The following is a 226,728-nucleotide window of genomic DNA, read 5'->3' on the forward strand; positions in this document are numbered from 1 at the left end:
TGGGCCACCGCCACGACCACCGCCTCGGCGGCTGTCAGCACCGGAGGACGGCCCCGCCGGCGAGGTCGTTCCCGCGAAGGCATCACGTGATCGTCAAGATACACATAGAGTGCGATCAGAAGGGCGTCTAGGTCAGTCTTCACACACCGACCATGGACGCCCTTCGTCATGCCCGCAGCCGATCACCGAATTTCACATCAGCGATCTAGGAGGTCAGCCGCGGACGCAGTGCGAGCAGCGCGCCGAGGGTGGCGTACCCGACGATCAGGTGGAAGCCGCCGATCCAGTTCGAGATCGACTCGCCGAACACGATGTACGCCGGCACCGTCACCACGGCCCAGCTCTCGGCGACGAGCGGCCACCACCGCAGCGCCCCGCGCCAGCGCCCGGCGAAGGCGATCTTGATGCCGATGGCCATCATGCCCAGCATGGACACCGGCCAGAACACGTCGAGCACCTGCATCACCGGCCCGTCCTGGAGGTCGTCGGGCAGGACGCCGTGCAGCAGGGACCAGACACTGGCCACCCCGAGCAGCACCAGCTCGACCTTGAGCATCATCCTGGCGAAGCCGGACGTGCCCGTCGCGCGGGTCGGGATCTGCACGGCGAGCAGGGCGAAGAGGCCGAGCTGGAAGAGCAGGCCGGTCAGGTCGCCGACCCGCTCGCCGAACCCCTGGGCCTGCGTGCCGTAGACGAAGATGCTGGCGGTCCAGGCGAGCGTGCCGGCGCTCAGCGCGAGACCGAGCCTGCGGACGGCGGCCGGGGCCAGGGCGGCGTCTGCGGTCGGGGGCGGGCCGGCGGGCACGTCGGTGCGGGCCCTGGCCGGGGTGGTGGTGATCTTGCCGTCCACGGGAGGTCCTCTCTCCTTGCGGGGATGTCGTGCCTCCAGGTTTCCGGCGGGCCGCCCCGGGCCGGCAGAGCCACCGGTCCCGCCTCCGACGGGACCCCTGTCCCGGGACACCAGGACACGGCGTCGGGTGTAATACGTCCCGTGACACAAACCGGACCTTCCGCCCCTCTGGCGGCAGCGACGTCCCCCGCCGCCGCGGCGCGCGGGTGGTGGGCCGTCGGGGTCGCCGTGGCCGGGGCCGGGATCGCGGTCGCCACGGTGGCGCTGGACGTGGCCGCCTCGGACGTGCGGTTGCCCCCCGCGTCCGAGCTGGAGGCCGGGTGGCCGGCCGCGCTGACCGGGCTGGCGCAGCTCGTCCCCGGCGCGCTGCTGCTGCGCCGGCTGCCGCGGCATCCGGTGGCCTGGGTCCTGGCGGTGTTCGGGCTGCTGTGGCTGCTGGACGGGCTGACGGGGAGCTGGGCGACGTACGCCGCCTACGTCTCGCCCGGCCTGCCGGGGGCCGCGGCGGCGTACTGGTCCTACTCGCGGTTCGGGGCATCGCTGCTGCTCGGGCTGCCGCTGCTGATCCTGCTGTTCCCGGACGGCCGGCTGCCGCCGGGGCGGGTGTGGCGCGCGTTGTCGGTGACGAGCCTCGTGCTGACCGGGCTGCTCACGGCCCTGCTGGTGACCGCGCCGACAGCGGTGATGGAGCGCTACCACGACCGGGCGATGCCGCCGGAGATCGCGCGGCTCGGCCTCGACTTCCTGTCCGTGGACCTGCCGTACGGGTTCTGGGAGCCGGCGCTTGCGCTGGCGTACGCGTCCGTCCTGGTGAGCCTGGTGGTGCCTTTCGCGTCGATGGTGCGCAGGTACGTGGTCGCCGACGCCGAGCGGCGGGCCCAGATCCGCTGGTTGATGTGGGCCGCGCTGGTCGACATGATCGTGCTCCTGCTGCCGCTGTCGTTGTCCCCGCAGATCCCGGCGGCGCTGCTGACGCTGGCCATCGCGTTCACCGCCGCGGCCGTGGTGGTGGCGGTGACCAAGTACCGCCTGTACGACATCGACCGGTTGCTGTCGGCCACCGTGGCCTACGGCCTGCTGGCCGCGCTCGTGGTGGTCATGGACGTGGTGGTGTTCACGCTCGTGGGCAGCGTCCTCGGGGAACGGGACTCGGCCCTGGCCGCCATCGCGATCGTCGCCGTCCTGTACGCCCCGCTGCGCACCTGGCTCTGGCGGGCGGTGCACAGGCTGGTGCGCGGCTCCAGGGACGACCCGTACGCCGCGGTCTCGACGCTGGCCGAGCGGCTGGAGCTGGCCACGGACCCGGACGAGCAGCTGCTGGCGGTGGCCACGACGCTGGCGGAGGCGTTCCGGCTGGCCTACGTGCGGGTGGAGATCGAGCGGCCGGGCGGCGAACGTTCCGTGGTGGAGCACGGGTCGCCGCGCGGGCCGTCGGTGTCGTTGCCCGTGGCCTACCGGGGCGAGACCGTGGGGCGGCTGGTGTTGTGCCGTACCGATCTGACCGAGCGGGACCAGCGGCTGCTCGGCGACCTCGTCCGCCAGGCCGCCGCCGCGGCGCGGGCCGTCGAGCTGAGCACCGACCTGCAGCGCATCCGCGCCCGGCTGGTGCTGGCCCGCGAGGAGGAGCGCCGCAGGCTCCGGCGCGACCTGCACGACGGGCTCGGCCCGAGCCTGGGCGCGGTGGCGCTGCGCATCGAGGCGGCCCGCAACCTGGCCGCCGGCGCGCCCGAGCAGGCCGACCGCATCCTGGAGCAGACGGCCGCCGAGGTCGGCGGGGTGCTGGCGGACGTGCGCAGGCTGGTCCACGACCTGCGCCCGCCCGCGCTCGACGAGCTGGGCCTGCTGCGCGCGATCGAGCAGCAGGCCGGCCGGTTCCGCACGGCCGCCCTGGACGTCCGCGTCACCGGCGACGGCCCGCCGGAAGCGCCGGGAACGCTAGGGACGCCGGGGACGCCGGGGACGCCGGGGACGCTGGGGGCGCTGCCCGCGGCGGTGGAGGTGGCGGCCTACCGTATCGTGTCCGAAGCGCTGGCCAACGTGGCCAGGCACGCGGGCGCGGCACGCTGCGACATCACGCTCACCGCGCGGGAGGGGGCGCTTGAGGTGTCGGTACGCGACGACGGCTCGGGCATCGGCCCCGACGTGGCGGCGGGCGTGGGCATGCTCTCGCTGCGCGAGCGCGCGGCCGAGCTGGGCGGCGACTGCCGGGTGAGCTGCCCGCCCGGCGGCGGCACCCTGGTCCTGGCCCGCCTGCCGCTGCGGGTGGAGGCCGCCGATGTCTAGCCGGGAGCCGATGTCCAGCCGGGAGCCGACACGGGTGGAGGCGGCCGATGTCTGACCAGGAGCCGATCAGGGTCCTGCTGGCCGACGACCACCCGGTCTACCGCGACGGGCTCGCGCTGCTGCTGGGCTCGATCCCGGGCATCGAGGTGGCCGGCACCGCCGCCGACGGCCCCGAGGCGGTCGAGCGCGCCGCCGACCTCCAGCCGGACGTCGTGGTGATGGACGTCCGCATGCCGGGGCTCGACGGCATCGAGGCCACCAGGCGGATCGTGGCCGACAGCCCGCACGTCGCGGTCGTCGTGCTGACCATGTCGGAGGAGGACGCCACGCTGTTCGCCGCGATGCGCGCGGGGGCCCGCGGCTACCTGCTCAAGGGCGCGGGCCAGGGCGAGATCGTCCGGGCGATCACCGCGGTCGCGCACGGCGAGGCGATCTTCGGCCCGGCGGTGGCGCTGCGCGTCGCCGAGTTCTTCCAGGGGGCCGCCGCAGCCTCCGGCGACCCGGTCTTCCCGCAGCTCACGCCGCGCGAGCGGGAGATCCTGTCGCTGGTGGCGGCCGGCCGCTCGAACGCGCAGATCGCCTCGGCCCTGTTCCTGTCGCCGAAGACCGTGCGCAACAACGTCTCCAACATCTTCGCCAAGCTCCACGTCGCCGACCGGGCCGAGGCCATCGTCCGCGCCCGCGACGCGGGGCTCGGGAAGTGAGCCGTTCGGAGCTCCCGTACGTCATAGAGGTATGAAGATCTGGCGAATCGTGCTTCTGCCGGCGCTCGCGCTGGCCGTCACGGCCTCCGCGCTGCCCGCCGAGGCGGTGACCACGCAGCGGAAGGTGCTGGTCGACCTGCGCGAAGAGGGCGGCTTCGCGGGGCTGCTGAACCGCGTGACGGTCTACACCGACGGCTGCGTGCGGCTCAGCCGCCGTACCGGGCCCGTGGTGGCCAAGTGCCTCACGGCCAAGGAGGAGCGCCAACTGCGCGGCTACCTCAGGAAACTGAAGATCGGCCGCTCCGAACGCCCGCCGCAGGGCGCGGACTTCCTCAGCTACACGCTGGCGTACAAGGGCCACCGCGTCACCCGCTACACGCTGCCTCCTACTTGGAAGCCGGTCGTGGCGCACCTGGACAAGGTCCTCGTCAAGTACTGGGCTCCGGACTGACCGTAAACCTCTCCATCAAGCGATTGACCAACGGCCCGGGACGGAACTACGGTCGGTCGTATGAGACCTGCCGACAGCGGACAGCCGGCTGTGATCCTCAAGGCGGCCACCCAGCTCTTCGCCGCGCTCGGCTACGACGGCACCTCCACGCGCCAGATCGCCGACGCGGCGGGGATGAACATCGCCACCGTCAACTACCACGTGGGCGGCAAGCGGGAGCTGTACCTGGCGGTCATGGAACGTGCGCACCGGGCGGAGAAGGCGGCGCTGGACAAGGCGCTCGCCCGTCTGCCCGGTGACGACCCGGTCGCCGCCATCCACCGCCTGGTGGACGACTACCTCGACTTCTGCGCGGACAACCCCGAGATCCCCGCGCTGTGGATGCACCGCTGGCTCTCCGACGCGAGCGACATCACCGAGCTGGAACGCCAGTACGTCCAGCCCCTGGTCTCCGCCGTCACCGGCGCGCTGCGCCCGGCGGTCGAGGCCGGCGTGATCGACGGCACGGTCGACCTGGAGTACACCATGTGGACGGTCATCTGGTCGATCCACGGCTTCGCCAAGGGCGGCGTGCTCGACGCCGAGGGCCACCGCAGGGGCGCGGGCGACCGGGCCGCGCTGCGCCGCTTCCGCGCCCACCTCCACCTCACCCTCCACCGCACCCTCGCCCTCCCCGGCGACCCGCGATGACCGCGGCGGACATCGGCCGGCTCGGTCGCGGGCGGCTGCTCGGCTACGGCGTCGGCTCGGTCGGCACCGGCGTGTTCTCCGCCGTGCCCGGCCTGCTGCTGCTCTACTACCTGACCGACATGCTGGGCGTGCCCGCCGCCGTCGCGGGGGCCGTCCTGGTCGCGCCGAAGATCTGGGACGTGCTGCTCAACCCGCTCGTCGGCGCGGCCAGCGACCGCGAGGCCGTGCGCACCGGCCGCCGGACGCGGCTGCTGGCGCTGGGCGCGGCCACGCTGCCGGTGACGTTCGCGCTGATGTTCGCCGTGCCCGGCGGCGTCACGGGCGGCATCTCCGGGGCCGCCTGGTCCGGGGTGGCGTTCCTGCTGGCCGCGACCGCCTTCGCGAGTTTCCAGGTGCCGTACGTGGCGCTGCCGGCCGAGATGTCGGCGAGCCCGGCCGAGCGGACCAGGGTCATGTCGTGGCGGGTGGTCTGCCTGACCGTCGGCATCCTGGTGGCGGGCGGCCTGGCCCCCGCCGTGGTGGACCTGGCGGGCGGCGGCCGGCCGGGGTACGCGGTCATGGGCGTCGCGATCGGCCTGGTCATGGCCGCCGCCCTGGTGGCCGCCACGCTGGGCACGCGGTGGGTGTCGTCGCGTCCGGGGCCCCGGCAGCTCGGCCCCGCGGCGGCCTTTCGCCTGGCCCGGGGCAACCGGCCGTTCTTCGCGCTGCTGGCGGCGTTCGTCACGCAGGCGCTCGGGGTGGCGGTGATGCTGGCGGGCGCCCCGTACGTGGCCTCGTACCGGCTGGGCGACTACGGGCTGACCTCGGTGATGTTCGTCTGCCTGGTGGGCCCGAGCATGCTCGCCGTGCCGGCCTGGGCCCGCCTGGCCCGCGTGTACGGGACCGTGCGCTGCTACCTGGCCGCCTCGGCCGGGTTCGCCGTCGTGGCGCTCGCCCTGGTCCCCGCCATCGCGGCGGGCAGCCTGGCCGCCACGCTGGCGCTGACCGCGCTGGCCGGGGTCTGCTACGCCGCGCTGCAACTGCTGCCACTGTCGCTGCTGCCCGACACCGTGCACGCCGACGCCGCCCGTACCGGCCACGCCCAGGCCGGCGCGTTCACCGGCCTGTGGACGGCCGGCGAGACCGCCGGGCTCGCGCTCGGCCCCGGCCTGTTCGCGCTGGTCCTGGCGCTGTCGGGGTTCGTCTCCGCGCCCGTGGAGTCGCCCGTCGCCCAGCCGGCCGGCGCGCTGACCGGGCTGCTGCTCGGCTTCACCGCGCTGCCCGCCGCGCTCATGCTGATCAGCCTGCCGTTCGTGGTCCGCTACGGCAGGCTCGCCCTCGACCCCGCCCCCGCCAAGGAGACCGTGTGACCCTCCCCCTGTCCGGAAGAACCGCCGAGGACCTGCTGTCCGAGGTGGCCAGGATGAAACAGCACGACCTGCCGGTGCGGGGCGGGCAGGTGACCGCGTACGTCTACGACACCGGACGGCCCGAGGTGCACGAGGCGGCGGCCCGCGCGTACGCCGAGATGCTGGAGGTCAACTGCCTGGACCCGACGGCGTTCCCGAGCATCGTCGAGATGGAGAAGCAGGTCGTGGGCGCGGTCGCCGACCTGCTCGGCGGCGGCCACGGCGTCTTCACCAGCGGCGGCACCGAGTCGATCATGCTGGCGGTCAAGGCGGCGCGGGACGCGGCCGGGCGGCCCGGCGCCAACCTCGTGCTGCCGGTGACCGCCCATCCGGCCTTCCACAAGGCGGCCCACTACCTGGGCCTGCGGGTCAAGGCCGTGCCGGTGGACCTGGAGACGTACAAGGTTCGGGTGGAGGACGTCGCGGCGGCGATCGACGAGGACACGGTCCTGGTGGTGGTCTCGGCGCCGTCGTACCCGCAGGGCGTGATCGACCCGGTCGCGCAGGTCGCCGCCGTGGCGGCCGAGGCGGGCGTGGCCTGTCACGTGGACGCGTGCGTGGGCGGCTGGCTGCTGCCGTGGCTGCGGGAGGCGGGGGCCGACGTGCCGCCGTTCGACCTTTCGGTGCCGGGGGTCACGTCGCTCTCCTGCGACCTGCACAAGTTCGGCTACGCGCCGAAGGGCGCCTCGGTGGTGCTGTTCGCCGACCCGGCGACGCGGCGCAGGGCGTACTTCGCCTCGGCCGCCTGGCCCGGCTACACGATCATCAACGCCACCGTGCAGAGCTCCAGGTCGGCCGGGCCGCTCGGCGGCGCGTGGGCCACGCTCCAGGCGCTCGGCCGGGAGGGCTACGTGGAGCTCGGCCGCGCCACCCTCAAGGCGGCGGCCCGGCTCAGGGAGGGCATCGCCGCGATCCCCGGCCTGCGGGTCCTGGGGGCGCCCGAGTCCTCGCTGGTGGCCTTCGCCGGGGACGACCTCGACGTGTTCGTGCTGGCCGACGCGGCCCGCGAACGCGGCTGGTTCCTGCAGCCGCAGCTCTCCTACGCAGGGATCCCCGCGAACCTGCACGTCACGGTCACCGGCGTGACGCTGAACGGCGTGGAGGCGATGCTGCGGGTGATCGCGGAGGCGGCTGCGGAGGCCCGCCGTCGCGGCCCCGCGGCGGTGCCGGACGGCCTGGTCGAACTGATCGCCGGCCTCGACCTGGACGCCCTGGACGACGCGACCTTCGCCGAACTGGCCGCCTCGGTGGGCGTGGACCTACGCCCGGGGGCTGGCCAGCCGGGGATGGCGACGGTCAACGCGGTCCTCGACGCCCTCCCCGCCGAGACCAGGGAAGCCCTCCTGCTCCGCTTCCTGTCGGTGATGTACGCCTCCTGACGGATCAGGACAGGTCGAACTCGCCCTTGGCGGCACCGTCGAGGAAGGCGAGCCATTCGTCCCGGGTGAAGGCCAGAACCGGGCCTTCACCCCGGTCCTTGGTGTCCCTGACGAGAACGCCGTCATCCGGTTTCCGCATCACCTCGACACAGCTCCCGCCGTTGTCGCCCGACGCCGTGGCCTTGGTCCATTCGCCCGTACGGAGACCGCTCGCCTCACTCATAGCTCTCCATCACCTCACGGATGATCTCGCGGCTCCTGTCCACGGGATACGCCATGCCGGACAGGGCCTCCCATCGCACAATAAGCGCTTGCACCGTACTGGCGCGATTGGTCACCCGCCCTTCCTCGGCGCTTTCCAGGTAGGCGTGATCGGGTCCTCCGTCCAGGAGCGTCGCCACCTCGAAGGCTCCGAGGCACCCCACGGTGAGCCCCGCCTTCAACGGGACGATCCGTAGCGTGACATAGGGCGGGTTGAGCACATCGAGCAGCTTGGCGAGTTGCTCTCGCATCACCTCCGGACCGCCGACCGGCCGGTGCAGGACGCTCTCGTCCACGAGGGCCGAGTACATGGGAGGGGAGGGGTGCGTGAAGACGCCTTGCCTGTGGAGACGGAACTGCACGGCCCGCTCAGCTTCCTCCTCTGTGGCTCCGGGCGCTCCGAGGAACACCCGCCTGGCGTAATTCTCCGTCTGGAGCAAGCCGGGGATCAGCAGGGGTTCGGACGTCCTGATGGTGTGGGCCGCCGCCTCGACCTTCGGCCATTCGCGGAACCAGCGCGGGCCCAGCGCGCCGTGGATCTGCGGCAGCAGCTCCGTCAACTGGCCCTTGAGGCCGAGGGCCTTCTCCACTTCGCGGGTGAAGTCCTCGCTCGGCTTGCGCAGGAGGCGTTCCACGTGCCCGACCGCGCTCTCGCTGTAGGCGAGCCGGTCCGCCAGGCGTTCCTGGCTCAAGCCGTGGTCCGTACGGAAGGCACGCAGGCGTCTGGCGTACTCGGCCCACGCTTCCGCTTCTTCTTCCTTCGGCATGTCACGCCCTTCCCGCAACCGTTCACGCTGAGTCATGGCGTACTCACTGTAAGGAACTGTACGGCCGACCCCGGAGGCTGATTAGCCGAATCAACCGCATCCTGAGAACCCGCGTACACGCGACCTCTGCCTGTATGCCCATCCCGGAGGTGATCATGTCCCTTTCCCTGCATGCGGGCGTCAAGGTATGGACGGTCGGCGAGCTCGACGACCCGGCGATGTTGCCCCGACTGGCGCGTACCGAACTGGCGGCGTGGCTGGGGGCGGATCACCACGCCCTGGACGACCTGCGGCTGATCGCCTCGGAGCTGGTCACGAACGCGTTGCAGCACGCGGCGGCACAGTGGGTCCGGCTGTCCCTCGCCCCGGAGGCGGGGTTCTGGCGGCTGGCCGTGACCGATCCGGGCCGGAACGGCCTGGTTCCGCGTCCCCGGGTGCCGGCGGACGCGGACGAGTCGGGACGTGGACTCCGGCTGGTGCACGAGCTGACCGCAGGACTATGGGGGACCTACCAGGACAGGTCCGGCGAGCGGGTGGTGTGGGCGCTGCTGCCCCGATGAACGGAGTTTCGATACTCGGGTTGCGAAATGCTGCTGTCCAGGATTACGCTACTCAGGTAGCGAAAAGGAGGCAGGGCATGGTGGGACGGCCGCGCAGGAGTGACGTCGACGAGGGTGGGCTCAGGGCCGCCACCGAGCTGCTGCTCGCGCGCGGCTACGCCGGCCTGTCCCCCGACGAGGTCGCCGAGCGGGCCGGCATCGCCAAGACCACGCTCTACCGCCGCTGGCCGACCAAGGACCACCTGGCCCTGGCCGTCGTCAACCGGCTCCAGGACCACGACGAGATCACCGACACCGGCGACATCCGCCGCGACCTGCCCGCGTACCTGGAGAAGATCGCGGCCGGGCTCAACCGGATGCGCGCGGCCGGCCGCGCGCCCGGCGACGACGACGGGTCGGCGGGCACGGTGGCCGAGCTCGTGGCCGCTGCCGCCCGCCACGCCGACGTCGGCGAGCTGGAGCGGCAGATGTACGCCCGCCGCAACACCCTGGCCCGCGCCCTGCTCGAACGGGCCAGGGACCGCGGCCAGCTACGCGCCGACCTCGACGTGGAGGCCCTGTTCGACCAGCTCGCCGGGGCCCTGTACTACCGCGTCCTGATCACCGGCTCCCCCGTCGACCGCGCCTACGCCGAACGCCTCGTGGAGACAGCACTCCGCGGCGCCCTCTCCGAGAACGGATAACACCATGTCGCTCATCGACCCCCGCAGCACCGCCGTCATCCGCTCCGTCGACGCCGAGGTCATCGGCGGCCCGCCCAGCACGGGCCGCATGCTCCTCGACTCCAGCGCCACCGGCGGCGCCCTGAGCACCGTGCGCATCACGCTCGGCGAGGGCGCCGACGGCGCCGTGCCGCACACCCACACCACCGCCTCCGAGATGTTCTACGTCCTCGACGGCCGGGCGCAGGTGCTGGCCGGCGACGAGGTGATCACCCTGGAGCAGGGCGACGTCGCCGTCGTGCCGCCCCACGTGGCGCACGCCTTCGCCGCGGCCCCCGGCGCCGAGGCCGACCTGCTGATCGTCATCACGCCGGGCGTCGAGCGGTTCGAGTACTTCCGCCTGCTGGCCCGGCTCAAGGCCGGCGAGGCCACGCTCGAGGAGCTGCTGGCCTCGCAGGACCGCTTCGACAACCACTTCATCGACAGCCCCGCCTGGGCGAAGGCCCGCTCCTGAAGGGTCAGACCTTGGTGATGCGCACGGCGTCGGCGATCACGTAGCCGGTCGCCGAGGTCCACCGGCTCACCCCGACCACGTTGTACGTCCCGGCCGCCAGCGTGTACGTCCCCAGCACCCGCCACGTGCCGCCGCCGGTGCGCTGGTCCACGTTGACCGTCTGGTTGCCGCCCGAGGCCGCCACGATGTGCGGCGCGGAGCCGTTGTAGCCCGCGTTGGCCGGGTACCAGACCTCCACCCGGTAGCTGCCCGCGCTCGGGATCGCCGCCCGGAACCAGGCCGGATCGCTGGCCGCGACCGGGTCGGCGAAGCGGTAGTCGGCGCCGTTGGCCTGGGTGGAGTAGCTGGAGGTGCCCCAGGAGGAGGAGGCGGTGAAACCGGCGTCGGCGTTGTCGATCACGACGCTGAAGCCGCCCGTGCCGCCCGCCGACCGGCCCTCGCTCGGCGCGCTCTCCTGGTGGGTCCTGCTCAGCGCGGTCACGTAGTAGGTGGACGCCCCGCCGCCGGGGTCGGTGTAGGACTTCTGCCTGGTCGTGCCGATCAGGTTGCGGGCGTCGGCGAAGAAGCACGGATCGGCCGAGGGCGGGGTGCCGGCCACGCGGTAGACCGCGTACGCCGTGCCGGAGCCGGTCCAGGTGAGCTGGACGCCGTTCGAGCCCGCGGTGGCCGCGGTGATCACCGGCGCGGCGGGCGCGGCCGCGGAGCCCCGGGCGGGCAGCAGGGCGGGCTTGGCGTAGTGGTCGGCGACCAGCTTGGTGATCGCCCCGATCCGGTCGGCCTTGACGTCCTTGGCGCTGAAGTACACGTCACCGGCGATCTCGGGATGTTTCCTGTTGTCGTACAGGTGGTCGCTCAGCTCGGCCGGGTCCTGCCAGGCGGCCTCCTGCCCGGCGGCGCCGGCCCGGTAGGCGGCCTGTCCCACGACGAGCTGCACGCCGGTGCCGCGCACGACGTCCGACCACCACGCGGTCAGCACCTCGTAGGCGGCCGTCGAGAAGCCGATGTGCCAGTAGATCTGCGGCGCCAGGTAGTCGATCCAGCCCTGCTTGACCCACTGCCGGCTGTCGGCGTAGATCGCGTCGTAGGACTGGAGGCCGGAGGTGCGCGAGCCGAGCGGGTCGGTCGAGGAGTTGCGCCAGATCCCGAAGGGGCTGATCCCGAACGACACCCACGACTTGGCGGTGTGGATGCGCTGGCCGAGCTCGCGGACGAGCAGGTTGACGTTGTCGCGCCGCCAGTCGGCGACGTTCGGGAACGCGCCGCCGTACTGGGCGTAGGCGGCCGAGTCCGGGATGGCCTGGCCGCTGACGGGATAGGGGTAGAAGTAGTCGTCGAGGTGCACGCCGTCCACGTCGTAGCGGGTGACGGCGTCCATGATCGCGTCCTCGATGAAGTCGCGTACCGCCGGGATGCCCGGGTTGTAGTAGAGCTTCCCGCCGTAGGCGAAGCGCCAGTCGGGGTGCTGCCGCGCGGGGTGCGTGGAGATCAGCTTGGTGGGGTCGTCGTTGTTGGCGACCCGGTACGGGTTGAACCAGGCGTGGAACTCCAGGTTCCGCGCGTGGGCCTCGCCGACCATGAACGCCAGCGGGTCGTAGCCGGGGTTCGTCCCCTGGGTGCCGGTCAGCCATTGCGACCACGGCTCGTACGGGGACGGCCAGAACGCGTCCGCCGTCGGCCTGACCTGCACGATCACGGCGTTCATGCGCTTGGCGACGGCCAGGTCGAGCCAGGCCCGGAACTCGGCCTGCTGGGCGGAGACGCTGAGCCCGGTGCGGCTCGGCCAGTCGATGTTGGCCACCGAGGAGATCCACATCGCCCGGAGCTGCCGCTTGGGCGTCGCGGGGTCGGTCGCGCAGGCGGCCGCTGCGGAAGAGGAGGTGGGGGCTGCGGAGGCGGGGACGGGAGCCACGGCGGTGACGACAGCGGTGACGACGGCGGCGGTGAGCGCCGCCAGGACGGTACGCAGGAGCGCGGTCACGAAAGGAAGTTTCAGTCCCCTGATCGCGGAGCGCAATAGTTTTCAGGGGCCCAACTTTCCGGCCACCCTCCGGTCGGCGGGCGGAAAGTTTCACCTAACACGTCTGTAATGTCAATTATCGACATTGTGTCAGGGGTGACATACCTTGGGCCGCATTCGGCGGCCAAACGCGGGGCCGCGGACCCGCGCCCGCGTTCCACCCGTCACCCCCCAACGAGGAGCACCCCCATGATTCTCGCCCGCACGCGATTAGCTGCCCTCGCCACCTCCGCCCTGACCGTCGCCCTGATCACCGCGGGCCAGCCCGCCGCCCAGGCCGCCCGGGAGCCCGCGCTGCCCGCGGCGTTCGCCAAGGCCGCCTCGGCCAGCGACGTACCCCGCGATCTGCTGGTCGCGCTCGCCTACGCCGAGACCCACCTCGACGACCACCAGGGCAAGCCCAGCGCCAGCGGCGGCTACGGCCTGATGCACCTGGTCAGCAACCCCACCACCCACGCGCTGGAGAAGGCCGCCCAGCTCACCAGCCTGCCGGTCGAGAAGCTGCGCTCCGACAACGCCGCCAACATCCTCGGCGGCGCCGCCCTGCTCCGCTCCTACGCCGACGAGCTCGGCCTCGACGACGCCGGCCGCAAGGACGCCGGCCGCTGGTACCAGGCCGTCGCCAAGTACGGCAACGCCTCCTCGCCGGAGATCGCCCGGCTGTACGCCGACTCGGTCTACGAGCAGCTCGGCCTCGGCATCACGGCCCGCGGCGTGACGGTCAAGCCCCAGGAGGTCACCGCCGACCGCGGCGACTACGCCAAGGCCCGCGACCTGAGCGCCCAGGGCGACGTCGGCGTGCTCAGCACCGACTACGGCCCGGCCGCCTGGGTCCCGGCCAGCTCCAGCAACTACACCGCCTCCAGCCGGCCGTCGAGCTACGCGATCGACCGCGTGGTCATCCACGTGACGCAGGGCTCGTACGCCGGGACGATCTCCTGGTTCCAGAACTCGGCCGCACAGGTGTCGGCGCACTACGTCGTGAAGTCCTCCAACGGCGCCATCACCCAGATGGTGCGCGAGAAGGACATCGCCTGGCACGCCGGCAACTGGACGTACAACACCAGGTCGATCGGCATCGAGCACGAGGGCTACGTCAGCGAGTCCTCGTGGTTCACCGACGCCATGTACCGCGCGTCGGCGGCCCTGACCAAGGCCATCTGCGACAAGTACGGCATCCCGAAGGACCGCGCCCACATCATCGGGCACAACGAGGTTCCCGGGGCCGACCACACCGATCCGGGGCCGTACTGGAACTGGACCACGTACATGAACTACGTGACCGGCGGCGGCACGCCCTCGTGGTCCACCACGGTGGACAACGCCACCTCCGGCCAGTTCACCGCCAGCGCCAACTGGGGCACCTCCGCCTACTCCAGCCAGCGTTACGGCGCCGACTACCGCTTCTCCGACCCGGTCGCCGCCAGCGACCCCGCCTGGTACCAGGCCGCGATCCCCAGCGCGGGCACGTACAAGGTCGAGGTCTGGTACCCGTCGGACCCGGGCTACAACAGCTCGGCGCCGTACATCGTGGCGGCCTCGGGCGGCAACCAGACCGTCTACGTGGACCAGCGCTCCGGCGGCGGAGGCTGGCGCAGCATCGGCACCTTCTCGCTGAACTCCGGCACCTACAACGTCGTCGGCGTCAGCCGGTGGACGGCCGGCACGGGCCTCGTCATCGCCGACGCGGTCCGCATCAGCAAGGTCTGACGGGCCCGGGCCCGGGCGCGGCGGTCCGGGCGCGGTCCGGGCAGGTCCCGGGCAGGTCCGGAAGGCCCGAGCCACCGAAACCGGCTCACACCCTCTCCCCCGGGGGTGTGAGCCATTTCACTTTGCCAATCATGTAATCGATTTCATAAGCTGCCGTGTAATCGATTACACGGAGGAACGATGGCAAGGATCAAGGACGTCGCCGCGCAGGCCGGTGTCTCCGTCGCCACGGTCTCCCGCGTGCTCAACGACAACCCCTCGGTCAACGAGGAGACCCGGCGCCGAGTTTACGACGCGATGAGCGCGCTCAACTACGTGCCGAACGCCGTCGCCCGCTCCCTGCGCACCACCGCGACCAGGACGATCGGCCTGATCATCGGCGACGTCCTGAACCCGTTCTTCACCGAGCTGGCCAGGAGCGTCGAGGACGAGGCCAGGCGCGAGGGCTTCACGGTCGTCATGGGCAACGCCGACGAGCGCGCCGACCAGCAGGACCACTACGTGCGCACGCTGCTGGAGCAGCGCGTCGACGGGCTGCTGATCTGCCCGACCGCCGAGGTCACCCCGCTGGTGCAGCAGCTGGCCGAGGCCGGCCGGCCGGTGGTGTTCCTCGACCGCACGATCTCCGGGCTCGACGTGCCCTCCGTGCGTTCCGACGGCGCCGCCGCCATCGCCGAGCTGGTCCGCCACCTGCGCGAGCAGGGCCACCGCCGGATCGCCCTGGCCTCCGGCCCGGCCACCCTGTCCACCGGCCGCGAGCGCACGGCCGCCTTCGCCGCCGCGATGGCCGCCGAGGGCCTGGAGGTGCGCCCCGAGTACGTGCGCCCCGGCGACTTCCGCGAAGGCAGCGGCCGGCGCATCACCACCGAGCTGCTCGACCTGCCCGAGCCGCCCGAGGCGATCTTCTTCGGCGACAACCTGATGACGCTCGGCGGGCTGGAGGAGATCCAGGCCCGGAACCTGCGCATCCCCGCCGACGTGGCCGTCGCCTCCTTCGACGACGTGACCTGGTTCAAGCACACCGCCCCGCCGATCACCGCCATCGCCCAGCCGACGGCCGAGATGGGGCGCCTGGCCGTGCGGCTCGTGATCGGCCGGATCCAGAGCGGGCAGGCGGCCGACTCGCACGTCCTGCCGGCGCGCCTGGTGATTCGCCGATCATGCGAGCGGAAAGGGATCATGGAGTGAGCGCGGAGATACTCAAGGCCGAGGGCCTGCGCAAGGTCTTCCCCGGCGTCGTGGCACTCGACGGCGTCGATCTGAGCCTGCGCGCCGGCGAGGTGCACGTCCTGCTCGGCGAGAACGGCGCGGGCAAGAGCACGCTGATCAAGATCCTGTCGGGCGCGTACCGGCCGGACGGCGGGCACGTCACCGTCGACGGGCAGCCGGTGGACATCCGGTCGGCGGGCGACGCCCAGCGGCTCGGCATCGCCACCATCTACCAGGAGTTCAACCTGGTCCCCCAGCTCACCGTCGCGGAGAACCTGGCGCTCGGCCGCCCGCCGCGCCGGTTCGGGCTGGTGGACAAGAAGCGCATGGAACGGCAGGCCAAGGCGCTGCTCGACCGCGTCGGCGTGGACGTCGACCCGACGACGCCGATCTCCCGGCTCGGCATCGCCCGCATGCAGATGGTGGAGATCGCCAAGGCGCTAGCGCTCGACGCCCGCGTGCTCATCATGGACGAGCCCACCGCCGTGCTCACCTCCGGCGAGGTCGCCAAGCTGTTCACGATCGTCCGCCAGCTCCGCGACGAGGGCGTCTCGATCGTGTTCATCACCCACCACCTGGAGGAGATCGCCGAGATCGGCGACCGGGTGACCGTGCTGCGCGACGGCCGGTCCGTCACCGAGATCCCCGCCGACACCGCCCAGGACGAGCTGGTCAGGCTCATGGTGGGCCGCCCGATCGACCAGCAGTTCCCGCGGCAGGCCGCCGAACGCGGCGAGGCCCTGCTCAAGGTCTCCGGCCTCGGCCGCAGGGGCGTCTTCGACGACGTCTCGTTCGAGGTGCGCGCGGGCGAGGTGGTCGGGGTCGCCGGGCTGGTCGGCGCCGGCCGCACCGAGGTCGCGCGGGCCGTCTTCGGCGCCGACCGCTACGACACCGGCGAGGTGGTCGTCCGCGGCACCCGCCTGGCCCCCGGCGACGTGCACGCCGCCATGGAGGCCGGGCTCGGCCTGGTCCCCGAGGACCGCAAGGGCCAGGGCCTGGTGCTCGGCGCGGACGTGGCCGAGAACCTGGGCCTGGTCACCATGCGCGCCGCCACCCGCGCCGGCTTCGTCGACCGCGCCGGCCAGCGCAGGGCCGCCGGGAAGGTGGCCGAGCAGCTCGGCATCCGGATGACCGGCCTGGACCAGGAGGTCCGCACGCTGTCCGGCGGCAACCAGCAGAAGGTCGTCATCGGCAAGTGGCTGGTCGCCGACGCGGGCGTGCTCATCCTCGACGAGCCGACCCGCGGCATCGACGTCGGGGCCAAGGTCGAGATCTACCAGCTCATCAACGCGCTCACCGCCTCCGGGCACGCCGTGCTCATGATCTCCAGCGATCTGCCGGAGGTGCTCGGCATGAGCGACCGCATTCTGGTCATGGCCCGCGGCAGGCTCGTCGGCGAGCTGCCCGCGGCCGGGGCCACGCAAGACGACGTCATGGCCCTCGCGGTCACGGATGTGGAGGGTCCCCGTGCCAAGTAGCACCGTTCCGAACAAGCTCACCGGCCGCCGGTCGCCCGCCGCGGCCTGGTTCGCCGAGAACGGCGCGCTCGCCGCGCTCGTCGTGCTGGTCGTGGCGCTGTCGTTGTTGTCCTCCGACTTCCTCAGCGTGACGAACCTGCTCAACGTCGGCGTCCAGGCGGCCGTCACCGCGATCCTGGCCTTCGGGGCCACGTTCGTGATCGTCACCGGCGGCATCGACCTGTCCGTCGGCTCGGTCGCCGCGCTGTCGGCGATCGTGCTGGCCTGGACGGCCACCAGCGCCGGGCTGCCCTGGCCGGTCGCCGTCGTGGTCTCGCTGGCCGTCGGCGTCGTGTGCGGCCTGGTCAACGCCGCCCTGATCGCGTACGGCAAGCTGCCGCCGTTCATCGCCACGCTGGCCATGCTGGGCATCGCCCGCGGCCTGGCGCTGGTCATCTCGCAGGGCAGCCCGATCGCGATGCCCGACTCGGTCTCGCACCTGGGCGACACGCTCGGCGACTACCTGCCGATCCCGGTGCTGGTGATGCTGGTCATGGGCGTGATCGCGGCCGTGGTGCTCAACCGCACGTACCCGGGCCGGGCCATGTACGCCATCGGCGGCAACGAGGAGGCCGCCCGGCTGTCCGGCATCAAGGTCAACCGGCAGAAGCTCATCACGTATGCGCTGTCCGGCGCCTTCGCGGCGGTGGCCGGGATCGTCCTGGCCAGCCGGCTGGCCTCGGCGCAGCCGCAGGCCGCGGCGGGCTACGAACTGGACGCGATCGCGGCCGTCGTCATCGGCGGCGCGAGCCTGTCCGGCGGCAAGGGCAGGGCGCTCGGCACCTTCGTCGGCGCGCTCATCCTCGCCGTGCTGCGCAACGGGCTGAACCTGCTGTCCGTCTCGGCGTTCTGGCAGCAGGTCGTGATCGGCGTGGTGATCGCGCTCGCGGTCCTCGTCGACACCCTGCGGCGCAGGGGAACGAACTAGGAAAAGGAAGTAAAGATCATGCGGATTCCCGCGATTGTCATGGCCGGCGCCGCGCTCACGCTCGGCCTGGCCGCCTGCGGCTCCTCCGGCGACGGCGGCTCCGGAGGCTCGTCCTCGGGGGGCGGGGACATCAAGATCGGCATGTCGGTGTCGACCCTGAACAACCCCTACTTCGTGCAGCTGCGCAGCGGCGCGGAGGCGGAGGCCAAGAAGGAGGGCGTCACGCTGACCGTCACCGACGCCCAGAACGACGCCTCCCAGCAGGTGAACCAGGTCCAGAACTTCACCAGCCAGAACATGAAGGCGATCATCGTCAACCCGGTCGACTCCGACGCGGCGGCCCCGGCGGTCAAGGCGGCGGACCGGGTCAAGATCCCGGTGATCGCGGCCGACCGCGGCGTCAACGGCGCGGAGGTGGCCCAGACCGTGGCCTCCGACAACGTGGCCGGCGGCAAGCTGGCCGCCCAGGAGCTGGCCAAGCAGCTCGGCGAGAAGGGCAGCGTGGTCGTGCTGCAGGGCACGGCGGGCACGTCGGCCTCGCGCGACCGGGGCCAGGGCTTCGCCGAGGGCATCGCCGCGTACCCGAACATCAGGGTCGTGGCCAAGCAGCCGGCCGACTTCGACCGCACCAAGGGCCTCGACGTCATGACCAACATGCTCCAGTCGAACCCCGGCATCACCGGCGTCTTCGCCGAGAACGACGAGATGGCGCTGGGCGCGATCAAGGCCCTGGGCGCCAAGGCCGGCCAGCAGGTCAAGGTCGTCGGCTTCGACGGCACCCCCGACGGCCTGAAGGCGGTGCAGGCGGGCACGCTGGCCGCCAGCGTCGCCCAGCAGCCGTCGCTGCTCGGCCAGCAGGCGGTGCAGGCCGCGGTCAAGGCCGCCAAGGGCGAGACCATCGACAAGACGGTGGCCGTGCCCGTCAAGGTGGCGACCAAGGAGAACGTCGCGGACTTCCAGTGAAACGCGCGGGGATTCTGAACGCCGAGCTGGCGGGGGCCATGGCCCGGCTCGGCCACACCGACCAGGTGCTGGTCTGTGACAGCGGGATGCCCGTGCCGCCCGGCGTGCGGGTCGTCGACCTGGCCTTCCTGCCGGGCATCCCGGCCTTCGCCGACGTGCTCGGCGGGCTGCTCGCCGAGCTCGTCGTCGAGGGGGCCACGGCGGCCGAGGAGGTGCGCGCGGGCAACCCCGGCTGCGCCGAGCTGCTCGCGGCCCGGCTGCCGGGGCTGGCGTACGTGCCGCACGAGGAGCTGAAGCGGCTGTCGGCGGGGGTGCGGCTGGCCGTCCGCACCGGAGAGGCCACGCCGTACGCGAACGTGATCCTGCGGTGCGGGGTGGCGTTCTAGGGACGCCTGCCCCGCGCCACTGGGAAGCGGGCGGAGGAAGATCTACTCTGGCGTCGAGGGAGGCGCCATGACCCACGAGGCAGCAGAGCCGGACCCCGCCCAACTCCGTCGCGTCGCCATGGCGAGCGCGGTCGGCACCACGATCGAGTGGTACGACTACTTCATCTACTCCACGGCCGCCGCGCTGGTCTTCGGCTCCCAGTTCTTCTCCCCGCTCTCGCCCGCTTCGGGCACCCTGGCCGCGTTCGCCACGCTCGGCGTCGGGTTCCTGGCCCGGCCCGTGGGCGGCCTGGTGTGGGGGCACTTCGGCGACCGGCTCGGGCGCAAGGCGATGCTGGTCGCGTCCCTGCTGCTGATGGGCGCGGCCACGGTCGGCGTCGGGCTGCTGCCCACCTACGACCGGATCGGGGTGGCGGCCCCGATCCTGCTGCTGGTCCTGCGGCTGCTCCAGGGGCTCAGCGCGGGCGGCGAGTGGGGCGGGGCGGCGCTGCTCGCCGTCGAGCACGCCCCGCCCGGCAGGCGCGGCCGGTACGGGCTGTACTCCCAGGTGGGCGTGCCCGCCGGGCTGATCCTGGCGCAACTGGTGTACGTCGCGGTGACGGCCGGGCTGTCGGAGGCGCAGTTCGCGAGCTGGGGCTGGCGGCTGCCGTTCCTGTTCAGCGTGGTGCTGGTCGCGGTCGGGCTGTTCATCAGGCTGCGGGTGACCGAGACGCCGGTGTTCCGGGCGCTGTCCGCCGAGCAGGCCCGCAGCAGGCGGCCCGTCCTCGACGTCTTCCGCGAGCGGCCGCGGTCGCTGCTGATCGCCTCGGCCAGCTTCGTCGCCAACACCGCGATCGGCTACGTGTTCCTCGCCTACCTGCTGTCCTACGGCACCCAGGTGCTGAAGGTGAGCAGGAACCTCATGCTCGTCGTGGTGATCGTCGGCAGTCTGACCTGGCTGGCCGGGATCGTGGCCACGGCGATCTGGTCGGACCGGATCGGCCGCAAGCCGGTCTACCTGGCCGGCTCGGTGCTCCTCGTGGTCTGGGCCGTGCCGTTCTTCCTGCTGGTGGACACCAAGGTGGCGGCGCTGATGGTGGTCGCCGTGGTGGTGCTCAACGTGGGGCTCGCCGCGACGTACGGGCCGCAGTCGGCGCTGTTCGCCGAGATGTTCGAGCCGCGCTACCGCTACAGCGGGGTCTCCTTCTCGTACGCGGTCGGCGCGCTGCTCGGTGGCGGGTTCGCCCCGCTGGTGGCGACGGCCCTGCACGAGGCGACCGGCACGTCGTTGTCGGTGTCGGCGTACATGGCCGGCGTCGGGCTGATCAGCCTGGGGGCGGTGCTGGCCATGAAGGAGACCCGCCCGCACGTGACCGCCGGCTGAGTAGTCAGGCCGTGGCGCCGCCGTCGATCACGTGGTCCTGGCCGACGACGAAGCTGGACTCCGGCGAGGACAGCCACAGCGCGGCGGCGGCGATCTCCTCCGGGGCGGCGACGCGGCCGATGGGCAGGGCGTGCCGCATGCGCTCGTCGCGCTCGGCGGGCGTCTCGCCGGGACGCGTGGACATGGGCGAGTCGATGGGGCCGGGGCTGACGGCGTTGACGCGCACGCCGTCGGCGATGTGGTCGCGGGCGGCGGTGCGGGTCAGGTGGCTCACCGCGGCCTTCGAGGCGGCATAGGCGGCGGCCCCGGGCAGTCGCCAGTGGGCGCCGAGGTTGCTGGCCACGTTGACGATCACGCCGCCGCCGTGCTCGCGCATGTAGGCGATCTCGTGCTTCATCGACAGGAACACGCCCTTGAGGTTGACCGCGAGCACGGTGTCCCAGGTGTCCTCGTCGTAGTCGGCCACCGGGGCCAGCATGCCGAAGACGCCCGCGGCGTTCAGCGCCACGTCGAGCCCGCCGTAGCGGGTGACGGCGGCCTGCACCATGGCGGCGACGGAGGCCGAGTCGGTGACGTCCGCGGTGAAGCCGGCGGCCCGGCCGCCCGCCGCCTCGATCTCCTTGACCACCGCGCCGAGCCGCGCGGTGTCCCGCCCGGCGGCCAGCACGGACGCGCCCTTCCTGGCGTACGCCAGCGCGGCGGCCCGGCCCACGACCCCGGTGGCCCCGGTGACAAGCACGACTTTTCCTTCGAACACCACAAACTCCTAGAACGATCGGTCTCAAATTTGGACGGCGACCATGGCCTGTTCGACCGCGTCGCGCAGCCGGCGCGGGTCGGGGTCGGCCCGCCCGAGCACGCGCAGCCCCTGGAGCAGCACGAGCAGGAACCTGGCCAGCGCGTAGGGGTCCTTGGACTCGGGGATCTCCCCCTGGGCGCGGGCGCGCACCAGCGCGGCGGCCAGCGCGGTCTCCAGCTCGGCCCAGCTCGCCGTCACCCGGCGGGCCAGCTCGGCGTCGCGCGAGGCGAACTCCACGGCCGTGTTGACGACCATGCAGCCGCGCCGCAGCTCGTCGGCGAGGATCTCGGCCACGTACGCGTCGAGGAAGGCGCGTACGGCCGGCACCGCGGGCCCCGGCCGGGCCAGCGGCTCGACCACGTTGCGCCGGGCCAGGTAGCGCTCCAGCGCCTTGACGTAGAGCTCCCGCTTGCCGCCGAAGGTGCCGTAGATGCTGGCCCGCGCCAGCCCCAGCCGCTCCACCAGGTCGGCCATCGAGGTCGCCTCGTAACCGCGCTCCCAGAACAGGTCGAGCGCGCGGTCGAGCGCGACCTCGGGATCGAACTCCTTGCTCCGTGCCACGCGGCGAAGCTACCACATTCGAGAACGAACGGTCTAGTTTGACGAGCCTCTACGGTTCACGGAACTCCGGGGCCTGGCCGTCGTCCGGCGGGTTGCCGGGCGGGTTGAGGGATTCCAGCGGTGTGTCGTCGGCGACGGCCCGCTCGGCGGCGGCGGTCTCCTCCACCGGCCGCTGCCGCGGGATGCTCAGCAGGCCCAGGCTGTCCTGCTCGCCGCGCCGCCTGATGACGTCGTTGATCGCCTCGGCCATCTCCTCCCTGGAGTAGCTGCCCTCGGGCAGCTCGTTGAGATGGGCCAGCATGTCGGCGGGGATGTGCACGTGCGCGGAGACCCGTGCGTACACCTCGCGCATCGCCACCCGGTCCCGTCCGCGGAACGCCTCGTCCAGGGCTTCCTGCAGTTCGTCCAGCACGGCCTGGTCAGTCATCCCGGTATCCCTTCAGTAGGTCTTCGGCCTGTTCCGTCACGTCGTCCACCGAGACGTCGGCGACCCACGTCCCGTCGTGCTCGCAGCGTTCCGCCTCCACGTCCACGCCGCTCGCGCCACACGTCGGGCAGCGGGTGGTCCAGGAGATCAGCGGCCGGTGCGCGGTCCTGCTGAGCGGCCCGGCGTTGATGACGTTGACGCACGAGTAGACGGCGACCGTGGGCGTGCCGACGGCCGCGGCGAGGTGGCGCGGGCCCGTGTCGTTGGCGACCACCAGGGCGCAGCGCTCGTACAGGGCGGCCAGGCCGCCGAGGGTGAGCGTGCCGACGACGGGGATCACCGGCTGCGCGCGCCCGCGCATGGCCGCGACCGTCGCCTCCACCAGGTCCTTCTCGGCCCAGCTCCCGGTGACCGCGACGGGCCGGCCCAGCCGGTCGGCCACCTCGGCGAAGCGTTCGGGGGGCCAGCGCCGCCGCGGGTCCGTCGCCCCCGGATGCAGCGCGACCAGCCCGGCCGGCGGCTCGCCGAACGACTCGGCCAGCTCCGCCCGGTCGCGGGCGGTGACGGCCACCAGCGGTTCGAGCCGCTCGGCGACCCCGCCGACCAGCTCGGCGACCTGGAGGAAACGCAGCGTCTCGTGCTGGAAGTACGTGTAGGGCACCCACCGGTCCAGCTCCTCGGCGTCCGGGGCACGCAGCCCGGCGGTCACCCGCGCCCCGAGCGACCGCATGAACGGGTTGGAGAAGCGCCCGCCGCCGTGGATCTGCACCGCCAGGTCGAACGCCCGTTCCCGCAGCTCGGCGCGGGCCCCGCCGGGCACCGGGTAGCCGGTCTCCGACGTCGAGACCCCCGTGATCGGGGGCAGCGCCACCACGTCGTCCACCGGCCCGGGGCGCCCGGACAGGAACTCGGCGTGCCACGGCGTGCCGAGCAGGGTGAGCCGGGCGTCGGGGTAGGCCAGCTTGATCGCCTCGATGGCCGGCAGCGCGACCAGGTAGTCGCCGATCGCGTTGGCCCGCAGGACGGCGATGCTCCGCACGCCCTCGACCAGGCCCGGCCGGGCCGTCATGGGGTCCCCGGCATGTAGTCGTAGCATTCCGCGCTCCTGTCCGCGACAGTGACCGGCAGCTCCAGGCGGCAGCCCCGCCTGGGCGGCGGCCCGGTGTCCGAAGGGCCGTACATAGCGGCCGGGCTACCCGGCAGGGATGGTCCATAACTTCGGTTTCGGACGAACCTATTTGAGCCGACATGCGTTTGAGCTGGGCTTCTACAGGTACTCGCCCTCTATGGGCACCCTGAGGGAAGAGACGGTCAGCGCGGTCGTCGTCGGCGACGTCATGCTCGACTCGTGGCTGCACGGCTCGGCCAAGCGGCTGGCCCAGGAGGCGCCGGTGCCCGTGATGAGCCTGGAGGCGGTCGAGGACGCGCCGGGCGGGGCCGGCAACACCGCGGCCAACCTGGCGGCGCTCGGGGCCCGCGTCCGGCTCGTCGGCGTCGTGGGCGACGACGCCTGCGGCGACCAGCTCATCCAGGCGTTGCGCCTGCTCGGCGTGGAGACGGACCTGCAGGCGGTGCCGGGGCGGCGTACCGCGCACAAGCGGCGGCTGGTCACCAGCGGCCAGCTCACCGCCCGCTACGACGAGGAGGACCTCGACGTCATCCCGCCCGAGGCCGAACGCGAGCTGCTGGCCCGCGTCTCCGCGGCCGTGGCCGGCGCGGACGTCGTCGTGGCCTGCGACTACGGCGGCGGCGTGTTCACCCCGGCGGTGCGCCGGGCGCTGGCCGGGCTGCCGCTGCTCGTGGTGGACGCGCACGCGGTCGCGCCCTGGGTCGAGTGCGCGCCGGCGGCGGTGCTGCCCAACTACGCCGAGGTGGTGGGCCTGCTCGGCGAGGCGGTGGACGCCGCGGCCGACCGGCCGGCGTACCTGATGGCGCGCTCCGCGCAGATCGTGGCCGCCACCGGGGCCCGGATCGTGGTGACCACCCTGGACGGCGAGGGCACGCTGCTGCACCGGGCCGGCTGCCCGCCGTACCGGACCTACGCCCGGCCCGCGCCGCAGCACATGGCGACCGGCGCGGGCGACACCTACACCGCGGCCTTCTCGCTCTGGCTGGCCGCCGGCGCGACGCCGGAGGAGGCCGCCGAGGCGGGCCAGGCCGCGGCCGGCGTGGTCGTACGCCGTTCCGGCACGTCCATCTGCACCCGCTACGAGCTGCTGCGCGCCCTGCGCCGCCAGGAGGGCACCGTGCAGGCGGCCGAGCGCCTGGCCCAGCTCCTGGACGAGCACCGGCGCAGGGGCGAGCGGATCGTGTTCACCAACGGCTGCTTCGACGTGCTGCACCGGGGCCACGTCAGCTACCTGGAGCAGGCCGGGCAGCTCGGGGACGTGCTCGTGGTCGCGGTCAACAGCGACGCCAGCGTCACCCGGCTCAAGGGCCCGGGGCGCCCGCTCAACCCGTGCGAGGACCGCATGTCGGTGCTGGCCGCCCTGAACGACGTGGACTACGTGACCGAGTTCGACGAGGACACCCCGGAACGCCTGCTCAGGCTCATCAGGCCGGAGATCTACGTCAAGGGCGGCGACTACACCCCGGAGATGTTGCCGGAAGCGCCGCTGGTGCGCTCGCTCGGCGGCGAGGTGCTGGTGCTGGACTACCTGCCCGACCGCTCGACGACCGCCATCATCGGCCGCATGCGCTCGGTGCCCGGCGCCCCGGACGGGGCCAGGCCCGTTCCGCCCGGCGAGGTCAGGCCCGTTCCGCCAGCACGTCCATGACCAGCGAGCGCACCATCCGCACCGCCTCCTCGACCGCCCCGCGCACCGGCTCGCTCAGCTCCACCAGCACGTCGTCGGTGACCAGCCGGGCCGGCTCGCAGCACAGCACCAGCACCCGCGCGGGCACCCGGCCGAGCTCGCGGGCCATGCGCAGCACCTTGACCGGGTCGAGGCCGTGGCTCTCGGCCGCGATGCCGCCGGGGACGTCCAGGCCGGGCATGTCCGGTTCGAGCAGGGTGAGCGTGCCCGGCGGCTCGCCGCGCGGCGCGGCGTCCACCAGGATCGCGGCCTCGTAGTCGCGCTGGAGCGCGTAGGCCAGGTCGAGGCCGCGGCTGCCGAAGTCGAGCACGTCGGCGGGCAGGTCGTCGTCGGCCAGGCGGCGCACGACCTCGACGCCGAAGCCGTCGTCGCCGAGGAAGACGTTGCCGATCCCGGCCACCAGGACGCGTGGGCGGCAGCCCCCTCCGACCGGTTCGAGCTCCTCGGCCGAGTAGAAGAACCGGTGGCACGGCAGCCTGGACTCGCCCAGGTCGCGCAGCGGGTCGCCGGCGAGGGTGACGCCGACGTGGAAGCCGCCGTCGTCGTCCCGCTCGACGCTCTCGATCACCGCGAGGCGGCCGTTGAGCGCGAGGTCGAGGATGTCGGCGCGGCTCTTCGGGCGCAGGCGCACCCGGCTGCCCGGGGCCAGCCGCACGCCGTCGACGATCGCCTCGGCCGGGGCCTGCCGTTCCGTCGGGTACCGAGTGTCCATGTCACGTCTCCCGCATGGTGCCGTGCAGCCGCATGAGCTCTTCCGGGGTGAGCGCGGCGCAGTGGTCGAGGAGCTGGTCGATCTCCGTGTCGTCGAACGTGCCGCTCTCCGGCGCGACCTTGGGATGGTCGTAGAGGATGACCGGGGCCGACAACATCGTGTGCCGGTCGCCCTCCTCGCCCACCAGCACCGGCCAGGTGCCGATGTTGTGGCAGCCCGCGGCGAGCGCGCGCAGCCCTTCGGGCGGCTCCGTCAGCGAGACGAACCGGCCGCCGGGCGAGCTCACGACCGTGTGCGCGGAGATCAGGGTGTGCTTCATGGCCTCCGCGCGCGAGTCGCCCTGCCACGGGCTGGTGTTCGCCACCCGGACGGTGAGCCGGAACAGGCCCTCGCGCAGCCGCTCGGCGAACACCTCGGCCCGGCCGCTCAGCGCCTCCCAGCCGCGCAGCAGCACGCCCTCGCCGTCGAGCCATTCGGCCCGCTGGCCCGGCGGCACGTGGATCTCCATGCCGACCGGACGGGCCAGCAGGTCGGCCAGGCGCAGCCCGGTCTCGGCCACCTCGCGCTCCTTGGCCTCCTCCCTGGGCAGGTGCCGGGCGCCGCCGACGGTCAGCTCGGGCACGCAGACCAGCTCGCCCGCGCGCCGCACGGCCACCTCGCAGGTGACCAGGTGCAGGAAGCGCACGTGCACGTCCACGACGTCGTCGCCGCCGGCCTCCAGCAGGCACTGGGTCTGGGTCAGCCACGGGTTGCCCTCGTGCGCCCGGCCGTAGGACTCGGGGTGCACGCCGCCGAACGTCCAGCGCCGCCGGCCGGGCGAGGTCGAGTGGCGGCTGGGCCACAGCAGGTAGCCCCCGTAGAGGACGGCGCGGGCGATGCGTCTCACGTGGTCCATCTGCCGGCCCCCACGCCGGACGCCGGCCCGACGATCTCGACCTGCTCGACCTCGGGGGCCGCGTCGCGCACCGCCCGGCGCACCGCGTCCGCCGAGCTCCCGTCGTCGGGGAGCCGCAGGCGTACGAGGTCGCCCTCGACGGCGACCACCTCGGCGCCGGTGCCGCGCAGCGCGTCCTCGACCCGGGTCCGCACGTCGATCGGGTGGAGGTCGTGCAGCAGCAGCAGGTGCGCGACCACGTCGTCGGCGGCCAGCCGGGCGGCCAGGTCGTCGTCGGCCGCGGCCATGATCCGCGTCAGGCCCTCGCCGTAGAGGTCGAGCAGGGCCTGGGCCAGCTCGACGGCGGGCGGCTCGGCCCGTTCGAGCAGGCTCTCGATCCTGCCGATGCGTGCGTTCAGCGACATGACGCCCCCAGGACGGTCACGCCGTCAGGAAACCAGTCGTATTTAGCGGCATTCATCGGCCTTAAGCCCCCCAAGTGGCCATTGCAGAGGTTCAGCGATGACGTCGTTCGGTATCCGATCAGTACCTCTACGTAGCGGGCATACCGCGTAGGGGAAGGCGGCAAACCATGACCCAGTCCCCGCCCGCCCGCGCCGCTAGACCAGCCGGACCGGCCCGGCGTCGATCGGCACCCGGAACAGCGCGTACGGGTACCGCCGCCGGTCCCGCCCCTCCTGGAACCTGGCCTGCCGGTGCAGCTGGTTGGCGGTCACGTACAGGTGGCCGTCGGCCACGGACAGCGTGTCCGGCCAGAGCAGGCGGGCGTCGTGGACCAGGGTGTCGATCGTGCCGTCGGGCATCCGGCGCAGCACCGCGTTGTGCTCCCAGTCGGTCAGGTAGATGCGCCCGGCGTCGTCGGCCTCCAGGCCGTCGGCCGAGCCGCCCTTGTCGCCCTCGTCCCTGACCGTCGCCGCCACTTCCGCGTCGTCCAGCGTGCGGTCGACCAGGGCGTCCGTGGACACGCTGTACCAGCGGCGGGAGAGCAGGGGGCAGTACCAGAGCCGCTCGCCGCCGGCCGGGAGCGCGATGCCGTCCGACCCCATCAGGACGGGCGACGGCGGGCCGTCCTGCGGCCGCTCCAGGAACGGCCGGCCCTCCACGACGGGCACGAAGTCCGGCGGCCGCTGCGCCTTGGTGCTCGGGTGGTCGTGCAGCCGCCGCCACGCCTGCCCGCTGGCCAGGTCGACGACGATGATCCCGTTGGGCCCCTTGTCGGCGGAGTCGGTCAGGTAGGCGACCCCTTTGCGCAGGTCGAACCGCACGTCGTTGAGGTAGGACGTCTCCAGGGCGACACCGCGGTCGAACATGATGACCTTGACCACGGTGTCGGTCTCCAGATCCACGCAGACGAGCTTCGGCCCGCCCTTCCTGGTGGGCCGGAACATCGGGCTGCCGGTGTCCAGGATCCACAGCCGGTCCACGGGATCGACGACCACGCTCTGCACCGAGACCAGCCACTTCGACGGCTCGTCGGCCTCGGTGTTCCACTCCTGGTCGGGGTAGGGGACGGCCTTGCCGTCCCGCAGCTCGACCACGGTCGCCGGAACGTCGTCCCCCCATTTGGGGAAGTTCACGAAGATCCGGCCGGCACGGGAGACCGTGACGCCGGTCGGCATCGGGCCGGACTCGAAGGCGTGCACGAGTTCCAGCTTCCCGATGGGCTGATCGACCGGCTGAACGCCGTCGCGGCCGTTTCCCTTCGCCATGGTCCCCCCGTTCCCCGATCCGCCGGGCATCTGCCCAGCTCAGGCCGGGGGAAACAGCGCCTTCTCCAGCCAGGGCCGCAGGATGGGCAGCACGTTCGCCGCCTGCATGGCCCCGGCGTGGTCGAGCCCGTCGAGCACCTCGACGTCCCAGCCCAGCGCCTCGATGGCGGCCCGCTCGCGGACCACCGGGCCGGCGATGCTGACGTGGGCGCCGCCCCACCGCTCGTCGTAGACGATCTCGTCGGCCGAGCCGACGAAGCACAGGCGGGGGCAGGACAGGCGCACCCGGCTGTCGTCGAACCCGCGCAGCGCCCGGTACAGGGTGGCGAACTGCCTGGCCTGGCCCTCGCTCAGCGTCACCTCGGTCGACGACCAGTCGCCCGGCTCGCCCGTCCCCGTGGCCGGCGGCGTGGCGGTCTTCGGCTCGACGGCCATCCGGTACGTGGCCTCGGTGACCTTCAGCATCTCGGCGTAGGGCCCGCCGAGCGGCGGGAAGCCGCCCATGACCAGCGCCGAGAGCCGGTCGGTGCGCAGGGCGAGCTGGAGGCCGCTGAGGGCCAGCCAGGAGTAGCCGTAGTAGGCGAACCGGTCGGCCCCCACCGCGTCGGCCACCGCCAGCAGGTCGGCCGCCACGTTGTCGGGGGTGAGCGTGTCCGGCTTGGGATGTGCCAGGACGTGGCCCTCGTAGTCGAAGGCCACGACGCGGAAGCCGTCGGAGAGGCCGTCGATGAGCGAGCGGCCGAGCGCGGGGTCGGCCCCCCATTTCCGCATCTCCTCGGCCGCCTCACCCTCGATCGGCTGGGGGTTGACGGCCAGGAGCAGGACCGGGCCGGAGCCGTGGACCTCTGTCTCGATGGTGCTTCCGTCGTGCAGCGTCGCCGTGGTCACCGGCGGCCTCCCTGAATTCCATACACCGTAAACTGTTGCCCTCGGCGAGGATAGCTTATGGCGTAAAGAGTCGCAAAGGGCTGGGCGTCGGCACGCAGCGCATGTCGGCGCCGTCCGCCTCCAGCCAGCGCAGCAGCAGGTTGGCCTTGGCGGGCACGTAGGCGCCGGCGAGCAGCTCGCGCAGCTCCTCCGGACCGCCGTGGTCCTCGGCGCAGCCGGCGAACACCGATCCGGCCTCGGCCCACAGCTCGTCCCGCAGCTCGGGGTGCCGCTCGGCGACCGCTCCGGCGATCTCGCAGAGGTTGTTGACGACCAGGCAGTACAGCAGCCGTTCCCAGCCGTAGGCGGGGCTCACGACGGGCGTGCGGGCGCCGGGCAGGCTGTGGCGGTCCGCGGTCAGCTTCACCCCTTCGTGGTCGCGGAAGATCGCCTGGCCGGGCAGGCCCCGGTCGTCCACGCCGACGAGCACGTTCTGCAGGTGGCATTCGAGCACCACGCCGTGGCGGAAGTAGGCGTGCAGGACCGGCGGCACGACGTGGTCGAGGTAACGCCGCCACCACACCAGCGCCTGGCCGGCGTCGAGGCCGTCCAGCGGGTTGCCGGGGAAGCCCTCGCTGACCCCGGCGGCCAGCAGCGCCGTCAGCCCCGGTCGCAGGTGGCCGCCCAGCCCGTCGCGGACGATCACCGCCAGCGCCTCGCCGCCGTCCCCGCCCAGCTCCAGGCTGCGGTAACCACGGTCACCGAGGACGGCGGGCCGCGGCCGGTGCGCGGGCAGGTCGTCGAACGCCACGCCCAGCAGGTCGTCGATCAGGCCCAGCCAGCGCAGGTCGTGCAGCCACAGGCGGCGGATGTCGTTGGTGATCCGCACGTCCAGGCTGAACTTGCAGAACAGGTCCGCCTCCGGCAGGTACACCGTGCGGATCGAGGCCGTCGCCACCGCCCGCGCGGGCGTGACGCCGAGGTGGCGCAGCTCCTTGAGCCCGCCCAGGAGCTCCACCTGCCAGGGGTGGGCGGGCAGCAGCGTCAGGCCGTCGGGGGCGGGCGGGCCGAGCCGGTCGAGCGCGCTCGCGTCGCCCTGCTCGACCAGCGCATCGGCGGGCACCCCGAGCAGCGGCAGCACGAAGCTCGCGCGCGCCTCCGGCGAGTAGCGCAGCCAGGCGTCCGGGCCTGATCCGCCGCGCGCCTTGGGGGCCGGATGGTAGCGGTGACCGGCGACGAGCGCCTGCTCCGAGCGCAGGTACAGGTCGGCGGGCGGGGTGGTGGCGCGCCGGGCCGACAGCAGCGCGGCCATGACGTCCCTGCTCTCCATGATCTCCTTGGCCAGGGACGGGTTGGCGTGGCCGGTGCGCGTCCGCAGCTCGTCCTCGGTGAGCGCCACCAGGGCGGCCAGGGAGAGCGGGCGCGGGCCGTCGGGGGTGCGCAGGGCGGGGGCGCCGGGGTACCGTCCGGGGCGGACGTTCAGGGTGTGCCCGGTCGCGGGCAGCAGCCACCCGCCGTCCTCGACGGGTTGGGCCACCTCGCGGAGCAGGCAGTTGAGCAGGGCCGTCACCGCGAGGGCCGTGGCCTCGTCCGCGGCCTGGTGGTCGTGCGCCTCGGGTGCCGGACCGGCCGGTGGGAGGAGGCCGTCGATATATGCCATGGCGACCTGTCCTACCCTTTTGTACCGATCAGTGTCCACAGGGTTCTCACCTGGGCATGTTCCTGGTGACAGGGGGGTTCATGCGGCATTCTGCGGCGCGGTTCGCGAGGGAGCTGGCCGCCGTGCGCCCGGACCTCACGCCCGGCTACGCCGCGGCCCTGCCGGGGGCGCGGGCCGCCGTCATGGGACGGCTGTGGCGGGGCCTGCTCTGCGAGCCCCTGCCGGGCCTCGCCGCGCCGGTCGCCGCGGGTGACGGCCTGTGCGTACGGCTCTCGGACGGGCGCGAGCTGACCGGCCGGGCCCGGCTGCCCTACGACCTGGCCGACGAGCCGGTGCTGCGGCTGGACGGCGTCCCGTACCGCGACCCGGCCGAGCTGCTGGCGGCACTCGGCCTGCCCGGCGCGGACGGGCTGGTCGCCGACCTGGACAACAGCGTCGCCTCCCTGGCGTTGTCCCGGGCGGGTGCGGCCTCCCCGCCGCGCGAGCCGGGACCGGAACGGTACGAGCAGAGCGTGGTCGACGGCCATCCCTACCATCCGGGCTGCCGCAACCGGCCGGGGGTGTCGGTGGCCGAGCAACTGGCGTACATGCCGGAGCACCGGCCCGTCGTCGCGCTCGACCTGGTCGCGGTGCCCGCCGCCGAATGCCTGGTCACCGGGCCGTGGCCGGGCTCGCTCATGGACGGCGACCGGCTGCTGCTGCCCGTCCACCCCTGGCAGACCCGGCACGTGCTGGCCGGGCTGGGGGTGCGCCCGTACGCGATCGGGGCGTTGCCGTGCCATCCGCTGATGTCCGTACGCACCCTCGCCCCCCTGGACGGCGGCCCGCACCTCAAGACGGCGTTCACCGCCCGGATGACCTCCGGCGTCAGGGACATCTCCCCCGGCTCGGTACGCGACTGCGTCCCCCTGTCGGACCTGCTCACCGCCCTGTCGGCGCGGCTCGGTGGCCGTCCGCGCATCGCCCGCTACCTGTCCGGCGCCGCGGGGGCCGTGCGCGGCGAGCACACCGCCGACCTGTCGGTCATGCTGCGCGATCCGACGCCCCGCGTGCCCGGCCACACCGTGCTGCCCGTCGCCGCCCTCACCGCCCCGGGCCAGTGGGACACGCCGCGCGGCGAGGAGGCCGGCGAGTGGCTGGCGGCCTTCGCCGGCGTGGCGACGGCGGCGGCGCTCGGCCTGCTGGCCCTCGGCGTCGCGCTGGAGGCCCACGGCCAGAACCTGCTGGTCGTGCTGGACCGGCGGGGCCGCCCGGTCGAGCTGGTCTACCGCGACCTGGCCGACGTGCGCATCAGCCCGGCCCGGCTGGCCCGCAACGGCTTCGGGACGCCGCCGGTCAGCCCGCGGCTGCTCAGCGACGACCCCGGCGTCCTGCACGCCAAGCTGTTCGGCTCGCTCGTCGGCACCACGTTCGGCAGTCTCGTCTCCCAGCTGGGAGAGGGCGACCGTACCGCCGAGTCACGTCTGTGGGCCGTCGTGGCGCGGGCCGCGCGGCGGGCCTTCGACGCGCTCCCCGACACCGCCGACGTGCGCGCCGACCGCGAGGCCCTGTTCGGCGAGCGGATCCGGGTGAAGGCCCACCTGCTCGCCCAGCTCGCGGGCGCCCCGCCCGGCGACAGCTGGACGACGCTGCCCAACCCGCTCACCCAGGGAGCCTCCTGGGCCCTCGCTCACGCTCGGTGAGCGCCTGGCTCTTTTCCCGCAGGAGGAGGAGTATGGGGCATGCAGCCGGACCCTGCGGCGCGTCGATCTCCGATCACGCAGAGTTCAGGGAAGGAGCGAATCCGATGATGCAGCTCTCCGTACGGCTCGTGCCCGTGGGCGACACCACCCTGGTGGTCGCCCTGGCGGGCGAGCTCGACTCGACGACCAGCCCCATCCTGGCCGCCTTCCTCGACCCCCTGCCGCGCTCGCGGGTGAAGCACGTGATCGTCGCGGCGGGCGACCTCTGGTTCTGCGACCTCAACGGCCTCGAACAGCTCGCGATCACCCACCGGGCCATGCAGGAGAAGGGCGGCCACCTGGCCGTCGCCGAGGCCCAGCCCGCGCTGTGCCGCCTCATCGCGCTCATGACCGAGCACGGCGGCACCGCGATCCCCCTGTTCAGCACGATGCCCGACGCCCTAGCCGGGACCGGCGTCGAGATCTACGAGCAGACCGGCCCGCCCAGGCCGGTCAGCCGCCACCTGGCCTGCTTCCGCCGGGCCCGCGGCCCCCGCTCCGAGCACCACGGCACCCGCCGGCTCCGGCCGCAACGGGACGAGACGCCCATCACCCCCGACCGCCAGGAGAACCTGCCGCCGCCCGATCGCTGGTCCGCGATCGTCGGCCGGCTGCGTTCGGCCAACGCCGAGCTGCTGCGCGCGAACGAGGAGCTGCGCTCGGCCAACGCCGAACTGCGCCACGCCCACGACGCGCTCACCGCCCGCGCCGCCGAGCTGCGCCGCGCCAACGACGCGCTGGTCGCCCGCACGGCCGAGCTCGACGAGGTCGCACGGATCACCGCCTCGCTGGTCCACGGGCTGGGCGACGCGGCGGTGGTGCTCGACGCCGACATGCGGGTGCTCATCTGGGGGGCGGGGGCCGAGGAGTTGTGGGGGGTGCGGGCCGGGGAGGCGGTGGGCCGTCCGCTGGCCTCGCTGGGCACGGGGTTGCCGGTGGAGCGGATCGTCCCGCTCGTGCGCGACACGCCGGCCGGGGGCACGGCTCGCGCCGGAGCCAGGACGGTCGCGCTCGACGCGGTCAACGGCCGGGGACGGCCGACGCAGCTCACCGTCGAGCTGTCCCGCCTGCGTCCCGGCGACGACTCCGGGCAGGGCCTGATCATCGCCATGAAGGTGCCGCGCCCCGGCGACTCACATGATCGCTAGCTGACCGCCGTCGATCACCAGCTCGGTGCCGTGCACGAACGCGGCGTCGTCCGAGGCGAGGAAGGCGTAGGCGGCGGCGACCTCCTCGGCGAGCCCGGCCCGGCCCAGCGGGATGTGGTCGCGTTCGTAGGCGGAGACGAAGTCGTCGGCGAGCCCCGACGAGATCGAGGCGTTCAGCGGGGTGCGGATGTAGCCGGGGCACAGGGCGTTGACCCGGATGCCGTGCCTGCCGAGCTCGACGGCCATGGTCTTGGTCAGCAGCAGCACGCCGCCCTTGGAGGCGTTGTAGTGGGCGTAGTCGGCCTCGCCGCCGAGGCCGTTGGTCGAGGACATGTTGAGTATCACGCCGCCCGTCCCCTGTTCCACCAGGTGGCGGGCGACGGTCTGGGCCATCAGGAACATGCCGCGCAGGTTCACCGAGATGATCCGGTCCCAGTGGTCGGGGGTGATCTCCAGGAACGGCTCCCGCCAGGCCGTTCCGGCGTTGTTGACCAGCACGTCCAGGCCGCCCATGGCCTCGATCGCGCCGGCGGCCAGCCGTGCGACGTCGTCCTGCGAGCTGACGTCGCCGCTCAGCCCGCCCACCTCGCCGAGCGGCGCGAGCTCGGCGACGGTGCGCTCGACCTCGTCGCCGTCCAGCCCGGTGAGCACCACCCGCGAGCCCTCCTCCAGGAACCTGCGGGCGGTGGCGGCTCCGATGCCGCTGCTGCCCCCGCTGATCAGCACCCGCTTGCCGGCCAGTCCGCGCATGACGCCGTCCTTCCTCACCGCACCGCGACGCGCAGACCTGTGGTGATCTGCCCGTCAAGCCATCGATTCCGTATCCTGCACCGACATTCCGTTGTACGGAACCCGAGCACATGCTGTGACGACATCAGGTGCGGGTGTCACGGCCGGACGACCGTGACACCCCCGCCGAGGCCCCTAACCCGTGACGGACGGAACCCCTGTCACTTGCACGGCTTGTACGGCGTGTCCTTCAGCGAGTAGTCCACGGCCTTCTTGATCGCGTTGATGCCGAGCTTGGCCGCCTTCGGGCAGAAGGACGACGGCGCCGTCTCGTACTCGACCTGGAACACCGGCTTGCCCGCCTTGACGAAGACGCTCAACTCGGCGCACTCGTCGTACTGGAAGCACTCCTCGTTGACGGCGTAGTCGAAGCTGGACACCAGCTCGGCCGCCTGGCTGAGGTCGTTCTTCAGCGCCGCGGACAGGCCCTTGCGGTGGGCCAGGTCGGCCAGCGCCCTGTTGTAGGCGAGCTGGGTGGCGGGGCTGACGGTCCAGCCGGTGACCGACTTGCCCTCCTCGTGGGCGTTGACGACGTCGAACTCGACCCCGTCGAAGCCGGCCTGGGCGCACTTGTCGACCCGGGCCTCCATCATCTTCAGCAGGAAGTCCCGCTGGCCCTGGTCGTTGTTGATGTTGGCCCAGCGCTCGTTGGGGAACTCGGCGCTGAACGGCTTGCCGAGCAGGGAGTTGCCGTGGCTCTTGTGCCAGGCGACGAACTGCTGGTAGTCGGGCCGGTACTCCTCGATCGAGCCGGCGTCGACGTAGCAGACGGCCTTCGCGCCGCGCGCGTGGACGGCCTTCACCGCCGCGGTGTTGAGCGTGGTGTTGTTGCCCACCACGTCGCCGTCGGCGTAGAGGTCGATGTCGAACACCGCCGGCCGGACGCAGGCGCCGCCCGACTGGGGGACCACGCAGATGTCGACGTTGACGCCCCCGGTGGCGGCGTACTTGGCGTTGCCCTGGAGCTGGTACTGCCAGCGGCTCTGCAGCGGCGGCTTCCATGGCCCCGCCTGCGTCGCCCCGGCCGCTCCCGCCGTCTGCGCCGTCTGCGCCGTGGCCGGTGCGGCGAGCGCCGCGAGCGGCGCGCAGCTCAGTGCCGCGACCGCGGTCAGCCGGGCCAAGAGAGTCATGGTTCGCACGTTCGCACCCTCATTCCGCCTAGTGGAACTCTAGTCTGCATTGTGGATGCGTGACTATACTCGCCGCACGCAGCGGGCCGCCACGCCCGCCGTGCTCTGTGGAGGGAACCCCATGGCACGACTCATTCACCACATCCGTGAGACCGCCCGATGAGGCCCCGTACGACGCCGGCCGTCATCGCCCTGGCTCTGGCCGCGGCGAGCTGCGGCGGCGGTGGACAGGAACGGGCGGACGGCCCGGTCGAGATCACCATCTGGCACGGCCAGGAGGACACCTCGGCGAAGTCGATCGAGAAGCTGGTCGCCCGGTTCAACCAGAGTCACCCCGACATCAAGGTCGGCACCGAGTCCGGCGGCGCGACCGCAGACGGCATGCTACCCAAGATCACTGCCGCGCTCACCTCGGACGCCTACCCCGACATCGCCTACCTGTACGGCTCCTGGGCCCCCAACGTGGCCAGGAACCCCAAGACCGCCGACCTCACCTCCCGGGTCAAGGACCCGGCCGTCGGCTGGGACGACTTCTGGGCCAACGAGCGCGAGGCGGTCACCGTCCAGGGCAAGGTCATCGGCTTCCCCGCCGTGGTGGACAACATGGTGGTCCTCTACAACAAGAAGCTGCTGGCCAAGGCGGGTGTCAAGGCCCCCGGCCCCGACTGGACCTGGGACGACTTCCGCGACATCGCCAGGAGGACCACCGACCCGCAGAAGGGCGTCTTCGGCACGACCTGGGCGATCAGCGGCGGCGAGGAGGCCGTCTGGGGGCTCTGGCCGCTGCTGTGGCAGGCGGGCGGCGACATCCTCACCCCCGACCACAAGAAGTCCGCGTTCGACTCCGCGGCCGGGCAGCAGGCGCTCGGCCTGGTCCGGAGCATGGCCGTGGACGACAAGTCGGTCTATCTCGACTCCAGCCCGGCCGAGAAGGGCCAGAAGCTGTTCGAGTCCGGACGGCTGGCCATGTTCCTGTCCGGCCCCTGGGTGCTGCCCGACCTCCAGGCGGCCAAGGTGGACTACGGCGTCGCGCGGCTGCCCGGCACGAACGGCAACCACGAGACCGTCTCCGGCCCGGACAACTGGGTGGTGTTCGAGCACGACGAGCGCCGCGTCAAGGCGGCGACCACGTTCCTGAGCTGGCTGACGGCCGCGGAGCAGCAGCTCGTGTGGATGACCGACACGGGCTCGCTGCCCATCAGGGAGTCGATCACCAAGCTGCCCGGCTACCAGGACTATCTGAAGAGATATCCGGGCATCGAGGTGATCTCCCAGAACCTGGCCAACGCCAAGCGGGTCAGGCCGCCCACCACCAAGTACCCCCGCGTGTCGTCCTTCGTCGCCGAGGCCATCGCGCAGGCGCTGCTGGGCAAGGCCGACGCCAAGACCGCCCTGGACGAGGCCGCGGCCAAGTCCGACGCGGTGCTGGCGGTGCCGGGCTCATGAGCAGCGCCGCCGTCGGCGCGCCCGCCGCCCGGCACGCCAGGAGGACCCGCGGGCTCGGCGACCACGTCGCGGGCTGGTCGTTCGCGGGCCCCGCCACGCTGATCATCCTCGGGTTCGCGCTGGTGCCGATGGCGTGGGCGCTGGCGTTGTCGTTCACCGACTCCGACCTGATGAAGACGCCCGAGAACGTCGGCCTGGACAACTACCGGGCGCTGTTCCAGGACCCGGTGTTCTTCCAGGCGGTGCGCAACACCGGGCTGCTGCTGGTGCTCTACATCCCCGCCTCGCTGGTCTTCGGCCTGGTGGTGGCGGTGCTGCTGAACAGGAAGGTGCGCGGGATCGGCTTCTACCGGACCGCCTTCCTGGTCCCGTACGTGGCCTCGGCCACCTCCGCCGGCCTGCTCATGGGCTACATCTTCGACCGCGACTTCGGCCTGATGAACGGCGTGCTCGGCCGGCTCGGCCTGCCGCTCCAGGGCTTCCTGAGCAGCCCGTCGCAGGCCATGTACGTGCTCACGCTGATCTTCTTCTGGACCCGGTTCGGCTTCGCCGTGGTGATCTACCTGGCGGCCATCCAGGAGATCGACAAGTCGGTGCTGGAGGCCGCCTCCATCGACGGCGCGGGGCGGTGGGCCACGTTCCGGCACATCATCGTCCCGTCCGTACGGCCGATCACGGTCTTCCTCGCGGTCTGGGGCGTGATCGACGCGCTGCAGTTCTTCGACCTGGTCATGACCACCACCCAGGGCGGCCCGGCCAGCGCGACCGTGACCATCGTCTACTACGTCTGGCAGCTCGCCTTCCGCTACTCGGCCGCCGGGTACGGCGCGGCCGTGGCGTACACGCTGTTCGCCGGGACGCTGCTGCTGATCGTCGCGGGCCTGGTGGTCGCGCGGCGGAGAGGGGCCGGGCGATGAGGCGACGCCTGCCCAGCAAGTGGCACCTGGTGCTCGCGCCGATGTCGGTGGTGACGCTGCTGCCGTTCGTGTGGCTGGTGCTCAGCTCGGTCATGACGCAGGCCGAGCTGAACAGGTTCCCGCCGCCGATCCTGCCGGAGGGCGTCGACCTCGGCGGCTACCGCACGGTCATGGAGCGCTCCGACTTCCCCCGCTGGTTCCTCAACAGCGTGCTGGTGTCCAGCGCCATCGTGGCGGCGCAGGTCGTGCTCTGCAGCATGGCCGGGTACGCCTTCGCCCGGATCCGCTTCATCGGCTCCCGGCTGACGCTGGTCCTGATCATCGCGACCGCGCTGATCCCGTTCCAGCTCACCGTGATCCCGACGTTCCTGATGTTCAGCCAGGCCGGGCTGGTGGACACGCTCGGGGCGCTGGTCGTTCCGCAGCTCAGCTCGTCGGTCGGGATCTACCTGATGACGTCGTTCTTCCAGTCCTTCCCGAGGGAGCTGGAGGAGGCGGCGCGGATCGACGGGTGCTCGCGGGTCGCGCTGTTCTTCCGGGTGGTGCTGCCGGTCGCCAAGCCGGCGCTGGCGGCGCTCGCCGTGATCACGTTCATCACGGCCTGGAACGACCTCTTCTGGCCGCTGGTGGTGATCAACTCCGAGGCGAACTACACCGTGCAGGCGGGGCTGACCACGTTCCAGGGCCAGCACCGGGCCGACTGGCCCGCGATCATGGCGGGCACGGTGCTGACCACCCTGCCGGTGCTGGCCGTGTTCCTGTTCGGGCAGCGCCGGTTCGTGCAGGCGCTGACCGGGGCGGTCAAGGGGTGAGGCCGCGGTAGGGGTTGGCGGGCAGGCCGGTGTGGGGGGTGCGGCAGCGCCACAGCTCCCCGCCGGCGGCGCCGTCCCAGGCGGTGGTCACGTAGAGCACGTCGAGGTCGGGGCCGCCGAAGGCGCAGCTCGTCACGTTGGCCGCGGGGACCTCCACGGTGAGGTCCGTACGCCCGTCCGGCCGCAGCCGCACGACCGCCGCGCCGCCCCACAGCGCGACCCACACGTGGCCGGCGGCGTCCACGGTCAGGCCGTCGGGGCTCGGCAGGGCGGCGAACTCCCGGCGGCCGTCGAGCGTGCCGGTCGCCGGGTCGTAGTCGAAGACGTCGATCCGGTCGGTCGCGGTGTCCACGTAGTACATCAGGCGCTCGTCGGGGCTCCAGCCGACGCCGTTCGAGATCGTGACGCCGTCCAGCACCTTGTCGCACGTACGGTCCTGGCTCAGGCGGTAGAGCGAGCCCGCGCCGGGGGTGTCGTCCTCGGCCTTGGTGCCGGCGAAGAAGCGGCCCGCGCGGTCGCAGGCGCCGTCGTTCATCCGGTTGCCCGCGGGCTCGGGCGGCCGGGCGACCAGTTCGGTGCGGCCGTCCGCGTGGCGGGCGAAGCCGTTCCCGAGGGCCAGCATGAGGCCGCCGGAGGCGTGCGGCACGGCGACGCCGACCGGCCGGCCCAGCTCGATCGTCTCCCGCTCGTCGCCGGCCGGGTCGAGCCGGTGCACGTGGCCGGCGGGGATGTCGACCCACAGCAGGGTGCCCGTGGCGGCGTCCCACCTCGGGCCCTCCGCGAGGGCGGCCCGGGGGACGGGGACCTTCTCCAGCTTCATGCCTACGCGTCCTTTGGTCCGTGATACGGAATGCTGTTCCGCATTCCATCTGACCGTAGCCGGTTGAGGTCCCTTTGGGGAGAGGGGGGAGGAGCGGGCGCCACCGCCCGATGCGGGGGGCTGGGGGCGGCGCAGGTGCGGGCGCGGGGACGGCGCGGGGACGGCGCGGGGACGGCGCGGGGACGGCGCGGGGACGGAGGCAGGGGCGGAGGCGGCGCGGGGGCGGAGGCTTGTGGGTGGGGTCAGACCTGGGCGGAGATGGCGCGGCGGAGGCCGAGGCCGACCTCTTCGAGGCGGGCGACGGACATGCGGTCCTTGATCGCGGTCACGCTCACCGCCGCCACCGGCGCGGTCTTGCCCAGGAAGACCGGCGCCGCCACGCACCGCACCCCCGGCTCGTTCTCCTCCAGGTCGAGCGCGTACCCCCGCTGCCTGACCTGGTCGAGGTGGGTGGCCAGCTTGGCGGGGTTCGTGATCGTGTTCCTGGTCCTGGCCGACAGCGGCCCGTAGCGCTCGGCCCACGCCCTGACCGCCTCGTCCGTGGGGTACGTCCAGGCCAGCAGCGCCTTGCCCACGCCCGTGCAGTGGGCCGCGTTGCGCCCGCCGACCACCGAGGTCATGGTGATCGACCGGACCGCCTCGACCTTGTCCAGGTAGACGACCTCGCCGCCGTCGAGCATGGCCATGTGCACGGTCTCGGAGAACTCCTCGCTCAGCCGCAGCAGCAGCGGCCGGACGAGCGTGCGCAGATCCATCGTCTCGTAGAACCGGAAGGCCGTGGCCAGCATCTCGGTGCCGAGGAAGTACGGCCCGCTCGGCTCCGGCTGGGCCGCGAAGCCCCGGTGCTTCAGCGCGCCGAGCAGACGGTGCAGCGAGCTCTTCGGCAGCCGCAGCCTGGTGGCCAGCTCGTCGAGCGTCACTCCCCTGCTGTGCCTCCCGATCTCCTGCAGGATCAGCAGGGCACGATCGACGCTCCCCACAGGGGACTGGGTCTCAGCCACTGAACTCTCCCTCGCCTGTTCCGCTGATCGGAATGCTAGCGCGTAATACGGAACACTCCGCACACGCGGTCGCACAGTGGTCGTCTCAGCGTAGTCAGCACAGCCCTGTGTCAGCACAGAGCCGCGGGAAAGGAACGGGCGGCTACGCCCGGCGGGGGTCGAGCCCGGCGAGCGGGATGCGCCGGAAGGCGATGGTCTCGTACGGCCCGAAGTCGCCGGTCTCGAACAGCAGCCCCACCGTGTCGTCGTCCACCCTGACCAGGTCGGAGTAGGCGGCGGGCAGGCCCGACACGGTGTGCACGGTATGCCAGGTGACCCCGGCGTCGGTGCTGGCCCGTACCGTCATCAGAGCCCGCGCGTCGGGCGCGGCCGGGCCGGAGAACAGCAGCACGCCGGGCGGCTCGCACCACAGCACGCTGCCCTCCACCACCGGCCCCACCAGCCCGGCCTGCGGGCGGAAGGGCAGGTCCAGCCGCTGCCCGCCGTCGGAGGAGCAGGCGTCGGCGCGGGTGCCCGGCGCGGCGGAGTCCGTCCTGGCGTTGAGGTAGAGGCGGCCGTCGGGCAGCTCGGTCGCGGTGGTCTCGTTGACGTTGACGTAGCCGTCGGGGTTGTCGTCCACGTAGCCGATGCGCCAGGTACGGCCGCCGTCGTCGCTGAGCAGCGCGTGGCCGCCGTCGTACCGTCCCTCGGTGCCGTCGTCCGAGCCGGACGGGGGCAGGGAGTGGTTGCCCGGCACCACGACGCGCCCGCTCCGGAGCCGGACGGCGTGCCCGGGGCCGGTGGCGTACCAGCGCCACTCGGGGCGCCTGACCTGGGCGGTGATCTCGCGCGGGGCCGGCCAGCTGACCCCGTCGTCCGCGCTGACCTGGACGAACACCCGCCGCGCCGCGGCCGCCGGCACCTGGCCGCGCCTGATCTTCGCCTCCGTCGCCGCCGGGCCCTGCCGGACCGTGACGAGCAGGATCCGGCCGTCGTCCAGCACCACGGGCGCGGGGTTGCCCACCGCGCCGCGGTTCGGTTCCGTGGCGACCACCTGGAGTGGGCCCCACGTCAGGCCGCCGTCGGAGGACCGCCTGAGCACCAGGTCGATGTGCCCCGAGTCACCGGCGGACCCGCGCCGCCCCTCGGCGAAGGCGAGGAGCGTCCCGGCCCCGGTCACCACGACCGCCGGGATGCGGAAGGTGTGATAACCCTCGGTCGCCGCCCGGTACACCACGGACGTGGGGTAAGCAGTCATGCGCGAACGCTAGGCCCCGCAGGTGAACGTCTCCCGACCTCCGGCGGACGTCCCGGTGCCAGCCCGGCGGCCAGGCAGGCCAGGGGGAGAGCCGGCACGACGTACCGCACGTCGTACCCGCTCAGGAAGGACGGCCCCACGACCAGCACGGCGGCGGCCACGCCGGGCAGCAGCGCGTCCGGCCGCCGCCGTACGGCGGCGACCGCGAGCGCGCCCCCGAGCAGCGCCACGAGCACCGGGTACGGCAGGTAGCCGAAGCGCTGGTAGGCCCGCAGCCAGCCCGCGTAGGGCTCGACGATCCGCGTGTCCGCCGGCCCGCCCTCGTACGCCCCGGCGATCCGCCGTACGGACGCGCGCAGCGGGCGCTCCTCGTAGGGGAACCAGTACGGATTGGTCTTCCTGTCCGACGCCTTCCTGGCCGTGGTGCGCTCCCAGCGCAGCAGCCACCGCAGGTCGCGCCCGACGGCGGCCAGGTAGTCGCCGGGCTGGGCGAGGACGGCCTCGCGGGCGAAGCGGCCGGCCAGCACGTTCCGGTCGCCGGGGACGGCGGCCAGGGTGGGCCCCCACATCCAGTGGGCGGGAGAGGGCCGCCCGGCCACCGGCGTCCTCGGGCAGAGGGGGGCCAGCTCGGGCTCCGGCCTGATGACCGAGCAGTCGGCGAAGGTCATCGTGCGGGCCCACAGGAACAGGCCGTCGGCCCTGGTCAGGCCGAAGGTGCCGCTGGTGGACCACATCCAGGAGGCGTACCCGAGCAGCGGCGCCGCGCCCGCCAGGACCAGGCAGAGCAGCGCGCGCGGCCCGGGACGGCGCAGCAGCAGGCAGGCGGCCGCCACCACGAGGACGGCCACCCCGATCGTGCGGGTGACGGCGGCCAGGCCGAGCAGCACGCCGCCGGCGGCCGCCGTGACCGGGGTGAGCCGGCCCGACAGGGCGAGAATCCCGGCCGTGACCAGCACGGTGAACAGCGCGTCCGCCATGATCATGTGTTCCAGCAGGATCAGGAACTCGTCGTACAGCAGCGGCGCGACGGCGGCCGTCGCGCCCCAGCCGGGCAGGCCACGCCGCCGCAGCAGGGCGTAGACGGCCACGGCGAGCGCCAGCCCCGACGCGTGCTGCACGGCGGCCACCAGCGCCAGGCTCTTGCCGGGCCCGAGCGCGGCCAGGAAGAGCGAGTACCCGAGCGGCCGGAACGCCCCGGGCACGGGGTCGGCCGCGGCCTCCAGATAGGAGAACGAGTCCGCCCAGAACCACAGCGCGGGCCGGTACCCCGCCATCGCGAGCAGCCGCAGCGCGACGGCGGGCACCAGCGCGACCAGCAGCGCCCGATGCCGCCCCAGGGCGTTTCCGGGCAGCACGAACACAGGAGACGGCGCCGGCATGGGGAGCTCCTTCATGGGAGTGCCGAGCGGGCTCCCCCGGACGGCGCGGGCATCTACCCGGTCTCTCCGTCGCGGGCCGAAAGGGTTCACGCCCGTGGCCACCTCGGGCGGCGCGAGCAGGGCATGAAAGAGTGCGAATCGAAGACGAGTGTGGGGAGGCAGCGTGGCTGAGGAGTTCGACGTCATCGTGATCGGGGCCGGCCCGGCGGGCGAGAACGTCGTCGCGCGGGCGGTGCGCGGCGGGCTGAGCGCCGCGATCGTCGAGGAGCGGCTGGCCGGCGGCGAGTGCTCCTACTGGGCGTGCATCCCGAGCAAGGCGCTGCTGCGTCCGGTCGACCTGGCCGGCGAGGTGTCCCGGGTGCCGGGGCTCTCGCTCGGGCCGATCGACGTGGCCGCGGTGCTCGCCCGGCGCGACGAGGCGGTCTCGCGCTACGACGACTCAGGCCAGGTGGGCTGGGTCGAGGGCGTGCCGGCGGAGTTCGTCCGCGGCAGGGGGCGGCTCGACGGCGAGCGGCGGGTGGTCGTCACGACCCCCGACGGCGGCGAGCGGGTGCTCACGGCCCGGCAGGCGGTCGTGCTCGCCACCGGCAGCACGGCGGCGGTCCCGCCGGTGCCCGGCATGGCCGAGGCGAAGCCGTGGACCAGCCACGAGGTCACCGCCGCGACGAAGGTGCCCGAACGCCTGGTGGTGATCGGCGGCGGCGTGGTCGCCTGCGAGATGGCGCAGGCCATGCACGGGCTTGGCGCGCGGCAGACGACCGTGCTGGTGCGCGGCGGCGGGCTGCTGGCCAGGATCGAGCCGTTCGCGGGCGAGCTGGTGGCCCGGTCGTTCGCCGAGGCGGGCATCGACGTGCGCCTGCACACCGACGTGGTCAGGGTCGAGCGGCCCGAGCCGGGCGGCAAGGTGACCGTGCACCTGTCGGAGGGCCCGCCGCTGGAGGCCGACGAGCTGCTGGTGGCCACCGGCCGCAAGGTCGCCACGCGCGGGATCGGGCTGGACACGGTCGGCCTGCCCGACGACGCGCCCGTCGAGGTCGACGACAGCATGCGGGCCACCGGCGTGCCGGGCGGCTGGCTCTACGCCGTCGGCGACGTCAACGGCCGCGCGCTGCTCACCCACATGGGCAAGTACCAGGCCAGGATCTGCGGCGACGTGATCGCGGCGCGGGCGCACGGAGACGACCTGCCCGCCATGCGCGACCTGGCCGACGGCTTCGGCGCGCCGCAGGTGGTCTTCACCGACCCGCAGGTCTGCGCGGTCGGCCGTACGGAGGCCGAGGCCAGGGAGGCCGGCTTCCGGGTGCGCGCGGTGGAGTACGACCTCGGCTCGGTCTCGGGCGCGTACCTGCTGGGCGACGGCTACCGGGGGCACGCCAAGGCCGTGGTGGACGAGGACAGGAAGGTGCTGCTCGGCGTCACCTTCGCCGGTCCGGGCGTCGGCGAGCTGCTGCACGCCGCCACGATCGCGGTCACCGGCGAGGTGCCGCTCGACCGGCTGTGGCACGCCGTGCCGTCGTTCCCGACCGTGAGCGAGATCTGGCTGCGGCTGCTGGAGACCTACGGGTTGTAGGCGACGTCCGACGTCCCCCCGGACCAGGTCGGGGGGACGGGCGGCGGGACGGCGCCCACCGTCAGCTCCGCCACGGTCTCCTCGACGCTGCCGCGCAGCTCGACGTGGGGCAGCAGGCCCGTCAGCCGCAGCACCGACAGCAGGTGGTCGGACGGTCTGACCACGATGATCCGGCCGCCCGGCTCCGCCTCCATCCGCTGGATCGCCGTGGCCAGCACGCCGATGGCGGAGGAGTCGTAGAAGACCAGGTCGGCCAGGTCGAAGACGAGGACGGGTCCGGGCGACCAGTCCCACACCGTGTTGACGTGGGCGCTGAACCTGACCCGTCCCGCGTGGTCGAGCTCGCCCGTGGCGCGCATGACGGTGCACTGCTGATGCCGGATCGTCTCGATGCTCAAACCGTTCCCGCCCACCCATGACAACTGCCCTCAGAACGGCGTTATCACAGGTGATCACCAGTTTCCCGTCGAAACGGCGGGCTCTCGCAGGTCGCGCGGCCGAGGGAGCCGGCGCCCCCGCTAGTCCGAGGTGCCGGACTCCAGCGTCGGCAGCACGCCCGGCACCCGCTCGATCACCACGAGGAACGGCGAGACCGTCGGGCTCGGCAGGACGAGCTCGGTGACGTTCCCGTGGACGGTCTGCCCGAAGGGCCCGGCCACGCCGTCCCTGAGGCTGTAGACGCGCTCCACCGTCGGAGCCGCCGTGCCGAGGAGCTTCCTGGTGGCGTGCCGCAGCCAGCGCAGCTCGCTGTTGACCCGCCGCCAGGTCGCCGGGATCATGCTGGCCGCCTCCGCCTTCGTGCCCAGCCGCAGCGTGATCCGCCCGCTGGCCCCGAACGTGTCGCGCAGCACCGGGTTGACCACGAACATGCCCGACCGCAGGACGCGCACGCCCTGCCGGTTGACGTTGGCCAGGCCGCCGCCGCTGATCAGCGAGGACAGCTCGCAGCGGGAGCCGTCGAGCGTGTCGGGGTCGTAGTCGACCTCGGGCGGCTCCTCGAACACGATCTTGTTCAGCCGCAGCCCGGCCGCCCCGTCGTCCTGGACCCGGCCGGACAGGAACGTGCGCACCTCGTCGCAGACGCCGTCGCCCTCCATGATGTCCAGGGCCTCGACGCAGATCAGCCCGTCGTCCGGGATCTCCTCGGGGGTCAGGTCGAAGGCCACGCGGGCGTGCGGGTTGCGGCCGCGCAGCAGCACGCACTGGCGCAGGCGGCCCTGGGAACGGATCTGGACGCAGCGGGGCGTCGTGAAGTCGGGGCCCGTCCTGCCGGTGTGCCAGCCGCTGACCGACCGCTCGTCCATGGACAGCGACATCTGCACCCGCAGCGGCCGTCCCTGCGCGGACACCTTGAAGCCGACCAGCCCGGACGTCTCGAACCTGCCCACGATCTGACTGCCCCGGTGCAGCCGGTCGATCACCTGCAGCGCGGGGAACCGCCCGCTGGTCACGTGCACGGGCGGGATCGCGGGCAGGATCACCGGGTCGAGCTCTGTGATGGGTCCTGTTCCGGTCATCGGGCGCTCCTCGCGGGGGTCAGTGGGGTCTTGGCCAGGTCCTGGAAGTCGAATCGGGTGAGTACGGGGTCCCGCCGCTCCCACATGCGGCGCACCGCCTCGAAGAGCGGGTCGCCGTCGGGCTCGGCGTGTCGCAGGGCGACCGCCAGGGCCCGCGGATAGTCGGGGCCGAGCTCCCAGCGCGGCAGGACCTGGGTCGGCACGTCGGCGCCGCAGCGGCGCAGCCACAACCACAGGCGGGCGCGCTCGCGCTGCTCCAGGCCGAGGATCGTCTCCGCCTTGCCGTGCACGGCGACGGCCTCGCCGAGCCGGTCGCGCAGCTCCTCCGGCGTGCGCGCCAGATGGGTGGCCCCGCAGGCGGCGCCCTCCGACCAGCCGGCCTGGATGACGGGGACGCCGTAGGCGGGCAGATCGCTGCCGCCGAACGTGACGGCGACGTCGGTCATGCTCCACAGGATGTTCGGCGACAGCAGGCCGGAGCGCAGGCGGTCGAGGAACAGCCAGTTGGCCGACTCCTCGGTGGCCGCGTACCGCTCGGTCTCCTGGAACAGCTCGGTGTCGCGGCCCGGCATGTGGCCGAACACCGTGATCGTGGGCCGGCCGGGGTCCAGGCGCAGCCTGGAGCAGCCGTAGAGGCGGAGCTGGCGGCGTTCGGTGTCGGTGCGGACCTGGTAGCCCTCCTTGGCCCGCCAGGCCGTACGCTCGGCGCTCGGCCGGATCGCCTCCCTGTTGGGCCAGATCTGGCGCTCGAAGAACTCCGCGACCCGGCCGGGCAGCTCCTCGCCGAAGGAGACGGGCGTCTCACCCGGGAAGAGCGCGTACGCCTGCAGCGACCCGGTGCCGTGCACGTGCACGACCGGGATGTCGGTGCGCACGCCGGGATCGATCCGGCTGGTGACCAGCGCGTCGGGCGGCCCGAGATCGGCGGCGGCCCCGAACGCCTCGGCCAGCGGCCGCCACCGCGGGTCGGTGAGCACGACCAGCCGGGCCGACAGCAGCCCGCACACGGCCTTGGCCACCATGACGGTGCGCACCACCGCCCGGACGTCCTCGTCGAACGCCTCGGCCACCACGCAACCCGTGTCGCCGGCGCTGTCCCCCCAGTACGCCCTGGCGGCCGAGACCAGTTGATCGACCTGCTCCTCGTCGTCCACGACACGACGCATGAAATCCTCCACCAAGGCCAGGAAGAACCGCCCCGGTGAACGTTGCCAGACCCTCGCGCGCGCACCCGCGCGACAACACGCTTCTTTGCCCGGCGCTGCCCGAATCTCAGACGGCCTCGACCTGGTCGATGACGAAACGGCTGTTGGGGACGGCCGGGGCGCGCCACGACGGCATGCGCAGGTCCTGGGCCGGCACGCCGTAGGTCATCCAGCGGGTCAGCGCGGTCACCGCCAGCTTCATCAGGTCCACGGTGATCCATTCGCCGGGGCACCGGTGCCCTTCGTAGTGGTCGCCGCCGCCCTGGGGGACGAAGTCGTACTCGCCGCCGTCCCATTCGGCGAACCGTTCCGGGCGGAACTCGCCTGGGCGGTCCCACAGGCGCGGGTCGTGGTCGATGCCGTACAGGTCGAGCAGCGTCCGCCGGCCCTGCGGGAAGTGCTCGCCGTTCCAGGTGAAGGGCTTGGCCACCCTGGCGGCGACGAACGGGAAGAACGGGTAGAACCGGCGTACCTCCTGGACGAAGTGCTCGACGAACTGCTCGTCGCCCTCGCGGACGCGCTCGTAGTACTCCGGGTGGGCGTGCAGGGCCATGGCCGCGAACGTCACGAACCTGGCCACCGCCACCGTGGGACGCAGCACGTTGTGCAGCTCGACGGCCGCGGTCCTGGCCGGGAGCAGGGTGCCGTCGGGGTCTCGGTAGCCCGCGATCAGGCCGGTCACCGTGCCGGCGAAGCGGCCGGGGTCCTCGCGGGCGAAGCGGATCAGGCCGGACAGCCACAGGTCGCCCTTGATCCGGGCGTACCGGCCGCGCAGGTAGCGGGGGCCGAGCCCGCCCGCGCCCTCGATGGCCGCCTGGAGGGTGGCGGTGACCTCGGGCACCCGCGCCGGCGGCAGCGGCACGCCCGTCCAGTCGCAGACCGCCTGGCACAGCAGCCTGCTGACCTCCTCGTACAGGACGACCCGCGGCATGCCCTGCCAGGCGCGGATGCGCTCGCGCCAGCGCCGGCCGGCCAGCTCCGCCAGCCGGTCGCGGCCCTCCCGGCCCATCAGCGACATGAACATGGCCTTGCGCGCCCGGTGGGTCTCGCCGTCGAGGGCCTGCACGCCGTTCCTGCCGAACAGCGTCGCCTGGAGCCGCCGGGGCGCGGCGCCGTCCCGGACGAACAGCTCGGGGTCGTAGAACACCTCGGCGGCCTGCGCGCCGGTCATGCAGATGGTCGGCTGGAGCAGCAGCCGCGTCTCGAAGACGTCGGAATCGAGCCGCCGCGCCCGGTCGCCGATGAAGCGGTACGGGTCGAGCAGCAGCGTCAGTGTGTCGTCCAGGACGGGCCTCCGGCGGGGAGCGGTGACCGGCTCACGGACCCGTGCCTGCTCGCGTGGCAACACTCGGTGAGAAGTCATGACCACGCCCTATCCCCGCAGACCCACAGGAAACGAATTCGACGGGAAACCCGGCGAACCAAATCCCGTGGTTCGGCGTCTCACCCGGGGTAGAAGCATCCACCGCCGGCGCGTGCTTCGTCTTTTTACGGAGAGCAGGTCATGGGCGGGTTTAGGATGCACCCAAAAGCCGAGATGGGGAGGTTTTTCCGCATGGGTTCCCGAATGTCGAGCATCGTGCGCCTGACCGGGGCTGCGATGGCCGCGGGAGTGGTGGCCGCGGCCATCGCGTTGCCGGCGGTCGGCGGCACCGGAGCGATGTTCGTCTCGGCATCCGAGGAACTGAACATCAAACCGGAAGACCTCAAAGAACCGCCGCTCGCCGAGAAGACGACCGTCCTCGACGCCAAGGGCAACCAGATCGCCCAGTTCTACGAGGAGTACCGCGAGAACGTCTCGCTCGACCAGGTGGCCGACATCATGAAGACGGCCATCATCTCCATCGAGGACTACCGCTTCTACGAGCACGGCGCGATCGACATCGAGGGCACCGTGCGCGCCCTCGCCAAGAACCTCAGCAGGGGCGGCATCGCCCAGGGTGGCTCCTCCATCACCCAGCAGTACGTCAAGCAGGTGCTGCTCAACTCGGCCACCACCGAGAAGGAGAAGAACGCGGCCCTCGAAGCCAGCTACGCCCGCAAGCTCAAGGAGCTGCGCTACGCGATGGCGGTCGAGGAGAAGTACAGCAAGGACGAGATCCTCGGCAAGTACCTCAACATCGCCTACTTCGGCGCCGGCGCGTACGGCGTCGAGGCGGCGGCCAAGCGGTTCTTCGGCGTCTCGGCGGCCGAGCTGACGCTCCCCCAGGCGGCCACGCTGGCCGGCGCGGTCCAGGACCCGAACCGGACCGACCCCAACCTGGGCAAGGAGTCGCGCGCGCAACTGCTCAACCGGCGCAACGTGGTGCTCGACCGGATGCTGGAGCTCAAGAAGATCACTCCTGAGCAGCACGAGGAGGCCAGGGCCAAGAAGCTCGGCTACAAGGGCACCCCGCTGCCGGGCGGCTGCGGCGCCAGCCAGTACCCGTACTTCTGCATGTACGTGCGCAACGAGATCCTCAGCAACCCGGCCTTCGGCAAGACCAAGAAGGCCCGCACCCAGTTCCTCAACCGGGGCGGCCTGGAGATCAAGACCACGATCGACCCGAAGATGCAGAAGGCCGCCGAGGACGCCATCAAGAAGCACGTCTACGCCTCCGACAACCCGGTCGCCTCCGAGGCCCTGGTCAAGCCGGGCACGGGCGAGATCAAGGCCATGGCCGCCAGCCGCAAGTACGGCAACTCCAGGCGCAAGCACGAGATGTCGTACAACGTGGTGGCCGACGCGGTGCACGGCGGCGGCGTCGGCTTCCAGGCCGGCTCCACGTTCAAGACGTTCACCCTGCTCACCGCGCTCAAGCAGGGCATGAAGATCAACGACGGCTTCAACGTGGGCAGCGGCTACACCGCCCCCAACTACTGGGCGTTCAAGAACTGCAAGGGCCAGAACGTCGGCGACCCCACCCACACCGTCACCAACGACGAGGGCGGCGGCGGCTTCAAGTCGCTGGCCACCGGCACCTGGGGCTCGGTGAACACGTTCTTCATGACGCTGGAGCAGAAGGTCGGCCTCTGCAAGGTGGTCGAGACCGCCAAGTCGCTCGGCATCAAGCGCTCCGACGGCGGCAAGCTCCAGGAGTTCGAGACGTTCACGCTCGGCATCAACGAGATGGACCCGGTGACCGTGGCCACGGCCTACGCGGCGATCGGCGCGCGCGGCAAGTACTGCCCGCCGACGGCCATCACCCAGATCACCGACCGCAACGGCAAGGTGACCGAGTACAAGCCCAAGTGCACGCAGGCGTTCGACCCGGAGGTCGCCGACGCGGCGGCGAACATCCTGTCCGGCGTCTTCACCAAGGGCACGATGCGAGGGGTCGGCGGCATCGGCCGTCCGGCGGCGGGCAAGACCGGCACCACCGACGACCAGGCCACCGCCTGGTTCGCCGGGTTCACCCCTGACCTGGCCGGCGCGGTCAGCATCGGCGACCCGCGCGGCTCGACGACCCACAAGCTGAACAGCATCACCATCGGCGGCAAGTACTACCCCTCGGTCTTCGGCGCCTCGATCCCCGGCCCGATCTGGAACGCCACCATGAAGGCCGCGCTCAAGGGCACCCCGGCGACGGCCTTCACCCCGGTCGACTCCTCCCGCTTCGGCGGCTGCGGCCAGGGCTGCGCCCCCCGCAGGCAGGAGCCCGACGACAGGGACCAGGGCCTCACCGACGTCAACCCCGACGGCGACTTCGGCCCCGGCCAGGGTTACCAGTTCGGCGACGGCAACGGCAACGGTCACGGCCGCGGCCGGGGCAGGCGCTAGAGACAGGCGTCAGGGGTATCCGGCGCGTCCCGGATACCCCTTACGGACGGGCAATATGTCGTGATCGACCTGCGGCGGGAAAACCTCCGGCGGTGACCACCGCCCCCACCTGAGCAGATTCGGCGGGCGTCCGCACACCCGGACGCACCCCCTGCAAAGGCCCTATTAACAGCGACGAAACATTGGTAACGTGGGAGCGCTCCCAGGATCTTTCCGCGAGGTGCTCCATGACCGAGCAGCCCACACTGGCACAGGTGGCGGCCGCTGCAGGGGTTTCCCCCGCGACCGCATCTCGAGTCCTCACGGGCTCGGTGCGGGTCAGTACCTCGACCCGCCGGCAAGTCTACGACGCCGTCTCCCGCATGGGCTACGTCCGACAACGCGCGCCCAGGGGCAGCGCCGCCAAGACGCTGACCGACGGCGTCACGGCGGTGATCTGCGACCATCTCCCCCGCCTGTTCTCCGAGCCGTACTACGCCAGGCTCCTGTCCGCCGCCGGAGCGGTGATCGCCGAGCACGGCACCCACCTCATGGTGACGACCGTGACGCCCACCTCCTCCACGCTGCCCGCGCTGTCGGGCGCCGTCCTCATCGTCGGCGCGCGAGAACGCCATCCGCTGGCCATCAAGCTGTCCACCGCCGGCATCCCGGTCCGCAACATCGGCCGGCCGCCCCACGACCTCAAACTCCCCTACGCCGACGTGGACAACCTCGACGGCGGCCGGCAGGCGGCCGAGCACCTGCTGTTACAGGGCCGCAGGAACGTGGCGGCCATCGGCGGCCCGCCCTCCCTGCCCGCCGCCCGCGACCGGCTCGAAGGGCTCGTCCGCACCCTGCGGTCGGCCGGCGCCCCCGACGTGCCCGTGGCCTACGGCGACTTCACCGCGGCCTCGGGCACGCACGCCATGCAGTGGCTGTTACGCCACGCGCCCGGCCTCGACGCCGTCTTCGTCGCCTCCGACCTGATGGCGGCCGGCGCGATCCAGGCCCTGCGCCGGGCCGGCCGCAAGGTGCCCGCGGACGTCGCCGTGATCGGCTTCGACGACGCCCCCGTGGCCCGGCACACCGTCCCGGCGCTGACCACCATCCGCCAGCCCGTCGAGGAGCTCGCCACGGTCGCCACCCGCCTGCTGCTGACCGGGGCGACGGGGATCGACCCCGTCCTGCCCACGGAACTGGTCATCCGTGAGTCAGCTTGAGCCGGGGGACGTGCTGGCCCGGCGGTACCTGCTGCTGGACCCGCTGGCCCACGGCGGCATGTCGGTCATCTGGCGTGCCTTCGACCAGTCGTTGCAGCGGCTGGTCGCGGTCAAGGTGCTGACCGCCTCCCTCCACACCGACCACGGCGAACGCGTCCGGGTGCGCAGCGAGGCCCGTGCCGCGGCCCGGTTCATCCACCGGGACTCGATCGAGATCTACGACTACGGCGAGACCGTCACCGCGAAGGGCGGCGTGGCCGCGTACGTGGTGATGCCCCTGCTCGACGGCACCCCGCTGGCCGAGCGCATCGCCGAGGGGCCGCTGCCGTGGACCGAGGCGGCGGCCATCGCCCTGCGGCTGGCCCGCGTGCTGATGGCCGGGCACGCCCGCGGCCTGGTCCACCGGGACGTCACCGCCGAGAACGTGCTGCTCACCGCCGACGGCCCCAAGCTGCTCGACTTCGGCATCGCGGCCTGGGCCGGCGACCCCGACGACGACCGCGGCACCCCGCCCTACGTCGCCCCCGAACGCCTCCTCGCCGCCCCCACCCACCCGGCCGTGGACGTGTACGCCCTGGGCGTGCTGCTGTTCGCCATGCTCACCGGGCGCACCCCGTACCCGGAGACGACGTGGGAGGAGATCGAGGCGGCGCGCCGGACCGATCCCCCGCCCCGGGTGACCGGCGTGCCGCACGGCGTCGCCTCGCTCTGCCAGAGCTGCCTGGCGCACCTGCCCGAGGAGCGGCCCACGGCCGAGCAGATCGTCGCGGCGCTGACCTCGGCGCTCGGCACGGCCGGGATCGCCCGGCAGGTGCGGCGCGGGCTGACGGCGGCGGGGTCGGCGCTGCTGGCGCTCACCGTGCTGCTGTGGTTCCAGCGGTCCGAGCCGGAGCCGGTGCTGTCGCCGCAGGTCACGCCATCCGTCGCGCCCCCCGTCACGCCATCTGTCACACCATCCGTCACGCCCCCCGTCACGCCATCTGTCACGCCCTCCGTCACGCCCTCCGTCACGCCGGCCGCCTCGGCGTCGGCCTCGCGGGCGCTGCGGAGCTCACCGGCCGGGCCGCTCACCGTCGAGCAGGCTGTGGACGGCTTCCACGACACGCTCGAAGACGGCGAACCGTGCGACACGACCGACGCGGACGTGGTGCTCGACCTGAAGCAGGTGCTGGACTCGCTGGTCCGCGGGCCCGTGGTCACCGGCACGGCCGAGGTGCGGCGCAAGGTCGCCGACCGGGCCAGGGAGGGCCGCCTGGCCCCCGCCTGCCGGGCGGAGCTGGAGGCCAGGCTCAAGGTGATCGACCGGGCCATGAAGCCCGGCTGAGGGGTACGGCGGGACCCGCACCCCTCACGCCCGCCGGATCAGGCGCAGCCGCACCCCTCACGCCCGCCGGGTCAGGCGCAGGCGTACCCCGAGGGCACCCGTGTGTCGCCGTCGGGCCGGGCGGCCTGGAAGCCGAACGTCGTGCTCGCGTTCGGGGCCAGGGTGCCGTTGTAGGGGAGGTTCCGCACGGTCACGGCGCCGCCGCTGACGGAGACGTTCGCGCCCCACGAGCCGGTGACCGTGTGGCCCGGCGGGAGCGTGAAGGTGACGGTCCAGCCGTTCAGGGTGGCGGCGCCGCGGTTGGTGACGGTGACCGGCTGGATGACGTAGCCGTTGCTCCAGGCGTTCTGCGTGGTCGCGGTCACGGCGCAGCCGCCTCCGCCGCCGCTCTGGGTGGTGACCGTGACGGCCGCGGACTCGGGTGAGAGGTTGCCGGCGCCGTCGCGGGCCCTGACGCGGTAGCGGTAGGTGGTGGCGGGGGTCAGGCCGGTGTCGGTGTAGGACGTCGTGGCGCTGGTGCCGACCTGGGTGAAGGTGTCGCCGGTGGCGCGCAGGATGTCGTAGCCGGCCAGGCCGCTGCCGCCGGTGTCGGTGGAGGCGCCCCAGGTGAGGGTGGTGGCGGCGGCGGTCGTGCCGGAGGCGGCCGGCGTGCCCGGCGTGGACGGCGGCGTCCGGTCGGTCGTGCCGCCGCCCGAGCCGAAGGTGAAGGAGTCCACGGCCAGCCCCGCACCGCCCACCCAGGGCTCGAACCCGGCCTGGACGCTGGTCAGGTACCACGAACGCTGGGCGTAACCGCGGCTGACGGCGTCGGAGTAGAAGGTGTCGACGGCGAAGTCGAGCGAGGAGGTCGCCGAGGTGCGCACGTAGGAGACGACGTTCCAGCCGATGTTGCCGTACCAGACCTGCCAGGTGCCGCCGGCCAGGGTCGCCGTGCCGACCTGGGAGCCGACCGGCTGGATCGGGCCGCGCTTGTTGAGCCAGATCATCACCTCCGCGCCGGTGTTCTGGCCGTCGGTGCGCGGGGTGGGGTCGAACCAGATGTCGTAGGCGGCGTCCCAGGTCCCGGAGGCGGGGTAGGTCATGGCGACCGTGGACCTCAGCGCGCCGAAGCCCGCCGAGCTCGCCTGCGCGGGCAGGCCGCTGCCGGTGGTGCAGGCGGCGTAGTGGCAGCCGGCGTAGACGGCCGGGTAGGCGGCGGGGGCGCCGTTCGTGGCCTTGTCGTGGTCGGCGCGGGTGACGGTGAAGCCGCCGTTCTGGTTGACGTCTATGCATTGCGCGGTGTCGGCGCCCCAGACGTTGTTCATGACGATGTAGCGGCCGTTCTGGACGGTGGCCGAGCCCCACTTCTCGCACAGCACCGGGGCGGCCTGCGCCGGTGCCGCGAGCAGGCCGGCGCCGAGTGACGCCGCGACGGCCAGGATGATGATCTGCACGCGCCTCATGGCATGTTGCTCCCGCTTCTCTGGTCGAGGGAGGTGCTGGGAGCGCTCCCATCATTCAGCGTCCCGGCGTCGCCCCTCGTACGGCAAGCGGCCGGGCCCGCGCCCGCCGGCCCGGTGCCGGGCCACCAGGGCAACCGTGACCGAGATCGGCTGAAAGTTTCACACCGCGTTGTCGGGACGGCGCCGCCCATGGTTCAATGCGCTGGCCGGGCGGGCTGATCGTGGGCGTTCCTGTGTTCCCCTGCGCGAAGGAATCCCCATGAAACACTTTCGGACGGCGGCGCTCACCGCCGCCCTGGTCCTGCTGGCCACCGTCCTGATCGCGCCGCCGCAGGCGCAGGCCCACGGCGTGTCCATGTTCCCCGGCGCCAGAACCTTCCTGTGCTGGCAGGACGGCCTGCGCGAGAACGGCCAGATCCAGTCCTACAACCCGGCCTGCGCGGCGGCCGTCGCCCAGAGCGGCGCGACCCCGCTCTACAACTGGTTCGCCGTGCTGCGTTCCGACGGCGCCGGGCGCACCAGCGGCTTCATCCCCGACGGTCAGCTCTGCAGCGGCGGCACCGGCGGCCCCTACGACTTCACCGCCTACAACGCCGTCCGCTCCGACTGGCCGCTGACCCACCTGACGTCGGGCGCGAGCATCCAGATGCGGCACAGCAACTGGGCCCAGCACCCCGGCACCTTCGTCTACTACGTCACCAAGAACGGCTGGAACCCCGACGGCCCGCTCAAGTGGTCGGACCTGGAGTCGTTCGGCAGCGTCACCAACCCGCCCGCCAGCGGCGGCCCCGGCGGGCTCAACTACTACTACTGGAACGCCCAGCTCCCCTCCGGCAAGACCGGGCGGCACATCATCTACACCCACTGGATCCGCTCCGACAGCAACGAGAACTTCTACAGCTGCTCCGACGTCGTCTTCGACGGCGGCAACGGCCAGGTCACCGGCGTCGGCCCCGGCGGCGGCACGCCTTCGGGCACGCCCACGTCCACCCCGACGGTCACCCCGACGGTGACCCCGCCCCCCGGCGGCTGCACCGCCACCTGGAAGGCCACCGACACTGGCTGGGCCGGCCACTTCCAGGGCGAGGTGACGGTGAAGAACACCGGCACCACGTCACTGAACGGCTGGACGGTCAAGTGGACCTACCCCGGCGGCCAGGGCTTCGACGGCGCCCCCTGGAACGGCGTCCTGTCGTCCCAGCCGCCGAACGTCTCCGTCAGGAACGCCTCCTACAACGGTCAGCTCGCGCCGAACGCGTCCACCACGTTCGGCTTCAACGCCACCGGCTCGATTCCGAGCCCCGCACCCGCGCTGACCTGCACGAGCCCGTGACCGGAGCACGTCGCGGGAAGATCGCGGCAGGCGTCGCCCTGGCCGGCCTGGCGCTGGCCGGGGCGACGCTGTTCGCCGCCCGCCAGGAGTCGGCGCGGCTCGACCAGGAGCTCGCCGCCCAGGTGACGCTGATACTCGAACGGGCCACGCCCGAGGAGCACCACGAGCACGGGCACGGCTTCGGGTCGCGGGTGGTGTGCGCGGTGGAGCCGTTCGGCACGGACCCGCCGGACGCCGCCGGCCTGGCCGAGGTGCGCTGGGTCTACGCCCGGCACCTGTGCGCGATCGTCGGCGAGAGCCGCGACTGGGCGATGTCCGTCCGGGCCTCGGGGCCCATCGCCGTCCGGCTGGGCGTGCCGCCGCAGGTCAAGGTGCCGGCCCCTGGGCCCGGATATCCGGAGCGGGTCCGGGCGCTGATCCCCGCGCGCTACCACGACGAGGCGTTCGCCGACTTCTCGGACGAGGCGGCCATCGACGCGGCCCGCGAACGTTTCTCCCACGCCCAGGACCCGCGCTGACCGCGTCAAGGCCGGGACACGGCGGGCGGCGCAAACGGACGCGGCCGGCTGGGGGTTCGCCGGCCGCGTCCGTCCCATCCGGGCGGGATGGTGTCGCGGGCAGGATCAGTTGATCGGCCTCACCTCCTCCTTCTCTAGCCGGCGCAGGTGTAACCGGACGGAACGGACGTGTCGCCGTTCGGACGACCGGCCTGGACCCCGAAAGCGGTGGCGGCGCCGGGCGCGAGCGTGCCGTTGTAGCTCAGGTTCCGCGCCGTCACGGTCCGCCCGCTGACCGTCACCGCGGCGTTCCAGAAGCCGGTCACGGTGTGGCCGGCGGGCAGCGTGAACGTCACCGTCCAGCCGTTCCTGGTGGCCGTGCCGGTGTTGGTCACCGTGACGGGCTGCAGGACGTACCCGTCGCCCCACTGGCTCTGGACGGTCCCCACGGCCGTGCAGCCGCCGTCGCCGCCGCCGGCCAGGGTGGTGAAGGCGGCCGTGGGCGAGGCGGCCGACTGGTTGCCCGCCGCGTCCCTGGCCTTGACGTGCACCTGGTAGGCGGTCGAGGGCGACAGGCCGGTCAGGGTGATCGAGGTGGTGGCCGTCGCCCCGAGCGGGACGCCGGCCGAGGTGTAGACGTCGTACCCGGTCACGCCCACGTTGTCGGTGGCGGCCGGCCAGGTCAGGGTGGCGCCGGACGAGGTGACGTTCGAGGCCGCCGGGGCGCCGGGGGCGCTCGGCGGGGTCGGGTCGGTGGTTCCGCCGTAGACGGACGCCGGCCGGGCCGTGGCGGCGATGCCGTTGGCACCGTTGAACAGCCGCTGACCCCACGGGGTGAGCCGGGTGACGTCGAAGCCGGTGACCTGGTCGAGGTACTCGACGCCGCCGCCGTTGCCGCTCCACGACCAGCCGAGGTAGCCCAGGCCGCGGCTCACGGCCTGGGCCATGATCGTGTCCTCGTCGGGGTCGCCGTCGGAGTGGTCGAACCCGAACTCGCCGATGACCAGCGGCAGCCCGGCGGTCCGGAACGCGTCCAGGTACGACGTGATCTCGGCGGCGGTGTCGTAGACGCCGTACATGTGCACGGAGAAGATCGTGTTCTTCTCGGGGTCGGCGGCGAGGACGGACGCGGCGTTGTCCCGCATGACGTTCTGCCAGTCCTGGCCCCAGGCGGGGGCGTCCACCATCAGCGCATGGTGGATGCCGTTGGCGCGCAGCTTGGTGATCGCGGCCTTGGTGGCCTCGGCCCAGCCGGGCGTGGTGGCGTTGTTGCCGATCGGCTCATTGCCGATGTTGACGACGACGTAGTCCTCCTGCCCGGCCAGGGCGCTCTTGACGCTGATCCAGTAGTCGGCGGCCTGGTCGAGCGTGTACGCGCCGCTCTGCTCGCCGTACCCGGTGGTGTCGTGGTCCTCCAGCACGCAGATGAGCTTGTTCTGCTTGCACAGGGAGACCACGCCGGCCACGTCGGAGGCCGAGTTGGCGCTCCACCGGCCGCCGCTGAGCACGACGCGCACGGTGTTGGCCTTCAGCGACCTGATGTCGGCGAACGCCTTGGTCTGGGCCGGGTACCAGGTGTGGGCGTGGCTGGTGCCGCGCATCACGAACTCCTGGCCGTTGCCTTCCAGGATCTTCGTGCCGCTCACGTGGATGCCGGTGGCGGCCCGCGCCGCGGTGCCCGGCAGGATCAGGGAGGCGGTCACGAGCGCGGCGGCGAGCGCCGGCGCGGTGAAGGGTGATCGCATGTGCTGCCTTTCCCTGAGCGGGTGGATCCGCCCCCGCCCCTGCTCGGCGGCCGGGGCGAGGGCGGGGTCGGGGGCTCAGGCGGGGGTGCAGGTGATGGCGGGGGTGGACGGCGTGCCGTTGGCGATGAAGCCGAACGTGGTCGTGGCGCCGGCGGCCAGCCCGCCGTTCCACGTCTCGTTCCTGACGGACACGGACGAGCCGGTCTGGGTGAGCTTGCCGCCCCAGAGCTGGGTGATCTGGTTGGCCGACGTCCAGGCGGCCGTCCAGCCCGTGATGGCCGCCGGGCCGGCGTTCCTGACGGTCACCTCGGCCTGGTACGCGCCGCCCCAGGAGTTGGTGACCTTGAACGTGGCCGCGCAGCCGCCCTGGGGCGGGTCGGCGGTCGTGAACGACGTGCCGTCGGACGGCGTCGAGCTGTTGCCCGCCGCGTCCCTGGCCACCACCGAGACCGTGTACGCCGTCGCCGGGCTGAGCCCGCCCAGGTCGTACGAGGTGCCGGTGGCCGTGCCCGCCTTGGTGGACCCCAGGTAGACGTCATAACCGGTCACGCCCACGTTGTCCGTGGAGGCCGTCCAGGTGACCTTCGCGCCCGAGCCGGTGATGCCCGAGACGGACGGTTTGCCCGGCTTGCTGGGAGGCGTCCTGTCCTCGGAGTCCGTGGTGGTGAACGTCGTCTCGTCCGAGGACGCCGAGGTGTTGCCCGCCGCGTCCCTGGCCACCACGTGGGCGGCGTAGGCCGTGGCAGGGGTGAGCCCGCTCAGGTCGAAGGAGGTGCCGGTGGCCGTGCCCGCCTTGGTGGACCCCAGGTAGACGTCGTAACCGGTCACTCCCATGTTGTCCGTGGAGGCCGTCCAGCTCAGCTTCGCCGCCGTGCCCGTGATCCCGGAGACCGCGGGTTTGCCCGGCTTGCTGGGCGCTGTCGTGTCCTGCTCCTCCGGACCCGGGGGCTCACCCCAGATCTTGGTGGCGCCGCTGTAGAGGGTGATGTTCTTCGTCTGCACCGGCGTCGCGCCCGGCGTGGCCGGGATGCCCTGGTACGACCAGTCGTCGGCCGGGTTCCAGGCGCCCGCGCTGGTGATCCTGAACTGCACCTCCCTGCGGTGCTGCGACTGCCCGGCCGGGGCGATGGCCTGCCCCGAGCAGTCGATGTCCACGTAGAGCACGCTCCCGCCGGCCGAGCCGAGCGTGGGGGCCTTGCACTGCGTGTAGGCCGACGACACGCTGATCTGCGAGGCGGTCGTCGAGCCGTCGAGGGTGAAGTAGTAGCGGAACGAGCCGTCCGACAGGACCCGGGCGGGCCAGGCCGACTGGTTGCGCACGATGGCCTTGATCTCGGTGAAGTTCGTGCCGGAGGCGTTCACGCCGGCCTCGACGAAGATCTCCGGGCCGTCCGGGGTCTCGGCGGGCGGGAAGTTCGCCGCGGGCGCTCCCCCGTACTCCTTGTAGAGCCGGGCCAGCGCGCCGGTGAAGCCGGCGTTGTAGTCGGTCGCGACCTCGTTCATCACGTAGTCGTCGCGTTTGTCGGCGTAGACGTCGTCGGGGTCGGGCGGGCCGCCGACCAGCGCGCCGTACAGGGTGTGGCGGCTGTTGACCGGGTTGGTGATCTGGTCGGTCCACGAGCCGTGCGCGGTGCGGTGGTGCGGGTTCTTCGGCGGGTTGGCCCCGAACCCGATCAGGTACGAGGAGTTGCGCGGGTTGTCGCCGAGCGCGTAGTTGATCTGCCGGACCGCGAAGTCGTGGTAGCGGGCCTTGCGCTCCGGGTCGGTGATCGAGTCGCTGTGCACTAGCGCGACGAACGAGGTGTTGGCCGCGTACCGCAGCGACCCCCACCGGTCCAGCACGGCCTGGCCGCCCGGCGAGTATTTGACCTTGGAGCCGTTGACGCCGACCGTCCACCAGTCGAGCCAGCGGTCGGCGTCGTCCAGGTACTTCTGCTTGCCGGTGAGCTTGTGCAGCAGCACGTACGCGCCGTACGACTTGTCGTCCCAGGCGATCGTCCACTTGTACGACTTCGTCGTGGTCTGCGGCTCGTTGCCCAGGTTGTCGTAACCGGCCTCGGCCTTGGCCAGGTAGGCGGCGTCGTTCGTGGCCCGGTAGAGCCAGATCGCCCCCCAGACCAGCTCGTCGTTGTAGCCGCTCCAGGAGTTGTAGTAGCCCTGGGCGTCGCTGATGCAGTCGCTGTACTTCTTCCTGACCGTGTCGGCGAAGGAGTAGAGCTGCTTGGCGTGCGTCACCAGCTTGTCGGCATACGCCGGATCGGTCGGGCGGAAGACGATCGACGAGGCCGCCATCGCCGCCGCCGTCTCCCCCGCCAGGTCCGAACCGCCGCAGGACGCGTCGATCTTGTAGGCGGGCCGGTTCATCTGCATGGCCTCGGCCGGCCCCCACCAGGCGTGGTCGGTGCCGCCGTTGCCGACCTGCCCGTACAGCACGTTGGCCGACGGGTGGGCCTTGACGAAGTAGTCGTTGACGAACCTCAGGTTGTTCAGCAGGTGGGTGAGCTGGCCGGAGCCCGCGTAGGCGTCGCGGTACTCCACGCCGCCCCAGGCCAGCATCGTGGCCGAGAAGGCCATCGGGAAGCCGAACTTGACGTGGTCGCCCGCGTCGTACCAGCCTCCGGTCAGGTCCAGCCCGGCGTCCTTGCCGTCGTTCAGGCCCGAGTCGCCGCGCCAGGAGACGCGGTTCCAGGCGGGCAGGTCGCCCGACTGCTGGGCCTCGTAGAACCACAGCGACTTCTGCAGCGCCTCACCGTAGGCGAAGGCGGGCGCGGCCGCGTGGGCCACCGGCCCCACCCCTGCGAGCAGGGGCAGGACCAGCGACGCCGCGGCGATCATCGCCGGCTTTCTCACGGGAAGAGCCGCCCGTACTCGGCCAGGGCCACGGCCACGTCCACCTGCGCCCAGAAGCGGTGGTAGTTGAACGTCGGAGCCGGGCCGGTGCCCTGGAGGTAGGCGTTCACCTCGGGCCAGTCGGGGTCGTTCTTGTAGAACGATCTGATGGACATGAACGTCGAGCTGGAGTTGATCGTGTCGCCGTTCGGCATCTTGCCGGTCCAGCCCGGGGGCACGTAGACCGGGTCGTTCAGCCGCTTGTAGTCGGTCTTGGTCTCCGACACCGACACGCCCTTGGCGTCGCGGTTCTTCCACACGCCGTCCAGCAGCGCCTTGGCCATGGTCCTGGCCGCCGCGTTGTTCGCCTTGGCCGCGTAGTACATCAGGGCCTTGGCGTACGAGCCGGCCACGCCGACGTCGTTGGTGTAGTCGGCGACCGTCACGTGCAGGCCGGGGTTGGCCGGCGGCATGCCGCTCGTGGCGCTGAAGTCACCGGCGGGCTGGCCGGTCCACTTCAGCGTCGACGGCATCTCGTACGTGCCGTCCGCGTTGATCTTGGTGTTGGCCATCGCCCAGGTGACCCACTTGTCCAGCAGCGCCTTGGCGTCGGCGTTGCCCGAGGCGTAGTAGAGCTCGGCCACCCGCTCCATGGTCCACGCCTGGAACCCGAACCACTGGTTCGACGGCGGGTCGTGGTAGACGGGCTGCCAGTCGTAGGTCATGCCGTGGAACTTCGGCAGCCCCGCCGGCGGGCTGGCGTAGTGGCCCTCCCAGCTGTTGGTCGCGCCGCCCGCGATGGCGCCCTCGGCCGACTGGAGCCAGGTGTAGAACTGCAGCTGGCGGGTCAGGCTGGTGCTCCAGTCGGCCGCGCCGGTGCCGCTCTTGGGCTTCAGCTCGGCCACGTTGGCCAGCGCCCAGGCCGCGAGCGGGTTCTGGTAGCCGGAGTGGTTGTGGCTGGAGCCGATGCGCCAGGCCCAGCCCGCGCTGGTGTCGCTCGCGCCGCCCCAGGCGTAGTACCAGGACAGCAGGTAGTTGGAGGCGTCCTTGCCGGTGCCCGCGGCACACGAGGTGCTGGTGCAGCCGGGCTTCTTGAAGTACTTGTCGTACATCGCGTACCGCAGGTAGTCGCCCATCTTGGCGGCCTTGGCGACCGACGCGGAGATCTGCGACTCCTTGCCCTGCTGCTTGGCCCACGTCTGCGCCCAGTACGCCGCCTGGACGGCCCGCGCGTCGGCGTCGGGGGCGTTGGTGTACTTCCACTGCTTGGCGTAGTTGCTGTCCTTGGTGAACAGGTCGAGGTAGCCGTTGGGGCCGCCGAACTTGAACGTGTCGCAGGACGGCTGCGGGATGGTCTCGAAGACCGACTCCTCCGGGCCGCGCTGGTAGGTGTTGATGTAGGTGTTCTTGCTCGTGCCGTCGCCGCAGCGGCCGAAGCCGTAGGTGTTGTCGACGTCGAGCAGCCAGTGCATGCCGTAGACGTCACTGGTGTTGTACGCGCTCTTCAGCTCGTTGGCCAGCGGGTCCGAGCCCACGGACACCCCGGAGTCGAGCTGCGTCGGGTACTGCTTGATGTCGTTCCACTCACCGGCGTACGTGGCCGGCTTGGCGGGGTTGTAGAAGGAGTTCGTCGGCTGGTCGGCGGTCGAGGGGATGATGTACTTCTCCATCGAGGCCCACGCGTTGTTGAACTTCGCCCAGTCGCCGGTCACCTGCCCGTAGGTCGCCTCCAGCCACAGGTAGTAGCTGTAGGCCTCGGACGTGGTCTCGTGCCCGTGGTCGGGCGCCTCGACCATGAACGTCTCCACCGAGTGGTACGGCACGCCGTCGGGCGAGAAGTACCCGTTGGCCGGGTCGTGCAGTTCGTTGTACATCTCGACGAACCGCTTGACGTACTCGTTGTCGCCGCCCAGGTCGTCGTCCGCCTCGCCGGCGGTGACCTTGACCGGGCTGTAGCCGGTCGCGCTCACCGTGAACTCGGCGGTGCCGCTGGTGGTGTCGGCGTCGTCCGCCGCCGCCAGGGTGACGTTCTGGATGGTGTTCCAGTTGGCCGGGGTGAAGGTGAGCGAGCCGCCCGCGCTGACGGTCAGGTCGGCGTCGCCGCTGGTGCGGGCGGTGGTGACGGTCACGTTCGCGGCGGGCGCCTGCGAGAGCTTCACGCCGAAGCCCGCGGTCCCCTTCTCCGGCACGGAGATCGTGGTCGGGCTCACCACGAGGGCGGGCCCGGTGTCCTGCGAGACGGTGATCCCGACGGGGGCCGAGGTCGTGGTCGCGCCGCCGTTGTCGGTGGCCTTCGCGGTGATCGAGTAGCTGCCCGCGGCCACGTTCTGCCAGGTGTAGCCGTACGGCGCCGAGGTGTCGGTGCCGAGCAGCGTGGAGCCCTGGTAGAAGTCGACCTTGGAGACCGTGCCGTCGGTGTCGGCGGCGTTCGCGGCGATGGCCACGGTGGCCGGTGCGGTGAACGTCTGGCCGGCGGTGGGCGAGGTCAGCGCGACCGTGGGCGGGGTGTTGGCGCCGCCGCAGGTCACGCCGTTCACGGTGAACGAGGTCGGGCTCGGGTTGCTGCCCGTCCAGGTGCCGTTGAAGCCGAGCGTGGTCGAGGCGCCGGTGGCCAGGCTGCCGTTCCACGGCATGTTCGTCGCGGTGACGTGGGTGCCCGACTGCGTCCAGTTGGCGCTCCAGCCGGTCGGGGTGTACTTCTGGCCGGTGCCGGGGAAGTCGAAGCCGAGCGTCCACGAGGTGATCGGGTCGCCGGTGTTCTTCAGGGTCAGGTTGGCGGTGAACCCGCCCTGGCCGGGGCCGCTCGTCCACTGGTTGGCGGTGTACGTCACGTCGCAGGCGACGGCCGCGTGCGCGGGCAGCGCCGCGAGGGTCGTGGTCGTGCCCGCCGCGAGCACGAGCGTCACGGCTGCGGCGAGCCGCCTCGACAGGCGGGAAAGGCGGGAAGGAGGTCTGTGTTTCAAGGGATCTCCATGGGAGTAGGGGGTGTGGGAGCGCTCCCAAGGGGGATTGTGGGTGACCGGCGGCGTATGTCAACGGATCGCCCGTCCGCCGGCCCCCGCGTTTCCTCTCACCAGGCTGCCGATGATGAAAGTTTCATCCACGTTACGGGGCATTCGGCGAGCATGCGGCCCGGGAACGCCCGCCGCGGAGCCGCACTCATTTACAGGGCCGGGAGGGCGTCTCACTATGGGAGCGCTCCCAGCCAACTGACGTTCTGGAGATGATCGCTAGTGAGACTCCACAGCGGCCCACGCCGATGGGCCGTGACCATGACCGCCGCGAGCGTCGCGGCCCTCGGGCTCGTCGTCGGCCAGACCACGGCCGCCAGCGCCGCGGTGAACTGCGACGTGACCTACTCCGCCAACTCGTGGACGAGCAGCCCCGGTCAGGGCGGTTTCACCGCGAACATCACGTTGAAGAACACCGGCGACCCGATCACCTCGTGGACGCTGGGCTTCGACTTCCCCGGCACCGGCCAGAAGTACACCCCGACCGGCTGGAGCGCCAACTGGACGCAGTCGGGCACGCACGTCACCGCGACGAACATGCCCTACAACGGCAGCCTGGCCACCGGCGCCACCACCACCATGGGCTTCAACGGCACCTGGACGGGCAGCAACAACCCGCCCACCTCCTTCACCGTGAACGGCGTGACCTGCGGCGGCGTCAACCCCACCACCCCCGCGGTGGTCACCTCCGCCAGCTCGGTCGCGGTCAACGAGGGCGGCACCGCCACCTTCACCGCCAAGCTGTCCGCCGCCCCCTCCTCGAACGTCACCGTCACCACCCAGCGGACCAGCGGTGACACCGACCTGACCGTCAGCGCGGGCGGCTCGCTCACCTTCACGCCCGCCAACTGGAACACCGCCCAGACGGTCACCCTGGCCGCCGCCCAGGACGCCGACACCACCGCGGGCACGGCGGCCTTCTCCGTCGGCGGCACCGGCGTCACCTCGGCCACCGTCAACGCCACCGAGGTGGACGACGACGCGGTCGTGGAGCAGGCGCTGCTCGTGACGCCCACGTCGGTGACCGTGCCCGAGGGCGGGACGGCGACGTACACGGTCAAGCTGGCCGCGCAGCCGTCCGCGAACGTGACCGTCACCTCGACGGCGGGCAGCGGCGACGCCGACCTGACCGTCTCCGCCGGCGGCTCGCTCACCTTCACGCCCGCCAACTGGAACACCGCCCAGACGGTCACCCTGGCCGCCGCCCAGGACGCCGACACGACCAACGGCACCCGTCCCTTCACGGTCGCCGCCACCGGCCTGACCAGCAAGACGGTCACCGCCACCGAGGCCGACGACGACGGCCAGCCGCCCACCGGCCACGTGGAGAACCCGTACGCCGGCGCCACCGGCTACGTGAACCCGCAGTGGAAGGCCAAGGCCGCGGCCGAGCCCGGCGGCGCCGCCGTCGCCAACACCTCCACCGCCGTGTGGCTGGACCGCATCGCGGCCATCGCCGGCTCCTCCTCGGCCATGGGCCTCCAAGCCCACCTGGACGAGGCCGTGGCCCAGGACGCGCTCAACGGCTCGGCCCCGCTGACCGTGCAGTTCGTCGTCTACGACCTGCCCAACCGCGACTGCTCGGCGCTGGCCTCCAACGGCGAGCTGCTGATCGCCGAGAACGGCTTCAACCGCTACAAGGCCGAGTACATCGACGTGATCGCGAACATCCTGCGCGACCCCAAGTACGCCAACCTGCGCATCGTCACGATCATCGAGCCCGACTCGCTGCCCAACCTGATCACCAACATCAACAACTTCCCGAAGTGCGCCGAGGCCAACGGGCCCGGCGGCTACATCGACGGCGTCCGGTACGCGCTCAACAAGCTGCACGCCATCACCAACGTCTACACCTACGTGGACGCCGCCCACCACGCCTGGCTCGGCTGGGACTCGAACTTCGGCCCCGCCGTGAACCTCTTCTACAACATGGCCGCGGGCACCACGGCCGGCGTGGACAGCGTGGACGGCTTCATCGTCAACACCGCCAACTACTCCGCCACCAAGGAGCCCTACTTCACGATCAACACCATGGTGAACGGCCAGACCGTCCGCCAGTCCAAGTGGATCGACTGGAACTACTACGTGGACGAGTCCACCTTCGCCACGGCTCTGCGCACCGCGCTGGTCAACAAGGGCTTCAAGTCCGGGCTCGGCATGCTGGTCGACACCTCGCGCAACGGCTGGGGCGGCGCCGCCCGTCCGAGCGGCGCGAGCACCTCGACGGACGTGAACACCTTCGTCAACCAGTCACGCGTCGACCGGCGCATCCACGCCGGCAACTGGTGCAACCAGAGCGGCGCAGGTCTCGGCGCGCGGCCGACGGCCAGCCCCGAGGCCGGTTTCGACGCCTACGTCTGGATCAAGCCGCCGGGCGAGTCCGACGGCGCCAGCACCGACATCCCGAACGACGAGGGCAAGAAGTTCGACCGTATGTGCGACCCGACCTACACCGGCAACAACCTCAACGGCAACAACATGTCGGGCGCCCTCGGCGGCGCCCCGCTGTCCGGCCAGTGGTTCTCCGCCCAGTTCCAGGAGCTGGTCAGGAACGCCTACCCGCCGGTCAGCTAGCTCACCGAGTCGGCCGGGGGCTCCGGGGCCCCCGGCCGCCGACCGAGGGGCCCGCCTGACCCGGGCCCCTCGTCCGGCGAAGGGGCCCGGGCCGGCGCCCGGGCCCCTTCCGCGTCGGCGGGTGCGCCGCTCAGCGGCTCGCGCGCCACTCCGACACGACGTGATCGACGTCGAAGGGCATCAGGTTGAGCGGCGGCCCCGGCAGGCCCTTCCTGATCGCCTCGCGGATCTTCTCGTTGACCTCTTCGAGGATCTGCCGCACCTCGGTCTCGGACCGGGCCCCGCGGGCCTGCCGCAGCGCCTCCTCGGCCTCCTTGCGCAGCGCCAGCGTCGGGGGCAGCGGCATGGACAGCCCCTCGCTCTCCAGCTTCTGCTTGATCCACCACATCTCGTCGTGCGGCCGGTCGAGGCCGGGCAGCGGCTTGCCCGCGCCCGGCAGGTCGTCGAACTCCCCACGCTCGGCCGCCTCGCGGATCTGCCGGTCGATCCAGCTCTCGAACGGCATGCCCGCCGGCTTGCGGTCGGTCACGGACGCGGCTCCTCTCAGGCCAGGTTGTGGCTCGGCGCGACCGGCCCGCGCCAGCCGAGCACGGCCTCGGTCATGCGCACGGACGCCACCGTCGCGGCGACGTCGTGCACCCGCAGGATCCGGGCGCCCTTGAGGATGGAGACGACGTTCGCGGCGATCGTCCCCTCCTTGCGCTCACCCTGCGGGCGGTCGATGGTCTCGCCGATGAAGTCCTTGTTCGACAGCGCGACCAGGGTGGGATAGCCGATCGCGGTGATCTCCTCCAGCCGCCGCGTCAGCTCCAGGGAGTGGAAGGTGTTCTTGTTCAGGTCGTGGCCCGGGTCGATGATGATCCGGTCGGGGGCGATGCCGGCCTTGAGCGCGAAGGCGACCCGCTCGCGCAGGAAGCCGGCGACCTCGGCGACGACGTCGTCGTAGCTCGGGCGGAAGACCCGCCGGCCGGGGCCGCCGAGGCTGTGGGTGACGACCACGCTGGCGCCGGTCTCGGCCGCGACCTCGGCCAGGCCGGGCTCGCGCAGGCCGTTGGTGTCGTTGATGACGTCGGCGCCGGCCTCGACGGCCGCCCTGGCGACCTCGGGGCGGTGGGTGTCGACCGAGATGACGGCGTCGGTGGCGGCCCTGACCTCGGCGATCACCGGGACCACCCGCTCGATCTCCTCCTCGACGCCGATCGCGGCCTGGGCGGCGCTGAAGGCGAACCCGCCGATGTCCACCCAGTCGGCGCCCTCCTCGACGGCCCGCGCGCAGGCCGCGACCGCGCGGTCGAGCTCGTACGTGCGCCCCTGGTCGTGGAAGGAGTTGGGGGTCCTGTTGACGATGGCCATGATGGCGATCTGGCGTTCGAAATCGAACTCCCGCCGCCCGATGCGGCGGACCGGGGAGATGATCTCGGGGGGATTGTTTCCGCCGCTCACGTAGTGGCCCCTTCCGTCTCCTGCCGAGCCTACCCGGGGCCGTGGCAGCGCGATCGGGCGCGGTCGGGCGCGGTCGGGCGCGCCCGCGCTCAGACCTGGAAGTGCCCGGAGGGCCCGCCGCCGCCGGTGACCCGGATCCGTTTCATGGAGCTCGGCGGGACGGACGCGTGCGGCAGGCGCATGGTGAGCCGGACCGTGGTGCCGTCCGGGCCGGTGCGGACGTCCACGACGTCGCACAACCGCCGGATCAGGTAGATGCCGCGGCCGGTGTAGGAGAAGCTGGACGGCTGGACGTCCCCGTCGAGGTAGGCCTGCGGGATGCCCGTCCCCTGGTCCGTCGTCTCCGAGCGGATGACGCCGTCGACCGTCCACAACGTCAGGTGCCCGCGCCCGCCCGCGTGCTCCACGGCGTTGACCACGCTCTCGTGCACGGCGAGCACGAAGTCGTCAAGCCGGCCGTCGCGCAGCCCGCTGTTCTCCGCCTGCTCGGCGACCGCGCGGCGCAGCTTGGTGACGTCGTGGAGGGTGAAGACCTGGGTCAGGAGAAGGGCCATGGCGCTCCTTCGTGTCGTCACGACACGCAGGCCACGCCTCTGGACCTTGCGTAGAGAACCGTCCCCTTCCCCGGCCGGGCGGCCCTACACCTGCGGATCAGGGATGGGTGCCGACCCCTGTGGCCAGCTCCTTGACCCGGCCCAGCGGGCCGCCGTCGGGGGCCAGCGGCGGGGTCTCCATGCCGGCGCCGTCGTGCAGGCCGTCCAGCAGCTCGCGCATGGCGTCCCAGGAGGAGTGCCGCGGCCGCCAGCCTAGGACGTCCCTGGCCCTGTCGGTCTTCATGACGGGGATGCGCAGGGCCAGTTCGAGCAGGCCGGGCGAGGCGGGCACCAGCCGCAGGTGCCAGCCGGCCGACATCAGCGTCCTGGCCAGCCAGGGCTTGACCGGTATCGTCCGCGTGCCGAGGAGCTTGGCCAGGTCGGCGGGGTCGAGCACGGGTTCGGCGGCCAGGTTGAAGGCCCCCGACACCGTCCTGGTCACCGCCAGCCGGTACGCCTCGGCCGCGTCGTCGGCGTGCAGCACCTGGAGCCGCAGTCCGGGCACGTCGGGCACGAACGGGATGCGGCCGGGCCGGACCAGCCGGCGCGGCAGGAACGGCCCGGCGAACAGTCGGCGCTGCTCGGTGGCCGCCGCCCGCTGGAAGATGAACCCCGGCCGCATCCGCACCACGCGGATCGCCGGGTGGTCGTGCTCGAAGACGTCGAGCACCCGCTCGACGTACGCCTTCTCCCGGCCGTACGCGGCGCCCGGCCAGCCGTGCGTGGGCCAGCTCTCGTCCACCGGACGGTCCTTGGGGCCCGGCGAGTACGCGCCGACCGAGGAGGCGTGGACCAGCGCGGGCACCCCGGCCTCGGCCACCGCGCGGAACACCCGCATGCTGCCCAGCACGTTCGCCCGCCAGGTCACGGCCGGGTCCCTGGTGGGCTGGAACAGCCACGCGAGGTGCACGACGGCGTCGGCGCCCTCGAAGATGCGGGACAGGTCGCCGGTGGCGACGTCGGCCTGCCGCCACTCGGTGCGGTCGATGCGCCATCCCGGCAGCCGGCGGGCCACGCCCACGATCGACGTCACGTTGTCATCCGCGGCGAGCGCGCGTACGACGCTCGTGCCGACATTGCCGGTAGCCCCGACCACCACGACTCTCATGACCGCACCGCTGCCCGCGCTCCCGAGGGTGAAACCCCTGGTCAGGGCTGCAGCACGAGCTTTATCGCGCCGTCCGCCTTCTTCTGGAACATCTCGTACGCCTGCGGCGCCTCCTCCAGCGGCATGCGGTGGGTGGTCAGGTCCATGACGCCGAGCGGGTCGGAGTCGTCGGTGACCAGCGGCATGATCCGGTTGATCCACCGCCGCACGTGGGCCTGGCCCATCCGCAGCGTGATGCCCTTGTCGAACATGCGCAGCATCGGCATCGGGTCGGTCATGCCGCCGTAGACGCCGATGACGGAGATGACGCCGCCCCGGCGGACGGTGTCGATGGCCTGGTTGAGCGCGGCCAGCCGGTCGACGCCCGCGTGGGACATCAGCGGCGCGGCCACCGCGTCGGGCAGCAGCCCGGTGAGCGTCTGGGCGATCTTGGCGGCCGGCGAGCCGTGGGCCTCCATGCCGACGGCGTCGATCACCGAGTCGGTGCCGCGGCCCGAGGTGAGCTCGCGGATCGCCCCGGGCACGTCGGAGGTCTCGCTGCCGTCCACGACCTCGATGCCGTGGCGGCGGGCCATCTCCAGGCGTTCGGTGACGCCGTCCACGCCGATCACGCGGTGGCCGAGGTGGCGGGCGATGCGGGCGCACATCTGGCCGATGGGGCCGAGGCCGAAGACGGTGACGCTGCCGCCGTCCGGGATCTCCGCGTAGTCCACGGCCTGCCAGGCGGTCGGCAGCACGTCGGACAGGAACAGGAAGCGCTCGTCCGGCGGGCCCTCGGGCACCTTGATCGGGCCGAACTGGGCCTCGGGCACGCGCAGGTACTCGGCCTGGCCGCCGGGCACCTGGCCGTACAGCCTGGTGTAGCCGAACAGCGCGGCGCCCATGCCCTGCTCCTTCACCTGCGTGGTCTCGCACTGCGCGTACAGCTCCAGGCCGCACATGTGGCAGTGGCCGCAGGCGATGTTGAACGGGATGACCACGCGGTCGCCGGGTTTGATGTCGGTGACGGCGGCCCCGACGGCCTCGACGACGCCCATGGGCTCGTGGCCGAGGATGTCGCCCTCGGCCATGAAGGGCCCGAGCACCTCGTACAGGTGCAGGTCGGAGCCGCAGATGCCGGTGCTGGTCACCCTGATCACCGCGTCGTTGGGCTCCTTGATGGCCGGGTCGGGGACCTCCTCGACCCGTACGTCCCGCTTGCCGTGCCAGGTGACGGCCTTCATGACGCCTCCAGATGGGATTCGGACGGCACAAATCCCGCATACCCCCACATAAGGCTCCAAACGGTTTGCCCCATAACACCGTGATAGGGGTGTTTTGAGACGACCACTCCTCGTATTCGGACTCGTACCGTGCAGACACCCCCCTGTACGCGAGGAGACGTGCACATGCTCCCCAGGAAGACCGTGACGGCGGGCATCGCGATCGCCGTCACCATGATCAGCGTCCCGGCCCTGGCCTTCGCGGCGAAGGGCGCCACGGCCCAGGACGAGACCCCCTACTCCATCGCCCGCAGCAACGCGGAAGCCGTCGCCGACCCCCCGCAGGGCCTGGTCGACGCCATGAGCCGGGACCTCGGCATCACCGGCCAGCAGGCCGAGGCCCGCCTGGTCAACGAGGCCGCCGCGGCCGGTCTCGAACCCACCCTGCGCGCCCACTTAGGCGCCTCCTACGCCGGCTCCTGGGTGACCGGCCCCACCTCCACCCCGATCACCGCCACCACCGACCCGGCGCAGGTGGCCGCCATCACCAAGGCCGGTGTGCAGGCCCGCGTGGTCGCCCGCTCGCTGAGCAGCCTCGACGGGGTCAAGGCCAGGCTCGACGCCGCCTCGGCCAAGGCCCCGAAGACCGCCCCCGTCTGGTACGTGGACGTCGTCAACAACACCGTCGTCGTCCTCAGCTCCAACCCCGCCAAGGCCGCCGCCTGGGTGAAGGCCAGCGGCGCGGACGCCTCCGCCGTCCAGGTCGTGCGCTCGGCCGAGAAGCCCACGCTGTTCTACGACGTCCGCGGCGGCGACGCCTACTACATCGGCTCCGGCACCCGCTGCTCCGTCGGCTTCTCGGTGACCAAGGCCGGCTCGCAGGGCGGCTTCGTCAGCGCCGGCCACTGCGGCACCGCCGGGTCCAGCACGTCCGGCTCCAACCGGGTCGCCATGGGCACGTTCCGCGGCTCGTCCTTCCCGGGCAACGACTACTCCTGGGTCGAGGTCAACGGCCAGTGGACCCCGACCGGCGTGGTGAACGGCTACAGCGCCGGCATCCTGCCCGTACGCGGCTCGACCGTCGCCCAGGTGGGCTCGGCCGTCTGCCGCGCCGGATCGACCACCGGTTACCACTGCGGCTCGGTCCAGCAGCTCAACGCCAGCGTCACCTACCAGGAGGGCACCGTCTCCGGCGTGACGCGGACCAACGTCTGCGCCGAGCCCGGCGATTCCGGCGGCTCGTTCATCTCCGGCGACCAGGCCCAGGGCGTGACGTCGGGCGGCTCGGGCAACTGCAGCTCCGGCGGCACGACGTACTTCCAGCCGGTCAACGAGATCCTGTCCACCTACGGCCTGACCCTCGCCACCCAGGGCGGCGGCCCCGGCCCGACCAGCACGCCGACGGTCACGACCACCGTCGGCGGCACGTGGGCGGCGGGCACGACGTACGCGGCCGGCGCGACGGTGACCTACGGCGGCTCGACCTACCGCTGCCTCCAGGGGCACACCGCCCAGCCCGGCTGGGAGCCGCCGAACGTGCCGGCTCTCTGGCAGCGCGTCTGACCCCCTAGACGTCCAGGGCGGAGATACCCCCTCACGACCTGGACCGCGCGGCCGGGCGATGTCCCACTCCTCCGTCAGGGACATCGCCCGGCCCATGCGCTTCAAGCGGCCGTCAGGACGCCTCTCCGGCCAGCCGCAGGGCCTCCTCGACCAGCGTCTCCACGATCCGCGACTCCGGGACGGTGCGGACCACCTCGCCCCTCACGAAGATCTGCCCCTTGCCGTTGCCCGAGGCCACCCCCAGGTCCGCCTCCCTGGCCTCGCCCGGCCCGTTGACCACGCAGCCCATCACCGCCACCCGCAGCGGATGGGGGAACCCGTCGAGCGCCGCGGTGACCCGTTCGGCCAGCCCGTACACGTCGACCTGGGCCCGCCCGCACGACGGGCAGGAGACGATCTCCAGCCTGCGCCGCCGCAGCCCCAGGGACTCCAGGATCCCGATCCCGACCTTGACCTCCTCCACCGGCGGCGCGGACAGCGAGACGCGGATCGTGTCGCCGATGCCCTCGTCGAGCAGGATCCCGAACGCCACCGCCGACTTGATCGTGCCCTGCACGAGCGGCCCAGCCTCGGTGACGCCGAGGTGCAGCGGGTAGTCGCAGCTGCGGGCCAGCATCCGGTAGGCCGCCGTCATCACCTGCGGGTCGTGGTGCTTGACGGAGAGCTTGATGTCGCGGAAGCCGTGCTCCTCGAACAACGAGCACTCCCACAGCGCCGACTCCACCAGCGCGGCCGGCGTGGCCCTGCCGTGCTTGGCCAGCAGGCGGGGGTCGAGCGAACCGGCGTTGACGCCGATGCGGATCGACACCCCCGCCCCGGACGCGGCCCGCGCGATCTCGCCCACCTTGTCGTCGAATTTTTTGATGTTCCCGGGATTGACCCGGACCGCCGCGCACCCCGCCTCGATGGCGGCGAAGACGTACCGCGGCTGGAAGTGGATGTCGGCGACGACCGGGATCTGCGACTTGCGCGCGATCTCCGGCAGCGCGTCGGCGTCGTCCTGGGTCGGCACCGCGACGCGGACGATCTGGCAGCCCGCCGCCGTCAGCTCGGCGATCTGCTGCAACGTGGCGTTGACGTCGGCCGTCACCGTCGTCGTCATCGACTGCACCGAGACGGGCGCGTCGCCCCCCACCGGCACGGACCCCACCATCACCTGCCTGGACGCCCTGCGCGCCCGATGTCGCACCGGCAGTCCGAGATCTACAGCGGCCACCTGTCCAGCTCCCTTCGAACGGTGTGCGCGATGCCCTGGCCGGTGAGCCCGGCCTCGGCGAGCAACCCGGCCCGGCTCCCGTGCGCGACGAACTCGCGCGGCAGGCCGAGGTTGACGATGTGCCGACCGGGGCCGCACTCCTGCCGGAGCAGGGCGCCGGCCCCGCAGGCGGCCAGGCCGTCCTCGACGGTCACCACCAGCCGGGCGGCCGCGGCCGGCCCGCGCAGACCGGCCGGGACCGGGATCACCCAGCGGGGATCGACCACGGTCACGCCGATCCCGGCGGCCGACAACATGGCCGCCGCGCCCAGGCACGGCCCGGCCATCGGCCCGACCGCCACCAGCAGCACGTCGGGGCCGCCCGCGAAGAGCACGTCGACGTCGCCCACCCGCCCCACGCGCGGGAGTTCGGGGCCGGCGACCGCCTTGGGGAAGCGCAGCGCGGTGGGGCCGGGGTGCTCGACCGCCTCCTCCAGCAGCTCGCACAGCCGGTGGGCGTCGCGCGGCGCGGCCACCCGCATGCCGGGCACCATGGCCAGCGCCGCGAGGTCCCACATGCCGTGGTGGCTGGGCCCGTCGGGGCCGGTGAGCCCGGCCCGGTCGAGCACCAGCGTCACCGGCAGCCGGTGCAGGGCGACGTCCATCAGCACCTGGTCGAGGGCGCGCCCGAGGAACGTCGCGTAGACGGCGACCACGGGGTGCAGGCCCGCCATGGCCATGCCCGCCGCCGAGGCCAGCGCCTGCTGCTCGGCGATGCCGACGTCGAACATGCGGCCGGGGAAGCGCCGGCCGAAGCAGGCCAGCCCGGTCGGCCCCGGCATCGCGGCGGTGACGGCCACCAGGTCGTCGCGGCGCTCGCCGAGCACGCACAGGTGCCGGGCGAACGCGTCGGTCCAGGTGAAGGAGCCGGCGGCGAGCGGACGGCCGGTGGCCGGGTCGGTGGCCGGGATCGCGTGCAGGTGCTCGTCGTGGTCGCGCTCGGCCGGGTCGTAGCCGCGGCCCTTGCGGGTGACGCAGTGGACCACGACGGGGACGCGCAGCTCGCGGGCGGCGCGCAGGACCCCTTCGAGCGCGGCGATGTCGTGGCCGTCGACCGGGCCCAGGTAGCGCAGGCCGAGCTGCTCGAAGACGGTCACGTCGGCGGCCGTGCGCAGCCGGGCGAGGTGGTCGGCGATGCCGCCGTGGGTGGGGGCGTAGGAGCGGCCGTTGTCGTTGAGCACGACGACGACCGGCCGGTGACGGGCGGCGCCCAGGTTGTTGAGCGCCTCCCAGGCCATCCCGCCGGTGAGCGCGCCGTCGCCGACCACGGCGACCACCGCCCGGTCGGCGTCGCCGGTCAGCAGGCGCGCCTTGGCCAGGCCGTCGGCGTAGGCGAGCGCGGTGGAGGCGTGGGAGTTGTCGACGTGGTCGTGCACGGACTCGTCCCGGCTCGGGTAGCCGCTGAGGCCGCCCCGGCAGCGCAGGGCGTCGAAGGAGTCGCGCCGCCCGGTCAGGATCTTGTGGACGTACGCCTGGTGCCCGGTGTCGAAGACGATGGCGTCGCCGGGCGAGTCGAAGACGCGGTGGAGGGCGATCGTGAGCTCGACGACGCCGAGGTTGGAGCCGAGGTGCCCGCCGCGGACGCTCACCTTCTCGACCAGGAACTCGCGGATCTCGCGGGCCAGGCCGGGCAGCAGCTCGGCGGGCAGGGCACGCAGGTCTTGGGGAGTGGAAACGTACGGCAACAGGGTCGTCATGACATCCCCTGACGGTGTTGCGGTGAGCCAAAAGAATAGTTGAAAGGCCCAAGACACTTTACACGCTCTGTATTCAAGTAGTAACTATTGGTAGTGCGTCCCGACCAGAAGGAGCCGAGCGGATGCCGGTGAGCTTCACTCAGCACTACCTCGGATCGCGGATCGAGCGACGCCTCGCCGACTTCCTGGAGACGTGGCGCGCGCCCGTCTCCGATCCCGACGTCCAGACGGCCTACCGGCTGCTGACCGAGTTCATCCTCGGCGGCGGCAAGCGCATCCGTCCCCTGCTGTGCTACTGGGGCTGGCGGGGCGCGGGCGGCGCCGACTGCGACGAGATTGTCAGCGCCGCGGCGGCCCTGGAGCTGTGCCACGCCGGGCTGCTCATCCACGACGACATCATGGACGGCAGCGAGCTGCGCCGGGGCCGGGCGACCATCCACCGCAACCTCGCCGACCTCCACCGCGGCCCGTCCGCGGAGGCGTTCGGGCACGCGGGCGGCATCCTGCTCGGCACGCTCAGCCTGGCCTGGTCCGACACCCTGCTGTCGTCGTGCGGCGTCGAGCCCGTCCGCCTGCGGGCCGCCCACCACCTCTTCGACGCCATGCGCACCGAGGTCATCAGCGGCCAGTACCTCGACATCCTCGCCCAGCTCCGCGCCGGCGCGAGCGTGCCGGAGGCGCTCACGGTGATCCGCTACAAGACGGCCAAGTACACCGTCGAGCGGCCGTTGCAGATCGGCGGCGCCCTGGCCGGCGCCTCACCCGAGCTGCTCGACGCCTTCTCCCGGTTCGGCGTGCCGCTCGGCGAGGCGTTCCAGCTGCGCGACGACGTGCTGGGCACGTTCGGCTCGGCGGCCGAGACCGGCAAGTCCGCGCTCGACGACCTGCGCGAGGGCAAGCACACGGTGCTGATCGCGCACGCCGTGGCGCACGCCTCGCCCGCGCAGCTCGGCTACCTGCGCGCCTGGCACGGCAACCCGGCGCTCACCGAGGAGCAGGCCGCCGGGCTGCGCACCATCCTCATCGACACCGGCGCGCTCGACCAGGTCGAGTCGATGATCGACGAACGCGTGGGCGAGGCCACGGCCGCCCTGGCCCGGGCGCCGATCGGGCCCGAGGCCGGCGGCGCGCTGTCCGTCCTGGCCGACCAGCTCGCGCACCGTACCAAGTAGGGGGCTCTCCGATGGGACGCGTACTGCTCGCGGCCCCGCGTGGTTACTGCGCGGGCGTCGAACGGGCCATCTTCTCCGTGGAGGAGGCGCTGCGGCGCTTCGGGCCACCGGTCTACGTGCGCAAGCAGATCGTGCACAACACGTTCGTGGTGGCCGACCTCACCGAGCGCGGGGCGGTGTTCGTCGAGGAGCTCGACGAGGTGCCGGACGGCGCGCTGGTGATCTTCTCGGCCCACGGCGTCTCCCCCGCGGTCCGGCAGGAGGCCGGGGGCCGCGGCCTGCGCACGATCGACGCCACCTGCCCCCTGGTCACCAAGGTGCACAAGGAGGCGGTGCGGCTGGCCGAGGCCGGTCACGAGATCGTGCTCATCGGCCACGCCGAGCACGAGGAGGTCGAGGGCACCCTCGGCGAGGCGCCCGGCCGCATCCACGTCGTCGATCCGGCCAGGCCCCACGAGGTCACCGCGAGCGGCGCGGCGCGCATGACCTGGCTGTCGCAGACCACCCTGTCGGTCGACGAGACCATGGGCGCCGTCGCCGAGCTGCGCGGCCGTTTCCCCCAGCTGGCCGACCCGCCGAGCGACGACATCTGCTACGCCAGCCAGAACCGCCAGGAGGCGATCACCCGCATCGCCCCCCGCTGCGACCTGGTCATCGTCGTCGGCTCGGCCAACTCCTCCAACTCCCGGCGGCTGGTCGAGGTCGCGCTGCACGCCGGCGCGCCCGCCGCCCACCTGGTCGACCGCGCCGCCGACGCCGACCCGCGATGGCTCGGCGGCGTGGGCACGGTCGGGGTCAGCTCCGGCGCGTCCGTGCCCGACGTGCTGGTCGAGGACCTGCTCGGCTGGCTCGCCGGCCACGGCTACACCGACGTGGAGCCCGTGACCGTGACCGAGGAGACGCTCACCTTCTCCCTCCCCCTGGAACTCCGTTCCTCCCGCAACCCCGGCTAGACCCCACACCGAGATTGGCGGTGCACCATGACAGAAACCACCGACTCCAGCGCGCCCGTGAACGGCAACGGGCAGCTCAGCCTCAGCACCGAGGCCGCCAAACAGCTCGCGACCACCACCAAGACACCCCCGCAGATGCAGGAGATCACCTCCAGGTGGCTGCTGCGGCTGCTGCCCTGGGTGCAGTGCTCCGGTGGCGTGTTCCGGGTCAACAGGCGCCTGACGTACACGCTCGGCGACGGGCGCATCACGTTCTCCACGACCGGCTCCGACGTGCGGGTCATCCCGGCCGAGCTGACCGAGCTGCCCATGCTGCGCGGCTTCGACGACATGGAGGTGCTCGAAGCGCTGGCCGACCGCTTCCAGCAGCGCGAGGTCGAGCCGGGCGAGGCCATCGTCAGGGAGGACGACCCGGCCGACCAGCTCGTGCTGATCGCCCACGGCCGGGTCGGCAAGGTCGGGCAGGGCGCCTACGGCGACGAGCAGAACCTCGGCGTGCTGGCCGACGGCGACCACTTCGGCGAGCAGGCGCTGACCGGCGGCGGCACCTACGACTTCACCGCCACGGCAAAGACGCACACCACCGTGCTCACCCTGTCCAGGCAGACCTTCGAGCAGCTGGCCGAGCAGTCCCCGGCGCTGCGCGAGCACATCCAGAGCCGGCAGGCGGCCGGCGACCACGCCCAGAACGCCTACGGCGAGGCCGCGATCGACATGGCCTCCGGCCACTCCGGCGAGGTCGCGCTGCCCGGCACGTTCGTGGACTACGAGCAGTCCCCCCGCGAGTACGAGCTGAGCGTCGCCCAGACGGTGCTGCGGGTGCACAGCCGGGTCTCCGACCTGTACAACCAGCCGATGAGCCAGCTCGACCAGCAGCTCCGCCTCACGATCGAGGCCCTGCGCGAGCGCCAGGAGCACGAGCTGATCAACAACCGGGAGTTCGGCCTGCTGCACAACGCCGACTTCAGCCAGCGCATCCGCACCCGTTCCGGCCCGCCCACGCCCGACGACCTCGACGACCTGCTGGCCGTGGTCTGGAAGGAGCCGGCCTTCTTCCTGGCGCACCCGCAGGCCATCGCCGCGTTCGGCAGGGAGTGCAGCAAGCGCGGCCTCTACCCGCAGGCCAGCGAGGTCAACGGCCACCGCATCCCGGCCTGGCGGGGCGTGCCGATCTTCCCGTGCAGCAAGATCCCGGTCACCGGCAAGCGCACCACGTCGTTCCTGCTCATGCGGACGGGCCAGGAGAACCAGGGCGTCGTCGGCCTGCACCAGACCGGCATCCCCGACGAGTACCAGCCCAGCCTGTCGGTGCGCTTCATGAACATCAACGAGAAGGCGATCATCTCCTACCTGGTCAGCGCCTACTACTCGGCCGCCGTCCTGGTGCCCGACGCGCTCGGCGTCCTGGAGGACGTCGAGCTCGGCAGGAACGGCTAGCAGCCCCTTCGTCCGTCCGGTCCAAGAATTGGTGGTGTTTGTGTTGACGGAGTCGGATCAGCGGCTGAGCCTGGATACCGCCGCGGCGCGGAAACTCGCCACGACGACCAAGACGCCTCCGCAGATGCAGGAGATCTCCTCCCGCTGGTTGCTGCGGATGCTCCCGTGGGTGGACACCGCCGGCACCTATCGGGTGAACCGGCGGCTCACCTACATGGTCGGCGGTGGCCGGGTCAGCTTCTCGCGCACCGGCGCCCGGGTGCGGGTGGTGCCGCCGAGCCTGACCGAGCTGCCGCCGCTGCACGGGCTCGACGACGACCGTCTGCTCGACACCCTCGCGGGCCTGTTCGAGCAGCGGGAGTACGCCCCCGGCGACACGATCGCGCGGGCCGGACGGCCGGCTGACGAGATCATCCTGGTCGCCGACGGCCGGGTCACCCGGTTCCAGCCGGGCGACTACGGCAACCGCCTGGTGCTCGGCACCCTCGGCGAGGGCGACCACGCCGGGACCGAGCCGCCGGGCGAGCGGGCCGTACGGCACGACACGCTGGAGGCCGGCACCAGGTGCACGGTGCTGGCCCTGCCGTGGGAGGAGCTGCGCGCGCTGGCCGAGAGCACGCCCGTCCTGCGCGACCTGCTCGACCGCCACCGCGCCCGGCGGGCGGCCCCCCAGACCAAGCACGGCGAGGCGGCCATCGAGCTGTCGGCCGGCCACCGGGGCGAGCACCCGCTGCCGGGCACGTTCGTGGACTACGACCCGGGCCCGCGCGAGTACGAGCTCAGCGTCTCGCAGACCGTGCTGCGCGTGCACACCCGGGTCGCGGACCTGTTCTCCGACCCGATGGACCAGACCGAGCAGCAGCTCAGGCTCACCGTCCAGGCGGTGCGCGAGTCGCAGGAGCGCGAGCTGGTCAACAACCGCGACTTCGGCCTGCTGCACAACGTCGACCCGAGCCAGCGCATCCGCACGCTGACCGGGCCGCCCACCCCCGACGACCTGGACGACCTGGTCAGCCGGCGCAAGAAGTCGCGGTTCTTCCTGGCCCACCCGCGGGCCATCGCGGCCTTCGGCCGGCAGTGCAGCGCACGGGGCGTCTATCCCGACACCGTCGAGATCGAGGGTGTGCCCGTGCAGTCGTGGCGGGGGGTGCCCATCCTGCCGTGCGACAAGATCCCGATCAGCCGGGCGGGCACCACCTCGATCCTGTGCATGCGCACCGGCGAGAAGGACCAGGGCGTCGTGGGCCTGTTCCAGACCGGCGTGCCCGACGAGCGGGAGCCGGGGCTCAGTGTGAAGCTCACCGGCATCGACCGGAAGGCGGTCATGTCGTACCTGGTCAGCGCCTACTACTCGTGCGCGGTGCTGGTGCCCGACGCGCTCGGGGTGCTGGAGGACGTGGAGGTCGCGAGCTGATGGCTCAGCCGTTCGAGCTGCCCGATTTCTACATGCCGTACCCGGCGCGGCTCAACCCGCACCTGGAGGAGGCCCGTACGCACGCCAAGCAGTGGGCGCGCGAGATGGGCATGCTGGAGGGATCGGGCGTCTGGGAGGAGGCCGACCTCGACGGCCACGACTACTCCCTGATGTGCGCCTACACCCACCCCGACTGCGACGGCGCCGAGCTGTGCCTGATCACCGACTGGTACGTCTGGGTGTTCTTCTTCGACGACCACTTCCTGGAGGTCTTCAAGCGCTCCGGCGACCTCCGGGGCGGCAAGCGGCACCTCGACCGGCTTCCCCGGTTCATGCCGATGGGCGCCGACCTGTCCATGCCGGAGCCGGCCAACCCGGTCGAGGCGGGCCTGGCCGACCTGTGGCTGCGCACGGTGCCGGGCATGTCGGCCGACTGGCGGCGGCGGTTCGCCGAGAGCACCCGCCACCTGCTCAACGAGTCGATCTGGGAGCTGTCCAACATCAACGAGGGCCGGATCGCCAACCCGGTCGAGTACATCGAGATGCGCCGCAAGGTGGGCGGCGCCCCCTGGTCGGCGGGGCTGGTCGAGCACGCGGTGCGGGCCGAGATCCCCGCCCGGCTGGCCGGCACCAGGCCGCTGCGGGTGCTGAAGGACAGCTTCTCCGACGCCGTGCACCTGCGTAACGACCTGTTCTCCTACGAGCGCGAGGTCAGGGACGAGGGCGAGCTGAGCAACGGCGTGCTGGTGCTGGAGACGTTCCTCGGGTGCACGACGCAGGAGGCCGCCGACGCCGTCAACGACCTGCTCACCTCGCGCATGCAGCAGTTCGAGCACACCGCGCTGGGCGAGCTGGGCCCGCTCTTCGTCGAGCACGCCGTCGATCCGCTGTCGGCGATGGGCGTGCTGGCCTACGTCAAGGGGCTGCAGGACTGGCAGTCCGGCGGGCACGAGTGGCACCTGCGGTCGAGCCGCTACATGAACAAGGGCGCGAAGACGGCCCGGCCGCTCGGCCCGAAGTCGCTGATCGCCGGCACGGGGGCCAAGCGGCTGCGCAACTTCGCCCACACCGGGCGGCGGCGCGTCGGCCCCTCGCAGATCCCCGAGCTGTACGTGCCCTTCGAGCTGCGCCTGTCCCCCCACCTCGACCGGGCCCGGCGCAACGCGGTGACCTGGTGCGCGTCCATGGGCCTGCTGGAGGCCCAGCCAGGCGTCGTGGGCTCGGCGGTCTGGGACGCCGGCAAGCTGGCCGACTACGACCTGCCGTTGTGCGCCGCCGGCCTGCATCCCGACGCCACCCCCGAGGAGCTGGACCTGGCCTCGTACTGGCTGTGCTGGGGCACCTACGGCGACGACTACTTCCCCGTCGTCTTCGGCCGGTCGGGCAACCTGGCGGCGGCCAAGGTCACGGTGTCCAGGCTCTCGGCGTTCATGCCGCTGGACGGCACGCCGGCGCCGCCGCCGCTGAGCGCGCTCGAACGCGGCCTGGCCGACCTGTGGGCGCGTACGGCGGGGCCGATGCCGGCCGGCGCCCGCGCGCAGCTGCGGCGGTCGGTCGTGACGATGTGCGAGGGCTGGCTCTGGGAGCTGGGCAACGAGGCCGCCGGGCACATCCCCGACCCGGTGGACTACCTGGAGATGCGCCGGCTCACCTTCGGCTCCGAGCTGACGATGAGCCTGTGCCGGCTGCGGCACGCGTACGCGCTGCCCGAGGCGCTGTACGAGAGCGGCCCGATGCGGGCCCTGGAGAACGCGGTCATGGACTGCGGGATGTTGATGAACGACGTCTTCTCGTACCAGAAGGAGATCGAGTTCGAGGGCGAGCTGCACAACTGCATCCTGGTGGTCCAGAACTTCTTCGACTGCGACTACCCGGCCGCGCTCGGCATCGTCAACGACCTGCTGACCTCGCGGATGAAGCAGTTCCAGCACATCGCCGCGCACGAGCTGCCGATCCTGTGCGACGACCTCGGGCTCGACTGCGCGGCGCGGCAGGCGCTCGACGCGTACCTGGCCGACTGCCGCCACTGGCTGACCGGCGTTCTCAACTGGCACCGCGGTTGTCTGCGCTACGACGAGCCGTCCCTGCGCCGGCACCACCGGCCGCCGGCCTTCCGGCTGTCCGGCCCCCGCGGGCTCGGCACGTCGGCGGCGAGCCTGGTCTACAGCGGCACGTCGTACGGGCGCGGGGCGTAGAACCAGCCCATCATGCGCAGCAGCCGTCGCAGGTGCGGCGTGACGTTGTGCAGCCGGATCCACCGTTCGTCCGGGGGCAGCGCGGGCAGCGCCAGCACCCGCAGCCCGGACAGGTCGACGAAGGTCAGCTCGCCGATGTCGACCACGATGTACGTGCTGCCCCCGCGCGAGCCGGACAGCGTGCTGGCGAGCGCGGGGCTGTTGGTGACGTCGATCTCCCCGGACAGGGCGACGGCCGGGGCTCCGGGAGCGACCCGCAGCGTGATGCTGAGCTGCCCGTCCTGATAGAGCAGCCGCTCTTCGAGATCGTTCACGACGTGCGCACCCCCCAACAGCTATGGACAGGGGGTTGCCGGTGGGATGACCGTCAAGCTTCCCCCCGGCCGTGGTGGCCGCCCTGAGGAGGTCGCGGTTCCTTCGCCGCGCTGACGATTAACCCGAAACCAGGTTACACGAAGTATGTTTCGCTATGTAATGTTCAGGAGAAAATGACCGAATTGCAGCCCAATAATGAAGAGTTGCACCGGTCTCCGCAGACGCACGAAGCCGGCCCAGCACGCAGGGCTGGGCCGGCTTCGGACCGTCCTCACGGCGGGGCCCGCACGCGTCCCGCCGCGGCCGATCCGCGGGCGTTCGGCCAGGTGCCGCCACGAGGGATCGTGGCTGCCGGAACGCCTTCAGGTCAGCCTGACGGGCGCGCGGACGGGCCGCCGCCGGTCAGCGGTCTCAGTTGTTGTCGCCGTAGTTGCTCTGGGCGTCCAGGACGTTGAGCTCGATGTCCTGGAGGTGCAGGGCGGTGAGGACGTCGATGTACTTGACGGAGTCGTTGAGGACGTCGTTGGCCAGCGTCAGGTCGTCCAGGATGGACAGCTGGCTCAGGATGGCCTTGCCGCCGTTGTAGGCGTTGGGGCCGACGTCGGCCGAGGCGCTCGTGGCGGTGAACCCGAACAGCGCGCCGGCGATGGCTGCACCGGTGAGAATGCGACGCATCATTTTTTACTTCCCTTTCATCGGAATCGGCGCAGCGGTGCGCGTCATCATTTATTACCCGCCTCCCGAGTGGCAGGATTTTCGCGAATAACGATCTCGTGGGGCCGCGGCGGGCCGCAAGGAAAATATGCTAAGGCAAAGTCAAGTACCCGCACTTATTCCTTGGCCGTCGATCGGGCGAAAGACATCCCGAAATGCCCCGAAATAGTCTGACTCGTCGGGCACGGCTGGTTGTTTTATCCCCATACTCCCGGAGCAGGTAATCGGGAGAAGTCGCTTGAAACGCCGTGCCGTACCGGTGGCGCGGCCGGCCACGCGGGGGTGCCGAATATGCCATGAACGGACTACTGCGATTGTTGGCGATTGCATTGGCGCACACCATTGTGTGCGTTTCCCATTCGATGCCCGCGCAGGGCGCCACGGGCTGCCAGCCGCACGGGTGCCGCGCACAGGCTCCGGCCGTCCGGTCGGCGGCGGGCTCGATCGCGCTGCGGGCGGCGATCGAGATGATCGGCGTCCCGTACTCGTGGGGCGGCGGCGGTCCTGGCGGCCCCGGATTCGGCATCGGCAAAGGGGCCAGGACCTGGGGATTCGACTGCTCGGGCCTGACCGAGTACGCGTGGGCGCGGGCCGGCGTGGCCATCGGGACGACGACGTACGAGCAGTGGCGCTCCGGGATCCGGATACCGCGGGAGGAGATCCAGCCCGGTGACCTGGTGTTCTACGACAGCGACGTCGCCATCCCCGGCCCCGAGCACGTGGCGCTCGCGGTGGACGGCACGCAGATCGTGCACGCGCCCTTCAGCGGCGAATTCGTCCGGCTCGACGCGCTGGAACGGCCGCGCTTCCTGGGCGTCGTACGCCCGAGCCCGGGCCGTTCCGACGCCTAGGCCGAGCCCGCCGAACCGATGTCGCCGAGCCGAATTCGCCGAGCTGATTTCGCCGGCCGGGCCCGCGGAGCCGGGTGCGCCTACGCGTGAGCCCCGCGGCCCAGGTCGTCCTGCAGTGATCGACCTGGGCCGCGAGGCGTTCAGAGCTCGGTGCGCACCAAGCCCGTGCCGTGGCCTCGCGAAATGCCACGGCCCGTACTTTCGGTCCACCTCAAGGCACCAGGAAGGCGACCTTGGCCGGGCGGATCCGCGATATCTCCTGCGGGCCGCCGATCGTCCTCCTGCCTACGCCACGCGAGGAGGCTCAGTTGTTGTCGCCGTACTTGTCCTGGTTGTTGAGGACGTTGGCCTCGATGTCGTTCAGGTGCAGCAGGGTGAGGATGTCGATGTACTTGATGGAGTCGTTGGCGACATCGTTCAGCGCCGTCAGGTCGTCGAGGATGCTCAGCTGGCTCAGGATGCTCTGCCCGTTGTTGTACGGGTTGGGGCCGACGTCCGCGGACGCGGCGGAGGCGGAGAAGCCGAGAGCGGTGACCGCGATAGCTGCACCGGCCAGAATGCGACGGATCATGTTTGCTTTCCTCCATGGATCGGCGCTGAATTTGTGCGCCATGGTCGTTTGTGCAGGGCTGTGAGGTGCCGCAAATAACCATCGCGGCAGGCAGCGAAAATCGCAACTCGGAAAGCCCTAACGAAGGTCAAGGGGACGCCTCGATTTCTTGGCACTCGGTTTCCGCGCTCATCGACGGGGCACTGCATATATCCCGGTCCGGCTGCCCGGCGAACGGGATTCTTTTGGCCTTCCGGCGGCGATGTTGGGGCGTTCGTGCCCTGCCGTTCAGGCAACGATCACCCGAAACTTGAGGAACGACCTACGACGCCGGGTCCGAGTTCGGCGAATGTGGAGACCAGGTGAGTGGTTATCCAGGTGATCGCCTCGGCGGGGTTGTTCCGCTATTACCGGTACGGCGGTCGCGCCACTGTCCCGCTGACCTGCAAGAACGCCCCCGACCCAAAACCGCCCCCTCCCCGTCGAAGGACAGGAAGGGGGCGGGACGCGAGGAAGCGGGGAGAGGCCCGCGCACCGCCGCGCGGGGACGGGCGCAGGAGGGCGGTCAGGTGGTAGAGGGGGTGATCAGGTGATCCAGGGCGGTGGTCAGGCGGTGGAGGGCGGTCAGGGATTCGCGGGCGGCGTCGAGGCCGAGCACGTCCACCAGGCGGTCGGCGAACTCGCGGTGGCCCGGGACGATCCCGGCGATCGCCTCGCGGCCCGCCTCCGTCGGCTGGAGGAGCTTGGCCCGCCGGTGCGCGGGGTTGGGCCGGTATTCGGCCAGGCCCCGCTCCACCAGCAGGTCCGCGATCCGCTGCACACCCTGGCGGGTCATGCCCATCACCCGGGCGATCCCCGCCACGGGCAGCGGCTCCCCCAGGACGGCGCCCAGCACCTGCCACCAGGCCGCCGTCATGCCCGCCGGCTTGGCCAGCTCCTCCGCCACGTGCAGGAACTGGCCGTTGAGCCGGAACGACGCCAGCGCCAGCCCGGACAGCAGCTCGGCCGCCGCACTCTCACCGCCGTCACCGCTCCCACCGCGCCCGCCACCGCTCCCGTCGCGGCGGACACGGTGGTCTTCGGGCACGGGGCTGCCGCCGGGGGTCATGCGGCCATCAGCACCTCGAACGCCGCGGCGTCGCTCTCGCCGAACAGGCGGTACCAGGCGTCGAGGACGTCGGGCCGGTAGACGTCGAGCCGGCGGAAGATCTCCCGGGCGAAGGCGACGGGCTCGGTGGGACCGGCGGTGACGAGGTCGCCGTCGAGCACGGCGTCCGTCTCCTGGTAACGGTCGGCTCCGGCGTAGCCCGGCTGGGCCCCCAGGTACGGCAGCGCCGCGCTGGTGTGGCCGCGGTCGTCGAGCAGGCCCTCGCGGGCGAGGCCGGCCGTGGCGCCGCAGATGGCCGCCACCGGCACCCCGGCCTCCAGGAACTCGCGCGCCTTACGGGCGAACGGCGCCAGCTCGTCACCCGCGTCCCACAGGTCGGCCCCCGGCAGGATGAGCAGCGAGCTGCCCTCGGGCGTGAGCCGGTCGAGCGCCAGGCCCGGGGTGACCCGCAGGCCGCCCATGCTGACGACGGGCTCGCCGGTCAGGCCGACGTTGACGATCTCGTACGCCCCCGGCTCGCGCTGGAAGCGCTCGCTGCGCAGATGGGCGGTCGCGTGCCCGGTCTCCCAGTCGGCGAAGGTGTCGTAGACGGCGTGGTGAATGATTCCCTTCATGACAGCATACTGTCATTTCGACAGCATGTTGTCAATGGAGAACCGTGGGAGGATGTGGGCCATGGCACAGATCGTCGGCGGAGGACGGCCGGTCAACGACGCCGAACGGCGCGTGATCTCCTACTTGCGCGACCACGCGCCCGCCGACTGGCTGCTGCTGCACAACGTCGAGGTCCCGCGCGGCGACGACGTGTTCGAGGTCGACCTGCTCGTGCTGACCGCCCACTCGCTCGTGGTCGTCGACGTCAAGGGCACCCGCGGCCGCATCGAGGTGTCCGGCACCCGCTGGTACCCGCCGCGCCGGGAGGCGTTCGGCTCCCCGGTGACCAAGCTGCGGGGCACGGCCAAGGCGCTCAAGGGCCTGCTGGTGTCCAGGGCCACCCAGCTCGAACGCGTCTACGTCGACAGCCTGGTCGTGCTCACCTCGCCCGACGCCGAGCTGGTCGACCAGGCCGGCCGCGACGCCCCCAACGTCACCGACCTGCCCGGCCTGGTGGCCACGCTGGGCGACGTCTCGCGGGTCAGGCGGGGGTGCAGCCCCGACGTGCGGCCCTACCTGACGGCGGTGCTCGACGCGCTCAACCACACCGTGCGCCGCAGCACCGCGCCGCCCAGGTTCGGCAACTGGGAGGTCGAGGAGCAGCTCGGCGGCGACGCCAAGGTCACCGAGTACCGCGCCTTCAACGCCACGCTGCCGGGCAGCGAGACCGTGCTGCTGCGGGTCTACCAGGCCGACCCGCTGGCCGACCACGAGGCGCGGGCCGCCGAGCGCCAGCGCATCGCCAACGCCTACCAGTCGCTGGCCCGCATCCCGCCCCATCCGTGCGTCGTGCGCTCGCGCGACTTCTTCGCCATCGACGACGAGAGCCGGTTCGTGCTGGTGCTCGACGACGTCCACGGCGAGGCGCTGCACCTGTCGCTGGGCAAGGGGGCCCGGCTGGGCGTGATCCAGGACCTGCTGCGCGGGCTCGCGCACGCGCACGCCAACGGCGTCGTCCACCGGGCGCTCACCCCCGGGTGCGTGCTGGTGACCGACGACGGGCACGCGGTGCTGACCGGCTTCGACTACGCCAAGCCGGGGCCGCGCAACTACACCGTGGCCCACGAGCTGGGCAACGTGCTCGACGCCCATTACGTGGCGCCCGAGTGCCAGGAGCGTCCCGACCGGATGACCACCGCGTCCGACGTCTACGCGGCGGGGGCCATCGCCTACCAGCTGCTCACCGGGCAGCTCCCGACCAGCTCCGACGCCCACGGTCCCGACGTCCCCGACGTCGTGCGCCGGATGCTCGACCACTCCCCGGCCAAACGGCCGAGCGCCGCCGAGGCGCTCGACGCGCTGCAGGGCGTGCCGTTGCAGCAGTCGCGGCTGCGGCGGCTGGTCCGCCGCCTGGTCTCCGGCCCCTGACGTCCTCCCTCAGACCGGCAGGCTGCGGCGCAGGGCGCTGGCGTGCCTGAGGTAGTCGAGGGCCAGGCCGGTGCGCCCGGCCGAGCGGTGCAGCTCGCCGAGCAGCTGGGTGGCCGACGCCTCGCCGCTGCGGTCGCCGAGCTCCTGGAAGACCTCCAGTGAGCGTTCGAGGCCGGTCGAGGCGCGGGTCAGGTCGCCGCGCGCCGCCTGGAGGCCCGCCAGGCTCTGCAGCGCGTACGCCCCGCAGTGGCGGTCGCCGAGCGACTCGAAGATCTCCAGGGCGTGCCGGTGGAACGACATCGCCTGGTGCAGCCGGCCCATCTGGAGGCACACGCAGCCCTCCCGGTGGGCGTCCCCGAGCTCCTGGGCCAGCCGCATGGCCTCGCCCAGCGACTCCGCCGCCTGGACGAGGTCGCCCGAGGTCAGGCAGGCCCGGCCGATGGCCTGCCGGGCGAACGCCTCGCCGTGCCGGTCCTCCGAGGCGACGAACATGGCCAGCGCCCGGCGCAGGTGCGCGAGCGACTGGAGGTGCCGGCCGCGGAACTGGTTCACGGCGCCGAGCCCGCAGACCGAGGTCGCCTCGGCCCTGACGTCTCCTATTTCGTGAAATATCTGGCGGGAGAGGGTGAAGCCCTCGGCGGACTCCTCGTACCGGTCCTGGTAGAGGCTGACCTGGGCCAGGCCCCTGAGCATGGCGGCCTCGCCGTACCGGTCGCCGGCGGCGCGGGCGGCGGCCAGGGCGGCGGTGTGCGTACGGCGCCAGGTGCCGAGGTGGCAGTGCAGGTCGAGGTAGGGCACCATGGCGGCGGCCAGCCCCCAGGCCGACTCGGCCAGGCCCAGCTCGGCCGCCAGGTCCACGGCTCCGGCCAGCGCCTCGTGCTCCGACTCGAACCAGGTGATCGGGTCGGCGGTGAGCCGGTCGAGCGTGCGCGCGGGCAGCCGCCACCTGGCCGCCCTGGCCGCGGTCAGGCTGAAGACGGTGGTGGGCAGGCGGGCCATGGCGTGCTCGGTGGTGGCCGTCCAGGCCGCCAGCACCCGGGCCAGCGCCCCGCGGTCGGGGCCGCGGTCGCGGGCGTGCCTGCCGACGAGGTCGGGCACGCGGTAGCGCGGCTGGCCCACGTCGTCGGTGCCGACCGGGTCCAGCAGGTGGGCGTCCACGAGCAGGTCGGTGACGTCGTGCGCGCCGTGCCGGCCGAGTGCCGCGTCCACCACCCAGCCCGGCTGGGCCCCGGCGGCGGGCCCGAGGACGCCGAGCGTGCTCAGCGTACGGGCGGCCTCCGCCGGCAGCCTGCGGTACCCGGCGTCGAGGCAGGCCCGCACCTCCTTCAGCTCGGCCAGCCAGTCCTCTTCGAGCCGCTCGCGCAGCACCGACAACGACCAGCCGGGCCGGGCCGCCAGCCGGGCCCCGGCGGCCCTGACCGCCAGGGGCGACCCGCCGCACAGCGTGACGACGGCCAGGGCGTCGGCCGGTTCGCGGGCCACCCGCCCGGCCCCGGCGACGCCGCCGAGCAGCGCCAGCGACTCCTCCGGCGACAGCTCGCCGAGCTCGACGCGCAGCGCGCCGGGCAGCTCGGTGATCCGCCGCCTGCTGGTCACGATCACGGCGCTGTCGTTGCCGGGGAGCAGCGGGCGTACCTGGGCGGCGTCGCGGGCGTCGTCCAGCAGGACCAGCATCGGGCGTTCGGCCAGCAGCGACCGCAGCAGCGCCGACCGCTCGCCGGGCGTCGGCGGCGCGCCGGTCACGCCGAGCGCCCGCAACGCCTCGGCCAGCAGCTCGCCCGGCGCCCTGCCGCCCAGCTCCAGGTAGAGCTGCCCGGCGGGGAAGGCCGGGCGCAGGCGATGGGCGGCGTGCACGGCCAGGGCCGACTTCCCCACGCCGGGCGGGCCGGAGATCACCGCGACCGAGAACGTCCCGGCCAGCGCGGCCAGGGGCGCGGCCCGGCCGATGAAGTCCGGCAGGTCGGGCGGGAGCTGCCGGGGCACGGCCGGCGCCGCCCGGCCCTCGTCGGCCAGGATCAGCTCGTACGCCCCGCGCAGCTCGGCCCCCGGCTCGACGCCGAGCTCGTCCACGAGCTGGTCGCGGACCGCCGCGTACGTGCGCAGGGCCTCGGCCTTGCGGCCCCCGCGGTGCAGGGCGAGCAGCAGCCGGCCCCACAGGTCCTCCCGGTAGGGGTGCTCGACCAGCAGGCCGCGCAGCTCGTCGGCGGCGCCGTCGTGGTCGCCGGCCTTGAGTCGCCGCTCGATCAGCGACTCGGCGGCCCGCAGCCGGAGCCGGTGGAGGTGCTCGATCCGGCGGTCCCACACCGGGCTGCCCGGCAGGTCGCTCAGCGGCGCGCCGCGCCAGAGCGCGAGGGCCTCGCCGTACTCGCCGCGTCGCGTCAGCTCCTCGAACAGGCGCAGGTCGAGCGCGCCGTCGGCGACGTCGATCGTGTAGCCGGCCCCGGCGGCGCGCAGGCCGACCGGGCCGAGCTGGGACCGCAGCGAGCTGACGTAGGTGCGCACGTTGGCCAGCGCCGAACGCGGCGGACGCCCCGGCCAGAGCACCTCGGCGAGCCGGTCGGCGCCGACCACCTGCCCCGCCTCCAGCAACAACGTGGCCAGCAGCATGCGGGGTTTGCCGCCGGAGATCCGTAGGGGGCGGCCGGCGGAGCGGATCTCCAGCGGGCCGAGGACGTGGAAGGTGACCGTCATGACAGCATCAGCCCCTTTACGGGAGACCTGACAGCTCTTTGTATCGGTTCTGGATGATTCTTGTGCGGCCAATGCGGACTCTGGTGTCACAGATCCCACTGGAAAGGATCACCCCATGAAGCTCAGCCGATCAATGGTCGCCGGCCTGGCTTTGTTACTCGGCCTCGGTACGACGACCCCCGCCTTCGCCGACCCGGAGCCGGAGTCCGCCCAGGCGCAGCTCCTCGCGACGAACTTCCAGATGCCGTTCCCCTGCGGCCAGACCTGGACCGGCAACTCCAGCGCGAGCAGCGCCCACCAGTCGTGGGAGATCGACTTCAACAGGGGCAGCACCGCCGACGCCGACCTCGGCGACCCGGTCGTGGCCGCCGCCTCGGGAACGGTGGCGATCTCGGCGCACCAGGGCTCGACCAACGGCTACGGCAACCTCGTCAAGATCGACCACGGCGGCGGCTGGTCCACCTACTACGCCCACCTGAACACCCGGCTGGTCAGCGCCGGCCAGTCGGTCTCGCAGGGCCAGCAGATCGGCACGGTCGGCAACACCAGCAAGCCGGGCAACAACATCAGCCCCCACCTGCACTACGAGGTGCGGCTGGGCACCAGCTACCCGTCGAACATCCAGAAGGCCGTCTTCAACGGCGTCACCTTCGGCTACCCGGTGCAGACGCTGAGCTCCAAGAACTGCGGCGGGTCCAGCAACCCGTACACGCCGCAGGAGGCCTGCGGCGCCGGCTACGACGTGATCGACTCGGCCGGGCTCGGCACCGACGGGACCGTCTACCTGCTCTACAACGGCTCCAACGGCAACAACTGCGTGGTCACCATGAAGGCGAAGTCGCTCGGCACGGCGACCGCGACGACCGCCTACCTGGAGGTCCAGGGCAGTACCAGGAAGACCGACTCCGGCAACTACGGCTACTACGCCGGTCCGGTCTACGCCGCCGCCGCGAACACGTGCGTCAAGTGGGGCGGCAAGGCCGGCGCCTCGGCCTACGACAGCCCGTTCGAGCACTGCGGCTGAGGCGGCTCAGCCAGGCGTGATCGTGTCGAGGACGTCGATCACGTACAGCATGGGCCTGTCCCCCGGGGACCCCACGGCCAGCCGGCTGCCGACCCGGGTGCCGACCAGCGCCTCCAGCCAGGCGGGCGGCACCGAGCCGGGCCTGAGCGTGAAGGCGCTGGGACCGCCCTTCCGGTAGGAGGAGTCCACCACCGTGCGGGACGGCCAGGACGCGGCCACGTACTGGATGACCACTTTGGAACCCGCCGTGACGTCCCGTCCCGAACCGTCGATGAGGGTCCGGGGCGGGGAGTCCGGCCGCAGGTCGGGCGGGATCGCCGGCAGGGCCCGCCCGACGAGCCGCGCGTCGGGCGGGTAGCCGCCGAGGATGTCGAAGACCACCACCAGCGTGTCGGCCGGCGAGACGCCGGTCAGCGGCACGTTCGGGCCCATGGCCTCCGACGCCGGGCTGACCAGCATCACCCGGCTGCCGGCCGGCCTGCCGATGAGCGAGGCCCGCCAGGTCTCGGAGACCTGCCTGCCGTCGAAGACGACCGTGGTGGGCTGGTTGCCGTCGTAGGTGCTGAGATACGGCTGGTTTCCCGACCATCGCCGGATGTCCACGTCGGCGAGCACGACGTCCCCCGGGACCGTACGCCGGCCGTTGCCCATGGAGAGCACCGTGATCCGCGGCGTGCGCCCCGGCTTCCCCCGAGGTATGGCGACGACGGGCTTGCTGCCGAACGCGCCCGTCACGACGGGCTGCGAGCCGTCCTCGGCGACGCCACACGAGGTGGCCAGCATGAGCACGGCAGGCCAGAGCAGGCGCACGATTTCCCCCAAGATGCCAGATCCGAAGGGGTTACTTGCCGCAATAGCCAAAAGGAAAGCTGCGGGTCTCGCCATCTCACGACAAAGGGCGCGGGAGACTGGACCGCGTGAGCAAGCCCAACCTGGCCCGCAGGGTCGCAGAAGCAGCCGAGATCGCGTTGACCAACCGCCACTACGTGACGTTCATCGACGTCGTGACGGGGTTGCGCTGGCTGCGGTCCCGGCACGTGGACCTCTGGCGGCAGGGCCGCGCCGGCACGCTGGCCGAGCTGGCCGCGGTCGACGAGGAGCGGCTGCTCGTCACGGCCGGGCTGCTGCGGGAATGGGCCCTGGCCAAGGGGCTGCGGCCGGTGGAGACGCCGTACGTGGCCGGCACCCGCGACCGGCGCGACCTGCGTTTCACCTCCGGCCACGGGCAGGACGCCTTCCGCGTCCACTGGCTCTCGCCCGAGCTGAGCGAGGCCCGGGTGCGGCGGCTCACCGAGCGCCAGAGCAAGGCCCCCGACCTGGTGGCGGTGGTCTCGGAGGACCCGTGGACGTGCGCGTCGTGCGGCGACACCGGACCGTACCTGATCATGGAGGACGACCGGCCCCACTGCCTGAGCTGCGCCGACCTGGACCACCTGGTGTTCCTGCCGGCGGGGAACGCGGCGCTCAGCCGGCGGGCCAAGCAGGAGAGCGGGCTGTCGGCGGTGGTCGTCCGGTACAACCGGCGGCGCAAGGTCTACCAGCGCCAGGGCGTGCTGGTCGAGGAGGGCGCGCTGGCCGCGGCCGAGGAGCGCTGCCTGGCCGACGAGGACGCGCGGCTGCGCCGCCGCGAGCGCGACCAGGTGCGCAGGGCCGAGCAGGACGTCGCCTTCCAGGCGGCGATGGCGGCCGAGATCGCCCGGCTGTTCCCTGGCTGCCCGGCCGAGCGGGCCCGCGAGATCGCCGAGCACGCCGGCCGGCGCGGCAGCGGCCGGGTGGGCCGGACGGCGGCGGCCAGGGCGCTCGACGAGAACGCCATCACGCTGGCGGTGATCGCGTCGGTCCGGCACCTCGACACCGACTACGACCGCCTGCTCATGTCGGGCGTCCCCCGGATGGAGGCCAGGGACCGGATCAGGGACGCCATCGAGGCCAGGCTCACGGAGTTCCGGCGACCGCCGCGGTGACCGCGCGGGGCCGCCTTCGGTACCGTCCATACATGGACGACTGGCACACCGTACGTGCGGAACTGCGGGCCTTCGCGCTGGGGCTGCCCGAGACCCACGAGGACCATCCGTGGGGCGAGACGGTCATCAAGGTCAACAAGAAGGTCTTCCTGTTCCTCGGCCTGGACGAGCAGACGGAGAAGTGGGCCCCGACGTTCGGCGTGAAGCTGCTGTCGGAGGCGCACGGCCACGCGCTGACCGTCGAGGGCGCGGCCCCCAGCGGGTACGGCCTGGGCAGGGCCGGCTGGGTGACCGTGCCGTTCCTGTCGGCGCTGCCCGAGACCGACGTGCTGCTCGACTGGGTCGAGGAGAGCTACCGGACCATCGCCCCGAAACGGGCGGTCAAGCTACTGGACGGCCAGCCGTAGCGCGAAGGCGACCAGCAGCACGCCGGTCACCCGCTCGACCCTGGCCCGCACCCGCGGCCTGCGCAGCAGCGCGCTCACCCGGTCGATGATCACGTTGTAGAGGCTGAACCAGAGCACGTAGAGCACGGCGATGATCCCGGACAGCAGCAGGGCCCGTCCCAGGGTGTCGCCGTGGCCGGGCAGGAACTGCGGCAGCCAGGTCACGAAGAGCAGCAGCACCTTGGGGTTGAGCAGGTTCGACAGCAGGCCCCTGCGCACGTGCACGAGCGGCGAGCCGGTCGGGGGCGCGGCGCCCTCCACGGCCTTGGCCCGGTTCCGGCTCGACAGCAGGGCGTGCACCCCGAGCCAGAGCAGGTAGCAGATGCCGAGGGCGCGCACCACGGTGAAGGCGGTGGGCGAGGCGGCCAGCAGCGCCGACAGGCCGACCGCGGCGGCCGCGGCGTGCACGGACAGGCCCAGCAGGCCGCCGAGCATGGTCAGCAGGCCGGCCACGCGGCCGTGGGCGAGGGAGTTGCGCATGATCAGGGCCGCGTCGGGGCCGGGGATCATGATCATGATCAGCGTCGTGACCGCGAAGGTCAGCAGCATGGCGGGGGTCTCCCGGAGCTGGGGGCGCGCTCCCGCCCGACCCGCCGGGTGTGCGGAGGTCGCACGGTCACGCGGGCGAACATCGTCAGTGCCTTGTGGGCAGACGTCATGATATCTGGATCAGTTCGCCGAAACACGCCAGGACAGGCGATAAGGGACCTCTGTGACCAAAGCCACCATGAGGTCCCTGACCTACTTCGCGAAGGCCGCCAGTGCGATGCCGAGGCCGCGTTCGTTCTGGCCCTGGGCCTTGGCGTCGGTGGAGTTGACCGAGAAGACCACGACGCGGCTCAGGTCCTGGGTGGCGCCGATGCCGGCGGAGCTGCCGTAGCGGGCGCCGGTCTTGCCGTACGCGACGATGCCGCCGGGCAGCGTCAGCTCGGTCAGCCCCGAGGTGTAGTGGGCCGGCTCGCCGTCGGTGCCGTACATGGTCACCTTCGGCACCGCGAACATCGGCTTCAGCTGCTCGGCGGGCACGAGTTCGCCGCCGAACAGCGCCTTGGTGAACTTCTCCAGGTCGGCGGTGGTGGTGATGAGGTCGCCCGAGGCCCAGGTGGAGGTGACCTCCATCTCGGTGACGTCCACGACGTACGCGCCGCCGTAGGGGAAGGAGTCGGGGAAGCCCTTGGGGACGACCTGGTAGCCCTGGTTGTGCCGGCCGTGGATCTTGACGGACCTGCCGGGGAAGTAGCTCTGGGTCATGCCGACCGGGCGCAGGATCCGGGCGCCGACCTCCTGCTCGTACGACCTGCCGGTGACCTTCTCGATCACCAGGCCCTCGACGAAGGTGTTGATGTTGAGGTAGTGCTGCCTGGTCCCGGGGGTGAACTCGATCGGGTTGAGCACGGCCTGGCGGACGTACTCCCGCGGGGTGATCGTCTTGAAGCGGTCGGCGTAGACCCGCTCGAAGCCGCCCTCCGACTTCGGCGCGGGCAGGCCGCTGGTGTGGTTGAGCACCTGGGCCAGCTTGACCGGCGGGTAGTCGGCGGGCAGCAGCCCCGGCAGGTAGTCCTGGACCGTGCGGTCGAGGGAGACCTTGCCCTCGGCCACGAGCTGGAGCACCACCGCCGTGGTCAGCACCTTGGTCACGCTGCCCGCCCGGAACCTGGCCCCCTCCCTGGCCGGGTGCTTCCCGCGCAGATCGGTGACGCCGGAGACGCCGTGCCAGGAGCCGGCCGAGCCGCTGACCCTGACCTCGGCCGCGGTGGCGTCGGCCGCGGGCAGCCCGGCGATGCTCTTCCGCAGCGCCGCCTCGTTGATCGGCGGCACCTGGACGGCGTCGGCGGCGCTGTGGGCGCCCACCTCCGCATGGGCGAGGGCGGGGGCGCCCACGGTCAGGGCGGACAGAGCGGACAGGGCCAGGACGGCGGCGGCCAGACGGGTGCGCTTCATGGGGATCTCTCCAGGTCACATCGGCTTTCGATGGGACAATCCTGGCCGGGGACCCCCTGGCGGCGGATCGCCGACGACGGCGATCTTCCGGCTCGCTCTCACGAGGGAGGCGACTCGCCCGATCAGGTGACCGCGAGCCGCCGGGCGTACCGCTCGTCCCGCCACAGTTCCTTGTCCAGCACCTCCAGCAGCGTGGTGGCCGCGTCGTGGACGTCGGCGTAGCCGATGTAGAGCGGCGCGAAGCCGAACCTCAGGACGTCGGGCGCGCGGAAGTCGCCGTGCACCCCCCGGTCGATGAGGGCCCGCATGACCGGGTAGCCGTCGGGGTGGTGGAAGCAGACCTGGCTGCCGCGCGCGTCCGGCTCGGCGGGCGAGACCAGCTTGAGCGCGTCGCCGACCAGGTCGACGAAGAGCGAGGTCAGGGCGACGCTCTTGGCCCGGACCTGCGCCATCGGCACCCGCTCCCAGATGTCCAGCGCCGCCTCCAGCGCGGCGAAGGACACCACGTGCGGCGTGCTGACCGCGAAGCGCCGGATGCCCTCGGCCGGGCGGTAGCCGGTCTCGAAGGCGAACGGCTCGGCGTGGCCGTGCCAGCCGGACAGCACGTTCTCGGCGGTGGCGTGGTGGCGCGGGTTGACGTAGAGGAAGGCGGGCGCGCCGGGTCCGGCGTTGAGGTACTTGTACGTGCACCCGACCGCGAAGTCGGCCTGCGACACGTCCACCTCCATGGCGCCGACGCTGTGGCACACGTCCCAGACCATGAGCGCCCCGGCCGCCTGGACCTGGGCGGTCACCGAGGGTACATGCCGCCGGGCGCCGGTGCGGTAGTCCACCTCCGACAGCAGCACCACGGCCGCGTCGTCGAAGCGGCCCTCGGCGAAGTCGCGCACCTCGTAGTCGCCGAGCAGCCGGGCCAGGCCCTGGGCGATGTAGTGGTCGGTGGGGAAGTTCCGCGGGTCGGAGACGATCACCCTGCGGCCTGGGCGCAGCCGTACGGCGGCGGCCAGCGCCTGGTAGGCGGCGATCGTGGTGGTGTTGCCCACGACGACCTGGCCGGGGCCGGCCCCGATCAGCGGCGCGAGCCGGTCGCCGGCGGTCAGCGGCTGGTCGTACCAGCCGGCCGCGTTCCAGCCGCCGACCAGCTGGCCGCCCCACTCGTCCTCGACCGTGCGGCGCACCCGTTCCGCGGCGCGGCGGGGCATCGCGCCGAGCGAGTTGCCCACGAGGTAGACGACCCCTTCGGGCAGGACGAACTCGTCCCTGAACGGCCGCAGCGGATCGTCGGCGTCGAGGGCGAGGCAGGCGTCGCGGTCCAGCACCGGTTGTGCTCCTTACGAGGGCGAGATGGTGGCGATTATCCGGTTTACACCATTCTGGTACTGGCGGACGTACCAGTTCTGCACCGGATTGTGCGCCGAATCCAGGCGCAGCGACCCCCGTGGGCCGTCCAGCTCCCGCACCCCGGCCAGCGCCCTCGTCAGGTCGCCGCCCGCGGCCGCCGCCCGGTCGATCAGCCGCATCGCGTCCCAGCTCTGCAGCGCGACCGCGGACGGGTTCCGCCCGGTACGCGCCCGCCACCCCGCCACGAACGCGGCGTTGGCCGGGTTCCGCAGCGCGGGCGACCAGAGCCCGACGCTGACCATGCCCTCGGCGTCCCGGCCGACCGCGCGCAGGACGTCCTCGTCGGCCAGGTTCTGGCAGGCCAGCAGCTTGATCCTGGCATCGTAGCCGAACCGCCTGAACGCCTTGACGAACGCGACCGCCTCCCCGCCCGCGTAGAAGGCGTACAGAAGCCGCGCCTCGCGCGGTATGCGCGCCAGGTACGGCTCCAGGTCGGCCTGCCCGCCGAACGGCGTCAGGATGCGCTTGAGCGGCCCGGCGCCGTATCCCTCGGCGAAGCCGGTCAGGGTCTCGGCGCCCGCGGAGTAGTCGGGGGCCATGAGCACCACGTCCTGGCCGGCGTAGTGCTCGGCGGCGTACCGGCCGGCCGCGTAGCCGTGGGCGCGGTTGGTGTAGGACACCCGGAAGACGCCGGGCCCGCCGAGCTGGTCGGCGCCCGCGTTCGCGATCACCACCGGGGTGCCGGCCGCCTCCTTGACCACCGAGACGGCCACCGGCGAGGCGAGCAGGCCGGTGAGCACGTCGGCCCCGCCGTCGATCAGCTTCCTGGCCTGCTCGGCGCCGATCTCCGGGCTGCCGGCGTCGTCGGCCACGACCAGCCGGGCCGGCCGGCCGCCGAGCAGGCCGTGGTGGTCGTCCAGGTAGAGCCGCATGGCGGTCTCCATGTCGTCGCCGAGGGTGGCGTACACGCCGGTCTGCGAGATGATCGCGCCGACCCGTACGGGCTCGTCCTCCGCGGCGAGGGGCACCGAGCCGCCGCAGCCGGCGACCATCAGCGCGACCAGCCCCAGCACGGCAACGCGCATGGGAGCCCCCTTCAGCCCTCGCCCGACGCCCCGGGCACGCGCGGCGCGCGGGCGTCGGTGGCCAGCTAGCCCTTGCCGGGGTGCAGCGCGCCGCACCGGTCACACGTGCGGGCCTTCTCGTCGCCGTAGAACGCCTCGAAGACCGGCGGCAGGTCCTTGACGATGTCGCGCACCTGGAGCTCGACCTCGTGGACCTTGGCGCCGCACTCCGCGCAGTACCACTGGAACTTCTCCAGCTCGCCCTCGGGCCTGATGCGCTCCACCACCAGCCCGACGGACCCGGCCTCCGGGCGCTGCGGCGAGTGCGGCATGCGCGCCGGCAGCAGCCACATCTGCCCCTCCCTGACGTGCACGGTCTCCGGGCCGTTCTCGGTCACCACGTTGACGTGCATGTTGCCGCGCACCTGGTAGAACAGCTCCTCGTACGGATCGACGTGGAAGTCGGTCCTGGAGTTGGGCCCGCCGACCACCATCACGATGAAGTCGCCGGCACCCTCGAAGACCACCTTGTTGCCGACCGGCGGCTTGAGCAGGTGGGCGTGCTCGTCGATCCACTTGGTGAAGTCAATGGGGGGAATCATGGTCGCTCCTGTGGATGGTAGGCGACGGCCTGCATCTCGATGAGCAGGTGCGGGTGCGGGAGCTGGTGCACCGCCACCGTGGTCCTGGTCGGACCGTCCTCGTCGAAGAATTCGGCGTACACCTCGTTGTAGCCCTTGAAGTCGTTCATGTTTACCAGGTACGTGGTGATCTGTACGAGATCCGCGAGCGAGCCTCCGGCGGCCATGAGCAGGTCGCCGATGTTCTCGATGACCGCCCGCGTCTGGGCGCGGATGTCCAGGTCGGTGACGCCGAACCGGTCGGCGCGGACGCCCGCGAAGCTGCCGTCGGGCCTGCGGGAGCTGGTGCCGGAGACGTACAGGAAGTCGCCGGCGCGCTTGACGTGCGGGAACCGTCCCCGGGGCACGGCCTTGCCGGGGACGCGGATGGCCTCGCGGCTCACGTGCCGAACACCGCCCGCACCGATCCGAGCCCCTCGATCCTGGCCTCGAACACGTTCCCGGCCTCGACCGGCACGACCGGGCCGAGCGCGCCGGTCAGGACGACGTCCCCGGCGCGCAGCGGGTGGCCGGTGGCGGCCAGCGCGCCGGCCAGCCAGAGGGCGGCGTTCAGCGGGTTGCCCATGCACGCGGCTCCGGACCCGGCCGAGACCTCCTCGCCGTCGCGGGTCATGGTCATCGCCGCCGCGCCGAGGTCGAGGTCGGTCAGCCGCTTCGGCGTGGCGCCGAGCACGTACGCGCCGGAGGAGGCGTTGTCGGCGACCGTGTCGGTGATCGTGATGTCCCAGTCGGCGATGCGCGAGTCGGCGATCTCGATGGCGGGCAGCGCGAACTCCACCGCCCTGAGCACGTCCACCAGCGTGAACGGCCCCTCGGTCAGGTCCGTGCCGAACACCAGCGCGACCTCGGCCTCGGCGCGCGGCTGCAGGAACCGCTCCGCCTTGATGGGCCGGCCGTCGAGCTCGGCCATGTCGGCGAAGAGCATGCCGTGGTCGGGGTGGTCGATGCCGAACTTCCGCTGCAGCAGCGGGTTGGTGGCGCCGATCTTCCGGCCGACCGGCCGCCGGCCCTCCGCCAGCGCCCGCCGGGTGTTGATCTCCTGCACTTCGTAGGCGTCGGCCACCGTGGTGATGAGGTCCCTGAGCGGCGCGCAGGGCTTGCCGGTACGCGCGGCCTCGACCAGCCGCTCGGCGGCCTGTCCCCGGGTGTCGACGGCCAGGGACCATTCGTCATGCATCGGGTTGCTCCAGTTTGATGGTGATCGTGGTGGGCTCGGAGTAGAAGTCGAGCGACTGCGTGCCGCCCTCCCTGCCGATGCCCGACAGCTTCACGCCGCCGAACGGGGTGCGCAGGTCGCGCAGGTACCAGGTGTTGACCCAGACCAGCCCCGCCTCCAGGCGCTGGGCCACGCGATGGGCGCGGTCGAGGTTGGTGGTCCAGAGGGTGGCGGCCAGGCCGTACTCGCTGCTGTTGGCCAGGTCGATCGCCTCGGCCTCGCTGTCGAAAGGAGCCACGTGGCACACGGGACCGAAGATCTCCTCTCGATTGAAACGGGACCACTCCGACAACCCTGTCATTACCGTCGGTTCCACGAAATATCCGGAATCGCGGTGGTCGCCGAACGTCGGGACGCCGCCTCCCGCGAGCACCTTGGCCCCCTCCGAGCGGGCCAGGGCGTAGTAGGACAGCACCTTCTCCCGGTGCCCGGCCGAGATCATCGGCTGGAGCTCGATCTCCTGGGCGCGCGAGGCCAGCCGGCCGCAGAAGTCCTCGAAGATCGTGCGCTCGACGTAGAGCCGCTCGGTGCACAGGCACACCTGGCCGCCGTTGGTGAAGACCGACTTCACCGTGCCCTCGACGGCCCGGCCCAGGTCGCAGTCCTCGAAGACCAGGCCGGCGTTCTTGCCGCCCAGCTCGAACGAGATCGGCTTGACCCGGTCGGCGGCGGTCTTCATGATCTGCGTCCCGGTCGCGGTCGAGCCGGTGAACGTCACGCCGTCCACGCCCGGGTGCTCGACGAGGAGCTGGCCCGCCGGGCCGTGCCCGAAGATGATGTTGACCACGCCCGGCGGCAGGCCGGCCTCGGCGCAGATCTCGGCGAAGACCGCGGCCGAGCCGGGCGTGTGCTCCGACGGCTTGACGACCACGGTGTTGCCCGCGACGAGGGCGGGGGCCAGCTTCCACGTCATGAGCAGGAACGGCAGGTTCCACGGCACGATCACGGCGACCACGCCGAGCGGCCTGCGCACGGTGTAGCTGAGCACGCCGGCGAGGTGGAAGGCGTCGTCGGGGCGCTGGGAGGCGATCTCGGCGAACGCGCGGAAGTTCGCGATGCCGCGCGGCACGTCGAGCGTGCGGGTCTGGCCGAGCGGCTTGCCGGTGTCGGCGATCTCGGCCGTGACCAGGTCGTCGAAGCGGACCTCGATGCCCTCGGCGAGGCGGCGCAGCCACCCGGCCCGCTCGGCCACCGGCAGCCCCGCCCAGTCGCGCGCAGCCTCCCTGGCCGCGCGCACCGCCCGGTCGACCACCTCCGGGTCGGCCTCGTGCACCTGCCTGATCACCCCGCCCGTCACCGGGTCGTGGACCGGGAACGCATGGCCGGCCGCCACCGGCAGCCCGCCGATGAAATGGGTCAGCACAGCAGCCTCCTCTAGCCTCACTCCCGGTATAGATCGTCGGGCGACGCTGAGACAACAGTCCGGCGGGGGCGGGAACCGCGCCGTCCCGTCAGGCCCCGGCGGTGGCGGTGACACTGAGCCACCCCTCAGCCGGGCCCTGGCGGACCTGTCCGTACAGACACCTTCCGGTACCCCTCGGCCGCCCAGGATGATGACCAAATGGCGCGCACATGGGAATTGTGGGGAAATATCATTATCGCTGGGATTTCAGCGCTTCCAGTGGCCGTCCTGGCGATCATCCTGCTCGCCCGCCGCCGGGCCCGCGCCGGGCATCCGGCGCCGCTGCGCACCTCGCTCGCCGACGTCGGCGTCGTCGTCGGGACCGTGCCGTGGGTGTGGATGATCCTCACGCCGTCCACCGGCCGGGCGGGCGTCGGCCTCGTCCCGTTCATGGACCTCGCCGATCTCGCCGGGGCCCCGTGGGAGACGGTCGCGGTGCAGGTCGGGGGCAATCTGCTGGTGCTCGCCGCGCTGGGCGCCCTGCTGCCCGTACGGACCGCCGCGATGGCCTCCTACGGCCGGGTTGCGGCCGTCGCGGCGGCCTTTTCGGTCACGGTCGAGTTCCTCCAGTACGCCCTGAGACTGGGCCGGTTCTCCTCCGTGGACGACGTGATCATGAACACCGCGGGCGCGGTGCTCGCCGCGTCGGTTACTCGCCGCTGGTGGGCCCCGCGAATAGCGGCCGGGACCGTTCCACGGTAACGGTCTGCATAAACGTCCTCGCATTCATCACACAGGCACGATCAGCTCAAAAGAAGCTCGGGACCAACCTCTGTATCTGTGCGATCGTGGACAAGACGGGGCAAGTTCTCTGGAGACGCCACAACCTGGTTGGTGACAGAGGGTGATCGAAACGTGTCTGAATCCCCGGTACCCCACGAGCCCCCTATTTATCGCCGCATCGCCGACGGCCTCCGCGCCCGGATCCTGTCCGGCGAACTGCGCGACGGGGACCGCCTACCGGGCGAGAACGCGCTCATGGCCGACTACGCAGTCGCACGCGCCACCGCCAGGCAGGCGCTTGCCGTACTGATCAACGAAGGGCTGGCGGTGCCCAAACGAGGTTCGGGGGTCTACGTGCGCCTGTTCAAACCGATCCGCAGACACGGCTCGCGCCGCCTGTCACGAGAGCAGTGGGGTCAGGGCCGTGCCATCTGGGACGCCGACACCCGGGGCCGTCCCTTCACCGTGGACCAGGTGGAGGTGGTGCTGGAGCGGGCGTCGGAGGAGGTGGCGGGCGTCCTGGAGAGCGGCGAGGTATGGGTGCGTCGGCGCCGCTACTCCGTGGACGGGCGGCCCGTGCAGCTGGCGACCTCCTCCTTCCCCGCCCGCCTGGTCCAGGGCAGCGCCATCACCCTGCCCGACACCGGGCCGGGCGGCGTCTACGCCAGACTCGGCGACCTGGGCCTGCCCCCGGCCCACTTCACCGAGGAGGTGCGGGCCCGCATGCCCGGCCCCCGCGAGACCGGGCTGCTCGACCTGCCCGGCGGAACCCCCGTCATCGTCATCGCCCGCACCGCGTACACGGCGGGCGGCAGACCCGTCGAGCTCAACGAGATGGTCCTGGACTCGGCGGCATACGTACTCCAGTACGACTTCGACGCCTAGTTCAACCCGATCTGTCAAGCGATAGGTTGACCTGTCCATCACGATCATTGATTTCTCTAGAGAGGTCCCTCATCTTCTAAGGAGATGGAACCGTTCAGGAGATGGAACCTTCGCCTGGGGCCCGGGAGAGGTGCGCGGATGTCCGTTGACCGGCATCTTGCCGAGATCGCCCGGGAGTACCCCAGGTGGACCATCTGGCGGAGCGACGCGGGCCGCTGGTGGGCCACGCGGCACCATCCGCTCGACGCGGCGCAGCGCGCGGCCGGATGTGCGATGACCATCGACGCGGACGACCCGGACGGCCTGCGCGACCAGCTCCGGGACCAGGAGGAACGGACCGGCCGGCAGCCCCGCTGGCAGGCCGGCCCCGCCCCTCCCTGACTGCGGGCCGTGGAGCGTTCCGCGGCTCGCACGCGAGCAGCCCGGTGCCGGGTCCAGCGTCTCGGCGGCCCCGGCACCGGGCCCCCAACGGGGCCACGAACGCGGAAGTCTCCGACCCTATCGGGGGCGGGGGCTTCCGCTCCCCGCCCCTTCACCCGCTAGCTGTGGTACTCGCCCAGCCGCAGGATGTGCACGTCGGTGTCGTCGGAGACGCCCTCCCTCGGCTTCTCCTCGTCCTCCTCGACGATGACCCGCACGTCGTCCTGCACGGACTGCTGCGGGGCCGGCTGCGCGGACTGCCGCGGCGCCGGCGCGGCCTCGATGGCGGGCTCCGGCGCGGGCGCCGGGACGGCCGCCGGCTGCTGGGTGGCGACCGGCGCGGGCGGCAGCGCCGACTCCGGCACGAGCTGCCCGGCCGCCGCCTCGGTGCGCATGAGGTCGCCGAGCACCGAGCCGATCTCGGTCAGCCGCCGCACGACCTCGGTGTGGGTGTTGGTCAGGTATTCCACCCGGCGCCCTGCGTGCTCGTCGAGCGTGGCCGTGCGCTGACGCGCCGCCGCCAGCATCGACTCGGCCTCCGCGTGCGCCCCCGCCACCAGCTGCTCGGCCTGCGCGTGGGCGGCCGCCATCATGCGCTCCGCCTCGGCCTGCGCCCCGCCGACCAGCCGCTCGGCCTCGGCGTGCGCGTCGCGCAGCAGGCCCTCGGCCTCGCTGCGGGCCGACCCGAGCTGCTCCTCGGCGTCCGCGCCCGCCTGGGCCAGCATGCGCTCGGCCGCCTGCGTGGCCTCGGCCACCCGCCGCTCGGCCTCCGCCTGCGCCGAGGTCAGCATCTTGTCGGACGTCTCGCGCGACGTCGTCACCAGCCGCTCGGCCTCGGCCCTGGCGCTCTCCCGCACGGCGGTCGCCTCGGCCTCCGCGTCGGCGCGTTTGGCCGCGGCCTCCTCCTCGCCCAGCTTCAGGATCTGCGCGAGCCTCGGGCTGAGGTCCTCGTAGCTCTGGGGCGCCTCGACCATCCGCCGCCTGGCCTCCGCCAGCTCGACCCGGCCCTGCTCCGCCTGGTCGATCGCCCGCGCCAGCCGCTCTTCCAGATCCCGGATCTGGTTCCGGGTACGGATCATGTAGTCGTGCACCTGACGGCGGTTGTAGCCGCGCATCACGACTTCGAAGGTGTCCTCTTGCATCAGATCGGGAATGCTCTCGTGCTGGTTTGTCATGGGGGTTACCTAAGGGTTTGCGTGAGGCGGGGGAAAACTGCGGGTTGTGAGGGTCTGACGACGAGACGTCAGGAAACGACTTTCCTGCCATCTGCCCACGTCCGCAACCGGAACGCCACACCTGGGGCGGGAATTACGATTGGACGAATGTACATAGCAGCGTTGGACGACGGGGCAGTGCCGGACCTCCACCCGGAGGCGTACATCGCGCCCGGCGCCGTCGTGGTCGGAAGTGTGCGGGTGGGCCGGGCCTCCAGCATCTGGTACGGCTCCGTCCTCCGCGGGGACGACGAGCGGATCGAGATCGGCGAGGAGTGCAACGTACAGGATCTGTGCTGCCTGCACGCCGACGCCGGCCAGCCCGCGATCCTGGAGGACCGGGTCAGCCTGGGCCACAAGGCCATGGTCCACGGCGCGCACGTCGAGACCGGCGCGCTGGTCGGCATCGGCGCGATCGTGCTCGGCGGCGCCCGGGTGGGCGCGGGCACGCTGGTCGCCGCGGGAGCGCTGGTCGGGCCGGGCAAGAAGATCCCGTCCGGGGTGCTGGTCGCCGGCGTGCCCGGCAGGATCGTGCGCGAGCTCACCGACGACGACCGGGCCTCCTTCGCCCGCACGCCGGACAACTACATGGCCAAGGCGGTCAGGCACCGGCAGGCGTCAGCAGTTTGATCAGGACCTGGTCCGACACCGAGGCGGTGTTGAGCGGGTCGGCGTACTCCGGCAGCTCGGGGCGGAGGAAGCGGACGAAGTCGACGGTCAGCTTGAGGTCGGGCACCCCCTTGATCTGCTTGGCGTTGGCCTTGGCGGCGTCCTTCTTCAGCGCGCCGTAGCTGTCCCAGTCGGTGTAGGCGGTGACACCCCATTGCAGCACCTCGGGCAGGTTCGAGGGCCAGCGTCTGGCCACCTTCCAGGCGCCGCCGTCCTCCTTGTAGAGCGCGACGGCGACCCGGCCCAGCCTGGCCAGGACGAGGTCCACCCAGCCGTCCTTGACCGCCGTCTCCAGCGGCTTGGAGCTGCCGTCCTGGGTGAACTTGGCCTCCACCTGCCCGGCCGCGTCGGCGGTGCCGGTGGTGACGGACATCCACGCGGGCTTGTCGTACGTGCCGGGCTGGCGGGCCATGAGCCCGCCGAGCGAGAACTTGCGCGCGGGCCTGCCGCCCTTCTTGCCGGTGACCTTGACCCGGGCGTGCATGACGATGTCCCCGGCCAGTTCCTGGTAGACGAAGGGGCCGCGGAAGCCGTCGTACCAGGTGGAGGTCTTCGGCTCCAGGTAGAGCGCGCCCTTGGCGGTCTTGTTCACGTCGAGCTTGGCGATCCTGTCGACGTCCTTCTCGGTGTCGCTCAGCTTGCTCCACACGGCCAGCTCCGCGGCGTCGGCGAACTCGCTGGAGGCCGATCCGACCTCGCCGCCGGGCGCGGGCGCCTGGGCGTTCTGGACGGTGAGCACGCCGGGACCGGTGGGAGTGGGCGCCGCGGCGGTCCCGCAGCCGCTCACCACACCCGCCACTGCCAACATCCCTGCCACCTTTGCCCTCATAGCGGACATTCTGCCGTGAAATGCCGACGGGTGCCGTCGGGCGGCCCAGTACGATGACGGCCGTGCGCCCCTGGGATGCGTTCACCTCGGCAGAGGCGGAGGTCCGCGCGATGGTCGCGGACCCGCGCTGGCAGGGCCTGTCCGTGCCCGACCGCGCGCACGTCCTGGCGGCCAGGGTCCTGGTGACCCAGGACGGCGACCGCTGGCTCTACGGCGCGTACGCGCGCTGGCACCTGCACGACCCCGGCGACGGCCGCTGGCACCCCGCGCCGCCGCCCAGGGGCGAACGGGCGCGCAAGGTGGGGCACGCCACGGCCGCGCTGCCGGACCAGGTGGTGCCCACCGGGCCCGACTTCGCCGCCGAGCCCGGCTCGACCCAGGCGTTCATCGGCCCCGACGTGCTGCCGGTGGTGACCGAGCAGATCGCGGAGATGGTCCGCGGCGCCGGGCGCAAGTCGGAGCTGGACTACCCGCTGACCGCCTTCGGGGAGATCTTCGCCGCCGACGTGCCGAGCACGGTCGCCGCCGTCTGGGGGACGATCATGTGGTGCGCGTACGCGCCGGCCTTCGACGGCAACGAACGTCTGATCACCCTGTTCGGCGAGTACCTGCGCCGCTCGCTGCCCGGCGACGAATGGGTGCGCTGGCTGCCCGCGCCGCCGCTGCTCGACCTGGTCACGCTGGTGTCCGAGCGCACCCGCGCCGGCCGTCCGCGGGCCGCGCTCCGGCTGGCCGCGCTGATCGCCGACACCGCCCAGGTGCTGCTGTCCGACATCCGGTTCAGGCCGCGGGCGCTGGCGCTGCTCACGATGGTGGAGCCGGTGCTGCGCCGGCCCGGCCGCGACGACGCCACGGCCGCCCGGGGTGACGACGCCGTGCGCCGGGCCTGGCTCGACCGCTGCCCGCCGCGGCTGGCCCTGGCCCTGCTGCCCGAGACCGATCCCGACGCGTACTTCGCCCACTCGGTGTACGACCTGGTCGAGGCGCTGGGCTTCGTGAAGGACGCGTCCGGGGCGGCGGCGGCGTACCTGGCCGACCTGTCGGACTCCAGGAGGATGTTGCCCGAGCGGCTGAACCACCGGTTGCGGCGGGCGTACGTGGAGTTGGAGCGTGCCGGGCTGACGGGCACGTCGGCCGCCGAGCGCACTGAGCCGGAGGGCTTCGCCGCGCGTCCGGGCGGGGCGCCCGTGCCGCAGCCGGCGGTGGTGACGCCGCCCGACCGGGAGAGCAAGGCGGCCGTGCTGGGCGCCGCGTACGCCACCTGCCTGGCTTGGGGCCGGCTGACCGGCGCCAAGGTGCCGCAGCACGGCCTGGCCGGCCAGAGCGCGCTGGTCCGCGAGCTGATCCACGAACGCGACGACCACCACATCGGTCACCCGTAACGCACTATTACCGTTATTTCACCCTTACTCCGCCTATATCCCTCTATCACTTCAGTCACCGGGCAATTCGCTGAATTGTGATCTCGACTTCGGGAAATGATCCCTGTGGGGCCCCCGTGACGCCGAAAGGAATGACTCCGATGGGCCATGTCGCCGGAAGGGCCCTCGCCGTAACCTCGTAGAGGGTGTGGGCTGCGGAAGGAAGGACGACGCGGTGGGGCACGACGACCTGGACTCTCGGGTCCACGACCGTGTCGCGTTGGACGAGATTGCGCTCTACGCCGAGGTGCTCACGGCCGTGGCTGTCAGCGAGCGGCGGCTGACCTTGGACGAACTCGACGACGCGCTCGGATTGCGGACTTCGGCGAGTCGCTGAAGACCATCGAAAATTACCTGTCCCGGGCTCCTGTGGGGTCCGGGACAGTGGTTCCCGGCTATTACAGGTAACTAGTCAATCGAGGGTGTGCCTCTCCTACGTATGGAGGAGGCGACCCCCTACGACTTGACCAGGCGGGCGATGGCGGCCGACGCTTCCTTCACCTTCGCCTCGGCCTCCGGGCCGCCCGTGTTGATCGCGTCGGCGACGCAGTGGGAGATGTGCTCCTCCAGCAGCCCGAGCGCCACGGCCTGAAGGGCCCGCGTGGCCGCGGAGACCTGGGTGAGCACGTCGATGCAGTAGGCATCGTCGTCGACCATGCGCTGCAGGCCCCTGATCTGGCCCTCGATTCGCCGGAGGCGCGTCAGATATGCCTGCTTGTCTCCGCTGTACCCATGCATGCTTCTACGGTACCCGTAACCCGTATGAGCTAGCGGAGATCTGACAGCAGCTTCTCCCACTGTTCGGCGACTTCCTCGGCCGAGTGACGGACGGCGGTGTCGAGGGCTCCGGCCGCGAGCGAGCGCCGGCGGCGCTCGTCGTCGATGAGCGCGAGCAGCGCGCCCGCGAAGTGCTGCGCCTCGCTCTCGCTCTCGGGCACCAGCACGCCGTTGTAGCCGGTCGCCACGAACTCCCTGGGCCCCCGGGCGCCCTCGAAGGCCACCACCGGCACCCCGCACCCCATGGCCTCCAGCACGGTCATGCCCAGGTCTTCGCTGCGGGAGGGGTTGGCCACGATCGACGCCTTGGCGAACTCCCCCGCCAGGTCGGGCGTGACGCCCATGAAGTAGACGTGGTTGTGCAGGTCGAGCTCGTTCACCAGCGACCGCAGCCGCCGCTCCTCCGGGCCGCCGCCGTAGAGCCGCAGCCGCCAGTCGGGACGCTTGTCCGCCACGATCGCGAACGCCCTGATCAGCCGGTCGTACGCCTTGACCGACACCCACCGGCCCCCGGCCGCCACGATCCGGTTGTCCATCCGCGACCGCGGCCACGGGCCGCCCGGCAGCGCGTCCGGCACGGAGTGGACGGCGGACCCGTCGCCGAGCAGCCTCCCCCACTCCTCCTGGGCCGACTCCGTGGCCGTCACGACGGCGTCGAGGCGCGGGTAGAGCCGCTGCACCGGCCCGGGGACGGCGGGCCGCCCCCACTCCCTGGCGATCTTGATGGTTTCACGTGGAGCATGCCGCGCCACCTGGACGCCGATGCCCGGCCGGGTGGTGATCAGCACGTCGGACCTGAGCCCGCGCAGCAGCCGCCAGAGCGCCATCTCGGTGCGCATCTGGCCGCGCGGCAACAGGTGGCGCACCCCGGGACGGGCGTCGACCAGGCTGCGCATGGCCACCTTGGAGCCGACGGGGAAGAACGGCTTCTCCTTCTGCCGCCGGACGCTGATGACCTCGACCTCGTGCCGCTCGGACAGGGCGGTGGCGAGGTTGAGCGTGGCGCGCACGTCGCCGCGCATGCCGTACGCCGAGGCGAGGACCAGGCTGACCTTCATCCGCCCACCTCGATGCGCAGCTCGTCGTCGGCGGTGTAACAGGGCCGGACGGGCACGCCGTCGATCTCGGCCGAGGGATAGTGCAGCCGTCGTCGTTTGCCGTCGACGTCGTCGAGCCAGGCGCCGAGCCGCAGCGGCGTGGGCACGCCCTCGACCTCCAGCGCGGGCTCCCAGGTGCCGGCCGTGTCGGGGTCGGCCTCGACCACGTTCACCAGCGACACCGCCGCGTGGAAGCGCACCCCCTGGACGGTGGCGTTGGCCGACACCCGTTCCCTGGTCGGCCTGCGGTCGAGGGTGAGCGTGGCCTCGCGGCGCGCGTCGTCGTCCTCCAGCCCGGTGTACGCCAGCAGCCCCGTCACCTCGAACCGGCCCTCCCTGAACCAGATCGCCCGCACCTCGGCCACCGGCGCGGCGTCGGCTATCTTCAGGGCCAGAAACCCGTTCCGCGTCCGGTACGACCGGTAGGCCAGCGTCCGCCGGCACAGCGCGTACGCGTCGAGGTGGTCGAGCGAGAACCCCGGGTCGACGCTGCGCAGCCTGCTGCGGCTGCCCTCGTGCCGCAGGTAGGCGTCCCAGCGGCCGGCGGTCAGCTCCAGCGGCGCCAGCGAGACGGCCAGCGTGGCCTCCCGCGTCCGGCTTCCGGTGCGGCCCAGGCGCACGTCGCGCTCGACCCCCGTGGCGCGATGGCGCAGCACCAGCTCGGTGCCGTCACGCAGGGGCTCATCGATGGCGAGTCGCAGGGAGAGCACGTCGGCCAGGGTGACTTCGGCGTCCGTGACCACGACGCGCATCACTAGCCCCCTCCCCGTCGAATAAGGCCATGCGACGTTGAGGTTACCGTGATTTTCCCGTTATGTGGATGGGAGATTTCCAGCGAGGAGGCCCGTGACGTGCGGAACTCCTCTACAGAGCCTGTAGAGGAGTCCGACTTTTCGTGGTCAGGAAGCGCCCTTGACCGATTTGATCAACAGCTGCGCGACGTCCACGACTTCCAGCGATTCCTTGGCCTCGCCGTTGTTCTTCTTCTCGTTGATCGCGTCCCCGAGCATCACCATGCAGAACGGGCACGCGGTCGAGACGGTGTCGGGATTCGTGGTGAGCGCCTCGTCGACCCGCTCGGTGTTGATGCGCTTGCCGATGCGCTCCTCCATCCACATGCGCGCGCCGCCCGCGCCGCAGCAGAAGCCGCGGTCCTTGTGGCGGTGCATCTCCTGGGTCTGGACGCCGGGCACCTTCGACATGATGTCGCGGGGCTGGGAGTAGACCTTGTTGTGGCGGCCGAGGAAGCACGGGTCGTGGTAGGTGATCTTCTCCTCGATCGGCGTGACCGGGGTGAGCAGGCCCTCGTCCACCAGCTTCGACAGCAGCTGTGTGTGGTGCACGACCTCGTAGGTGCCGCCGAGCTGCGGGTACTCGTTGGCCAGCGTGTTGAAGCAGTGGGGGCAGGTCGCGACGATCTTCTTGACGCCGGCCTCGTTGAGCGTCTCGATGTTCTGCTGGGCGAGCATGTTGAACAGGTACTCCATGCCCAGACGGCGGGCCGGGTCGCCGGTGCACGCCTCCATCGGGCCGAGCACCGCGAACTTCACGCCCGCGATGTGCAGCAGCTCGGCGACCGCCTTGGTGGTCTTCTTGGCGCGGTCCTCAAGGGCGCCGGCGCAGCCCACCCAGAACAGGTACTCGGCGTCCTCGGGCATCTTCTCCTCGACCAGCTCGACCTCGAAGTCGAGCTCCTCGATCCAGTCGGCCCGCTTCATCTCGGACATGCCCCACGGGTTGCCCTTGTTCTCCAGGTTCTTCACCATCACCCCCGCCTCGGACGGGAACGACGACTCCACCATGACCTGGTAGCGGCGCATGTCGAGGATGTGGTCGATGTGCTCGATGTCCACCGGGCACTGCTCGACGCAGGCGCCGCAGTTGGTGCACGACCACAGCACGTCGGGGTGGATGACGCCGTCCTCGCCGACGAGCGGCTTCTCCAGCAGCGCGAGCACGTCGGTGTCGGCGTGCTCGGTGCTCGCGGCCATCAGGTACGGGGCCACCTTGAAGGCGTGGTCGCGCTGGTCGAGGATGAGCATTTTGGGCGAGAGCGGCTTGTCGGTGTTCCAGGCCGGGCACTGCGACTGGCAGCGGCCGCACTCGGTGCAGGAGTAGAAGTCGAGGAAGCCCTTCCAGGTGGTGTCGCCGATCTTGCCGCGGCCCAGGCGCTCGGCGTCGAGCTCCTCGTCCTCGAAGTCGACGAGCTTGCCGTCGACGCGCAGCTCCGACGCGGCGCCGAGCCCGTTGGGACGCCGGGAGAACAGCACGTTGAGCGGCGCGGTGAAGATGTGCAGGTGCTTGGAGTTCACCACGATGACCAGGAACACCAGCATGAAGCCGATGTGCAGGAGCAGCGCGATCTCCTCCAGCAGCGGGCTGGCCGGCAGCGCGTCGCCGAGCGCCAGGGAGACGAACGCGCCGGAGGAGTAGGGGAAGTTGCCGTTGGCCGCCGAGGCGCCGCGGGCCAGGAACAGCGTCCAGATGATGTTGAAGATCATGAACAGGACGAGCCACGCGCCGCCGAGGTGCGAGCCAGAGAAGCGCGACTTGCGGCCCAGCGTCTTGGGCGAGTTCTTGACCCGGATGATCGCGAAGGCGACCAGGCCGAGCAGACACGCGACCGCGATGAAGTCCTGGAGGAAGCCGAGCACGCCCCAGGTGCCGATGAGCGGGATGTGGAAGTCGGGCTCGCCGGTGATCGCGCCCTGGATGATCGCGCCGTACGCCTCGATGTAGACGGTCAGCAGGATGAAGAACGCCCACATGACGAAGAAGTGGGCCGTGCCGGACGGCGTCCACTTCAGCAGCTTCTTCTGGCCGAAGACCTCGACGAGCTGGGCCTTGAGCTCGTCGGCGGCGTGCTCCTTGGCGTACTCGACGCGTTCGGGCGCGGGTGGCCCGGAGGTCGCCAGCTTGAACAGGAACAACACCCTGCGGCCGGCGACGGCCACCGCCAGGACGGTCATGACCAGCCCGATGATCGCTACCCAGAGCACGGGGTCCTCCCACAGACGACGATGGCTGCCAGCATACGGACACGTGTTTCCAGGAAGCTTACCGGCCAGTAACTTCCCGGGATGACATCCATACCCTATGGTCAGTGCCCTATACAGAACAATGCTCTACGCCGTGAAGTACCTCTGTATGGTCGGCGCGATCAGCTCGACCAGTTCCTCCGGATCGGCGCTGGCCAGCGGCTCCAATTGGATCACGTAGCGGCCCATGATCACGCCGTACATCTGGCCAAAAGCCGCCTCGATGCGTAGGTGCGGAACACCAAGGCGGTCGGCCACCTGGAAGAGCAGCGCGTTGGTGATGAACTCGCGGAACATCGCCGCCGCCTGCTCGTTCGTGAGCGCCGAGCGCATCAGGGCGATCATCGGCTCGCGGGTCGCCGGCTCGGCGGTCACCCGCAGGATCATCCGCACCAGCCGCTCGCCGATCTCCTCGCGCGGGCCGTCCAGCAACAGCGGGACGACCTCGTCAGGGGTGATCGGCAGCTGCATGGCCGCCGCGAACATGCCCTCCTTGGTCTCGAAGTAGTGGTGGACCAGAGCCGGGTCGACCTTGGCCTCCCGTGCGATCCCGCGCACGGTGGCCTTGTCGAAGCCCTTCTCGGCGAACACCCGCCGCGCCGCCGTCAGGATCTCGCCGCGCGTGTCGGCCGACCCGGGCCTGCGACCGGGCCGGCGTCGTACGTTGCTCATGGCCGCGCCCCGCCGGTCACCGGCCCACCGCCAGGTACACCCGCATCGGCACCGACAGCACGCCCTCGGGGAAGGCCTTCCTGAGCTCCCCGCGCTGCCGCCCGACCAGCTCGTCGGCCGCGTCCGGCGACAGCGCCGCCATGTACGAATGGGAGCGCAGATCGAGCAGGAAGTCCTCGATGCCGACCAGCCGCGTCCACGGGATCCAGCGCTCCTGGACCACCTCGAAGGCCGCGGCGATCGGCGGCACCGACCACTCCTCGACCGCCGGCCCCCAGTACGTGGGCACCGCCTCGGCCAGCCGCGCCTCGTAGGCGGCCAGCCACTCGGCCTGCGCCGCGTGGTGCAGGTTCCAGCAGCCCGCGATCGCGCCGCCGGGCCGCAGCACCCGCCGGGCCTCGGCGATCGAGACGACCGGGTCGAGCCAGTGCCACGACTGGGCGTACGTCACCAGGTCGGCCACCCCGTCGGCCAGCGGCAGCGCGTTGCCGTCAGCGATCACCGCGGCGACCGCGGGCGGCTCGCCGTCGATCCGCGTGACCAGCCGGGCCAGCATCTCCGCCCCCGGATCGACCGCGATCACCCGGGAGCCGCGGGCCCGCAGCGCGTGCGTCAGGATGCCCGTGCCCGCGCCCACGTCGATCGTGGTGGCGCCGTCGAGCTCGATCCCGGTCACCTCGGTGAGCACGCGGTACATCTCGTCGGGATAGGACGGGCGCCCCGCGTCGTAGGCGTCGGCCACGCTGTCGAAGACCCGCGCGAGGTCTCTGGTCGGCCCCACGTTCCTGGTCGGCCCCACGTTCATCGGGACGCCGCCAGGTGCAGACGGGCGAAGGCGAGCGCCTCGGCCAGGTCGTCGACGCGCTCGGTGCGGCTGGCCGCCTTGCGGGTGTTGATCTCCAGCACCACCAGGCCGCCGTAGCCGGAGTTCGCCAGGCGTTCCAGGATCTGGGCGCACGGCTGGTTGCCCCTGCCGGGGACCAGGTGCTCGTCCTTGTTGGTCACGCCCATGCCGTCGGCCAGGTGGAGGTGGGCGAGCCGGTCGCCGAGCTTGGTGGCCATCTCCATGGCGTCGGAGCCGGACACCGCGGTGTGCGACAGGTCGAGGGTGACCTGCGGGAAGTCGTAGTCGATCGGGTTCCAGTCGGGCGAGTACGGCACCACGTCGTTGCCCCTGGCGCGCAGCGGGAACATGTTCTCGACCGCGAACGTGACATCGGTCTCGTCACGCATGCGGGCCAGGCCGTTCTCGAAGTCGCGGGCGTAGTCGCGCTGCCAGCGGAACGGCGGGTGCACCACGACGGTCGAGGCGCCGAGGCGCTCAGCGGCCTTCTGCGCCCTGACCAGCTTGGCCCAGGGGTCCCTGCCCCACACCCGCTGCGTCACGAGCAGGCAGGGCGCGTGGATCGCCAGGACGGGCACCTGATAGTGCTCGGACAGCCGCTCGATCACGTCGATGTCCTGGCTCACCGGATCGGCGCCGACCATGATCTCGACACCGTCGTAGCCCAGGCGCGCGGCCAGTTCGAACGCGTCGGGAGTGCGTTCTGGATATACCGAGGCGGTGGACAATGCGATCTTCGCATTGGGCACGCGGATGACATCAGCCACGTTGCCAGCCTAAGCCGGAGAAGCGCCTCTGGCGCGTGAGCCCCACCAGATAGCCCTACCCAACCCCCCATCCCACCCCAAAGACGCTCCCCAGAACCCCGCTACGGTTGGGGCCATGCCACGGATAGCCAGAGGCGCGATCCCCAGCCCGAACATCTGGAACGCTCCCCAGGTCTACGAGCTGGAGAACCGCGCCGTGGACCCCCAGGGCGCGGCCGACGCCGCGATGCGCGAGCTGCGTCCCTGGGCCGGCGCGACCGTGCTCGACATCGGCTGCGGCACCGGCTTCCACCTGCCCGTCCTGGCCGCCGACGCGGCCTCCGTGATCGGCGTCGAGCCCCACGGCGACCTGGCCGGCCTGGCCCGCCGCCGCTGCGCGAACCTGCCCAACGTCTCGGTGCACGCCGCCGCCGCCCAGGACCTCCCGCTGCCCGACGCCAGCGTCGACGTGGCCATGGCCCGCTGGGCCTACTTCTTCGGCCCCGGCTGCGAGCCCGGCCTGCGCGAGCTGTCCCGCGTCGTCCGCCGCGGCGGCGCCGCGTTCGTCATCGACCTCGACGCCACCCGCGGCCCGTTCGGCCGCTGGTTCTCCCGCACGGTGCCGACGTACTCGGCGCGCGAGGTGGAGGCGTTCTGGGTGCGCCAGGGCTGGCAGCGGCGGCCGCTCGACCTCACGATGACCTTCGAGCGCCGGGCCGACCTGGAGGCCGTGCTGCGCATCGAGTTCGCCCCCGAGGTGGCCGAGCAGGCCATCGCGGAGACCCCCGGCCTGGAGCTCTTCTACCCGAACGTACTGCGCTGGCGCTACTTCTGAGTCCAGACGGCGGGCACTCCCTCGCGCATCTAATGGCCTCACTGCGTGAGGCGGGCTCGGTCGCCAAACGCCGCCGCCTTCCCCCGCTCTGGTCGCTGCGCTCCCGCCGCTCCTCCAGGCACCGGCACTCCCTCGCGCATTCTCATGGCCTCACTGCGTTCGGCAGCTCGGTCGCCACACGCCGGCGCCTTCCCCCGCTCTGGTCGCTGCGCTCCCGCCGCTCCTCCAGGCGACGGCACTCCCTCGCGGCTTGACATTGACGTCGGTGTCAACGTTTACCGTGGTGGCATGCGCATCGGGGAGCTGGCGGAACGCACCGGGGTGAGCACCCGTTCACTCCGTTACTACGAGGAGCACGGCCTGCTCTCGGCCAGACGCGGACCCAACGGCTACCGCGAGTACGCCGAGGAGGACGTCAAGCTGGTGGCCGAGATCCGGTCGCTGCTCTCGGTCGGCTTCACGCTGGAGGACACCCGTCCCTTCGTCGACTGCCTGCGCTCGGGCCACAGCTCGGGCGGTTCCTGCCAGGAGTCCGTCGAGGTCTACCAGCGCAAGATCATGCAGATCGACGAGGAGATCCGGGTGCTGCTCGCCCGCCGCGCCGAGGTCGCCGCCCAGCTCGCCCAGTCGTGTCCCGGCTGCTTCGTAAGGGGAGACAAATGATCACGTTGACCACCGACAACTTCGAGGAGCAGGTACTCAAGAGCGACAAGCCGGTGCTGGTCGACTTCTGGGCCGAGTGGTGCCCGCCGTGCCGCATGGTGGCCCCCGTCCTCGACGAGATCGAGGCCGAGCACGGCCTGGCCATCGGCAAGCTCAACACCGACGAGAACCCCGAGATCATGTCCCGTTACGGCGTGATGGGCCTGCCCACGCTGCTGCTGTTCGAGAACGGCGAGCCCGTCAGGCAGATCGTCGGCGCGCGGCCCAAGCGCCTGCTGGTGCAGGAACTGGGCCTCACGCGGTAGTCGAGGATTGTCGGCACGGGCCGCTAGCCTGCTCGACATGGCCAAGACAGCGCAGAAGCCCGGTTACCGCTGTGCCGAGTGCGGCTGGCGCACCAGCAAGTGGGTCGGCAGGTGCGGCGAGTGCCAGGCGTGGGGCACTGTCGACGAGGAGGGCGCGCGCGCCGGGGTCAACGTCGTCCAGGGCGGCGCCACCACCGGGCCCGCGCTGCCCATCGGCCAGGTCAAGGCCGAGGTGGCCGCGGCCCGCACCACCGGGGTGAGCGAGCTCGACCGGGTGCTCGGCGGCGGCCTGGTGCCCGGCGCGGTGGTGCTGCTGGCCGGCGAGCCCGGCATCGGCAAGTCCACGCTGCTGCTGGAGGCCGCGGCCCGCATCGCCGAGCGCACCACCGTCCTCTACGTGACGGGCGAGGAGTCGGCGGCCCAGGTGCGCCTGCGGGCCGACCGCATCGGCGCCATCCAGGACAACCTCTACCTCGCCGCCGAGACCGAGCTGTCGGCGCTGATCACCCACGTCGACAAGGTCGAGCCCAGCCTGCTGGTGGTCGACTCGGTCCAGACGGTCGGCTCGGCCCAGGCCACCGGCGTGCCGGGCGGCGTGACCCAGGTGCGCGAGGTGGCCGCCAACCTGGTGCGCATGGCCAAGGAGCGCAACCTCGCCACGGTCCTCGTGGGCCACGTCACCAAAGAGGGCTCGATCGCCGGCCCCCGCACCCTCGAACACCTGGTCGACGTCGTGCTCAACTTCGAGGGCGACCGCCACTCCCGGCTGCGCATGGTCCGCGCGATCAAGAACAGGTTCGGCCCCACCGACGAGGTCGGCTGCTTCGACCTGCACGAGCGCGGCATCGAGGGCATCACCGACCCGAGCGGGCTGTTCGTCTCCCGGCGCAGCGAGCCGGTCGCCGGCACCTGCGTCACGGTCACCGTCGAGGGCACCCGCCCGCTGCCCGCCGAGGTGCAGGCGCTGGTGGCCCGCACCGAGGCCCAGCAGCCGCGGCGCACGTCCTCGGGGCTCGACACCTACCGCGTCCAGATGATCCTCGCCGTGCTGGAGCGCCGGCTCAACGCCCGGCTCGGCGGCTGCGACGTGTTCACCGCCACCGTGGGCGGCATCAAGCTGGCCGATCCGGCCGTCGACCTGGCGGTCATGCTCGCCGTCGCGAGCGCCGCCGGCGACAAGCCGCTGCCGCCCGGTCTGGTGGCCCTCGGCGAGGTGGGCCTGGCGGGCGAGTTGCGCCCGGTCAAAGACGTGCGCAGGCGGCTGACGGAGGCGTCCAGGCTGGGCTTCAAGCGGGCGCTCGTGCCCGCCGGATCCCTGGAGACGGGCGGCGGGAAGCGCAACGGGCAGCGGGCTCTGGTGCCCGTCGGGCCCGTGGCGTTCGCCCCCGGGTTCGAGGTCGTCCAGGCCGAGAACGTCTGGGACGCACTCACGCACGTCACATAGCACGGCTAAGCTGGGCGTGACCAATCGACACGGGGGTCAGGTGGACAGGAGTCTTGACGACCGCCGTCGCGACGCTTTGGCCGCCGTGGCGCCGGGCACTCCGCTGCGCGACGGCCTGGAGCGCATCCTGCGCGGGCAGACCGGCGGCCTGATCGTGCTCGGCCACAACAGGACCGTCGAAGAGGTCTGCAGCGGCGGCTTCGAGCTCGACGTCGAGTTCTCGGCCACCCGCCTGCGCGAGCTCGCCAAGATGGACGGCGCGATCGTGGTGAGCAACGACCAGAAGATCGTGCGCGCGGCCGTGCACCTCGTCCCCGACCCCGCGATCCCCACCGACGAGTCGGGCACCCGCCACCGCACCGCCCAGCGCGTGGCCAGGCAGACGGGCCTGCCCATCATCGCGATCAGCAAGTCCATGCGGATCATCGCCCTTTACCTCGACGGCATCCGCTACGTGCTGGAGGAGTCCGCGGCCATCCTGTCCAAGGCCAACCAGGCCCTGGCCACCCTTGAGCGCTACAAGCACCGGCTCGACGAGGTCTCCGGCACGCTGTCGGCGCTGGAGATCGAAGACCTCGTCACCGTGCGCGACGTGTCGGCGGTGGCCCAGCGCCTGGAGATGGTCCGGCGCATCTCCGACGAGATCAAGGGCTACGTGGTCGAGCTCGGCACCGACGGGCGGCTGCTGTCGTTGCAGCTCGACGAGCTGGTGGCGGGCGTCGACTCCGAACGCGAGCTGGTCGTGCGCGACTACCTGCCGGCCCCCGCGAGCCGCCGCCAGAAGCGCCTGGCCGAGGCCCTGCACGACCTCGACCACCTGTCCGGAGCCGAGCTGCTCGACCTGTCGGCCGTGGCGCACGTGCTGGGCCACGGCGGCGCCGAGCGGCTCGACAGCCCGGTGAGCCCGCGCGGCTTCCGGCTGCTGGCCAAGGTGCCCCGGCTGCCCGCCACGGTGGTCGACCGCCTGGTCAACCACTTCGGCGGCCTGCAGAAGCTGCTTGCGGCCAGCATCGACGACCTCCAGGAGGTGGGCGGCGTCGGGGAGTCGCGCGCCCGCAGCGTCCGCGAGGGCCTGTCCCGCCTGGCCGAGTCGTCGATCCTCGAACGTTACGTCTGAGGCCGGGCCGCTCACCGCAGGTGGAAGACGCCCTTGCCACTGCGCAGCGCGCCCATGCGGGCGGTGGCCACGTACGTGCCGGGCAGGGCGGCGGCCGGGGTCGCCCGGCAGTCGGTGCTCGACCGGCGCCGGTCCCACTCCAGGGTGCGCACGTACGGGATCCCGCGCTGCAGCTCCCTGACCTCGGTGCCCACCCCGCTGACGCAGTCAGCGGTGGACCAGATGCGGTCGGCGCCCGAGGTGATGCGGATCTCCATGGCCCGCGGCCCGACGTCGGCCGTGCACATCACCGGCCCGGTGTTGACCAGCGTGACGATGAAGGTCGGACGCGACGCGCCGGTGTAGATCGGCTCCTTGCCGCCCTGGAGGCTCAGCACCAGGCTGTCCTGCGGGCACGGCTCCCCCGGCCGCCTCGGCTTGGCGGACGGGCTCTCCTTGGGCGCGGGGGTGGGCGACGGGCTGGCCGTCCCCATGGCGAGCGTGCGCAGGCCCGCGAGCAGCGGATCGGTGGCCGGCGTCGCGCTCGGCGAGCTCTGCGCGCTGGACGAGCGTTCCGGCCCGGAGCCGCCACTGGAGCACGCCCACGCCACCACGGCCACCACGACGAGCACGGCCACCAGCACGCTCATGCGACGCCGCCAGTAGACGTCACCGCCGTCGCCACCCATCGAATCCGGATCCATAGGCACAGCATGGTAATTGATCGGCTACCAACAGTGACGACACGCCGAACAAGCCCGTCTACGAATACGCTTGACCGCGTGGTTGAGCCGAACCTCCTGCACGCCCCCGTTCTGGAGTGGTACGAGGACAACGCCCGAGACCTCCCCTGGCGCGCCGACGACGCGACCCCGTGGGGAGTGCTGGTCAGCGAGATCATGCTGCAGCAGACCCCGGTCGCCCGCGTCCTGCCGGTGTGGCTGGAGTGGATGGCCCGCTGGCCCACGCCCAAGTCGCTGGCCGCCGAGCCGCCGGGCGAGGCCGTCCGGCATTGGGGCCGGCTCGGTTATCCGCGCCGGGCGCTGCGCCTGCACGCCTGCGCCCGAGCCATCGCCGACGAGCACGGCGGCGAGGTGCCCGCCGACCACGCGACGCTGCTGGCCCTGCCCGGCATCGGGGAGTACACCGCCGCCGCGGTCGCCAGCTTCGCGTACGGCGGCCGGCACGCCGTCCTGGACACCAACGTGCGGCGGGTGTTCGCGCGGGCCGTACGGGCCGAGGAGTACCCGCCCACGGCCACCTCGGCGGCCGAGCGGCGGCTGGCCGAGTCGCTGCTGCCCGAACTGGGCGCGGCCCGCTGGGGCGTGGCCGTGATGGAGCTGGGCGCGCTCGTCTGCACGGCCCGCGCGCCGCGCTGCGCCGACTGCCCGATCGCCGACCTGTGCGCGTGGCGGCTGGCCGGCAAACCACCCCACACCGGTCCCGCCCGCAAGGGCCAGACGTACGCCGGCACCGACCGCCAGTGCCGCGGCCGCCTGCTCGCGGTGCTCCGCGCGGCGCACGGCCCGGTGCCGAAAGCGGCCCTCGACGTGGTGTGGGACGACTCGACCCAGCGCGAACGCGCCCTCGACGGCCTGGTCGCCGACGGCCTGGCCGAGGTGCTCGACGACGGCACGTACCGGCTGCCGCACTCCTGAACGCCCGCTAGGCCATCCACGGGGGCACGGTGCGGTCCGTGCCCTTCGGCGCCAGGTCGCAGGCGTCGGGCGCGGACTCGCCGCTGGGGTTGTAGACCTCCACGCCCGGCGGCGCGACCACGATCGAGACGAACCCGTGCTCGGGGTCGGCGAACATCTGCCGGCTCACGTCGGCCGGCAGGACCATGGTGTCGCCCGGCCCGACCTCGAACCGCTCGCCGCCCAGGTCGACGACCGCGCCGCCGGCCAGCCAGGTCCACACCAGCTCGCGGTCGGCGGCGTGCACCGGGCCCTCCATGCCGGGGTTGGCGTCCACCCGCCACATGACCTGCCCGGCCCTGCCCTGGGTGGGCGAGGCGAGCGTGGTCATCAGGCCGTTGGGCGTACGGACTTGGCGGGCGTCGGCGGACATCACGACAGGCATCAGACGAACTCCTTCTCTGCGGTGGGCACGGCTGCGCGCCGCGCGTCCTCGGTGGTGATCAGGCGATCCACGGCGGGGTGCCGAGGTCGGCGCCCTCGGCGCTGACGGCCCTGGCGCCCGCGGCCGCGGTGACGACGGCCGCGTAACCGGCCTCCGCGTCGGCCAGCACCCTGCGCACCACGTGGGCGGGCATGACGACGGTGTCGCCCTGCCCGACCTCGAAGCGCTCGTCGCCCAGCTCGACGGTGGCCCCGCCGGAGAGCCAGCTCCACACCTGCTCGCTGTCGAAGTCGTGCCGGGGGCCCTGCGCGCCCGGCTTCGCGTCGACCCGCCAGAACGAGCGGGAGGCCCCGCCCTGCGTCGGCGAGGCGAAAGTGGTCATGACCCCGGAGGGGGTCTCGGAACGCCGGGAATCCGCGTCACGAATGACAGACACGCTCGAACCCCTTAAGATAGGCAACTACGTTGTCCATATAGTTAACCAGGTTGTCTATCTTGTCAAGCGACACCCCAGGCTTCGAACTGCCTCTACGACTTCTGCTGGCCTTCCGCACGCTCATCGACGAGCTGCACGCCGAGCTGGCCCGCCAGGGCCATCCGGACCTCCGTCCGAACCACGGGTTCGTCATGCAGGCGATCGGCACACGCGGCACGACCGCCGTCGACCTGGGCCGTACCCTGGGCGTGTCGAAGCAGGCCGCGGGCAAGACGATCGAGACCCTCGAACGCGCCGGCTACGTCGAGCGCACCAGGGACGACTTCGACACCCGGCGCAAGATCGTGCGCCTCACGCCCCGCGGCGTCGACGCGCTCGACCGCTCGGCCCGCATCTTCGACGACCTGCGCGCCCGATGGGCCGCGGAGCTGGGCGAGGACCGCCTGCGGGCCTTGGAGTCGGACCTGCGCAGGATGACGCCGGCGAACATGTGGCGGCTGGACACGCCAGGCTGGTTCGCCGGCCTCTGAGTGGATCAGCCGAGCCGGAACCGGTGCGCGGGCGCGACCGGCCCCGGCCTCTCGATCAGGCGGCCAGTTGCAGGCCGAGGCTGGTCAGGTTCGTACGGGCCCAGGCCAGCTCCTCGGCCAGCAGCGACACCAGCGCGCCCGGCCCCTTCGCGCGCCCCGGCACGAACAGGTTGTGCGTCTCGACCTCGATGTGCGCGCTCCCGCTGACCGCGCCCGACAACATCGCGGTCAGCGTGTCGTGCAGCACCGCGCCGGTGCTCGGCGTCTCGCCCGTGTGGTTGTGCACGTGCCCCAGCTTGACGACGGGCGCGCCGGCCTCCGCCAGGCCCTTCAGCGCCGCGCCGGGCTCCTCGGCCCCGCAGGCGAGGTGACAGGCGTCCAGGCACACGCCCAGGTGCTCGGAGTCGATGCCGCCCACCCGCTCCAGCGCCTGCTCGGTCGTCTCCAGGACGCACCCCGGCCACGGCTCGAAGCCGACCCTGATGGTCTTCCCGGTCACGCTGTAGATGCCGCGCAGCTCGCGGGCCAGCCGCTCCAGGCGGCGCGTGGCGATGGCGTGCAGGTCGGCGGGCCAGTCGCGGCGCCAGCCGATCGGGATCGTCGAGATGCTGCCGAACCGTACGTCGTCGGGCAGCAGGAAGGCCAGGATCTTGGCCAGCGCCATGGTGTAGCGGTAGCGCTCGGGCTTGGCCCAGTCGGGGCCGGGGACCTCCTGGTTGCGCCCGCCGGTGCCGTTGAGGCTGACGACCTCCAGGCCGCGCTCCTCCAGGGAGCGGCGCAGCCGTACGAGCTCGATGCGGTCGGCCGTGAGGTGGTCGGCGACGCCGGGCGACAACCACAGCCCGATGCCCATCCGCTCCACACCCAGCCTCTTGCGCACCGGCACCGCGTAGCGGGTCAGGTGCGCGATCAGGTTCTCCAGGTCCTCGGCAGGGTGGATGCCTGCGTTGTAGGCGAGGTGAACGAGCGTTCCGTCGTTGTGACGCAGGCGCATCGGTTCCTCCACGGCTTGCTTGAGTGTTCCCGTCGCCCGCCTCAGACGCGCGAACCCGGTGTGAGCATGCCTGCTTCCGGGTGGCGCACGCGTCCGCCCTGAGTTGATTACTCACTACTCCCCAGGGAGCAGCTCCGACTCTAGGAACACGCTCTTGCGGATCACTTGGATGAGACTTGGCGATGCTCTACGCAGTGTAGTACTACTACCGGTGGCGGTGTACCCACCCATCCAACAATTAAGCAACAACCCACCCCCTCGCCCCCAACGAGCGACGGGCTCACCCCAGACGGGCAAACAAGAGCCCCGCCGCCCTCTCAGCGCCCAGGACAAGAGCCCGAGACCGACGACCAGACCGCGAACCAAGAACCGGAGACCCGGGCCGGAGAACGGAGACCGGGGTCGGGGGCCGGGGACCAGGGATGGGTCCGGAGACCGGGACCGGCGGGACCGGGACCGGTGGGACCGGGACCGGGACCGGAGTCGGGGACCGGAGACAGGAACCGTGAGTCGGAGACCGGGACCGGAGACCGGGACCGGAGACCGTGGGTCGGGGGCCGTCGGTCGGAGGCCATCGGTCGGGAGCCAGGACCGGAGACGGGGACCGTGGGGCGGAGACCGGGACCGGAGACCGTGGGTCGGGGGCCGTCGGTCGGAGGCCGTCGGTCGGAGGCCGTCGGTCGGAGGCCGTCGGTCGGGGACCGTCGGTCGGGGACCGTCGGTCGGGGACCGTCGGTCGAGAGCCAGAACCGGAGACGGGGACCGTGGGGAGGCCGAGACCGGAGACCGTGGGCCAGGACCGGAGACCGGAGACGGGAGCCGTGGGTCGAGGGTCGAGGGTCGAGGGTCGAGGGTCGAGGGTCGAGGGTCGAGGGCAGCATTAGGCCGGTTGCCGTTGCGCCGGGCGTATTGCGGCTCCGGGGCTCTCCTGGTCGCCGACAAGGGGGCCTGGGCTCTCGTTTACCCCCTGCGGCGAGTCGTCGCCGCGTTGGGCGTCCGAGGGCCGGGGGGCGAGGCCGAGGGCCGGGGCCGGGGCCGGGTCGGGAGGCCGAAGCCGAGGGCCGGGGGCCAGAAGCTGGGGGCCGACTCCTGGGGGCCGGAAGCCCAGGAGTCGGGGGGCCGGAAGCTGGGGGCCGGGGCCGGGGCCGGGGGCCGGGGCCGAAGGGCCGGGGGCCGGGGCCGAAGGGCCGGGGGCCGGGGCCGAAGGGCCGGGGGCCGGGTTGGGGTTGGGAACGCGAAAACCCCCGCCGGGGCGGGGGTTTTCGGTGATTGGTCGGTCAGTGCTGGATCGGGGCGGCGATCGCCGCGGCCGAGTCCGGGACCGCCGTGGCGGACTCGCCCTTGAAGACGAACTTGGCGTTGTCGCCTTCGCCCTCGATCGTCACCTTCACGACCTGCCCCGGACGGAGCTCGCCGTAGAGGATCTTCTCGGACAGGGAGTCCTCCAGCTCGCGCTGGATCGTACGGCGCAGCGGCCGGGCGCCCATGACCGGGTCGTAACCGCGGTCGGCGAGCAGCTGCTTGGCCTCCGGGGAGACCTCGAGACCCATGTCGCGGTCCTTCAGCCTGGCGTCGACCTGGGCGAGCATCAGATCCACGATCTTGATGATCTCGTTCGGCGTCAGCTGGTGGAAGACCACGATGTCGTCGACACGGTTGAGGAACTCGGGCCGGAAGTGCTGCTTGAGCTCCTCCTGGACCTTCGCCTTCATCCGCTCGTAGTTGGACTCGGTGTCGTTGGACTTCGCGAACCCGACCCCGATGCCCTTGGAGATGTCCCGGGTGCCGAGGTTGGTGGTCATGATGATGACCGTGTTCTTGAAGTCGACCACGCGGCCCTGGGCGTCGGTCAGGCGACCGTCTTCCAGGATCTGCAGCAGCGAGTTGAAGATGTCGGGGTGGGCCTTCTCGATCTCGTCGAACAGGACCACGGAGAACGGCTTGCGCCGCACCTTCTCGGTGAGCTGACCGCCCTCCTCGTAGCCGACGTAGCCGGGAGGCGAGCCGAACAGCCGGGAGACGGTGTGCTTCTCCATGAACTCCGACATGTCCAGGCTGATCAGAGCGTCTTCGTCGCCGAAGAGGAACTCCGCCAGAGCCTTGGACAGCTCGGTCTTACCGACACCGGACGGGCCGGCGAAGATGAACGAGCCACCGGGACGGCGCGGGTCCTTCAGACCGGCGCGGGTACGCCGGATGGACCGCGACAGGCCCTTGATGGCGTCGTCCTGGCCGATGATCCGCTTGTGGAGCTCGTCCTCCATGCGGAGCAGGCGCTGGGACTCCTCCTCGGTCAGCTTGAAGACCGGGATGCCGGTGGCGGTCGCCAGGACCTCGGCGATGAGCTCCTGGGTGACCTCGGCCACGACGTCCATGTCGCCGGCCTTCCACTCCTTCTCCCGCCGCTCGCGCTTGAGCTGGAGCTGCTTCTCCTGGTCGCGGAGCGCAGCGGCCTTCTCGAAGTCCTGCGCGTCGATCGCGGACTCCTTGTCGCGGCGGACGTTGGCGATCTTCTCGTCGTACTCGCGCAGGTCCGGCGGAGCGGTCATCCGGCGGATGCGCATCCGGGAACCGGCCTCGTCGATGAGGTCGATCGCCTTGTCGGGCAGGTAGCGGTCGCTGATGTAGCGGTCGGCCAGCTGCGCGGCGGCCACCAGGGCGTCGTCGGTGATGGAGACGCGGTGGTGGGCCTCGTAGCGGTCGCGCAGACCCTTGAGGATCTCGATCGTGTGGCTGAGAGAGGGCTCGGCCACCTGGATCGGCTGGAAGCGGCGCTCCAGCGCGGCGTCCTTCTCGAGGTACTTGCGGTACTCGTCGAGGGTGGTGGCGCCGATCGTCTGCAGCTCGCCGCGGGCCAGCATCGGCTTGAGGATGCTGGCGGCGTCGATCGCGCCCTCGGCGGCGCCCGCGCCGACGAGCGTGTGCAGCTCGTCGATGAACAGGATGATGTCGCCGCGCGTGCGGATCTCCTTGAGCACCTTCTTCAGGCGCTCTTCGAAGTCACCGCGGTAGCGCGAGCCGGCGACCAGGGCGCCGAGGTCAAGCGTGTAGAGCTGCTTGTCCTTCAGCGTCTCGGGCACCTCGCCCCTGACGATCTTCTGCGACAGGCCCTCGACGACGGCGGTCTTGCCGACGCCGGGCTCGCCGATCAGCACCGGGTTGTTCTTGGTCCTCCGGGAGAGGACCTGCATGACCCGCTCGATCTCCTTCTCACGGCCGATGACCGGGTCGAGCTTGCCCTCGCGGGCCGCCTGGGTCAGGTTGCGGCCGAACTGGTCGAGCACCAGGGACGTGGACGGCGCCGACTCCTGGGGACCGCCCGCGGCGGCCGGCTCCTTGCCCTGGTAACCGTGGAGCAACTGGATGACCTGCTGCCGGACACGGTTGAGATCAGCTCCAAGCTTGACCAGCACCTGGGCGGCCACACCCTCACCCTCGCGGATGAGCCCGAGCAGGATGTGCTCGGTGCCGATGTAGTTGTGACCCAGCTGCAAAGCCTCACGGAGCGACAGCTCGAGGACCTTCTTGGCCCGCGGGGTGAACGGAATGTGCCCCGACGGAGCCGACTGGCCCTGGCCGATGATCTCCTCGACCTGCTGGCGCACACCCTCAAGGCTGATGCCGAGGCTCTCCAGAGCCTTGGCGGCTACGCCCTCACCTTCATGGATCAAACCAAGAAGAATGTGCTCAGTGCCGATGTAGTTGTGGTTGAGCATCCTGGCCTCTTCTTGGGCCAAGACGACAACACGCCTCGCTCGGTCGGTGAACCTCTCGAACATCTCGTCGCTCCTCACAGAGCGGTCAGTCAGGCCGGTAAATCCGGTCCCGTCATCCCGCATGCTAGCCCTGGCTCGGCGAACCGTGCCCACTGCCGCTGACACGCTCTATAGCAGAGACGTTCCCCGAGAGCAGGGCGTTCACCCTCTATCCAACTACTGTTCGGGGGTGACGTGTTCCCGATACGCCGCAAGCGAACGATGTTTAGGCGCTTCCCGGAAGCGCCTGGAATTCGACGCCCGCGGCCCAGGGCGGACCAACACGGATCGGCCGTCGGACGCCGGGGCGAAGCCGGCCCTGGGGTGCCCGCCGGCCACGCATCTCCGATGCCCGCGCCCGTATCTGTTACGTAATCATCGTATGTGCTGCTCCAAACCGCGTCCAAGCGCGGACGCTACGCCCTGAGCACAACTCGGCACGCAACGCCCCCGCGCCTATTCCCCATCGGGTCAGCCGGGTTACCGATCGCGGTGCGCAGGAGGGTCGTGCGACGGGACAATGTGCGGCACACGGGAGAGGCCACCGGTTTTCCATCGTGTCCCACCAGCCGCACGCCCGCGTTTTGCCGGTCGTCCGCGGCCGGTCCGCCGAGAAGCCCGGAGACGGGCCCGGAAGAGAAGCCCCAAGACGGCCCGAAGAGAGACTCGAACAAGCCCCGACAAGCCCCGAGAACCCCGCACAAGACCGTAAGAAAGCGGAAGTGCCCGGTGACGGAAGGGGGCCTGCGGCGGCGCTCGGGAAGGGCCCGCTGCCCGAATGCGTGGCGGAGCGTCACCGCTTTGCGCGTACGCCGCAGGAGCCGGGAAGGTGAACATTGCGGCGGGTGACGGCATTGGCGCGTTCCCGCCGCGGGCGACGAAGACGGACAGCGAGCCCGGCGGCCCGGGAATTGACCCGGACGCCGACCGCCAAGCCCGGCACGTTCCACTCCCACGCGACGCCTTGTCCGGCGCCACAGGTGAGCAATACGCCCACATTTGGGCGGATTAGAAGATCAACAAGTGGTCGGGGGATTCACGCACTTCCCACAAAAACGATCATGCGCTTATGGCGCTCGCCGGGGTCCTAGGCGAACGGCATAAGCGCATGGTCAGGAGATGGCTCTCTTGACGAGGCTCAGTGAGCCGCTTCGTACTTCTCCACGACGGTGGAGGCGATCCTGCCGCGCTCGCTGACCGGCAGGCCGTGGGCCTTGGCCCACTGCCGGATCTCCGAGCTCTTCTCGCGGCTCATGGCGCGGTTGCCGCCGCGACCACGGCGACGGGCCGACACGGCTCCTGCCCTGCGGGCGTGCTGCACGAAAGGCGTGAGTGCGTCCCTCAGCTTCTTGGCGTTAACGTCGCTGAGGTCAATCTCATAGGAGGAGCCGTCAATAGCGAAGCTGACCGTCTCATTGGCCTCGCCCCCATCGAGGTCATCGATGAGAATCTCCTGGATCTGCTTGGCCATCTACGCAATCCTTTCCCGGAGCATTGTTTCATTCGCTCGCCCAAACATATACCCGGAAAGGCGCGGAGACAATTCAGCGCTACGGGGATTCGGCTGACTGGCAGATCAGTTCTGGTTCTCGGCCTGATCCTGGTGGTTTGCCCGTCGCCCGGCGACCTCCGATCGCAGCAACTTCACCGCGCCAAAGATGAAGGCGCCGCCGACCACGACCGGGGGGATGAGCGCTGACAATACGTCTGTAACGGCTTCCATTCGTCCTCGCCTCCAGGGCTAGCAGGGTTTCGGGGGCGCTAAATACGCATCCCGGCGCGACCTGCGGGACCTGCGGGAGCACGCCGGACGCTCATGACGCCTAGGTGACAACTCACCCGGAACCGACCATAGCCACACACAGTCGCCCTCAGGGAGCAGGGGCACCGACATCCGGCAACCCGGACGTCCCATAGCCTAATGCCAGTCTCTCCAGGCTCCTTACCGGATCAAGGGAAAATTTTGCGAAAAGGCATCTTCCCAGGTGCGGATGCCTCAACGAAGATCTTTTACCACCCGCGTTCCGGCCAGCCTGTCATGCGGCCCGCGCTCCAACGGCTTGTCGATCAGGATGAGCAACCCGACGCCGAACAGCAGCATTCCGGCCAGCAGATTGACCACCGGAATGCCCATCAGCATGACAGGCCCGGGATAGACCAGGGCCCGTTTCAGCAGGGCGCCACGCGGAAGGTCGTCCGGCGCCAGGCGAATCCTCATGATCGCCTGGCCGAAGGTCCGCCGGTGCAGGCAATGGGCCCGCCAGTCATAGGCCACATAACACAGGCCGGCCAGGAACCAGGCCAAGAGCCCGGGCAGCCGCCCGTCGAACGCCTCCACCATCCCGACAGTCCGGAAGACGCCCCACAGCGCGATGAACAGAATGTAATAGAAGACCCCGAAGACCAGCGCCTCAATGAAGCGGGCGGCGAGGCGTTCCCACCATTCCGCGGGCACGGCGCCCGGCCACGACGGTGTCCCGGCCATATCCCACCTCACGTGGTCGGCGGTCGTACCCCCCATTTTGGTACGCCCCGCACACACAAAACAGAGGCCGGCGGGAAGCCGGCCCCTGTTTTACGCTGACGCGGGATTACTTGATCTTCACGACCACCGTGCCCGTGAACTTGTCCGCGAACGTCTGCTGCAGCGGCTTGTCCCACAGCTGCGAGGCGCCGTTGACCGCGACGCACGCCCAGGCGAGCAGCGGGCCGAGGAACGGGAGCCAGCTCAGGATGTAGCCGCCCCAGGTGACGCCGGCACGCTTGATCGCCAGGTCGGACGTGAGCCCGCCCGGAGGAAGGGCCTGGCCCACCGGCACGACCTTGATCCCCATGACCATCTTGCCGACCGTCTGGCCGTTCATCTTCGTCAGGAAGAACTCGTAGCACACCCAGATGGCGGTCGTCACGATCGACGACAGGAGGGCGATGACGAAGGGTGACAGGAGGCCGGAGGTCAGGCCGGTCGCCGAGTCGTAACCGACCGCGAGCAGGCCCAGGATGAGGCTGACCACGACGTTCACGATGCCGAGGATGACGCCGTCGATGATCCTCGCGACCAGACGCTGCCACCACTCCGCCAGAGGAGCCGGCGCGCCCGGGGGCTGCACGCCGACGGGCTGACCGTAGGGCTGGCCGTAGCCGGGCTGGCCGTAGGGCTGCGACTGCTGCTGCTGGCCGTATGCCTGGCCGTACTGCTGCTGGTCGCCGTACTGCTGGCCGTAACCCTGTTGCTGGTCGCCGTACTGCTGCTGGGCGTAGCCGCCCTGCTGGCCGTACTGGGCGTCCTGGCCGTAGCCCTGCTGCTGGCCGTAGTCGGGTTGCGACTGCTGCCCGTAGCCCTGCTGGCCGTACTGGGCCTCCTGGCCGTAACCCTGCTGGCCCGACGCGGCCTGCTGGCCGTAGCCGGGCTGGGCGTACTGCTGGCCGGAGGACTGCGGCTGCTGGCCGTAGCCCTGCTGGCCCGAGGCGGCCTGCTGGCCGTACTGGGCGTCCTGGCCGTAGCCCTGCTGCTGGCCGTAGTCGGGCTGGGACTGCGGCTGCTGGCCGTACTGGGGTTGCTGGCCGTAGCCCTGCTGACCCGCGGCGGCCTGCTGGCCGTAGCCCTGCTGGCCGTACTGGGCGTCCTGGCCGTAACCCTGCTGACCCGGCGTGGCCTGCTGGCCGTAGCCGGGCTGGGCGTACTGCTGGCCCGAGGCGGGCTGCTGGCCGTAACCCTGCTGGCCGTACTGGGCGTCCTGGCCGTAGCCGGGCTGCGTGTACTGCTGGCCGGAGGACTGCGGCTGCTGGCCGTAACCCTGCTGACCCGAGCCGGCCTGCTGGCCGTACTGGGCCTCCTGGCCGTAGCCCGGCTGGGTGTACTGCTGGCCGGAGGACTGCGGCTGCTGACCGTAACCCTGCTGCTGGCCGTAACCCTGCTGGCCCGAGGCGGCCTGCTGGCCGTACTGGGGCTGCTGGCCGTAGCCCTGCTGCTGGCCGTACTGCTGCTGTTGCTGGCCGTACTGCTGTTGCTGGCCATAGCCCTGTTGCTGCTGCTGACCGTATGGGGGCTGGCCGAAGGCATCGTCCGCCCGGTAGCCGACCACAGTCACGTCCGGGTCGGGCTCACCGGGCCGACGGCCGTGGTGCTGCCCGTACTCGGGGTTCTCGCCGGAATCGTCCTGTGGGTACGGCGGCTGTCCGGTGCTCACCGTGTCACCTCGCTTCGAGTGCGCATGTGGCACGTGTCAGGACACATGCCTGTGCTGCCCAACGTATCGACATAGGTATCAACAATCACCTTTCCAAGTGGTCAAGGTCCGCGTCACCCGATGTCAGATGCAGCAGCATGCGGGTGTTGCCAAGGGTGTTCGGTTTGACGTGTTCCAGATCAAGGAACTCCGCCACACCCTCGTCGTACGAGGCCAGCAACTCGGCGTAGACCTCGGGTGAGACCGGGGTGCCCTGGATGGGGCGGAAACCGTGCCTCGCGAAGAAGTCGACCTCAAAAGTCAGACAGAATACACGCCGCAGCCCCAGATCCTTCGCCTGCCGGACGAGTGCCGAGACGATCCGCCGCCCCACACCCAGCCCCCGGCACGCGGGATCGACGGCCACCGTACGGACCTCGGCGAGGTCCTCCCACAGCACGTGGAGCGCGCCGCAGCCGACGACCTCCCCGTCCCGCTCGGCCACCCAGAACTCCTGGACGTCCTCGTACAGCGTGACCGTGGCCTTCTCCAGGAGCCGCGGACCCGCGCCCGCGTAGGTATCCACGAGACGCCTGATCGCACGCACGTCGGGCGTGCGGGCACGCCTGACCACGACCGCGGTCTCGGGGACTGCCACTTCGGCCACCTGCTCCATGGCTCTCCAGGGTACAGATCTCATTACGGCTCGGCCCTAAATCCCACGTCTCGGGCATCTCATCACATCCCGTGGTCGGGTGAACACGAGCCGACTTGGAGCTTTCCTCCAGACCTCAGCGCCCCGAATGCTGGACAAAAGGTGCAGAAGCCCGCTTCCGTACGGCTACCCACGAGATCACCTTGTGACCCTTCAGTTGTGAAACCTCTACAGACTCGGCAGTTCCGGTTGAGCGTGAACCCGGAGTGCATTAGTGTCCAGCGACGATGTTCTCCGCGTAATGCGCGCGGAAAGACACGCCCAATTCCCGCAAGGGAAGCCGGGGAACCAACGGCGGCGAGCAGCCAGCGCCGCCACTTGGGGTGAATCCGACCATCTCGGTAGGGCTGCTCCGGCCCGAACCCGTCAGCTAACCCGGCCGGCGTCGATGAGAGGAGCTCGGTTGGTGAAGCGGACGCTCGACCGCTCGGGGAAGACGGGGGGCAGGCACGCCCGCCCCCAGGAACAGGCCAGGCGCGCACGCCGCCTCGGCGTCATCGGCGTCACCGTCGCCGCGATGCTGTTCGCCGTCCCCGTCGGTTCCGCCGCCGCCGACCCGAAGCCGTCGCTCTCCGAGCTCTCCGACCAGGTGGAGAAGCTGCACGAAGAGATCGAGACGCTGGCCGAGCAGTACAACGAGCAGCGCGAACGGCTGAAGGCCGCGCAGAAGGCCAACGACTCCGCCCAGAAGATCCTGGCCACCAGCGAGTCCGACCTGGCCGCCAGGCGCGCCAGGGCCTCGCTGCTCGCCCAGAACGCCTACATCACCGGCGGCCTGGACAAAGCCCTGGCCTTCGCCCAGTCCGGCGACCCCGAGACCTTCCTCGACCGGGCCGCGACCACGTACGCGCTCGAACAGCAGCAGGGCGAGGAGGTCAACCAGCTCGCCAAGGCCATGGAGGCCGCCGAGCGGGCCAGGGCCGGCGCGAAGACCCGCATCGCCGAGGTCCAGAAGATCGTCACCGATCTGGAGGCCAAGCGCTCGAAGATCACCAAGCTGGTCACCAAGGTGGAGAGCAACCTCTACCGGCGGGCCATGGGCGAGGCCGGCCGTCCCGGCACCCGGGCCGTACGCGTCAACCTGCCGGTCATCGGCGACGGCAAGGCGGCCCAGGCCGTCAAGTGGGCCCTCACCCAGCAGCTCAAGCCGTACGTGTGGGGCGCCGAAGGGCCGCGCTCCTACGACTGCTCCGGCCTGGTGATGGCCGCCTACCAGCGCGTGGGCATCTCGCTCCCCCACTACACCGGCGACCAGTGGACGGCCGGCACGCACGTCAGCCGTGACCAGCTGCGCCCCGGCGACCTGGTGTTCTTCTACAGCGACCTGCACCACGTCGGCATCTACATCGGCGGCGGCATGATGGTCCACGCCCCGCGCACGGGTGACGTCGTGCGGGTCGCCCCGATCGGCGGGCGGCCGTTCGCCGGCGGCGTGCGCATCGCGGACTGACCGGCGCCCCACACCACCCGGCGCCACATCGCCCAGCCCCACATCGCCCAGCCCCACACCGCCCAGCGCCACTTCATCCAGCGCTGCTTCGCCCGGCGCCGACAGGTGAGCGCCGCCAGATGAGCGCCGCTAGATGAGCTGGCGGCGCGCCGCCCATGCCACGGCCTCGATCGCCGTGGCCACGCCGATGCGGTCGCAGATGCCCCTCAGCCTGCGCCGTACGGTCCGTCCGCTGATGTCCAGCCGCCTGCCGACCCGATCGACGGTCACCCCCCTGGCCAGCTCGGCCAGTAACGCCAAATCCGCGTGGCTCAGCTCAACGCCTTCTGTGAGCACATCCACCGGGAGCCCTCCCCCCAACAGCAGAACTCGGACCTTTCAGGCGAAGCAAAGCCGCTCGTCTCGGTGAAGGTAAACGCATCGCGGAAAGGTCGTCAAGCGCGACAATCGGCGCCCTTGACCAGTGCTATTGACATGATCACTTATATGTGACGTACTCCGCATATGTCGGCACGCCGTGATCAGCTATGAACGGTCCAAACGATCAATTCGGCGGCCCGGTTCCACCTCCGATGAGCGCCACCGACGTGCTGGGTTTTGATCCCTCGGATCCGCAATTTGTGCGCGATCCGTACGTCCGATATCGCGAGCTGCGAGCCGCCGGGCCGATCTTCAGAACGCGCGGCGGGCTGCTCGTCGTGACCACGTACGAGTTGTGCGCGGCCGTGTTGCGCGACCCCGGGTTCGGTCACGGAACGTCCCCGCCCGCGCAGGAAGAGCCAGGTCAGCCCGGCAGGTCGTTCCTGCTCATGGACCCACCCGATCACACCCGGTTGCGTGCTCTGGTCAGCCGCGCGTTCACGCCGCGCATGGTGGCCCGCCTCAGGCCGCGGATCGAGGCGATCACCGCCGACCTGATCGGACGGCTGCCGGAGGAGGCGGAGCTGATTTCCGGCTTCGCGTACCCGCTGCCGGTGATGGTGATCAGCGAGATGCTCGGGGTGCCGCCGAAGGACCACGACCGCTTCCGCGGGTGGAGCGAGGCCCTTGCCCGCGGACTTGACCCGATGCTGACAGACGCCCTCATGTCGGAAACGGAGCGTTCCAGGAACGAGTTCCGCGACTACTTCCGCCGCCTGATCGCGCGGCGGCGCGAGCGTCCCGGGGAGGACCTCCTGAGCGCCCTCGCCCACGTCGAGGAGCTCGCCGAGGCCGAGTTGCTGGCGACCTGCGTGCTGCTGCTCGTGGCCGGCCACGAGACCACCGTCAACCTCATCGCGAACGGCGTGCTGAACCTGCTGCGGCACGGCCTGCTGCACCGCGCCGCCGAGCGGCCGAGGGAGGTGGTCGAGGAGGTGCTGCGCTTCGATCCGCCGGTCCAGCTCACCTCCAGGATCGCGCTGGAGGACCGGGAACTGGGCGGCACGCCGGTGCCCGCGGGCGCCGGCGTGCTCGTGCCGATCGGCGCGGCCAACCGCGACCCGGCCGCGTTCGCCGACCCCGACCGGTTCGACCCCGGCCGCGAGCCCGGCCGGCATCTGGCCTTCGGGCTCGGCCTGCACTTCTGCCTGGGGGCGACGCTGGCCAGGATGGAGGGCGAGATCGCGCTGTCGGCGCTGGCCGCGGCGGCGCCGAAGATGGAGGCCGCCGATCCGGAGCCGCCGTACAAGGAGAACGTGGTGCTGCGCGGGCTGGCCCGGCTGCCGGTGCGGCTCAGGCGGTAGCGTCGTAGCGTTCCCTGGCGGCCTCGACGTCCTCGATGTGCTCCTCGGCCCACGCCTTGATGGCGATGACCAGCGGCATCAGGCTCTCGCCCAGCGGGGTGAGCGCGTAGTCGACGCGCACCGGCACCTGCGGCGTGACCCGGCGCGCCACCAGGCCGTCGCGCTCCAGGCCGCGCAGCGTCTGGGTGAGCATCTTCTGGCTGACCCCCGCGATGTGCCTGGCCAGGTCGCTGTAACGGCGCTCGCCGCCGGCCAGCGCGCTGAGCACCAGCGTGACCCATTTGTCGCTGAGCCGATCGAGCAGTTTGCGTGAAGGGCATTCGGCGAAGTAGGCGTCGAAGGCCAGTCTCGCCTGGTCACGCCGCTGCGCCGCCGTCGTGGTCGCCACCGTCTCACTCCTCGCCGTGTGTTACGCACTTCCAGGTGCCTACTTACTGAAAGAGAGTAACTCTTCCTAGGGTCGTCGGCATGACGAACATGCGTGCACTCATCGGCGGCTCCGGCGCTCCCCGGCTGGTGTCCGCGCCGCTGCCGACGGCGGGGCCCGGCCAGGTGCGGGTCAAGGTGGCCGCGGCCGGGGTCAACCCCTTCGACCTGGCCGTGGCGTCCGGGGCCCTGGCCTCGTACGGGCTGGCCAGGAAGCTGGACTCGTACGGGATCGGCTTCGACGCCGCGGGGACCGTCGACCAGGTGGGCCCGGGGGCCTCCTTCACCGTGGGAGAGGAGGTCGTGGGGCTCTGCGCGCGGCTGGAGCTGCCGTACAAGGCGCAGGCCGAGTACGTCGTGCTGGACGCCCCGGCGGTGGCCCGCGCCCCGCGCGGCGTGAGCCCCGTCCACGCGGCCACGCTGCCGCTGAACGGGCTCACCGCCTGGCAGGCGCTCGACCGGACCGGCGTCGGGCCGGGCGGCACGCTGCTGGTCACGGGGGCGGCGGGGGCCGTCGGAGGCTACCTGGTGGAGCTGGCCGCCGTGCGCGGCGTCAGGGTGGTGGCCGCCGCCGGCGCCGCGGACGAGGAGCTGGTACGCGGCTTCGGGGCGGAATGGTTCGTCCCCCGCGAGGAGGACCTGGCCGAGGCCGTACGGGCGCGGGTGCCCGGTGGGGTGGACGCCGTCGTGGACGCGGCCGTGCTGGGCCTGCCCGCGCTCGACGCCGTACGGGACGGCGGAGCGTTCGTGGCGCTCGCGTCGGGGGTCGCGCCGGTGGCGCTGCGCGGCACGGACGTGGCCACCGTGCTGTTCCGCTCGGACGCCCGGCAGCTCGCGGAGCTGGTGCGCCTGGTCGAGGCCGGACGGCTGACGCTGCGGGTGGCCGGGACGTACCCGCTGGAGAAGGCCGCCGACGCCCACGCCCGCCTGGCCGAGGGCGGCCTGCGCGGACGGCTGGTGCTGGTGCCCTGACCGCTGGGTCCGGCGCCCCGCACCTGCGCGGGGCGCCGGACGGCGGCTCAGTGGGTGGGCTTGACCAGCGGGAACAGGATGGTCTCGCGGATGTTCTTGCCGGTGAAGGCCATGATCATGCGGTCGATGCCGGCGCCCATGCCACCCGTGGGCGGCATCGCGTACTCGAGGGCCTGCAGGAAGTCCTCGTCGAGCTGCATCGCCTCAAGGTCGCCGCCCGCGGCCAGCAGCGACTGCTCGACCAGGCGGTGACGCTGGTCGATCGGGTCATTGAGCTCGGAGTAGCCGGTGCCGAGCTCGGTGCCGAACCCGATGAGGTCCCACTTCTCGGTCAGCAGCGGGTTGTCGCGGTGGAGGCGGGCCAGCGGCGAGGTCTCCAGCGGATAGTCCATGACGAACGTCGGCTGCACGAGCGTGTGCTCGACCAGCGCCTCGAACAGCTCCTGGACGAGCTTGCCCGACCCCCACTTGGCGTCCCAGTGGACCTCGCGGCGGTCGGCGATCTTCCGCAGCTGCTCAAGGGTGGTCTCGGTGGTGATCTCCTCGCCCACGGCGTCGGACACCAGGTCGTAGAGCCGGACCCGCGGCCACTTCTCCAGGCCGAGGTCGATCTCGACGCCGTCGTGCACGACCACGGTGGTGTCCAGGGCGGCCACGACGGCCTTCTGGTACATGCGCTGCGTCAGGTCGGCGATGTCGTTGTAGTCGAGGTAGGTGCCGTAGGCCTCGAGCATGGTGAACTCGGGGTTGTGCGTGGAGTCGGCGCCCTCGTTGCGGAAGTTGCGGTTGATCTCGAAGACCTTCTCGACGCCGCCGACCACCAGCCGCTTGAGGTAGAGCTCGATCGCGATGCGAAGGTAGAGCTCCATGTCGTAGGCGTTGATGTGGGTCTTGAACGGCCGGGCCGTCGCGCCGCCGTGGATGGGCTGCAACATCGGGGTCTCGACCTCGAGGTAGCCCTCCTCGTGCCAGAAGTCGCGCACCGCGCGCACGGTCGCGCTGCGCACCCGCGCCATCTTCCTGGCCTCGTCGTTGACGATGAGGTCGACGTAGCGCTGGCGCACCCGCGCCTCGGGGTCGGTGAGGCCGACGTGCTTCTCCGGCAGCGGCCGCAGGCACTTGGCGGTGATCTGCCAGCTGTCGGCGAGGATCGACAGCTCGCCGCGGCGCGAGGTGATGACCTCGCCGGTCACGCCGACGTGGTCGCCCAGGTCGACGTCGCGCTTCCAGGCGGCCAGCGACTCCTCGCCGACCTTGTCGAGCGAGATCATGACCTGCAGGTCGGCGCCGCCGTCGCGGAGCGTGGCGAAGCAGAGCTTGCCGCCCACGCGGTTGAGCATGACGCGGCCCGCGACACCGACCGTCTCACCGGTGGCGGTGTCGGGCTCCAGGCCCTGGTGTTTCTCCCTGACCTCGGCGTTGGTCGCCGTGCGTGGGAAGTTCACCGGGTAAGGGTCGACGCCCTCGCTGCGGAGGCGGTCGAGCTTTTCCCTCCGGATGCGCATCTGCTCTGGAAGTTCCTCGCTCACAACAACAAAGCGTAGGGGATACGGCGAACTGCAAGCGCTCGTGACGGTTCCCTGCAGGGGGGCTGCAAGGACCCTTTTGTACCAATGACTCACGAGCTCCGAGGGGAGCCGGCAAGGAGCCGGCCCGAGGGGGGCTCCGGGAGAGATCATGATGAAGAAGATCGCGACGGGCATCCTCGCCATCGCCGCCACCAGCGCCGTGGCCCTGTCGCTTCCTTCGGCCGCCAGCGCCACCACCGCCGACTTCGACGACTACTCCGACTACTGGGGCCCGGTGTACGCCAAGTACCACCTGGCCAAGGCCCAGGGTCACGTCAGCGTCGAGTGGGACGAGGAGGACTCCAACGAGGTCCACGTCACCGGCCGGCTGTACGACCTGGACAACCGCGACTACGACGAGGGCGGCAAGTGCGCGTACGTGAAGTTCCAGGCCGAGGACTCCGACGGCGACTGGTCCACGGTCTACACCAGGAAGTACTGCGGCTTCCCGGGCTACAAGAAGTTCCACTTCGAGGAGAACGACGTCTTCACCCTGCGGGCCAAGGTCTGCCAGGTTCCCGAGCAGGGCACCTTCGCCACCAAGTGCGGCCCCTGGAGCGAGCTCTACAGCGCCGAGAACGAGTGACCCTCGCCGGCGACACCACGACCGACAGGCGGCCCCCTTCCCGAGCGGGGGCCGCTTGTCACGTTCTAAGCGGTATTGCGGTGATAAATCAGGCGCAAGCCGATGAGGGTCAGCCACGGCTCGTGCACGTCGATCGAGCGCGACTCGCCGACCACCAGCGCCGCGTGGCCGCCGGTCGCCACGACGGTCACCTCGTCGGGGTCGTCGGCCAGCTCGGCGGCCATGCGCTCGACGATGCCGTCGACCTGGCCGGCGAAGCCGTAGATGATGCCGGCCTGCAGCGCCTCGACCGTGTTCTTGGCGATCACCGAGCGCGGCCTGACCAGCTCGACCTTGTGCAGCTGGGCGCCGGCGGCGGCCAGGGCGTCGACCGAGATCTCGATGCCGGGCGCGGTGACCGCCCCGACGTACTCGCCCTTGGCCGACACCGCGTCGAAGGAGGTGGCGGTGCCGAAGTCGACGATGATGCACGGGCCGCCGTACTGGTCGATGGCGGCCAGGGCGTTCACGATGCGGTCGCTGCCCACCTCTTTGGGGTTGTCCATGCGCACCGGCACGCCCGTGCGCACGCCGGGCTCCACGATCACGGCGGTGACGTCGCCGTAGTAGCGGCGGCACATCTCCCGCATCTCGTTGAGCACGCTCGGCACGGTCGAGCAGATGGCGATGCCGCTGATGTCGGCGCCCTTGAGCAGGGGTGACTGGGCCAGCAGCCCCTGGAGCACGACGGCGATCTCGTCGGCGGTGCGGCGGGCGTCGGTGGCCAGCCTCCAGTGCTCGATGACGTCCTCGCCCTCGAACAGCCCCAGCACCGTGTGCGTGTTGCCGACGTCGATCGTGAGCAGCATCAATTACCCCCGCAAATCCAGTGCGATGTCCAGGGCCGGCGCCGAGTGGGTAAGCGCTCCCACCGCAAGGTAGTCAACGCCAGTTTCAGCCACATCACGAGCCGATTCCAAGGTCAATCCCCCACTCGCTTCAAGCGCAACCCTGTTTTTCGCCCGACTCTTCACGATTTGTACGGCATGTACGGTGTCCTCGACCGTGAAGTTGTCCAGAAGGATCTCCTCGGCGCCCTCGTCCAGCAGGGGCTCCAGCTGGTCGAGCCGGTCGATCTCGACCTCGATCGGCAGCTCGGGAAAGCGCTCCCGCACCGCGCGGTACGCCTCGGCCACGCCGCCGGCCGCCACCACGTGGTTGTCCTTGATCAGGGCCGCGTCCGACAGCGACATGCGGTGGTTGACGCCGCCGCCGCAGCGCACGGCGTACTTCTCCAGGGACCGCAGACCCGGCAGGGTCTTGCGGCTGTCGCGCACCCGCGCCCGCGTGCCCTCGATCGCGGCCACCCACCTGGCGGTCAGCGTGGCCACCCCGGACAGGTGCGTGAGCAGGTTGAGCGCGGTGCGCTCGGCGGTCAGCACGGCCCGCGTCGGGCCCTCGACCGTCATCAGCACGTCGCCGGCCGCCACCCGCTCGCCGTCCTTGGCCCGCCGCTCGGCGCGGGCGGCGCCCAGCCGGAGGAAGACCGCCTCGGCCACGGCCAGCCCGGCCACCACGCCGTCCTTGCGGGCCACCACGTCGGCGGCCGAACGCTGCTCGGCCGGGATCGTGGCCAGGCTGGTCACGTCGCCCGCCTCCTGCAGGTCCTCTTCGAGTGCGCGGTCGATCAGCGCGTCGACCTCGGCCGGGTCGAGCCCGGCGGCGGTCAGCTCCTGCGCCAGCCGCGGCGGCATCGCCTCGCCGTGCGGGGTGTACGTCATGCGAAGGCCCTCCTCGGTCAGGGTCACGTCCAGGTGGCCCAGCCACTCATTGTCGTCCCGGCTCTCGTGGTCCTCGCGCCAGTGGGAGCCGCGCGTCTCCAGCCTGGCCGCCGCCACACCGGTCAGGACGGCGGCGACGGTGAGCAGGTTGCTCGCCTCCCACGACTCGGTGCAGGCGGGCACCTCGACCGGCGTCCAGAGCGCGTCGCGCAGCGCCTTCGACGTGGCCTGCAGCGACGCGCGGCTGCGCAGCACCCCGGCGCCGGCGCTCATGTGCGCCTGGAGCCTGGGCCTGACCCTGGGGTCCACCAGGCCCGTCGCGGCCCGCCCCGCGACCGGCTCGCCCGGCTCGGGACGCGTGCGGTGGATGTCCTCGGCGATGCGCTCGGCGAAGACCAGGCCCTCAAGGAGCGAGTTCGAGGCCAGCCTGTTGGCGCCGTGGACGCCGGTGCAGGCGACCTCGCCGCAGGCGTACAGACCCTCGATCGAGGTACGGCCGGACAGGTCGGCGCGGACGCCGCCGCTGGCGTAGTGGGCGGCCGGGGAGACGGGGATCGGCTCGGTGACCGGGTCGATGCCGTGCTCCCGGCAGACGGCGTAGATGGTGGGGAAGCGGCTCTCCCATTTGTCCCTGCCGAAGTGACGGCCGTCGAGGAACACGTGGTCGCGGCCGGTCTCGAGCATGGTCCTGGTGATCGCCTTGGCCACGACGTCGCGCGGGGCCAGGTCGGCCAGCTCGTGCACGCCCTGCATGAACCGGTTGCCCTCGTGGTCGACGAGGAAGGCGCCCTCGCCCCTGACCGCCTCCGAGATCAGCGGCTGCTGGCCGGTCGAGCCCTCCCCCAGCCACAACACGGTCGGGTGGAACTGCACGAACTCGATGTCGCGCACCACCGCGCCCGCCCTGAGCGCGAGCGCCACGCCGTCGCCGGTGGACACGACCGGGTTGGTGGTCGCGGCGTAGACCTGGCCCATGCCGCCGGTGGCCAGCACCACCGCCCGCGCCAGGACCGCCCCGACGCCGTCACGCGCGCCCTCGCCCATGACGTGCAGGGTCACTCCCCTGGCCCGGCCGCGGGCGTCCTTGAGCAGGTCGAGCACGAGCGCGTGCTCGATCACCTCGATCGATCCGGCGCGCACCGCCTCGACCAGCGCCCGCTGCACCTCGGCGCCCGTGGCGTCGCCGCCGGCGTGCACGATCCGGTGGCGCCGGTGGCCGCCTTCCCTGGTGAGCTGGAGCTCGCCGTCGGGCGTGCGGTCGAACCGCGCGCCGCGCTCCATGAGCCGCCGCAGCGCGCCCGGCCCCTCGGTCACCAGGGTCCGTACGGCCCTGGTGTCGCACAGCCCGACCCCGGCGAGCAACGTGTCGCTCAGGTGCTCGTCGGGGGTGTCGCGCGGGTCGAGCACGGCGGCGATGCCCCCCTGGGCCCACTTGGTGGACCCGGCGGACAACACGTCCTTGGTGACGACCAGGATCTTGGCCGCGGGATCCAGCTCGGCATGGCGCAGCGCCACGGTCAGGCCCGCGACGCCGGAGCCGACGACGACCACGTCCGCCTCGACGGTCCAGCCGGGGTCGGGGGCCGTCAGACGCTGGGGAATCGCCGGTGCACTCATGGGGGTCTCCTCACTGAGGCGATTTCGTCACTATGACGATAACGCCTGCCGCAGCGTGGACATGCCCCGGGGGCGCCGTACGGATCAGGGACGGATCAGGGACGAAGGCTCAGGACGACGTTGTCGATCAGCCGGGTGCCGCCCACCCGGGCCGCCACGGCGAGCACGGCCGAGCCCTCGTAGGAGTCGTCGACCTCCTTGAACGTGGCCGGATCGACCAGCGCCAGGTAGTCCAGGTCGAGGTCGGGCCCGGCCTCGTCGAGCACCGCGCGGGCGGTGGACCGGATCGCGCCGGCGGTGAGCTCGGCCGCGCCCGCCCGCAGGGCGCGGGACAGGGCCAGCGCGACCGTGCGGTCGTCGGCCGACAGGTAACGGTTGCGGCTGGACAGGGCCAGGCCGTCGGGCTCGCGCACGGTGGGCGCTCCGACGATCTCGACGGCCAGGTCGAGGTCGGCCACCATGCGGCGGATGACGGCGAGCTGCTGGGCGTCCTTCTGGCCGAAGATCGCCACGTCGGGGCGGACCAGGTTGAACAGCTTGAGCACCACCGTCAGCACGCCGTCGAAGTGGCCCGGCCTGGAGGCGCCCTCGACGATCGTGCCCATCTCGCCCGCGCAGACGCTCACCTGGCGGTCGGGGCGGTACATGTCCTCGGGCGAGGGCGCGAACACGACGTGCACGTCCTCCTCGCGGCACACGTCGAGGTCGGCGTCGAACGTACGGGGATAGCGGGAAAAATCCTCGTTAGGACCGAATTGCAGCGGGTTGACGAAGATGCTCACCACGACCTGCTCGGCGCGCACCCGGGCGGCCCGGATCAGCGACCGGTGGCCCTCGTGCAGCGCGCCCATGGTCGGCACCAGCGCCACCCGGCCCGTGCCACGAGCCTTCGCCAGGTCGTCCCGGTTGCCGGCCACGATCAGATCCATTGCTGCCCTCCACACCCGACGGTCAGGTCCATATATTGCCCCCAAGCGCGTCGAGCAGCCGCTCCGCCTCCTCCGGTTTGAGCAGCCCCGCGGCCAGCGCCCGGTCGGCGGTGAGCCGGGCCAGCGCGATGTAGGCGTCGGCGGCCTCGGGGGCGGCCAGGATCAGCGCGTCGACGTGTTTGCGCACCGTGCCCGCGTCGCCGCGGACGACCGGCCCGGTCAGCCCGGCGATGCCCAGCCGCAGCACGTTGTCGAGCGCCGCGCCGAGCAGCGGGCCCAGCATCCGGCCCGGGTGCTCGACGCCGATGCGCCCGAGCAGCTCCTCGGACTCGGCGATGAGGGTGACCATGTGGTTGGCGGCATTGGCCAGGGCCGCGTGGTAGAGCGCGCGGTCGCTCTCGGCGATCCAGACCGGCTCGCCGCCCATCTCGATCACCAGCGCCTCGGCGACCGGCCGCAGCAGGTCGGGCGCGGTGACGCCGAACGAGATGCCGGTGATCTTGTTGAGGTCGTCGTCGCGGCCGGTGAAGGTCATGACCGGGTGGAGCGCGAGCGGCAGCGCGCCCACCCCGGCGGCGGGTTCGAGCACCGACAGGCCGTACGCGCCGCTGGTGTGGACGAGCAGCTTGCCCTGGAGGTCGGCGCCCGTACGGGCCAGGCCGGCCACGAGGTCGGGCAGCGCGTCGTCGGGGACGGTCAGCAGGATGAGCTGGGCGGCGGCCACCACCTCGTCGGGCCGCGTCAGCTCCACCCCGAGCCGGTCGGCGGCCCACCTCCGCGACCTGTCGGAGACCCCGCTCGCGGCCACGATCCGGTGGCCCGCCTGCGCCAGCGCGGCGCCGAGCGCGGAGCCGACCTTGCCCGCGCCGAGCACGCCGACGGTCAGCCGAGCCGGGCGATCACCTGCGTCCATGACGTCTCACCCCTGTCGACCGTGATGGCACTGCCGACCAGCGTAACCGGCGGGCGGCCCCGCACATGTCACGGGCCGACGAACGCGGTCAGGCATGTCCGCCGCTTTACCGCCCGTTGAGTTAATGACAAATGCGACAGGGGCATACGAATCGTGCACCCCCTGTCGAAAGAGATGAGGAGAGGGGTCCACGCACGACGACGGGCGCCGAGTCCTGACAACCCGACGCCCGCCTGGATGCGACCTCTTGGAGGTGCACTGACCGGTCATCCGCCGACTGACCGGCCGGGATCAGAGCCCGGACCGCGCGCGAGCGGTCCGGGCTCTCCCTGACTCAGCGGCTGTAGACCGCGGTGTTGGGGCTCCCCTGGCAGCCGTTGATCGGCACGGCCTGGATGCCGATGTTGTTGCCGCAGACGGGCACGACGGCGGTGATGGGGAGGTGGATCGGGCTGCCGGTCAGGATGCCGTTGTTGCCGTGGGTGACGTCGTCGGCGTACGCGGGGGCCGCCAGCGCCAGCAGGGCAATGGCACCTGCCATGACCAGAGTCTTCTTCACGGGGGGCTCCTCTCAGTATGCGGCCGTGGAGGCCGCAATGCTTTGGTGGAGCGATCCGGCTCGCCGCTTACCGCGGATGGGCGAAACGCAGTCGCTCGGTGACAGTACGTAAACGTTAGCGCAATGTAGCGACCAAGTGTAGTCAATCAATGACTTAGCGTGTCGATGGCCGGAGTCATGAGATAGTCAGCGTCATGTGGCTCACCTGGCGCGCCGCGACCGAGCGCGCGCTCTACGGCGAGGAGGGTTTCTACCTCCGCGAACGCCCCTCGGGCCACTTTCGCACCTCGGTCGGGGCCTCGGCCGTGTTCGCGGAGGCGGTCCTGGCCCTGCTGGCGGAGGTCGACTGCGACCTCGGCTCCCCCGAGCGGCTCGACCTGGTCGACATCGGTTCCGGCGAGGGCCTGCTGGTCCGCCGCGTCCTCGACCTGGCCGAGCCCGCTCTGCGCGACCGGCTGCGGGTCACGTGCGTCGACCTGTCGTCCAGGCCCCCGGGCCTGCCCGACGAGGTCGAGTGGCGCCGCTGCCTGCCCTCCAGCATCACCGGCCTGGCCGTCGCCAACGAGTGGCTCGACAACATCCCGCTCGACGTGGCCGAGCAGACCTCCGGCGGCCCGCGGCTGGTCATGGTCAACACCCGGACCGGGGAGGAGCGCCTCGGCGGCCCGCTGCGGCCCGCCGACCGTGAGTGGCTCGACCGCTGGTGGCCGCTGCCGCACGTGGGCACCCGCGCCGAGATCGGCCGCCCCCGTGACGACGCCTGGGCCTCCGTTCTGGTACGCCTCGCCCGCGGCCGGGCGATAGCCGTGGATTATGCACACCCTGTGGATAACCGACCGCTCTGTGGCACGCTGACCGGTTACCGCGACGGCGCCGTCGTCACGCCCATCCCCGACGGGACCTGCGACATCACCGCCCACGTCGCGCTCGACGCGTGCGCCGAGGCCGGCCGGCGGGCCGGCGCGATATCCACAACCTTGTCCACACAGCGTGACATGTTGCGGGCGCTCGGCCTCACCGGCGCCCGACCGCCGGTCGACCTCGCCCGCACCGATCCGCGCGCCTACGTACGCGCGTTGTCGAGGGCGTCGGAGGAGGGCGAGCTGATCGATCCGGCCGGGCTCGGCGGGTTCGGCTGGCTCAGCCAGAGCCGGTGACGTCGAGGTCGAGCGAGCGCAGGCCGCGGATGACGAAGCCCGGCTTGTAGACCGGCTCCGCGCGCAGCTCGATCGTCCCGACCCGGTCCAGCAGGGCGGTGAACGACTCCGTCAGCTCGATCCTGGCCAGCGGCGCGCCCAGGCAGAAGTGGATGCCGGCGCCGAAGGAGATGTGCGGGTTGTCCGGACGGCCCAGGTCGAGCCGGTCGGGGTCCTCGAACACCTCGGGGTCCCTGTTGGCCGAGCCGAACAGGCAGGCGACCTCCGAGCCGCGCGGGATCCGCACGCCGTGCACCTCGATGTCCTCCAGCACCCAGCGCTCGAACAGCTGCAGCGGGGTGTCGTAGCGCAGCAGCTCCTCGATCGCGGTCGGCAGCAGCGAACGGTCGGCGCGCAGCCGGGCCAGCTCGCCGGGGTTCTTCAGCAGGGCCCGCCAGCCGTTGCCGGTGACGTTGACCGTGGCCTCGTGGCCCGCGTTGAGCAGCAGCACGCAGGTGCCGGCCAGCTCGTCGAGGGTCAGCTCGGGGATCGCGGCCAGGGCGCTGACGAGGTCGTCGCCGGGGTTGGCCAGCCGGTCGCGGGCCAGGTCCTTGAGGTAGGACTCGAACTCCTCGGCCGCGCGCACCGCCTGGTGCTGGGTCTCCAGGCTGGGGTTGAGCTCGTACATGCCGCACATGTCGGCCGACCACGGGCGCAGCAGGTGACGGTCCTGCTCGGGGACGCCGAGCATCTCGGCGATGACGGTGACCGGCAGCGGCTCGGCGACCTCGGCGATCAGGTCGCCGCCGCCCTTCTCGACGTAGGCGTCGATCAGGCTCTCGGCGATGGCCCGGACGCGCGGGCGCAGCGACTCGACCATGCGCGGCGTGAACGCCTTGGACACCAGCCGGCGCAGCCTCGTGTGGTCCGGCGGCTCGACCTCCAGCATGCCGTTCCTGCTGACCCGCCAGAAGGCTTCCTGGAACTCCGGCGCGGGCTGCCGGCCGAACTCCTCGTGCGTGGCGACGTGAGTGTAGTCGCGGCCCAGCCGCCGGTCCCTGAGCAGCGCGTTCACGTCCGCGTGCCGGGAGATCAGCCACTGGTTGGACGGCTCGAAATAGCGGACGGGCGCCTCGCGCCTCAGCTCGTCGTACGCCGGATAGGGGTCGACGACGAAATCCGGATTCCAGGGATCAAAGCGCACCATTTCATCTTATGAGACGGGTTGACCTGCTGAGCTTGCGAATCATGCCCGGGTGTCGGTTATAGTGCCGTCGTAGGTCATGAGTGCCAGCGACAAGCCCCGGCTAGCTGGCCGGCAACCCTCGCGTCCGCGGCGGGGTGCCCCGGGTGAAGACCTGGTCCGTCACGAGGTGTGGCGGGCAAGCGCGGGCTCCGTGGCTGCTCCCAGGGGTCCGACCGACCCGTGAGGAGCTGTGCCGTGTCCACTCTGACGATCTTCAACTCCGTTCCCGCCCAGGCCGCCGCCGAGGCCCCCGCCGTCCCCGCCTCCGGACGGTCGATCCCCGCCGTGCTCGGCGCCGACCTCGAGGTGCCGGTCAAGGGCGGCCGGCTGGTGAGCTACGCCAACCTCGACTACGCGGCGAGCGCGCCCTGTCTTGAGCCGGTCAGCGCCGCCGTCGCCGCCGCGCTCCCGGCCTACTCCAGCGTCCACCGCGGCGCGGGCTACGCCTCCCAGCTCACCACCGCCCGCTACGAGCAGGCCCGCCACACGGTCCGGGCCTTCGTCGGCGCCCGCCCGGACGACGCCGTCATCTTCACCCGCAACACCACCGACGCCACCAACCTGCTGGCCGGCTGCCTGCCCGAGGGCACGACCGTCGTCGTCTTCGACTCCGAGCACCACGCCTCGCTGCTGCCCTGGGAGCGGTCCGTACGGCTGGCGCCGCCCGCCTTCCCCGGCGAGGCCGTCCGCGCCGCCGACGAGGCGCTGGCCGGGATCGAGGGCCCCAAGCTGCTCGTGGTCACCGCCGCCTCCAACGTCACCGGCGAGCTGTGGCCCATCGCCGCCCTCGCCCACATCGCCCACCGGCACGGCGCCCGGATCCTGGTGGACGCCGCCCAGCTCGTCCCGCACCGCAGGCTCAACCTGACCGCGCTCGACCTGGACTACGTGGCCTTCTCCGGGCACAAGCTGTACGCGCCCTTCGGCGCCGGCGTACTGGTCGGACGCCGGGACTGGCTGGCGGCGGGCGAGCCGTACCTGAAGGGCGGCGGCGCGGTGCGCTCGGTGGGCGAGACCACCGAGTGGCACGACGACCCCGAGCCCCGCCACGAGGCCGGCACCCCCAACGTGCTCGGCGCCATCGCCCTGGCCGCCGCCTGCGACGCGCTCACCGCCACGGGGTGGACGGAGCTGGTGCGCGAGGAGGAACGCCTGATCGCCCGGCTGCGCACCGGTCTGGCCTCGATCGACGGGGTGCGCGAGCTGTCGTTGTGGGGCGAGGACCACCCGCGGGTGGGGATCGTGTCGTTCGTCGTGGACGGCTACTCGGCCCGCGAGGTGGCCGAGACGCTGTCCGGCGAGTACGGCATCGGCGTGCGTGACGGGAAGTTCTGCGCGCACCCGTTCGTCCGGCACCTGCTGGGCGCACTGGAGCGCAGGAGCTCGGCCGGAGAGAGCGAAGCCAACGACGGCCGAAGCGGGCGCGACCATGATCACGACGGCGGCTGCGAGGACGGCACCGCCTCGGCGGTACGCGCCTCCATCGGCATCAGCAGCACGCAGGAGCACGTCGACCGCCTGATCGAGGCCCTGCGCGACCTGGTCAGCCGCTGACGCTCAGCGGTTGGGCGGCTTCTGCTGGTGCGGCTCGTCGGACACCAGGGCGTCGATGTCCCGCATGTCCTCGTCGTTGAGGTGCCCGGGGCGCGGCGCGTTGGGCTGCCGCGGCACGTTGGGCTGCTCGGCCTCCCCCTCGGGCCGGGCCGGCGTCGTCGGGCCGCCCTCGGGCCCGGTCTGCGTGACCGGCCCCTCCGTGACGACCGTCGTCGGCTCGGCGCGGCGGGCCGGCCGGTGCGCGGCGAGGTCGTCCTCGGCGATCTGGCGTTCCCTGCGGCGGCGGTACGTCGAGTGGAAGATGCCGTCGAGGCCGATGCGGCCGCCGCCCAGCGCGGCGAGCATCAAGGACAGCGCACCCAGCGCGCCCGGCAGTTCCCATCCCCCGCCCTGCGACAACACCCCGTGGCCCGCGTGCACGAAGACGATCGCGCCGATCATGTCGATGAGCAGCAGCAACGCCACCGGCCGGACCAGCAGGCCGAGGATCAGCAGGGCGCCGCCGACCAGTTCGACGATGGCGGCGAATCCGGCCGACAACTCGGGCATGGGCACGCCCATCTCCCGGAACTGCCCCGCCGCGGCACCGAGCCCGCCCTGCCACTTCTGCCAGCCGTGCGCCACGAAGATCACCCCGAGTACCACCCGGGAGATCAGGGCCGCCACATCAAACAGGACTCTCTTCACAGTGCTTTCTCCCCCCGTTCCCGGTATTGATCCCCATGTCTGGCTTCGGGATGCGTTGCCATACGATTCCTTGACCATCCCCCACGCTGGATCACCCCGCGGGACGGTGGCAGCATGGGCCCTATGACGGAACGCGTGGTCGGGATCGGCGCCGGCGCGAAGGAGCTGGCGACCGAGGACATGATCCTCAACATCGGCCCCCAGCATCCCTCCACGCACGGCGTGCTCAGGCTCCGGCTCACCCTCGACGGCGAGCGCATCGAGACGGCCGAGCCGATCATCGGCTACATGCACAGGGGCGCGGAGAAGCTGTTCGAGGTCCGCGACTACCGCCAGATCATCATGCTCGCCAACCGGCACGACTGGCTGTCGGGGTTCGCCAACGAACTCGGCGTCGTGCTGGCCGCCGAACGGCTGCTCGGCATGGAGACGCCGGTCAGGGCCGTGTGGGCGCGTACGCTGCTGGCCGAGCTCAACCGGGTGCTCAACCATCTGATGTTCCTCGGCTCCTACCCCCTCGAACTGGGCGCGATCACCCCCGTCTTCTACGCCTTCGACGAGCGCGAACGCATCCAGGCCGTCATGGAGGAGATCTCCGGCGGGCGCATGCACTACATGTTCAACCGGGTCGGCGGCCTGAAGGAGGACCTGCCGCTCGGCTGGCTCGACCGGGTCGCCGCGGCCGTCGCCGAGACCCGCCGCCGGGTGCCCGACATCGAGGGCCTCATCCTGAACAACGAGATCTTCCTCGCCCGCACCAAGGGCGTCGGCGTGCTGACCCGCGAGCAGATCCTCCAGTACGGCGTCAGCGGGCCCATCGCGCGCGCCTCCGGCGTGGACTTCGACTTGCGGCGCGACGACCCGTACCTGGCCTACGGGGAACTGCCGGTCACGGTCGTCACCCGGCGCGACGGCGACTGCCATGCCCGGTTCGAGGTGCTGTTCGAGCAGCTCAAGGTCTCCCTCCACCTGGCCGACGCGTGCGTCGCCCGGCTGCGTGAGCTGCCTCCCGGGCCCGTCAACCAGCGCCTGCCGAAGGTGCTCAAGGTGCCCGAGGGCCACACGTACGCGTGGACCGAGAACCCGCTCGGCATCAACGGCTACTACCTGGTCTCCAAGGGCGACAAGACGCCGTGGCGGCTCAAGCTGCGCTCGGCGTCGTTCGCCAACGTCCAGGCGCTGCGTGAGCTGCTGCCGGGGAACCTGGTGGCCGACATGATCGCCATTCTGGGCTCGATGTTCTTCGTCGTGGGTGACATCGACAAGTGAGCACCCCCGAACGCGACAAGTACGTCGACTGGCTGCGCGCCCTCAGCCTCGTCGTCGTGGTGGTCTGGCACTGGGCGTTCACGATCCTGGAGTGGAAGCCCAGCGGGCCCGAGCCCACCAGCCCGCTCGGCTTCACCTCGGGTTTGTGGATCCTGACCTGGCTGCTCCAGGTGCTGCCGCTGTTCTTCTACGTCGGCGGCCACGTGCACCTGCTGTCCTGGAACCGGGCCCAGGCGCGCGGCGTCGGCATCGGGGCGTTCGTCTGGCGGCGCATCCGCGCGTTGTCCCTGCCCGCGCTGTTCCTGTGCGGCGTGTGGATCTCCGTCGGGGCGATCGTCACCTGGGCGTTCCACGTGGAGTGGATGTGGCGGGTGGTGCTGCTCGTGCTCAGCCCGCTGTGGTTCCTCGGCGTCTACCTGGTGCTGATCGCGCTGCTGCCGGTGGCGCTGTGGTTGCACAGGCGCTACGACGTGCTGGCCCTCATCTGGCTCGGCGGCTCGGCCCTGGTCGTCGACGTCGTGCGCTTCCGCTACGGCTACGAGTGGGCCGGCTGGCTCAACATGATCATCGTCTGGGGGCTGGCCCACCAGGCGGGCTTCTTCTACGACCGGATCGTCGTCCTGCCCCGGCGGTACGACGTCGGCATCCTGTGGACCGGCCTGTTCGCGCTGATCGGCCTGGTCTACTCGGGCATCTACCCGGGCTCGATGGTGGGCGTGCCGGGCGACAAGTGGTCGAACATGGCGCCGCCCACGTTCGTCATCGTCGCCCTGCTGATCTTCCAGATCGGCCTGGTCGAGGTGCTGCGACCGGCCATGGAACGCGTGCTCGAACGCCCCCGCTGGGCCCGCGCCAACTCCTTCATCAACCGCTACGCCCTGCCGCTGTTCCTGTTCCACACGACCGGCATGGCGATCGCCTTAGGGCTGTCGTGGTGGTTGTTCGGCAACCTCGGCACGAAGATCCCGCCCGACCTGAAGTGGTGGCTGGAACGGCCGATCGCCATCGTCGGGCCGCTGATCTGCACGCTGCCGGTCATCTACCTCTTCGGCCGCCGCCGCTAGTCGGGTTTGCGCTCGTCGGTGTCCTTGGGGATCCGGCAGCAGTGTTCGAGGTACAGGGCCGCGCAGACGAGCACCACGCAGGCCACGAACGACCCGGCCGCCACGAAGAACTCCGAGCGCGGCGTCTCCCGGTCGAAGATCTGCAGCGTGTACGCGGCGAACCCGGCGAACATCCCGGCGAACACCGCCCCCGCGTACGCCGACGCCTTGGCCAGCGCCGCCAGCCGGGCCACCGCCAGCGGCTCGACCGGCTTGGTGTCGGGCTTCCTGGCGATCCTGGCCTTGGTCACCCATCCGCTGTAACCCTCGCCGAGGGCGAGCAGCAGCACGGTGGGGATGGCCGTCCAGGGCATGATGGGCAGGTCGGAGTAGAAGTGCCGAACCGCCGCCCAGACGACCAGGGCGACGACGAGCAGGAGAGCGGCCAGCCGGCCGGGATGCGTCGGCTTCAATCGGGCCTCTGCAGCTTCAGGTCGTCACGCAGCCGCACGCCGTGCCGGTCGAGCTCGGCCAGCAGGTCGGCCACCCGGCCCCTGCCCGGCACCGTGGCCTCGGGGTCGATCACCGACCAGGGCACCAGCACGAACGCCCGCTCGTGGGCCCGGGGATGCGGCAACGTCAGCTCGGGGTCGTCGGAGACGGTCTCGCCCACGACGATCAGGTCGATGTCGAGCGTACGCGGCCCCCACCGCTCCGCGCGCACCCGGCCGAAGGCGTTCTCCACGCCCAGCGCCCGCTCCAGCAACGTCCGCGGCGGCAGCGCGGTCTCGGCGACGACGACCGCGTTGAGGTACGGCTCCTGGCCTCCCGGCCCCCCGACCGGGTCGGTCTCGTAGACCGGGGACGCCTTGACGAACTCCAGACCAGGGGCGTCGAACAGCGTGTCGATGGCTCCCTGCAACGTCTGGAACCGCTCGCCCAGGTTGCTGCCGAGAGCGAGGACGGCCTTCATGCGCGGCTCCGCTCGATCGTCACGATCACATCGTCGAACGGCAGCGGGATCGGCGCCGCCGGTTTGTGCACGCTCACCTCGGCCTTGTGCACCAGCTCGCTGGCCAGGCAGACGTCGGCCAGCCGCTGGGCCAGCGTCTCGATCAGCTCGACCGGCTCGCCCTCGACCACCTCGACCAGCGCCTGGGCCAGCTCGCCGTAGTGGACGGTCTTGGTGAGGTCGTCGCCGGCCGCCGCCGGGGCGGTGTCGAGGAACAACGTCGCGTCGATCACGAACTCCTGGCCGAGCTCCCGCTCGGCGGGCAGCACGCCGTGCCTGCCCCTGGCCCGCAGGCCCTTGAGAGCGATGCGGTCAGACCTCAAGCTCGCCCTCCTCGTCCTCGTCGTCGTCTCCCTGGAGCACCGGGGAGCCGTGGTGCATCCACAACCGCCAGCCCTGCGAGGTGCGGATGTAGACGTTGCTCGCCACCACCTTGCCCGCGGCGAAGCTGGACTCACCCTCCTCGCCCGCCGTCAGGATGTTCTCCACGCAGGTGAGCACGGCCACGTCGCCCAGCACGGTGGTGTTGACGTCGGTCAGCACGAACTGGATGTAGGTCGTGTTGGCCATGATCAGCGCCCACGACCGCAGCACCTCCGACCGGCCGGTTAGCAACGTCCAGCCGGGATGGACGCAGCTCACCTGGTCGTCGGCGGTGTCCTCGGCCCAGATCTCGGTCATCTTGTCGAGATCGGCGCTCTCGATCGCGGTGTAGAACTCCTGGTTGACCGTCTCGATGGCGGCGGTGTCGACGCTCATGTGCCTGCTCCGGCTCTCTTCCATGCGGCCGCCACGCGCACGGCATCGGCATTGGGACCTACCTCGTGCACACGCACGCACCAGGCCCCCGCCTGAGCCGCCAGCGCGGTGACCGCCAGCGTTGCGTCGTCGCTCCTGCTGAACGGGCGGGGCGCGCCGTCGGGGCCGGCCAGCAGCCGGCCGAGGAAGCGCTTGCGCGAGGCCCCGATCAGCAGCGGGTAGCCCAGCTCGGCGAGCTGCGGGATGCCGGCCAGCAACGCCCAGTTGTGCTCGGCGTTCTTGGCGAAGCCGAGGCCGGGGTCGAGCACGATCTGCTCGGGGGACACCCCTTCGGCCAGCACGAGATCGACCCGCTTGCTGAGCTCCTCGCGCACCTCTGTCACGACGTCGGCGTAGACGGCCCGGCTGTCCATGTCATGGCTGTGGCCGCGCCAGTGCATCACCACGTAGGGCGCTCCGGTCGCGGCGACCACGCGCGGCATCTCGGGGTCGGCCAGGCCGCCGCTGACGTCGTTGACGAGCCTGGCGCCCGCCTCGACCGCGGCCCTGGCGACCTCGGCGCGCATCGTGTCGACGCTGACGGCCACGCCCTCGGCGGCGAGCGCCCGGATCACCGGGACGACCCTGGCCAGCTCCTCCTCCAGCGACACCCGCGCGGCGCCGGGACGGGTGGACTCACCGCCCACGTCGACGATGTCGGCCCCCTCGCGCACCAGGTCGAGCCCGTGCCGGACGGCGGCCTCCTCGTCGAACCACAGGCCGCCGTCGGAGAAGGAGTCGGGGGTCACGTTGACCACGCCCATGACGAGGCACCGCTCCGTACCGCCCGGCACGTTGATGGGCACGCTAGTCATGGGGCAAGCCTAGGCGTTCCCCCACACCTGCCGACATCTCGGGTCCCCAGTTGTGGATAACGATCGTCACCTGCCGAGAATCAGCGCCATCGCCTCGGAGCGGGTCTTGTCGCTGGTACGGAAGTCGCCGCGGACCGCCGACGTGACCGTCTTGGCCCCCGGCTTGCGCACGCCGCGCATCGTCATGCACAGGTGTTCGGCCTCGACCACCACGATGACCCCGCGCGGCTCCAGCACCCGCATGAGGGCGTCGGCGATCTGCGAGGTCATGCGCTCCTGCACCTGCGGCCGGCGGGCGAAGACGTCGACCAGCCGGGCCAGTTTGGACAGCCCGGTGACCTGGCCGCGCTCGTTGGGGATGTAGCCCACGTGGGCCACGCCGTGGAACGGGACCAGATGGTGCTCGCAGGTCGAGTAGACCTCGATGTCCCTGACCAGCACCATCTCGTCGTGGTCGACGTCGAAGACCTTGTTGAGCACGTCCTCAGGGGTCTGGCCGAGCCCGGAGAACTGCTCGGCCATCGCGCGGGCGACCCTGGCGGGCGTCTCGAGCAGGCCGTCGCGGTCGGGATCCTCGCCGATGCCGTAGAGGATCTCGCGTACGGCCTTCTCGATCCGCCCCAGGTCTACCTCATGCTGGGTCACGCACTGTCCCCGGACTGGAAGGCGTCCTGGTGACCGGGGGCGTGCGAACCGTTGGCCGACTGCTCCTTCGGGGTCAGGATCGGCGGGCGGTCGGAGGGCAGCCGCTTGCCGTAGCCCGCGTAGGAGGGCCGGTGCTCCTTGACGACCACCGGGGCGAAGATCTGCAGGACCTGCTCGCGGGAGAGGGTCTCCTTCTCCATGAGCTCCAGCACCAGGTTGTCGAGCACGTCGCGGTATTCGACCAGGATGTCCCAGGCCTGGTCGTGCGCCGTCTCGATCATCCGGCGGACCTCCTCGTCGATGGAGGAGGCGATCTTCTCGGAGTAGTCGCGCTCGTGGCCCATCTCGCGGCCGAGGAAGACCTCGGCCTGGCCGGTGCCGAACTTACGGGCGCCGAGCTGCTCGCTCATGCCGTACTCGGTCACCATGCGGCGGGCGACCGCCGTGGCCTTCTCGATGTCGTTGGAGGCGCCGGTGGTGGGCTCGTGGAAGACGAGCTCCTCCGCCGCGCGGCCGCCGAGCAGCATCGCGAGCTGGTCCATCATCTCGGACCTGGTGGCCAGGAACTTGTCCTCCATCGGCAGCGTCATCGTGTAACCGAGCGCGCGGCCGCGGGACAGGATGGTGATCTTGTGGACCGGGTCGGAGTTGGGCAGCGCGTGCGCCACCAACGCGTGACCGCCTTCGTGGTAGGCGATCATCTTCTTCTCCTTGTCGGACATGACCCGCGACTTGCGCTCGGGCCCTGCCATGACACGGTCGATCGACTCCTCGAGGACCTCCATCGTGATCAGCTTCTGGTCGGCCCGCGCGGTGAGCAGGGCCGCCTCGTTGATCACGTTGGCCAGGTCGGCGCCGGTGAACCCGGGGGTGCGGCGCGCGATGACGTCGAGGTCGACGTCGGGCGCGAACGGCTTGCCGCGACCGTGGACCTTGAGGATGCCCTTGCGGCCCTCCAGGTCGGGACGGTCGACCGTGACCTGCCGGTCGAAACGGCCCGGACGCAGCAGCGCCGGGTCGAGGATGTCGGGCCGGTTGGTCGCGGCGATGAGGATCACGCCGCCCTTGACGTCGAAGCCGTCCATCTCGACGAGCAGCTGGTTGAGGGTCTGCTCGCGCTCGTCGTGACCGCCGCCCAGGCCGGCGCCGCGGTGGCGGCCGACGGCGTCGATCTCGTCGATGAAGATGATCGCGGGGGCGTTGGCCTTGGCCTGCTCGAACAGGTCGCGCACCCGGGAGGCGCCGACGCCGACGAACATCTCGACGAAGTCCGAGCCGGAGATCGAGTAGAAGGGCACGCCGGCCTCGCCCGCGACCGCGCGGGCCAGCAGGGTCTTGCCGGTGCCGGGCGGGCCGTAGAGCAGCACGCCCTTGGGGATCTTCGCGCCGATCGCCTGGAACTTGGCCGGGGCCTGCAGGAACTCCTTGATCTCCTGGAGCTCCTCGATGGCCTCGTCGGCGCCGGCGACGTCGGCGAACGTGGTCTTGGGGGTGTCTTTGGTGATGAGCTTGGCCTTCGACTTGCCGAAGTTCATCACCCGGGAGCCGCCGCCCTGCATCTGGTTCATGATGAACAGGAAGATCAGCACGATGATGACGATCGGCAGGAAGCTCACCAGGATGCTGAGCAGGAAGTTCTCCTGGGGCACCTCGGTGGTGAAGCTCTTCGTCTTGTTGGCGTCGACCTGGGCCTGCAGCTCGTCGGTCAGCTTCGCGCCGTAACCGCTGACCCAGTTGGACTGGATCAGCTTCGCCGGGGCGTCACCCGGCCGGACGACGATCGGCTTGATGAGGGTGAGCTCGACCCGATTGTCCTTGTCGACGACCTTGGCGCTGGTGAAATTGCCGGCGCGAATCTGCTGGAGGACCGTGGACGTGTCGGCCTGCTTGAAATTGCCCCCGCCGCTCCAGAGCTGGGTGACGAGCAGGAGCAGCACGACGATGCCCAGGATCCACAGCAGTGGCCCACGTGTAAATCGCTTGAGATCCATCCGATGCGGAACCCCTTGCGGGCCCGTCCCTTCCTGACCATGGCCTGGAACCCCGGGCTGGCCCGGGGCCGCGGCATCCGACACCGCGACTTCTGACTACCCGAAGGGGACTTGCGGTCACCCTTCCGGAGTCTGAAGGTACACCGGCACGGCGCACGGAGGGACCCGCCCGCTACACCGGTCTTGCCCTATCAACGTACGTCACGTTGCGCGATGTTCCCGGCCATGGCCGGGATTACTACTTATAAACGTGCGGCGCGAGCGTTCCGATGAACGGCAAATTGCGGTAGCGCTCCGCGTAGTCGAGCCCGTAGCCGATGACGAACTCGTTGGGAATGTCGAAGCCGACGTATTTCACGTCGATCGGCACCTTCACCGCGTCCGGCTTGCGCAGCGCGGCGCAGATCTCCAACGACGCCGGATTGCGCGACTTCAGGTTTTCCAGCAGCCAGTGGAGGGTCAGGCCCGAGTCGATGATGTCCTCGACGATCAGGACGTGGCGGTTCAAGATGTCGGTGTCGAGGTCCTTCAGCACCCGCACGACGCCGGAGGACTTGGTGCCCGCGCCGTAGGACGACACCGCCATCCAGTCCATCTGCACCGGCACGTGCAGGGCTCTGGCCAGGTCGGCCATCACCATGACCGCGCCCTTCAGCACGCCCACGAGCAGGACGTCCTTGCCCGCGTAGTCCTCGTCGATGCGCCCGGCAAGCTCTTTGATCTTGGCCTGGAGGTCGTCCTCGGGGATGAGGACCTTCTCCAGGTCTTTGCCCATGTCGGCAGCGTCCACCTGTGGTTCCTTAAACGATGGGACTGATGGCGAGTATCAGGGTGCCATACCGCCGAACTGCGGACAGACCTCCGGGTAGATCCACCGCCTTCTGCCCGTGCCATTGCGTGACCAGCCGATCGACCGCCAGCACGTGGGTGGCGGAAAGCGCGCCGGAGGGCGTGCCCGCCGCGATGGCCGCGCGCCGCAGCACTCTGCGGCGCACGGCGTCGGGCAGTTTCTCCAACTCGGGTACGGACAGGACGACGGACTCGCCGATATCGCTAAGAGCGCAATTCGGGAACGCCGATTCGGCCCACTGGTCGAGGGCGTCGGCGTCCTCCCGCGCCATTCCGGCGGTCCGCGCGAGCGCCTCGGCCACCCCCGGGCCGAGCTCCTCGTCGAGCATCGGCAGGATCCGCTTCCTGACCCGGACGCGGGTGTAGCGGGGGTCGTCGTTGTGCGGGTCGTCCCAGGGGAGGAGGGACATGGCCGCGCAGGCGGCGACCGTCGTGGCCCTGGGCAGGCCGAGGAAGGGCCGGCGGTAGCGGCCGGCGCGGGCGGCCATGCCGGAGATCGAGCGCAGGCCGCTCCCCCTGGCCAGGCCCAGCAGGACCGTCTCGGCCTGGTCGTCGCGGGTGTGGCCGAGCAGGACGGCGGCGGCCCCCAGACGGTCGGCCGCCGCGGCCAGCGCGGTGTACCTGGCCTCGCGGGCGGCGGCCTCGGGCCCGCCCTCGGTGCCGACGGTGACGGTGAGCACCTCGGCCGGGCTCAGGCCGAGACCGGCGGCGACGCCGGCGACCTGCCGGGCGCGGTCGGCGGAGCCCGGCTGGAGCTGGTGGTCCACCGTCACCAGCCCCGCGCGCAGGCCGGCTCGGGGCGCGACGAAGGCCAGCGCCGCGGCCAGGGCCAGCGAGTCGGCGCCGCCGCTGCACGCGGCCAGGACCAGCGCGCCGGTGCCGGCGAGGTCGGTCAGCGACTCGCGGACGGCCCGGCGCACGTCGGCGACGGCTGGACGGGGACCCACAGCAGCCATTGTCCCGGCTGAGGGACCCGGCCGCACGTCACGACGGCCGGGAAGGGACGTCAGGCGGGAAGGGCCGGGGTGCCGATGACGCGGTGGATCCAGGCGTCGGGGTCGGCGATCTCAGGGGTCGTGGGCAGGGTCTCCGGCGAGGTCCAGACCTTGTTGAAGCCGTCCATGCCGACCCGGTCGACCACCTTGCGGACGAACGCGGAGCCCTCGGCGTACTGCTTCATCTTGACCTCGATGCCCAGCAGGCGCCGCACCGTGCGGTCGAGCCGGGAGCCGCCCTCGCGGCGCTGGGCGAACTTGGCGCGGATCTCCGAGACCGACGGGACCACCGAGGGGCCCACGGCGTCCATGACGAAGTCGCCATGGCCTTCCACCAGGGTCATCACGGCCGTCAGGCGGTCGAGGATCTCCTTCTGGGCGGGCGACTGGATGGCGTCGATCAGGTTGCCCTCGCCGCCCCTGACCACGTCGGCCACCGTGTCGGCGGCGTTGCGCAGGCGGTCGAGGAGCGTGGGCAGGTCGAGGTCGGAGGCGAGCAGGAACTCGGTCATCTGCGACCTGACGTACTCGCGCAGCCAGGTGACGCCGGTGAACTGCACGCGGTGGGTCTCCTCGTGCAGGCACACCCACAGGCGGAAGTCGCGGGGCACGACGTTCATCTCACGCTCGGCGTGCACGATGTTGGGCGCGACGAGCGTCAGGCGGCCGGTCGGCTCCTGGCCGGTCGGGTCGGGCGGCAGGAACAGCTCGTACTGGCCGAGCACCCGGGAGGCGAGGAAGGCGAGGACGGCCCCAACCTCGACGCCGGTGATGCGCGAGCCCACCGCGGTGACGATGGCGGGCGGCGGGTTGTCCCCGCCGCCCATGCGCTGGGTCAGCGGTTCGAGGACCACGCGGAAGCCCTCGACGTTGGCCTTGATCCAGCCCGGCCGGTCGACGATGGTCGCGGGCTGCGGCGCGGTCTCGGTGTGGATCTTCGTGAACTCGCGCACGTGGCCCTCGGCCTCACGTGACAGCGTGCGGAGCTCGGCGACGGCCTGCCTGGCCTCCTCCTTGCTCACCTGAGGACCGGGGCGCACCAGGCGCGTGCCGGTCGTGACGGCCAGATCCCAGTCGATCACCTGCATGACGTCCACCGTACGTTGTTCTCGTCACGCCTGCGAAGAAGCGGCGGTCAGGATCGCGCGACGATCGCGGCGAGCCTGTCGAGCACCGGCTCGGCGTTCACCGGCACGTCGTCGGCCAGGAAGGCGAAGGTGACCAGTCGGCCGTCCTTGGTGGTGGCCAGGCCCGCCAGGGTGTTGACGTTGTTGAGCGTGCCGGTCTTGGCGCGGACGAGGCCGACCTGGCCCTTGCTGTCGGCGCGGGTGAAGCGCCTGCCGTTGCCCAGCGTGCCGGAGAAACCGGCGATCGGCATGCCCGAGTCGACGGCCCGCAGCTCGGGATGCGCGGCCGAGCCGGCGATGGCGATGATCCTGGCCATGGCGTCGGCGCTGACCCGGTTGCGGATCGACAGGCCGCTGCCGTCGGCGACGCTGACGCCCTTGGTCACGCCGAGCCGCCGCATGACCCCGGTCACCGCCTCCGCGGCCCCCGCGTACGACGCCTCCTTGCCCTCCTTGATGGCGACGTGCCTGGCCAGGGCCTCGGCCATGTCGTTGTCGCTGTGGGTCAGGGTGTGCTCGACCAGGGCGTACAAGGGGGCGGAGTCGACCTTGCCCAGCTCGGCGGCGCCCGACGCGGCCCGTTCCTGGCGGATGTCCTTGGAGACGGTGACGCCGTACCTGGGCAGCAGCCGGGCGAAGGCGGCGGCGGTGTACGCGGCCGGGTCGGGCACGCGGGGCCGGGCGCCGGGGCGCTGGCGTCCCTCGTCCATGGCCAGGGCGTGGACGGGGGCCGCCTCGCCGTCGGGCACGTAGTTGGGCTTCCAGCCGGGCGCGACGGCCGGGCCGGTGAACAGGCTGTCGTCGTAGGAGAGCGTGACCTTCCTGACGCCCTTGGCCTTCAGCGTGGCGGCCGTCCGGGCGGCCAGGGTGGCGAGGGAGGCCTGCTTGGGGTAGCCGGGTTTGGCCGACGGCCCGGCGAGCAGCGGGTCGCCGCCGCCCACCAGGACGATCGCGCCGGGCGCGCGGCCCTGGACGACGCGGGTGGAGAAGCGGGTGTCGGGGCCCAGCGAGGCGAGCGCCGCCGTGGTCGTGACGACCTTGTTCGTGGAGGCCGGGGTGATGCCCGTGTCGGGGTTGGCGGCGAAGATCCGGGCGCCGGTGGCGGCGTCGAGCACGACCGCGCCCACCCGGCCGCCGAGTGCTTTGTCACCCAGCGCGTCGGTGAGCTGGCGGGTCAAAGTACTCTTAGTCGGGAGAGGTCCGTCTCCTGACGTCGCCGAAAGCTGGGCCAGCACAGGCCCCGAGGTGACCACGGGGGCGGGGGGGATTCCCCGGGGAGACGCCGTCGGCCCGATCGGTGACGGCTGCCTCGTCAGCGCGCTCAGGTTGAAGTCGCTGGTCATGGCGTAGACGCCGATGACGATCGTGACGATCTGGAGCACGGCGAGAGTGGCCAGCATCATCGAACGCTCGTGCCGCGCCACGTCGCCTGACCTCTCTCCTGGTGTTCGCCTACGAGACATTAACGCCCAGCCGGGACTTCCCGGGGGCCTTGAGCGGAGGAACCGCGGTGGAGTTCGACGTTGTCGTTGAGATTCCCAAGGGGCAACGGAACAAGTACGAAGTGGACCACGAGACCGGAAAGATCAGGCTTGACCGGCTCCTGTTCACCTCCACGCAGTACCCCGCCGACTACGGCTTCATCGAGAACACCCTCGGCGAGGACGGCGACCCGCTCGACGCGCTGGTGCTGCTCCAGGAGCCGACGTTCCCGGGGTGCTACATCACCTGCCGCGCGGTCGGCATGTTCCGGATGACCGACGAGAAGGGCGGCGACGACAAGGTCCTGTGCGTGCCCTCGACCGACCCCCGGATGCACCACATCCAGGACATCCACCACGTGTCGGAGTTCGACCGGCTGGAGATCCAGCACTTCTTCGAGGTCTACAAGGACCTCGAGCCCGGCAAGTCCGTCGAGGGCGCCAACTGGGTCGGGCGCATCGAGGCCGAGGCCGAGATCGAGCGCTCGTTCCACCGGGCCAAGGACGCGGGTCACCACTGATCCTCACCGGGGCCTGGTGGCGCCCACCAGGTCCCCTCTCCAGATCGGGGCGACCCGTACCACGTCGCCGGTCTGGGGCGCGTGCACCATCTGGCCCTGGCCGACGTAGATGCCCACGTGGTGGATCGTGCCGGGGTCGTCGGTGATGCGGCCGAAGAACAGCAGGTCGCCGCGGCGGAGCTGGTCCAGCGGCACGTGCGGGCCGGACGTCCACTGGGTTCCGGTCCAGTGGTCCAGGCGCACGCCGACCTGCTCCCAGGCGCGCATGACCAGGCCGGAGCAGTCGTAGGTGTCGGGGCCCGCGGCGGCCCACACGTACGGCTTGCCGAGCTGGGTCAGCGCCCAGTTGGCAGCTAGGTTGCCGCCCGCCGACCCCGCCGCCAGGCCGGCCGCCGACAGGGCCAGGGCCCGCCGTCTGGCCAGCAGCTCGGCGTGGCTGCGGGCGGCGTTCACCCGGTGCTGGAGCTGCCGCCGCTCCACCCGGAGGGTGCGCGTCTCGCGGCGCTGCCGGGCGACGGCGGCCTCCGCGGCCAGCTTCGCCCGCCGGGCGCGCTCCGAGGCGGCCTGCCTGGCGTCGTAGGCGTTCTGCGCCTGCGTCCGGAGGATGGCGGCGACCTCCTGGGCATCGCGCATCCTGCGCAGGATCTGGGCCCGCTCGGCGCCGAGCTGGCCGAGCACGCTCGCCCGGTGCAGGAAGCCGTCGACGCCGCCCTCGTCGATGAGCATGCCGACGAGCGGGCCCATCGCCGTCATCCCGCCGTAGCTCTGCGCGGCGAGCAGCGCGACGGCCTGCCGGGCGCGCTCGGCCTCGGCGTCGGCCGCCGCCTGACGCGCCTGGGCCTGCGCGTACGACTGCTCGGCCTGCCGCAGCCGGACCAGCTCGCCGTTGTACGCCTCCACCTGCCGTTCCACGGCCGCGGCCAGCTCGTCGAGCCGGGACTGCGCCACGGCCAGCCCGGCGCTGGCGACGCCCAGCTCCTTCGAGCGGGCGCGGGCGGTCTCGCGGGCCTTCTTCACGTCCTTGGCCGACGGCATGGGGTCGGCCAGCACCGGCGCGCCCGCATTGAGCGGACACAGACCGGCCAGCAGGACGCACACCAGGAGCCCAGCCCGAAATGCGCGCATAGGTCCCCCCGGAAACAGATGGTTACTCTATGCACACAGTTCCCAGCGCTTTCATGCACGTAACGTCATCACCGCAGGCGGAAGAGCCGTTCTATCCAAGGGCGGATCCCGGTGACCACCGGCCGGGCGGCCCGCGGGTAGGTGAAGACGGGGGTCTGGACGCCGTACGCGGCGTGCAGTTCGGCGGCCTTGCACCAGTCGGCGGTCACACGGGCCGCGGCCCAGGCCGCCGCGATGGCCGGTCTGGCCTCCGGATGGCGGTCGTAGGTCTGGAAGAGGGTCATCGCGGCGTCGGCGGCGGCGTGACCGTGGCGCAGCATGCGGGGGCCGCGGTCGAGCCAGGTCGGCCAGTCGACGCGGTGCCCCCTCGGCACCAGCTCGGCCACCCGCCCCGGGACGGGCGACGGGCAGACCCGGCGCCCCAGATGCGGATCCTGGCGCACCTCGAACGCCTCCACGGGGGGCTCAGCCGCTCTCGACGGGGGTGACGGGCTCCTCGGTGGGGGTGTGCGTCGGGGCGGGCGTCGCCGTCTCCGAGGGCGTGGTGGTGGGCGAGGGGGTCTCGGTGGGCGTGGGGGCGGGGGTGGGGGTCGGCACCGGCGGGGTCCGGGTGGGCGGACGCGTGCCGGGTTCGCCGTGCGGTGGACGGCCCGGCTCACCGTGCGGCGGATGACCCGGGTGGCCGGTACGGCCGGGCAGGCCGGGCTGACCCGGCTGGCCGTACGTAGGGTCGCCCGGGTTCTCGCCCGGCGGCTCGGGCTGCGGCGGGCCGTCGGGCGTCGGCCTCGGCTCGCCGGGCGATGATTCGGCGGGCGGCGCGGTCGCGTACGTGGGCACGAGCACGGCCGGCGGCACCGGTGTGGTCGAGCCGAGCATGCCGAACGGCTCGGGCGCGGCGCTGTCGAGGATGGGCTCTACGGTCAACTGGGCGTCCTGCGGGTCGGGTTGCCAGGGCAGTCTGATGCCGGGCGGCTCGCCGGTGGCGGGGAACGCGGCCGTCGCCACCCCGGCGAGACCGCCGTTGTCCTTGCCGAACTGGTTGAAGATCACTGCTATCGCCACCACGGTCGCGACCGCCGCCAGCGCGCCCGCCACCGCCTGAGGCCACCTTCGAGCCGCCGTCTGCGTGGGAACGGGAAACCCGGCGACGTCCAGGGAGGCCGTGCGCCGGGCGACGTAGCGGCGGTAGGGCAGCAGCTCGGGGTCGGCGAAGCAGCTCATGACCCTGATGCGCAGGGCCTCGGGGAGCGCGGCGGCGGGCAGCAGGCCGAAGACCTTGGCGGCCGAGGCCTGGCGGGCGCGGTGGGGGGCGCAGACCTCGCAGCGGGCGACGTGCCCGACCAGGTGCTCGCGCATCTCCCTGGTGAGGTCGCCGGTGAAGCCGGCCAGGATCCGGGCCCGGCGCGGGCAGTCGTAGGGGCCCTTGCGCGCCAGGATCTCGGCGGTGACGGAGTCGGTGAGACGATCGCGCGCCTGCTCCCTGGCCTGCTCGACCTGGCGCGGCGGGATCGCGAGCACCTGGGACAGCTCGGCGGTGTCCAGGGCGTGCCTGGTCGCCAGCTCCAGCACCTCGCGGTCGGCGACGGGCAGGCTCACGACCGCGTTCCAGGCCATGAGCCGCAGGTCGGCGTCGGCGGGGTCGTCCAGCGGCGGCGCCTCGGCCAGGGCCTCGTCGGCGCCGGGCGGCGCGGCCATCCGGCGGCGCAGGCACTCCTGCCGGGCCAGGGCGAGCAGCCAGACCCGGAACCTGTCGGGCTGGGCCAGCGCGCCCGCGTGCGCCTCGGCGGCGATCAGCGTGTCGCGCAGGGCCACCTGGGCGCTGTCGGTGTCGAGGAGGAGGGACCAGCAGTAGCGGTAGACGCTCTCCGCGTGCGTGTCGTAGAGCGCGGCGAGGGCTCCCGGGTCGCGGGTGCGGAGTGCCTCCACCAGGACGCGGTCATTCATGTGACCGAAGGTAATGGATCGGTAACTAGTAGTTCTACCGGTTCCGCCGCTTGTCTACCGCGACCCCACCGAATTCCCAACCTATTTGTTCGGACTAATACCGATTATTGCTTTACCTGCCCCATGGCCTGGCTCCCCCGGTCCACCGCGAACGGCTCGGAGGTGGGCTTGACCGTGTGCACAGGAAGCGCGCCGCCCATCGCCAGGTCCTCGTAGGGACGGCCGGTCGAGCCCCAGGTCCGGGCGGTGACGTCGGTCTTGGCGACCTTGCTGTCCTTGGGCAGTCCGGCGACGGTCAGGATGAACCTGGGCGGGCTGCCGGCCTTCACGTCGTCCACGAACGTGCTGCCGCCGCCGAGCAGTTTGCCGGTCGCGTCGCGCAGCAACGCGTTCACCACCAGGCTGCTCGCCGGCAATTGATACGGATTCCCGACATAGCCGGTAATAAGGTAAGAGCCGTCTTTTTGGCGCATTGTCTGGACGCGCGTGATCGGGAACGACTGGAACGCCGACGGGATGCGGGCGGCCGACCGCCACTGCGCCGGACGGTACTGGATGGTCACCTTCACCGGCTTCTCAGCGGCGGACGCCTGGCCGGTGAAGGCCAGGGAGCCGCCCGGCGGCACGGCGTCGAGCGGCTGGTCCATGCGCACCACCTCGGTGCCGGCGGCGTCGCGGCCCACGATGGTGGCCACGACGTGCTCGCCGAAGTGCCACGGGTTGGCGTTGCTGAGCACGCCGGCCCAGTTGACGGCGTAACCGTCGGTGGACTTGGCGATGTTCGAGACCTGCTCCTTGAGAACGAGCGGCTTGAGCGATTGGGCTGGCTGGTCCTCACTTGAACAACCGGCGAGGCAGATCGCCCCGAGTGCGAGGAGGCTGACGGTTCGGCTACGCGGGATCACTTTGCCGTGATAACCCGTGCATGGGCACGGCTGGCAGAGACACGCGCCAGGCGTACCAACTCTTTAACGCCTCCGGACGACCCTCGTCTCATCCCACACCGGCTCGGCGGACTCGTAGACCGTGCCGTCGGAGCCGAAGACCAGGAAACGGTCGAAGTCGGCGGCGAACCAGCGGTCGTGGGTGACCGCCATGACCGTGCCGTCGAACGCGTCGAGGCCCACCTGGAGCGCCTCGGCGCTGGCCAGGTCGAGGTTGTCGGTCGGCTCGTCGAGCAGCAGCAGCGTGGCGCCCGACAGCTCCAGCAGCAAGATCTGCAGCCGCGCCTGCTGGCCTCCGGACAGCGTGTCGAAGCGCTGCTCGGCGATCAGCCCGGCCAGCTCGTAGCGGGCCAGCGTCTTCATGGCCTCGTTCTTGAGCTTGGCGTGCTCGGTCATCACGATCTCGACCGGGGTGCGGCCGAGCAGGTCGGGCCTGGAGTGGGTCTGGGCGAAGTGCCCCGGGACGACCCGCGCGCCGAGCCTGGCCACGCCGGTGTGCGCGACGGGCTCGCCGGCCACCAGGCGCAGGAAGTGGGACTTGCCCGAGCCGTTGGAGCCGAGGACGGCGACCCGCTCGCCGTACCAGATCTCCAGGTCGAACGGGCGCATCAGGCCGGTCAGCTCCAGGCCCTCGCAGATGACCGCGCGCTTGCCGGTGCGGCCGCCGCGCAGGCGCATCTTGATGTTCTGGTCGGCGGGGGCCTGCTCGGGCGGGCCCGCCTCGACGAACCTGCGCAGCCGGGTCTGGGCCGCGTGGTAGGGGGCGGCCATGCCGTCGTTGTACCTGGCCTTGTTCTTCAGCATGTTGACCAGGGCCTTGAGCTTGGCGTGCTCTTCGTCCCAGCGCCTGCGCAGCTCGTCGAGCCGCTCGTTGCGGGCCTTGCGGGCCTCGGCGTAACCGGCGAAGCCGCCGCCGTGGATCCAGATGTTGCCCGACTCGACCGTGACGATGCGGTCGGCGGCGTTGGCGAGGAGCTGGCGGTCGTGGCTGACCAGCAGCACGGTCTTGGACGTCTCGCGCAGCTGCTGCTCCAGCCACTCCTTGCCGGGCACGTCGAGGTAGTTGTCGGGCTCGTCGAGCAGCAGGGTCTGGTCGGGGCCGCGCAGCAGCGCCTCCAGGACGAGCCGCTTCTGCTCGCCGCCGGACAGGGTGGCCACGTCGCGGTACTTCACCCGGTCGAACGGCACGCCGAGGGCCGAGACCGTGCAGGTGTCCCAGAGCACCTCGATCTCGTAGCCGCCGGCGTCGGTGTAGTCGCTGATGGCCTGCGCGTAGCGCATCTGCGCCTTCTCGTCGTCGCGCTCCATCATCACCAGCTCGGCCGCGTCGAGCCGCTCGGCCGCCTGGCGCACGGCCGGCGGGGCGACGCCGAGCAGCAGGTCGCGCACGTTGCTCCCGTCGCGCACGTTGCCGATGAACTGGCGCATCACGCCCAGCCCGCCCGAGCTGGTGACGCTGCCCTCGACGGGCTCCAGGTCGCCCGCGACCAGGCGCATGAGGGTGGTCTTGCCCGCGCCGTTGGGCCCGACGAGCGCCGCCTTGACACCGTCGCCGATCCGGAAGGAGACGTCGTTGAGCAGGGGCCTGCCGTCGGGCAGCACGTACGTCAGATGTCCTACTTCAACGTGGCCCATCCGGGCAGGCTACCGGCCGCCCGCGACCACCGGCACCCGGTTTTCGGCCGGTGATCAGGGGGCCCTGGACAGCAAGTGATCTAATGACTAGAACTGTACGGGACTCCCCCAGCCCCTAGGAACCGGTGATGACGCGATTCCGCTCCTCCCTCCTCCCCCTCGCCGTCGCCCTGCTCGGCCTGGTGGCCGTCCCGCAGCAGGCGTGGGCCGCGCCGCCCAAGCCGGTGCCGCCGTCGGCCGGCGTGGCGCGGGAACCGGCCGGGCCGGTCTCGGCGTGCGCGCCCACCGTGCGCGGCGCGTCCGTGGACGCCCGGCTGACCAGCCTGTTCACCTCGTACGGCAACGACAACAGCCGCCTGGACGACTGGACGGGAGCCGACGGCACCTACTCGCTCAAGCTGCCGAACGGCCGTGAGCTGTGGGTGTTCTCCGACACCTTCCTCGGCCGGGTCAACGCCGACGGCTCCCGGCCGCCCGTCGTCGAGGAGGGCGGCAGCACCGTCTTCCTGAACAACTCCTTCGCCGTCGAGCGGGACGGGCGGCTGTCCACCGTGCACGACGGCACGGCCGCGAAGCCCGAAGCCGTGATGCCGCCGCGCGACGACAAGCACTGGTTCTGGGCCGGGGACGCCACCCTGGCGGGCGGCCTGGTCGAGGTCACCTACCAGGAGTACGAGCGGTTCGGCCCCGGCGCGTGGGACTGGCGCTGGCACCGCAACGTGGTGGCCAGGTTCGCGCCCGGCCGGCTCGACCAGCCGGTCAGCGTGCACGACCTGCCCTCGGGCCACGGCGTCTCCTGGGCCTCCGGCCTGCTGAAGGACGGCGGCTACACCTACGTGTACGGCGTCGAGGACCTCGGCTCGGCCAAGTACATGCACCTGGCCCGGGTCAGGGGCCAGAGCCTGCTGGGCGCGTGGGAGTTCCGCACGGCCGACGGCTCGTGGTCACCGGACGAGACCGACTCGGCGCGGATCATGGGCGGGGTGGCGAACGAGTACAGCGTCACCAAGGTCGGATCCGGATATGTCCTGATCACGCATGACACCACCGAGGTGCTCAGCCCCAACATCGTGGCCTACTCCTCCTGCTCGCCCACCGGCCCCTTCACCGGCAAGCAGCACGTCTACACCACCCCCGAGACCAGCGGGAACGTCTTCACCTACAACGCCCACGCCCATCCCGACGTCGCCGGGAACGGCCTGGTGGTCTCCTACAATGTCAACAGCTTCGTCAACACCGACCACTACCGGGACGTGTCCATCTACCGGCCCAGGTTCCTGGATGTGACGTTCGGGTGAGGCGCAACTGGGCGGCGCGCCTGCGCCACCTCACCCTCGACGGGCTGCGGGCGGTCACGCTGGAGAACGAACGGCTGCGCGTGACCGTCCTGCCCGACAAGGGCGGTGACGTGGTGGAGTTCCTGCACAAACCCACCGACACGGACTTCGTCTGGCTCTCTCCGCAGGGCCTGCGCGACCCGCGCGACCACCGTCACGGCGCGGCCGACGACGTCGCCCAGTTCGTCGACCATTACCAGGGCGGCTGGCAGGAGGTCTTCCCCAACGGCGGCGCGCCGAGCGAGTACCGGGGCGCGCGCCTGGCCCAGCACGGCGAGGTCGCCGGGCTGCCGTGGTCGTGCGAGGTGGTGGCCGACCGCGAGGAGGAGGTCGCGGTGCGGCTCGGCGTGCGCACCCGGCGGCTGCCGTACCGGGTGGAGAAGGTGTTCCGGCTCCGGGCCGGGACGGCCGCGCTGGAGGTCGAGGGGCGGGTGACCAACGAGGCGGACCTCGCGCTGCACGCGATGTGGGGCCAGCACATCGTCTTCGGGGCGCCGTTCCTGCGGGCGGGCGCGCGCATCCGGCTGCCCGAGGGCGTGCGGGTGATCCCGCACGCGACGCCGATCGGCCCGGCCGGGCGCCGGGTGCGGGCCGGCGGGCCGTGGCGGTGGCCGGTGGTGCCCGCCGACGGGGGCGGCGAGACGGACCTGAGCGTGGTGCCGGAGCGGGGCGGGCCGAGCGACATCGTCTACCTCACGGGTTTCCCGGAGGGTTGGTACGAAATTTCAGGGGATATCGGTATCCGGGTGGAGTGGGATGCGGCACTCCTCCCCTACCTGTGGATGTGGCAGGAGCTCGGCGCGTCCACCGGCTACCCCTGGTGGGGGCGGGCCTACACGCTGGGGCTGGAGCCGTTCGCCGGCATGCCGACCGACGGCCTGGCCGCCGCCGTGGCCAACGGCAGCGCCCTGTCGCTCGGACCGCAGGAGACCAAGGTGTCGAGATGGCGCGCGGAGGTGCTGGCGTGAGTGAGTTTTCCGGCAAGGTGGCGCTGGTCACCGGCGGGTCGATGGGCATCGGGCGGGCGGTGGTCGACCGGCTGGCCGACGGCGGCGCGAACGTGGTGTTCTGCGGCGTGGACGAGGCCGCGGCGCTCGACAGCGAGCACGTCACCGGCGTCGTCGCCGACGTGCGCCGGGCCGGCGACATGCGCGACCTCGTGGACCTGGCCGTGACCAGGTACGGCGGCCTCGACGTCGTCGTCACCTGCGCCGGCGTCCAGCGGTACGGCACGGTCGAGGACACCCCGGAGGAGGTGTGGGACGAGGTCATGGACGTCAACCTCAAGGGCGTCTACCTCACCTGCAAGGCCGCCGTGCCGAGGCTCAGGGAACGCGGCGGCGGCTCGATCGTGGTCATGTCGTCGGTGCAGGCGTTCTCGTCGCAGGCGCAGGTGGCCGCCTACACCGCGAGCAAGGCCGCCCTGAACGGCCTGACCAGGGCCATGGCGCTCGACCACGCGGCCGACGGCATCCGGGTCAACGTGGTCTGCCCCGGTTCGGTGGACACGCCCATGCTGCGCTGGGCGGCCGACCTGTGGCGGGGCGACCTGTCGCAGGAGGAGCAGGTCGAGCAGTGGGGCAAGGCCCATCCGCTGGGCCGCGTGGGCCGCGCGGAAGAGGTGGCCGAGCTGGTGGCGTTCCTGGCGGGGCCGCGTTCGTCGTTCATCACCGGGGCCGAGCACCGCGTGGACGGCGGCCTGCTGGCCCGGAACCCGGCGGCGCTCCCCGACTAGGTCGAGTAAGTCCCCAGTCGCCTCCCGAACCTGGCAATCGTTGCGTCAATGCGGCGAAGTGCCAGGTGGTGAGCCTGGTAACCAAGGTCTCTGCGTGTATTCGAGGGTGGGTCCCGAGCCCCCTCACAGCACGCTTGGTACGGGTTCCGAAACGACTCACCGATCTAGGAGAGACCTGTGAGGCTCACCAAGAAGGCCGCCGGCTTCATCGCCGCGGCCGCGCTGTTCACCGTGGTCGTCCCGGCTGCCGCGGCTGAGGCCAGCCCACGCTCGACGTGCTACGGCGGCCGCGTCTGCCTGTACGCCGGTTTCGACTACAACCGGGGCCAGAGCGACCACTGGCGCGACTTCACGGCCGACGACTCCGACCTGGCCGACAACAACTGGCTGAACTGGGACTTCAGCAACACCTGGCACAGCATGGACAACGAGACCAGCTCCGTCAGGAACCGGATCGGCTGCAGCGCCACCCTCTGGCAGCACGCCGACTACACCGGCGCCCACAGCACCTTCACCCACAACTCCAACGACGGTTACCTGTCGAACAACGCCATCGGCAACAACCGCACCAGCTCGATCGACATCTGGTGCCGCTGAGAAATAACGGGAGTGCCGGTTTCCGGGCTTGGCCGCCGGAAACCGGCTGTCGCGGCCTCCTCGCGGGCGCGCTGCTGCTGTCCGTCGCGGCCTGCGCCGCCGGCGAGCCCGTACGCGAACGGCCCCCTGCGGGCGTGACCTCGGTGTCGCAGCTCGTGTTGCCGTTCGACGCCTACAAGCCGACTCCCGAGCAGCGGGCCGTCCTGGGCAATGCCCACAACCACCTGGTCGCGCGGTGCATGAGCCGCCGCGGCCTCACCGTCACCCCACCCGCGGAGGACGCCGCCGAGCTGGCGGCGATCGACCCGGGCAACTCCCGCCGCTACGGCGTCGTGGACACCTCGGCCGCCCAGCGGTACGGCTACCACCTGGCCAGGCCCCCGTCCCCGGACACCACCGGCTCCTGGGTCAACAAGCTGCCCAAGCACACCCGTCACCGCCTGTACGGCACCGCCGCCGACCGCGGCTGCCTCGACCGCGCCTCCGCCGAGCTGGAGGGCGGCACCCGTCAGGCGGACTGGCCCTGGCTGGGCCTGCAGGACTCGCTCACCCTGGAACAGGCCGCCAAGCACGGCAGCGTGGCCGCGGCGACCAGGCGCTGGCAGTCGTGCATGACCCAGGCGGGACACCCCTACCCGGACCCGGAGTCGGCCATCGCCGACTCCCGCTGGAACCTGGAGAAGCCGGACGTGAGCGAGGAGGAGAAGCTGACGGCCGTCGCCGACACGACCTGCAAGTGGGCCTCGGGCCTGGTCGCCGCCTGGTTCACGGCCGACGCCGAGCTTCAGCGCGCGGTCATCCGGGACAACCCGGAACGTTTCGCCGCGCTCGCGGCCAGCTTGCGGCAGCGGCTGGAGCGCGCCTCACGCCTGCTGTCCGAGCACGAAGGCCGCCAGGTCGGCTGACTGGCGCAGCCTGCTGGGCTCGTGCGCGTACATCATGTGGCCGGCCTCGTAGTACTTGAACTCGACGTTGGCGGCCAGCTCGGCGGGCACGGGCAGGTGGGCGAAGGCGTGCTCGGCCGCGTAGTACGGCGTGGCGCCGTCGTGGTAGCCGCAGGCCACGTGCACGCGCAGGTGCGGGTTGGTGCGCATGGCGGCGCCGAGCCGGTCGGTCACGCTGACGTGCACGCCCTCGAACTCCTTGTACGACCACGGGTGCACCCGCGAGCTGAGGATCTCGTAGGGCAGGTCGTTGGCGTACTCCAGCTCGGTCCGCAGGTAGTGGTTGAGCGCGGCGCTGTAGGGGCCGGTGATGGCGTTCATGCTCGGGTCGGAGACGAAGTGCTCGCGCCCGCCGTCGGGGTCCCAGCCGGTGAAGCGGCCGTCGAGCCTGCCGACGGTCAGCCGGCGCTCGCGCAGCAACTCGGTGAAGAAGCGGATGTGCTCGATGCGCAGGTCCACGCGGTCGACGTAGTCCTCCGACAGGCCTGACAGGGCGGCGACCCTGGAGACCGCGGCGGCGCGCTCTTCGGCCGTGAGGCGGTTGCCGCGGGCCAGGGCCCACGGGTAGTCGCGGGAGGCGTACTCCTCGGCCTCGCGCAGCACGTCGGCCAGCGGGCGGTCGCCGTGCAGCCCGTGGTAGTGCGCGATGGCGGCATACGTCGGGAGATAGAGGGCGTAGGCCACGTCGTTGCCCTCGTTGAACTCCACGGTCGCGTAGTCGAGCACCGAGGAGATCAGCATCACGCCGTTGAGGTACATGCCGTAGCGCGACTGGAGGTGGTCGGCCAGCCCGGCCGCCCTGACCGTGCCGTACGACTCGCCGGCCAGGAACTTCGGCGACATCCACCGCGCGTTCCTGGTCGTCCAGAGCCGGATCACCTCGCCGACCGACTCCACGTCGCCGGTGAACCCGTGGTACGGGCCGGCCTTCTCGCCCTCGGCCGCCCGCGAGTAGCCGGTGGACATCGGGTCGATGACGACCAGGTCGCTCACCTTGAGCAGGGTCTCGTCGTTGTCGGCCAGCGCGTACGGCGGCGGCAGGAGCGCGCCCGCGTCCCCCATCACGACCCGGCGCGGGCCGAGGATGCCGAGGTGCAGCCACACGCTCGACGACCCCGGCCCGCCGTTGAAGGCGAACGTGACCGGCCTGGTCAGCGGGTCGGCGTCGTCGAGGGTGTAGGAGGTGAGGAACACCTCGGCCTTCGGGCGGTGGCCGTCGAACGTGCCGTCCGTGAACACCTCCTCGCGCACCACCATGGTTCCGGCGGTGGCGGTGTACCCCTGGCCGGTGGGCAGGGTGTGCCGGGTGGTGACGAGGTTGTCGGCGGGCTTCTTTGTCTGTACTTCGTCGGACATAGCGGCCAATTATGGGGCAACGTCCAGCGAGATCGCGGGGTCGGCGAAGCGCTCGTTCGGGACGGTGGCGTACCAGCCGGGACGCCCCGGGTCGCGGTCGTAGGGATAGCCGCCGGTCTCCCGGTAGAACTCGGCGTAGCGGGCCACGCGATCGGGGTCGAGACGCACCCCGAGCCCCGGCCCGGAGGGCACGGCGATGGCGCCGTCCGCGTACGGGAGCCGGCCGCCCTCGATCACGTCGTCGCGCAGCTGGTGGTAGTGGGCGTCGGCGGCGTAGGTGAGGTTCGGCAGCACCGCGCCGAGGTGCAGCATGGTCGCGAGCTGGATGCCGAGCTCGCCCGAGGAGTGCACGGCCACCCCCACCTGGAACGTGTCGCACACCCCCGCCGCCTTCACGCACGGCCGGACCCCGCCCCAGAACGTCGTGTCCAGCAGCACCACGTCGGCGGACCTGCGCAGCACGTTGGAGGCGAGCTGCTCGAAGTTGACGACCACCGTGTTCGTGGCGAGGGGCACCCTGACCTGCTCCCGCACGGCCCTGAGCCCCTCCATCCCCCAGACCGGGTCCTCCAGGTAGTCGTTGTTCAGCCCCTCGATGGCCCGGCCGAACCGCAGCCCCTCGGCCACCGACAGGACGGCGTTGGGGTCGTACCTGAGCCGGTCGGCCGGGAACGCCTCGGCCAGGGCCCGGTAGCACTCCAGCTCGTAGTCCGGCGGGAAGACGCCGCCCTTGAGCTTGTGCACGGTGAACCCGTGCGCCTGCTTGAGCCGGGCGGCGTGCTCGACGAGCTGGCCGGGGGTGCGGATCTCCGGATGGCCGTCGGCGGCGTACCGGAAGAACAGGTAGGAGGCGAACGGGACCCTGTCCCGCAGCCGCCCGCCCAGCAGGTCGTGGACGGGCACGCCGAGGTGCTGCCCGACGAGGTCGAGGCAGGCGAACTCGACGGCGGCCAGGAGCTGGGTGCGGTTGTTGTAGAGCGAGGCGGTCGGATTGGCGATCTTGAAGCGCAGCGCCTCCAGCTCGAACGGGTTGTGCCCCTTCAGGTACGGGACGAGCGCCCGGAAGGCCGACTCCGCGCTCTCGCCCCCGCCGCCCATCTCCCCCAGGCCGACCAGCCCGTTGTCGGCCTCGACCTCGACGATCGTGCGCACGAACCGGCCCCAGTGGGCGCCGTTGCTGTGCCGCAGCGGCGCCTCCAGCGGGACGGCGACCGTCGTGGCCCGGATGTCAACGATCTTCACGCGCGCTTCCCTCCGACGACGGCGACCCCGCAGGCGGGCAGCCGGACCTCGACCGGATCCCGTCCTGGGACCGTGACCGTCGCCGTCACCGGCTCGGCGGCCAGCGACTGCAGCCGGACCACCTGCTCGCCGTCCACCCGGCCGATCGAGGTGATCAGCACGTCGGGGTGGTCCACCGAGGCGTAGGTCTCGGTGGCGCCGGGACCGCCGGTGATCAGCGCGCCGACGAACGGCTCGGTCAGCCCCGAGGCCGCCGCCGCGCCCAGCCTGCTGCCCTTGACGCCGGCCGCCGACGTGACGGCGTACCGGAAGGTGGTCTCGCCCTGCTGCTGGGCGGGGAAATTGGTGTCCCAGATGTTGTTGAGCGCCCAGGAGTAGACCGTGCCGTCCTCCTGGTCGAGCGTGGGCGGGAACGGCGCGTACGGCATGTGGATGGTGCCGAGCTGCACCAGCGGCGCTTCCAGGGTGGCCCAGGCGACGGTCAGCTCGGGGTCTTCGAAGGCGATCCAGTGCCTGATCGGCAACATGTACTCGGCCGATCCCGGCACGCGCGGCACGCCGGGGCCGCCGACCCCGCCGGTCAGCTCCCAGGCCGTGGCCGGGCCGGTCGCGAACGGGAACGCCAGGAACACCGCCTCCTTGGCCGGGGTGCCCTGCTTGGCGAGCTGGTAGGTCAGGTCGAGCCGGGGGACGCCCCGGTGCAGCTCGATCGTGGTGCGCAGCCAGTCGACGCCCTTGCCCTGGAGCTCGACGACCAGCTTCTCGCCGACCGCCGTGCGCACGGCCCTGACGATCGTCGCGTTGCGGGCGATCGCCCGGTCGCCGAGGAGCGTCCTGTCGTGCGCCCCGACGTGGCCTGACAGGTGGTTGAAGTGCGGGGCGGTGGCGTAGCGGTCGTAGACGTACTGGCCGAAGCCGGCGGCGGCGTCGCCGTTGACCAGCTCACGGCCGGCGGACTTGTCGAAGATCGAGCTGATGTAGCCCTCGCGCACGTCGTAGGCGACCCGGTAGAACTCGTTCTCGATCACGCCGTCCAGGTCCGGCTCGACCGGCTCGGGGGCCTGGCCCGGCCCGCGGACGACGTCCAGCCGCGCGTAGCCGAAGCCGGGGACGTCCGGCACGACCGCGTGCACGTGCCGGCCGATCGGGCGGGTCGGCCAGTCGTCGGGGTCGACGTACTCCTCGTGGTGCGGCACGGTCTCGCCGGTCCGGGCGTCGACCAGCACGATCGGCACGTCCACGGCCACCACGTCGCGCGGCAGGAACGCGCGCACCACGTCGGTCCGCGCCCTGGTACCGGGGTTGAAGACGGCGAAGGCGGCCAGGGCCGCGCCCTCCGCGTCCGGGCCCCCCGCGCCCGCGCCCTCCGCGTCCGGGCCTTTCGCGTCCGGGGAGGAGAGGGCGGCGGCGAAGCGGCGGGTGGCGGCGTGCAGCAGGTCGGAGGCGTCGTCCTGGGCCTGGTAGGCGCCCGACGACTTGCGGGTCCACTGCAGGCCGCCGGAGTCGCCCGCCTCCTCGGCGTCCTCCCACGGGTTGGCCGCGCCCCAGGTGTGCTCGTTGAACAGGGCGACCTTGTCGTAGGCCGCGTCGATCTCGTCCGTGGCGTCCGCGCCGGCGATCGTGTGCAGGGTCTCGGCGACGCGCAGGGCCGACTGGGCGCGGCGCACGTAGCCGAGCGGGCGGGCGCCCGAGCCGAGCCCGTCGGCCCACCAGTCGGTCCAGTCGCCCTCGTGCACGGCCAGGCGGTCGTGGTAACGCTCCTCGACGTGCTCGAAGAAGTCGCTGTTGACCGCCGAGCGCAGGCGCGGCCAGGCCCACGTCTCGTTCCACCGGCGGGCGATGGAGGCGGGCACGATCGACGGCCCGGCGTTGTCGGCGTGCGCGCCCTGGACCCGCAGGTGCAGCACGTCCAGCTCGTACGGCTCGCGCGGCGCGTCCGGCCCCTGCCAGCCGAACGTCCCCGGCCCGTACGGGTAGCCCCGCGTGGCCAGCGCCGACAGGTAGCGCGGCAGCAGGTCGTCGGCCAGCTCGTAGGAGTCGGTCAGCCCGACCGTGTTGCCCTCCATGTACGCCATCCCGTGCGGCGTGTCGGTGAACCACACGAGCAGCTCGTTCCCGCTCGGCGCCCGCCACCGGAACGGCCTGGTCAGCTTGTCGCCGCCGTGCAGGTACGGCACCGACCGCCCGGCCCAGTTGTGCGCGGCGGCCAGGTAGCGCACGCCTGAGGCGTTGAGCGCGTCCACCAGGCCGACGACCGCGCCCGGCACGTCGGTGTGCATGGCGGACCTGGTGGCGAAGCCGTACCGGTCCTGGAGCTGGGCGGTGAAGCGGAGCTGGCGGTAGAGCTCCTCGGTCGAGCACGCCTCGGTGTGCAGCTGGAACGGCAGCGCGGTCACCTCGATCACGCCCGCCCTGGCCAGCGCGGCGAACGACTCGACCTGCCCGGCCGGCCGGGCGTCGAGCCATTTGAGCGCGGGCATCGACGACTCGACCGTCCAGCGGAACTTGGCGTCGTCCGGCCAGGAGGCGGTCTCCTCGGCCAGCCGCAGGGCCGCGTCGAGGTAGTCGAGGTGGTGGCGGAGCACCGTGCCCTGGGGATCGGTGTAGCCGATGTCCAGGTGCGAGTGGTGCACGACGAACACGCTCCACTTGCGCTGCGGGGTGACCGTGACCTGCGCGCTGCCGACCACGCCGGCGTCGTCGCGGCACTCCAGGGTCAGCGTGCGCGGCGCGTCCACCTCGGGCACCAGCAGCGTCACGTCCGTGCCGGAGGCGCTGTCGACGCCCACCAGCACGTGGGTCAGGGGTTGCGTGCTCGACACCCGGACCGCCTGGCGGCCGTCGTGCGTGAACAGCGGCAGCACCGCGACCCGCACCTCCAGCCCGCGCGCGCTGATCACCGGTGTGGAGGTGTCGTTGCGCAGCGCCTGCCTGATCCCGTCGTAGTCGGGGCTACCCAGGCTCCGCTGCAGCAACCGGCTCGTCATCTAAACACTCCCTAGGGACAGGCCCCGTGCGAAGAGGCGCTGGGTGGCCAGGAACAGCACGACCGTCGGCAGCGAGACCACCAGGCCCGCCGCCAGGCCGACGGGGACCGGGGTGCCGGCGTAGACGTCGGTCATCAGCCCGGCCAGGGCGGTCATGACCGGCCGGACGCTCTGCGTCTGCGTCAGCGTCAGGCCGAAGATGAGGTCGTTCCAGATGAAGGTGAACTCCAGGATGAACACCGCCGTCAGCGCGCTGAGCGAGATCGGCAGGTAGATGCGCCAGAAGATGCGCCACGTGGACGCGCCGTCCATGCGGGCCGCCTCGAAGATCGAGAACGCCACCCCCGTATAGAAGTTGCGCAGCACGAACGCGGCCAGCGGCACGTTGATCGCGGTGTAGATCAGGATCATGCCGAGCCTGCTGTCGTACAGGCCGGCGTCGCTGTAGCCGACGAACAGCGGCACCAGCAGCATCTGCGACGGGAACACCGTGCCGCCGAAGATCAGCAGGAACCACCAGAACCCGTGGCGCAGCCGCAGCACCACGATCGTGTAGCCGGCCAGCGCCCCGATCACCACGCCGAGCAGCGGCGAGACGACCGCGTAGAGCGCGGTGCTGGCCAGGCTGCCGGTCAGGTCGGCGCTGTCCAGGGCGCGGCCGAAGTTGTCCAGCAGCGCGAAGTCGCCGGACGGCGCCCACGCGCTGCCCGGGTCGTACGAGGCGGCCGGCCTGGCGGCGTTGACGATGAGCAGGTAGGTCGGGCCGAGCCAGATCAGCCCGAGCACGATGAGCACGATCCGCCGGATCATCGCACCTGCCTCCTCAGGTAGAGGTAGGAGGCCAGCCCGGTGACCACGGTGAGCAGCACCGCGACCGCCGAGCCGTAGCCGTAGTCACTGGCCACGAACGTGTCGCGGTACATGGTCACCGCCAGCGTCTCGGAGTTGCGTCCCGGGCCGCCCTGCGTCAGCACCCACACGATGTCGAACGTCTTCAGGCTCGCCACCAGGGCCAGCCCGACCACGACCGCGGTCAGCGGGCGCATCAGCGGCCAGATGACGTGCCGGAACAGCCGCCAGCCGGAGGCGCCGTCCAGGCGGGCGGCCTCGATCGGCTCCTTGGGGATGGACTGCAGGCCCACGACGAACAGCAGCGTGTTCACGCCGAGCTGCTGCCAGGTCCACACCAGCAGCATGGCCAGCGTGTTGTCCGGCGCGACCTGCAGGAACGCGGTGTCCACGCCGAGCAGCCGGTTGGCGATGCCGTCGTGGGACAACACCGGGCTCCACACCATGGCCAGGCCCGCGCCGCTCAGCGCGTACGGCAACATGAACGGCACCCGGTACCAGGCGCCGCCCTTGATGTCGTAGGACAGCACCGCGACCAGCAGGCCGAGCCCGACCGGCAGCACCATCGTGCCGGCCACCCAGATGAGCGTGTTGCGGGTCGAGGTGAGCAGCGCGGGGTCGTCCAGCAGCTTGACGAAGTTGTGCATGCCGACCCACGCCGGGGGCTCCAGGCCGTCGTAGCGGGTGAGGCTCAGGTAGGCCGTCCACAGGAACGGCGCGTAGAGCAGCCCCGCGACCAGCACGGCCGCGGGCGCCACGTAACCGTGCCTGAACCGGCCCAGCATCGGGGTCCGGGCGCCCATCACTGATGCGTGGCCCAGTACTCGTCGGCGGCCTTCTGGATGGTGTCCAGCACTTCCTTGTACGTGCCCGGCTCGGTGACGAACTTGCCGAAGCCGTCGAGCGCGGCGGTCAGCACCGGCGGCGGCGTGGCCTCGAAGTAGCGGTTGACCAGGCGGTACTTGCCGCCGCCCGCGTCCTTGGTGACCGCGCCGAGCGCTTCGTCGGCGATCTCGACCTTCGGGTTGGCGCTCACGTCGCCCCTGGTGGTGGCCCACTTCTTCTGGGCGTCGGCGGTGGTCCACCACTTGAGGTACTTCATGCTGGAGTCGGGGTCGGCCCCCTTGGCCAGCGAGCACAGCGGCCCGCTCTCGAAGATCATCGAGGTCTTCGGCAGCGCGGGGTTGACGTTGGGGATGACGAAGAACCCGTAGTCGGTGCCGGACTTCAGGTCGCGCTGGGTCATGCTGGTGCTGAACCAGGTGCCGAAGGAGACCATCGCCGCCTTGCCGGTCTTCATGACGTCCCCAGGGTCTGTCTTGTCACCCGGGTTCATGAAATATCCGGCGTCGATGAGCGACTTCCACTTCTCCATCACCTGCACCACACCCGGGTCGGTGTACTTCGCCTGGCCCGTGGACAGCCGGTCGTACAGGTCGGGGTCGGAGCCGGCGAGAAGCTGCTCGAACCAGACGAAGGAGAACAGCACGCTGGTGTGGTAGAAGGCCTTGACGCCGTTCTTCTTCAGGGTCTCCGCGGCCTGGACCAGCTCGTCCCACGTCTGCGGGGGCTTCAGATCGTACTTGTCGAAGATCTTCTTGTTGTAGAACATGCCCCAGTAGGCGACGTTCATCGGCACGCAGTACTGCTTGCCGCCGATGGTGTAGTACGGGGCGAGGTCCTGCGACAGGTCGCCCGCCTTGATCGCCTCCTGCCAGACGGCCGTGGTGTCGGCCACCTGCTTCTGCTTGACGATCTCCGCCAGCATCCCCCCGGTCTGCCAGGTGAACAGGTCGGGCTTCACGTCCGTGCGGAACGACGCCTTGATGAAGGCCTGGTACTGCGCGGAGTCGGTGTATCCCGTCGGCTTCATGCCCAGGCCGATCTGCTGCTTGGACAGCGCGCCCATCTCGTCGAAGTATTTCGTCCAGGCGCCCTTGTCGTTGTAGAGCGTCAGTTCGGTCTTCTTCTTCGGCGCCTCGGCGCTGTTGCCGCCGCAGGCGGTCAGGACCAGCGCCGCCACGCCGAGCGTGGCCACACGTGACCGGAACATGGCCGGCCTCCTTGCTCTTTCGGGGGGACTTGCTCTATCTGGGCGGCAACCTCTGCTCGACGACGGTCCGGACGTCGACCAGATGGGCTCGCATGCGCGCCTGCGCCTCGGCGGCGTCGCGCGCTTCGATGGCCTCCAGGATGGCCAGGTGCTCCTCGTAGTCGCGGCGCCGGTCGTCGAAGATCTGCAGGATCTCCCGCTGCTCCGGCCCGTGGACGGTGAGCAACGAGTCGACGACCTCGTGCAGCACGCTGTTGCCCGCCATCCGCGCGGTCGCCCGGTGGAAGGACATGTTGGCCTCGTGCAGCTCGGCGTCCTCGCCGCGCAGGTGCCGGCCGGCCTGGTCGAGCACCCGCTTGAGCGCGGCCAGCTCCGCGCCCTCGGCGTGCTCGGCGGCCATGGCGGCCAGCGGCGGCTCGATCACGATGCGCGCGCCGAGCAGTTCGAGGAGCTGGGCGGCGTGCATCTCGCGCATGTTGGGGTTGGGCAGCACGAGCCGCTCGATGTCGGCGCCGACGTAGATGCCCGAGCCGTGCCGCAGCTCGATGGCTCCGGTGGCCTCCAGCCTGCGCAACGCTTCGCGCAGCGTCGGGGTGGTGACGGCGAAACGCTGGGAGAGCTCCCTGGTGGAGGGCAGCCTGTCGCCCGGCCGGTGCCCTCCACTACGGATGAGCTCCAGCATGCGCTCGGTCAGAGCGTCGGAAAGCGTCGGCCGCGCAACCTCGGACATATCAAGTGATCTAATCACTTAATCCGACGCACGTCTACGCCGACCGGGGATCTTCCCCGATCAGCGCTTGAGCAGGTCCTTCATCAGGTCGACCTGCGCCTTGCGGGACGCCTGCACCTGCCCCGCCCACTCCTTGACCTCCGGGTCAGCGCCGGAGGCCACCTCGGTGTCCGCCATCCTGATCGCGTCGCCCTGGTGCGCGATCAGCAGGGTCATCAGGTCGTGCTCGAAGGACTTCGACTTCTTCAGCGCCCTGATCTGCCTGCGGTCGGTCTCCGGCATGCCGCCGTGGTGGTCATGGGAGCCGGACGCGGCGGTGAGCGGCTGTTCCCAGGCGTACAGCCAGCGCAGCATCATCTCGACCTCGTCCTGCTGCGTGCTGGCCACGGCGGCCACCAGGATCCGGAGCTGGTCGTTGGTGGCCCGTTGACTGCCGAGCTTGGCGATCTCGATGCCCTGCCGGTGGTGCTGCACCATCATTTGCACGAACATCACGTCCTGGGCGTTCACCGGAGGGGCCTGGGCCCCGGCCGCCCCGCAGGCGGTGGCCAGCAGGAGGCACAGGGCCGCCAGGACGAGCTTCAGGGCGCCGGATCGGGGGGTAGCGGCCACTCTGCGCGCCTTCCATTAAAAAGGAAACCTTCCTAAGAGTTAGACGATTTCCCCTGAGCGCGCAAGGGCCCCTGTCAAGGCCGCCGGCCGCCGGTGCGGCGGGCCGGCATCGGGCCGACGCCCGTCGGCGGGGCGGGCGGCCATCGGGCCGACGCCCGCCGTCCGGCCCGGGTCCCTAGGACGCCGTCCCGTCCCCGCCGGCGGCGCCGCCGAAGACCTCCTTGATCAGCCGCTGCACGACCTCCTGGAACGCCGCGGCCTGGGACATCGCGGCGTCGTCCACGTAGGTCACCGAGGCGGTCAGGGTCCTGCGGCCGTCCGGCGTGCTGTACAGCAGCGCCGCCGAGCCCGAGATGCCGCCGTTGTGGGTGATGAGGGTGCCGGTGTCGGGGTCGGCGTCCTGCACGAACACCCCCAGCCCGTAGCCGACCTTGGGATGCGCGTCGCGCATCTCGGCCAGCAGCGAGGGCGGCAGGAGCCGCCCGCCCATCAGCCCGGAGATGAACGTGTGCAGGTCGCGGGTGGTCGAGATCATGTCGCCGCCGGTGGAGATCCAGGAGGGGTTCTGACGGGTGACGTCGACCGTCTTGTCCTGGCCGTCCTCCTCGTAGCGGTAGTAGGCGTGGGCGTGCGGCCCGGCGATCTCCGTGTCGGTGTCCGGCACGACGGTGTCCGGCAGCCCGAGCGGCTCCAGGACGCGCAGCCGCATCTCCTCGGCCAGCGGACGGCCGGTGACCTTCTCGATCAGCAGCCTGACCAGGACGTAGTTGGTGTTGGAGTAGCTCCAGTCCGCCCCCGGCTCGAAGCGGGCGGGCTTGGACAGCGCGAGCCGTACCAGCTCCTGCGGCTGGTAGGTCTTGAAGCGGTTCTCCACCCACTCCTTGCCCGACCAGACGATCCCCGGCACGACGGTGCCGTCCTCGTAGTACTCGCCGGTGAAGTTGAACACGCCGCTGGTGTGCTGCAGCAACATCCGGACGGTGATCCGCCGGTCCAGCCCGAACTCGGGCAGGTGGTCGTCCACGACGTCGTCCAGGCCGAGCACGCCGTCGGCCACCAGGCTCAGGGCGAGGGCCGCGGTGAAGGTCTTGGTGACGCTGCCGACCCGGAAACGCCCGTCCGCCGGCGGTTCGGCGAGGCCGCCCAGCTCGCGCAACCCGGCGGTGCCGACCCACTCGCCCCGCTCGTCGTTCACCCGCAGCTGTACGCCGACGAAACCGGCGTCCACGATCTCCTGGAGGATCTTCTGCAGCTCCGGGCGCTCGGCCACGTTGTTCACGGAAACGCTGTCGTTCGTCATGCTTCGTACGCCTTTCAAGCCTTCGGGCCGATTCCCCGGACCGGTGATGGTTCAACCATCCCCGGCCGCGCTGACACCGGACCGTCGCCGTCCTGACGCGCCCGCTGACGCGGCGTCCTCCGCTACCGATGGCTGCGGTGCACGGTCTCCGGCCCCACCACCCGCAGCAGCTCCAGCGCCTCGAACGTCTTCGACCCGGGCGGCGGCGTGAAGATCAGCAGCCGCTGGTCCTCGGCCGGGGCGAGCAGCACCTCGTAGTCGAACTCCATCGCGCCGATGGCCGGATGCCTGACCCGCAGACGGCTGCTGCGGCGCACCGCGACCTCGTGCCGTTCCCAGAGCGAGACGAACTCCGGGCTGGCCCGGCGCAGGCGCTCGACCAGGGCCTGCGCCGGCTCGTCGTTGCCGCGGCGGACCACCGCCGCGCGCAGGTCGGCCACGTGCGCGCGGGAGCGCTCGGCGTGCTCCTCCTCCGGGTAGGCCTCGCGCCTGAACGGGTCGGTGAACCAGCGCCACACGATGTTGCGATCGGGCTCCTCGACGGTGCAGCTGCACCCGAACAGGGACTCGGCCATGGCGTTCTGCGCCAGCACGTCGCCCAGGTCGCTCAGCACCTGCGCGGGCGTCCCGACGAGACGGTCGAGCAGGTAGAGCAGGCTCGGCTTGACGTGCTCGCCCGCCCGCGGCCCGGCCGGCGGCCGGTGCCCGGCCAGCAGGTAGAGGTGGTCGCGTTCGTCGCTCGTCAGCCGCAGCGCCCGCGCCAGCGCGGCCAGCAGCTGGGTGGACGGCTGCGGGCTGCGCGCCTGCTCCAACCGCATCAGGTAGTCGGCCGACATGCCCGCGAGCAGCGCCACCTCCTCCCGCCTCAGCCCCGGCGTACGGCGACGCGGCCCCGACGGCAGCCCCACCTCGCCGGGCAGCAGCCGCTCCCGCGAGCGGCGAAGGAAGTCAGCAAGCTCCGCACGATCCATGAGCCCATCCTGCAATACCGCGAAATATCGCAGTCCAGGACTGTCTGTCCTAGGGAATCCGGTCCGCTCCTCATCCGCGACGCCGGCTGGCACGGTGGCGTCCATGACCCGACACCTGACCGTCTCCGGGACCCGCCTCGCCTACCGCACCGTCGGCGACGGCCCCGGCCTGGTGCTCCTGCACGGCACCGGCCCGGGTTCGTCGACCTGGGACGGCGTCGCCGAGCGCTTCGCCGACCGCAACACCGTGATCCTGCCCGACCTCGGCGGCAGCGACCTCGTCGAGGACGACGGCGCCCCCCTGACCGTCGAGGGCCTGACCGAGCAGCTCGCGGCCGTCATCGAGGACTCGGCCAAGGCCCCCGTGGACCTGCTCGGCTTCTCCCTGGGCGCGGTGGTCGCGCTGTCCCTCGCCGCCACCCGCCCGGACCTCGTCCGCCGCCTCATCCCGGTCGGCGGCTGGGCCCACACCGAGGACGCCTACCTGCGCACCGCCCTGCAGACCTGGCTCGGCCTGGCCGGCACCCCGGACGCCTTCGCCCGCTTCGCCATGCTGACCGGCTTCAGCCGCCGCTATCTCAATTCCCTCGACGCCGAGGACCTGGAGAGCCGAGCGACGTACTTCCGGCCGCACCCCAACCGCCTGCGCCAGATCGACCTCGGCCGCCGCGTCGACCTCCGCCGCCTGCTGCCCGGCATCCAGGCCCCCACGCTGGTCGTCGGCGCCGCCCGCGACGGCCTGATCCCGGTGGAGAACTCCCGCGAGCTCCACGCCGCCATCCCCGGCAGCTCCTACCTCGAACTCGACACCGGCCACGTCTCCAGCGTCGAACGCCCCGACGACTTCGTCGCCCTCGTCCGCGACTTCACTGCTTGACCCTCGCTGCACCGGCGTCCGGCACAAGGACGGCGGGGGCCGGTCCGCCACCGCGGACCAGCCCCCGCCACCGACCCCGCCGACTCAGACCAGAGTGTCCTTGATCTTGATTTGACCCGCGTCGATCACGAACTTCTGATTGTCGTTGTTGCTCTGACACTCCCACTGGTAGATCCGGACCCCGTTGCCACGGTCATTGGTGACGTCCACACACATCGGCCGCGACGTCCCCAGAGTGTCCTTGATCTTGATCTGACCCGCGTCGATCACGAACTTCTGATTGTCGTTGTTGGCCTGACACTCCCACTGATAGATCCGGACCCCGTTGCCACGATCATTGGTGACGTCCACACACATCGGCCGCGACGTCCCCAGAGTGTCCTTGATCTTGATCTGACCCGCGTCGATCACGAACTTCTGATTGTTGTTGTTGCTCTGACACTCCCACTGGTAGATCCGGACCCCGTTGCCACGGTCGTTGGTGACGTCGATGCACATCGGGTTCGGAGCGGAAGCCGCGGCGGGCAGCACCAGACCCGCACTGACGGTGACGACGAGGACGGCTCCAGACAGAAGGCGACGAACCAGCATGAGTCCCTCCGAGGGTGCGTTGAACAGGGCTCATGCACCATGGCGCAACTCATGGTGTTCGATCAATCACCTTCCGTTTACAGTCCTCTTCCCTCATCCTGACACGCACAGTGAACCCACCCGCCCGGGGCGGTCACTCCGTCCGGCCCCCAGCGGTGAGGCCGACGAGCTTGGCGAGGAAACGATCGACCTGCTCCTCCAGCGGCGGCCACGGCAGGTCGGGCTGGTTGACCCGCATCGACACGGCCCCGTGCACCGCCGCCCGCAGATCCAGTGAGACCGCGGCGGCGTCGTCGTCCGGGGCGAGCCCGGCGTCGATGCATCGCTGCACCGCGGCGGTGGTGCGCTCGGCCAGCTCCTGCTTGAACGACATGGCCACCCGCTGGTTGAGCGTGCTCTCGTGCAGCACCTTGTACAGGCCGGGGTGCTGCTGGACCCACCTGCCCAGCAGCAGCACGCGGGCCCGCAGCCGCCCCGCCGGATCGGCGGCCCCGGCCTCGGCCTGATCGACGGCCGCCACGAGCTCGCCGTGGAACCTCTCCAAGGCGGCCAGCACGAGCGCGTCCCGGTCGGCGAAGTGGATGTACACCGAGGTCGCCGCGACGCCGACCTCCCGTGCCACCGCGCGCATGGACAGGGCCTGGTCGTCGCCGAGTTCGTTCAGCAGGCGCAGAGCGGCGGCGATGACGTCGTCCCGCAGGCGTTCGCCCTGACCTCGCGGATTGCGTCCCTGCCTGCCGCCGCGAGGGCCGGCCGGGGCGGAGGTGGTCTCGTCCATGAAGGCCCATTGTAGGCGGACGCTCGTTGCACTACAGTCGTAGCGCTACAGTCGTTCACATATGGAGGAGATCCATGGAGATCCAGGTGAAGGCGCTGGACCCGGTGTTCGCCGAGATGAGCGCCGCCACCGACCGCCTGCTCTGGGACGAGGCCCCGGAGCTCACCCGGCGCGAGAAGGTCCTGCTGTGCCTCACCGCCGACGTCTGCCAGCAGACTCTCGGCCTGCCCTTCGAACACCACGTGACGATGGCCGCCGACTGCGGCCTGTCGGCCGACGACCTGCGCGAGATGCTGCGCTTCGTCGCCTACGACAGCGGATACCCCGCCGCACTGACCGCCCTCGCCCGCCTGACCGAACTGGAACAGACGCACGCCCTGCCCACCCCCACCGGCCAGGGTCACGAGGTGAACGCCGACGGCACGGGCAGCCCGCTCCCGGAGGCGATGCGGCAGGCCGTGGCCGCCCTGGACCGGCCGTTCAGCACCTACATGGACCTGCAGTCCCGCATGCGCGCCGGCATGCAGCGGGTGTCGCCCCGGGAGCGGGCGTTCATCACGATGACCGTCGACGTGCTCTACCAGACCCTGGAGGAGAGCTTCCGCGCCCACCTGACCCGCGCCCTCGGCGCCGGCGCCACACCGGAGGAGGCCCGTGCCGTCGTGCGGTTCAGCGCGCAGTTCGGCATGACCAAGGCATGGCGCGCCATGCACGTGCTCGACGCCCTGCTCACCGAACTCACCACCCCCGAACCCGCGCCTCAGGAGCGCCGCTCCCGCACCTGACCGGCCTTTGCGCACTCGGCAGCCGCCTCGGGGACGTCACAGTGGGCGGAAGAACGAACGCGTAGGCTCTCTGCTGGTCTGACGGCATGCGGAGAGAGGCACGATGACTTCTGGCTTCGCGGCAGGTGAGCAAGAGTGGCGGGCTCGTCTGGGGACACTCCGGCAGGTCGTCCGCCAGGAGCTGGTAGCCCGGCAGTTGGCGGCTCACCTGCCCGATGCGGTGCCGCAGCGGGTTCTGGACGTGGGCTGCGGCCAGGGAACCCAACTGCTGCGGCTGGCACGACGCGGACACGATGTGACAGGGCTGGACTCCTCGGCGACCCTCCTTGCCGATCTCCAGCGCGCCCTGACGGACGAGCCGGAGGACGTCCGGGGGCGCGTGCGGCTACTCCAAGGCGACGTACGGGACATCGCCACCTTGTTCCGGCCCGAGAGCTTCGACGTCGTGCTGTGCCACGGCGTTCTGATGTACTTCCCCGACCCCGGGCCGCTGCTGGACGATCTGTCGCGACTGCTGACCACCGGGGGCCTGCTGTCCCTGCTGGTCCGCAACGGCGACGCCCTGGCGATGCGGCCCGGCCTGCTCGGCGACTGGGCCACAGCGCAGCGAGCCTTCCAGGAACTGACGTACGACAACCGCATCGGGGTCACGGCTCGCGCCGACCGCCTGGATGCCTTGACCGCCGCGCTCACCGACCGACGGCTGAAGGTGCGCGCCTGGTACGGCGTACGCGTGTTCACCGACACCGCACCGGCCGACGCGGAACTCCCCGACGCCCAGGCTCTGACCGCGCTCCTGGCCTGCGAGGAACAAGCCGGCGCCACAGACCCTTACCGACGCGTCGCCGCTCTGACCCACGTCTTCGCCGAGCGGACGTAGACCCGGGCTGGGCGCCGCACCTCCGTGATCAGTGAACCTGTGCCGTGGTGCGCTGACGCCCCTTCCTCAGTCTCCGATCCCTGATCACCGCAAGCACCAGGACGTGAGTCAACAGGCCGATCCCCACGATCAGTCCTACGCCCTGAAACACAGGCGTCGTGTATTCACCGGACAGAGAGTTGAAGGCCAAGACGAACCCCAGGCAGAGCTGAGTCCCGCTCCCAAGCCGCGCCCGAACCCAGGGAATACTCTGCAGAACCGCCACCGCCGAGATGACATAAGCAGAGATCAGGAAGAACACGGCAACATCGCTCGGGGGATCCGTCAGCAACAGCGCCGTCCCGCCCACGAGGCCCACCCCTGACACTGCGACCACGATCACACGCTGCGGCACGGTCAGGGCACCGAACCACGCCCTCTTCTGATCAACCAGCTCCACACGCGCACTGTCCCACATCGCGACACCGTCCTGCGATGGGATCCTTGGTCGCCCAGTCAGACACGCAGAAGCCCTCCACGAGATCGCGGAGGGCTTCTGAACTGGAGCCGCCTTGGGGATTCGAACCCCAGACCCCTTCATTACGAGTGAAGTGCTCTGGCCGACTGAGCTAAGGCGGCGTGCCTGTACGGCTTGCAAGAGTCTACAGGAGATCGAAGGGTTCTTGCTCCTCCCGATCACCGGATGCCCGGACAGATCGCGCCATCCTTCGGCGGCGCCCCCTCCACGAGATACCGGTCCACGGCGTCGTCCACACATGGGGAGCCGTTCCCGTACGCGGTGTGCCCGTCGCCGTCGTAGCTCAGCAGCACGCCGGACCGCAGCTCAGCCGCCAGCGCCCGAGCCCACCCGTACGGCGTCGCCGGGTCCCCTCTCGTGCCGACGACCAGGATCGGAGGAGCCCCGGCGGCGGTCAGGCGGTGCGGCGAGAAGGTGGGCCGGGCCGGCCAGAACGCACACGGCAGGGACGACCACACGATGTACGGCCCGAACCGCGGCGCGCTCCTGGACGCCTGCGCCGCATCCTCCGCGAAGGCCGCAGCCGTCGCCGGATACGGCCCGTCGACGCAGTTCACCGCCAGGTTGGCCGCGAGCTGGTTGGAGTAGGTGCCGTCGTCCTGCCTGCCCGCGAGCTGGTCGGCGTTGCGCAGCAGGAGTGAGCCGTCGCCGTTCAGCGCCCGGCGTAGCGCCTCGGTGAGCTCCGGACAGGAGGAACGGTCGTAGAGCGGCGTCAGCGTGCCGAGGGTGGCCAGCGCCTCGGTGACGCGCCGGCCGCCGCCGCCGTCCAGTGGCCGGGTGTCCGCGCGGTGGATCAGGGCCCCGACCTGGTCCACCGCCTCTTCGACCGTCCGGCCGGCGAACGGGCAGTCGCGGTCGCCCAGGCAGTCCTCGACGTACGCGCGCAGCGCCTCCTCGAACCCCACGGCCTGCTCGGTGTTCACCAGCACCCGCGAACCGGCCGGGTCGAGGGCGCCGTCCAGCGCGAGCGCGCGCACCTTGCCGGGGAACAGGTCGGCATAGACGGCCCCGAGAAAGGTGCCATACGACTTGCCGAGATAGGTCAGTTTCCGGTCGCCCAGGGCCTTGCGCAGCAGGTCCAGGTCGCGGGCCGCGTCCACGGTGCCCAGGTGGGGCAGGAGCCGGCCGGAGTGCTTCCGGCAGCCGTCCGCGAACCGCCGCGCCGCGGCCTCCAGGGCAGCCCGCTCCTCGAGGGTGTCGGGGGTGGTGTCCATGGCGACGAACGCGTCGAGAGCCGCATGGTCGAGGCACTCGACCGGCGCCGACCGGCCGACCCCGCGCGGGTCGAACCCGACGACGTCGAACCGCTCCCGCACCTTCTCGCCCACCACCAGCCGGGCGGCCCTGGCGTACTCGACCCCGGACGCCCCCGGCCCACCCGGGTTCACCACCAGCGAGCCGATCCGGTCACCCGTCGCGGGCAGCCGGACGACCGCCAGCTCAAGCCGCTCACCGTCGGGACGGTCGTGGTCGAGCGGCACCCGCAACGTCCCGCACTGGAAGCCGTCCCCGCAGTCGGACCAGCCGAGCCCTCGCCCCGCCCGCTCGTCCGGACGGCCACACCCGCCGGCGAGAAGCACCGACGGCACCACGACCCCGGCCACGACGCGGCGCAGCCACCGCGGGACGCGCCACGACCGAATCCGGCGGCACTGCGCGCCCCACCGCCGCGGCGCGCCCGGCACGGGCAGCAGCAGGCCGCAGGCTCCCCCCGAGCGGTAGTCACTCACCACGCCAGCAAACCACCCCGGGGCCGAGGCGCACGGTCGTCACCCCGGATGACTTCCTGCGATACCAGGAGTTAGCCTGAAAAGACTGCTCCGTTCCCCCCGGTGACGGTCGCTCAGTCGACACGTCCGGAGGCAGTCGTCCGGTATGTCCGGCGAACAACGGAGGCATCGATGAACGGCTACCCGCAGATCGCGGACCACGGCATGATCGGAGACCTGCAGACCGCCGCGCTCGTCTCCAGCGACGGCACCATCGACTGGTGGTGCACGCCCCGGTTCGACTCCCCGAGCCTCTTCGCGTCCATCCTCGACAGCGGGCGCGGGGGCCACTGCCGGCTGGCCGCCGACATGGAGGGAAGCGACGAGGCGGCCGTCCGGCAGCTCTACCTGCCGGACACCGCCGTCCTCGTCACCCGCTTCATGGCTTCCGGCGGCGTCGGCGAGGTCGCCGACTTCATGGAACCGGACACCTCCACCACGCCTTCCGGCCGGCACCGTCTGGTGCGGTTCGTCCGGGTGGTCCGCGGGAGTCTGCCCTTCGTCTTCACCTGCCGTCCCCGCTTCGACTACGGGCGGGCGCCGCACACCCTCGCCCTCGGCGACGCCGGATCAGCGGTCTTCCAGGGCCCCGGCACGAGCCTCCACGTGCAGGCCGTCGGCCCTGTCGCCCTGCGCCCGGACGGTGAGGACATCGTCGCGGACTTCACCCTCCAGACCGGCCAGACCGCCGCGATCGTCCTGACCAGTTGCAGCGGCGACGACCAGGCCGTGCCGCCCGTGACCGCCGAAGGGATACGCGACAGCTTCGAGGCCTGCCGCGCCTTCTGGCACGGCTGGCTGCGCGCGTCCCGGTACCGGGGGCGCTGGCGTGACATGGTGAACCGTTCGGCGATCACCCTCAAGCTCCTCACGTACGCGCCCACGGGCGCCCCGATCGCCGCCGCCACGATGGGGCTGCCGGAGCAGATCGGCGGCGAACGCAACTGGGACTACCGCTACACGTGGGTCCGCGACGCCTCCCTGTCCGTCCGGGCCCTGATCGGCCTCGGCTTCGTCGAGGAGGCCCAGGCGTTCCGTACGTGGCTGCGTGAACGGCTCGTCGCGGGCCGCGCCTCCGGTGAGCCGCTGCAGATCATGTACCGGATCGACGGGGATCCCCATCTGACCGAGGAGGTGCTCGACCATCTGGAGGGATACCGGCAGTCCCGGCCGGTACGGGCCGGAAACGCCGCCTCCGACCAGCTCCAGCTCGACATCTACGGTGAAGTCGCCGACGCCCTGGCCCAGTCCCAGGAGATCGGGGGCATCCGCGGCTGGCGTTCCTTCGCCAAGGTGCTCGACTGGCTGGCCGACACCTGGGACCGTCCCGACGAAGGCATCTGGGAGACCCGCGGCGGACGTCAGGAGTTCACCTACAGCCGGCTGATGACCTGGGTCGCCTTCGATCGCGGCATCCGGATGGCCACCACCCACTCGCGTCCGGCCGACCTCGTGCGCTGGATGAGTGTCCGGGACGCCGTCTTCAACCAGATCCTGGACCGCGGCTGGAGCCCTGACCGGCAGGCCTTCGTGCAGCACTACAGCACGAACGTGCTGGACGCCTCGCTGCTGCTCATGCCCCGGGTCGGCTTCATCTCCCCCCGCGACCCGGCCTGGCTGAGCACCCTGGACGCCATCGACGAGGAGCTGGTCAGCGACAGCCTCGTCTACCGCTACGACCCCGCCGCGTCCCCCGACGGTCTGCGCGGGTCGGAGGGGACGTTCAACCTGTGCACCTTCCTCTACGTCGAGGCCCTGGCCCGCGCCGGACGGCTGCAGCAGGCCCGTTACGCCTTCGACAAGATGCTCACCTACGCCAACCACGTCGGCCTGTTCGCCGAGGAGATCGGCCCGTCAGGCGCGCAGCTCGGCAACTTCCCGCAGGCGTTCACCCATCTGGCGCTCATCGCCGCGGCCGTCGCCCTGGACGAACAACTCGACCGCGCCGAACCGTACGGGCGGTAGACCCCGCGCCGGGGTCACCCGGGTTCGGCGGGCAGCCGGATCGCCGCGCCCAGGCCCACCAGGGCGAAGACGGCCAGCGCGATCATGGCGAGGGCATAGGACCGGGTCCCCTCGGCCAGCCCGGAGACGAGGATCGTGCCGGCGATCGCCGTCCCGAACGACGAGCCGAGATTGGACACGCTGCGCGACAATCCGGAGATCTCGCCCTGCTGTTCCTCGGGAAAGCTGGACTGCACGACATTGACCGACGGCGTGAGCATCACGCCCACGCCCAGCCCGATCAGCAGCAGCCCCGGCACGAAGGCGACGACTCGCGACGACGCTTCGACCAGGGCCAGCAGGACGGCGATCCCGGCCACGGTCATGGCGAAACCCGCCGAGATCAGGCTCTTCTGGGAGTGCTTCCTGGCGAGCCGCTCCGCCGCCAGGGAGCTCACCAGGATCCCGGCGGTCGCCGCGGTGAAGACGACCCCCGTCTGGATGGCGTTGTACCCGCGGACCTTCTGCAGGAAGACCGCGACGACGAACGACGTCCCCATGAGGACCAGCCACTGCATGTTCTGCGTGACGAGGCCGAGATCGGACGTACGGTTCCGGAACAGACGCGTCGTGAGCAACGGCTCCTTCCCCGCACGCTCCCGGGCCCGAATGTGCAGGAAGAACCAGACCAGGAATCCCACTCCGACGACGAGGAACGCCGTCATCAGCACGGCGTTCTTGCCGGCCTGGAGAATCCCGAACACCACGCAGAACATGCCGACGGCCGACAGGACCGCGCCGGCGGTGTCGAAGGGCCGGGCCGGATCCGGCGGCACCGGATCGGCGATCCGGCGGCTGAGGAAGACGATCACCGCGACCACCACCGCCTGGAAGACGAACGCCGCACGCCAGGTGATCGCCGTCGCGATGAAACCGCCGATCAGCGGGCCCGCGGCCGCGCCGACACCCCCCAGCCCGCTGATCAGGCCGAAGGCGCGGGCCCGCGACCGCAGATCGTCGAAGGCCATCGTCGCGAGGATGTAGACGGGCGGGATCAGCAGCGCGGTCCCCACCCCTTCGAGAACCGAGTTTCCGAGGATCAGCACCCCGAGGCTGGGCGAGAACGCGCTGGTCAGCGCGCCGATCCCGTACAGGGTGAGGCCCGCGAGGAAACATTTCTTGCGGCCCCAGCGGTCGGTCAGCTTGCTGCACGGGATCATCAGCACGGCCATGATCAGCAGGAAGAGCGTGATCGTGCTCTGCACGCCCCGCACCGTGGTGTTCAGGTCCCGGCCGATGTCGTTGATCATCACGTTCATGTTCGAGCCGGCGAAGCTGCAGATGAACTGGGCGAGGGCCAGCGGGGCCAGCGGGCTCTTCGAGAAGGCGGCCGGGCTGCCCGGGGCTGCGGGTCCGGTCATGGTCCGCCCCGCCGTCGCGCTCGTCGAGCTCCATCGGTGGCCACGGGGTCGGCGCCTTCGCCGTACGGACCGGCGCCGGCCCGCTCAAGGACGGGATCGCCGCGGCACATCATCCACCTGCGCATGACCACCTCGATGTGAAACCGGCATGATGTTCGTCCCCTTCGGCCAAGCCGCCCCCGCCGTGAATGACCGGCCGCCTCCGCCGCCGCCGCGGATGACCGACCGCCTCCGCCGCCGCCGCGGATGACCGGCCGCCTCCGCCGCCGCCGTGGGTGACCGGCCGCCTGCGCGGCCGCAGCGGGCGTTCCGGCGGCCGTCCCGACGGGCGTCCCGTCAATGGTGGAACGCGGCCTTCAGCACCACGATCACCAGCCCGAGCAGCAGATTGATCAAGCTCGTGACCAGCACCATCCGGGAGGAGGCGCCGATCCCCACGGCCGCCGCAGCCGACCAGCCGACCTGCCCGGCCACCGCGACCCCGAGGGCCAGCCAGGCGGTGCCCTGCGGTTCGAGGCCCAGCAGCGGCCCGACGGCCACGGCGACGGCCGGCGGAACGGCCGCCGTGACGATCGGCCACTCCTCGGCGCAGGCCCGGCGGATGTCGGCCACGCTCATGCTCTGGAAGACCGCACGGGCGCCGAACAGGCGGGCGTGCACGTGAGCGGCCCAGAACACCGTGCTGGTCCCCAGCAGCAGAATGATCATTTCCAGCCGCGGGAACCTGCCGAGCGACGCGGCGCCGGCCACCACGGAGGCGGCGAGCAGTGATCCGTAGACCGCACCGGTGTAGTCCCTGTGGGCGCCATCGGCCGGCGACCGATGACCGTCGGCCGGATCGGGCACCTTCCCCATGACGACCTCTCTTGGTGGCGACCGCACCATCCTCGAACAAAGGGCCCTCAACCCTCACACTCACGACGAAGCGCACGCGCCGCGCTCACGCGACGAGACGGGTGCATCGCACCCTCACGCGACGAGACGGGGTGCACCGCGCCCCCACGCGACAGGACGGGGTGCACCGCGCCCCCACGCGGCGGGGCGGGCGCGCTGCGCTCACGTGGCGCGGCTGGGCGCATGGCCGCCGCGCCGTCGGCGAGGCGCAGCCGTGCGCGCCGCGGATCCGTGGCGGTGTGCGGCATTCTGTTCACCGGGCGCCGATCCCCTCCATCATCTCGCGCGGTTGTGCCGCTTTCCGGCCGGACGGGCCCGCATCGACCCGGGACTCCCAATGGAGACCCGCAACGGCCGCATCACGGCACACACGGCACATATGGCGGCATCGTCCTGCCAAGCCGCCGTCCATGCTTCTGATCCCCTGTTCCCGATCGGGCGGCCACCGCGAGAAGGCAAAGATTTCCCTCGGCAGATCTGTGCATCTTTTCGAAAACAGCCCTCAGTGCGCCGAGAAAGCACTCGGCGGGCAAATCAAATCAGGGACTCTCCATGCACAACGTCGAGGATGAGCAGTCCCGGCTGCGGGGACCATCCACTTCGCCGACCTTCCGGCCAGGCGTGATGGAGGGACGTGGGCCGCCATGGGATGTCTGTTCGCGATCTTCGCGGGCCTCTTTCCGCGACTTGCCGTTTTCATCATCTGGGTGGCGCGGCCCGCTCTGGTCAGCGCCGCTTTCCACACGTGGATCTGGCCTCTCCTCGGGCTGATCTTCCTGCCGTTCACCACCTTGATGTACGTGATCCTGTACGTCCCCGGCGTCGGGCTGAGAGGAGCGGACTGGTTCTGGATCGCCGTCTCGGTCCTGCTGGACCTCTTCCACTGGATCGGCACCGCGAGCCAGCGTCGCCAGATCCCCGGCTATCCCCGCGGCTGACCGGCAGCCCCTGTCCGTACCGCCGCACACGTGCCACCGTGCCACCGTGCCGGAGGGCCGCATCGGCCTCCGCCCGGCACCCCTTTCATGCCTGCTTCGACTTCCATGCCTGCTCCGACGCCCCCGTCCGCCACGCTGCCGGGACGATCGTCCGGCCGCGCAGGTCCACGTCACTTCGGCGGCGGCGAGCCGGGGCCGTCCCCCTTCGAAGACGCTCCCCCGCCTCCGCCCTTCGGCGGCGGGGGTTCGGCGGCCATGGCCTCTCGCAGTTCCTGACGGGTGGCGAACGTGTCGATCAGCGACAGCAGCATGGCCACGATGGGGATGGCCAGCAGCGCGCCCATCGCGCCGAACAGCGACGCCCCCGCGATCACGGCTGCGAAGGACACCCCGGGATGGATGTCCACCGCCCGTGAGCTGATCTTCGGCTCCAGCGTCAGGTTCTCCACCTGCTGGTACAGGACGCCCCACGCCAGCGCCGCCAGGCCGACCCAGGGACGTGACGAGACCAGTCCCACCACCACCGGCAGAGCGATGGAGATGTAGGTGCCGATCGTGGGCACGAGCTGGGCGACCAGCCCCGTCCAGGCGCCGAGGGCCAGCCAGGACGGCATGCCCAGCAGCAGGAACACCAGGGCCGACGCCGTGCCGTTGATGGCGGCCAGGATGAGCCGGGACGAGACGTATCCACCGGTCTTGATGGTGGAGACGTCCCAGACGCTGAGGAAGACCTGCTGGAACCGGCCGGGCAGCAACTGGGCGAGCCACCGGCGCAGCCTCGGACCGTCGGCCGAGAAATAGAACGTCAGCAGCGCCAGGGTGAACAGGTTGAACAGCGTTCCGGTCACCGTGCCCAGCAGACCCAGCACCCCGCCGAGCGCGCCCTGCGCGTACTCGGCCGCCTGCTGCGGGGTGAGCTTGATGGACTTGAGGATGTCGGAGATCTCATAGCGGGTGCCGAGCCGGGCGTTGACCCACTCCACGACGGCCGCGACGACGTCGGGCAGAGCCTTCAGCAGCACCGCGACCTGCTGCACGAACATGCTGCCGAACAGGATCATGAAGATCACGAAAGCCAGGATGAACAGCGTCATCACCAGCAGCGTCGCCCTTCCCCGGCGCATGTGCCGCGACATGCGCCGCACGGCGGGCTCCATGGCCAGAGAGAGGAACCACGCCATCACCAGCATGGCGACCAGCGCACCCGCGTCCGTGATCACGAACCGGACGAAGAACGCCACCGCGACGACGGCCGCCATGGCGAGCCCGGCACGCCAGACGTTGGCAGGTGAGAGCATCACCTGCACGGCGGGCCCGCCGTCGCTCGACTGCACCGGCTTGTTCATGACTCTCCAGAGATCTAGATCTCACCTCCGACGACCACGGCGACCGACGAGACCGCAGAAGACGACGAGTCCAGCCCTCACCCCAGGCGCACGGACACCAGCCCTCCGCACGTTCGCCCCATGGAGCCGGCGGCCCGATCCGCGTCCTACATGGAAGTGACGCACCCAACGTACGACGACCAGCCGCTCCAGCCCCGCATCTACCGCCCGACCGGCTTGTCCCCCCCACCCACTCCCGCCGAACCGCCTCACGCACCACCCCGCACCGGGCCGAAGGGACGCGAGGCAGGGGGCGCGGGCGGGGCGAACGCCTTGCTTCGCCACTTCAGACGACCTCCGGAACCCAGCGCCTGACGCCTCAGGTGGGCCTGGAATTCCGGTGTGGCTGGTTGGGCGCTGGCCACAGCCCCGAACGTAGCCCCCACGGCCTCCCGTCGCCTTCCGGGAGGCCGTCAGCCGGTTACCGACCGGCCACGGGCTTCCGGCGCGGAGCGTTGTCTAGACGTCCTCGCCACCGGAAGGCTTGTGGTCGGGTGATTCCTCCCCGCTGCCGTACATCGTGTCGTGTTGGATGCGGGGAGAACACACCGACGCCGAAGGGCACGCGCAGCGCCTGCCACCGTCGTCCAAACGCACCGTCACCGTGTCGGCGGGGACGTTGTGCCCGGTGACGACCCCGTCGCCCTGCGGCGTGCTGACCCGGCTCCCCGCGCGAGGCATTCTGTACCGGCTCTCGACGTACAACGGGTGCTCGTACTTCAGGCAGCACATGAGCCGCCCACACGCCCCCGCGATGCGCAACGGGTTGACCGGCAGGTCCTGATCTTTGGCCATGCGCACGGACACGGGCTCGAAATCCTTCAGGAACGTGGCACAGCACAGGTCACGGCCGCAGGGACCGATGCCGCCCTGCAGCCGCGCCTCGTCCCTGGGGCCGATCTGCCGCAGCTCGACCCTGGCCCGCAGGTTACGGGCCAGGTCGCGGACCAAGGCCCGGAAGTCGACCCGGTGAGGGGCCGAGAAGTAGACGGTGTAGACGTTGTCCTGGTCGAGATAGTCGATGCCGACGACCTTCATCGGCAGCGTGTGCCGTTTGATCAGCTTCTTGGACACGCTGCGGGCCTCGGCCCTGCGGCGTTTGTTGGACTCGTCACGCGAGAGGTGTTCCTCGCCCGCCGGCCCCTCGCACACGGGCAGACCGTCGATGTCCTCGCTCGTGTACTGCGGCGCCCACACACACTCCGCCACCTCGGGGCCCGAGTCGGTCGGGACCAGCACCTTGTCGCCGACCTTGAAGGTGTGCCCGCCCGGATCGAGGTAGTAGAGCCTCCCGTAGCGCGTGAAGCTCACGGCCATGATCATTCCCATGGGCTAGAGCTCGCCTCCCTGACGGCCTCGGGGGTTGTTACGGCCTACCGTTGCCACACTACGTGTGTCCGCCCGGTGAGCGTGAGGGGCACCGGCCCCGATCTTGAATCAACCGCCCGTCCGGCAGTCCTGGCCCTTCGGCAGCGAGAAGGCGGAAACCGCAGGCCATCGCAGCCGGCCCCCAAGGCAAGCCACCGCAGGCGAAGCCCGAAGCAGCCCGCGCAGCCCCCACAGGCGGCGGCCGGGATCAGCTCAGGCCGCCCCGCGCAGCGACAACATCATCGCCTCCACCGCGATCTGCGGATTGACGTTGGCCCCCAGCCGCTCCCGGCACCGCATGATCGCGTCGATCCGCCGCAGCGTCTCCTCCGGCGTGGACGACCTGGCGAGCTGGTCGAGATCGAACCGGATGTCGTCGTTGGCCAGCTCCACCCCCGCCCCGAACTGCATGGCCAGCACGTCGCGGTAGAACGACACCAGCTCCAGCAGCGCGGCGTCGAGCGAATCGCGTTTGATGCGGGTGGCCCGGGACTTCTGCCGGTCCTCCAGCTCCTTGAGTGCGCCCGCGCCGCCGCGCACCAGCCCCCGGTTGAGCCCCTTGCCCGTGGAGCCCTCGCCGTAGATCTTGCGCAGCTCGGCCGTCTCGTTCTCGTTGAGCGCCGCCGTAGCCGCCGCGGCTTCTTCCTCGGCCGTCTTGACCAGGCGTTCGGCGGCGGACACGCACTCGCCCACCCCGGTCAGCGAGCGCGGGATGCCGAGCACGGCCTCCCGCCGGTGACGGGCGCCCTCGTCGAGGGCCAGCGACCGCGCCCTGCTGATGTGCCCCTGCGCGGCCCGGGCGGCGAACGCGGCGGTCTCCCACGGCACGCTGTCGCGCGTGGCCAGCACGTGCGCGACGGCCTCGGTGGACGGCGTGGTCAGTGTGACCTGGCGGCAGCGCGACCTGATGGTGATCATGAGGTCGTCGGGAGCGGGCGCGCACAGCAACCAGACCGTGCGCGGCGGGGGCTCCTCGATGGCCTTGAGCAGGGCGTTGGCCGCCGACTCCGTGGCGCGGTCGGCGTCTTCGAACAGGATGACCCGCCAGCGGCCCTGGGTGGGGGCGCCCGCGGCCCGCAGGATGAGCTCGCGCGTCTGCTTGACGCTGTAGGACAGGCCCTCAGGACGTACGGACTCCAGGTCGGGGTGGGAGCCGATGAGCACCTGGTGGCACTGGTCGCAGTGGCCGCAACCGGCGTCGGGGCACAGCAGCGCGGCGGCGAAGGCGCGCGCGGCCTCCTCCCGGCCCGAGCCGGGCGGGCCGGTGAACAGCCAGGCGTGCGTCATGCCGGCGCCGCGACCGCCCTTGACGGCCTCGCCGGCCGCCGCAGCGGCCCGCGACAGCACGGAGATCGCCTGGGCCTGCCCGACGAGGTCATCGAAAACTGTCACGGCGTAAGGCTAGTCGCGGATGGCGGGCATCGTGCCCGTGGCGTCTTCGGATTCGCGGGGCACCGGGTCGGGCAGGATCTCGCGGATGCGGTCCTGGATCTGGCGGGTCAGCACCTCGGGCGGCATCGTGCCGTCGACCACGAGGTAGCGGCCGGGATCGGCGGCGGCCAGCGCGCGAAACTCCTTGCGCACCCGCTGGTGGAACTCCAGCGGCTCGGACTCGATGCGGTCGGCCGCCCCGCCCAGCCGGGTCAGCCCCACCTCGGGCGGCGTGTCGATGAGCACGGTCAGATGCGGTACGAGGCCGCCCGTCGCCCAGGCGTTGATCCTGGAGACGTCCTCGGGATCGAGCGCCCGGCCGGCGCCCTGGTAGGCCAGGGACGAGTCGACGTAGCGGTCGCTGATCACCAGCGAGCCCCGGTAGAGCGCCGGCCGGATCACCTTCTCGACGTGCTCGGCCCGGTCGGCCGCGTAGAGCAGGGCCTCCGAACGGGCCGACAGACCTCGCTCGGCCGCGTCGAGCAGGATCGCCCGCAACCGCATGCCGATCTTGGTGGAGCCGGGCTCCCGGGTCTGGACCACGTCGTAGCCCTGGTCGCGCAGCCAGATGGCGATCAGCCGCGACTGGGTGGTCTTGCCCGAGCCCTCGCCGCCCTCGAACGCCAGGAACAGCCCCGGCACGTGCTCGGCCGGCTCGGCGGGGTAACGCTCGCCGCGCACCGCCGCGAGAAGGTCGGCCGACAGCGAGACGCCCTGTCTGTCGTCCATGTGGCGCAGGGCCAGGATCCCGACGGCCATCGCGAGCCCGCCGCCGATGACCAGCACCAGGTTGGTGCCGTCGAAGCGGTAGGCGATGGCGCCGAGGCCGATCTCGTGGGCGCCGAAGAGCGCCGCCAGCGGGTTGGCCACCGCCACCACGAGCAGCAGGGTGACCCGCGCCGTGGACTGCAGGAACGAGAACGTGCGCCCGCGCAGCGCGTCTTCGACCTCCAGCCCGATCAGGGTGTAGCCGATGATCCACGCGATGCCCGCGCACGCCCCGAGCAGCACGGTCAGCATGACCACGATCGGCAGGTTGTGGATCAGCGCGATGGCCACGAGCACCACCCCGGCCACGGTGATGGCCAGGCCGAACAGCCGCCGCCGCGACAGCCCGCGCAGCAGCCTGAGGCCGACGAACATGCCCAGCGCCATGCCGACGAAGACCGCGCCGAACACGACGCCGTAGGCCGCGTCGCCGCCGCCGAGGGCCACCACGTAGATCTTCGCCACGCCGACCACGGCCCCACCCGCGGCGAACGCGCCGAGCATGCCGATGATCAGGCCGCGCACGAGCCGGTTGCCGCCCACGAAGCGCCAGCCCTCGACGACCTGCTTGAGCACCGAGGGCGTCGAGATCGCGCCGTCGCGCTTGGGGATGCCGCGCAACGTGAAGATCAGGAAGGCCGACACCAGGTAGGCCAGGGAGTTGACGATGAGCGCCGGAGCGGTGGGGTCCATGCCGCTCAGCAGGGGCAGGACGCTGCGCCCCATGTCGCCGGCCAGGGACAGCGCGGCGAACAGCAGGGCCGCGATCGGCGCGCTGCCGTAGGTGACCAGCAGGTTGAGCCGGTTGGCTGATTCGAGCTGGTCCTTGGGCACCAGGTTGGGCACCGTGGCGTCCTTGGCCGGGACCCAGAACAGGTTGACGCACTCGACCAGGACGGTCGCGACGATCACCCACTGGTAGGTGCCGATGACCGGGATCGACAACACGACCGCGAACCTGGCCAGGTCCGCGGTGAACATGGTCAGCCGCCGGTCGAACCGGTCGGCGAACACCCCGGCCAGCGGCCCGAGCAGCACCGCGGGCAACATCTTGGCGATGAACACGCCGCCCACGGCCAGCGACTGCATGCGGTAGTCGCCCTGGTTGAGGTTTCCGGCGAGGGCGGTCAGGGCCAGGATGTTGAGCCAGTCGCCCAGACTGCACACCGACATGGCCGTCCAGAGCCGGCGGAACGGCGCATGGGCCAGCACATGTGCAGCGCGCCTAGGGGCAGTCATGATTTCAGCGTATCCAGGTGTCGGCCGGACATGGGAAGGCAGGAGACAACGCGGAAATTACCCGCTTGTCCGTGGCTGAGGGTATTACGTTCGCGGGTGGGCGTGCAGGTTACCCGCATGGAATAGGCCGTCGAAAACGTCGTCAATTCATTACTCCGGCCTCTTGCCTGATCTCCGCCACCAGAGGCGCCCAGGCGGCGCGGACGGCGGCCGGCAGGGCCAGCTCGCCCCAGAGCTCGACGAGCAGCGCGCCGTCGACGTGGTCGAGCAGGTCGGCGGGGCCGCCCTCGCTCAGCAGCGCCGAGTAGGCCGCCCGGCGCTGGTCGCGGTCGGCCAGGTCGTAGACCCGGCCGCCGAACCGCAGGACGCCGAGGGCCGCGGCCACCGGCAGCCGCCGCAGCCGGCTCGGGACGTGGAAGCTGCGCCCGCCCGCCGACTTCACGGCGAACTCGACCTTGGGCTCAAGGGTGAGCCGGAACCCGGCCGCGTCGAGGATGCGCCCGGCGGTCTCCAGGGTCGGCGACTTCCGGCCGTGCTCGTAGGCCGACAGGGTGGTGCGCGAGGTGCCGCTCCTGCTGGCCAGCGCCCTCTGGTTCATGCTGGCCGCGTGGCGCGCCTGCCTGAACAGCAGCCCGCCGCGCCTGGCCCAGAAGGCGACGTCGGGCGCGAGCGTAGCCGCCTGACGCAACGCCCCTTCGGCTGGGGAGGACACCATGTTCACCTCCTGCGAGTATCCGGTCGGATACTACGCCAAGATGACACCACGTGGCGACCGCGTCGCGCAAAGTCAGGAACGCAGCTCAAGCATAGTGATCTCCGGCGGCGCGCCGACCCGTACCGGCGGCCCCCAGAACCCGGCGCCCCTGGTCACGTACACCTGCACGCCGTCGACCGTGGCCAGACCCGACACCACGGGCTGCTGCAGGCCCACCACCAGGTTGAACGGCGCGATCTGCCCGCCGTGCGTGTGCCCCGACAGCTGCAGGTCGACGCCGAAGCCGGCCGCCTGGTCCACCTGCACGGGCTGGTGCGCGAGCAGCACGGTGGACCGCCCCGGCGTCCGGCCGCCGAGCGCCTTGGCGAAGTCGGGCCCGTCGCCGACGGCCTCGCCGTTGAGGTCGTTCACCCCGGCCAGGTCGAGTACGGCGCCCTGGTGGCTGATCTCCACGCGCTCGTTACGCAACGAGCGAACGCCGAGCTGGTCGAGCTCCTCGATCCATTCCTGGGGGCCGTTCTGGGTGTAGTACTCGTGGTTACCGGTCACGAAATATGCCCCGTAGCGGGACTCAAGGCTTTTGAGTGGCTTGGCGAGGGCGCCCAACTGGGCCACGGACCCGTCCACCAGGTCGCCGACGATGGCCACCACGTCGGGACGCAGAACGTTGATCATCCTGACGATGCGCTCGGTGTGGCCGACGCCCGTGAGCGGGCCCAGGTGGATGTCGCTCACCACGGCGAAGCGCAGGCCGTTCAGCCTCGGGTCGAGCTTGGGCAGCCGGACCCGCACCGGCTCCAGCACCGGGTCGCCGAGGGCGCTGGTCATGCCGTAACCGACCGTGCCGAGCGCGCCGACCCCGGCCACCACCGCGGTGGTGCGCCCCAGGAAGAGCCGCCTGCTCATGGGCGGCACGGTCGCAGGAGCGGGCTCAGCGGTGGGCTCAGTGGCGGGCTCAGTGGTGGGCTCGGACGGCGGGCCCGCGGACGCCACCGCCGCGACCGGAACCGGCTCCTCGACCGCCACCGCCCCGCGCTCGCCCCTGCGGATGATCATCGACGCGACGGCCCGCGGCGCCTCCAGCACGAGCAGGAACACCACGAGGTAGAACATCAGCGCCACCCACAGGTACCCCGGCCAGGCCAGCCAGTTGCCCAGCTCCATCCGCGTGCCCGCGAACGCGGCGACCACGAGCAGGACGAGCCCGACCAGGCCCCAGGTCAGCGCCTTGCGGACGCGCCCGGGGCGGGTCGCGGAGCGCACCATCCGATGCCACAGATAAAGGTGCGCCACCACGACGAGAGCGACGAAGACCAGCACGATCACACGTCGATGCTACTTACGACTTGGCCGCCGGCTTCTTCGCGGTCGTCTTCTTCGCCGGGGCCTTCCGCGTGGTCTTCTTCGGCGCGGGCGCCCGCTCGCGGCGCTCGGCCAGCAGCTCGGCGGCCCGTTCGATGGTGATGTCCTCGACAGTGTCGCCCTTGCGCAGCGACGCGTTCGTCTCGCCGTCGGTCACGTAGGGGCCGAAACGCCCCTCCTTGACCACGACCGGCTTCTTCGACACCGGATCGTCGCCCAGCTCCCGCAGCGGCGCCGCCGCCGCGGCCCGCCGGCCGCGCTGCTTGGGCTGCGCGAACAGCTCCTTGGCCTGCTCGATCGTGACCGTCAGCAGGTCCTCTTCCGAGGTGAGCGAGCGGGAGTCGGTGCCCTTCTTGATGTACGGCCCGAACTTCCCGTTGTGCGCCACGACCTCCTCGCCGTCGAGCTCGCCCACCACCCGGGGGATGGCCAGCAGCTTGAGCGCGTCGTCGAGGGTGATCGTGTCCAGCGACATCGTCTTGAACAGGGAGCTGGTGCGCGGCTTGGGGGCGTCTGCCTTCTTCGTCCGCTTCTTCGGCGTCTCGTCCTCGGCCGGCTCGGGCAGGATCTCCGTCACGTACGGGCCGTAACGGCCGTCCTTGGCCACGATCGTGTGCCCGGTCACGGGGTCCTTGCCCAGCTCGCGGTCGCCGGTCGGGCGCGAGAACAGCTCCTCGGCCTTCTCCGCCGTCAGTTCGTCGGGCGTGGTGTCCTCGGGCACGTTGACCCGCGCGCCGTCTCTGTCCAGGTACGGCCCGTAACGCCCGACCCGCAGGACGATGTCCGTCCCCCTGATCGGGAACGAGCTGATCTCCTTGGCGTCGATGTCACCGAGGTCGGTGACCATCTCCTTCAGGCCCTCGTCGCCGTCGCCCGCGCCGTAGTAGAAACGCTGCAGCTCGGGCACCCGCTCGGCGCGGTCGTTGGCGATGTCGTCGAGCACCTTCTCCATCTCGGCCGTGAAGTCGTAGTCGACCAGGTTGCCGAAATGCTGCTCAAGCAGGTTGACCACGGCGAAGGCCAGGAATGACGGCACCAGCGCGGTGCCCTTCTTGAACACGTAGCCGCGGTCGAGGATCGTGCCGATGATCGACGCGTACGTCGAGGGCCGCCCGATCTCGCGGTCCTCCAGCTCCTTGACCAGCGAGGCCTCGGTGTAGCGGGCGGGCGGCTTGGTGGAGTGGGCGGCCACGTCGAGCCGCGACACGGTCAGCGCGTCGCCCTCGGCCAGGTTGGGCAGCCGCTTCTCGGAGTCGTCGCGGTCGGTCGAGGGGTCGTCGGCCCCCTCCACGTACGCCTTGAGGAACCCGTAGAAGGTGATCGTCCGTCCCGAGGCGCTGAACTCGACGTCTTCGCCGGAAGCCGAACGGCCGCCGACCTTGACGCTGATCGACTCGCCGACCGCGTCCTTCATCTGCGAGGAGACGGTGCGCTGCCAGATCAGCTCGTACAGGCGGAACATGTCGCCGGACAGCCCGGTCTCGCCCGGCGTGCGGAACTCCTCGCCGGAGGGCCGGATCGCCTCGTGGGCCTCCTGCGCGCTCTTGACCTTGCTGGTGTAGACGCGCGGCTTGTCGGGCACGTACGCGGCGCCGTAGAGCTTGATGGCCTGCGAGCGGGCGGCGGCGATCGCGGTCTCCGACAGCGTGATGCTGTCGGTACGCATGTAGGTGATGAAGCCCTGCTCGTACAGCCGCTGGGCGACCTGCATCGTGTACTTGGCGGAGAAGCCCAGCTTCCGGCTGGCCTCCTGCTGCAATGTGGTCGTCCGGAACGGCGCGTACGGCTTGCGCGTGTACGGCTTGCGCTCGACGGACCTGACCGCGAACGACGTGCCCTGGAGCCGACCGGCCAGCTCACCGGCGGCGGCCTCGGACAGGTGCAGCACGTCGGCCGTCTTGAGCTGCCCGGTGCTGGCGAAGTCGCGCCCCTGGGCCACCCTCTTGCCGTCGACCGAGGTCAGCGTCGCGGTGAAGTCACGCGGCCGCTCCTCGGGCTTGCCCGAGTCGAACAGCGCCTGCAGGTCCCAGTAGTGGGCGGAGGTGAACGCCATGCGCTCCCGCTCGCGCTCGACCACCAGCCGCGTCGCCACCGACTGCACCCGGCCCGCCGACAGCCGCGGCTTGACCTTCTTCCACAGGACCGGGCTGACCTCGTAACCGTAGAGCCGGTCGAGGATGCGGCGGGTCTCCTGGGCGTCGACCAGGCGGAGGTTGAGATCGCGCGGGTTCGCGACGGCGTCGCGGATGGCCTGCGGCGTGATCTCGTGGAACACCATGCGGTGGACGGGCACGGTCGGCTTGAGCACCTCGCGCAGGTGCCAGGCGATCGCCTCGCCCTCCCGGTCCTCGTCAGTGGCCAGGTAGAGTTCGTCAGCACCCTTCAACAGCTGACGCAGCTTGCTGACCTGCGCCTTCTTGTCGGGGTTGACGACGTACAGCGGCTCGAACTCGTGCTCGACGTTCACGCCAAGGCGTGCCCACGACTCCTTCTTGAAGGCCTCGGGGATGTCGTCGGCCCGCTCCGGCAGGTCACGGATGTGGCCGATGCTGGACTCGACCGTGTAGCCGGCGCCGAGGTATTTCTCGATCGTCTTCGCCTTGGCGGGCGACTCGACGATCACCAGGCGTGTTCCGCCGGAGCTGCCGTTCTTGGCTGGCACGCTGCTTCCTACCTCACTGTTCGCTTGCAATCCCCCTGCCGGGAGTCGGCATAGATCTGAAAGGTAACCCGACTCGCGGAAATTTCCTTCCCCCGGGCTACCCACTAGCTTCCGGGTCCACCCACAAGCACGCAGAATAAGCCCCATCGAGCGGCATGGCGCCCTGACTCACCCTGGAGACTAATCGTTGTGCTCGACTACTCCTACATGGATATCTTCATCCCGCGCGACCTCACTCGCGAAGCCGCACGTCAACTGCTGACCGAACACGCAGAGTACGGCCAGTGGGAGCTCGCCCGGGTGCGGGTGCACCCCGACGGGAGCCGGCACGTACGGCTGCGACGCAAGGTCATCCGTGTCCGCAGCACGCTCTGAGCCTGGACATGGCTTTGCCCGCTCCGGGCCGCGCCCCCGGAACGGGCAAAGCATCTATCGCCTACCGCTCCCAGGCGGTGGAGCGGTAGCGGTATCTGTGGTTACCGACCTATGCCGTATATCTACTTACGGCCGAACCGGAACCGGCGGGCGGTCGCGAACAGCGTGGCCGATGCGGCGAACATCGAGCCGAGCAGCAGCGCGAGCAGCGAGCTGGAGTTCATCCCGGTGAGACCGGCGGGCTGGGCGGCGCTCATCAGGCCCAGGTTGCCGACCGGCAGGCCGCCGGTGGCGGAGGTGACGGCGCCGCCGACCGGGGTGGAGGAGAGCAGGTCGGTGGCCGGGGAGAGCGGCGACGAGGGCCGGGCCGGCGCCCTGCGCACGTGGTCGGTCCTGTCGGCCATGTGACGCTTGCCGGGCCGGACGGGCACCCGCTTCTCCCACGACTTGGCCGGCATGTCGACCTCGCCGGGCCTGGCCTGCGCCGGACCCTGCACCGGAGCCTGCGCCTGGCCGGGCAGGCCGGGCAGCTCGGGCAGGGCGGGCAGCCCCAGGGTCTTGGACGCGTCGTCCACGAGCGGCAGCGAGGACAGACCGCCGCCGACCGGCAGGCCCGAACCCCCCAGCTGCTGCGTCACATTGCCGGGGAGCGGCAGGCCTGAGCTCTGGAGCTGCTGCGTCACGTTGCCGGGAACCGGCAGGCCGCCCGCCTTCGACAGGCCGCCGACGTCCGGCAGCCCGGGCACGCCGCCGGTGCCGTTGACACCGTTGAGCGCCGGGACGGCGGGCACCGCGGGCAGCAGCCCGCTCTTGGCCGCGGCCTGGTGGCCGGTGGACCGCAGGAACTGGCCGTAGCCGCCCGGGTTGCCCGGCTTGCCGACGTGCGCGCCGCCCAGGCAGCCCGCCGCGGCGTCGCCCAGCACGGCCACGGCGTTGCCGCACACGTTGACCGGAGCCGTGATCGGCGCGATCACCTGGTTGCCGCTCAGCACGCCCGAACGCCCGGAGGTCGAGTTGCCGCCGCCGCCCACACCGTTGTGCGGCCAGACGGCCGCGCCGCCCTTGCAGTGGGCGTTGGAGGCGCCGAGCACCGCGGCGGCGTTGCCGCAGACGTTGAGCGGCGCGGTGATCGGAGCCACGACCTGGTTGCCCGCCCCGACGCCCGACTGCCCGGAGGTGTGGTTGCCGCCGGCGCCCCGGCCGCCGTTCTTGACCGACACGACGCCCCGGCACCCGGCGAACGCCTTGCCGAACGCGGCCACCGCGTTGCCGCACACGTTGAGCGGAGCGGTGATCGGCGCGATCACCTGGTTGCCGCTCAGCACGCCCGAACGCCCGGAGGTGGTGTTGCCGCCCGCCCCGGAACCGGCGCGGGTGTTCAGCACCGTCGCGCCGCCCCGGCAGTTGGCCACCGCGTTGCCGACGGCGTTGCCGCAGGCCGTGATGGGCAGGTTGACGGGGGCGATCACCTGGTTGCCGCTGCCGGCGCCGTAACGCCCGTCGGTGTCGTTGCCCGTGGAGCCCGGCGCGGCCATGTGGTGCAGCCAGCCGCCGCCGCCCGAGTTGGTGACGCTGGCGCCGCCCTGGCAGCCCGCGAACGCCCGCCCGAACACCGCCACCGCGTTCCCGCAGATGTTGATCGGGCCGTTGACCGGCGCGATCACCTGGTTGCCGCCCAGCGCCGACGACCGCCCGGACGTCCGGTTGCCGCCCGCGTTGCCGACGCCGCTGTTGTGCACGGAGGCGCCGCCCTTGCAGCCCGCGGTGGCGTCGCCGAAGATGGCCAGCGCGTTGCCGCAGGCGTTGATCGGAGCCGTGATCGGCGCCGTGAGCTGGTTCCCGCCGATGAGGCTGGAGTCGCCCGAGGTCTGGTTGCCCCCGGCGCCGCCCTTGCCCCTGTTGTGGACGGTCGCGCCGCCCCGGCAGCCCGCGTCCGACTTGCCGAACAGGGAGACCGCGTTGCCGCAGGCGTTCAGCGGCGCGGTGATCGGCGCGTTGACCTGGTTGCCGCCCAGCACGCTGGAGTTTCCTGAGGTGCGGTTGGGGATGTCGCTCGGGCCGGCGTTCTCGACCGAGGCGCCGCCCTGGGACCCGGCGGACGACTGGCCGGCCGCGCCGACGGCGTTGCCGCTGATGTCGATGGGCAGGTTGATCGGCAGGTTGACCTGGTTGCCGCCGCCGACGGAGGAGTTGCCCGAGGTGTCGGCGAAGGCCGCGCCACTGCCGAACGACATGACCGCGACCGCCAGAAGGGCCGCAGGAGTAGATGCTCTAGCCCACGTACGCATGGTGAATGCTCCTAGTGGTTCTTGGGGGGATACCTGAAACGGTTCGCGGGCAGCCGAGGCCGTGCGAGGTCGCACACAACGGTGACCTCGGATTCGCGAACAGGTTGACTGACGTCTCACCCGCCGGCGGAGGGGATCTGACCACGCTCCGCCGTCGCTCTCCGGACGGGACGTCCGGGGCGTGTCGAGATGGCGGGATCAGTCAGGTGAGAAGGAAGGGTCGTCCGCCGCTGTGCGGACGACGGGGGGCAGCACTCGCGCCATGACGGCGGACTGGTACTGCAGCCGCGGGTCGACACCGGACCTCGCGACATCCCCCATACCGGGCCCGAACGGGCCACTGCCACCACCGTTGGGCACCAGTCCATCGGTGTCCAAGATCTTTCCGGCGGAGGATGGTGGTGGCAGACCAGGATCCTGCTGGCTGTTGAGACCGTCCACGGTGCGGCCCGCCATCGCCTCGGCGTTGTCCGACGCCGAGAGGTAGCCGGGGACCGAAAGGGGAGCGGGGGCCGCGTCGGCGGCTCCTGTGGTGGCCGCGGTGGCGTCCGCGGCCGCCGGAGCGGCGGACATGGCTCCGAACACGACGGCGAGCAGCCATCCGGCCGCCACGAGGGCGCCCATCGCGACTGCTCGCACGACAACCCTGCGGGCACCGGCCGCGAACCGCGCCATCCGGTCGGCCCGCTCGGCGGTCGTGTCCTGCTCCGGGAGCGTCGTGGGCACGCGGCGCGCAGCGAGGGACGACGCCCTCGACTGCCCGACCTTCGTGCGTGCCACGTGACCTCCCAGCTTCGGAACCGGCCTCACGTCGTGAGGCCGGCCCGTGGACTCACCCCTCAACGATCCGTAACCGTAGCAGCACTCAAAGTTGCCGCAAGGGCTTTTCAGCAGAGACCCCGAAAAAGGCCAAGGACACGCGGGTCCGCTTCACGGAAGACACCCGGGAGGGTCATCAGGACGGTCCGGCGGGTCCGCCGGCGGGCCGCCGGAGAGGCGGTGTCTCTCCCCTGTGCCGATACTTGGTATGACTCACCCCCCAGAGTTTGCTAACCTTACGGAGCCGACGCGAGATGACGGTCCCGCGTGCAGGCACCAAGTCCGGGTGGCGGAATAGGCAGACGCGCTAGCTTGAGGTGCTAGTGCCCAGTGATGGGCATGGGGGTTCAAGTCCCCCCTCGGACACACACCGCACACATGTGGAGGCACCGGTTAACCGGGCCTCCACATTCTGCTTTCCGGGGCAGTACACGAATTCCCCACATCCTTGGGACCCCGGCCCCTCTTCTCCATGACGGCGATGCGCTGCGCCGCCGTAAGCGGCGTTCAGCTTCCCCTCCCCGCCAACGGTTCCGGCGTCTGACCAGCGCGGCGACGCGGTGGGGGCGGTGGTCGAGGGTGCGGCGATGAGTTTCGTCGGTGGGGGTGGTCAGTATGGGGGTGACGAGGACTACTGGCGAGACCCAAGACCGCCCGGCCGGCCGTGACGAGGTCAGGCCCGAGACCGATAGAGGTACCGTGTCCAGCCCACAGCTCGAATCATCCGCCAAGGGCGTGTCCGCCGGTTCGGGTCGTACGCCCGCCGTGATCCGGTTGCTGGTGCTGGCGACGTTCGTGGTCGTGCTCAACGAGACGATCATGATCAACGCGATCCCCCGGCTGATGGACGCCATGCACATCACCGAGCAGACCGCCCAGTGGCTCTCCACGGCCTTCATGCTGACCATGGCCGGGGTCATCCCGATCACCGGCTGGTTCCTGCAGCGGGTCACCACCCGCACGGCGTACACCACCGCCATGGGGCTGTTCCTGCTGGGCACGGCGCTGGCCGCGGTGGCGCCGGTGTTCGGGGTGCTGCTGGGGGCCCGGATCATCCAGGCGTCCGGCACGGCCGTGATGATGCCGCTGCTGATGACCACGCTGATGCAGGTCGTGCCGGAGAAGGACCGGGGGCGGGTGATGGGCAACGTGACGCTGGCGATCTCCGTCGCCCCGGCCATGGGCCCGGCGATCTCCGGGGTGATCCTGCACTTCGGGTCCTGGCGGCTGCTGTTCGCGGTGGTGCTGCCGATCGCCGGGCTGATCACGTGGAGCGGCCTGCGGCAGCTCAGGAACACCGGCGAGCCCGAGGTCAGCACCATCGACTGGTTCAGCGTGGTGACGGCGGCGGCCGGGTTCGGCGGGCTGGTCTACGGGCTCAGCCGGTTCGAGGGCGGGGACGTGCGCGTCGCCGCCGCGATCACGGCGGCCGGGCTGGCCGCCATCGCCGTCTTCGTGGTGCGCCAGCTCATGCTGCAGAGGCGCGGCGCGCCGCTGATGGACCTGCGCACGTTGCGCCACCGCACGTACACGGTGGCGCTGGTCCTGATGTCGGTGGCCTTCATGGCGATGCTCGGCTCGATGATCCTGCTGCCTCTCTACCTGCAGAACGTCCGGGCGCTCAGCGCGCTGGAGACCGGGCTCCTGGTGATGCCGGGCGGCCTGGCGATGGGCCTGCTCGGGCCGGCCGTCGGCCGCGTGTTCGACAACCACGGCGGCCGGGTGCTGGTCATCCCCGGCGCGATCGGGATCATGCTCGCGCTGGCCGGGTTCACCCAGGTCACGATGACGATGCCGTACTGGCAGCTGCTCGGGCTGCACGCGCTGCTCATGGTGAGCCTGGCCGCGACCTTCACCCCGGTCTTCACGCTCGGCCTGGGGGCGGTCCCGCCGCACCTGTACTCGCACGGCAGCTCGATCCTGAGCACGCTCCAGCAGGTCGCCGCGGCGATCGGCACCGCGATGGTGATCACCGTGATGAGCGCGCGGGCCGACAGCCTGCGGGCCGAGGGCCTCACGCAGGCGCTGGCGACGCTCGGCGGCATGCGGCTGGCGTTCGTGGTGGGGGCGGTCCTGTCGGTGGCGGTGGTGGTGACCGCGCTGCTGCTGCCGTCCCGGGCGGAGCGCGCCGTCGAGCACTAAAGGCGCACCGTCGAGCGCTAGGAGCGCGCCGTCGAGCAGCACTAGCAGCGCGCCGTCGAGCGCTAGGGGGCGGTGGCGCCCAGGTAGGTGAGGACGGCGCGCACCCGGCGGTTGGTGTCGTCGTCGGCGGCGAGGCCGAGTTTGGCGAAGATCGTGGTCGTGTACTTGCTGATGGCGCCCTCGCTGAGGAACAGCCGGGCCGCGATCGCCGCGTTCGACAGGCCCTCGGCCATCAGTTCGAGCACCGAGCGTTCGCGTTCGGTGAGGGTGGCGAGGGGGTCGGCGTGGGCGGGGCGGCCGAGCAGCTTCGCGACCACCGTCGGGTCGAGCGCCGTGCCGCCGTCGGCGACGCGGGCGAGCGCGTCCATGAACTGGCCGGCGTCGAGTACGCGGTCCTTGAGCTGGTAGCCGACGCCGCCCTGGCCGTCGGCCAGCAGTTCGCGGGCGTAGAGCTGCTCCACGTGCTGGGAGAGGATCAGCACGGGCAGGCCCGGCACCTCGCGGCGGGCGGCGAGCGCGGCCTGGAGCCCTTCGTCGGAGAAGGTCGGCGGCAGCCGCACGTCCACGATCGCCACGTCGGGACGGTGGCCGACCAGCGCTTCGAGCGCCGCGGGCCCGGAGTCGACGGCCGCGACGACGGTGTGCCCGTACGCCTGGACGAGCCGGACGAGCCCGTCGCGGAGCAGGAAGAGATCCTCGGCTATGACAAGTCGCACGGCACCGCCACTGAGACGCGGGTGGGACCCCCGAGGGGGCTGTCGATGTCCAGACGGCCGCCGAAGGCAGCCATCCGGCGTCTGACGCCGTCCAGCCCGGAGCCGGCGGACGCGCTCGCCCCGCCGGCGCCGTCGTCGGTGACGGTCGCGGTGAGGGTGCGCGCCTGCGGCTCGTAGCCGAGCTCGACGGTCGCCCGGGTGGCGCGGGCGTGTTTGGCCACGTTCGCCAGCAGCTCGGCGACGGCGAAGTAGACCGCGGACTCGACCGGACGCTCGGGCCGCGCGGGCACGGAGCTGCGTACGTCCACCTCGACGGGCGCGTCGAGCGCCAGGGCCCGGACGGCGTCGACCAGGCCGCGCTCGGTGAGCACCGGCGGGTTGATGCCGCGGACCAGGGAGCGCAGCTCGGCCAGCGCCGCGATCGACGAGGCGCGGGCGTCGGCCAGGATGGCGCGGGCGGCGGCGGGGTCGCTCTCCAGGAGGTGTTCGGCGGCCTGCATCGACATGCCCATGCCGACCAGCCGCGCCTGGGCCCCGTCGTGCAGGCCGCGCTCGATGCGTTCGAGCTCGGCGGCCTGGGTCTGGGTCAGGTCGGCGCGCACGGACTCCAGCTCCGCCACCCGCCGGCCGAGCCGCGAGTCCGGGATCGGGCCGAGGAAACGGCCGGCCAGGGGGCCGAGGACGCGCCAGGCGAACGGCGCGGCGGCCAGCCCGGCCACGATCAGGGCGAGGCCGAGGCCGCGGAGGTCAGGGACGAGCGTCAGGTAGCCGCCGCCGGCCAGGCCGATCAGCGGCAGGGCCGCGACCGGCAGCACGGTCAGCCCGGCGAGCAGGCACCACAGCCCGTCCCAGTGCAACTGGGGGTCGTGGAAGCGGGCGTTCATCCGGGCGCGGCGGCGGGCCTCCCGTTCGGTCTTGTGGTACTCCTCGCCGTCCCACCAGTGGCCGGTGGCCATGCGGGTGACCGGCGAGGGGGTGCGGTAGGCGACCTCGATGCGCAGGCCGAGCCAGCGCGCGGCGAGCCGGCGGGCGGCCTGGCTGAAGGCGCGGCTGGTCAGCGGGTGCACGACCCACAGGGCCACGGCGATCCACAGGATCACCACCAGCGTCTCGCCCAGCAGCGCCAGGGCCACGACGAGCGGGGGCCCGGTCAGGTTCGCCGACCAGGAGTAGGCCAGCTCGGCGCCGAAGTGGCCGACGACGACGCCGACGATCGGCATCAGGCAGGTCAGCAGGACCAGGACGGCCGAGCGGCAGAGTCCGAGCACGATCTCGGCGCCCCAGCGCAGGGGCCCGCCCCTCGCGGGCGACCTCACCTGCCAGCGTCCTTCGGCACGGCGCCAATTGTGCCAGGCTGCCCCTTTTGGCGAGGGCCTGGCCCCTCCCCCGGCATCCCGCTACGCCCCCGTACGAAGGGGGCCTGCGACGGCGACCGCGGCGCGGACGAACGCGGCCACGGCCGGCGAGCGGGACCCCTGCGGCCACCCCACGGCCAGCACAGACGGCGGCAGGTCGGCGACCTCGCGGTAGGCGATGCCAGGGCGGGGGTGCCGCCGTGCCACCGAGACGGGGACGAACCAGACGGCGCTCCCCAGTTCCACCAGGTTGCAGACCTGGGCCAGGTCCAGGCCGGTGCGACGCGGCGGGTGTCCGGGGAGGGGTTCGGCGCCGTCCCGCTCGGCGGGGGTGCCGTCGGGCAGCGGCCGGCCGGTCAGGTCGGCCATGGCCAGCACGGGCCGGGCGGCCAGCGGGTCGGCGGCCGGCAGCCCGACCAGACGGGGCTCGCTCAGCAGCGGCTCGGTGTCGAGGTCGCGGTCGTCGAAGGGGGTGGTCAGCAGCGCGACGTCGGCCCGGCCGTCGCGCAGGGCGGGGGCCTGCTCGTTGCGCCCGCCCAGCAGCAGCTCGACCGGGAGCGCGCCGTCCTCGTGGCGGTAGGCCGCGAGGATCCGGGGCAGCAGCCCGGCGTCGTAGTCGGCCTTGAGCGCCACCCGGAGCCCCGGCTCGGGACGGGCCGCGTGCCGGACCCGGCGGGCCGCCGCGGCGACCGCGTCGAGTGCGGCCCTGGCGTCGCGCAGGAAGACCTCGCCCGGCGGGGTGAGCGTGACCTGTCGCGTGGTGCGCTCCAGCAGGCGCACGCCCAGCCGGCGTTCCAGCTCGCGGATCGCCCGCGACAGCGGGGGCTGCGCCATGCCCAGCCGCTCGGCGGCCCGCCCGAAGTGCAGCTCCTCGGCCACGGCCACGAAGTAGCGGAGCTGGCGGACCTCCAGGTCATTCATATCCGCAGGGTATCAATGGCGATCGGATCGGTCCTTCAGGTTCGCCGCCGCGATCGGTTGACTGGCCGTGCCCCCCAGCACGACATCCCCGATTCTCCTTGGAGTTCTCCTTGATCGTCATCACCACGCCCACCGGCCGGATCGGCCGGCAGGTTCTCGACCTCGTCCTGGCCGCGGAGGAGCCGGTCCGCGTCGTCGTGCGGGACCCGGCCCGGCTGCCGGCAGCCGTGCGGGAGCGGGTGGAGGTCGTGCCGGGTTCGCACGGGGACGCCCGCGTCGTCGAGGAGGCGTTCGCGGGCGCCGACGCCGTGTTCTGGGTCGTTCCGCCGAACCCGCGGGCCGCCGGCCTCGACGCCGCCTACCTGGACTTCAGCCGGCCGGCCTGCGCGGCGTTCGTGCGCCGCGGGGTCGGCCGGGTGGTGGGGGTCTCGGCCCTGGGCCGCGGCCTGCCGCTGAACGCCGGTCTCGTGACGGCCTCGCTGGCCATGGACGACCTGATCGCCGCCACGGGCGTGCACTACCGGGCCCTGACGCTGCCCTCGTTCATGGACAACCTGCTCGACCAGGCGGCGGTGATCAGGGACCAGGGCGTGTTCTTCTCGCCGATCCACGGTGACCTGAAGGCCCCCGCCTGCGCCACCCGTGACATCGCGGCGGTGGCCGCCGGGCTGCTGCTCGACCGCGGCTGGACCGGGCGGGCCGACGTCCCGGTGCTCGGCCCGGAGGACCTGTCGGGCGAGGACATGGCACGGATCATGTCCGAGGTGCTGGGACGGCCGGTCGGCCTGCGGCACGTGCCGATCGCGGCGTTCCGGGCCATGATCGCCGAGCAGGGCTGGTCGGAGGCGATGGCCCAGGGGATGGCCGACATGATGGAGGCCAAGAACCAGGGGCTGGACAACGCCGAGCCGCGTACCGCGCAGGCCACCACGCCCACCGGTTTCCGTCAGTGGTGCGAGGACGAGCTGCGGCCGGCCGTCCTGGGCTGAGCGATCCCTTGTGCGGAGCCCGGGCGCGGCGTAGCGTGACTGGTGACCAAATTTCATATCTGGTCATGAGGTGGGGGCGCATGGAGGAAAGGGCCGACCGGATCCTCGACGCCGCCGGCGAGCTGCTCCTGCGTCACGGCTACCGCAGGGTCACCGTCGACGACATCGCGGCCCGTGCCGGGGTGGGCAAGGGCACCATCTACCTGCACTGGCGGACCAAGAACGAGCTGTTCGAGGCGCTGCTGCTGCGGGAGTCCATCGAGGTCGTGGAGGAGTTCGCGGCGCTGCTGCGGCGCGACCCCGCCCAGGTGCTGCCGCACCGGTTCTCGCGGGCGGCCTTCGTCTCCATGAGCCGCCGGCCGCTGTTGCGGGCGTTGTTCACCACCGACATCGAGCTGCTGGGCAAACTGGCCAAGCACCCGCTGCGCAGCCACGACCTCCTCGCGGCCGAGCGCTTCCAGCGGGTGGCCGACCGGTACGGCCTGCTCAGGCCCGACATGCCACACCCCCGGTACACGCTGAGCGCCGCGTCCACGGGTTTCTACCTGCTCGACGGCATCGACACCGTCGGGACGGAGCTGAGCGTCGAGGAGCAGGCGGACGCGCTCGCCTTCACCGTGCGCCACGCCTTCGAGCCCGCCGTGCAGCCGTCCGCCGAGGTTCTGGCGGCAGCGGCGGCGGAGTACGTCGCAATTCTCGAGGAACTGATCCCGCCCTACCGAAAGTGGATCTACGACTAAGGAGAGGCGATGTCCGACATCGTCGAACGGTACAACATCTCCAAGCAGCACTTCTGGCTGCACGGGCCGCGATCGGGCCCGTCCGTCGAGTACGACGCCGCCGCCGGGATGTACAACGTCTACGGCTACCAGGAAGTGCACGACGTGCTCGCCGACCCCGGCACGTTCTCCTCCGACACCACGCGGCTGATCCCCAAGGGGCTGCTGCCGGAGGGCGAGGACTTCTCGCTGGCGGGGTTCATCACCCAGATCGACCCGCCGGAGCACGGCAAGCTGCGCAAGCTGGTCAGCAGCGCGTTCACCCGCAAGGTCGTCGCGGACCTCGAACCGCGGATCGCCGAGCTCACCCACGAGCTGCTCGACGCGGCCGACGGGCGCGACCGCCTGGAGCTGGTGGGCGACCTGGCCTACCCGCTCCCCGTCATCGTCATCGCCGAGCTGCTGGGGGTGCCGAGCAGCGACCGGGCCCTGTTCAGGCAGTGGGCCGACGGGCTGTTCCAGCGCGACGCCAAGGTCTCGCTCGCCGAGCCGGTGGAGGACCAGAGCGCGAACGTGGCGAAGACCCTCAAACCATGGCGGGAGATGACGCAGTACCTCGCCGGGCACGCCGCGGAGCGCCGCGCGCGGCCCCGCGCCGACCTGCTCACCAAGCTGGTCGAGGCCGAGGTGGACGGCGAGCGCCTGCCCGAAGAGCAGGTCGTCAACTTCGCGATACTGCTGCTGCTGGCCGGGCACATCACCACGACGATGCTGCTCGGCAACACGGTCGTGTGCCTGGACGCCTTCCCCGGGCAGCAGGACAAGGTGCGGGCCGACCGCTCCACCGTGCCGGCCGTGATCGAGGAGTCGTTGCGGCTGTTCACCCCGTTCGCCGGGCTGGCCCGGTCGACCACCCGCGAGGTCGAGCTGGGCGGGGTGACGATCCCGGCCGACAAGATGGTCATGCTCTGGCTCGGCGCGGCCAACCGGGACCCCCGGCAGTTCCCCGACCCCGACGTCTTCGACGCCGGCCGCGATCCCAACCCGCATCTCGCCTTCGGCCGCGGCATCCACTTCTGCCTGGGCGCCCCCCTGGCCCGGCTGGAAGGGCGGGTGGCGCTGAACATCCTGCTCGACCGGGTCGGCGTCCTGCGCACCGATCCCGGCGACCCGGTGGTCTTCATGCCCACGCCGACCATGACGGGGGTGAACCGGCTTCCGCTCGTGCGGTGACCCGCCGCCGCGCGGGGGCCGGTTCCCGCCCTCGTCAAGCGCGGGTCCAGGACGCGGCAAACTGCCGCGCGTCGCCGTGGGCGTCCCGTCCCGTGGGGGCCAAGGTGGCTTGTTCACCTTCGTCGCACCACAAGAGGGGACGATCCTGGCTATGAGCGGCAAGCAGCGGAAGCTGGAGCTGAGCGTGCCGCAGATCGTGGGAAGCGCCCTGGCCGCGGTCACCGCCGCGGTCGCGGCCTCCTACCTCGGGACGGCGGGGACGGTGATCGGCGCCGCGATGATGAGCGTGGCCAGCACCGTCATCGCCGACGTCTACACGCATTACCTCAAGCGCACGGGCGACAGGGTGAAGCGGCGCACGGCGGTCGCCCTGCGCGGGCGCAGGCCGCGCTGGGCCAGGGTGGGCGGGGCCGCGGCCCTGGTGTTCACCGTCAGCATGGGCAGCATCGTGATCTACGAGATCATCGCGGACCGCACGGTGGCCGACCAGGTCGCCGGACGGGCCCCGGGCGAGGCCGGCAGGGCCCCCGGCCGCAAGGACCGCCGGGACGGGCGGGCGGCCGGCGAGCCGCGGCACGAACGTCCGGCGACCCGGCCGCCGAGCCCGACGCCGTCCCCCGGTCCGTCCACCGGCCCGGCCGCGACGCCCACGCCGTCCGCGACGGTCACGGTCACGCCGACGCCCACGCCGGGCGGGACGGGCTCGTCCGGCCCCTCCCCCACGGCCACGCCGGACGCCACCCCCTCGGAGCCCGCCCCCACCGCCCTGCCCTCGCCGACCGAGAGGGACCTGGGCGAGCCGGCCGACCCGAACTTCGGCGACCTGCTCTTCCGCTGACCCGCCTGTCAGGCGCACGTCCGGCGGGCGGTGCGTCGAGAAGTGGATCCCAAGTGGCTTCCAAGTAGCCGTTCCTAGGCTTGCCGGGACTTGAGTGGAGAGGCAGGTGAGCCATGGGGGTGGCGGGTGACGGTTCCGGGCGGGGGCGCCGGCCATGACCGATCCGTACGGCAGGACGCGCCCTGCCCCGCGCCACGCCGCGCCCCCCGCGCGGGACGGACAGGGCATCTACCGGGAGGAGGCGCTGCGGCACCGGGCGATGTCGCGGGTCACCCGGATGCCGCCGGTGATCAGCACCCCGTCGTTCCTCGCGCTGTGGCTGCTGGTGGCCGTGCTCCTCGCCACCGGCCTGCTGCTGACCATGGCCGCGGTCGAGGCGGTCGCCTGATGTTGCGCCGCCTGCCCGTACTGCTCCAGAACACCGACACCGAGTGCGGCGCGGCCTGCCTGGCCATGGTGCTGTGCCACCACGGGCAGCGCACCACGCTGCACCAGGTCGCCGAGCGCCTCCAGATCGGCCGCGACGGCCTGAGCGCCAAGGCGATCGTGGACGGCGCCCGCGACCACGGACTCAAGGCCCGCGCCTTCTCCCTGGCCCCCGAGGACCTGGCCCGCGTGCCGCTCCCCGCCGTCGCGCACTGGGAGTTCAACCACTTCATCGTGGTCGAACGCTGGTCCCCCGACCGCGTGGACGTCGTCGACCCCGGGCACGGCCGCCGCAGGCTGACGCCGGAGGAGTTCGGGGCCGGGTTCACCGGCGTGCTGCTGGTGTTCGAGCCCGGCGAGGGGTTCCGGCGCGGCACGACGTCGGCGGCGGGGGCCTGGCGCAGGGAGTTCGTCCGGACGCTGTTCCGGCGGCGCAGGGGGCTGCTCGCGCAGCTCATCGCGGCCTCGTTGCTGCTGCAGGTGCTCGGGCTCGCGCTGCCGATGTTCTCGCAGCTCCTCCTGGACTCCATCGTGCCCAGGCGGGCGGTGGACGTGCTGTCCCTGCTGGGCGTCTCCGTGCTGCTCGCGGGGGCGGCCCAGCTGGTGATCGGGTACCTGCGGGCGGCGCTGCTCGTCGCCGTACGGGCCCGTGCCGACCAGGAGCTCACCGAGAGCCTGGTCAGCCATCTGGTGACGCTGCCGTACCGGTACTTCCAGCAGCGCGGCAAGGGCGACCTGGTGACCAGGGCAGGCAGCGTCTCGACGCTCGGCGACATCCTCACCGGGCAGGTCGTGGCGGCGCTGCTGGACGGCCCGCTGGCCGTGGGCTACCTGGTGCTGGTCTACCTGTGGGACCCGGTGTTCGGGCTGGCGCTGACCGGGCTGGCCGTGCTGCAGACGGTCCTGCTGCTGGCCACGACCAGCCGGATCGCCACGCTCACCCGGCAGGAGCTGACGGCGCTGTCGGCGTCCCAGACCAGCCTGATCCAGACGATCACCGGCATCGAGACGCTGAAGGCGTCGGGCGCCGAGAAGCGGGCCGTGGACCAGTGGTCGTCCCACTTCGCCAGGCAGCTCAACGCGGACGTGCGGGCCGGACTGACCAGGGGGCTGCTGGAGTCGGCGCTGGCCGCGATCCGGGTGACGGCGCCGCTCGGGCTGCTGTGGCTGGGCGCCTGGCGGGTGCTCGACGGACAGCTCACGGTGGGCGCGCTGGTGGCGCTGAACGCCATCGCGCTCGGCGCGCTGACCCCGCTCGGCTCGCTGATGACCGGGCTGCAGAGCCTCCAGCAGGCGGGCGCGCACTTCGACCGGCTCTCCGACATCCTGGCCTCGGAGCCGGAGCCGAGCAACGGCATCGAGGTGCTGCGGCTACGGGGCGCGGTCGAGCTGCGCGGGGTGAGCTTCCGGCACGACCCGCGCGCCCCCTGGACCGTGCGCGACGTCTCGGTCTCCATCCGTCCCGGTCAGAAGGTCGCGCTGGTGGGCGCGTCCGGCTCGGGCAAGAGCACGCTGGCCCGGCTGCTGCTCGCGCTGCACACGCCCGTGCTCGGCGAGATCCGTTACGACGGCGTCCCGGCCGCCGAGCTGAACCTGCGCACGCTGCGCCGCCAGTTCGGGGTGGTCACCCAGGACCCGTCCCTGTTCAGCGGCTCGATCAGGGAGAACATCGCGCTGAACGAGCCGGGCGCGTCCCTGGAGCGGGTGGTCGCCGCGGCCCGCCTGGCGGCGCTGCACGACGAGATCATGGACATGCCCATGGGGTACGAGACGATGCTCACCGACGGCGGCGGCCTGTCGGGCGGGCAGCGGCAGCGGCTCGCCCTGGCCCGCGCCGTCCTGTCGCGCCCGAAGGTGCTGCTGCTCGACGAGGCCACCAGCAACCTCGACAGCGCCACGGAGGCGGCCATCGAGGCGAACCTGAGCCGGCTCGTCCAGACCCGGATCGTGATCGCCCACCGGCTCAGCACGGTCAGGGACGCCGACCTGATCCTCGTGATCGACGCGGGCCGGGTGGTGCAACGCGGCACCCACGACGAGCTGACGGCCATGGGCGGCAGGTACGCCGAGCTGGTCGCCGCCCAGGCCGTGCTCTCCTGACCCGTCACGACAGCCGGACGGTCACCGTCACCGAAGCGCCCTCCAGCGCGGCCGTCGGCCCGAAGGCGAGCCTCAGCCGGTCCCCCGTCGCCGCCCCCGCGAGCAGCGGGTGCCCGCGCAGCACGCCGGCGACCGGCCGGTCCCAGGTCACGGTCACCCCGTCCAGGTCGCGGCGGGGGTCGGCGACGGTCACGGTGGCCGTGCCCGCGGCGTCCTCCCTGACCAGGACGGCGCAGGGCCCGGAGGCGGCGAGCGGGCCGGCGGCGCCCTCGTTCCAGAAGGCGGCCGCGGTGACGCCCAGCGCGTCCACCCGGACGGCCTGCCGCCGCGCGGTGTTGGCGAGCACGCGGGCCCACCCGGGATCGGCGGCCCTGGCGGCCGTGCGCGCGCGGCTCGCGCCCGGCAGCAGCAGGTAGACGTAGTCCGCCTGGTCCGGGTCGAGGCCGTGGTCGAGCCAGAGCGTGACGTAGTCGCGGTCGCCACGCCGTTCGCGCAGGGTGCGCAGGCCGTCCGGCACGACGTAGCCGCCGTGGCCGTCGAGGTGCGCCCATCCCGCCCGGAGATCCGCGGTCAGCGGGGCGGCGGTCCTGCGGTTGTCCACGATCGTCTCGACCGGCACGCCGTCCGCGCCGCTGATCCCCGCGCCGAGGCAGACCACCGCGTCGTCGAGGAAGAACCACGACTTGAACGCCTCCATCGTGCTGTCGAGGCCGTTCAGGTGCTGGCCGACGACGGCGTACGTGCCGTCCGTGGCGCCGCCGACCCAGCGGCCGGGCGGGCAGGTGTCGCCCCAGGCCGGGCCCGCGCCGTCGGGCAGCCGCCGGGTCGAGACGGTCGTGCCGGGCAGCCGGTAGGGGTCGACGGTCGTCCAGAACGAGTCGGAGTACTGGTCGGCGTGGCCGTCGGCCCACCAGTAGAGCATGCCGGAGCCGGTGTGCCAGCCGCGCAGGTTCTCGCCGTTGCCGTGCTCGTAGTGGCCGATCGTGGCGGAGGCCATGCTGAGCGCGGCGCACCAGCCCGGCCTGCGGTGCACGGCCCGCGCGCTCATCGGGAACAACCGGTGGCCGGCGGGCTCCGGGGCGGCGGGCACGGCGTCGTCGGCCAGGACGGCGGTCAGGCGGGCGTGGAAAGGCGGGTCGGCCACGGCCCCCATGGGCCGGCACGTCTGCCGTACCGCCCAGCCCTTGACCATCGCCTGCCAGCGGACCCGGTCGGCGGCCGGGGCCACCTCGCCGAGCAGCAGGATCGCGGCGGCCAGCTCGCGGCCCCTGTCGTGGTCGCCGAACGGCTTCCTGGCGATCCCCCTGCCGCGCACCAGGTCCATGCAGAACCCGTCGTGCACGAACGGCGCGAACGACCGCTCCACCATGGCGAACACGGTCGGGTCCACGACCTCCCACGGCGTGCCGCGCAGCACCGCGAACAGCGTCGCCAGCCCGGTGAGCAGCGTCACCCCGTAGGCGCCCTGGTAGGGCACGGTCGAGTGCTGGACGAACGACCCGTCCCGGTAGAAGCCATCGCCCTCGGAGACCACGCGGAACACCGGGGCGAGCGCCGAGACCGCCAGCGCCGCCTTGCCGGGGTCGGCCCTGAGCATGGCGCGCAGCAACATCACCACGCACAGGTCCACCCGGTTGGCGGCGGTGCTGGTGCCGCTGTAGTCGCCGAGGCGGCTCTCGGGCACGAAGTGGTCGACCGCGTCCCGCAACGCGGCGCTGCGCCGCTCGTCCAGGTGCGGCCCGACCAGCACGGCCGCGTCGAGCAGCGCCCTCGGCACGCCGATCTCCCAGTGCCACCAGTTGCCCGCCGGGTCGGCGCCGGCGGCGTACACGTGGCGGCGGTAGTGGTCGATCCCGGCGGCGACGGCGGCGGCCAGGGTCGCGTCGCCGGTCAGCCCCGTCCCCGGCAGCGCGTACGCGCGGGCCATGGCCAGCAGCCGCCCCGGCGTCGCGGCGAACGACGGGAACGGCTGGTCCGCCCAGAGCGACGTGCCCGTGTACGCCATGGCCGCGCGGTGCCGGGCCGCCCGCCGCCCGGTCCCGGCCAGCCACGTCCGGTACGGCTCCGCCCCCGCGTCGAACCCCGCCCCGAGCGTCACCTCGCGCCACCGGCGGCGCAGCCCGACGAAGGAGTCGTCGGGCGTGTGGGCGGGCTCGGACCGGGCGAGCGCCCCCGCCATGGCGGCCGCGGCGACCGCGCCCGCCTGGAGGAGGAGTCGCCTGGACGGCCGGTGCACGCCTCGATTATGACCCCGGCACCCCGCCGGGGGCCGTGGGTGGGTCAGACCTCCAGCAGGGTCTTGCCGTTCACCGCGCGCGCCTCGATCGCCGCGTGCGCCTCGGCCGCCTGCTCCAGCGGGAACGTGCGCCCGACGACCGCCTTGAGCCGTCCGGCCGCCGCCTCGGCGAGCGCGTGCACGGTCCGCTCGTTGCCGTCCTGGCCCAGGGCGAACAGTTGCTCCAGGCCGAGCACGGTGACGCCCCGGCGCTCGGCCTCGGCCGGATCGACGGTCGTGGCGCTGCCGCTGGACGCGCCGTGCACGGAGAACCGCCCGCCGCGCGCGGTCACCTCGAACGCCTGGCGGCCGAGTTCGCCGCCCACGCCGTCGAAGACCACGTCGGGCCCGCGCCCGCCGGTCGCGTCGAGGACCTCCTGGGTCCAGCCTGGACGCGAGTAGTCGACGGCGGCCTCGGCGCCGAGCCCGGCGACCACCGCCAGCTTGGCCGCGCCGCCCGCCGCCCCGATCACCCGCGCGCCGGCCCCGCGCGCCAGTTGCACGAGCAGGCTGCCGAGCCCGCCGGCGGCGGCCTGGACGAGCACCCGTTCGCCGGGCCGGATCGCGGCGTTCGCGAACAGGCCCACGGCCGTGTTGCCGTCGATGAGCAGCGCCGTGGCGTCGGCCAGCGCGAGCCCGTCCGGCACCTCGATCAGGTCCGCGGCCCTGGCCACGACCAGTTCGGCGTTCCCGCCGCCGAAGCCCGGCGTACGGGCCACCACCCGCCGCCCCACCAGCCCGGCATCGACGTCATCGCCCACGGACAGCACGAGCCCGCCCACGCCCCCACCCGGCACGTACGGCGGCTCCGGCAGCGGCGGCCCCGGCGTGAACCCCCGCCTGAGCTGCGTCTCGATGAAATTGATCTCCGCGAATCCGACCTGCACCACGACCTCGCCCGGCCCGGCCACGGGGTCCGGGACGGTCCGCGTCTCCAGCACCTCGGGCCCGCCGAACCGCGTCACCTGCACCACTCTCATGACCACTCCTCATCCGCAACGCCTTCCACGACCAGCGTGCAACCTCAAGACGACTTGAGGTCAACTCGTCAGCCCGGCACCCGCCCGCTTGAGGTCAACTCGTCAGCCCGGCGCCCGCCCGCTTGATGGTCCTGATGATCGGCGCGGTCTCGATGTGCCGGATGGCGGGCAGCGCGCCCAGGCTGTCGGTGAGGTAGCGGTAGAAGGCGGTGTCGTCGCGGCACACCACGCTGGCCGCGAGGTTGGTCGGGCCCGTGGTCGCCCCGGCGAAGGCGACCTCCGGGTGCTCGGCCAGCGCCCGGCCGGTCGCGTCGAGGTCGGCGGGCGGCACCGACATCCACAGCTGGGCCTCGACCCGGTAGTCCAGCAGCTGGGGCAGCACGTCCATGTCGAAGAACAGGGCGCCGGCCGCGCAGAGCTGGTCCATCCGCCGCCGGACCGTGGACTCCGACCAGCCGGTCGCCGCCGCCAGGTCGGCGTGGCCGGTGCGGCCGTCGCGGGACAGCTCGGCCAGCAGCGCGTCGTCGCCGGGGCCGAGCGTCACGTGCTCGGCGGTGTCGCGGGGGCCGTACACGCGGCCGGCCCGCAGGTGGGCGACCTGGTCGGCGGAGAGCGCGGCGAGCCCGGCCCAGCCGATGCGGCCGCCGACGAACATGTGCAGGGTCCGGTGCGCCGACACCGCGAGCACCCGGTTGGTCCTGGCCAGCTTGGTCAGCAGCAGCGGCTCGCGTTCCCGGTCGAGGCGCTGGATGGCGCCGCAGGAGATCTCGGTGCCGCCGGACAGCAGGTGCACCCAGAAGGTGTCGGGCCGCCGTGCGAGCGCCTCGGCGATCGAGGCGCCGGCGTCGGGCGTGCAGCGCAACCGGATGGCCCACGACTGGTGGCCGAGCCGCTGCCGGTCCACCACGCCGACGACCCGGACCGCGCCGCTGGAGCGCAGCCGCCGGTAGCGGCGGGCCACCCGCTGGTCGGACACCCCCAGCACCTCGGCGATCCGGCTGAACGAGGCCCGCCCGTCCACCTGCAACGCGTGCAGCAGCCCGCGGTCGACCTCGTCGA

General features: G+C 71.6%; 205 protein-coding genes, 2 tRNA genes and 2 riboswitches (1 of these 209 only partly in view). Of the genes, 81 read left to right on the top strand and 126 right to left on the bottom strand.

Annotation, left to right across the window (positions count from 1 at the left end):
- Positions 1-205: 205 nt before the first annotated feature.
- Complete coding sequence (locus ACFYYW_RS32415) at positions 206-850, bottom strand: hypothetical protein (protein ID WP_387654314.1); 645 nt, start codon at positions 848-850, stop codon at positions 206-208.
- 141 nt (positions 851-991) lie between these two features.
- Between ACFYYW_RS32415 and ACFYYW_RS32420 the strand changes: the two genes are divergently transcribed.
- The 6 genes from ACFYYW_RS32420 to ACFYYW_RS32445 are packed head-to-tail and all read left to right on the top strand — an operon-like array spanning position 992 to position 7,745.
- A complete protein-coding gene (locus ACFYYW_RS32420; protein ID WP_387654316.1) occupies positions 992-3,133 on the top strand; it encodes a sensor histidine kinase in 2,142 nt (713 codons plus the stop codon).
- A 47-nt stretch (positions 3,134-3,180) separates the two neighbouring features.
- Entirely contained in the window at positions 3,181-3,837 is a 657-nt protein-coding gene (locus tag ACFYYW_RS32425; RefSeq protein WP_352320660.1) for a response regulator transcription factor, read from the top strand.
- A gap of 31 nt (positions 3,838-3,868) precedes the next feature.
- Positions 3,869-4,288, top strand: coding sequence for a hypothetical protein (locus ACFYYW_RS32430; protein WP_387654320.1), 420 nt, complete (start codon positions 3,869-3,871; stop codon positions 4,286-4,288).
- A gap of 60 nt (positions 4,289-4,348) precedes the next feature.
- A complete protein-coding gene (locus ACFYYW_RS32435; RefSeq protein WP_387654323.1) occupies positions 4,349-4,978 on the top strand; it encodes a TetR/AcrR family transcriptional regulator in 630 nt (209 codons plus the stop codon).
- Positions 4,975-6,327 carry an MFS transporter gene (locus ACFYYW_RS32440; protein ID WP_387654326.1) on the top strand — a complete coding sequence of 451 codons (1,353 nt, stop codon included), beginning with the start codon at positions 4,975-4,977 and terminating at the stop codon, positions 6,325-6,327. Before ACFYYW_RS32435 ends, ACFYYW_RS32440 begins: the two co-directional genes overlap by 4 nt.
- Entirely contained in the window at positions 6,324-7,745 is a 1,422-nt protein-coding gene (locus ACFYYW_RS32445) for a pyridoxal phosphate-dependent decarboxylase family protein (RefSeq protein WP_387654329.1), read from the top strand. The genes ACFYYW_RS32440 and ACFYYW_RS32445 overlap by 4 nt, the downstream gene beginning before the upstream one ends.
- 4 nt (positions 7,746-7,749) lie before the next feature.
- Here ACFYYW_RS32445 and ACFYYW_RS32450 read toward each other — a convergent pair whose 3' ends face one another.
- Together ACFYYW_RS32450 and ACFYYW_RS32455 are read right to left on the bottom strand one after the other, a co-directional pair.
- The gene (locus ACFYYW_RS32450; protein ID WP_387654332.1) at positions 7,750-7,968 is read right to left on the bottom strand and encodes a DUF397 domain-containing protein; all 219 of its coding nucleotides are present in this window, start codon (positions 7,966-7,968) and stop codon (positions 7,750-7,752) included.
- Positions 7,961-8,809 (bottom strand): Scr1 family TA system antitoxin-like transcriptional regulator, encoded by an 849-nt coding sequence (locus tag ACFYYW_RS32455; RefSeq protein ID WP_387654334.1) that lies wholly within the window; start codon positions 8,807-8,809, stop codon positions 7,961-7,963. The genes ACFYYW_RS32450 and ACFYYW_RS32455 overlap by 8 nt, the downstream gene beginning before the upstream one ends.
- A gap of 119 nt (positions 8,810-8,928) precedes the next feature.
- Here ACFYYW_RS32455 and ACFYYW_RS32460 point away from each other — a divergent pair, with 119 nt between their 5' ends.
- From ACFYYW_RS32460 to ACFYYW_RS32470, 3 genes are all read left to right on the top strand, one after another.
- Positions 8,929-9,333, top strand: coding sequence for an ATP-binding protein (locus ACFYYW_RS32460; protein WP_387654337.1), 405 nt, complete (start codon positions 8,929-8,931; stop codon positions 9,331-9,333).
- Between the two features lie 77 nt (positions 9,334-9,410).
- Positions 9,411-10,016: a TetR/AcrR family transcriptional regulator gene (locus ACFYYW_RS32465; RefSeq protein ID WP_387654340.1), complete on the top strand. Its 606-nt coding sequence runs from the start codon at positions 9,411-9,413 to the stop codon at positions 10,014-10,016.
- A gap of 4 nt (positions 10,017-10,020) precedes the next feature.
- A complete protein-coding gene (locus ACFYYW_RS32470) occupies positions 10,021-10,509 on the top strand; it encodes a cupin domain-containing protein (protein ID WP_352320678.1) in 489 nt (162 codons plus the stop codon).
- Positions 10,510-10,513: 4 nt separating this feature from the next.
- Here the strand turns inward: ACFYYW_RS32470 and ACFYYW_RS32475 are convergent, their stop codons facing one another.
- Complete coding sequence (locus tag ACFYYW_RS32475; RefSeq protein WP_387654343.1) at positions 10,514-12,487, bottom strand: family 10 glycosylhydrolase; 1,974 nt, start codon at positions 12,485-12,487, stop codon at positions 10,514-10,516.
- 228 nt (positions 12,488-12,715) lie between these two features.
- On the opposite strand from ACFYYW_RS32475, the gene ACFYYW_RS32480 reads away from it, so the two are divergent.
- The 7 genes from ACFYYW_RS32480 (at position 12,716) to ACFYYW_RS32510 (ending at position 20,602) form a co-directional block, all read left to right on the top strand.
- Positions 12,716-14,236, top strand: coding sequence for an N-acetylmuramoyl-L-alanine amidase (locus tag ACFYYW_RS32480; RefSeq protein WP_387654346.1), 1,521 nt, complete (start codon positions 12,716-12,718; stop codon positions 14,234-14,236).
- A 180-nt stretch (positions 14,237-14,416) separates the two neighbouring features.
- Positions 14,417-15,424: a LacI family DNA-binding transcriptional regulator gene (locus ACFYYW_RS32485; protein ID WP_387654350.1), complete on the top strand. Its 1,008-nt coding sequence runs from the start codon at positions 14,417-14,419 to the stop codon at positions 15,422-15,424.
- Positions 15,397-16,923, top strand: coding sequence for a sugar ABC transporter ATP-binding protein (locus tag ACFYYW_RS32490; RefSeq protein WP_387654353.1), 1,527 nt, complete (start codon positions 15,397-15,399; stop codon positions 16,921-16,923). Before ACFYYW_RS32485 ends, ACFYYW_RS32490 begins: the two co-directional genes overlap by 28 nt.
- The gene (locus ACFYYW_RS32495; RefSeq protein ID WP_352320688.1) at positions 16,913-17,890 is read left to right on the top strand and encodes an ABC transporter permease; all 978 of its coding nucleotides are present in this window, start codon (positions 16,913-16,915) and stop codon (positions 17,888-17,890) included. The genes ACFYYW_RS32490 and ACFYYW_RS32495 overlap by 11 nt, the downstream gene beginning before the upstream one ends.
- Positions 17,891-17,908: 18 nt before the next feature.
- Positions 17,909-18,853 carry a substrate-binding domain-containing protein gene (locus tag ACFYYW_RS32500; protein WP_387654356.1) on the top strand — a complete coding sequence of 315 codons (945 nt, stop codon included), beginning with the start codon at positions 17,909-17,911 and terminating at the stop codon, positions 18,851-18,853.
- The gene (rbsD, locus tag ACFYYW_RS32505) at positions 18,850-19,239 is read left to right on the top strand and encodes a D-ribose pyranase (RefSeq protein ID WP_352320692.1); all 390 of its coding nucleotides are present in this window, start codon (positions 18,850-18,852) and stop codon (positions 19,237-19,239) included. The genes ACFYYW_RS32500 and rbsD overlap by 4 nt, the downstream gene beginning before the upstream one ends.
- A gap of 67 nt (positions 19,240-19,306) precedes the next feature.
- Positions 19,307-20,602, top strand: coding sequence for an MFS transporter (locus ACFYYW_RS32510; RefSeq protein ID WP_387654359.1), 1,296 nt, complete (start codon positions 19,307-19,309; stop codon positions 20,600-20,602).
- 4 nt (positions 20,603-20,606) lie between these two features.
- On the opposite strand, the gene ACFYYW_RS32515 is transcribed toward ACFYYW_RS32510, so the two are convergent.
- The 4 genes from ACFYYW_RS32515 to ACFYYW_RS32530 are packed head-to-tail and all read right to left on the bottom strand — an operon-like array spanning position 20,607 to position 23,485.
- Positions 20,607-21,341 (bottom strand): SDR family NAD(P)-dependent oxidoreductase, encoded by a 735-nt coding sequence (locus tag ACFYYW_RS32515; protein WP_387654362.1) that lies wholly within the window; start codon positions 21,339-21,341, stop codon positions 20,607-20,609.
- A gap of 42 nt (positions 21,342-21,383) precedes the next feature.
- Entirely contained in the window at positions 21,384-21,962 is a 579-nt protein-coding gene (locus ACFYYW_RS32520) for a TetR/AcrR family transcriptional regulator (RefSeq protein WP_387654365.1), read from the bottom strand.
- A gap of 49 nt (positions 21,963-22,011) precedes the next feature.
- Positions 22,012-22,389, bottom strand: coding sequence for a hypothetical protein (locus ACFYYW_RS32525; RefSeq protein WP_352320700.1), 378 nt, complete (start codon positions 22,387-22,389; stop codon positions 22,012-22,014).
- Complete coding sequence (locus tag ACFYYW_RS32530; protein WP_387654368.1) at positions 22,382-23,485, bottom strand: glycosyltransferase family 9 protein; 1,104 nt, start codon at positions 23,483-23,485, stop codon at positions 22,382-22,384. Before ACFYYW_RS32530 ends, ACFYYW_RS32525 begins: the two co-directional genes overlap by 8 nt.
- A 190-nt stretch (positions 23,486-23,675) precedes the next feature.
- Between ACFYYW_RS32530 and rfaE2 the strand changes: the two genes are divergently transcribed.
- On the top strand, positions 23,676-25,166 hold the full coding sequence (gene rfaE2 / locus ACFYYW_RS32535; RefSeq protein ID WP_387654370.1) for a D-glycero-beta-D-manno-heptose 1-phosphate adenylyltransferase: 1,491 nt from the start codon (positions 23,676-23,678) through the stop codon (positions 25,164-25,166).
- Here rfaE2 and ACFYYW_RS32540 read toward each other — a convergent pair.
- The 6 genes from ACFYYW_RS32540 to ACFYYW_RS32565 all read right to left on the bottom strand — a co-directional run bounded on the left by ACFYYW_RS32540 (position 25,138) and on the right by ACFYYW_RS32565 (position 31,048).
- Positions 25,138-25,917, bottom strand: a complete 780-nt coding sequence (locus ACFYYW_RS32540; protein WP_352320706.1) for a hydrogenase maturation protease — start codon at positions 25,915-25,917, stop codon at positions 25,138-25,140. The genes rfaE2 and ACFYYW_RS32540 overlap by 29 nt on opposite strands.
- 1 nt (position 25,918) lies before the next feature.
- Complete coding sequence (locus ACFYYW_RS32545; RefSeq protein ID WP_387654374.1) at positions 25,919-26,803, bottom strand: hypothetical protein; 885 nt, start codon at positions 26,801-26,803, stop codon at positions 25,919-25,921.
- A complete protein-coding gene (locus ACFYYW_RS32550; RefSeq protein WP_387654377.1) occupies positions 26,800-27,216 on the bottom strand; it encodes a hypothetical protein in 417 nt (138 codons plus the stop codon). Before ACFYYW_RS32550 ends, ACFYYW_RS32545 begins: the two co-directional genes overlap by 4 nt.
- Before the next feature lie 195 nt (positions 27,217-27,411).
- The gene (locus ACFYYW_RS32555; RefSeq protein ID WP_387654380.1) at positions 27,412-28,521 is read right to left on the bottom strand and encodes an L-dopachrome tautomerase-related protein; all 1,110 of its coding nucleotides are present in this window, start codon (positions 28,519-28,521) and stop codon (positions 27,412-27,414) included.
- Between the two features lie 39 nt (positions 28,522-28,560).
- Positions 28,561-29,409: an alpha/beta fold hydrolase gene (locus tag ACFYYW_RS32560; protein ID WP_387654383.1), complete on the bottom strand. Its 849-nt coding sequence runs from the start codon at positions 29,407-29,409 to the stop codon at positions 28,561-28,563.
- 55 nt (positions 29,410-29,464) lie between these two features.
- On the bottom strand, positions 29,465-31,048 hold the full coding sequence (locus ACFYYW_RS32565) for an IucA/IucC family protein (RefSeq protein WP_387654385.1): 1,584 nt from the start codon (positions 31,046-31,048) through the stop codon (positions 29,465-29,467).
- Between the two features lie 80 nt (positions 31,049-31,128).
- Between ACFYYW_RS32565 and ACFYYW_RS32570 the strand changes: the two genes are divergently transcribed.
- Together ACFYYW_RS32570 and ACFYYW_RS32575 are read left to right on the top strand one after the other, a co-directional pair.
- Positions 31,129-32,730: an IucA/IucC family protein gene (locus ACFYYW_RS32570; protein ID WP_387654388.1), complete on the top strand. Its 1,602-nt coding sequence runs from the start codon at positions 31,129-31,131 to the stop codon at positions 32,728-32,730.
- 104 nt (positions 32,731-32,834) lie between these two features.
- Positions 32,835-33,917, top strand: coding sequence for an STAS domain-containing protein (locus tag ACFYYW_RS32575; protein WP_387654391.1), 1,083 nt, complete (start codon positions 32,835-32,837; stop codon positions 33,915-33,917).
- Here the strand turns inward: ACFYYW_RS32575 and ACFYYW_RS32580 are convergent.
- Entirely contained in the window at positions 33,903-34,667 is a 765-nt protein-coding gene (locus ACFYYW_RS32580; RefSeq protein ID WP_387654394.1) for an SDR family NAD(P)-dependent oxidoreductase, read from the bottom strand. The genes ACFYYW_RS32575 and ACFYYW_RS32580 overlap by 15 nt on opposite strands.
- 200 nt (positions 34,668-34,867) lie before the next feature.
- On the bottom strand, positions 34,868-35,836 hold the full coding sequence (locus tag ACFYYW_RS32585; RefSeq protein WP_387654397.1) for an endo alpha-1,4 polygalactosaminidase: 969 nt from the start codon (positions 35,834-35,836) through the stop codon (positions 34,868-34,870).
- Between the two features lie 159 nt (positions 35,837-35,995).
- Between ACFYYW_RS32585 and ACFYYW_RS32590 the strand changes: the two genes are divergently transcribed.
- From ACFYYW_RS32590 to ACFYYW_RS32600, 3 genes are read left to right on the top strand one after another with little or no spacing between them, the layout of a single operon-like run.
- Positions 35,996-37,282, top strand: coding sequence for an ABC transporter substrate-binding protein (locus tag ACFYYW_RS32590; protein ID WP_387654400.1), 1,287 nt, complete (start codon positions 35,996-35,998; stop codon positions 37,280-37,282).
- Complete coding sequence (locus ACFYYW_RS32595) at positions 37,279-38,199, top strand: carbohydrate ABC transporter permease (protein WP_387654403.1); 921 nt, start codon at positions 37,279-37,281, stop codon at positions 38,197-38,199. The genes ACFYYW_RS32590 and ACFYYW_RS32595 overlap by 4 nt, the downstream gene beginning before the upstream one ends.
- Positions 38,196-39,011 (top strand): carbohydrate ABC transporter permease, encoded by an 816-nt coding sequence (locus ACFYYW_RS32600; protein WP_387654405.1) that lies wholly within the window; start codon positions 38,196-38,198, stop codon positions 39,009-39,011. The genes ACFYYW_RS32595 and ACFYYW_RS32600 overlap by 4 nt, the downstream gene beginning before the upstream one ends.
- Here ACFYYW_RS32600 and ACFYYW_RS32605 read toward each other — a convergent pair.
- From ACFYYW_RS32605 to ACFYYW_RS32620, 4 genes are all read right to left on the bottom strand, one after another.
- Positions 39,001-39,831 (bottom strand): SMP-30/gluconolactonase/LRE family protein, encoded by an 831-nt coding sequence (locus ACFYYW_RS32605; RefSeq protein WP_387654408.1) that lies wholly within the window; start codon positions 39,829-39,831, stop codon positions 39,001-39,003. The two genes, ACFYYW_RS32600 and ACFYYW_RS32605, sit on opposite strands and share 11 nt — an antisense overlap.
- A gap of 242 nt (positions 39,832-40,073) precedes the next feature.
- On the bottom strand, positions 40,074-40,832 hold the full coding sequence (locus ACFYYW_RS32610) for an IclR family transcriptional regulator (protein WP_352325277.1): 759 nt from the start codon (positions 40,830-40,832) through the stop codon (positions 40,074-40,076).
- Between the two features lie 142 nt (positions 40,833-40,974).
- Positions 40,975-42,069 (bottom strand): exo-alpha-sialidase, encoded by a 1,095-nt coding sequence (locus tag ACFYYW_RS32615; protein WP_387654411.1) that lies wholly within the window; start codon positions 42,067-42,069, stop codon positions 40,975-40,977.
- Positions 42,066-43,448: a hypothetical protein gene (locus tag ACFYYW_RS32620; protein ID WP_387654414.1), complete on the bottom strand. Its 1,383-nt coding sequence runs from the start codon at positions 43,446-43,448 to the stop codon at positions 42,066-42,068. The genes ACFYYW_RS32615 and ACFYYW_RS32620 overlap by 4 nt, the downstream gene beginning before the upstream one ends.
- Positions 43,449-43,611: 163 nt before the next feature.
- Here ACFYYW_RS32620 and ACFYYW_RS32625 point away from each other — a divergent pair, with 163 nt between their 5' ends.
- Positions 43,612-45,018: a dihydrolipoyl dehydrogenase family protein gene (locus ACFYYW_RS32625; RefSeq protein ID WP_387654416.1), complete on the top strand. Its 1,407-nt coding sequence runs from the start codon at positions 43,612-43,614 to the stop codon at positions 45,016-45,018.
- On the opposite strand, the gene ACFYYW_RS32630 is transcribed toward ACFYYW_RS32625, so the two are convergent.
- The 4 genes from ACFYYW_RS32630 to ACFYYW_RS32645 all read right to left on the bottom strand — a co-directional run bounded on the left by ACFYYW_RS32630 (position 45,006) and on the right by ACFYYW_RS32645 (position 49,103).
- A complete protein-coding gene (locus ACFYYW_RS32630; RefSeq protein ID WP_387654419.1) occupies positions 45,006-45,416 on the bottom strand; it encodes an STAS domain-containing protein in 411 nt (136 codons plus the stop codon). The genes ACFYYW_RS32625 and ACFYYW_RS32630 overlap by 13 nt on opposite strands.
- A gap of 120 nt (positions 45,417-45,536) precedes the next feature.
- On the bottom strand, positions 45,537-46,535 hold the full coding sequence (locus ACFYYW_RS32635; RefSeq protein ID WP_352325283.1) for a hypothetical protein: 999 nt from the start codon (positions 46,533-46,535) through the stop codon (positions 45,537-45,539).
- Complete coding sequence (locus ACFYYW_RS32640) at positions 46,532-47,701, bottom strand: hypothetical protein (RefSeq protein WP_387654422.1); 1,170 nt, start codon at positions 47,699-47,701, stop codon at positions 46,532-46,534. Before ACFYYW_RS32640 ends, ACFYYW_RS32635 begins: the two co-directional genes overlap by 4 nt.
- 106 nt (positions 47,702-47,807) lie before the next feature.
- Entirely contained in the window at positions 47,808-49,103 is a 1,296-nt protein-coding gene (locus ACFYYW_RS32645) for a cytochrome P450 (RefSeq protein ID WP_364412860.1), read from the bottom strand.
- A gap of 192 nt (positions 49,104-49,295) precedes the next feature.
- Here ACFYYW_RS32645 and ACFYYW_RS32650 point away from each other — a divergent pair, with 192 nt between their 5' ends.
- From ACFYYW_RS32650 to ACFYYW_RS32660, 3 genes are all read left to right on the top strand, one after another.
- Positions 49,296-51,500, top strand: a complete 2,205-nt coding sequence (locus ACFYYW_RS32650; RefSeq protein ID WP_387654426.1) for a transglycosylase domain-containing protein — start codon at positions 49,296-49,298, stop codon at positions 51,498-51,500.
- A gap of 227 nt (positions 51,501-51,727) precedes the next feature.
- Positions 51,728-52,699 carry a LacI family DNA-binding transcriptional regulator gene (locus tag ACFYYW_RS32655; protein ID WP_352325287.1) on the top strand — a complete coding sequence of 324 codons (972 nt, stop codon included), beginning with the start codon at positions 51,728-51,730 and terminating at the stop codon, positions 52,697-52,699.
- On the top strand, positions 52,686-54,023 hold the full coding sequence (locus ACFYYW_RS32660; RefSeq protein WP_387654429.1) for a protein kinase: 1,338 nt from the start codon (positions 52,686-52,688) through the stop codon (positions 54,021-54,023). The genes ACFYYW_RS32655 and ACFYYW_RS32660 overlap by 14 nt, the downstream gene beginning before the upstream one ends.
- 71 nt (positions 54,024-54,094) lie before the next feature.
- Here ACFYYW_RS32660 and ACFYYW_RS32665 read toward each other — a convergent pair whose 3' ends face one another.
- Complete coding sequence (locus ACFYYW_RS32665; RefSeq protein WP_387654432.1) at positions 54,095-55,456, bottom strand: cellulose binding domain-containing protein; 1,362 nt, start codon at positions 55,454-55,456, stop codon at positions 54,095-54,097.
- 268 nt (positions 55,457-55,724) lie between these two features.
- Here ACFYYW_RS32665 and ACFYYW_RS32670 point away from each other — a divergent pair, with 268 nt between their 5' ends.
- Together ACFYYW_RS32670 and ACFYYW_RS32675 are read left to right on the top strand one after the other, a co-directional pair.
- Complete coding sequence (locus tag ACFYYW_RS32670; RefSeq protein ID WP_387654435.1) at positions 55,725-56,798, top strand: lytic polysaccharide monooxygenase; 1,074 nt, start codon at positions 55,725-55,727, stop codon at positions 56,796-56,798.
- Positions 56,795-57,316 (top strand): hypothetical protein, encoded by a 522-nt coding sequence (locus ACFYYW_RS32675; protein ID WP_387654438.1) that lies wholly within the window; start codon positions 56,795-56,797, stop codon positions 57,314-57,316. The genes ACFYYW_RS32670 and ACFYYW_RS32675 overlap by 4 nt, the downstream gene beginning before the upstream one ends.
- Positions 57,317-57,450: 134 nt before the next feature.
- On the opposite strand, the gene ACFYYW_RS32680 is transcribed toward ACFYYW_RS32675, so the two are convergent.
- The 3 genes from ACFYYW_RS32680 to ACFYYW_RS32690 form a co-directional block, all read right to left on the bottom strand.
- Positions 57,451-59,040: a cellulase family glycosylhydrolase gene (locus tag ACFYYW_RS32680; protein WP_387654441.1), complete on the bottom strand. Its 1,590-nt coding sequence runs from the start codon at positions 59,038-59,040 to the stop codon at positions 57,451-57,453.
- A gap of 75 nt (positions 59,041-59,115) precedes the next feature.
- On the bottom strand, positions 59,116-61,875 hold the full coding sequence (locus ACFYYW_RS32685) for a glycoside hydrolase family 9 protein (RefSeq protein WP_387654444.1): 2,760 nt from the start codon (positions 61,873-61,875) through the stop codon (positions 59,116-59,118).
- An 11-nt stretch (positions 61,876-61,886) separates the two neighbouring features.
- A complete protein-coding gene (locus ACFYYW_RS32690) occupies positions 61,887-64,775 on the bottom strand; it encodes a glycoside hydrolase family 48 protein (protein ID WP_387654447.1) in 2,889 nt (962 codons plus the stop codon).
- Positions 64,776-65,141: 366 nt separating this feature from the next.
- Here ACFYYW_RS32690 and ACFYYW_RS32695 point away from each other — a divergent pair, with 366 nt between their 5' ends.
- Positions 65,142-67,454, top strand: coding sequence for a glycoside hydrolase family 6 protein (locus ACFYYW_RS32695; RefSeq protein ID WP_387654450.1), 2,313 nt, complete (start codon positions 65,142-65,144; stop codon positions 67,452-67,454).
- 130 nt (positions 67,455-67,584) lie between these two features.
- Here the strand turns inward: ACFYYW_RS32695 and ACFYYW_RS32700 are convergent, their stop codons facing one another.
- The 5 genes from ACFYYW_RS32700 to ACFYYW_RS32720 form a co-directional block, all read right to left on the bottom strand.
- Positions 67,585-67,983 (bottom strand): DUF1992 domain-containing protein, encoded by a 399-nt coding sequence (locus tag ACFYYW_RS32700; RefSeq protein ID WP_352323008.1) that lies wholly within the window; start codon positions 67,981-67,983, stop codon positions 67,585-67,587.
- A gap of 14 nt (positions 67,984-67,997) precedes the next feature.
- Positions 67,998-68,897: a dihydropteroate synthase gene (gene folP / locus ACFYYW_RS32705; protein WP_352323007.1), complete on the bottom strand. Its 900-nt coding sequence runs from the start codon at positions 68,895-68,897 to the stop codon at positions 67,998-68,000.
- A gap of 89 nt (positions 68,898-68,986) precedes the next feature.
- A complete protein-coding gene (locus ACFYYW_RS32710) occupies positions 68,987-69,451 on the bottom strand; it encodes an ATP-binding protein (RefSeq protein WP_387654455.1) in 465 nt (154 codons plus the stop codon).
- Positions 69,452-69,548: 97 nt separating this feature from the next.
- On the bottom strand, positions 69,549-70,598 hold the full coding sequence (locus ACFYYW_RS32715; RefSeq protein WP_387654457.1) for an NAD-dependent epimerase/dehydratase family protein: 1,050 nt from the start codon (positions 70,596-70,598) through the stop codon (positions 69,549-69,551).
- Positions 70,599-70,639: 41 nt separating this feature from the next.
- Positions 70,640-71,821, bottom strand: coding sequence for a zinc-dependent alcohol dehydrogenase (locus ACFYYW_RS32720; protein ID WP_387654459.1), 1,182 nt, complete (start codon positions 71,819-71,821; stop codon positions 70,640-70,642).
- A gap of 165 nt (positions 71,822-71,986) precedes the next feature.
- Here ACFYYW_RS32720 and ACFYYW_RS32725 point away from each other — a divergent pair, with 165 nt between their 5' ends.
- Complete coding sequence (locus tag ACFYYW_RS32725) at positions 71,987-73,363, top strand: carbohydrate-binding protein (protein WP_387654462.1); 1,377 nt, start codon at positions 71,987-71,989, stop codon at positions 73,361-73,363.
- A gap of 112 nt (positions 73,364-73,475) precedes the next feature.
- Here ACFYYW_RS32725 and ispG read toward each other — a convergent pair whose 3' ends face one another.
- Both ispG and ACFYYW_RS32735 read right to left on the bottom strand, forming a co-directional pair.
- Complete coding sequence (ispG, locus tag ACFYYW_RS32730) at positions 73,476-74,579, bottom strand: flavodoxin-dependent (E)-4-hydroxy-3-methylbut-2-enyl-diphosphate synthase (protein WP_387654464.1); 1,104 nt, start codon at positions 74,577-74,579, stop codon at positions 73,476-73,478.
- Positions 74,567-76,315, bottom strand: coding sequence for a 1-deoxy-D-xylulose-5-phosphate synthase (locus tag ACFYYW_RS32735; RefSeq protein WP_387654467.1), 1,749 nt, complete (start codon positions 76,313-76,315; stop codon positions 74,567-74,569). Before ACFYYW_RS32735 ends, ispG begins: the two co-directional genes overlap by 13 nt.
- A gap of 128 nt (positions 76,316-76,443) precedes the next feature.
- On the opposite strand from ACFYYW_RS32735, the gene ACFYYW_RS32740 reads away from it, so the two are divergent.
- The 5 genes from ACFYYW_RS32740 to ACFYYW_RS32760 are packed head-to-tail and all read left to right on the top strand — an operon-like array spanning position 76,444 to position 83,486.
- Entirely contained in the window at positions 76,444-77,487 is a 1,044-nt protein-coding gene (locus ACFYYW_RS32740; RefSeq protein WP_352323000.1) for a polyprenyl synthetase family protein, read from the top strand.
- Between the two features lie 11 nt (positions 77,488-77,498).
- Positions 77,499-78,440 (top strand): 4-hydroxy-3-methylbut-2-enyl diphosphate reductase, encoded by a 942-nt coding sequence (locus tag ACFYYW_RS32745; RefSeq protein WP_387654470.1) that lies wholly within the window; start codon positions 77,499-77,501, stop codon positions 78,438-78,440.
- Between the two features lie 27 nt (positions 78,441-78,467).
- Complete coding sequence (locus tag ACFYYW_RS32750) at positions 78,468-79,877, top strand: family 2B encapsulin nanocompartment shell protein (protein WP_387654473.1); 1,410 nt, start codon at positions 78,468-78,470, stop codon at positions 79,875-79,877.
- A gap of 43 nt (positions 79,878-79,920) precedes the next feature.
- Positions 79,921-81,291 carry a family 2B encapsulin nanocompartment shell protein gene (locus tag ACFYYW_RS32755; protein WP_387654476.1) on the top strand — a complete coding sequence of 457 codons (1,371 nt, stop codon included), beginning with the start codon at positions 79,921-79,923 and terminating at the stop codon, positions 81,289-81,291.
- Positions 81,291-83,486, top strand: coding sequence for a germacradienol/geosmin synthase (locus tag ACFYYW_RS32760; protein WP_387654479.1), 2,196 nt, complete (start codon positions 81,291-81,293; stop codon positions 83,484-83,486). The genes ACFYYW_RS32755 and ACFYYW_RS32760 overlap by 1 nt, the downstream gene beginning before the upstream one ends.
- Here the strand turns inward: ACFYYW_RS32760 and ACFYYW_RS32765 are convergent.
- Both ACFYYW_RS32765 and ACFYYW_RS32770 read right to left on the bottom strand, forming a co-directional pair.
- A complete protein-coding gene (locus tag ACFYYW_RS32765) occupies positions 83,453-83,800 on the bottom strand; it encodes an STAS domain-containing protein (protein ID WP_352322995.1) in 348 nt (115 codons plus the stop codon). The two genes, ACFYYW_RS32760 and ACFYYW_RS32765, sit on opposite strands and share 34 nt — an antisense overlap.
- Before the next feature lie 412 nt (positions 83,801-84,212).
- On the bottom strand, positions 84,213-84,479 hold the full coding sequence (locus tag ACFYYW_RS32770) for a hypothetical protein (protein WP_352322994.1): 267 nt from the start codon (positions 84,477-84,479) through the stop codon (positions 84,213-84,215).
- 398 nt (positions 84,480-84,877) lie between these two features.
- Here ACFYYW_RS32770 and ACFYYW_RS32775 point away from each other — a divergent pair, with 398 nt between their 5' ends.
- Entirely contained in the window at positions 84,878-85,366 is a 489-nt protein-coding gene (locus ACFYYW_RS32775) for a C40 family peptidase (RefSeq protein ID WP_387654483.1), read from the top strand.
- Positions 85,367-85,670: 304 nt separating this feature from the next.
- Here the strand turns inward: ACFYYW_RS32775 and ACFYYW_RS32780 are convergent, their stop codons facing one another.
- The 3 genes from ACFYYW_RS32780 to ACFYYW_RS32790 form a co-directional block, all read right to left on the bottom strand.
- A complete protein-coding gene (locus ACFYYW_RS32780; RefSeq protein ID WP_352322992.1) occupies positions 85,671-85,937 on the bottom strand; it encodes a hypothetical protein in 267 nt (88 codons plus the stop codon).
- A gap of 544 nt (positions 85,938-86,481) precedes the next feature.
- Positions 86,482-87,024 carry a MarR family winged helix-turn-helix transcriptional regulator gene (locus ACFYYW_RS32785; protein ID WP_387654486.1) on the bottom strand — a complete coding sequence of 181 codons (543 nt, stop codon included), beginning with the start codon at positions 87,022-87,024 and terminating at the stop codon, positions 86,482-86,484.
- Positions 87,021-87,638 carry a type 1 glutamine amidotransferase family protein gene (locus ACFYYW_RS32790; protein ID WP_387654489.1) on the bottom strand — a complete coding sequence of 206 codons (618 nt, stop codon included), beginning with the start codon at positions 87,636-87,638 and terminating at the stop codon, positions 87,021-87,023. Before ACFYYW_RS32790 ends, ACFYYW_RS32785 begins: the two co-directional genes overlap by 4 nt.
- Positions 87,639-87,699: 61 nt before the next feature.
- Here ACFYYW_RS32790 and ACFYYW_RS32795 point away from each other — a divergent pair, with 61 nt between their 5' ends.
- Positions 87,700-89,046, top strand: a complete 1,347-nt coding sequence (locus tag ACFYYW_RS32795; protein ID WP_352322989.1) for an NERD domain-containing protein kinase family protein — start codon at positions 87,700-87,702, stop codon at positions 89,044-89,046.
- Between the two features lie 9 nt (positions 89,047-89,055).
- Here the strand turns inward: ACFYYW_RS32795 and ACFYYW_RS32800 are convergent, their stop codons facing one another.
- Complete coding sequence (locus tag ACFYYW_RS32800; RefSeq protein WP_352322988.1) at positions 89,056-91,737, bottom strand: BTAD domain-containing putative transcriptional regulator; 2,682 nt, start codon at positions 91,735-91,737, stop codon at positions 89,056-89,058.
- Positions 91,738-91,852: 115 nt separating this feature from the next.
- Between ACFYYW_RS32800 and ACFYYW_RS32805 the strand changes: the two genes are divergently transcribed.
- Positions 91,853-92,761, top strand: a complete 909-nt coding sequence (locus tag ACFYYW_RS32805; protein WP_352322987.1) for a M23 family metallopeptidase — start codon at positions 91,853-91,855, stop codon at positions 92,759-92,761.
- Positions 92,762-92,767: 6 nt separating this feature from the next.
- On the opposite strand, the gene ACFYYW_RS32810 is transcribed toward ACFYYW_RS32805, so the two are convergent.
- Positions 92,768-93,571: an FKBP-type peptidyl-prolyl cis-trans isomerase gene (locus tag ACFYYW_RS32810; RefSeq protein ID WP_387654493.1), complete on the bottom strand. Its 804-nt coding sequence runs from the start codon at positions 93,569-93,571 to the stop codon at positions 92,768-92,770.
- A 107-nt stretch (positions 93,572-93,678) separates the two neighbouring features.
- Here ACFYYW_RS32810 and ACFYYW_RS32815 point away from each other — a divergent pair, with 107 nt between their 5' ends.
- Together ACFYYW_RS32815 and ACFYYW_RS32820 are read left to right on the top strand one after the other, a co-directional pair.
- On the top strand, positions 93,679-94,725 hold the full coding sequence (locus ACFYYW_RS32815) for a DUF2293 domain-containing protein (RefSeq protein ID WP_387654496.1): 1,047 nt from the start codon (positions 93,679-93,681) through the stop codon (positions 94,723-94,725).
- A 32-nt stretch (positions 94,726-94,757) separates the two neighbouring features.
- Positions 94,758-95,132: an MmcQ/YjbR family DNA-binding protein gene (locus ACFYYW_RS32820; protein WP_352322984.1), complete on the top strand. Its 375-nt coding sequence runs from the start codon at positions 94,758-94,760 to the stop codon at positions 95,130-95,132.
- Here the strand turns inward: ACFYYW_RS32820 and ACFYYW_RS32825 are convergent.
- The 8 genes from ACFYYW_RS32825 to ACFYYW_RS32860 form a co-directional block, all read right to left on the bottom strand.
- Positions 95,112-95,720: a LysE family translocator gene (locus ACFYYW_RS32825; protein ID WP_352322983.1), complete on the bottom strand. Its 609-nt coding sequence runs from the start codon at positions 95,718-95,720 to the stop codon at positions 95,112-95,114. The genes ACFYYW_RS32820 and ACFYYW_RS32825 overlap by 21 nt on opposite strands.
- A 192-nt stretch (positions 95,721-95,912) precedes the next feature.
- On the bottom strand, positions 95,913-97,112 hold the full coding sequence (locus ACFYYW_RS32830) for a serine hydrolase domain-containing protein (RefSeq protein WP_387654500.1): 1,200 nt from the start codon (positions 97,110-97,112) through the stop codon (positions 95,913-95,915).
- Positions 97,113-97,234: 122 nt separating this feature from the next.
- Positions 97,235-98,431, bottom strand: coding sequence for a kynureninase (gene kynU, locus ACFYYW_RS32835; protein WP_387654503.1), 1,197 nt, complete (start codon positions 98,429-98,431; stop codon positions 97,235-97,237).
- Between the two features lie 12 nt (positions 98,432-98,443).
- A complete protein-coding gene (locus ACFYYW_RS32840; protein WP_364412911.1) occupies positions 98,444-99,538 on the bottom strand; it encodes an ABC transporter substrate-binding protein in 1,095 nt (364 codons plus the stop codon).
- Between the two features lie 65 nt (positions 99,539-99,603).
- Positions 99,604-100,119, bottom strand: a complete 516-nt coding sequence (locus ACFYYW_RS32845; RefSeq protein WP_352322979.1) for a 3-hydroxyanthranilate 3,4-dioxygenase — start codon at positions 100,117-100,119, stop codon at positions 99,604-99,606.
- Positions 100,116-100,541 (bottom strand): RidA family protein, encoded by a 426-nt coding sequence (locus ACFYYW_RS32850; protein ID WP_387654507.1) that lies wholly within the window; start codon positions 100,539-100,541, stop codon positions 100,116-100,118. The genes ACFYYW_RS32845 and ACFYYW_RS32850 overlap by 4 nt, the downstream gene beginning before the upstream one ends.
- Positions 100,538-101,335: a 2-keto-4-pentenoate hydratase gene (locus tag ACFYYW_RS32855; protein ID WP_387654510.1), complete on the bottom strand. Its 798-nt coding sequence runs from the start codon at positions 101,333-101,335 to the stop codon at positions 100,538-100,540. The genes ACFYYW_RS32850 and ACFYYW_RS32855 overlap by 4 nt, the downstream gene beginning before the upstream one ends.
- Positions 101,328-102,737 carry an aldehyde dehydrogenase family protein gene (locus ACFYYW_RS32860; protein WP_387654512.1) on the bottom strand — a complete coding sequence of 470 codons (1,410 nt, stop codon included), beginning with the start codon at positions 102,735-102,737 and terminating at the stop codon, positions 101,328-101,330. The genes ACFYYW_RS32855 and ACFYYW_RS32860 overlap by 8 nt, the downstream gene beginning before the upstream one ends.
- A 258-nt stretch (positions 102,738-102,995) precedes the next feature.
- Here ACFYYW_RS32860 and ACFYYW_RS32865 point away from each other — a divergent pair, with 258 nt between their 5' ends.
- From ACFYYW_RS32865 to ACFYYW_RS32875, 3 genes are all read left to right on the top strand, one after another.
- Positions 102,996-103,478, top strand: coding sequence for a VanZ family protein (locus tag ACFYYW_RS32865; RefSeq protein ID WP_387654514.1), 483 nt, complete (start codon positions 102,996-102,998; stop codon positions 103,476-103,478).
- Between the two features lie 153 nt (positions 103,479-103,631).
- Positions 103,632-104,384, top strand: a complete 753-nt coding sequence (locus ACFYYW_RS32870) for a GntR family transcriptional regulator (protein WP_352322974.1) — start codon at positions 103,632-103,634, stop codon at positions 104,382-104,384.
- 138 nt (positions 104,385-104,522) lie between these two features.
- Complete coding sequence (locus ACFYYW_RS32875) at positions 104,523-104,765, top strand: hypothetical protein (protein ID WP_387654517.1); 243 nt, start codon at positions 104,523-104,525, stop codon at positions 104,763-104,765.
- A 158-nt stretch (positions 104,766-104,923) separates the two neighbouring features.
- Here the strand turns inward: ACFYYW_RS32875 and ACFYYW_RS32880 are convergent, their stop codons facing one another.
- Positions 104,924-105,979 carry a hypothetical protein gene (locus ACFYYW_RS32880; protein ID WP_387654520.1) on the bottom strand — a complete coding sequence of 352 codons (1,056 nt, stop codon included), beginning with the start codon at positions 105,977-105,979 and terminating at the stop codon, positions 104,924-104,926.
- Between the two features lie 147 nt (positions 105,980-106,126).
- Between ACFYYW_RS32880 and ACFYYW_RS32885 the strand changes: the two genes are divergently transcribed.
- Positions 106,127-106,648, top strand: a complete 522-nt coding sequence (locus ACFYYW_RS32885; protein ID WP_364412920.1) for a gamma carbonic anhydrase family protein — start codon at positions 106,127-106,129, stop codon at positions 106,646-106,648.
- Here ACFYYW_RS32885 and ACFYYW_RS32890 read toward each other — a convergent pair.
- The gene (locus ACFYYW_RS32890) at positions 106,620-107,495 is read right to left on the bottom strand and encodes a hypothetical protein (RefSeq protein WP_387654523.1); all 876 of its coding nucleotides are present in this window, start codon (positions 107,493-107,495) and stop codon (positions 106,620-106,622) included. The genes ACFYYW_RS32885 and ACFYYW_RS32890 overlap by 29 nt on opposite strands.
- 74 nt (positions 107,496-107,569) lie before the next feature.
- On the opposite strand from ACFYYW_RS32890, the gene ACFYYW_RS32895 reads away from it, so the two are divergent.
- Positions 107,570-108,898 (top strand): hypothetical protein, encoded by a 1,329-nt coding sequence (locus ACFYYW_RS32895; protein WP_387654866.1) that lies wholly within the window; start codon positions 107,570-107,572, stop codon positions 108,896-108,898.
- A 214-nt stretch (positions 108,899-109,112) separates the two neighbouring features.
- The gene (locus tag ACFYYW_RS32900; RefSeq protein ID WP_020540796.1) at positions 109,113-109,274 is read left to right on the top strand and encodes a hypothetical protein; all 162 of its coding nucleotides are present in this window, start codon (positions 109,113-109,115) and stop codon (positions 109,272-109,274) included.
- Positions 109,275-109,393: 119 nt separating this feature from the next.
- Here ACFYYW_RS32900 and ACFYYW_RS32905 read toward each other — a convergent pair whose 3' ends face one another.
- The 7 genes from ACFYYW_RS32905 to ACFYYW_RS32935 all read right to left on the bottom strand — a co-directional run bounded on the left by ACFYYW_RS32905 (position 109,394) and on the right by ACFYYW_RS32935 (position 116,132).
- Positions 109,394-109,675, bottom strand: coding sequence for a metal-sensitive transcriptional regulator (locus tag ACFYYW_RS32905; RefSeq protein ID WP_352327377.1), 282 nt, complete (start codon positions 109,673-109,675; stop codon positions 109,394-109,396).
- Positions 109,676-109,704: 29 nt separating this feature from the next.
- Positions 109,705-110,772, bottom strand: coding sequence for a glycosyltransferase (locus tag ACFYYW_RS32910; protein ID WP_352327378.1), 1,068 nt, complete (start codon positions 110,770-110,772; stop codon positions 109,705-109,707).
- Positions 110,769-111,563 (bottom strand): hypothetical protein, encoded by a 795-nt coding sequence (locus ACFYYW_RS32915; RefSeq protein WP_352327379.1) that lies wholly within the window; start codon positions 111,561-111,563, stop codon positions 110,769-110,771. The genes ACFYYW_RS32910 and ACFYYW_RS32915 overlap by 4 nt, the downstream gene beginning before the upstream one ends.
- Positions 111,564-111,710: 147 nt before the next feature.
- Entirely contained in the window at positions 111,711-113,810 is a 2,100-nt protein-coding gene (locus tag ACFYYW_RS32920) for a (Fe-S)-binding protein (RefSeq protein WP_352327380.1), read from the bottom strand.
- A 126-nt stretch (positions 113,811-113,936) separates the two neighbouring features.
- Positions 113,937-114,521: a TetR family transcriptional regulator gene (locus ACFYYW_RS32925; RefSeq protein WP_352327381.1), complete on the bottom strand. Its 585-nt coding sequence runs from the start codon at positions 114,519-114,521 to the stop codon at positions 113,937-113,939.
- A gap of 16 nt (positions 114,522-114,537) precedes the next feature.
- Positions 114,538-115,326, bottom strand: a complete 789-nt coding sequence (locus ACFYYW_RS32930; protein ID WP_387654527.1) for a class I SAM-dependent methyltransferase — start codon at positions 115,324-115,326, stop codon at positions 114,538-114,540.
- Complete coding sequence (locus tag ACFYYW_RS32935) at positions 115,323-116,132, bottom strand: sugar phosphate isomerase/epimerase family protein (RefSeq protein ID WP_387654530.1); 810 nt, start codon at positions 116,130-116,132, stop codon at positions 115,323-115,325. Before ACFYYW_RS32935 ends, ACFYYW_RS32930 begins: the two co-directional genes overlap by 4 nt.
- A gap of 115 nt (positions 116,133-116,247) precedes the next feature.
- Here ACFYYW_RS32935 and ACFYYW_RS32940 point away from each other — a divergent pair, with 115 nt between their 5' ends.
- From ACFYYW_RS32940 to disA, 5 genes are all read left to right on the top strand, one after another.
- Complete coding sequence (locus ACFYYW_RS32940; RefSeq protein ID WP_387654532.1) at positions 116,248-116,946, top strand: class I SAM-dependent methyltransferase; 699 nt, start codon at positions 116,248-116,250, stop codon at positions 116,944-116,946.
- A 288-nt stretch (positions 116,947-117,234) separates the two neighbouring features.
- On the top strand, positions 117,235-117,609 hold the full coding sequence (locus ACFYYW_RS32945) for a MerR family transcriptional regulator (RefSeq protein ID WP_387654535.1): 375 nt from the start codon (positions 117,235-117,237) through the stop codon (positions 117,607-117,609).
- Positions 117,606-117,914 (top strand): thioredoxin, encoded by a 309-nt coding sequence (gene trxA / locus ACFYYW_RS32950; protein ID WP_352325882.1) that lies wholly within the window; start codon positions 117,606-117,608, stop codon positions 117,912-117,914. The genes ACFYYW_RS32945 and trxA overlap by 4 nt, the downstream gene beginning before the upstream one ends.
- A gap of 37 nt (positions 117,915-117,951) precedes the next feature.
- Positions 117,952-119,358: a DNA repair protein RadA gene (radA, locus tag ACFYYW_RS32955; RefSeq protein WP_352325881.1), complete on the top strand. Its 1,407-nt coding sequence runs from the start codon at positions 117,952-117,954 to the stop codon at positions 119,356-119,358.
- 40 nt (positions 119,359-119,398) lie between these two features.
- Complete coding sequence (gene disA, locus ACFYYW_RS32960) at positions 119,399-120,475, top strand: DNA integrity scanning diadenylate cyclase DisA (protein WP_352325879.1); 1,077 nt, start codon at positions 119,399-119,401, stop codon at positions 120,473-120,475.
- A gap of 11 nt (positions 120,476-120,486) precedes the next feature.
- Here the strand turns inward: disA and ACFYYW_RS32965 are convergent, their stop codons facing one another.
- Entirely contained in the window at positions 120,487-121,158 is a 672-nt protein-coding gene (locus ACFYYW_RS32965; RefSeq protein WP_352325878.1) for a hypothetical protein, read from the bottom strand.
- A 78-nt stretch (positions 121,159-121,236) separates the two neighbouring features.
- On the opposite strand from ACFYYW_RS32965, the gene ACFYYW_RS32970 reads away from it, so the two are divergent.
- Positions 121,237-122,112: an A/G-specific adenine glycosylase gene (locus ACFYYW_RS32970; protein WP_387654540.1), complete on the top strand. Its 876-nt coding sequence runs from the start codon at positions 121,237-121,239 to the stop codon at positions 122,110-122,112.
- Between the two features lie 7 nt (positions 122,113-122,119).
- Here ACFYYW_RS32970 and ACFYYW_RS32975 read toward each other — a convergent pair whose 3' ends face one another.
- Positions 122,120-122,536, bottom strand: a complete 417-nt coding sequence (locus ACFYYW_RS32975) for a cupin domain-containing protein (RefSeq protein ID WP_387654543.1) — start codon at positions 122,534-122,536, stop codon at positions 122,120-122,122.
- A 58-nt stretch (positions 122,537-122,594) separates the two neighbouring features.
- Positions 122,595-122,918, bottom strand: coding sequence for a cupin domain-containing protein (locus ACFYYW_RS32980; RefSeq protein ID WP_387654545.1), 324 nt, complete (start codon positions 122,916-122,918; stop codon positions 122,595-122,597).
- Positions 122,919-123,031: 113 nt separating this feature from the next.
- Between ACFYYW_RS32980 and ACFYYW_RS32985 the strand changes: the two genes are divergently transcribed.
- Positions 123,032-123,502 carry a MarR family winged helix-turn-helix transcriptional regulator gene (locus ACFYYW_RS32985; protein WP_352325873.1) on the top strand — a complete coding sequence of 157 codons (471 nt, stop codon included), beginning with the start codon at positions 123,032-123,034 and terminating at the stop codon, positions 123,500-123,502.
- Positions 123,503-123,557: 55 nt separating this feature from the next.
- Here the strand turns inward: ACFYYW_RS32985 and ACFYYW_RS32990 are convergent, their stop codons facing one another.
- The 6 genes from ACFYYW_RS32990 to ACFYYW_RS33015 all read right to left on the bottom strand — a co-directional run bounded on the left by ACFYYW_RS32990 (position 123,558) and on the right by ACFYYW_RS33015 (position 133,096).
- Positions 123,558-124,496: a TIM barrel protein gene (locus tag ACFYYW_RS32990; RefSeq protein WP_357702269.1), complete on the bottom strand. Its 939-nt coding sequence runs from the start codon at positions 124,494-124,496 to the stop codon at positions 123,558-123,560.
- 1,277 nt (positions 124,497-125,773) lie between these two features.
- Positions 125,774-128,275 (bottom strand): ATP-dependent Clp protease ATP-binding subunit, encoded by a 2,502-nt coding sequence (locus ACFYYW_RS32995; protein ID WP_352325871.1) that lies wholly within the window; start codon positions 128,273-128,275, stop codon positions 125,774-125,776.
- Between the two features lie 1,114 nt (positions 128,276-129,389).
- Positions 129,390-129,722, bottom strand: a complete 333-nt coding sequence (locus ACFYYW_RS33000; RefSeq protein ID WP_125641669.1) for an Lsr2 family protein — start codon at positions 129,720-129,722, stop codon at positions 129,390-129,392.
- A gap of 525 nt (positions 129,723-130,247) precedes the next feature.
- Positions 130,248-130,736 (bottom strand): RDD family protein, encoded by a 489-nt coding sequence (locus tag ACFYYW_RS33005; RefSeq protein WP_387654549.1) that lies wholly within the window; start codon positions 130,734-130,736, stop codon positions 130,248-130,250.
- Between the two features lie 106 nt (positions 130,737-130,842).
- Positions 130,843-132,441, bottom strand: a complete 1,599-nt coding sequence (locus ACFYYW_RS33010; protein WP_387654551.1) for an RDD family protein — start codon at positions 132,439-132,441, stop codon at positions 130,843-130,845.
- Between the two features lie 85 nt (positions 132,442-132,526).
- Entirely contained in the window at positions 132,527-133,096 is a 570-nt protein-coding gene (locus ACFYYW_RS33015) for an amino-acid N-acetyltransferase (RefSeq protein ID WP_352325867.1), read from the bottom strand.
- A 287-nt stretch (positions 133,097-133,383) separates the two neighbouring features.
- Positions 133,384-133,535, top strand: a riboswitch (cyclic di-AMP (ydaO/yuaA leader).
- A gap of 6 nt (positions 133,536-133,541) precedes the next feature.
- Here ACFYYW_RS33015 and ACFYYW_RS33020 point away from each other — a divergent pair.
- Positions 133,542-134,585, top strand: coding sequence for an NlpC/P60 family protein (locus tag ACFYYW_RS33020; RefSeq protein WP_352325866.1), 1,044 nt, complete (start codon positions 133,542-133,544; stop codon positions 134,583-134,585).
- Between the two features lie 129 nt (positions 134,586-134,714).
- Here the strand turns inward: ACFYYW_RS33020 and ACFYYW_RS33025 are convergent, their stop codons facing one another.
- A complete protein-coding gene (locus ACFYYW_RS33025) occupies positions 134,715-134,927 on the bottom strand; it encodes a LuxR C-terminal-related transcriptional regulator (RefSeq protein WP_132597751.1) in 213 nt (70 codons plus the stop codon).
- A gap of 278 nt (positions 134,928-135,205) precedes the next feature.
- Between ACFYYW_RS33025 and ACFYYW_RS33030 the strand changes: the two genes are divergently transcribed.
- Entirely contained in the window at positions 135,206-136,309 is a 1,104-nt protein-coding gene (locus ACFYYW_RS33030) for a cytochrome P450 (protein ID WP_387654555.1), read from the top strand.
- Here the strand turns inward: ACFYYW_RS33030 and ACFYYW_RS33035 are convergent.
- Positions 136,299-136,697 (bottom strand): helix-turn-helix domain-containing protein, encoded by a 399-nt coding sequence (locus ACFYYW_RS33035; protein ID WP_352318644.1) that lies wholly within the window; start codon positions 136,695-136,697, stop codon positions 136,299-136,301. The two genes, ACFYYW_RS33030 and ACFYYW_RS33035, sit on opposite strands and share 11 nt — an antisense overlap.
- 80 nt (positions 136,698-136,777) lie before the next feature.
- On the opposite strand from ACFYYW_RS33035, the gene ACFYYW_RS33040 reads away from it, so the two are divergent.
- Positions 136,778-137,707, top strand: a complete 930-nt coding sequence (locus tag ACFYYW_RS33040; protein WP_387654558.1) for an NADP-dependent oxidoreductase — start codon at positions 136,778-136,780, stop codon at positions 137,705-137,707.
- Positions 137,708-137,754: 47 nt separating this feature from the next.
- Here the strand turns inward: ACFYYW_RS33040 and lysX are convergent, their stop codons facing one another.
- Entirely contained in the window at positions 137,755-139,236 is a 1,482-nt protein-coding gene (gene lysX, locus ACFYYW_RS33045) for a bifunctional lysylphosphatidylglycerol synthetase/lysine--tRNA ligase LysX (protein WP_352318640.1), read from the bottom strand.
- A gap of 148 nt (positions 139,237-139,384) precedes the next feature.
- Between lysX and ACFYYW_RS33050 the strand changes: the two genes are divergently transcribed.
- Positions 139,385-139,861: a hypothetical protein gene (locus ACFYYW_RS33050; RefSeq protein WP_352318638.1), complete on the top strand. Its 477-nt coding sequence runs from the start codon at positions 139,385-139,387 to the stop codon at positions 139,859-139,861.
- Positions 139,862-139,926: 65 nt separating this feature from the next.
- Here ACFYYW_RS33050 and ACFYYW_RS33055 read toward each other — a convergent pair whose 3' ends face one another.
- From ACFYYW_RS33055 to ACFYYW_RS33075, 5 genes are all read right to left on the bottom strand, one after another.
- The gene (locus ACFYYW_RS33055) at positions 139,927-140,709 is read right to left on the bottom strand and encodes a type III pantothenate kinase (RefSeq protein WP_352318636.1); all 783 of its coding nucleotides are present in this window, start codon (positions 140,707-140,709) and stop codon (positions 139,927-139,929) included.
- A 3-nt stretch (positions 140,710-140,712) separates the two neighbouring features.
- A complete protein-coding gene (locus ACFYYW_RS33060; protein WP_364412932.1) occupies positions 140,713-143,238 on the bottom strand; it encodes an L-aspartate oxidase in 2,526 nt (841 codons plus the stop codon).
- Positions 143,239-143,333: 95 nt separating this feature from the next.
- The gene (gene panC, locus ACFYYW_RS33065; protein ID WP_352318632.1) at positions 143,334-144,167 is read right to left on the bottom strand and encodes a pantoate--beta-alanine ligase; all 834 of its coding nucleotides are present in this window, start codon (positions 144,165-144,167) and stop codon (positions 143,334-143,336) included.
- Between the two features lie 22 nt (positions 144,168-144,189).
- Positions 144,190-145,080, bottom strand: coding sequence for a DUF2520 domain-containing protein (locus ACFYYW_RS33070; RefSeq protein ID WP_352318630.1), 891 nt, complete (start codon positions 145,078-145,080; stop codon positions 144,190-144,192).
- Between the two features lie 334 nt (positions 145,081-145,414).
- The gene (locus tag ACFYYW_RS33075; protein WP_125641709.1) at positions 145,415-145,639 is read right to left on the bottom strand and encodes a chaplin family protein; all 225 of its coding nucleotides are present in this window, start codon (positions 145,637-145,639) and stop codon (positions 145,415-145,417) included.
- A gap of 194 nt (positions 145,640-145,833) precedes the next feature.
- On the opposite strand from ACFYYW_RS33075, the gene ACFYYW_RS33080 reads away from it, so the two are divergent.
- The gene (locus ACFYYW_RS33080) at positions 145,834-146,796 is read left to right on the top strand and encodes an SAM-dependent methyltransferase (protein ID WP_364412935.1); all 963 of its coding nucleotides are present in this window, start codon (positions 145,834-145,836) and stop codon (positions 146,794-146,796) included.
- Here the strand turns inward: ACFYYW_RS33080 and ACFYYW_RS33085 are convergent.
- On the bottom strand, positions 146,780-147,982 hold the full coding sequence (locus ACFYYW_RS33085) for a cytochrome P450 (RefSeq protein WP_387654564.1): 1,203 nt from the start codon (positions 147,980-147,982) through the stop codon (positions 146,780-146,782). The genes ACFYYW_RS33080 and ACFYYW_RS33085 overlap by 17 nt on opposite strands.
- Positions 147,983-148,054: 72 nt before the next feature.
- Positions 148,055-148,170, top strand: a riboswitch (SAM riboswitch).
- A gap of 55 nt (positions 148,171-148,225) precedes the next feature.
- Between ACFYYW_RS33085 and ACFYYW_RS33090 the strand changes: the two genes are divergently transcribed.
- Complete coding sequence (locus tag ACFYYW_RS33090; protein WP_387654869.1) at positions 148,226-149,575, top strand: aminotransferase class V-fold PLP-dependent enzyme; 1,350 nt, start codon at positions 148,226-148,228, stop codon at positions 149,573-149,575.
- Positions 149,576-149,578: 3 nt separating this feature from the next.
- Here ACFYYW_RS33090 and ACFYYW_RS33095 read toward each other — a convergent pair whose 3' ends face one another.
- The gene (locus ACFYYW_RS33095; RefSeq protein WP_387654567.1) at positions 149,579-150,262 is read right to left on the bottom strand and encodes a DoxX family protein; all 684 of its coding nucleotides are present in this window, start codon (positions 150,260-150,262) and stop codon (positions 149,579-149,581) included.
- Between the two features lie 123 nt (positions 150,263-150,385).
- Here ACFYYW_RS33095 and ACFYYW_RS33100 point away from each other — a divergent pair, with 123 nt between their 5' ends.
- Positions 150,386-151,531 (top strand): NADH-quinone oxidoreductase subunit D, encoded by a 1,146-nt coding sequence (locus ACFYYW_RS33100; protein ID WP_387654570.1) that lies wholly within the window; start codon positions 150,386-150,388, stop codon positions 151,529-151,531.
- Complete coding sequence (locus ACFYYW_RS33105; protein ID WP_387654573.1) at positions 151,528-152,595, top strand: acyltransferase; 1,068 nt, start codon at positions 151,528-151,530, stop codon at positions 152,593-152,595. The genes ACFYYW_RS33100 and ACFYYW_RS33105 overlap by 4 nt, the downstream gene beginning before the upstream one ends.
- On the opposite strand, the gene ACFYYW_RS33110 is transcribed toward ACFYYW_RS33105, so the two are convergent.
- From ACFYYW_RS33110 to dacB, 11 genes are all read right to left on the bottom strand, one after another.
- Positions 152,592-153,047, bottom strand: coding sequence for a DUF3180 domain-containing protein (locus ACFYYW_RS33110; protein WP_387654576.1), 456 nt, complete (start codon positions 153,045-153,047; stop codon positions 152,592-152,594). The genes ACFYYW_RS33105 and ACFYYW_RS33110 overlap by 4 nt on opposite strands.
- Complete coding sequence (gene folK / locus ACFYYW_RS33115) at positions 153,044-153,547, bottom strand: 2-amino-4-hydroxy-6-hydroxymethyldihydropteridine diphosphokinase (protein WP_352318615.1); 504 nt, start codon at positions 153,545-153,547, stop codon at positions 153,044-153,046. The genes ACFYYW_RS33110 and folK overlap by 4 nt, the downstream gene beginning before the upstream one ends.
- Positions 153,544-153,909 (bottom strand): dihydroneopterin aldolase, encoded by a 366-nt coding sequence (gene folB, locus ACFYYW_RS33120; RefSeq protein WP_352318613.1) that lies wholly within the window; start codon positions 153,907-153,909, stop codon positions 153,544-153,546. Before folB ends, folK begins: the two co-directional genes overlap by 4 nt.
- Positions 153,899-154,345 (bottom strand): nuclear transport factor 2 family protein, encoded by a 447-nt coding sequence (locus ACFYYW_RS33125; protein WP_352318611.1) that lies wholly within the window; start codon positions 154,343-154,345, stop codon positions 153,899-153,901. Before ACFYYW_RS33125 ends, folB begins: the two co-directional genes overlap by 11 nt.
- A complete protein-coding gene (gene folP / locus ACFYYW_RS33130; protein WP_352318647.1) occupies positions 154,342-155,148 on the bottom strand; it encodes a dihydropteroate synthase in 807 nt (268 codons plus the stop codon). The genes ACFYYW_RS33125 and folP (ACFYYW_RS33130) overlap by 4 nt, the downstream gene beginning before the upstream one ends.
- A 117-nt stretch (positions 155,149-155,265) precedes the next feature.
- Positions 155,266-155,844: a GTP cyclohydrolase I FolE gene (folE, locus tag ACFYYW_RS33135; protein WP_352318609.1), complete on the bottom strand. Its 579-nt coding sequence runs from the start codon at positions 155,842-155,844 to the stop codon at positions 155,266-155,268.
- Positions 155,841-157,835 (bottom strand): ATP-dependent zinc metalloprotease FtsH, encoded by a 1,995-nt coding sequence (gene ftsH / locus ACFYYW_RS33140; RefSeq protein WP_352318607.1) that lies wholly within the window; start codon positions 157,833-157,835, stop codon positions 155,841-155,843. Before ftsH ends, folE begins: the two co-directional genes overlap by 4 nt.
- A gap of 238 nt (positions 157,836-158,073) precedes the next feature.
- A complete protein-coding gene (gene hpt / locus ACFYYW_RS33145) occupies positions 158,074-158,625 on the bottom strand; it encodes a hypoxanthine phosphoribosyltransferase (protein WP_352318606.1) in 552 nt (183 codons plus the stop codon).
- Between the two features lie 10 nt (positions 158,626-158,635).
- Entirely contained in the window at positions 158,636-159,640 is a 1,005-nt protein-coding gene (gene tilS, locus ACFYYW_RS33150) for a tRNA lysidine(34) synthetase TilS (protein WP_387654582.1), read from the bottom strand.
- 50 nt (positions 159,641-159,690) lie between these two features.
- A complete protein-coding gene (locus tag ACFYYW_RS33155; RefSeq protein ID WP_352318602.1) occupies positions 159,691-160,767 on the bottom strand; it encodes a zinc-dependent metalloprotease in 1,077 nt (358 codons plus the stop codon).
- A 47-nt stretch (positions 160,768-160,814) separates the two neighbouring features.
- Positions 160,815-162,230 carry a D-alanyl-D-alanine carboxypeptidase/D-alanyl-D-alanine-endopeptidase gene (gene dacB / locus ACFYYW_RS33160; protein ID WP_387654586.1) on the bottom strand — a complete coding sequence of 472 codons (1,416 nt, stop codon included), beginning with the start codon at positions 162,228-162,230 and terminating at the stop codon, positions 160,815-160,817.
- Positions 162,231-162,316: 86 nt separating this feature from the next.
- On the opposite strand from dacB, the gene ACFYYW_RS33165 reads away from it, so the two are divergent.
- Entirely contained in the window at positions 162,317-162,808 is a 492-nt protein-coding gene (locus tag ACFYYW_RS33165; protein WP_352318598.1) for an inorganic diphosphatase, read from the top strand.
- Between the two features lie 3 nt (positions 162,809-162,811).
- Here the strand turns inward: ACFYYW_RS33165 and ACFYYW_RS33170 are convergent, their stop codons facing one another.
- The 5 genes from ACFYYW_RS33170 to ACFYYW_RS33190 all read right to left on the bottom strand — a co-directional run bounded on the left by ACFYYW_RS33170 (position 162,812) and on the right by ACFYYW_RS33190 (position 168,456).
- Positions 162,812-163,933, bottom strand: coding sequence for a C40 family peptidase (locus ACFYYW_RS33170; RefSeq protein ID WP_387654589.1), 1,122 nt, complete (start codon positions 163,931-163,933; stop codon positions 162,812-162,814).
- 68 nt (positions 163,934-164,001) lie between these two features.
- Entirely contained in the window at positions 164,002-164,391 is a 390-nt protein-coding gene (locus ACFYYW_RS33175) for a hypothetical protein (RefSeq protein WP_387654592.1), read from the bottom strand.
- A 7-nt stretch (positions 164,392-164,398) separates the two neighbouring features.
- Positions 164,399-165,877: an RNA polymerase sigma factor gene (locus ACFYYW_RS33180; RefSeq protein ID WP_387654595.1), complete on the bottom strand. Its 1,479-nt coding sequence runs from the start codon at positions 165,875-165,877 to the stop codon at positions 164,399-164,401.
- A gap of 104 nt (positions 165,878-165,981) precedes the next feature.
- Positions 165,982-166,782, bottom strand: a complete 801-nt coding sequence (locus ACFYYW_RS33185) for a hypothetical protein (RefSeq protein ID WP_387654598.1) — start codon at positions 166,780-166,782, stop codon at positions 165,982-165,984.
- 63 nt (positions 166,783-166,845) lie between these two features.
- Positions 166,846-168,456 (bottom strand): ATP-binding cassette domain-containing protein, encoded by a 1,611-nt coding sequence (locus tag ACFYYW_RS33190; RefSeq protein ID WP_364412950.1) that lies wholly within the window; start codon positions 168,454-168,456, stop codon positions 166,846-166,848.
- Positions 168,457-168,584: 128 nt separating this feature from the next.
- Between ACFYYW_RS33190 and ACFYYW_RS33195 the strand changes: the two genes are divergently transcribed.
- From ACFYYW_RS33195 to ACFYYW_RS33215, 5 genes are all read left to right on the top strand, one after another.
- Positions 168,585-169,754: a DUF4185 domain-containing protein gene (locus tag ACFYYW_RS33195; protein ID WP_387654601.1), complete on the top strand. Its 1,170-nt coding sequence runs from the start codon at positions 168,585-168,587 to the stop codon at positions 169,752-169,754.
- Positions 169,751-170,761 carry a DUF4432 family protein gene (locus ACFYYW_RS33200; protein ID WP_387654604.1) on the top strand — a complete coding sequence of 337 codons (1,011 nt, stop codon included), beginning with the start codon at positions 169,751-169,753 and terminating at the stop codon, positions 170,759-170,761. Before ACFYYW_RS33195 ends, ACFYYW_RS33200 begins: the two co-directional genes overlap by 4 nt.
- Positions 170,758-171,528 carry an SDR family NAD(P)-dependent oxidoreductase gene (locus ACFYYW_RS33205; protein WP_387654606.1) on the top strand — a complete coding sequence of 257 codons (771 nt, stop codon included), beginning with the start codon at positions 170,758-170,760 and terminating at the stop codon, positions 171,526-171,528. The genes ACFYYW_RS33200 and ACFYYW_RS33205 overlap by 4 nt, the downstream gene beginning before the upstream one ends.
- A gap of 177 nt (positions 171,529-171,705) precedes the next feature.
- Complete coding sequence (locus ACFYYW_RS33210; protein ID WP_352318580.1) at positions 171,706-172,125, top strand: peptidase inhibitor family I36 protein; 420 nt, start codon at positions 171,706-171,708, stop codon at positions 172,123-172,125.
- Positions 172,126-172,259: 134 nt separating this feature from the next.
- On the top strand, positions 172,260-173,030 hold the full coding sequence (locus tag ACFYYW_RS33215; protein ID WP_387654609.1) for a hypothetical protein: 771 nt from the start codon (positions 172,260-172,262) through the stop codon (positions 173,028-173,030).
- On the opposite strand, the gene ACFYYW_RS33220 is transcribed toward ACFYYW_RS33215, so the two are convergent.
- From ACFYYW_RS33220 to ACFYYW_RS33265, 10 genes are all read right to left on the bottom strand, one after another.
- The gene (locus ACFYYW_RS33220; RefSeq protein WP_364412962.1) at positions 172,989-174,425 is read right to left on the bottom strand and encodes a peptidase S10; all 1,437 of its coding nucleotides are present in this window, start codon (positions 174,423-174,425) and stop codon (positions 172,989-172,991) included. The two genes, ACFYYW_RS33215 and ACFYYW_RS33220, sit on opposite strands and share 42 nt — an antisense overlap.
- Before the next feature lie 9 nt (positions 174,426-174,434).
- Complete coding sequence (locus tag ACFYYW_RS33225; protein ID WP_387654612.1) at positions 174,435-175,667, bottom strand: enolase C-terminal domain-like protein; 1,233 nt, start codon at positions 175,665-175,667, stop codon at positions 174,435-174,437.
- Positions 175,664-178,654, bottom strand: a complete 2,991-nt coding sequence (locus ACFYYW_RS33230; protein WP_387654615.1) for a glycoside hydrolase family 38 C-terminal domain-containing protein — start codon at positions 178,652-178,654, stop codon at positions 175,664-175,666. The genes ACFYYW_RS33225 and ACFYYW_RS33230 overlap by 4 nt, the downstream gene beginning before the upstream one ends.
- Positions 178,655-179,464 carry a carbohydrate ABC transporter permease gene (locus ACFYYW_RS33235; protein WP_387654617.1) on the bottom strand — a complete coding sequence of 270 codons (810 nt, stop codon included), beginning with the start codon at positions 179,462-179,464 and terminating at the stop codon, positions 178,655-178,657.
- Positions 179,461-180,306, bottom strand: a complete 846-nt coding sequence (locus tag ACFYYW_RS33240) for a carbohydrate ABC transporter permease (RefSeq protein WP_387654619.1) — start codon at positions 180,304-180,306, stop codon at positions 179,461-179,463. The genes ACFYYW_RS33235 and ACFYYW_RS33240 overlap by 4 nt, the downstream gene beginning before the upstream one ends.
- Positions 180,306-181,556: an ABC transporter substrate-binding protein gene (locus tag ACFYYW_RS33245; RefSeq protein WP_387654622.1), complete on the bottom strand. Its 1,251-nt coding sequence runs from the start codon at positions 181,554-181,556 to the stop codon at positions 180,306-180,308. Before ACFYYW_RS33245 ends, ACFYYW_RS33240 begins: the two co-directional genes overlap by 1 nt.
- A 34-nt stretch (positions 181,557-181,590) precedes the next feature.
- Complete coding sequence (locus tag ACFYYW_RS33250; RefSeq protein WP_352318565.1) at positions 181,591-182,286, bottom strand: FadR/GntR family transcriptional regulator; 696 nt, start codon at positions 182,284-182,286, stop codon at positions 181,591-181,593.
- Positions 182,287-182,346: 60 nt separating this feature from the next.
- Positions 182,347-182,898 carry a DUF305 domain-containing protein gene (locus tag ACFYYW_RS33255; protein ID WP_387654626.1) on the bottom strand — a complete coding sequence of 184 codons (552 nt, stop codon included), beginning with the start codon at positions 182,896-182,898 and terminating at the stop codon, positions 182,347-182,349.
- A 175-nt stretch (positions 182,899-183,073) separates the two neighbouring features.
- Positions 183,074-184,198, bottom strand: a complete 1,125-nt coding sequence (locus ACFYYW_RS33260; RefSeq protein WP_387654629.1) for a serine hydrolase domain-containing protein — start codon at positions 184,196-184,198, stop codon at positions 183,074-183,076.
- Positions 184,199-184,320: 122 nt separating this feature from the next.
- The gene (locus ACFYYW_RS33265; protein ID WP_352318559.1) at positions 184,321-185,169 is read right to left on the bottom strand and encodes a helix-turn-helix transcriptional regulator; all 849 of its coding nucleotides are present in this window, start codon (positions 185,167-185,169) and stop codon (positions 184,321-184,323) included.
- A gap of 103 nt (positions 185,170-185,272) precedes the next feature.
- On the opposite strand from ACFYYW_RS33265, the gene ACFYYW_RS33270 reads away from it, so the two are divergent.
- Complete coding sequence (locus ACFYYW_RS33270; protein ID WP_387654633.1) at positions 185,273-186,046, top strand: alpha/beta fold hydrolase; 774 nt, start codon at positions 185,273-185,275, stop codon at positions 186,044-186,046.
- An 84-nt stretch (positions 186,047-186,130) separates the two neighbouring features.
- Here ACFYYW_RS33270 and ACFYYW_RS33275 read toward each other — a convergent pair whose 3' ends face one another.
- Positions 186,131-186,637, bottom strand: a complete 507-nt coding sequence (locus ACFYYW_RS33275) for an RICIN domain-containing protein (RefSeq protein ID WP_387654636.1) — start codon at positions 186,635-186,637, stop codon at positions 186,131-186,133.
- A gap of 133 nt (positions 186,638-186,770) precedes the next feature.
- Positions 186,771-187,415: a TetR/AcrR family transcriptional regulator gene (locus ACFYYW_RS33280; protein ID WP_387654639.1), complete on the bottom strand. Its 645-nt coding sequence runs from the start codon at positions 187,413-187,415 to the stop codon at positions 186,771-186,773.
- A 74-nt stretch (positions 187,416-187,489) separates the two neighbouring features.
- On the opposite strand from ACFYYW_RS33280, the gene ACFYYW_RS33285 reads away from it, so the two are divergent.
- Positions 187,490-188,200, top strand: a complete 711-nt coding sequence (locus tag ACFYYW_RS33285; RefSeq protein WP_387654641.1) for a carboxymuconolactone decarboxylase family protein — start codon at positions 187,490-187,492, stop codon at positions 188,198-188,200.
- Positions 188,201-188,303: 103 nt separating this feature from the next.
- The gene (locus ACFYYW_RS33290) at positions 188,304-189,080 is read left to right on the top strand and encodes a class I SAM-dependent methyltransferase (protein WP_387654644.1); all 777 of its coding nucleotides are present in this window, start codon (positions 188,304-188,306) and stop codon (positions 189,078-189,080) included.
- Between the two features lie 28 nt (positions 189,081-189,108).
- Here ACFYYW_RS33290 and ACFYYW_RS33295 read toward each other — a convergent pair whose 3' ends face one another.
- The 3 genes from ACFYYW_RS33295 to ACFYYW_RS33305 all read right to left on the bottom strand — a co-directional run bounded on the left by ACFYYW_RS33295 (position 189,109) and on the right by ACFYYW_RS33305 (position 191,327).
- Entirely contained in the window at positions 189,109-189,519 is a 411-nt protein-coding gene (locus ACFYYW_RS33295; protein ID WP_387654647.1) for a hypothetical protein, read from the bottom strand.
- Between the two features lie 102 nt (positions 189,520-189,621).
- Positions 189,622-189,698, bottom strand: a tRNA-Thr gene (locus ACFYYW_RS33300).
- A gap of 57 nt (positions 189,699-189,755) precedes the next feature.
- Entirely contained in the window at positions 189,756-191,327 is a 1,572-nt protein-coding gene (locus ACFYYW_RS33305) for an alpha/beta hydrolase (protein ID WP_387654651.1), read from the bottom strand.
- Positions 191,328-191,498: 171 nt separating this feature from the next.
- Between ACFYYW_RS33305 and ACFYYW_RS33310 the strand changes: the two genes are divergently transcribed.
- Entirely contained in the window at positions 191,499-193,331 is a 1,833-nt protein-coding gene (locus ACFYYW_RS33310) for a glycoside hydrolase family 15 protein (protein ID WP_387654654.1), read from the top strand.
- A gap of 14 nt (positions 193,332-193,345) precedes the next feature.
- Here the strand turns inward: ACFYYW_RS33310 and ACFYYW_RS33315 are convergent, their stop codons facing one another.
- Positions 193,346-194,731 carry an MFS transporter gene (locus tag ACFYYW_RS33315; protein WP_387654657.1) on the bottom strand — a complete coding sequence of 462 codons (1,386 nt, stop codon included), beginning with the start codon at positions 194,729-194,731 and terminating at the stop codon, positions 193,346-193,348.
- A 336-nt stretch (positions 194,732-195,067) separates the two neighbouring features.
- Positions 195,068-195,586, bottom strand: coding sequence for a hypothetical protein (locus ACFYYW_RS33320; protein ID WP_387654660.1), 519 nt, complete (start codon positions 195,584-195,586; stop codon positions 195,068-195,070).
- A gap of 683 nt (positions 195,587-196,269) precedes the next feature.
- Between ACFYYW_RS33320 and ACFYYW_RS33325 the strand changes: the two genes are divergently transcribed.
- Positions 196,270-196,563: a hypothetical protein gene (locus ACFYYW_RS33325; RefSeq protein ID WP_387654663.1), complete on the top strand. Its 294-nt coding sequence runs from the start codon at positions 196,270-196,272 to the stop codon at positions 196,561-196,563.
- A 170-nt stretch (positions 196,564-196,733) separates the two neighbouring features.
- On the opposite strand, the gene ACFYYW_RS33330 is transcribed toward ACFYYW_RS33325, so the two are convergent.
- The 7 genes from ACFYYW_RS33330 to topA form a co-directional block, all read right to left on the bottom strand.
- Positions 196,734-197,909 carry an AI-2E family transporter gene (locus ACFYYW_RS33330; protein ID WP_387654666.1) on the bottom strand — a complete coding sequence of 392 codons (1,176 nt, stop codon included), beginning with the start codon at positions 197,907-197,909 and terminating at the stop codon, positions 196,734-196,736.
- A 498-nt stretch (positions 197,910-198,407) separates the two neighbouring features.
- Positions 198,408-199,271, bottom strand: a complete 864-nt coding sequence (locus ACFYYW_RS33335) for a stage 0 sporulation family protein (RefSeq protein ID WP_387654872.1) — start codon at positions 199,269-199,271, stop codon at positions 198,408-198,410.
- Between the two features lie 258 nt (positions 199,272-199,529).
- A complete protein-coding gene (locus ACFYYW_RS33340) occupies positions 199,530-200,708 on the bottom strand; it encodes a DNA polymerase III subunit delta' (RefSeq protein ID WP_352318533.1) in 1,179 nt (392 codons plus the stop codon).
- Between the two features lie 9 nt (positions 200,709-200,717).
- The gene (gene tmk, locus ACFYYW_RS33345) at positions 200,718-202,754 is read right to left on the bottom strand and encodes a dTMP kinase (RefSeq protein WP_387654669.1); all 2,037 of its coding nucleotides are present in this window, start codon (positions 202,752-202,754) and stop codon (positions 200,718-200,720) included.
- A 142-nt stretch (positions 202,755-202,896) separates the two neighbouring features.
- The gene (locus ACFYYW_RS33350; protein WP_387654672.1) at positions 202,897-203,469 is read right to left on the bottom strand and encodes a helix-turn-helix transcriptional regulator; all 573 of its coding nucleotides are present in this window, start codon (positions 203,467-203,469) and stop codon (positions 202,897-202,899) included.
- 72 nt (positions 203,470-203,541) lie between these two features.
- The gene (locus ACFYYW_RS33355; protein ID WP_387654675.1) at positions 203,542-204,795 is read right to left on the bottom strand and encodes a metallophosphoesterase; all 1,254 of its coding nucleotides are present in this window, start codon (positions 204,793-204,795) and stop codon (positions 203,542-203,544) included.
- Positions 204,796-204,808: 13 nt separating this feature from the next.
- On the bottom strand, positions 204,809-207,493 hold the full coding sequence (topA, locus tag ACFYYW_RS33360; RefSeq protein ID WP_387654677.1) for a type I DNA topoisomerase: 2,685 nt from the start codon (positions 207,491-207,493) through the stop codon (positions 204,809-204,811).
- Between the two features lie 207 nt (positions 207,494-207,700).
- On the opposite strand from topA, the gene ACFYYW_RS33365 reads away from it, so the two are divergent.
- The gene (locus tag ACFYYW_RS33365; RefSeq protein ID WP_379478577.1) at positions 207,701-207,868 is read left to right on the top strand and encodes a DUF5703 family protein; all 168 of its coding nucleotides are present in this window, start codon (positions 207,701-207,703) and stop codon (positions 207,866-207,868) included.
- 122 nt (positions 207,869-207,990) lie between these two features.
- Here ACFYYW_RS33365 and ACFYYW_RS33370 read toward each other — a convergent pair whose 3' ends face one another.
- On the bottom strand, positions 207,991-210,102 hold the full coding sequence (locus ACFYYW_RS33370; RefSeq protein WP_387654680.1) for a chaplin family protein: 2,112 nt from the start codon (positions 210,100-210,102) through the stop codon (positions 207,991-207,993).
- 252 nt (positions 210,103-210,354) lie between these two features.
- Positions 210,355-210,936 (bottom strand): hypothetical protein, encoded by a 582-nt coding sequence (locus ACFYYW_RS33375; protein ID WP_352318525.1) that lies wholly within the window; start codon positions 210,934-210,936, stop codon positions 210,355-210,357.
- Between the two features lie 319 nt (positions 210,937-211,255).
- On the opposite strand from ACFYYW_RS33375, the gene ACFYYW_RS33380 reads away from it, so the two are divergent.
- Positions 211,256-211,341 (top strand) — tRNA-Leu (locus ACFYYW_RS33380).
- Between the two features lie 333 nt (positions 211,342-211,674).
- On the top strand, positions 211,675-213,117 hold the full coding sequence (locus ACFYYW_RS33385) for an MDR family MFS transporter (protein ID WP_387654682.1): 1,443 nt from the start codon (positions 211,675-211,677) through the stop codon (positions 213,115-213,117).
- A gap of 62 nt (positions 213,118-213,179) precedes the next feature.
- Here the strand turns inward: ACFYYW_RS33385 and ACFYYW_RS33390 are convergent, their stop codons facing one another.
- The 3 genes from ACFYYW_RS33390 to ACFYYW_RS33400 form a co-directional block, all read right to left on the bottom strand.
- Positions 213,180-213,833 (bottom strand): response regulator transcription factor, encoded by a 654-nt coding sequence (locus ACFYYW_RS33390; protein ID WP_352318511.1) that lies wholly within the window; start codon positions 213,831-213,833, stop codon positions 213,180-213,182.
- Positions 213,818-215,149, bottom strand: a complete 1,332-nt coding sequence (locus ACFYYW_RS33395) for a sensor histidine kinase (protein ID WP_387654687.1) — start codon at positions 215,147-215,149, stop codon at positions 213,818-213,820. Before ACFYYW_RS33395 ends, ACFYYW_RS33390 begins: the two co-directional genes overlap by 16 nt.
- Before the next feature lie 81 nt (positions 215,150-215,230).
- Positions 215,231-216,109 carry a LysR family transcriptional regulator gene (locus ACFYYW_RS33400; protein WP_387654690.1) on the bottom strand — a complete coding sequence of 293 codons (879 nt, stop codon included), beginning with the start codon at positions 216,107-216,109 and terminating at the stop codon, positions 215,231-215,233.
- 110 nt (positions 216,110-216,219) lie between these two features.
- Here ACFYYW_RS33400 and ACFYYW_RS33405 point away from each other — a divergent pair, with 110 nt between their 5' ends.
- From ACFYYW_RS33405 to ACFYYW_RS33430, 6 genes are all read left to right on the top strand, one after another.
- Positions 216,220-217,098, top strand: a complete 879-nt coding sequence (locus tag ACFYYW_RS33405; protein WP_387654693.1) for an NAD(P)H-binding protein — start codon at positions 216,220-216,222, stop codon at positions 217,096-217,098.
- Positions 217,099-217,178: 80 nt separating this feature from the next.
- Positions 217,179-217,838 (top strand): TetR/AcrR family transcriptional regulator, encoded by a 660-nt coding sequence (locus ACFYYW_RS33410; RefSeq protein ID WP_387654696.1) that lies wholly within the window; start codon positions 217,179-217,181, stop codon positions 217,836-217,838.
- 9 nt (positions 217,839-217,847) lie between these two features.
- The gene (locus ACFYYW_RS33415; RefSeq protein WP_387654700.1) at positions 217,848-219,050 is read left to right on the top strand and encodes a cytochrome P450; all 1,203 of its coding nucleotides are present in this window, start codon (positions 217,848-217,850) and stop codon (positions 219,048-219,050) included.
- 151 nt (positions 219,051-219,201) lie between these two features.
- Entirely contained in the window at positions 219,202-219,888 is a 687-nt protein-coding gene (locus ACFYYW_RS33420; RefSeq protein WP_387654703.1) for a hypothetical protein, read from the top strand.
- 154 nt (positions 219,889-220,042) lie between these two features.
- Positions 220,043-220,276, top strand: a complete 234-nt coding sequence (locus tag ACFYYW_RS33425) for a hypothetical protein (protein WP_352318497.1) — start codon at positions 220,043-220,045, stop codon at positions 220,274-220,276.
- Entirely contained in the window at positions 220,276-222,414 is a 2,139-nt protein-coding gene (locus ACFYYW_RS33430) for a peptidase domain-containing ABC transporter (RefSeq protein ID WP_387654707.1), read from the top strand. The genes ACFYYW_RS33425 and ACFYYW_RS33430 overlap by 1 nt, the downstream gene beginning before the upstream one ends.
- A gap of 4 nt (positions 222,415-222,418) precedes the next feature.
- On the opposite strand, the gene ACFYYW_RS33435 is transcribed toward ACFYYW_RS33430, so the two are convergent.
- The 3 genes from ACFYYW_RS33435 to ACFYYW_RS33445 form a co-directional block, all read right to left on the bottom strand.
- The gene (locus ACFYYW_RS33435; RefSeq protein WP_387654710.1) at positions 222,419-224,650 is read right to left on the bottom strand and encodes a polysaccharide lyase 8 family protein; all 2,232 of its coding nucleotides are present in this window, start codon (positions 224,648-224,650) and stop codon (positions 222,419-222,421) included.
- 44 nt (positions 224,651-224,694) lie between these two features.
- A complete protein-coding gene (locus ACFYYW_RS33440; RefSeq protein ID WP_387654713.1) occupies positions 224,695-225,669 on the bottom strand; it encodes a zinc-binding dehydrogenase in 975 nt (324 codons plus the stop codon).
- 94 nt (positions 225,670-225,763) lie between these two features.
- On the bottom strand, positions 225,764-226,728 hold the 3' portion of the coding sequence (locus ACFYYW_RS33445; RefSeq protein ID WP_387654716.1) for an Lrp/AsnC family transcriptional regulator. Its footprint extends 16 nt past the window's final position; only the last 965 of its 981 coding nucleotides appear in the window; its start codon lies beyond the right edge, outside the window; the stop codon is at positions 225,764-225,766.

Source organism: Nonomuraea sp. NPDC001831 (genome assembly GCF_042892035.1).
Lineage (GTDB): Bacteria > Actinomycetota > Actinomycetes > Streptosporangiales > Streptosporangiaceae > Nonomuraea.

Excerpts from the sequence above, each read along its gene's own strand:
- ACFYYW_RS32425 (WP_352320660.1), top strand. The coding sequence starts at position 3,181 with ATGTCTGACCAGGAGCCGATCAGGGTCCTGCTGGCCGACGACCACCCG.
- ACFYYW_RS32430 (WP_387654320.1), top strand. The coding sequence starts at position 3,869 with ATGAAGATCTGGCGAATCGTGCTTCTGCCGGCGCTCGCGCTGGCCGTC.
- ACFYYW_RS32435 (WP_387654323.1), top strand. The coding sequence starts at position 4,349 with ATGAGACCTGCCGACAGCGGACAGCCGGCTGTGATCCTCAAGGCGGCC.
- ACFYYW_RS32440 (WP_387654326.1), top strand. The coding sequence starts at position 4,975 with ATGACCGCGGCGGACATCGGCCGGCTCGGTCGCGGGCGGCTGCTCGGC.
- ACFYYW_RS32450 (WP_387654332.1), bottom strand. The coding sequence starts at position 7,968 with ATGAGTGAGGCGAGCGGTCTCCGTACGGGCGAATGGACCAAGGCCACG.
- ACFYYW_RS32455 (WP_387654334.1), bottom strand. The coding sequence starts at position 8,809 with ATGACTCAGCGTGAACGGTTGCGGGAAGGGCGTGACATGCCGAAGGAA.
- ACFYYW_RS32460 (WP_387654337.1), top strand. The coding sequence starts at position 8,929 with ATGTCCCTTTCCCTGCATGCGGGCGTCAAGGTATGGACGGTCGGCGAG.
- ACFYYW_RS32465 (WP_387654340.1), top strand. The coding sequence starts at position 9,411 with ATGGTGGGACGGCCGCGCAGGAGTGACGTCGACGAGGGTGGGCTCAGG.
- ACFYYW_RS32470 (WP_352320678.1), top strand. The coding sequence starts at position 10,021 with ATGTCGCTCATCGACCCCCGCAGCACCGCCGTCATCCGCTCCGTCGAC.
- ACFYYW_RS32480 (WP_387654346.1), top strand. The coding sequence starts at position 12,716 with ATGATTCTCGCCCGCACGCGATTAGCTGCCCTCGCCACCTCCGCCCTG.
- ACFYYW_RS32485 (WP_387654350.1), top strand. The coding sequence starts at position 14,417 with ATGGCAAGGATCAAGGACGTCGCCGCGCAGGCCGGTGTCTCCGTCGCC.
- ACFYYW_RS32490 (WP_387654353.1), top strand. The coding sequence starts at position 15,397 with ATGCGAGCGGAAAGGGATCATGGAGTGAGCGCGGAGATACTCAAGGCC.
- ACFYYW_RS32500 (WP_387654356.1), top strand. The coding sequence starts at position 17,909 with ATGCGGATTCCCGCGATTGTCATGGCCGGCGCCGCGCTCACGCTCGGC.
- ACFYYW_RS32510 (WP_387654359.1), top strand. The coding sequence starts at position 19,307 with ATGACCCACGAGGCAGCAGAGCCGGACCCCGCCCAACTCCGTCGCGTC.
- ACFYYW_RS32525 (WP_352320700.1), bottom strand. The coding sequence starts at position 22,389 with ATGACTGACCAGGCCGTGCTGGACGAACTGCAGGAAGCCCTGGACGAG.
- ACFYYW_RS32530 (WP_387654368.1), bottom strand. The coding sequence starts at position 23,485 with ATGCTACGACTACATGCCGGGGACCCCATGACGGCCCGGCCGGGCCTG.
- rfaE2 (WP_387654370.1), top strand. The coding sequence starts at position 23,676 with ATGGGCACCCTGAGGGAAGAGACGGTCAGCGCGGTCGTCGTCGGCGAC.
- ACFYYW_RS32540 (WP_352320706.1), bottom strand. The coding sequence starts at position 25,917 with ATGGACACTCGGTACCCGACGGAACGGCAGGCCCCGGCCGAGGCGATC.
- ACFYYW_RS32550 (WP_387654377.1), bottom strand. The coding sequence starts at position 27,216 with ATGTCGCTGAACGCACGCATCGGCAGGATCGAGAGCCTGCTCGAACGG.
- ACFYYW_RS32555 (WP_387654380.1), bottom strand. The coding sequence starts at position 28,521 with ATGGCGAAGGGAAACGGCCGCGACGGCGTTCAGCCGGTCGATCAGCCC.
- ACFYYW_RS32565 (WP_387654385.1), bottom strand. The coding sequence starts at position 31,048 with ATGGCATATATCGACGGCCTCCTCCCACCGGCCGGTCCGGCACCCGAG.
- ACFYYW_RS32570 (WP_387654388.1), top strand. The coding sequence starts at position 31,129 with ATGCGGCATTCTGCGGCGCGGTTCGCGAGGGAGCTGGCCGCCGTGCGC.
- ACFYYW_RS32575 (WP_387654391.1), top strand. The coding sequence starts at position 32,835 with ATGATGCAGCTCTCCGTACGGCTCGTGCCCGTGGGCGACACCACCCTG.
- ACFYYW_RS32580 (WP_387654394.1), bottom strand. The coding sequence starts at position 34,667 with ATGCGCGGACTGGCCGGCAAGCGGGTGCTGATCAGCGGGGGCAGCAGC.
- ACFYYW_RS32585 (WP_387654397.1), bottom strand. The coding sequence starts at position 35,836 with ATGACTCTCTTGGCCCGGCTGACCGCGGTCGCGGCACTGAGCTGCGCG.
- ACFYYW_RS32590 (WP_387654400.1), top strand. The coding sequence starts at position 35,996 with ATGAGGCCCCGTACGACGCCGGCCGTCATCGCCCTGGCTCTGGCCGCG.
- ACFYYW_RS32595 (WP_387654403.1), top strand. The coding sequence starts at position 37,279 with ATGAGCAGCGCCGCCGTCGGCGCGCCCGCCGCCCGGCACGCCAGGAGG.
- ACFYYW_RS32600 (WP_387654405.1), top strand. The coding sequence starts at position 38,196 with ATGAGGCGACGCCTGCCCAGCAAGTGGCACCTGGTGCTCGCGCCGATG.
- ACFYYW_RS32605 (WP_387654408.1), bottom strand. The coding sequence starts at position 39,831 with ATGAAGCTGGAGAAGGTCCCCGTCCCCCGGGCCGCCCTCGCGGAGGGC.
- ACFYYW_RS32615 (WP_387654411.1), bottom strand. The coding sequence starts at position 42,069 with ATGACTGCTTACCCCACGTCCGTGGTGTACCGGGCGGCGACCGAGGGT.
- ACFYYW_RS32620 (WP_387654414.1), bottom strand. The coding sequence starts at position 43,448 with ATGCCGGCGCCGTCTCCTGTGTTCGTGCTGCCCGGAAACGCCCTGGGG.
- ACFYYW_RS32635 (WP_352325283.1), bottom strand. The coding sequence starts at position 46,535 with ATGACCGGAACAGGACCCATCACAGAGCTCGACCCGGTGATCCTGCCC.
- ACFYYW_RS32640 (WP_387654422.1), bottom strand. The coding sequence starts at position 47,701 with ATGCGTCGTGTCGTGGACGACGAGGAGCAGGTCGATCAACTGGTCTCG.
- ACFYYW_RS32645 (WP_364412860.1), bottom strand. The coding sequence starts at position 49,103 with ATGACTTCTCACCGAGTGTTGCCACGCGAGCAGGCACGGGTCCGTGAG.
- ACFYYW_RS32650 (WP_387654426.1), top strand. The coding sequence starts at position 49,296 with ATGGGTTCCCGAATGTCGAGCATCGTGCGCCTGACCGGGGCTGCGATG.
- ACFYYW_RS32655 (WP_352325287.1), top strand. The coding sequence starts at position 51,728 with ATGACCGAGCAGCCCACACTGGCACAGGTGGCGGCCGCTGCAGGGGTT.
- ACFYYW_RS32670 (WP_387654435.1), top strand. The coding sequence starts at position 55,725 with ATGAAACACTTTCGGACGGCGGCGCTCACCGCCGCCCTGGTCCTGCTG.
- ACFYYW_RS32680 (WP_387654441.1), bottom strand. The coding sequence starts at position 59,040 with ATGCGATCACCCTTCACCGCGCCGGCGCTCGCCGCCGCGCTCGTGACC.
- ACFYYW_RS32685 (WP_387654444.1), bottom strand. The coding sequence starts at position 61,875 with ATGATCGCCGCGGCGTCGCTGGTCCTGCCCCTGCTCGCAGGGGTGGGG.
- ACFYYW_RS32695 (WP_387654450.1), top strand. The coding sequence starts at position 65,142 with ATGACCGCCGCGAGCGTCGCGGCCCTCGGGCTCGTCGTCGGCCAGACC.
- ACFYYW_RS32710 (WP_387654455.1), bottom strand. The coding sequence starts at position 69,451 with ATGGCCCTTCTCCTGACCCAGGTCTTCACCCTCCACGACGTCACCAAG.
- ACFYYW_RS32715 (WP_387654457.1), bottom strand. The coding sequence starts at position 70,598 with ATGAGAGTCGTGGTGGTCGGGGCTACCGGCAATGTCGGCACGAGCGTC.
- ACFYYW_RS32720 (WP_387654459.1), bottom strand. The coding sequence starts at position 71,821 with ATGAAGGCCGTCACCTGGCACGGCAAGCGGGACGTACGGGTCGAGGAG.
- ACFYYW_RS32725 (WP_387654462.1), top strand. The coding sequence starts at position 71,987 with ATGCTCCCCAGGAAGACCGTGACGGCGGGCATCGCGATCGCCGTCACC.
- ACFYYW_RS32735 (WP_387654467.1), bottom strand. The coding sequence starts at position 76,315 with ATGACGACCCTGTTGCCGTACGTTTCCACTCCCCAAGACCTGCGTGCC.
- ACFYYW_RS32745 (WP_387654470.1), top strand. The coding sequence starts at position 77,499 with ATGGGACGCGTACTGCTCGCGGCCCCGCGTGGTTACTGCGCGGGCGTC.
- ACFYYW_RS32750 (WP_387654473.1), top strand. The coding sequence starts at position 78,468 with ATGACAGAAACCACCGACTCCAGCGCGCCCGTGAACGGCAACGGGCAG.
- ACFYYW_RS32760 (WP_387654479.1), top strand. The coding sequence starts at position 81,291 with ATGGCTCAGCCGTTCGAGCTGCCCGATTTCTACATGCCGTACCCGGCG.
- ACFYYW_RS32770 (WP_352322994.1), bottom strand. The coding sequence starts at position 84,479 with ATGATGCGTCGCATTCTCACCGGTGCAGCCATCGCCGGCGCGCTGTTC.
- ACFYYW_RS32775 (WP_387654483.1), top strand. The coding sequence starts at position 84,878 with ATGCCCGCGCAGGGCGCCACGGGCTGCCAGCCGCACGGGTGCCGCGCA.
- ACFYYW_RS32780 (WP_352322992.1), bottom strand. The coding sequence starts at position 85,937 with ATGATCCGTCGCATTCTGGCCGGTGCAGCTATCGCGGTCACCGCTCTC.
- ACFYYW_RS32785 (WP_387654486.1), bottom strand. The coding sequence starts at position 87,024 with ATGACCCCCGGCGGCAGCCCCGTGCCCGAAGACCACCGTGTCCGCCGC.
- ACFYYW_RS32790 (WP_387654489.1), bottom strand. The coding sequence starts at position 87,638 with ATGAAGGGAATCATTCACCACGCCGTCTACGACACCTTCGCCGACTGG.
- ACFYYW_RS32795 (WP_352322989.1), top strand. The coding sequence starts at position 87,700 with ATGGCACAGATCGTCGGCGGAGGACGGCCGGTCAACGACGCCGAACGG.
- ACFYYW_RS32800 (WP_352322988.1), bottom strand. The coding sequence starts at position 91,737 with ATGACGGTCACCTTCCACGTCCTCGGCCCGCTGGAGATCCGCTCCGCC.
- ACFYYW_RS32805 (WP_352322987.1), top strand. The coding sequence starts at position 91,853 with ATGAAGCTCAGCCGATCAATGGTCGCCGGCCTGGCTTTGTTACTCGGC.
- ACFYYW_RS32820 (WP_352322984.1), top strand. The coding sequence starts at position 94,758 with ATGGACGACTGGCACACCGTACGTGCGGAACTGCGGGCCTTCGCGCTG.
- ACFYYW_RS32825 (WP_352322983.1), bottom strand. The coding sequence starts at position 95,720 with ATGCTGCTGACCTTCGCGGTCACGACGCTGATCATGATCATGATCCCC.
- ACFYYW_RS32830 (WP_387654500.1), bottom strand. The coding sequence starts at position 97,112 with ATGAAGCGCACCCGTCTGGCCGCCGCCGTCCTGGCCCTGTCCGCTCTG.
- ACFYYW_RS32840 (WP_364412911.1), bottom strand. The coding sequence starts at position 99,538 with ATGCGCGTTGCCGTGCTGGGGCTGGTCGCGCTGATGGTCGCCGGCTGC.
- ACFYYW_RS32845 (WP_352322979.1), bottom strand. The coding sequence starts at position 100,119 with ATGATTCCCCCCATTGACTTCACCAAGTGGATCGACGAGCACGCCCAC.
- ACFYYW_RS32855 (WP_387654510.1), bottom strand. The coding sequence starts at position 101,335 with ATGCATGACGAATGGTCCCTGGCCGTCGACACCCGGGGACAGGCCGCC.
- ACFYYW_RS32875 (WP_387654517.1), top strand. The coding sequence starts at position 104,523 with ATGTCCGTTGACCGGCATCTTGCCGAGATCGCCCGGGAGTACCCCAGG.
- ACFYYW_RS32880 (WP_387654520.1), bottom strand. The coding sequence starts at position 105,979 with ATGACAAACCAGCACGAGAGCATTCCCGATCTGATGCAAGAGGACACC.
- ACFYYW_RS32885 (WP_364412920.1), top strand. The coding sequence starts at position 106,127 with ATGTACATAGCAGCGTTGGACGACGGGGCAGTGCCGGACCTCCACCCG.
- ACFYYW_RS32890 (WP_387654523.1), bottom strand. The coding sequence starts at position 107,495 with ATGTTGGCAGTGGCGGGTGTGGTGAGCGGCTGCGGGACCGCCGCGGCG.
- ACFYYW_RS32895 (WP_387654866.1), top strand. The coding sequence starts at position 107,570 with ATGACGGCCGTGCGCCCCTGGGATGCGTTCACCTCGGCAGAGGCGGAG.
- ACFYYW_RS32905 (WP_352327377.1), bottom strand. The coding sequence starts at position 109,675 with ATGCATGGGTACAGCGGAGACAAGCAGGCATATCTGACGCGCCTCCGG.
- ACFYYW_RS32910 (WP_352327378.1), bottom strand. The coding sequence starts at position 110,772 with ATGAAGGTCAGCCTGGTCCTCGCCTCGGCGTACGGCATGCGCGGCGAC.
- ACFYYW_RS32915 (WP_352327379.1), bottom strand. The coding sequence starts at position 111,563 with ATGCGCGTCGTGGTCACGGACGCCGAAGTCACCCTGGCCGACGTGCTC.
- ACFYYW_RS32925 (WP_352327381.1), bottom strand. The coding sequence starts at position 114,521 with ATGAGCAACGTACGACGCCGGCCCGGTCGCAGGCCCGGGTCGGCCGAC.
- ACFYYW_RS32930 (WP_387654527.1), bottom strand. The coding sequence starts at position 115,326 with ATGAACGTGGGGCCGACCAGGAACGTGGGGCCGACCAGAGACCTCGCG.
- ACFYYW_RS32940 (WP_387654532.1), top strand. The coding sequence starts at position 116,248 with ATGCCACGGATAGCCAGAGGCGCGATCCCCAGCCCGAACATCTGGAAC.
- ACFYYW_RS32945 (WP_387654535.1), top strand. The coding sequence starts at position 117,235 with ATGCGCATCGGGGAGCTGGCGGAACGCACCGGGGTGAGCACCCGTTCA.
- trxA (WP_352325882.1), top strand. The coding sequence starts at position 117,606 with ATGATCACGTTGACCACCGACAACTTCGAGGAGCAGGTACTCAAGAGC.
- radA (WP_352325881.1), top strand. The coding sequence starts at position 117,952 with ATGGCCAAGACAGCGCAGAAGCCCGGTTACCGCTGTGCCGAGTGCGGC.
- ACFYYW_RS32965 (WP_352325878.1), bottom strand. The coding sequence starts at position 121,158 with ATGGATCCGGATTCGATGGGTGGCGACGGCGGTGACGTCTACTGGCGG.
- ACFYYW_RS32975 (WP_387654543.1), bottom strand. The coding sequence starts at position 122,536 with ATGCCTGTCGTGATGTCCGCCGACGCCCGCCAAGTCCGTACGCCCAAC.
- ACFYYW_RS32980 (WP_387654545.1), bottom strand. The coding sequence starts at position 122,918 with ATGACCACTTTCGCCTCGCCGACGCAGGGCGGGGCCTCCCGCTCGTTC.
- ACFYYW_RS32990 (WP_357702269.1), bottom strand. The coding sequence starts at position 124,496 with ATGCGCCTGCGTCACAACGACGGAACGCTCGTTCACCTCGCCTACAAC.
- ACFYYW_RS32995 (WP_352325871.1), bottom strand. The coding sequence starts at position 128,275 with ATGTTCGAGAGGTTCACCGACCGAGCGAGGCGTGTTGTCGTCTTGGCC.
- ACFYYW_RS33000 (WP_125641669.1), bottom strand. The coding sequence starts at position 129,722 with ATGGCCAAGCAGATCCAGGAGATTCTCATCGATGACCTCGATGGGGGC.
- ACFYYW_RS33005 (WP_387654549.1), bottom strand. The coding sequence starts at position 130,736 with ATGGCCGGGACACCGTCGTGGCCGGGCGCCGTGCCCGCGGAATGGTGG.
- ACFYYW_RS33015 (WP_352325867.1), bottom strand. The coding sequence starts at position 133,096 with ATGGAGCAGGTGGCCGAAGTGGCAGTCCCCGAGACCGCGGTCGTGGTC.
- ACFYYW_RS33040 (WP_387654558.1), top strand. The coding sequence starts at position 136,778 with ATGACGAACATGCGTGCACTCATCGGCGGCTCCGGCGCTCCCCGGCTG.
- ACFYYW_RS33050 (WP_352318638.1), top strand. The coding sequence starts at position 139,385 with ATGATGAAGAAGATCGCGACGGGCATCCTCGCCATCGCCGCCACCAGC.
- ACFYYW_RS33055 (WP_352318636.1), bottom strand. The coding sequence starts at position 140,709 with ATGCTGCTCACGATCGACGTCGGCAACACGCACACGGTGCTGGGGCTG.
- ACFYYW_RS33060 (WP_364412932.1), bottom strand. The coding sequence starts at position 143,238 with ATGAGTGCACCGGCGATTCCCCAGCGTCTGACGGCCCCCGACCCCGGC.
- panC (WP_352318632.1), bottom strand. The coding sequence starts at position 144,167 with ATGGATCTGATCGTGGCCGGCAACCGGGACGACCTGGCGAAGGCTCGT.
- ACFYYW_RS33070 (WP_352318630.1), bottom strand. The coding sequence starts at position 145,080 with ATGGACGCAGGTGATCGCCCGGCTCGGCTGACCGTCGGCGTGCTCGGC.
- ACFYYW_RS33080 (WP_364412935.1), top strand. The coding sequence starts at position 145,834 with ATGTGGCTCACCTGGCGCGCCGCGACCGAGCGCGCGCTCTACGGCGAG.
- ACFYYW_RS33085 (WP_387654564.1), bottom strand. The coding sequence starts at position 147,982 with ATGGTGCGCTTTGATCCCTGGAATCCGGATTTCGTCGTCGACCCCTAT.
- ACFYYW_RS33100 (WP_387654570.1), top strand. The coding sequence starts at position 150,386 with ATGACGGAACGCGTGGTCGGGATCGGCGCCGGCGCGAAGGAGCTGGCG.
- folK (WP_352318615.1), bottom strand. The coding sequence starts at position 153,547 with ATGAAGGCCGTCCTCGCTCTCGGCAGCAACCTGGGCGAGCGGTTCCAG.
- ACFYYW_RS33125 (WP_352318611.1), bottom strand. The coding sequence starts at position 154,345 with ATGAGCGTCGACACCGCCGCCATCGAGACGGTCAACCAGGAGTTCTAC.
- folP (WP_352318647.1), bottom strand. The coding sequence starts at position 155,148 with ATGGGCGTGGTCAACGTGACCCCCGACTCCTTCTCCGACGGCGGCCTG.
- ftsH (WP_352318607.1), bottom strand. The coding sequence starts at position 157,835 with ATGGATCTCAAGCGATTTACACGTGGGCCACTGCTGTGGATCCTGGGC.
- tilS (WP_387654582.1), bottom strand. The coding sequence starts at position 159,640 with ATGGCTGCTGTGGGTCCCCGTCCAGCCGTCGCCGACGTGCGCCGGGCC.
- ACFYYW_RS33155 (WP_352318602.1), bottom strand. The coding sequence starts at position 160,767 with ATGCAGGTGATCGACTGGGATCTGGCCGTCACGACCGGCACGCGCCTG.
- ACFYYW_RS33170 (WP_387654589.1), bottom strand. The coding sequence starts at position 163,933 with ATGCGCGCATTTCGGGCTGGGCTCCTGGTGTGCGTCCTGCTGGCCGGT.
- ACFYYW_RS33180 (WP_387654595.1), bottom strand. The coding sequence starts at position 165,877 with ATGAATGACCGCGTCCTGGTGGAGGCACTCCGCACCCGCGACCCGGGA.
- ACFYYW_RS33190 (WP_364412950.1), bottom strand. The coding sequence starts at position 168,456 with ATGGGCCACGTTGAAGTAGGACATCTGACGTACGTGCTGCCCGACGGC.
- ACFYYW_RS33195 (WP_387654601.1), top strand. The coding sequence starts at position 168,585 with ATGACGCGATTCCGCTCCTCCCTCCTCCCCCTCGCCGTCGCCCTGCTC.
- ACFYYW_RS33220 (WP_364412962.1), bottom strand. The coding sequence starts at position 174,425 with ATGTCCGACGAAGTACAGACAAAGAAGCCCGCCGACAACCTCGTCACC.
- ACFYYW_RS33230 (WP_387654615.1), bottom strand. The coding sequence starts at position 178,654 with ATGACGAGCCGGTTGCTGCAGCGGAGCCTGGGTAGCCCCGACTACGAC.
- ACFYYW_RS33235 (WP_387654617.1), bottom strand. The coding sequence starts at position 179,464 with ATGATCCGGCGGATCGTGCTCATCGTGCTCGGGCTGATCTGGCTCGGC.
- ACFYYW_RS33240 (WP_387654619.1), bottom strand. The coding sequence starts at position 180,306 with ATGGGCGCCCGGACCCCGATGCTGGGCCGGTTCAGGCACGGTTACGTG.
- ACFYYW_RS33245 (WP_387654622.1), bottom strand. The coding sequence starts at position 181,556 with ATGTTCCGGTCACGTGTGGCCACGCTCGGCGTGGCGGCGCTGGTCCTG.
- ACFYYW_RS33250 (WP_352318565.1), bottom strand. The coding sequence starts at position 182,286 with ATGTCCGAGGTTGCGCGGCCGACGCTTTCCGACGCTCTGACCGAGCGC.
- ACFYYW_RS33260 (WP_387654629.1), bottom strand. The coding sequence starts at position 184,198 with ATGACGAACGACAGCGTTTCCGTGAACAACGTGGCCGAGCGCCCGGAG.
- ACFYYW_RS33265 (WP_352318559.1), bottom strand. The coding sequence starts at position 185,169 with ATGGATCGTGCGGAGCTTGCTGACTTCCTTCGCCGCTCGCGGGAGCGG.
- ACFYYW_RS33270 (WP_387654633.1), top strand. The coding sequence starts at position 185,273 with ATGACCCGACACCTGACCGTCTCCGGGACCCGCCTCGCCTACCGCACC.
- ACFYYW_RS33275 (WP_387654636.1), bottom strand. The coding sequence starts at position 186,637 with ATGCTGGTTCGTCGCCTTCTGTCTGGAGCCGTCCTCGTCGTCACCGTC.
- ACFYYW_RS33280 (WP_387654639.1), bottom strand. The coding sequence starts at position 187,415 with ATGGACGAGACCACCTCCGCCCCGGCCGGCCCTCGCGGCGGCAGGCAG.
- ACFYYW_RS33285 (WP_387654641.1), top strand. The coding sequence starts at position 187,490 with ATGGAGATCCAGGTGAAGGCGCTGGACCCGGTGTTCGCCGAGATGAGC.
- ACFYYW_RS33290 (WP_387654644.1), top strand. The coding sequence starts at position 188,304 with ATGACTTCTGGCTTCGCGGCAGGTGAGCAAGAGTGGCGGGCTCGTCTG.
- ACFYYW_RS33310 (WP_387654654.1), top strand. The coding sequence starts at position 191,499 with ATGAACGGCTACCCGCAGATCGCGGACCACGGCATGATCGGAGACCTG.
- ACFYYW_RS33315 (WP_387654657.1), bottom strand. The coding sequence starts at position 194,731 with ATGACCGGACCCGCAGCCCCGGGCAGCCCGGCCGCCTTCTCGAAGAGC.
- ACFYYW_RS33320 (WP_387654660.1), bottom strand. The coding sequence starts at position 195,586 with ATGGGGAAGGTGCCCGATCCGGCCGACGGTCATCGGTCGCCGGCCGAT.
- ACFYYW_RS33325 (WP_387654663.1), top strand. The coding sequence starts at position 196,270 with ATGGGATGTCTGTTCGCGATCTTCGCGGGCCTCTTTCCGCGACTTGCC.
- ACFYYW_RS33330 (WP_387654666.1), bottom strand. The coding sequence starts at position 197,909 with ATGAACAAGCCGGTGCAGTCGAGCGACGGCGGGCCCGCCGTGCAGGTG.
- ACFYYW_RS33335 (WP_387654872.1), bottom strand. The coding sequence starts at position 199,271 with ATGATCATGGCCGTGAGCTTCACGCGCTACGGGAGGCTCTACTACCTC.
- tmk (WP_387654669.1), bottom strand. The coding sequence starts at position 202,754 with ATGACTGCCCCTAGGCGCGCTGCACATGTGCTGGCCCATGCGCCGTTC.
- ACFYYW_RS33350 (WP_387654672.1), bottom strand. The coding sequence starts at position 203,469 with ATGGTGTCCTCCCCAGCCGAAGGGGCGTTGCGTCAGGCGGCTACGCTC.
- ACFYYW_RS33365 (WP_379478577.1), top strand. The coding sequence starts at position 207,701 with ATGGATATCTTCATCCCGCGCGACCTCACTCGCGAAGCCGCACGTCAA.
- ACFYYW_RS33370 (WP_387654680.1), bottom strand. The coding sequence starts at position 210,102 with ATGTCGTTCGGCAGTGGCGCGGCCTTCGCCGACACCTCGGGCAACTCC.
- ACFYYW_RS33400 (WP_387654690.1), bottom strand. The coding sequence starts at position 216,109 with ATGAATGACCTGGAGGTCCGCCAGCTCCGCTACTTCGTGGCCGTGGCC.
- ACFYYW_RS33410 (WP_387654696.1), top strand. The coding sequence starts at position 217,179 with ATGGAGGAAAGGGCCGACCGGATCCTCGACGCCGCCGGCGAGCTGCTC.
- ACFYYW_RS33415 (WP_387654700.1), top strand. The coding sequence starts at position 217,848 with ATGTCCGACATCGTCGAACGGTACAACATCTCCAAGCAGCACTTCTGG.
- ACFYYW_RS33420 (WP_387654703.1), top strand. The coding sequence starts at position 219,202 with ATGAGCGGCAAGCAGCGGAAGCTGGAGCTGAGCGTGCCGCAGATCGTG.
- ACFYYW_RS33425 (WP_352318497.1), top strand. The coding sequence starts at position 220,043 with ATGACCGATCCGTACGGCAGGACGCGCCCTGCCCCGCGCCACGCCGCG.
- ACFYYW_RS33430 (WP_387654707.1), top strand. The coding sequence starts at position 220,276 with ATGTTGCGCCGCCTGCCCGTACTGCTCCAGAACACCGACACCGAGTGC.
- ACFYYW_RS33440 (WP_387654713.1), bottom strand. The coding sequence starts at position 225,669 with ATGAGAGTGGTGCAGGTGACGCGGTTCGGCGGGCCCGAGGTGCTGGAG.